The sequence below is a fragment of the Haloarcula sp. CBA1127 genome (assembly GCF_001485575.1).
Lineage (GTDB): Archaea > Halobacteriota > Halobacteria > Halobacteriales > Haloarculaceae > Haloarcula.
In genome coordinates this window covers 890259-1111765 of the sequence record NZ_BCNB01000006.1, presented here as the reverse complement: position 1 = coordinate 1111765, position 221507 = coordinate 890259, and the positions used below count along the sequence as shown (strand labels likewise).

Sequence of the window (221507 nt, the reverse complement as noted above, 5' to 3'; positions counted from 1 at the left end):
TACCGAATCGCCATCGCGCGACCGCCGTTCTCGGACGCACTCGAAATCACGGCCGTTCGGCCTATCGTCAAGACCGAACTGGACGACTACGAGTACGCTGACGAACTGCGGGACCGCTTCACCGAACACCAGCGCGGCGTCCTCATCTCTGGGTCGCCCGGAGCCGGGAAGTCCACCTTCGCCCAGGCGGTCGGGGAGTTCCTCGTCGACGCCGACTACGCGGTCAAGACGATGGAGAAACCGCGAGACCTCCAGGTCGGCCCGAACATCACGCAGTACACCGAACTCGGCGGCTCGATGGAGAAGACCGCCGACTCGCTGTTGATGGTCCGGCCTGACTACACCATCTACGATGAGGTGCGCAAGACCGACGACTTCGAGGTGTTCGCGGATATGCGACTGGCCGGCGTCGGCATGGTCGGCGTCGTCCACGCGACCCGCGCCATCGACGCGCTCCAGCGCCTCATCGGCCGCGTGGAACTCGGGCTCATCCCCCAGATCGTCGACACCGTCGTCTACATTGAAGCCGGAGAAGTCGACACGGTCTATGACGTGTCGACGGAGGTCAAGGTCCCGCAAGGCCTCATGGAGGAAGACCTTGCGCGACCGGTCATCATGGTCAAGGACTTCGAGACCGGTCGGCCGGAGTTCGAGATCTACACGTTCAACCGTCAGGTCGTCACCGTCCCGCTGAACGACGACGAGGACCAGCCGGACTCCGGCGTCGACCGCCTCGCCAAACAGGAGGTCGAACGCGAGATCCGCTCTATCGCCCGGGGTCACGTCGAGGTCGAACTCCGCGGTCCGAACACCGCTGTTGTCTGGGTCGAAGACGACGACATCTCGCAGGTCATCGGCAAGGGCGGCGGCCGCATCTCCGACGTGGAGAACCGCCTCGGTATCGACATCGACGTGCGGACCTTCGAGGAGCGACCGACCGGGCCGTCTGGCGGTCCCCAGACCGACTCCGGCGGCAAGGAGGGCGAAATCGTCCAGCCGGAGGTCACCTCCCGACACGTCATCGTGCCGCTCGACGGTCACGCCGGCGATACGGTCGAACTGCAGGCCGACGGCGAGTACCTCTTTACCGCCACGGTCTCGCGTGGCGGCGAGATTCAGGTCTCGCGCGGGTCAGGCATCGCCGAGGAACTGGAGCGAGCTATCGACCGCGGAAGCACGATTACCGTCGTGCCGTCGTAGGGTTCGGCGAGCAGGCAGTCGGCAGTTAGCACCCGCCGAGCCGACGAAAACGACAGCTAAATTCCCCTGGAACCCGACGTTCTAGCTATGACCAATGCAGTCGTCGGTAGGTTACAAGACCAAGAGACGCTGGCCGCCCGAGTGGAGCGCGGCAACGCGCCAGAGTGGGTCGGGGCCCACTGGCGGACCTTCCGCGAGGGGTTGACCGGTGAGCGAAACGGCTCCCCGTTCCCCTGTTTCTTCGGCGCGGAGTCAGTTCGAGACGGCGAGCCGCTGTACACGGCCGTCCCGTCGATGAGCGACCCGGACGCGCTGTTCGACCTCGGCCAGACGCTACTGAAGTACCTCGACACCTATCAGGACCACAGCGAGCGAGCCTCGCTGGTAACCTTCTTCCGGCCGCCCGAACGGCCCCTGACAGAGTCTGAGTACCACAGCCGCCTCTGGCATATCCTGCAGTTCCTCCACGTCCACGACCCGGAACCGTGGCCCGAGGATATCCCGACCGACCCGGACGACCCGCACTGGGAGTTCTGTTTCGGCGGCAAGCCGATGTTTCCGACCTGCCGCGCGCCGTTCTACGACACGCGAAAGAGCCGCTACTGTCCGGTCGGACTGGAAATCACGTTCCAGCCACGGGCGCTGTTCGAGGATCTGAACGTCACAGCCGATACCGAGGCCGGCCAGCATGCCCGCGATGTCATTCAGGGTCGACTGGAGGAGTACGATGGCGTCTGTCCCCACGCCGACATAGGCGACTGGGGCGTCGAGGGCGACCGGGAATGGCCCCAGTATATGCTGTCGTCGGACGAGGACGCATCGCCGGACGAGTGTCCGATGACCGTGACGCGCGAGCATCCGAAATCGAGGTGGCTCATCGAAACGCCCGCACCGGAGCCGGCCGACTGAGATGGTCGCACTGCCCGAGACGCCGGTGCTCATGCTGGTCGACTTCCAACAGGGGTTCGACGAGTCGCGGTGGGGAACACGGAACAACCCCGACGCCGAGGCGAACGCGGCGCGCTTGCTTACGGCGTGGCGAGAGCGCGGTCTGCCGGTTGTCCACGTCCGCCACAGCTCGGCGGAGTCGGACTCGCCGCTTCGGCGCGGCGAACCGGGCTTTGCGTTCAAACCGGAGCTGGAGCCCGAATCGGGGGAAGCGACGTTCGAGAAGCGCGTCAACGGCGCGTTCATCGACACCGGATTAGCGGACTGGCTCCGCGACAATGCCTTCGAGACGCTCGTCATCTGTGGCCTGACGACCGACCACTGCGTCTCGACGACGACACGGATGGCCGAGAACCGGGGGTTCGACGTTGTCGTTCCGGGCGACGCGACCGCGACGTTCGACCGGACACTCGACGGCGAACACTTCGACCCGGACCTCGTTCACCGAACGGCGCTAGCGCAACTGCGCGGTGAGTTCGCGACGATTGCGACGACGGACGACGTGGTCGCGTCGCTGTAGCGGCAAGCTCCCGACTGCGCTAGGAAGCAACGAGCGAGAAAGCGAGTTAATCCGAAACCGCGGCGTCTGCTTCTGCCGGTTGTTCGGTAATCTCGTAGAGGTTCTGTCGCGCGTCGGCGAAGTACACGTCTTCTTCGATAACACCGACTTCGTCGAGTCGTTCCAGAGCGTAGCGGACAGTCCGTGCCGAAAGCATCGACTCCTCGACGATTCCTTTCTGTGTCAGCGGGCCGTCGTACTCCAGAACCTTGTACACGAGCTTTGCGCTCGGCGGAAGGTCTGCGATGGCTTCCCCATCAGAGTCCGTCATTACCCGTAATCACAAGCGCCGGGCGCATAAAGATTGAGGAGTCAGTCTCGCCGGCGCACGCATTCGCGGCCGCGTCACAGCCCTGAACCGCGCACCTTTTGGTTGCGGGTAGTGGAACGTGTGGTATGGCTACGGAAACGGCGGACGGAATGAGCTCCCATATGCGGGGGCTCTCTGTCACGACGCTGACAGCCGTCGCTGGCATCGCCGCCGCGTTTGGTTCCAACGCGCTAGCGGCCACGCCAAACGACCCACAAGGCGTGCTCGTCCTCGCGGTCGCTATCGCAGCACAGTTCCCGATTCTGCGGGTGATCGGCATTGACACGGACGACCTCTCGGCGAAGGACGTGCTCTACATCGGCTTCATGACCTTCTCGCTGTGGTTCGTTTCGTGGGGCATTCTCCTCACAACGGGGGCATAACGATGGCTGACGATAGTATCGCCGTCGTCGACTTAGAGCGGTGTCAGCCCGACCGCTGTAACTACGAGTGCATGAACTACTGCCCGCCCAACCGCAGCGGGAAGGAATGCATCGTCAAACGGGAAGACGAGTACGAGGAAGACGAGCCCTTCGAGGGCCAGCCCGACCAGGTCCGCATCTCCGAGGAGATCTGTCTGGGCGAGTCCTGCGGTATCTGCGTGAACAAGTGTCCGTTCGACGCGATTGAGATCATCAATCTCCCACAGGAGCTGACCGACGAGCCGGTCCACCGCTACGGGGAGAACGCCTTCGCGCTGTACGGGCTCCCGAGCCCCTCTGAGGGACAGGTCACCGGGATTCTCGGCCCGAACGGCATCGGGAAGACAACGGCCGTCCGCATCCTCGCCGACGAGATGCAGCCCAATCTGGGCCGCTACGGCGAGGAACCGAACTGGGACGAAATTCTCGACGAGTACCGCGGGACCGCCCTGCAAGAATACCTCGAGCAGATGCGCGATGGCGACGTGAGCGTCGCCCGCAAGCCCCAGTACGTCGACCGGATTCCGGACCAGTTCGACGGCAAGGCGAGCGAACTGCTGAACCAGACCGACGAACGCGGGGACCTCGATTACCTCATCGAGCGGACGGGTATCGAGCCGGTCGTGGACAACCACATCGACGACCTCTCGGGCGGGGAACTCCAGCGGGTCGCCCTTGTTGCTACGCTGGCTCGTGACGCGGACTTCTACTTCCTTGACGAGATCACGCCGTATCTAGACATCGGCCAGCGGATGACCGCCGCGCGACTCATCCGCGAACTCGCCGAAGACGAGGACCGTTCGATGCTTGTCGTCGAGCACGACCTCGCGATTCTGGATCTGCTCGCCGATAACATCAACGTCGCCTACGGGACGCCCGGCGCGTTCGGTATCATCACACCGCCCAAGTCGACGAAGAAGGGCATCAACGAGTACCTCTCGGGCTACCTCGAAAACGAGAACATGCGCGTCCGTCAGACCGAAATCGAGTTCGAGGAGCACGCGCCACGGACCGCATCCGCTGGCGACGTGGTCATCGAGTACCCCGAACTCCAGAAGAGCTACGGCGATGGCGAGTTCTCGCTGTCCGTCGATGCCGGGACCATCCGTGAGAGCGAGGTGCTGGGCGTCGTCGGCCCGAACGGTATCGGGAAGTCGACGTTTGCGAAGATGCTCGCCGGCCGGTTGGAACCGAGTGCGGGCGAAATCGACACCAGTCTCGACATCGCCTACAAGCCCCAGTATATCGAGATCGACCAGCCGATGCGGGTCGACGCGTTCCTCGCGTCGATTACGGACGACTTCGGGAGTTCCTACTGGAACACCGAAATCGCACAGCCCCTCCAACTCGAATCGGTGATGGAACAGCAACTCACCGACCTTTCGGGCGGGGAGCGCCAGCGGGTCGCCATCGCGGCCTGTCTCTCGAACGACGCCGACCTCTACCTGCTGGACGAGCCCTCGGCCCATCTGGACGTGGAACAGCGGGTCATGGCGACCTCGGCCATCCGGCGCTACGCCGAGAACCACGACGCGACGGCGATGGTCATCGACCACGACATCTACATGATCGACCTGCTGGCCGACCGCCTGCTCGTCTTCGATGGCGAGCCGGCCAAGAACGGCCACGCTGCGCCGCCACAGGGCATGCGCGAGGGCATGAACGAGTTCCTCCAGAACCTCGACATCACGTTCCGCCGCGACGAGCGGACCTCACGCCCCCGTATCAACAAGCCCGACTCGCAACTGGACCGCGAGCAGAAGAACGCCGGCGAGTACTACTACGCACCGTAAGCTCAGAGGAGGAGCGAGGTCGGCGAGAGCCAGATGGCGACCGTCTCGGTATCGGAAATCCACGGGAGAAGAGACCTCAGCCGGAGCCGTTTTTGCGAGAACAGTTTGTTCAACCGGTTTCGTCGACGAAGGTCGCTACTCGACGGTCGCGCCTGCCGAACCGTGCTCGGCGTGGCTGTTGATCCACATATCACCTCGGGAGTTAGCTGGTGAGACTACGTCTCAGATGATAGTACAACCGTTATTCGAAGCGGGAGACGCAGGAATAGTCCGCGGCGTTACGCCGCAGGATCACTGTCACTGCCTGTCTCGGACCCCGCAACCGCATCGTCTAAGCCGTCGGCGACTTCTGCCGGATCGAACTCTTCATCCGGGTCAAGTTCGCGGTCCGTCTGCTCGTCTGTCTGGGACTCAGTGACCGTTTCATCACCGGTGACCGTCACGAAAACCTCTCGCAGTTCCGCAACGCGTTCGGGGGACTGACTCTTGCTCATCGCGTATGTGTACAAGTACCACAGAACTGTAGGCGCTATACCGAATCAATTTGGTATCTGTTCGCAAACTACAGCACGTTTCGCTGGCAAGAGCCACACAGCGAGACTTCCTTCACGTCGACTTGCCGGACAGTGGGGGAGAAATTCATCACGCAGCGCTTGTTGTCACAGTGCTCCAGCCCGAGCGTGTGGCCGACCTCGTGGACGACCTCCTTGCGGACCCGCTGTGAGAAGATCTCGCCGGCCGAGCGGTTCGAGAAGCCGCCGTCGGAAGAGGTCTGGAGCCGATACGTGGAGATGACGCTGCCGGAGCCACCGAGATACGCGAGCCCGAAAACGTAGTTCCGACGGCGGTAGAAGAGGTCTTTCGGCGTGATAGCGATGTTTTTGCCGCCGGAGCCGACCCGGCGGGCGAGATCGATAAACTCCTCTGCGCGGTACTGGTCACGGTCCCCATCGTACGCGCCGGCGGGAATGGACTGTGGCTCGTGCATCGAGACCTCACAGTCGTAGACGGAGCGGAGTCCGTCCGAGGCCTCACGTTTGACCTGGGCCGAGACCTCGCCCACCGGCACGATGTCGACGTGCATGGGAACGCATATGCGCCCGCATCTCATAAATTGTACGACGTGACCGACACCACCGACCCGCTCGTCGACCGACTCGCGTCCGTCGATTCCGTCGTCGAGGTCGGCATCGGAAACCACCCTGACGTAGCCGGGGCCCTGGCTGAGCGGGGCGTGGATGTGACCGCAACGGACATTGTCGAACGGGAGGCCCCCGACGGGGTGCGGTTCGTCGTGGATGACATCCTCGACCCCGACCAGTCCGTCTATGCGGGATGTGATATCGTATTCGCTCGAAACCTCCCGCCTGAACTGCACCGGCCCACGCTGACCGTTGCCGACGACGTCGATGCTGCGTTCTGGTTCACGACGCTGGGCGGCGACCAGCCGACGGTTGCCGTCGACCGCGAACAGCTCCCGGGCGGGGAGACGCTGTACCGGGCGAAAGATAGCAAGGCGCTTGAGTGAGGACTGCCTTCGCTCGCCCATGCAAGTCGACGCGGTCGTCCTCGACATCGACGGCGTGCTGGTGGACGTGGCCGACTCCTATCGCCGAGCGATCATCGAATCTATCGACCGGGTGTACGGCGACACGATCGAGAAGGCGGCGGTCCAGCAGTTCAAGGACGCCGGCGGGTTCAACAACGACTGGGAACTGACCTATGCAGCCGCGCTGTTCGTTCTTGCGGGCCGCGAGTCGGCCGTCTCCGACCTGGCGGCCTTTACCGACGCCATCGCCGAACGCGGCGGCGGGCTTGCGGCGGCCGAGGCAGTGGTTCGTGACCTGCTGGACGAACCAGCAGAAGACCGAGTCTTCGACGCCTGGGACCGCGAACAGCTCCGGGACGTGTTCCAGACGCTGTATCTCGGCACCGACCTCTACCGGGATATCGAGGGCGGCGAGCCACCGTTTGCCGCGCCGGGCTACATCCATGACGAACCGTTGCTGGTCGACGACGAGACGCTATCGGCTCTGCAGGACCGTTTCGCCGTCGGCGTCGTCACCGGCCGACCAGCCGCCGAAGCCGACATCGCACTGGAACGCGTCGGCCTCGAACTGCCCGGGGAGCACCGCTTCACGATGGATGACTGGGAGGAGGGCAAACCCCACCCCGCCGCCCTGCGGACACTCGCCGAGCGCTTCGACGCCGAGCGAGTCGCCTTTGCCGGGGACACCCTCGACGACGTAGCGACGGCAGTCAACGCCGACGAAGCCGACGACGACCGCGTGTACTACGGCATCGGCGTCCTAACTGGCGGGCTGACCGGCGATGCCGGCCGCCAGACGTTCGCCAACAACGGCGCGAGTGCCGTCATCGAATCGGTCACCGACCTGCCCGAACTGCTCGACACGATAGGAGCGGAGTAGCCGCGACAGCATCACCGACCAGCGGTAAACGGCAACGGTTTCACTGGCGGGACAGAGACCACGGGTATGCGACGACTACCGACGTTCGGCTGGGCGCTGCTGGTGAGCATCTGGGCCGGACTCGTCGGTGGCGCGGTCATCCGCGAGCCGTCAGTCGACCTGGTGCCGCTGTACGCCGTTATCTGCCAGCTACTTGGTCTTGTCGCGGCCTACGGGACGATGCGTGAACGCAGTCACATCCTCGAATCCGTCCACCGGCCGGGCCGCGTCGGGATGTTCATCATCGTCCTCTTTTTCGTGATGGTCCCGCTCACGACTGTCTTTGCCCTCGTGCTCGGGGACGCGTCAGTCGCTGGCGTCGCGACGCAGTGGGTCAGCTATCTGGTGGGCCTCGGGATCGCGCTGTACGTCGCCTTCGCCGGCGGGTTCGACCGGGCTTGGGAGAAGTACACCTGAGTGAACCTGTCACACAACGTTTATTCAGTGGTCGGCCTACGCCGTAAGTATGGACATCGCGTTGCTTGGCGGTACTGGAGACATCGGCCAAGGCCTTGCCCTCCGGTGGGCTGACGACACCAACCACACGATCATCATCGGCTCCCGGAAAGCCCAGAAAGCGGCGAACAAAGCCGAGGAGTACGAGACAGAACTGGCCAGCCGCGGCCACGACGACGTGTCAATCGCCGGTCTGGGTAACGAGGACGCCGCCGCCCGCGCCGACGTGGTTGTCGCCGCCGTCCCGGCCTACCACCTCACGGACACAATCGACGCCGTTGCCGACGAACTCGACGACACCACGCTCGTTTCCCCCGCTGTCGGGATGCAACGTGACGAGGACGGCTTCCACTACAACCGCCCCGGTGCTGGCAGCGTCACGCAGCTGGCCGCCAACGCCGCCCCCGACGACACCCCCGTCGTGGGTGCCTTCCACAACCTCGCGGCCGGTCGCCTCGCTAACCTCGACGCCGACCTCAACTGGGACACCATCGTCGTCGGCGACGACACTGACGCCAAAGACACTGTCTGTGAACTCGCCGAGGGCATCGAGGGGCTTCGTGCCCTCGACGGCGGCCCGCTCGCTAACGCCGCCGAAATTGAGGGACTGACCCCGCTGCTCATCAACGTCGCCCGCCACAACGACGGCCTGCATGACCTCGGTGTGAAGTTCCAATAGTACCTTTTTACGTCACCCCCTCTCCTCGCACGCTCTGTGAGCGCGCTGCGGGGAGCGGGTTCGCAAAAATCTACGCTAAAAACGACCTCCGAGTCGCGCTCTGTGAGCGCGCTCGGAGGGAAACCGCTCGCCATCGGCGAGCGGTATGCCCGCCGCGACCGCACAGCCGCCAGCAGCAGTGCCGTTCCGCATCCCGCTTCTACTGCAGGCCTGCCCTTCCCCGCCGCCAGCGATGAAACGCTGGCGCGGCCCGAAGCGAGGGTCGCGGTTTCATATCGTTATCAGATGTATTCAGACGAGCAGCAAATACTTGCATGCTGCAGCCATGTTAGTAGAGGATGGAGACCGAAGAGCCGCTCGCAATACTCCATGTTGACGACGACGGGGCGTTGGGAGACCTCGTGGAACTGTATCTCGAGCGGGAGGAAAGCGGCCTCGATTGTACCGTCACGACGGAGACGAATCCCGAAACCGCGCTGTCGCTGATTCGGTCGTCGGAGACCGACTTCGACTGTGTCGTCAGCGATTACGACATGCCGGAGATGAACGGTATCGACTTCCTCGAAGCCGTTCGGGAGACACATCAGGAGTTACCCGTGTTGCTGTTCTCCGGGGAGGAAACCGGCGATGTCGCCGCCGAAATCATTCAGGCCGGCGTCACCGACTACCTGAAGAAATCAGTCGGAACGGACCAGTACACGTCGCTCATCCGCCGGGTCGAACACGCTGTCGACTCGGACGGGAGCTTCGAGACGGGCAGCGAAGTCAAACTCAGCGGCGTCGGCGTCATCGGCACGGATGAGCGCTTCGAGCGAGTCGACGAAACCTACGCCTCGTACTACGGCTACGAGTCGGAGGAACTCGTCGGCGAGCACTGGTCGGAACTCCACCCGAGCAACGAGGTCCAGCACATCAGGACACACGTCATTCCTGTCGTCAGAAGCGGCGGGAAGTGGACCGGCCAGAGCAAAGGACTGCGGGCCGACGAGACCACCTTCACCGAGTCGAAGATGGTGACGGCGCTCGACGGTGGGCGGATGCTGATCGCCGTCGACGAAATCGACGATTCGGGACTGGCCGAACAGGAGTGATACAGCGGCAGCTACTGGCCGTGTGACGAACCGCAAAAGTGACCGCGTTACGCCGAGGCCTGCTGCAGTGCGTCGTCGATGTCGTCTGCCTGCGTGACGCCGACGAAGCGCTCAACGATGCCGTCGTCGTTCTCGATGATGAGCGTCGGCAGGGAGCGTACCTGATACTCGTTGGCGACGTCCTGCTCCTCGTCGACGTTGATCTTCTCGAACTCAACGTCTGCCCACTCCTCTTCGAGGTCTTCGAGGATCGGGTCCTGCGTTTTGCAAGGGCCGCACCAGTCCGCGTAGAAGTCCTTCAGTGTAACCGTCATAGTACTCTGTTCGTGTTAGCCCGCGGTATCTGATAAGGGTTATCCATGTGTACCTGGGGCACGCAATCGCGGGCGACCCGAAAGGCTTAGTGTTGGTGATACACCACCCTGAAGTATGAGTGGTAGCGACGGCGGCGGACTGATGTCCAGTGCGGGACTGGTCCGGTATTTCGACGCTGAAGACCAGAACACGATCCGTATCGACCCTCGAACAATCGTCGCGACCGGCGTTATGTTCGGGCTATTGATGCTCGTGCTGAACGCGATGATCGTGTAGGCGATTCCGCACTGTTTTCCTCTCCCCGCCACTGACTCGCGGGTATGCACTTCACGCAACGCGAACAGCAGGCGCTCCGCGATGCTGGCGTTGAGCAAGCGACCATCGAAGCGGCCTCCGACGCGGTGGTCGAAGCCACCGACGACGCGGCCGCGGCCCTCGAAGCCTTCTTCGACGGCCGCGAGACGGTGTACTCCGATATAGATATCGCTCACAGTTCCAGCGAGATTCAGGAACACACCATCGAATACTGCGACCTGTTCACTCACGCCGACGACATCCGGGGCTACCTTCGGTTCGACACCTGGGGCGTTCCGGTCAAGGGCGGGCGCGTCCTGAGCGACGAGACGGTCGAGCTCTCGCTGGGGCCGACAGTCCACGGGCGGGTCCGCTTTGCCGCCGACGAGGACGCGCTATGACCGTCCGGGTCAGGGGCATCTACGCGACGGCGCTGACCCGGCTACTGCGCGAGGCTGGCCACGAGGTCGTGCAGGCGTCGGGACCAATTCAGAATCGTTTCGACGGCGATTTCACCGACGAGCGGGCGGCGGTCACCGTGACGACGACAGATGACCAGCAGGGCGTTGGTGTCATCGGCGACCGCGACGCTGCCGCGGCCGTTACCGACCGCCTGACCGAACTCGGGCGAGACACGCTCCACTGGGACGACCCGACGCCAGAAGGGGCACTCTACGCCGGCACCGTGACTGAGACGCTGGGGAGCGGCGCTGTCGTCGACCTCGGCGACGGCGAGGGTTTCCTCCCGTACTCGTCCTCGGACGAGCGCGTCGAAACGGGCGATACGCTCCGGGTGCAGGTCGTCGAGGCGAGCGCGCCGTGGACGGACGGCCGGCCTGTGCTTGATACGACCATTGCTGTCCGCGGGTCGCTCCTCTCGCTCGTGCGCGGCGGGACCGCCAACAGGTCGGGAACCGGCGGCCCGGCGATGCTAGACCTCATCGCCGCGGACCCCCGAGACGGCTGGGGCGTCTCGTGGGAATCAGCGAGCGAGGACGCGAGCTTCGACGGGCTGGCAGAGGCGCTCGACGCTGCCAACGACCGTGCGGCGGCCATCGATGACTCACTCGATGGGGCCGACGTGCCTGAAGACTGCGCCCCCACCTGTTACGACGAAGGGCTTTCGACGGCGTGGCTGTGGTTCGGCCGCGAGAGCCGGTTCGCTCTCGACGAGACCCGCCGCGAGGTGACAGCGACGATGCCGGGCCACCACCGCGTGAAGGCCGGCGACCGGGCGGCCAGCGCCGCCGTCGACTACGTCGAAGCGCTGTGCGACGACATCGGGACCGGCGAGACGGACTTCCCCTTCGCCGTGACGGCCCGGCAGTTCGGTCCGCAGGTCGGCGGGTCACTGTCGCTAGGCCATGGCAAGCCCGACGGCCGACTCATCACGCTAGGCAATGGCGAGGTCCAGTCCGTCGATGACGACGGAACGGTGACCATCGAGCGCGAGATGAGCCCCGGCGGCACCTACGACGCGCTGGGCGTCCCGAAGGAGGCCGGCGACATCGCCGAAACAAAAGTCAAGGAAGGGCGCTGGTGGTACCCGACGGTGTACCGCGACAGCGACGGCGAGAAGAAGGGCACGTACGTCAACGTCTGTACGCCCGTCGAGGTGTTTCCCGACACTGCGCGGTACGTCGACCTCCACGTCGACGTGGTGAAACACGCCGACGGCACCGTCGAGCGGGTCGACGACGACGAGCTCGACGCGGCCGTCGAGCGCGGCCACATCTCCGAGCCGCTGGCCGAGCGCGCACGGAGCGTCGCCGCCGCCGTCAAGAGCGCGCTAGAGTGAGTAATGTCGGTCACGCGGCGCAGCGTCAGTCGCGCCGACGGCGAGCACGCCACGCTGCCAGCCCGACCGCCGCGACCGCAGACCCGACGCCGAAGCCGGGACCACCGACGCCGAGAGAGGTGTCGTCAGCGTCGGTAGCGTTGCCCGCCTCGTCGTCCGTGGGCGTTGGTGTCCGAATCTGCGGGTCAGGAAACGTGTACAGCCCGGGCTGGACCTCCGTTCCCTGGCTCGCGTTCGTGCTCCCGGCGACGAAACAGCCGGCTGCGCGCTGGGCGGTCCAGAACGAGGTCGCTTCGGTGTCGCGCCATTCAAACGCGAGTTCGGGTGCGGTCGGGTCCGTCAGGTCGTGGACACGGACACCACCGTTGTACCACGCGGAGTAACAGCGGTTGTCGGTGAGTTCGAAGTTGTGTGCCGTCGTGAGGATACCCCCCGGCGACGGGTCCGAGGTCGGCGGCGGGTCGAGCGTCGACAGCAGTTCGGCGTCGGCCGGGTCGCTGATGTCGTACAGGTCGATGCCGCTGGGGCCGCCGCTGTCGTCGTCCGCGAGGTCCCACGATTCGCCGCCGACGCCCAGCAGCGACCCGTTCTCATTGACCGTCACGAAGTGGTCGTTGCCCGGCGGTTCGCTCCGCTCGGTCCCGGGGTCCTCGATGGCGGCGAGGTCCTCGGGAGAGCGCCCGCGGACCCGCGACACGAGCGAGATGTCGCTCGAGTCCGACACGTCGACGATCCACGTTCCGCCGTCCCAGTACGCCAGGTAGGCCCGGTCGTCCTCCACCCAGACATCGTGTAGCGGCCAGAGACTCGTCGGCACGTCGGTCCAGGCATTGCCGGCGTCGAGCAGCGACCACTCGCCGACTTCCTCTTCGGCTTCGACATCAACCACGAGCAAGGGGTTGCCGTCGCGGTCGTTCGCAGTCAGATAGGCGTAGCGGCCGTCAAAATGACAGTTGTGAATGCGGGTGTCCAGTTCGAGGCCCGCGACTTGCTCCGGGGCCTGCCGGTTGCTCACATCGAAGACGACGAGGCCGTGAGCGCCGTCGGCGGGGTGGGCGGGCCCGGCGGCCAGCAGCCGCGAGCCGCTGACGGCGAGGTCCTGCACGCGCTGTATCGGACCGTCGTCGCTCTCGGCCAGCAGGTCGGTCCGGCGGCTGAGGAGTCGGGGATTGGTCGGCGTAACGAGGTCGACAAGCGCGATGCCGTCACCTGTCGCGACGTAGGCCGTGTGTCCGTCGGGGCTGGTGACGACCTCGTACACCGCCTCCATCTCCAGCACGCCCAGCGGGTCCCCGCCGGTCGGGGTGTCGGAGGCCGCTGGCACAGCCGTCCCGTCACCGGTCGGCGTCGGATGACCGTGGGTCGTCCCCGTAGCGAGGCCGACACCTGTTCCTGTGAGGGCGAGTCGTTGGAGGACCGTCCGGCGGCGCATAGCGGTCGTTGGGGGAGCCAGGGCAAGAAGGATTCCGGTGGGGCGTCAGTTCCCCTGAATCGCATCGATAACCATCGCCGCAGCGATGATCGGCTCTTTCGGAACCGTGCTGGCGTCGTCGATGGTAATCTCGTAGCGGTCTTTCAGCGAGAACTGCCCGTCGATGTTGCCGACGTGGTTGCCGTCCTGATCGGTGATCTCGTACTTGTGGGGAATCCAGCCGCCGAACGGAACGACGTTGCGGGCGATGGTCACGAGCGCGCCCTGAGAGTTGATCTCGGCGATTTTCGCCTCGGTACTGGCGTCCCGAATCTTCCACGTGTCCTGCAGAATCGAGTAGTCGTTGTCGAGGATGACGATGTCCTCGCCGGTCTTGGAGTCGGTCAGCACGTAGTTGCCGGCCACGTCGATGATGCCACCGGCCTTGACCTGAAACACCTCGTTGTCGTTTGCGTCGACAAACGGGAACTCCTCTTTCATCTTCAGCATCTTCTGTTTCCCGCGGAGGACGACGTTCCCGGCGGCGTCCATGGCTTTGTACTTGTTGCGGACCAGACTCTGTTCGACTGTGTAGCTGTCGTCGGAGAGGTCAATGCCCGCAATGTCGTAGTCGCTTGTTCCCATACCAATCTCATATCCAATATCGGTGGTAAATCTTTCGCCACACTCTTCAAAATAAAAACAGTCTCACGTGAGGAACCATCTATCGGCACCCGAACCGACAGGGTTTCCCTCCTGCCGGCCAACGAAGATGCAAAGATGAGCAAGGATATCATCGAGGTCCGAGGGGCCGAGGAACACAACCTCAAGGACGTCGACGTGGAGATTCCCCGCGAGGAACTGACAGTCGTCACCGGACTGTCGGGGTCGGGTAAATCCTCGCTCGCATTCGAGACGGTGTACGCCGAGGGCCAGCGGCGCTACATCGAATCGCTCTCCGCCTACGCACGGAACTTCCTAGGGCAGATGGACAAACCACAGGTCGAGAACGTCGAAGGTCTCTCTCCGGCGATTTCTATCGACCAGAAGAACGCCGCCAACAACCCCCGCTCGACGGTCGGCACCGTCACCGAACTGCACGACTACCTCCGTCTGCTGTATGCCCGCGTCGGCACACCGCACTGCCCGGAGTGTGGCCGCGAAGTCGGCGAGCAGTCCGCCCAGAACATGGTGTCTCGGCTGCTGGAACTGCCGGAGGGGACTCGCGCCAAACTGTGTGCGCCGGTCGTCCGCGACCAAAAGGGGGCCTTCGAAGACCTGTTCGACGACCTCGTCGGCGAGGGGTACAGCCGCGTCGAGGTCGACGGCGAGGAGTTCGACCTCACGCTGGACCGACCCGAACTGGACGAGAACTACGACCACACCATCGACGTGGTCGTGGACCGAGTGAAGATTTCGCCGGACGCCCGCTCGCGCATCACGGACTCCGTCGAAACCGCGCTCGAAGAGGCCGACGGGACGCTGAAGGTCATTCTGCCGGACCCGGCAGACGGCGCGGCAGAGACGCTCGGCGGGTCAGACGCCCGGGCAACCGGCGACCTCGCCGACGGTGAGGAGGACGACGGAGCCACCTCGGACCGCGTCGTCGTCGAACTCTCCGAGGACCTGGCCTGCACTCACTGTGGCATCGACATCTCCGAAATCGAGACGCGGTCGTTCTCGTTCAACTCACCGCACGGGGCCTGCCCGGAGTGTGAGGGGCTGGGCGAGACCAAGGAAGTCAGCGAGGACCTCGTCATCACCGACCCGACGAAGCCGCTCAAGCACGTTTTCGAGCCCTGGAGTTACGACCGGACGTACTACTCGCGGCAACTGGACAACGTCGCCGAGCACTTCGGCGTGGACCTCACGACGCCGTTCGAGGAGCTAGACGAGTCCGTCCAGCGGCAGTTCCTCTACGGCACCGACAGCAGGGTCCACTTCGAGTGGCGGACCAAGAACGGGACACGCGAGAAAACTGAGCGCTTCGAGGGCGTCATCCCGAATCTGGAGCGACGACACGTCGAAACGGATTCGGACCGCGCCCGCGAGCACATCGAGGAGTTCATGGCGACGACGACGTGCCCGGCCTGTGAAGGGACACGGCTCAAAGCGGAGTCGCGGGCAGTCCTCGTCGACGACGCATCTATCACCGAGGTCAACGAGATGTCCATCAGCGACGCGCTGGCGCACTTCGAGGGGATGGAAGAGAACCTCTCGGCCCGCGACCGGAAGATCGCCGAGGAGATTCTCAAAGAGATTCGCGCCCGTCTGGGCTTCATGACCGAGGTCGGACTGGACTACCTGACGCTGGACCGCGAGGCCTCGACGCTGTCGGGCGGTGAGAGCCAGCGAATTCGGTTGGCGACCCAGATCGGAAGCGGCCTCGTCGGTGTTCTCTACGTCCTCGACGAGCCCTCCATCGGCCTCCACCAGCGGGACAACGACCGCCTGCTGAACACGCTCGAAGAGCTTCGAGACCTCGGGAACACGCTGCTCGTGGTCGAACACGACACCGAGACGATGCGCCGGGCCGACCAGATAATCGACATGGGGCCCGGACCGGGCAAGCGCGGCGGCGAAGTCGTCGTCAACGCTCCCATGGACGAGGTCATCGACACCGAGGAATCGGTGACCGGGGAGTACCTCTCGGGCGAGCGGACGATTCCGGTGCCCGACAGCCGCCGCGAGGCCGACGGTGAACTCACCGTTCGGGGCGCTCGCCAGCACAACCTCGACGACCTCGACGTGTCCATCCCACTGGGGACGTTCACCGCCATCACGGGGGTCTCGGGGTCAGGCAAGTCCACGCTGATGCACGACGTGCTGTACAAAGGGCTGGTGCGTCGGATGAACGACACCGACGTGAACCCCGGCGAGCACGACGCCATCGACGGCCTCGACGACATCGAGACGGTGCGGCTCATCGACCAGTCGCCTATCGGCCGAACGCCCCGCTCGAATCCGGCGACGTACACCAACGTCTTCGACCACATCCGCGAACTGTTCGCCGAGACGAGCCTCTCGAAACAGCGCGGCTACGAGGTCGGCCGGTTCTCGTTCAACGTCAAGGGCGGCCGCTGTGAGGGCTGTGGCGGTCAGGGGACGGTCACCATCGACATGAACTTCCTCTCTGACGTGACGGTCCCCTGTGAGGAGTGCGGCGGCGCGCGCTACAACGACGAGACGCTGGATGTGACCTACAAGGGCGCGACCATCGCCGACGTGCTCGACATGACCGTCGAGGAAGCGTACGACTTCTTCGAGAGCCACGGCGGCATCCGTCGCCGGCTGGAACTCCTGAAGGACGTGGGGCTGGGCTATATGCGGCTGGGCCAGCCCTCGACGACGCTCTCCGGTGGCGAGGCCCAGCGCGTGAAGCTCGCCGAGGAACTCGGCAAGAAGGATTCAGGCGAGACGCTGTACCTGCTTGACGAGCCGACCACCGGGCTCCACCCCGAGGACGAACGAAAGCTCATCGACGTGCTCCATCGGCTCACCGACGACGGCAACACAGTCGTCGTTATCGAGCACGAACTCGACCTGATAAAGAACGCCGACCAGATCATCGACCTCGGCCCCGAGGGTGGCGAGAACGGCGGCGAACTCGTCGCACAGGGCACCCCGGAGGACGTGGCCCGCACCGAGGCGTCCTACACCGGACAGTACCTCCGTGACCTGCTGCCGAACGTCGACCTGGAGGGGCCGCGAGCGGACCGCGACACAGTGGCCGAACAGCCGGCTGCGGACGACGACTGAGACAGTCCGTACCGTGAAAGCTGGCAATAGCTGAAACAGCCACCAACGCTTTTGCCGGTAGCGGACCCTGATACAGCCAACTATGGCGCAGCCGACAGCGGACGGTATCGAACGGAAACGAGGAATCGGAGGGTTGGCGAGGCAGGCGAACCCGGCCTTCGCTGTGGGGGCGGTCGCCGTCCCACTCATCGCGTTTGCGGGGGCACTCGCCAGCGGAAACATCCGGGCGCTGACCTACGTGCACGTGATGGCGGGCGTACTGTGGACCGGTATCGACCTGTTCATGGGGCTCGTACTGGGGCCGGTACTCGGTGGTCAGGAACCGGAAGCACGGGCCGACTTCTTCGCATCGTTCACACCCAAGATGACGTTCCTGATGCCGACGCTAGCGACGGTGACCATCGCCGGCGGCATCCTGTTGGCGCTCAGGCTCGGGAAGTTCCCCAACGCCGACCCGTGGCTGGCGATTCTGACCGCCGCGACACTGATTCCGGTCATCCTCCTCATCGGCTACCAGTTCGACGCGCTGACCGACCCGAAGACGCTGGGCGTCCTCGGCGTCGCCGTCGTTGGCTCCGGCGCGTATCTCGTGACGACGCTGCCGGCCTTCGCGATGACTTCGTGGTGGATCGTCGCCACGCTCGGTATCGTGACCCTGCTATCCGTGCAGGGCTTCGGCGTCGTCCTGCCCGGCGAGGTCCGCATCTACCGGCAGGTCGTCTCAGAGAACCCAGACGTGGACCTCGTCTCCGAAATCGGGATGCGAAACGCCAAGCTCGGGGGCCTCCAGGGACTGATGCAACTGGCGATCGTCTTCGTGATGGTCGGCCTGCGCTGGTGGACGCCCTAGCTTGTTTGCGGTAATCCCGCATCAAAGACAGTATAGCCTGCCAGAAAGTCCCGGCTGAGCATTCAAGCCGATGCAAGCACTTGCGCGAGTGCTGCTCCCTCGAACCACGCGCAACGAGTCGCAGTAGCCCAGTACACGGGATTTCTGGCGGTCTCAAGTAGTAGTTATATAATATCACGTGCCGCCTAGTGTCGGCAGAACAACTACAATCCAGCCGCGAGTTAGCACACATCGTATGTCTGACCCTGAAGACGGTCCGACGGACCCCGAGGCGGTACTGGAGGCACTCGCTGGCCTGCCGACGCTGGCCCATCCGACGGCGTCCCCTGACGGCGGCGAAGTGGCCTTCTACTACGACGTGAGCGGACGCAACGAACTCCATGTCCTCGATGTCGATAGCGGTTCCACCGAGCAGTGGAGCAACGGCGAGGTCCCACGGAACGCCCGCTGGCACGTCGAGTGGGGGGCCGACGGCGAGCGGGTGTTCTTCCACCTCGACGACGACGGCAACGAACAGAACGACGTGTACGCCCTCGACCGCGACGGGTCGGTCGAGGCGGTCGTCGAGATGGACGGTCAGGTAGTGCTGCAGGACGTCGGCGAGGACGGCGAGACGCTACTGGTCGGGTCGACCCGGGACGGGCAGATGAACCTCTACAGTCACGACCTCATGAGCGGCGAGACATCCAAAATCACCGACTACGACCGAGCGGTTCACACGGGACTACTCTCGCCAGACGGGTCGCAGTTGGCGTACATGACCAACGAGACGGACGACTTCGACAACATGGACGTGTACGTCAGCGACGCCGACGGGTCGGACCCGGAGCCACTCGAAATCGGCGTCACCGGCGCGGAGGCCGCCCCGGCCGATTGGGGACCCGACGGTGACAGACTGCTGGTCTCCGACAACAGCGAAAACCTGTCCCGGAGCGGTGTCTACGACCTAGAAACGGACGCGGTGACGTGGTTCGGCGGCGAGTACGAGGAGGAACCACAGGCGTTCCTGCCCGACGGCGAGCGGTTCCTCACGGTCCGGACGCGTGAGGCGACGAAGCTCCCGGTCGTGTACGACATCAAGACCGGCGACGCACGCGAACTCGACCTTCCTGAGGGCGTCGCGTCGTTCGGCCGGATGGGCGGTGACCCGATACTGGATGACGACCGCCTCCTGACGTTGCACACGACACCCACGCGCCGCCCCGAACTGCTCGCGTACGACCTCGCTACGGACGAAACAGAGCCGCTGGTCGAGGCCGAGTATGGGCCGTTCTCGCCCGACGCCTTCGCCGACGCCGAGTACTTCATCATCGAGTCCGACGGCGTGCCCGAAACGCGGCAGGCGGCCGTCGAGCACGACCCGTACGACACGCTGGATATCGGCTGTCTCCTCTATGATTCAGGCGAGCGACCGTCGCCGCTCATCGTGAACCCCCACGGCGGCCCCCGCGCAATGGACAGCAAGTCCTTCGACCTCTACACACAGTTCCTCGTTCAGCGGGGCTTCTCCGTCCTGCAGGTGAACTACCGGGGTTCGACCGGCCACGGCCGCGAGTTCATCCGCGAACTGTACGACGACTGGGGCGGGGCCGAACAGGGCGACGTGGCCTCGGCCGCTGAACACGTTCTCTCGACCCGCGAGTGGCTTGACGAAGAGCGGGTTGTCGTCTTCGGCGGCTCTTACGGGGGCTACTCGGCGTACTGGCAGCTGGTCCAGTATCCCGACCTGTACGACGCTGGAGTCGCCTGGATCGGGGTCACAGACCTCGAAGACCAGTACGAGAACACGATGGCGCACTACCGAACAGAGTTGATGGAAAAGAACATGGGTACTCCGGAGAAGAACCCGGACCTGTACGAGGAACGGTCGCCCGTCACCCACGTCGACAACCTCGACGCCCCGCTGTTCATCGTCCACGGCGTCAACGACCGCCGGGTCCCCGTTTCGCAGGCGCGGCTGTTCCGCGATGCTCTCGAAAGCGCGGGCTACAAAGAAGGACCCGACGGGGCGTTCGAGTATCAGGAACTCGGCGAGGAGGGCCACGCCTCCTCGGACATCGAGCAGAAGAAACGGCTGTTCCGCCTCCTCGATGACTTCCTCAGTCGGCGCGTCGGGACCGAAGCGGTCGCCGCAGACGACTGAGTCCTCGGTGTAGAAGCGCTTATCACCCTGCCTGCCGACCATTTCTGGCAACGATGGCCTGGTCGGGGCGCGCCGAGAGTCGCTGTACGTCTTCGCGTTGATACAGTCGGTCAGTCGCTGACCACCGCCAGCTTTCTTCGCTCGGCGGTCGTACAGTCGGTTATGCACACCGTCTACGCCGCGCTCGGGGACCGCGTCCTCGTCGGCGACAGCCGCGGCGGCTGGGACGACTGCCTTCGGGGCTACGACATCGAGTGCGTCGCCGCGGGAGCTGCCGAGCCGGAGCGTGCCTTCGCGGGTACCGCAGACACCGGCCTCCAGCGGACGACCGACGGCGGCGCGACGTGGGAAACAGTCCTTGACGCAGGCGACCGCGCGACGAGCGTCACGGTCAGCCCACACGACGCTGGCGTGGTGTGGGCCGGGACGGAGCCGAGCGCGGTCTATCAGTCGGCCGACGGTGGTGAGACGTGGACCGAGAAGCCCGGGCTAACGGGACTGGACTCAGCAGCACGGTGGTCGTTCCCGCCGCGGCCACAGACTCACCACGTGCGCTGGCTTGCCCTCGCTCCGGACGACCCGGAGCAGGTGTACGCCGCCATCGAGGCCGGCGCGTTCGTCCGCAGTCCCGACGGCGGAAAGACGTGGGTCGACCACCCCGACGGCGCTCGGCGGGACAACCACACGCTGGCGACCCACCCTGACGCCCCGGACCGCGTGTACACCGCCGCCGGCGACGGCTTCGCGCTGTCGACCGACCGTGGAGCGACATGGGCCTATCCACAGGAGAGACTGGCCCATCGGTACGTGTGGGGGCTGGCCGTCCATCCCAACGACCCGGACTGTGCCATCGTCTCGGCGGCCAGCGGCCCCCGGTCGGCCCACAGCACCGGCGGCGAGAGCTACGTGTATCGATGGGACGGCGACCGGTGGACGCAATCGATGGACGGCCTGCCGGGACCGGACGGCCTGGCCCGGCCGATTCTCACCGCTGCCCCGGCTGATGGCTTTCTCGCGTTGACGAACCACGGCCTGTTCCAGTCGAAACACGGGGAAACGTGGGTCAAGCAGGACCTCGTCAGTGGGGACTGGACAGCCGAGTACGACCAGGTCCCGAGCGGACTGGCTGTCGTCTGATACCGCCACCTCGTGAGTCGGTCGGAAGACGCGCGGAACACACAGCGAATAAAAGTCCTTACAGGGCGGTGACGGCCACGTACCCGATACCGCTCGTCATGACCGTCGCGGCGGCCGCAAACAGGAGAATCTTCGCCGCTTTTCGTCGGTCAGCGCGAACGGCCTCACTTGCATCGACACTGCCGCTTTTTCCGCCCGACCCCGAGAGGTCATAGCGGGCGAGCGCACCGAAGGCCACGCAGAATCGGAAGTAGTCCTGAAACGCGCCGACGTATCCGCCGAAAACAAAGGGGATAGTCGCCCACAGCGACAGGTCGGGGACCGCGCCCACTGCGACGGCGATGGCGACACCGATGGCGACCGCGAACGAAGCAATGGCCGACAGTCGGCGGGCGCGACGCTGGTTCGCTCCGATGTTGCACACCCCGGGCTGATACTCTGCCATAGGCCATGACAGGGGCTACACCGACAAATACGCCCTGATTCGACTGGTGATATGACTCGTAGCTGACTCGGCGGTCGTCCGGTAAGACAGACACAGCAGTCTGTCTGAATCAAGAAGCTATTTGATTCGTGACACCGAGAGAACCGGTATGTACGATGTTGTGGTGGTCGGCGCGGGTCCGGCTGGGTCCCGGTACGCGCGTCAGGCGGCGAGTCGGGGGCTCGACGTGGTGGTGTTCGAACAAGGAGAGATTGGCAAACCACTGGCCTGCTCGGGCCACGTGAGCACAGATATCTGGGAGTTCACCGAAGACGCTCGTGACGAACTGTTCCAGAACGAAATTTCCGGCGCACGCTTTCACACGGGCGGGCCCGGAAGTCAGGACCACCCCTTCTACAAGGACGAAGTCATCTCGAACGTCATCGACCGCGTCGGCCTGGACAAGCACCTCGCTGAAGTGGCCCGCGATGCCGGTGCCGATGTCCGCGAGGAACACTCCGTCGTCGGCGTCACCGAGAACAGGGACGGCGTCACCGTCGAAGTCCGCGGCGACGACGGCGTCGAGACACACCAAGCGAAGATGGTTGCCGGCTGTGACGGCCCAAAAAGCCGCGTTCGGCGGGAACTCGACCTCCCGGAGCCCGACGAACTGCTGCATGGCGTTCTCGGGTTCAGCGACGAGGTGGACCACAGCGATTTCGTCGACGTCCACCTCACTGTCCCGCGCTTTTTCGCCTGGCGCATCCCACGGGGCGAGGCTGGCGTCGAGTACGGACTGGCGGTGCCGCCGGGCGACGACGCCCGCGGCCGCTTCGAAGCGTTCGTCGACGGCTACGGCGTCGAAACCGACCACCGCTGTTCGGGACTCATCCCGATTGGCCCGCCGAAGCGGGTCACCGGCCGACGGTCGTTCCTCATCGGTGACGCCGCGGCCCAGACCAAGCCCTTCACCGGCGGCGGCATCCGCTACGGCATGACCGCCGCCGACCACGCAGCCCGAGAGATAGACCCCGAGGACCCGGCGACGCTGGGCGAGTACGAGCGAGCGTGGCGCGACGACCTCCGGCAGGAAATCCGCCTTGGCCACGCGGTTCGGGCCGGCTACTCCGCGCCGGAGCCGATACAGAAAGCCGGGATGAAGGCCTTCGAAGGCGAAATCGGCGTCCACATGGACCGGCCGACGACGCTGTTCTCTCGCGACCAGTTGGCGGCGCTGTTTTCCCGGTCCTAACGGACGTGTTACCGAACTATCGTGTGCAGGTAACGTTTTTACCGACCGCTGGAAAAGGGCGGGCGTGGTAACACGCCGACGAACCTACGTCCTCGCGGGCTTGCTCGTTCTTACCGGCTGCCTGACGACGGTCCTGCTCGCGCGAGTACTCTCGACGATTTTCTTCGCAATCACGGTCGCATACGTGTTGTTCCCCGTCTCCGAATGGCTCGGACGCCACGGGCTCAACAAGCGACTGTCGGCGGCCGTGACGACAGGTATCGCCTTCGTCAGCGGCACACTCATCGTCGTCCCGCTCGGGGCCGTGCTGTATCTCCGCCGTCGTGACCTGTTTACTTTCTTCCAGCAACTCCCGCCAATGGTGACCCTCGAAGTCGGTGGGTTTAGCTACCCGGTCGAGATTGCGCCGACGCTGATAGCCGCCCGAGACACGCTCACGGCCGTCGCGGTCGACCTCGCTGCCGAATCGCCTGTGCTGGCGCTGAAAGCCGTGCTGTTTTCGATTCTTGTCTACGCGATGCTCTGGCGGCCACAGGCGCCGAAAAAGGCCGCCTATCGGACAGTGCCGGCGTCGTATCACGAGGTCGTCAACCGACTCCATCAGCGACTCCGTGGGACGCTGTACGCGATTTACGTTCTCCAGGCGGCGACGGCGTTCGGGACCTTCGTCGTGGCGTGGGTCGTGTTCTGGCTGCTGGGCTATCAGGGCGCGTTCGCGCTGGCGGTCGTCGCCGGCATCCTGCAGTTCGTCCCCGTCATCGGCCCCAGCGTGGTTGTCCTTACCATCGCTGTCGCGGATATCATCAACGGCAACATCACCGGGGCGGTACTGGTGACCGTGTTCGGCCTCGTCTTCGTCGGCTTCCTCCCCGATGCGGTCATCAGGCCGAAACTGGCCCGCTACACGACTGGGCTCCCGGCCAGTCTCTACTTTGTCGGGTTCACCGGCGGCGTGTTAACACTTGGCATCATCGGCTTTATCGCCGGGCCGGTCGCTATTGCACTGCTGGTCGAACTGTCGTCGCTGCTGACGAGCGAGCGACAGGGAGACCAGCAGAAACTGAGCTGATAGGGACAGTGGTTCGTGTGAGCCGACAGTCGCGACGCCGACTCAGGTCGTCTCCAGCGGCCGCCCCTGTGCCTTCCATTCGGTGAGGCTCCCCTCGTAGAAATCCACCTGCTCGAAGCCAAGATGCCGCAAGACGACGTAGGTGTGGCTAATACGACGGGCAGTGTTACAGTAGAGAACGACACGCTTCTCGGAGACGATGCCGGCGGCTTCGAGAACGGACAGCGCCTCGTCTTGCGGAAGCAGTCCCCGCGTCTCGTCGTCGACGAGGTCCCGCCAGTCCAGCAGGACTGCACCGGGAATGTGGCCCTCGTCGTACTCCTCGTCCTCGCGGGTATCGACCAGCACCGCGCTGGGGTCGTCCGCGGCGTCAGCGACCGCGTCCGGGCCGACCAGCGGCGTCGAGTCGGGGCGCGTCACCTCGTAGTTGGTCGGCTCGACGGTCGGCGACTCGCTCGTCGTCTCCCGTTCCAGTTGCCAACTGGAGAAGTCGCCGTCGAGAAGATGCAGTCGGTCGGGGTCGTGGCCGAACAGCTCTGCGGTGACCAGAAACCGCGCGGCGAAGACGCCGTGGTGGTCGTCGTACGCGACGATGTCGCTCTCCGGCGTGATGCCGGCCTCGGAAAGCAACTGCGCCCACTCGCCTTCGTCGGGGAGCATCCCCTCGCCAGCGTCGGCGTCGGACTCCGCGCCGTGTTCGTCCGCCCGGAACGAATCGAAGGGCACGCTCACCGCACTCGGGAGGTGGCCGAGGCCGTCGTACTCCCAGGCGTCGCGCACGTCGACGATTCGGATACCCTCGCCCTGGCTCGCCACCCACTCCGCAGAGACGAAATCAGTCATTGTCGTGGCGTTACCGCTCTGTCCGCTTGAAAACTCCCATCGCAGTCGGTCGAAGGTTGTTGCAAATATTGCTTGTTCTCATGGGAGAACAGGACGGGCCGTCCCGAACATGGTACTCCATGGCGCTTATTCCCTCCACCGCTGGAACGTCGTCTTTCGCTCCCTCCAGATAGGGGTAATATATGCCGCCAGGGTGGATGAGTGGCCGAACATGCCGAAAGTCGTAGTAATATATGTCTGGTAGACTTACGCTTCGATGCATTATGACTGACTACGCTAACGACGTGCTCGTCTCGGCCGACTGGGTCAGCGAGCATCTGGACGAGTTCCAGAGCGACGACCCCGCCCACCGACTGGTAGAGGTGGACGTCGATACGGAACTGTACGACGAGAGCCACGCGCCCGGCGCGATCGGCTTCAACTGGGAGACAGACCTCCAGGACCAGACCACGCGGGACATCCTCGACAAGGAGGACTTCGAGGACCTGCTCGGTGCCCACGGCATCAGCGAGGACTCGACAGTCGTTCTCTACGGTGACAACTCCAACTGGTTCGCCGCCTACACATATTGGCAGTTCAAGTACTACGGTCACGACGACGTGAAGCTCCTCGACGGCGGCCGCGAGTACTGGGTGGAGAACGACTACGAACTCACCGACGAAGTGTCCGAGTTCTCCGAAGTTGACTACGAGGCAGCCGGTCCGCGCGAGTCCATCCGCGCCTACCGAGAGGACGTCGAAAACGCCATCGAGCGCGAACTGCCGCTCGTCGACGTTCGTTCGCCCGAAGAGTTCTCCGGCGAAATCCTCGCACCGCCTGGACTCCAGGAGACCGCCCAGCGCGGCGGCCACGTACCCGGTGCCCAGAACATCTCCTGGGCGGCCGTCACCAACGACGACGGGACGTTCAAGGACTACGACGAACTCGAAGAGCTCTACGCCGAGTACGGCATCGACGGCGACTCCACGACGGTCGCGTACTGCCGCATCGGTGAGCGCTCCTCTGTCGCCTGGTTCGCCCTGCACGAGCTGCTGGGCTACGACGACACCATCAACTACGACGGCTCCTGGACCGAATGGGGCAATCTGGTTGGTGCGCCTATTGAGAAGGGCGAGGCTGAGTAAGCGAGAGCGCACGAAGCTTCGAATCGAAGCGGCGACCGCGTGGGAGCCGCGGAGAAGGGCGAAGCGGACGACTGACGCGAGATTCGACGGGAGGAGAATCTCGGTTAGGCGAGCGGGCCATGCCCGCGAGCAAGTGCAGCGAAGGAGTTCGCTTCGTGGCGGAGCGGCGACCACGCGGAAGCCGTGAAGCAGGGCGAGGCTGAGTAAGCGACAGCGCACGAAGCCTCGAATCGAAGCGCAAATCTACTTTCGGATTTTTGTGGCACTGTTCGAGAAGGAGAGCATCGCTGAGACAGACACCCGCGCCGAACAATCATCTGCCGACCCCGAAAGACAGCGGTGTGCCCAACCGTACATTCAAGTCAGATGCGGGTCCTACACCCGGGTGTGGACCGAACGGAACTCGAACAGGAACTTCGTGACGCTTTCGACGCCGACCCGGATATCGTCACGGTCGTCGCCAGACAGGCGCGGGACCTCTCAGAATCGGACCAGTTCGTGACCGACTTCGGGGCGGAACTGACCGTTGAAGATGTCATCGACAACCTCGCAGACGCGCCCGAAGACTATCGACTCGCCGAGCGATGGAACTGGTGGCTGGGTGCACTTGACCTCTCACACGGCGGCTACGCGCGGTTCAGCGTGCGACAGGACATCGACAAGACGTCCTGACCTACCGCTGTCGGTGTTTCTGCGTGAGAAAAACGGCGCGCCAGTCAGTGTACGCTAAGCCCGTGTGCCTCTCGTGCGTGTTCGAGGAGTTCCTCCGTTGTGTCGAACTCCTCACCGCAACTGCACGTGTGGTACGTCGTCGGGGGTTGCTGGCGTGTCGCCATGACAACTGAACAATGAGCCCCGAGTATAATAATTGTTTATGCTAGCGTGATAACACTACCCAGTCGGCGTGTTATCTCAACACAATACCGGAACCGAAAACAGCCCCCTGACAATTCAGAGCCGCTAAACGTCCAGATATAGTCATGTTCTAGTTCATATATATTCTGTCGGTCCGGTGGCTAACAACACGAGTCAGTCAGAACCGACGAACGGAAACGGGCGCGACGCTTCCGTCCGTATAATGGATGTGCAGTTTCTCGGCGGGGCGGATGAGATCGGTCGGAGCGCCGTTCTCATCGACGAGTCGCTGCTGCTGGATTTCGGGATGTTGACCGACTCGCCGCCACAGTTCCCGGTGCGTACCCCGTCGCCGGACGCCGTCGTCGTCTCGCACGGCCACCTCGACCACGTCGGGACCATCCCGGCGCTAGTGTCGGGCGACGCGCGGCCGCCGATTCACTGGACGCCGCCGACGTACGAACTGGCGATGACACTCGCGCGGGACACGCTCAAACTCCACGGGGGGACGGTCAACTGTCCCTTTACCGAGACGAACGTCAAGCGAGTCACGCAGGTTTCAGAGACCCACGGCTACCGCGAAACCTTCGAAGCTGCCGGCTACGAGGTCACCTTCTACAACGCCGGCCACATTCCGGGCAGCGCGCACGTGCTCGTCGACGATGGCGATACCCGACTGCTGTACACGGGCGATTTCCATACCGACGACCAGCGCCTCGTCTCGGGGACGACGGCCCGCCCGGACGCGGACACGGTCATCTGTGAGAGTACCTACGCCGACGTCGACCACGAACCACGGAAGACAGTTGAGGAGCGGTTCGTCGAAAGCGTCGAAACGACGCTCTGGGAGGGCGGGACCGTCGTCGTGCCCGCCTTCGCTATCGGGCGAACGCAGGAGATGCTGCTCGTCTGTGAGGCACACGACATCCCGTGTTACGTCGACGGGATGGGGAAGCAAGTGACAGAGATGCTCGGGCAGTATCCCGAGTTCGTCCGTGATGCGGACGCGCTTCAGCGGGCAAAGTCACACGCCCGGTTCGTCACGGGCAAAGACGGCCAGCGCAAGCGTATCACCGACCAGAAGGCGGCAATCGTCACCACCAGCGGGATGCTCTCTGGCGGCCCAGCGATGACGTATATCCCCGAAATCCGTGGGAATCCGATGAACAAGATCACCATGACCGGATATCAGGTCGAGGGGACGCCGGGACGGGACCTCATAGAGACGGGGAGTGCCGAGATAGACGGCCGGATTATGCCGGTCAGCGCCCGAGTCGAGCAGTACGACTTTTCCGCACACGCCGACCGAGACGGGCTGTTTGCGTATCTCGACAGCTACCGTGACACGCCGGTACTCGTGAACCACGGCGACCGCTGTGAGGCCTTCGCAACCACGCTCCGTGAGGACGGCTACGACGCGACAGCGCCCGATCTAGGCGCAACCGTCGCCATCCAGTAGGGCAGTCAGATAGGCGACCTCGTTCCGCTCAGTCACGCTCGTCCGCGCCTTCGGTGGCACGCTGTTTCAGCCATTCGTCAAGCAGGTCGCGGACCGCAGCGTCCCGGTTGTCGCGGTGGTCGGCGAACGCCTTGTCGTCAATCGCGTCAAGCAACTCCTCGTCCAGTTCGACCTCAATCGATTCAAGGTCGAGAAACGCTTCGTCCATTGATTACGGGGAGTTGGATGGCCAGAGAAATATATCCTCGTCAGACAACCGTCGGTCAGTCGCGTGACAGAGGCCGCGACGACAAGAAATTCCAGAAGGGTTGCAGGAACCGCCGTGCTTTGATTACGACTCGTGTTGTATCCACGGCAGTGATGGGTTCGCTACAGTCTCTTATCGGTCCCCACCGGCTCGACGCGCTCGGTGCGTGGGCGGTAACGGGAATTCTCATCGGGGGCGTCGGACGGTTCGCGGCCGGTGGCCACTTCGATTGGGCAGTGCTCACGGCACTCCTCGTCGCTATCGCGGTCACCGTTCCGGTCGCCACGCGGGACCTCGAAACGACGGTGCCCGCGGAGTTGCTTGGACTGGTCGCAGTTCCAGTACTCGTCCGGGCGTTTGGCGGTTTTCCGCAGATCACCCCGTTTCTCGTGATCGCCGGGGTCGCACTGTTGCTGGCCGTCGTCCTCGATGCGTGTACCTCACTGACGATGACGCCGCGGTTCGCGACGGTGTTCGTCGTCATCGTGACGATGGCCGTCGCAGGCGTCTGGGCGGTCAGTATCTATGCGACCGACACGCTACTGGGAACCACGTTTCTCAATGGGCAGACAGAGCTAATGTGGGATCTCGTCACTGCGACGGCCGCCGGTATCGTCGCCGGTGTTGTGTTCGAACTGTACTTCGAGCGGTCAGCACGCATCGCCCGATTGCGCGTCTCAGGAGCTGATTCCTCGGAGTTTGACCAGCCGGACGCGTCCCTTCCTGGAAACGGCACACACCATCGCATCGCTGCCCGGGCGCTACAGGCTGTCCTCGGTGTAATAGCTGCATTCGCACTCGTGCAGGGCAATGTGACGCTGTTCGTCAACAGCGGCGGCCCGCTGGCGATAACGTTCCTGCCGGCGCTGTTCCGCCGGGAGTACGGCTACGGGATGAACACTGGTCTGGTGCTGTGGATCACGGTGGCGTCGACGCTGCACGCGGCCGGCGCGTTCGAACTGTACGAGGCGTTTGGCTGGTACGACAGTCTGGCCCACGCCGTCTCGGCGTCGCTCGTAGCCGGCGTGGGATACGCGATCGCACGAGCAGTCGAACGCCACTCCGGGGCGGTTGATTTCAACAGGGAATTCCGTGCGACCTTTGTCGTCCTGTTCGTCCTCGCGATGGGGGTCGGCTGGGAGATTCTGGAATTTGCCAGCGGTGGCGTTGCGTCGATGATCGGCGGCGAGGCAGTCCTCGCCCAGCACGGAACGAGCGACATCGTGAACGACCTCGTGTTCAATACGATTGGCGCACTCATCGTCGCGGGCTGGAGTACCGCCCATTTCGAGGGGCTCGCAGCCCGGCTCACCGGGCGGGTCGGGCGGCTCACCAGCAGTGAGTGAGTCCCTACTGTGCGCTCTCCCGAAAGCGATTCTACCGTACAGACGGACCGAAACGTATGGAGCAGGCGCACCTCGGGTTCGACCGCTCCTTCGAAGTCGCCATGGAGACCGACGAGGCTCAGGTCGCGGAGATGACTATCGAGCCGGGCCGGTCCGTGGGCGGGCCGGAGAACTACCACGCTGACAGCGACCAGTGGTTGTTCGTAGTCAGCGGTACCGGCACCGTCACTGTCGACGGTGATACCCACCACGTTGACGCCGGCGACCTCATTCGCATCGAGGCCGGCGAACGCCACGGCATCGAAAACGACGGACCCGAGCCCCTAGAGACAGTCAACTTCTACACGCCGCCGCGATAGCCGCCTCAGGTCGCCGTCCCGTTGCTCGGGGTGGACAGTTCGTAGCAGGTGCCGTCCCGGATGACAAATCCCGCATCCGACGCTGCGAGTGTCTGAGCTGGGTCATCAGTGACAGTCGACGCCGCATCCGGCTGGAGGGTCGCGTCGAGTGCCTCAACTTGGGCGGCGTCGAGTGACAGCGGTTCGAGCGTTACACATCGGTCGCTGTCCGTCGGTTCGACCGAATACCTGACTACGGTGGGCTTGTCGGCGGTGACCTCCAGCGAGAACACGTAGTACGACCCGTTGTAGGCGTACACCGAGCTGTTTGGCTCGAAGCCGCCCTTATCGGAGTCATAGCGGTGCTTTCCCGCTGCAATCGCGTCGACAGCGGCGTGCCGGTGGCTGCCCGGAAGGTCGGCCACGCGAACCGTTGACTCGTTCCCGGGGTCGTCGACTTCGCTCACGCTGTACTCTTTGACGTACCCGACGGACCCGCTGGTCCGCTCGACGACCGTGTACGTCGTCCCGTCGAACGCGAAGCAGTGGAACTTGTGAAGCACACGCGCCCACCCGTGGTTCGTTACGGCTGCCGAGGCATCGCGGGTAGCCGCTTCGAGTTCCCCGAACGTCTCGGGAAGGACACCGACAGTCGCCGTTTCGGGCACTGCCGCGGCATCGACCGGCGACAACACCACAGGGGCTGGCGTCGCTGTCGCCGTGGCTTCTTCCGTCGAGGAGTCGTCGGCGAGTCGGGAACAGCCGGTAACGAGCGCACAGGCAACGGTCCCGAGGACGGTCCGGCGGGAGGGCATAGTCGTCGGTTGCCGGCCGACCGGTAAATGCTTTCAGCGTCAGGCGACGCCGGCTTCGGCGTCCATCGGGTCCTGAATGTCACCGACGACCTCTTCGAGCAGGTCTGTGACCGTCACCAGCCCGACGACCTCGCCGTCTTCAAGGACGAATGCGAGTTCCTGGCGCTCGGCCTGAAACTGGTCGATAGCGTCGCTGACGGTCGTGTCCGGCGACATCGTCATCGGTGGCGAGGCGACGGCTTCAAGATCGATACGGTCAAGCAGGCCGCCGTCGCCGGCCTGTTCCTCGCGCTCGTCGACGAGCGCAGGGATGTAGACGATGCCAAGAAAATCTTCGAGCGCCTCACCGACGAGTGGGTAGCGGGTGTGTGGCGTTTCGGCGATCCGCTCGGCGTTAGTCGCGTCGTCATCGGTGGGCGACAGTGCAACGATGTCTTCTCGGGGGACCATCACCTCGCTGACTTCGCGGTCGCCGACGCGGAACGCGGAGAGGACTTCCTCACGGCGCTCGTCGGACACGTCGCCGCGGTCGAGGACGGAGCCGAGTTCGTTGCGCAGTTCCGCGCGGGACTCGATGGTATCGACTTCGGTTTCGAGCCACGCGCCGGACATTTCGACGCCGAACAGCCCGAGCGTCCACTTGGCGACCCCGTCGCCGACCTTGATAATCGGCGAGATGACCCACGCGAAGTAGTACAGCGGCGTCGCGCCGTACCGGCAGACGAACTTCGCGCGCTCGACGCCGAGGTACGTCGGCGTCTGCTCGCCGTGAGTCAGGTGGACGAGGTTGATGATGAGGAAGGCGATGGCCGCGCCGGCTCCGACCCCGGCCAGCGCGGAGGACTGGAAGTACGGCTCGAAGATGGCTGCAAGCGCCGGCTCGGCGACGATACCGACCGCGATGCTGGAGGCGGTGATGCCGACCTGACAGCTCGTCAGGTAGATCTCCAGATCGTCAGTCATCTCCCAGGCGCGCCGGAGGCCGGGTTCGTCGAACTCCGATTCGGAGTACTGTCTGGCTCGCGTCAGTGCGAACTCGATGGCGACGAAGAAGCCATTGGCGAGTATCAGGGCGAGTCCTGCAAGCAGCCTGGCTGTGACTTCGACTGGTTGCATGTGCCGGCGGGGTTCACGGTCCGGCGTGGAAAAAGTGGGGATTACAGGCACCGTCCGCGTCGCGGCAGCACCGTCGACCGTCCTCAGGTGCGCTCGAAGTCGTACTCGACGCCAGTGAGGTCGGTCGAGACCGCCCAGAGCTGCTCGGCGGTTTCCTCGTCCTGTGAAGCGTCGTTGGACTGCTGGAACTCGGGCGAGCCGCGCATACCGAACAGGCCGCCGGGCCCGACGTACTCCCCACCGATGACATCCTCGGCGGTGGCGGCGTACAGCATCGGCAGCGCGCCCTGTTCGGCTGATTGGGCGAAGACGGCGTTGGCAACGCCCATGGCCGCGGTTCGCAGCGTCGACCCCATCTCCCGTGGCCCGCGGAACTGGAGGTCTGTGTCGGCGTACCCCGGATGGCAGGCGACGCTTAGCACGTCGTCCCAGCCGTGGTTACCCAGCCGCCGCTGGAGTTCGTAGGCAAAGAGGAGGTTGGCAAGCTTGCTCTGACCGTAGGCGGACCACTTCCCGTAGGAGCGCTCGCGCTGCAGGTCATCAAAGTCGATTTCGCCCATCTCGTGCGCGCCGCTGGACTGCGTGACGATTCGGGATTCGCCGTCGGCGGCCCCAAGCAGGTCGAGCAGGTGCCCAGTCAGTGCGAAATGGCCCAGATGGTTGACGCCGAACTGCGTCTCGAAGCCGTCGGCCGTCTCGCTCCGGGGAATCGCCATGACGCCGGCGTTGTTACAGAGAACGTCGACAGCGTCGTAGTCGGCCCGGAGGCCGTCGGCGAACGACGCGACGCTCGATAAGTCGGCCAGATCACACTCTCGAACATCAAGCGTCGCATTCGGAACGGCGTCCCGAATCTCCGCGGCGGCTGATTCACCGCGTTCGACGCTCCGGCAGGCCATCACGACCGTCGCGCCCCTGCGAGCGAACGCCTTCGAGCCTTCGAGTCCCAGCCCGCTGTTCGCGCCAGTCACGACCACGGTTCGGTCCCTCAGCGGGGGCATATCTTCGATAGTCCAGCCTGTCATTGGCACAGTTACGGGCGCGAGACACTGAAACCCATCGCCGGCGAGAGAGTGAGAGTCTTATGCCGTCGCCCCCGTGTTCCAGTGATGAGCGACGTGTCGATCACCGTCTACACGCGCGAGGACTGCCATCTCTGTGAGGAGGCCATCGAGACAATCGAACGGGTCGCCGACGACGAGGGGGCCGCCATCGAACTGGACCTTGTCGACGTCGACGAAGACCCCGATCTCCGCGAGGAGTACGGCGAGCGCGTCCCGTATGTCCTCGTCAACGATTCGCCGGCGTTCAAATACCACGTCACCGAGCGACAGTTGCGCGAGAAGCTGCAGCAGTCGGCGTAGCCACAGGACATCGGACCCAGCCAGAACCGTTCGCTGTCGGGACCGGGTCGGCGCTATTGGGCAAGTACCAGTGCTGTTTATTATTTCTCGATGAGAATACGTCGGCGATGCCCTCCAGTATCAGCGAGACGCTGTTTAGTGAGCCGTCCGGACGCCCCATTTCACTCGTCCACGCCGCCGGCGCACTCATCTTCGCCGGCCTGTATCTCTACGGCTGGGTTGTGGACGGATCTCCAGTTACCTGGCTGCTCGTCATGGTAATCGGGACAGGAATGGCTGGCATTGCCGAAGCGCTGCCGGCAAGCCGGCGGCAAACGGCCGGTGTCCTCCGCTCCGTCGCGATTCTTGTGTTCCTCTGCCTCGTCGTTGCGTCCGTCGTTGCGCCCGAGTTCATCGTTGGCTGACCGCTGTGCTGTGTCGGGAGTGTCTCGTCCCCCTTTCGCTGGGCTAGTTCAGGAGTGTGCGCACAGTCGCCGACGGACTCCGGTGCTACCGACCGCGTTCGACTGCGCGTTGCAATGCCTCAGTCGCCGCCGTCGGGTCGCCGGCCTTCGTAATTTCGGTGATAACAGCCACGCCGTCGGCTCCGGCTTCGACGACTTCGGTAGCGTTCTCGGCCGTGACGCCGCCGATACCCACGAAGGGAATGTCCACTGCCTCGGCGATAGCGGCGACGCGGTCGGTGCCGACGGCGTACTCCTCGTCGTCGATGTCGTCTTTCGAGCCAGTGGCAAACACCGCGCCGACACCGAGATAGTCCGCGCCGGCGGCCGCGGCCGCTTCGGCGTCTTCGACGGTCGAGACCGAGCGCCCGATGACCGCGTCGTCACCGAGAAGATCTCGCGCGACAGAAACGGGAAGGTCGTCGTCTCCGAGGTGGACGCCGTCTGCGTCGATAGCCTGTGCGAGGTCGATACGGTCGTTAACGACGAACGTGACGCCGGCCTCGCGGGTCAGTTCTCGCAGTTCCCGACCAAGTTCGTAGCGTTCGCGCGCGGTTCGGTCCTTCTCGCGGAGCTGGACGACGCCGACGCCGCCGTCGATCGCGTCCGCGACGATTTCGTCGGTTGCCCGGCCCGCCGAGAGCGACGCCTGCGTGACGAGATACACGTCCCAGTCGACCATAGCAAGTGTCGGAACCGATGGCCCTTGTGTGCTGTGCGTTCGTCAGGACTCCGTTTCGGCTGTCGAACTCGGTGCGTTCGCCTCGTCAGTACCGGCTTTGTCAGCCGTGAGCGCGCCGTCGCGGACGGCCATTCGAAGCCCGAACTCGGCGATGTTGCCGCCGTGTTCCGCTGTTCTGGAGAGGCTATCGAGAGCACGCGTGAGCCGGTAGTCGGCGTCGCCGGCTTCGAACAGCTGTCGGTCGAGGTCGGTTATCCGCTGGCGGACGGCCCGGCGCGTGGCCAGCGTCTGTCGAGCAGTAGCGACGCAGGCGTCGCCAATGATCACACGGACAGCGTCCTCAACGACGGTGCGAACGTCCTGAGCAATATCTTCGAGGGCTGTGACGATGGTCCGCCCCGGCTGGCCGTCGAGCTGGTCGGCGATAGTGCCGATTCGCTCGGCATGGTCGGCCACGCGTTCGAGTTCGTTCGCGGTCCCCCAGAGGGTGAACAGTTCCGGACGCGTCAGCCCGAGCGCATCGATCTCGTCAAGTCGTGCCAGTCCCCGCTCGAAGTAGCGGTCGATCGTGGCGTACAGCCGGTCAGCCTGCTCGTCGCGGTCGGCCCACCGGTCGCTGGTCGTCCCGGTCGTCAGCGCGGCCATCGCGTCCCGGTGCATCGACAGGGCGACGAACTGGAGCTGGCGAACCGACTGCCTGACCGACACCTCGCCGGCGTCGAGCAACGTCTGGACCGTCACTTGCGTTTCGGTCTCCTCGGCGATGGTTACGCCGGTCAGGTTCCGGGTGACGCGTTCGATGGCCCGGAGTTGTTCGTCGGTGTAGCCATCGGGGACTTCAAGGACGACGGATTCGACACCAGCGGCGTAGGCTGCTCGAAGCAACTGTTCTATCTCGGCCGGGTCGTCGGTCCCGGCTTCGAGCGCGACGCGGTTCCGCGCTGACGTCCGGGACTCGGGGGTCTGAATCACCAGCAACCCGTCGATGTGCGTGTGGAGGTTCACCGTCGTCCCGGCCGTACAGTTCTCCGATTCGGCCCACTCTTTCGGCAGTGAAACGGTGTACGTGCCGCCGCCGACGGTCTGTATCTTTCGGGTGTCCATGCTTAGTAGATGAGTTCGGAGTCGGTTTCGACCATGTATAGCGTGCGTGCCGCGATGTTGACCGCGTGGTCGCCTACGCGTTCGAGGTCTCGAACCGTCAGCAGGAGTCGGGACACATCATCAAGCAACTGCTCGACCGCCCAGCCGTCATTCGTGTCGGCCTCTCGTTCGATGAGGTCCCGAGCGACGGTCTCACTGGCCCGCTGGCAGAGCGCGTCGAGCGCATCGTCGTCAGCCGCGATAGCGCGGCATTCCTCGACATCCTCACGCCGATAGGCGTCGATACTGCGCTCGACCATCTCGGTGGCTTCGCCGCCGATCGTATCGACGTCGACCTCGGGAGCGAGTCGACGGTCAGCCGACTGTGCGTACGCTGCGAGGTTCGTGGCGAGGTCCGCGATGCGTTCGAGGTCGGTGATAATCTTGAACGAGGCGGCGATAAAGCGGAGGTCGGTCGCGACCGGCTGTTGGAGGGCAAAGAGGTCGATACAGTCGGCTTCGAGGGCCAGATACAGCTCGTTTATCTCGTCGTCGCCGTCGATGACAGACTGCGCCATCTCCCGGTCGACAGTCCGGAGCGCAGTGAGCGCCGCTTCGAGCCGCTCGACGACGAGATAGCCCATCTCAACCACGTGCTCCCGGAGTTCGTCCAGTGCTTGCTGGTACGACTCTCGTGACATAGGTCACCCGAACTTGCCGGTGATGTAGTCCTCGACGCGCTGGCTCTCGGGGTTCTCGAAGATCTTGTCCGTGTCGTCGTACTCGACGAGTTCGCCACCGGTGAGGAACACGGCAGTCTGGTCTGAGATGCGGGCGGCCTGCTGCATATTGTGGGTGACGATGACGACGGTGTAGTCCTTCGACAGTTCCTCAACGAGGTCCTCGATTTTCGACGTGGCGATGGGGTCAAGCGCCGACGCCGGCTCGTCCATCAGGATGACTTCGGGATCGACCGCCAGACAGCGGGCGATACAGAGCCGCTGTTGCTGGCCGCCCGAGAGACCGAGTGCGTTGTCGTCGAGACGCTCGCTGACCTCGTCCCACAGGGCGGCCTGTTTCAGCGACCGCTCGACGAGTTCGCCCTCCTGTTCCGTGTCGTCGCGGCCGAACAGACGCGCGAGCAGGCCCTTGTTGATGTCGCCGTGCTTGCGGGGGCCATAGGAGATGTTTTCCCGGATGGATTTCGGGAACGGGTTCGGCGACTGGAACACCATCCCGATACGTTTGCGCAGTTCGACGAGGTTGGCGTTGGGGTCGTAAATCTCGGTGCCCTCTAGTTCGACCGAGCCGTCGATACGGGCAGCCTTGATGCGGTCGTTCATGCGGTTCAGGCACCGCAGATACGTCGACTTGCCACAGCCCGACGGGCCGATGAGTGCCGTGACGCTGTTTTCCGGGATCTCCATCGAGACGTCCTTGAGCGCGTGGTCGTCGCCGTACCACACGTCGAGGTTCTCGACCGAGAGCTTCGTGTCGCCGTCGAACTCGTAGTGCCGCCACTCCTCGCGGACCTGCTCTTCGCTCTCACCGGCCGTCGTCTCAGCGCTCGGCGATGCGGTTTCGACCGTCCGTTCGCCGTTCGTTTGCGTGTCCGTGCTCGTCTCCGTGTTGATGCTATCACTCATAGTTGAGTTTCCTCCGGAAGTACGTCCGCGCCGTGATACCGACCACGTAGAACGTCAGAACGACCATCAGCAGAATAAACGCCGTCGCCCACCCCATCTCTGGCGACCCCGACACCCCGGCTGCGATGACGGCCCACACCTGCGTCGGTAGTGACGCCGAGGCCGACAGCAGGGCGTCGTTGGCGATGAACGGTGGTCCCGAGACGAAACGGAAGCCGCCGATGACATCGACGGCAGCCGTCGCGTTCAGCGTCGACCCGAGGACGAGAATGAGCGGGGCGGTCTCGCCGGCGATGCGGCCGACGCCGAGGATAACGCCGGTGATGACGCCCGGCATCGCCGCCGGCAGGACGACGCTTTTAATCGTCTCCCACTGGGTCACACCCAGCGCCGCGCTGGCGTCACGGTACTCGTCGGGGACGGCCTTGATCGACTCCCGCGAGGTGATGAGCACCAGCGGCAGGAGCATGAACCCAAGGACCAGCATCCCGGCCAGAAGCGACTCGTCGCCGCCCAGCCGGGGAATCAGGAACGCCGCCCCGAACAGGCCGAAGACAATGCTCGGCGTGCTCCAGAGCGCGTTCGTTGCGATTTCGACGAGCGCGGTGAACCGGCCCTGCTCGGCGTACTCGGTGAGGAACACCGCGGCACCGACACCCAGCGGGACGGCAAACAGCGTCGCACCGACGACCAGCCACACCGTACCGATGATCGCGGGCATGATACCGCCGGGCTCGGCCCCCAGCGGGATGTAGGCCTGCATCACCATCGGCCACGAGAGGCTCCCCTCGTTGGCGATGGAGACGCCGAGAACGTTGAACGACGTACCGGTAACAGCCACGTGCAGGCCGACCAGCGCGGTGAAGCCGGCCGTGCCGACGAGGCCGAGTCGCGTCTCCTCGGTGAGGAGCCGGCGGGTGATCGTCTCTTCGCTGGAGCGCTTTGCGACGGTCGTGAGTGTCGCCAGTCCGAGCGAGGCCACCGCGGCCCCGAGCGCGATTGCCGGCACGAGGTTCACCGGGCCGACCAGTGGATTGATCCCGGCGACTGGCTGGAGCAACAGTGCGGCCAGCAGCAGCCCGAGCCCGCCGAACACACCCAGCGTGAACAGCGGGGCCTCGGACTGTGCGCTGTCCGCGAGTGTCGGTCCGTCGCTCGTGAGCACGCCGATAAGCGGGTAGACCGCGAGGCCGCCTGCGGCGACCGACCCGGAGACGGCGGCGGCGACTCCGAGCGTGCTGCCGAGGGGCAGGCCGAACGGAGCGGGGCCGAGAATGATAAAGAAGCCAGTGAGCACGACAAGCGCGAGAACCGCGGTCGGGACGGCCTGTCGAATCGAGCCGGCCCGCGCGGACTGTGTCCCGACCTTTCTGAGCGAACCGAACGAACGGAAGAAGGTAACTGCGAGCAGCGCCGCCGGCGCGATCAGCAGTAGTGTTCCGATTGTCGTGTCAGGCGTCACCGCGAATGCCGTATCGAGTGCCTGTCCCTGGCGGTTGACCTGAACAGTGTAGGCATAGGAGTAGCGTAGCGAGGACCCAGTGACGAGGACGCTCACAAACGTCGCGGCAAGCGCGCCGACTGCCGCCAGTGGGAGGACCCGGAATAGCTGTCGAGCGCCGCTGTTCCAATCATTCGTGCCCGCAGGTGTGCGAGCGAACTGGACCGCGGCGAGCAGGGCTGGCGTCAGGAGGACCAGTGCGGTGAGCGCGCCGACCGAGAGCCCGTGGAAGGCGTAGCCGACGCCTTTGACGGTCACGAACACGACGATGGTCGCCATCACGGCCACCATCAGGAAGGCGTTGAGGTTGATGACGAGGAAGGCCCCGTACTCGCGACCCCGAGCACCGAACCCGGCCCGGCACTTGGCGGCCGACCAGGCCGACAGGAGCGTCCCGACCAGAAGGAACACGGGGATGACCGCGCCGCCGGTGAAGCCACCGGAGAGGGTCTGCGGGCTCCACTGCCAGCCGACGCCGATGGTGCCGGTTACGATTGTCAGTCCGAGCGCGCCGACCACGATGGCTGTCGGAAGCGTCGAACCGAGGTCTTCACGGGGGAGAATCGCCAGCAAGAACAACCCGACGCCGGCGACGACAGCCCCGACGAGCCACAGCAGTGAGCCGGCACTGGTGAGCGCACCGCCGATGGCAGCCCCCATAGCAAGGCCGACCGCGCCGAGCGCGCTGCCGGAGAGCAGCCCGGCGCTCATGTTCGGTTCCGTGTCCACGAGTTCGAGCCGGGAGGAGACACCGGCAGCAGTGATCGCCAGCGCTTCGGCCAGCAACACGATTCCAAGCAGCGTCGCCATCGTCACGGGAAGGACCGCGGCAAGCGCGGTCAGCGCAAGCGTCGAAACGACGAGGCCCAGCCCGATGCCCCGCACTCGCTGTGAGGTGACCGGGACGACGTTGGTGTAGGAGGCGAGGCCGGTGACCCCGACCGCGCCGACGACGACAGCAAGTAGCGTCCCGAGCGCCGTGGTGAGGGCACTGCCGCTGGCACCAGGCGGGACCAGATTCACCAGCGTGATGAGTCCGAGCGTGAAGCCGACGACGCTCAGCGCAATCGCCGTATCGAGTCCCCGGTCGTAGCTGTTCGAATCCGCACTGACGAGTCGGTCTGTCGTCGCGTAGGCGTCACTCATTGTTGCCCCTTCAGTTTCCGCTGCATACGTCGCTCAATGTACTGCGAGACGATGCTCATCCCGGCGACAATGACGAACAGCATGACCCCGGCGACGAACAGCACGTCGACGGTGCTCTCGGAGGCGCTCCCGTACTGGGTCGCAATCAGGCTGGTCAGCGTCGCGTTCGCGTCGAAGATATCGAACAGTGGGTCGGCGAACTGCGTCCCGGAGGCCATGATTGCGGCGACGGCCATCGTCTCGCCGATGGCCCGGCCCAGACCGAGGATGACGGCCGCGGAGATACCCGAGAACGCCGCCGGGATGGAGATGCTTTTCATCGTCTGCCACTCGGTCGCGCCCATGGCGACGGAGCCGTCACCCATCGACTGGGGAACACTGGAGAGAGCGTCCTCGCCGACGGAGACGACTGTCGGGAGCGCCATCACGCCCACGACGATCCCCGCGATGAGGAAGCTCGCCCCGTCATCGAGGAAGTTCGTCTGAATGAAGCCGTTCAGCACCTGAAAGCCAATGAACCCGTAGACGATAGAGGGAATTCCGGCCAGGATTTCGACGCCGGGCTTGATTATCTCCCGCAGCCGGTCACTGGCGACCTCGGCGATGAACAGCGCGCCAAACAGGCCGAGCGGCCCCGCCACCGCGCCCGCGATGACGGTGACGACCACCGTCGCCCAAATCATCGGGATCAGCGAATACGCCCCGCTGAGCGGGTTCCAGAACGTCGAAGCCGACGGCAGGACGGTTTCGAGCCAGAAGAACCACCGAGCCTCCCCGCCCTGTTCCGGAATCAGTAGCAGTCCGGTCCCGTGTTCGAGAAACGCCGGCAGCGCGCTCGCGAACAGGAAGAACGTGATGAACGCGACGGTCAGCACCGTGAGGACCGTCGCGACCAGCGTGAGCAGTCGTGCAATCTCGGCCTGATAGGTGACCCAGCCGACCGCCGTGACAAACACGAACGCCAGCAGCATGGGCAACGCAAGAGCGGGGCGAAACAGGAAGACGAGAATCGTCGCCACCAGCGTCGTCGCGACCGCGCCGACAGCAAGCGTCGACCCGTCGGCTCTGTCCCCGCTCGACACCGTCTCGCCCTCCGTCGTAGGTATGTCCTCTGTCATAGTATGGAAAATCGACCGGCACGGTCGATAGTCATCCGACGACTCACAGTCGCGGCCGATTACACCTGGTCGGGGAGCTTGGCGCGCTCTTCCTCGCGGCGGCGCGAGCCGAGCTTGAAGTAGTTGTTCGGCGCGACGAAGGTGTCCTGGCCGAAGTCGGACAGGATCATGTTGATGACCGCGGCCTCTTTCTCCGAGGTGCCTTCCCACGTGTACATATGGAGGTCGCGCGACAGCGGGTACGCCTTCGAGTCGAGACCGTTCTGGTCGTCCTGATAGCTGTAGGTTGTCCCCTCCCATTTCAGCGAGATGGGGGCCAGCCCGTCGGTGTCGATGAACGCCAGCGCGAGGTAGCTGATAGCGTTGTCGGCCTGTGCGATGGCCTGTGCGAGGCGCTGGTTCTGGCCGTAGCGGTTGGCAACGGAGGTGTCTTCTTCGGGGTTGCCGAAGACGTTGGAAACGAACGATGTTCGGGTTCCGGAGCCCTTGACGCGGCCCAGCACCTGAATCTCGCGGTCCGGACCGCCGAGTTCGCTCCAGTTGGTGAGTTCACCTTTGTAGAGGCTTTTGAGCTGGTCGCCGGTGATCTGCTCGACGCCGGCGTCGGCAATCTCCTGGGAGACGACCAGCGGCTGGCCGTCCACGCCGACGACGTGGTCGATGAACTGGTCGTAGGAGTCCCGGTCTGGGAGTTCGTCCTCGACGTTCCCGGAGGAATTGCCGACGTCGTTCTGGCCGTTCATGACCTTCTCGACGCCGGTCCCGGAGTGGGAAAGGCCGACCGTGAACTGGAACGGCGGGCCGTCCTCGCCGCCGGCTTCGAACCCATAGAGCCCTGCCCAGTAGTCGGCAAGATTCTGGTCCGTGTCGATGTCGTACTCGCCGTGGGGCCAGTACTCGGTGTCGCTGGCCGGCCGGTTGGCGTTCCAGTAGGAGGCCGCCGTGTTCGCGATGGGGTACACCGTCGAGGAGCCGCCGGATTCGAGCGCGCTGGTCCCGCCGGAGCTACCCCCCTCGTCGGTGCTTTCAGTCGCTTCCATCTCCGTCGACACCGCTTCGGTGTCCGCACTCTCGCCGGCGCTCCCGTCCGACTCGGAGTCGCCGCTGCCGCTGGAACAGCCAGCGATTGCAGCGATGCTGGTCGCACCCGTCGTTGCGATGAATTTCCGCCGCGATACGAACTCTGACAGCCCGTCTGGATCGTGCGCCATCACCAGAGTCCAGCAAGACAGGTAATAAGTAACCTGCTAAGATAGCTATATCTATTGGGTTATTACTATATAGATATAGTATGCTAAACACCCACAAATAGGCAGACATATATCGGCGAACACGTCGCCATTGTGCCTTCAAAGCCCTGAATACGCCGCATATGGGCGAGTAGCCGAATATAGCTTTTTCAGCCGTTTGAATCACCTATACCGGCGAATATCGTCGCCGAAGCGACGGTTATCCGGATAATATATCCTCAAATATTAGAGCTTGGATATAGTATATAGATATGAGTGGATTTATATCATCCCGTGAACGAGTGCCAGCCACATGGAGACACGCAAGGTCCAGGTGACAGGCGGGTCGACATACACCGTCTCCCTCCCCAAAGAGTGGGCGACAGAAAACGACGTGAGCGCGGGCAGCGTCGTCGAATTCCACGCCGAACGGGACCTGCTGTTGCTCGCTCCACAGCGGGACAACGGCCGCGTTGAGGGGAGTCTCGACGTGGAAGGACTCGAAAACAGGCACGAACTCACACGGGCGGTGATGACGATGTACGTCAGCGGCTTCGACATCATCCAGCTCGAAGCGACTCGGATAACGGCCGAACAGCGACGCATCATCCGTGATGCGACACAGGGACTGGTCGGTCTGGAGATGATTGAGGAAACGACCGACCGGGTCGTCCTGCAGGACCTGCTGGATTCCTCGGAGCTGTCGGTCCACAACGCGATCACACGCATGCGGCTGGTCTCGTTGACGATGCTCTCCGATGCCGTCGAGGCGCTCATCGAGGATGACGACGACCTCGCGGCGGACGTGATGCAACGCGACGACGACGTGGACCGCCTCTGGTACATGGTTTCACGCGTGTTCCGAACCGTCCTCCGAAATCCAACGGCAGCGAACGAGATCGGGTTCCCGCGTGAGACTGTGTTCGATTTCCAGTCCAGTGCCCGCCAGCTTGAGCGTATTGCCGACCACGCGACCAAGATCGCCAGCCTCTCCCAGGAAATCGGGGAGATCACCGGCGAAACGGCCGAGCTTCTCGATCAGCTGGAAGCCGAGGCCATTGCAGTCCCCGAGACTGCGATGGACGCCCTGTTGACCGAAGACTCCGACGAGGCCGTCGAGCTGGCAAACGGGGCCCGGAGTCAGATCCCCGACGTCGACGAGACTGCCCGCGAGGTCGATGGCCAGATCCGCGAGTTCGACCCACAGAGCGCCCAAGTTCTGGGCCTAATCGTCGACTCCCTGTCCCGGACCGCCGACTACGGCGGCAACATCGCCGAGAGCGCCCTCCAGAAGGCTGCGCCCCGTCCGCAGTCCTGACCACTCGGCACAACAAAAGCTAGAGACAGCCGTTCTGTGGCCTTAGCTTGTCGAAACGATGCAGTGACGACGATGCCGCCTGATCGTGTCGAGACAGTCGACAGTGTCAGCGAGCGCCGGACACGTCACCGGACAGTCGCCGTAGAGATACCGGACGAGGCTGGTCCCGTCAATACCAGAGAGGGCAGCAGCCGACCGGCTGTGAAGCTGTTGCTGGCGGGTCGCTGCCGCCGTCTCGCAGTCAGATTCGATTTCGGCGAGCTGGTCGTCGATAGTGTCGAGTCGGGCTGGGTCGGTCGTTCGCCGTGCGTTCGCACCCAGTGCGGCCCCGCGGCGTTCACAGTCGTCGAGCGTCGCTCGCACCGACTGTAACGACTCCCGTTCGCGTTCGAGCGCCGGGAGCAGCGTCTCGCGTTCGTCGCGTGCCCCCTCGCTCGCGGTCAGCAGTGCCTCGTACAACTGCGACGTCAAGCGCGTTCCCGTGGCGATCTGCGTGCCGAGCTCCGGCCCGAACTCCATCGACAGATTCGCTTCCAGCGAGTCGTCGTACTCGGCCTCGAAGTGTGGCACAGCCATGACCGTCTCGCGGTAGGCTTCCCGGACGGCACGCAGACTCGTCTCTGGTTTCGGCTGTCGGGCGCTGAGCGTCGACATCCCACCCGCAGACGTATCGACAGAGCCCGCGGATTGGGCCGTCGGCTCAATAGATACCAGCTGGGTCCGAAAACGCCTGAACGCCGTCAGTTCAGCCTCGATACAGTCGATCTCTCGCTGAACGACAGCGAGCGCCTGCTCGATCCGCGGCTGGCTTGTCTCGGTGATAGACACGGACACTCAGCCGGAGTGTTTGCTGTCGTCGTATAGGTATTTTATATGTTCGCTATATAGACGACCGTATCGCTACCGTCGGAATCCACAGTGGTGCGATTCGCTCCGAGCAGCAACGTCCCTGCCAGCGACAGGTACTGTCAGCCCGGTCCGTCCATGTCGTCCGCAACGGATGCACTTTTCCCGAGTGGGGAACTCCGACCTGCTGGTGGCGATGACGAGATGTTCCCCCGCTGGGGCCCAGTTTCTATTAATAGATGCTGTGATCCACGGTGAAATCGTTGTGCGTCACGTACGATGTCGCTCCGCTGCGAACAAGCGAACGACTGCAGCAACAAGAGGGTAACTTATCGCTCGGGTAGCCTCCACGCCTGCTCGACATCAACAAGTTCACCGGACTCAGGAAGTTGGCTCGCGGGCCGTTCGACGATATCCATGATTTCGGCAGCTCTGAAGACGCGGTTCTGGTCGTTTCCGGTTATTTCATCCACAACACCATCTGTTACGAGCGTTTCGATAGCGTTGTTTGCCGTCTGGTACACAACGTCGATTCGTTCGCTGGCTTCCCGGACGGTAAAATACGGATCTTCGAACAGCGCGAGGGAGAGGCGACGGACCGATGTCGCTGCGTCCGAATATCGAAATTCGTACTCTTTCCGCTTGTCGACGAGCAGTTTTGCTCGGACAAACGCCTCTTGTGCTTGCTCGCGGATACCCCGGAGGAAGAACTGAAGCCAACCGTCCCAGTCACCGTCCTCGCTCACGGCAAGCAATCTGTCGGCATATTCAGTTCGGTGTCGTTCGATGTGCGAACTGAGATAGAGCATCGGGTAATGGAGGACCCCACTTGAGACGAGCATGAGGACGACGAGCAGTCGTCCCACCCGTCCGTTACCGTCTTTGAACGGGTGAATCGTTTCGAACTGATAGTGAGCTATTGCGATATCGACCAAAACGGGCCAATCAGAGCCTTGCTGGACAAATCGTGTTAAATCGTCCATCAGCCCCGGAACCGTATCTGGCTTCGGCGGAATGAACCGAATCTGTGTCCCGACACCGTGTGGCCCTTGCTCTTCGATTGCAGTGAATCCCGGTCGAAATTCGCCCGGTAGTGGATCCTCCCCGTCCGACCGTCCCGTGATTAGTAACCGCTCATGAAGCGACTTGATGAGTTCCGTCGTGATGCTTTGCCGTTCGATACCGGCTGTCTGGAGAAACGAGATCGCATCATCGAGAGCACTAATATAGTTTCGAGCTTCCCTGACATCGGCTTCGTGGTCACTCTCGACTGTCTCTTGAATCTGGAGCTCGTCGACATCGTATCGATAGAGGTCAGACACAGTCACGGCTGTTCCTTCGACCTGCGACGACTGTTCCGCTTCTTTGTAGACAAACGAGCTGAACACAGCACCAGGATTGTCGATCTCACTGCCAAGCCCTTCTAATCGACCGAGGGACCACATCGCCTGCGACACTTCGTCAATAACGTCAGCAGACAGGTCGAAAGTAGGTGGAAGTTTGTTTGGAAAGTACGCTTTCGGGAGACTTTGGTCGGTCCGAAGCGGCATATATTGTCCTGGTGCATCTGGCGGAAGATCGTACCCATCTCTCATTGAATGTGCTTGAACCCCATCTAGTTAAAATATTCTGCTTATTATTAGAATTGCAATCCTGTCTGGGGGATAGAATATCAATATTCTACTGAATATTAGAATTGGTACAGTGTTAGATCGTGGCTATTGTAGGTTAAACCGAAATGGATAGTGTCCGTTCGACTGCGTAAGATCAAACACGTTGGTTCTTGGGCCGACGCTGGTAGAAGCGGCCAGGGTATTGGGCGAATTCAGACGCTGTCTGATTCCATGCAACGACAACTGAATCACGTAGTCGAAAGGTCCCGCTCCTAGAACGGATTCCTTTTTAGCCCCGACTTGCTACAGCGTAACGGTGGCGATGACGAGATGTTACCCCCGCTGAGCCCCTTGTGACGATGGACTTTTCCTGAGCCACCATTTCACTCCGAACAGCAGCTAAAACGGTGCAGCAGGGCCTTCGTCGGTGTCCCCATCAGCAGCCGCAGTGTCTGCCGGCGTCTCCTCATCTTCGGCACGCTCCAGCGGGCCGTCCCAGCCGTTCAGACCGGGTTCAAAGCTTACTACGTCGCCATCAAACCCTTCGTACGACGCGATGAGCCGGGCGGCCTGCACGCTAGATTTGCCTTTCGGACACACTGTCACGACCTCGTCGTCGCCTTCGAACCGTTCGACTTCGTCGACGAGCGACGGGAACGGGACGTTCTCGCTCTCGGGGATGTGGCCTCGCTCGAACGCGCCGGGTGAGCGGATATCGACTACCCGGACCGTCTCCTCGTCGAGTTTCGACCGCAGCTCGTCGGCGTCGATTTCGCCGTCCATATCCAGCCGCTAGCGGGCGATACCTAAACCTTCACCGGCTACAGCAAGCCGTCAGCCTGTGCCAGCAGGATGCCTTCGATGGTCGCGTCGTTGGCCGGTTCGCGCCGGGCGACCTGCAGCGCTTCGTCGATGGGCACAGTCGTCACCGAGAGGAACTCGTTATCGTCCAGTTCTCGGTCGACCGGTTCGAGTCCCTCAGCGAAGACGATGCCACGGCGGTGCCGGAGCACGCCGGTCGAACACGAGAACTCCTCGATAAGTGAGACGCCGGCAGCCTCGAAGCCGGTCTCCTCGCGGAGTTCGCGTGCACCGGCGGTCGTGTAGGATTCGTCGTCCTCGACGATGCCGGCCGGGAGTTCGAGGCACTGCTCACGAATGGTCGGGCGATACTGGTCGACCATGACGAGTTCGTCGCCGGTCGTGGCGACCACGACGGCCGCATCGGGCAGTTCAGCCCAGTAGTAGTCCTTTTCGGAGCCGTCGGGCTGGCGAACCCGGTCGTAGCCGCCGGTGTACCAGCCGGTCTCGTACTCGCGTTCGCTCTCAACGATAGGCCACTCGTGGGCCGGTTCGCGGGTCATACGTCTTGTCGGACCGCGACGTGGTAAAACGTGCCGTTGTGCCGGACGACGACACCGTCGTCGGTCACAGCCCCGTCGTATTGCTGGCTGAGCGCGTCGCGTTCATCGAAGGGGGAGTGGGTGAACGCACCCTTGAATCCGACCGGCCCTCGCCAGTATGGCTCTGACTGCCCGGCCGTCGACGGGGATGCGTCGGAAAGCGCCGCGCTCGTGTACGGGAAGCGCCGCTCAGACTGGCTGCTCCAGTTGACCGCCGTGCCGTTGTCGACGCTGTACTCGCCGTCGGTCGGCGTGGCGACAGTGTAGTAGGGGTCCCCGCTCTTGAGGAGGCCCGGCAGCGCACCCAGCGCCAGCAACAGCACGACGACGGCGATGATGCCCAGCAGGGTGTTCCGTGTGACCGGGCGCATCAGACGACCTCGCGGTAGATGCGGCCGAAGGCCTGACGACGGAGCGTCCCAACAGCAGCACGGCGTTCGTCCTGAAACGTCGCCGCGACGGCCTGCTCCGCGAAGGGCGCGGCGTGCCAGACGACGTTGTCGACGTTCTCCGCGCCGACCAGCGACACCACACAGTCCGTGTCTTCGCGCCATTCCTCGAACTCCGCCATCGAACCGACCTGAACTGCCAGCGATTCCGCGAACAGCACGTCGCGGGCAGTTTCGACCACCTCGCTGGTGACCCGTTCCTCGTAGGCCTCCGCGTCGAGACCCATCGCCTTCGCGACTTCCTTGACGACGACCTGCGCTGTCGGCCCGAACGCTTCATAGCGCTCGCGGGCCTTGGCTGCCGATGCCGGCGCAAACTGCCCCTCAGTGTCCATACCTCTCCTTGCTGCCGGCGGGACTATTCGGTTTCGTCTCCGTTCGCGCCGGTGTCGTCGCCAGCGTCTGACTCCGACGTGTCACTGTCACCGGCGTCCGAATCGGTTTCGTCGTCGCTGTCGCGCAACATCTCACGCGTCAGATCCCGAGCCTCGGCCAGCACCTCGCTGTCGTGGTCGCTGAGCGCGTTCGATCCCCGGTGACGGTCCGCGCCCTGCGGGAGGTCGCCGTGGCCATGTTCGTGCGCGTGGTCGTGGCTATGCCCACCATCGCTGCGGTCGACGGTGTCCTCGAACACCTGTGGGAACTCCGTCTCCTCGGCGTATTCGACGACTTCGGTGGACAGTTCGTCCTCGCCGAGTTGGCCCCACTCGGGGACGCGCTCGTCAAGCCACGCTTCGTGGTCGTCGCCGCCGGTCATCGCGGTAAACGCGAGGTGGTTCGCCAGATGCACGTCATCGGCTTGCGGGTCGTCACACACTGGACAGGCGTATCCCATCGGTGTGCAAAGCGTGGATGCGGAGCCGTATATGCAGTCGGGGTCTCGGAGCGGGGGTCGTTTCAGACCTGTGTTCCCGCTCTTCGCCGAGGCTGGAAGGGGGGAACATAAAACAGCGGAGTGAGGCAGAACGCCTACAGCAGACGGACCATCACCAAGGCGTCCTCGCCGTTGCTGTAGTAGTTCGGAATCGTCTTGCGGTGCTCGAACCCGAAGCGCCGGTAGAGCCTTCGTGCGCCGTCGTTGTCGGCCCGGACCTCCAGCTTGACCGAGCCAGCACCCGTCTCGTCGATAACCTCCATCGCATGGGTCAACAGCGCGCTCGCAACCCCCTGCCGTCGGTACGCCGGCCGGACCGCGATATCCTTAATGTGGCCGAGCGGGGTACCGTGGTTCGGCACCGTATCCGCGACGACGTAGCCTGCGACAGCGGGCGGGTCATCATCGTCATTGCCGGTTTCGGCGACGAGAAACCCCGTTTCGCCGAGATAGCTCTCCAGTGCAGAAAACGGCCACGGCTGTGGAAACGACGCCTGCTCGATGCGGTGGATCTCGATGAGGTCCGCGCGGACGGCGCGCCGAACCACTGGCGTATCCGGCGTCTCCGGTCCGTCAGGAGCAACCGTTGTCACGTATGTACTTCGGTATGGACATACATATGTGTTACCGCCGACCGAAGATACCGCGCTTTCTGACTGTTTGTCGATAGGTGCTGATAATTCATGCATCAATCAGGCCGGGCCAGAGTTAGAACTCCGGAAGGTTCTTTAGTCTGACGAGTCTATATGTAAGTGCACCCGTTTTGGGTGCCACCACCCCCACCCCCACCCCTCTTTCCAAACTTTTCTATCGCTGCCGAGTTGTACTAGACGTAGGTTCTGTTAGAGATGACTGCATACGCCAGAGTGAAGCAGTACTGGCTACGGAGTGGGCCTGATCTGTATGGCGCTGTTGCGGTTCCGGTGTCCCGCTATCTGAAGGAAACGTGGTACTAGGGTTCGTTTCTCGATAAAAAAAACCGCGGTCAGAAGGCGACCGCGCTGTCTCACGGCGCAAAGCGCCGTTCGACCTGAAATCGATTCCTCGCTACGCTCGGAATCGCTCCGTCGCGGGACCTACGGTCCCGCTCCGGGATTTGAGGTCGCTTCGCGACCTCGCTTGCTCACGGCGCGAAGCGCCGTTCGCAATACCGAGAGTCTTCGCTCCGCTTAGACTCTCGCGTTAGTCGTCTGCAGGTGCAGCGCCGCCTTCGTCGTGCTGCTGCTTCGTGTGTGAGAGCTTGCCACCGGCAGCGAGGATCTCGCGCTCGCGCTCGGAGGCGTCGAGCTGGCCGGTCGCTTCCCAGTCGTCGTTCACACGGATGGTGAACTCTTCCTGGCCGGATTTGACGGCCTCGGCCGCGTCGTCGACGATCTCGATGTCGTCGCCCTGCTCGATCTTCTCGTAGGTCTCCTCGTCGATGGTGAGCGGGACGATACCGAAGTTGAACAGGTTCGCCTTGTGGATGCGGGCGAAGCTCTGTGCGAGGACGGTCTCGATGCCCAGGTACATCGGGCACAGGGCCGCGTGTTCGCGCGAGGAGCCCTGACCGTAGTTCTCGCCAGCGACGAGCACGCCGCCGTCAGCGTCGAGTGCGCGCTCCGCGAACGTGTCGTCGACACGCGAGAGCGTGAACTCGGAGAGTTTCGGGACGTTCGACCGGTACATCAGGATGTCCTGTGTGGCCGGGATGATGTGGTCCGTCGTGATGTTGTCCTCCATCTTCAGGAGAGCTTCACCACCGACTTCGGTCTCAAGCGGATCCTTCAGCGGCACATCGCCGATGTTCGGGCCCTTGATGAGTTCGTCGTCGACGGCGTTCTCCGGCGCGATGAGGTCCGACTCGGAGTTGCCGATGTACTGGTCGGGCATCTCCAGACCGGGGGCATCGAGGTCGCCGAGTTCGTCGGCGAGGTTGCGCGGATCGACAATTTCGCCTTTGATGGCCGCCGCAGTGGCGACTTCCGGCGAGCAGAGGTAGACGTTGTCGTCCTCGATACCGGAGCGGCCCTCGAAGTTGCGGTTGAAGGTCCGCAGGGAGACGGAGTCGGAGGCCGGGACGTGACCGATGCCGATACAGGCACCACACGTCGCCTCGGAGAAGTTGACGCCAGCGGCCATCATCTCCGCGGTCCAGCCCTCGCGGGCCAGCATCTCGGAGGCCTGCTTGGAACCGGGAGCGACAATCATCTCGGTCTTCTTGTCGATGTTGCGCCCTTCCAGCATCTTCGCGGCCGGGAGGATGTCCTCGTATGCGCCGTTCGTACAGGAACCGATCATGACCTGCTCGACGTCAACGCCCTCGACTTCGCTGACGGGGACGACGTTGTCAGGCATGGACGGTTCGGCGATGAGCGGTTCGAGGTCCGAGAGGTCGACGACGATCTCGTCGGCGTACTCGGCGTCCTCGTCGGGGCCGATGTCCTCGAAGACGTCCTCGCGGCCGAGGCGTTCGAGGTAGTCCTTGGTCTGGTCGTCCGTCGGGAAGATCGAGGACGTGGCACCGAGTTCGGTCCCCATGTTGGTGATGGTGGTCCGCTCGGGGACGGTCAGCGTCTCGACGCCGGGACCGGTGTATTCAAGCACCTTGCCGACGCCGCCCTTGACCGACAGCCGGCGGAGCAGCTCCAAGATGACGTCCTTGGCGGTGGCCCATTCTGGCAGTTCGCCTTCGAGGCGGACATTGACGACTTCCGGCATCTCGATGTAGTAGGCGCCGCCACCCATCGCGACGGCGACGTCGAGGCCACCGGACCCGATGGCGAGTTCGCCGAGGCCGCCGGGGGTCGGTGTGTGGGAGTCGGACCCGAGCATCGTCTTGCCGGGTTCGGCGAAGTTCTCTTTGTGGACATTGTGACAGATACCGTTGCCGGGGCGCGAGAAGTGGGCCCCGAACGTGCCTGCCGCAGAGCGGAGGAAGCGGTGGTCGTCGGTGTTCTTGAAGTCGAACTGATAGGTCTGGTGGTCACAGTACTGGGCGGCCAGTTCCGTCTGCACTTCTTCGAGGCCCAGCGCTTCGAACTGCAGCCAGACGAGCGTCCCGGTCGTGTCCTGTGTCAGCACCTGATCGATCTCGATTCCGATCTCTTCTCCGGGTGTAAGTTCCCCTTCGACGAGATGGTCGTCGAGAATTTTTTCCGTAAGCGTCTGTCCCATAACGTGCGTCAATGGATGGCGCGGCGGTATAAATCCCGCGTATTCCGTCGTATTTTTCATATAAAAACCCGTTCCGTCCGTCACTCAGAAGCGAGTCAACAGGTCGGGACAGCGGTCGGCCAGACCGGCAGTTCTTTCCACGACACTCGCACAGAACCGCGTATGTTCAAAAGTGGGCGGTTCGTCGCCGATGCTCTCGGCGACCTGAGAGAATCGCAGGTACAACCGAACGGCGTCGACCTCACGCTCGGTTCGATCTACGAGCAGAGCGAGCCGGGGCGCATCGAACGCGGCGGCAAGACCGTCGGCGACCGGCACGAAATCGAGTCTGACGACGGTATCTATCACCTCGACCGCGGCGGCTACATCGTCGAGTACGCCGACCGGGTTGTCATTCCGGATGGACACATCGGCTTTCTCCTTCCCCGGTCGTCGTTGCTCCGCAACTCCTGTATGCTCGATACGGCTGTCTGGGACGCCGGTTACGAGGGGCGAGGCGAGGGGCTACTGGAGGTCCACCACCCGATCGAACTCGAGCAGGGCGCGCGGATCGCACAACTCGTGCTCGCTGACGCCGCTCACGAGGGGACGTACGAAGGGTCGTATCAGGGTGAGAATCTCTGAGATGTAATCGCAGTCCCAGACGTGTCTCATCGTCCGAGACATGGTAGGCCATGCTGTGAATTTAAGTGGATTTCCTGAGTGCTGTCAATTGGTGCTTGAAGCAACTATACCCCGGTCCACACTGCCGTTAGCCTTCAGTACCCGGAAATTACACAAGCACCGTTTTCAGGTACGACAACTGTCTGACCGGGGTTTATCATCGTTGCTGCGTGACAGTGAGACATGATAGTAGAATTTCACATCGATGCCCCCCTCTTGCAGCGAACAGCTGAAACGCTGAGTAAAGCGGCGATACGGATACAGCGACTTCACTGCGAGAGCGGCGACTGCCGTGCCGTCGCCTGGATTGGCCCCGTCGAACGGCCCGCCATCGAAGCGAATCTGGCCCAGGACGAGAGTATCACCGACTATGCCCATGTAGCGGCAGAAGGAGATGGTCACTGGTATACCCTGCATACAACTGACACGATAATCGATACGATCGGAGAAGCGTTGTTGAACGCGGACGGATTCCTCCTCGGTGCCGCACAGACCGGCGACGACTGGGTGTTTCGAGCCCGGTTCCCCGAGAAGAGTTCGGTGCTGTCGTTCCGTGACGTGCTCGTGTCCAGTGATATCAACATCGACATTCAGACAATCACCGACGACACGGAAGCCTCTCCCCAGTTCGGCGTGACGGATCCACAGCAAGAAGTGCTGTTGCTCGCGCTCAATCGTGGGTACTTCACCGTCCCGCGGGAGTCCTCCCTCTCGGACCTCGCCGCGGAGCTCGGGATCTCCAGTCAGGCCGCCTCGGAGCGGCTCCGTCGTGGGACGCGAACGCTGGTACAGAACACGCTGGCGGCCCCTGAGCGGCCGCTTGTCGGCTCACCGCCGGAGTAATCGGAACAAGAACGGGTTCCGGTTGGTAGAAAGCGAGGGTGGTGGGACCCGCTGTAGTGGGTCTGAGGGCGACAGTTTGCCGAATAGCTGTGTTTTGCGTCATTTGAGCCAGCAGTGTGTGACGTAGCGTCTGGTCTGTCATCGACACACCGGTTACTTCAGACAGTGAAACCGCTCATCCGCTGTTATAAGAGAAGGGAGCGTATGCTGGAATATGAGCTCGAACGAGGGGACTGTGTATATGCTGCGGAACCGGGCCACGGAGGGGTCCGACGACTGGGTGAGCCCCGAACCCGCAGAAGATGTTATTGCCGATGCGGTGCTCGAAGCGACAGATCTGGATGCAGATGATATTGACGGGCTGGATACATACGTCGACACCGAGTCACTCCGTGCAGTCGTCGGGGAGAGGACGACGGAGTCGCTGACGTTCGCTGTCGAAGGCCACGACGTGACGATAACGGCTGACGGTGAGGTTTCTGTCGACGGGTAACCGGCGCTGACACGTCCCCGTCCAAATGACATAAGACGGTGGCCCGAGAGCCACAGATATGACCCGCATCGCACTCATCGCACACGACGACGAGAAGCCCGAGATGATCGACCTGGCACAGAGTTACGAAGCAACGCTTTCGGAGTTTGACCTCGTCGGGACCGGCACGACGAGCAAGCGCATCATGGCAGAGACCGATCTCACCATCGAGCGAAAGGAGAGCGGGCCGATGGGGGGCGACACGCAGATCGGCGCGGAAGTCGCCGAGGGCCGGATGGACGGCATCGTCTTCCTCCGGGACCCGCTGACGGCACAGCCCCACGAGCCGGACATCTCGGCGCTCCTGCGCATCTGTGACGTTCACGACGTGCCGCTGGCGACGACCCGGACTGCGGCGGAGTACGTCCTCGAAGGGCTGGCCCGGGACGAATCCGACGACTAAGCTCGTTGGGGGCGGGAGACACCCGCCTGCAATCTACTCACTCAGCGTACGTCGGTCGCTCCGCGTACTCGATGGGGTCCCGTTCCCCGATGCGCTGGAAGGCTTCAAGCCGGAACGCGCAGGCGTCACACGTTCCACAGGCCGGTTCGTCGTCCCGGTAGCAGCTCCAAGTGTCCGCGTATGGGACACCGAGTTCGACGCCGCGTTCGGCGATGTCGGTCTTGGACCACTCGACGAAGGGCGCGACGAGGTCGATATCGGTGTCGGGTTTCGTGCCGGCGTCGATGACGCCCTGAAAGGCGTCGAAGAAGGCGGGCCGACAGTCCGGATATCCCGAGAAATCCTCGCTGTGGGCGCCGATGAAGACGGCTCCGCAGTCGTTGGCCTCGGCGTAGGAGACGGCCATCGACAGCAGATTCGCATTCCTGAACGGGACGTACGAGGTCGGAATCTCGTCGCTTTCGGTGTCGGCGTCCGCGACGTCCATCGAGTCGTCAGTCAGTGACGACGCGCCGATTTGAGTGAGATGGCCGGTCTCAACGTGAAGGAAATCAGCCGCGTCGACGTGGTCGGCCAGCGCGCTGGCGCAGTCGTACTCCCGGTCCTCGGTGTTTTGCCCGTAGCTGGTGTGCAGCAGATACAGGTGGTCGTAGCCGCGGGTCTGTGCTTCGTAGGCCGCCGTGGCGCTGTCCATGCCGCCGGAGGCGAGCACGACAGCGCGGGTGTCATCAGTCATCTGTAGTCGGTCAGGTCAGTCAGGTGCCCGGTGCGTCGTTCCAGAGGTCGACGTGGAGTCGCGGCGTGTATCGGTAGCCGTACTCCAGCGCGAGGTCCGCGACCGTCTCCCGGGTCGCTTCGAGCTGGTCGCGCGTCTGTCCTTCCGGCATCAGTAACACGTCGTCGTCACGAACGCGGGTCGACGCAGTGTCGCGGAGTTGCTCGACGAGACGCTCGATTTCGGCCATGTCTTCGCGGCCCGTAACGACGAACTTCAGTTGCGTGTCGTAGGTTTCGACGAGTTCGGCCAGCGTCGGCACGTCGAGCCGGCGCTCCTCGTGGCGGTCCGCCCACTCGCCGTTACCGTCGGGGTCGCGGTCGGGCGTCGGCGTGCTGGAGGCCAGTTTCGGGCTGACGCTGGCGAGGTCGATAGGGGCATCGGGGACGACGGTCCCGTTGGTCTCGACCGTCGTGTGATAGCCCCGGTCGGCCAGCCGTTCCAGCAGGTCCGCACTGGCGTCGTGAATGAGCGGTTCGCCGCCGGTCAGGACGACGTGGTTGGCGTCGTACTCCTCGATAGCCGCAAGCACGTCGTCGACAGCGAACCAGTCGTGGGTCGGCTCCCACGAGGTGTGATAAGAGTCACAGAACCAGCACCGCAGGTTACAGCCGCTGGTCCGGACGAACACGCTCGGGACGCCGGCCAGTCGCCCCTCGCCCTGAAGGGACTGGAACAGTTCGTTGATCGGGAGGTCACCCGACTCTGCGTCGGCGTCGGTTCCCTCGATGTCGACCCCGGGCGCGTCGTTTGCGACCGGCATCAGCGGATACAGAGTTCGCTTGTCTCCCGAACGGAGACGGCAACATCCGATACGGTCTCCGGGAGGCGGTCGGCGAGGCGCTGTTCCAGTATCGCGGCCATGACCTCGGCTGTCGGCGGATGGTCGAGGACGACCACGGCATCGCCGTCGCCGCTGGCATCGAACGCCTCGACCAGCGGGTCGCCGGCCTCAAGCAGGAAGCGGTGGTCCCACTCATCAACCACGTCCGTGATTTCGCCCTTGTCGACGACCCACCCCTCGTCTGTGAGTTCGCCGGTAACGCGGACAGTGATTTCGTAGTTGTGTCCGTGCGGGCGCGAGCATTTCCCGTCGTGGTGTAGCAGTCGATGGCCCGCGGAGATCCGCAGCGGCCGGTCACCGCCGACGACGAGTTCGCGTTCGCCAGCGTCGGCGAGCGTGTCCTCGGCCTTCGATAGTCGCTGAGACATACCACGGTATTATCATTCGGTGTCTTAACTCTCACGGGAGCTGGTCCGCCAGTGCCTCGGTACCACGGGAACCTAGATGAGAGGAAGTCCGGTGGTAACTGTCGGCAATTGAATGAAGTAGGAGATGCGTATCGAGAGCAGATGGACAGCGACTGGAGAGCAGCTTTCATCAGGCAAGGTCGCTCAGCAGCTTCCGTAGCCGTTCTGCGTGTTAGTGATAGCCAAATTATTCGGAGAGTGGTCCGTCGTTGGCGGCCGCAAGTCGTCGGTTCATCGCTCGTAGATACTCGGCGGCAGCGTCGGGATGGTCGGTATCAAGCGCGGAGTGCACTTGCTCGCAGCCGTGGAGCAACTGCGAGCGCAACTCACAGTCCGGGAGCTTGTTCCGGCTGACCGTCTCGGCTGTGGCAACTGTTTGCCGAGCCGTATCAAACTCCGCGTCGCTGATCGCCGTCTCGCCCTCTTCAACGAGTTGTGTCAGCACCGCGTGTACGTCGCTGGGCAGGTCTCTGGACACAGACGCTGTTCGGTATGCACAGTGATAACGGCCGTGTTGAGTGGACAGCGGAGAACGAGGCGCAAGCTCCAGACGACAGTTACTGCGAACAGTGACGATTACTCCCAAGACACACTGACGGTGGTTTTAATCTGTTCTGTCCCTTGTGTGTACTATGACGACCGATCGGCTGTTGTTAGTCGAAGACAGCGATTTTCTCGGGACACAACTACAGGACGCGCTTCGCGGCTACAACTTCGCCGTCGACGTCGTTTCGACTGCCCGTGAAGCAGAGCAACACGTTGCCCGAAACGAGGTCGACTGTGTCGTAACGAACTACGACCTGCCGGACGAAACGGGTATCAAGCTGGCCGAAGACCTGCCCGACACACTGCCGGTGCTCCTGCTGACAACGACCGAACTGGAATCTATTGCTACGGAGGCACTGGAGGCCGGTGTAACCGATTTCGTCCACAAAGACAACATTGTCGGAGAGATGAATATCGTCGCCAACCGAGTCTCCGTGGCGGTCCGTGCAGGCCGGGAGTAACCTCGAAGCACAGCGGTCGGGTGCGGTGGGCGGCGGCCGGTATCGCGGGCGACTATCGGTAGCGGACATCGGCGTAAGGGATAGGTCGCTGCAGCCCACAGAGTCGGGTGTGACACGACGTGCCGTCGAACGGGAGTTCGAACGTTACCTCTCGCAGTTCGTCGACGAGACGTACGCGGCCTTCGACGTGGCAGCCGTGCTACACGGGTCAAACGGGAGCGGAAGCCGTGTTGCGGGCAAACTGCTGAACAACAGCCGCCCGCTGGAACGCCACGTCGTCCGGCCGAAACTCCAGTCCTACCAGCAACAGATACTCGACCAACTGGAGCCCGTACTGGATTACGCCGCCACTGATGCGGCGTTCGAGACCTATGCTGACGAAGTGCTGGCCCGTGATATCTACTGGAACGCGCTCCGGGACACCGTCCGTGGCGACCAACGAGATCAGATCCGAGAGCGACTGCTGGCTCGCCAGCAGTCGTTCGGTGACGACCTCGCGCCGCTTGTCGCCGCCGACAGCGACGACTTCTGGACGGCCGTCACCGACACATACGATCAGGAGACGGCGACGGAGATCGTCCAGACGCATTTCGAATTCTCCGTTCCACTACAGGAAGAACAGAACGCCTTCGCTTTCGAACTGAGCATCGACCCCGGCGAGGTGCTGGGCGGTCTGGCACGAGCGCTCCCCACGCTCGATGTCGAGTTCACCGACGAGGCGTTGCGGTCGATGCGCCGCGCCGAACAACAGGTCATTCCGTCGGCGAAGGCTGACGTGGAACAGGCGTACGAGTCATAGAACCCTCGTCGCCGGGTGTCGGTTTCTACAGCACGCGCTACCAGCTGGTATTCCGCAGAAGTTCGGTCCAAAAGTGGACACGACGGCCGCCTTGGCACGTGGACGGCCGTCGCGTCAGGTATTGGTGTTGGTGTTGACTGACGACGGCAGGGATGGTTTACTCACGTCGGCTCGGCCTCGGACTCCGCGAGACCGAATAGCATGGGAGCTTGGCAGCGAACGCCGATGACGGCGTTCACGTGTGGCTTCAGTACGTAGACCAATCGACCTGCCATCGATTTCCATGTACCCATATGGTAAATAGCCTACGGAATATGTTACTTCTATACTGAGTAAATCATTATATTCAACCGTCAGCGACCAGAGAACCGGAATGCGGGAGGGGGCGAAAATACTAGAAATCTGGTAGTTCTTTCGTACAGGTCGCGGAGTCGAACGTGACAGTGGAGGGACTGGCGTCGCGTCAGTCATCGAAGGGCCAGTCACCTGTAATCCGCATCCCTTCGGCGAGGTTCTGGGCTTCGAGCGCATCGGCGATTGCCGCGGGATCGCTGTGAGCAGGCTGCACTGAGTCGTCTGCAAGCGTCACGGCGAGTTCGGTCAGGAGGACTGCCTGCTCGCGGAACGTCCGGGGTTCCAGTTTATCCAGCGTATCGGCATGGGTGTGGCCCCAGCCGCGACCCTCGCCGCCGGTTTCGCTGGTCACGTGGTAGCCGGGGACGCCCCGCCGCACGAGCGGCCAGTGGTCGCTATGGGGGCCTTGCTCCGGCGTGAGCGAGATAGGGTGGTCAAAGCGGTCGGCCACAGCCTCGGCAGCGGCCGAAAGCGCGTCGAAGCCGTGCGTGTAACACTTCAGCGTGCGACCCTGCACGACGCCGTCGAAGTTGAGCACGGCCGTTACGTCGTCGAGGGCAATTTCGTCGGCCAGGCGGTTCGAGCCGACAAGTCCGACCTCCTCGGAACCGAAGGCGACGAACTCCACGCGTGTCTCCAGTTCGTCCTCGCGGCCGGCCAGCGCGCGGGCCACCTCGACGACCATCGCCGTTCCGGCCCCGTTGTCCATCGCCCCCTCCGCGATGTCGTGGGCGTCGACGTGGCTAGTCACCAACAGTCGCTCGTCGGTGTCCGGTCCCAGTTCGGCGTGGACGTTCTGGCTCGTCGCGTCGGGTGTCTCGCAGTCGACGCTGACGGTAACATCGTTACCAGCGTAGCGACGCGACAGTCGCGCGCCCGCCTCGCTGGCGACGCCGATAGCCGGAATCTCGCCGATTGGTGCGTCCGCCGTGCCGACGCTCCCGGTCGGCGGCAGGACGCCTTCGACGTGATTACGGTAAATAAATCCGACTGCGCCGGCCTCGACGGCGTGATAGTACTTCTCCCGTCGGTGGATGTACCGGTCGTACCAGTCGGGTACGTCCGAGCGGGCCAACACTATTTCGCCCTCGCAGTCGGCGTCCTCGAAATCCTCCGGAAGCCCGTGACCGACATCAACCAGTTCACCAGTCACCTCGTCGGCCGGCGACCGCGGGAGGGCGATGCATTCGTGGGCCTGCGCCGCGACCGGTGACCCATCGACGTGGACAGCGCTTTCACCCCGTTCCCAGCCCTGTATCCCGAACTCGGAGAGGCGAGCGTCGCGGGCGTACGCCGCCAGCGCGTCCCGGGTCGCTTCTGCGGCCGCCCGTTCGCCGTCGCTGCCCGCCATCCGGTTCCCGATGTTGACCAGCGTCTCCAGGTGGTCCCACCCGACCGTGCTGGTGAACGTCTCGCCGATCCAGTCAGTGTCGTCCATACGTCCCGGTGGGGGCGTGCCGGGTTTGAAATTAGGGGTACTCGTTCGGGGATCGGCTGCGATTACGACGATGCAAGCGGGCCGTACCGACTGGTGAGTCCATAGCCCAGAACGGCCAGTGCAGTGATGGCGAAGCCAAAGAGGAGCAAGGAGAGAATGAGGTCAAGCGGCGTGACGGCGACGGCCGGCCGACTCACGAGGCGATAGTACGTCGAAAAGATCCCACTGCCGAGGACACTGGCGACGAGAAATCCGCCGAAACTGGCGAGACCGACGGCAGAGGCGGCGGCGGTGCAGTACCGCTGGGACAGGTCACGCCGCCTGGCGTCGACGTACACCAGTGCGGTGACGGCCGGCGACACGAACAGGGCGACGACAATCGGGAGGAGGGTCATATCTGGGAGATGGCTGGTACAAAACATAAAATCAGCCTTCAGTAGCCGGCCGGTCAGCAGTCTGGTGCGCCGTTGCCCGGGGCGCGTGGCATCGACGCCAGCGCCGTCGCGGACGTCCGGCGGCTATCGAGGCCGAAACCGACTGCATCGAACTGGTGACGGAGTTCGGACCGTCGCGGAGTACGTTTTTGCCGATTCCGTCCGACTATCCGGGTATGTCCGCCACACTGCGCGAAGCAGTCGCCGAGCCGGTCCGGGACGCCGTGCCGTTCCTGGTCATCACCGTCCTGTGGGTCGTCGTGATGGTCGTCCTCTACGGGCTCTTTCTCGTGACCAAGCCGAGCGATATTACGTACGACGCCTGGGTCCACGCGACAGTGTTCGTCATTCCAGCTATCGGGTTTCTGGGACAGGTACTCCAGCAAGCGCTGTCGGGCCAGCACCGGGCCTAACCGGCTCCCCGTTACTTCCAGGGGTTCGGGACCAATTCGGCCTGCACCGTCGCGCCGACGGCGAGGTGCGTGTCGGTCGTCGGCTCGGCGATACAGAGCAGGACGTAGCCGTTCGCCAGATGTTGCTCTTTGAGCGCCCGCGGCGGGCGATGATGGACCACGTCGCCGGACAACAACCGAGCCGTACAGGTCCCACAGGCGCCGGTCCGACAGCCGAACGGTAGCCCGATACCCACGGCTTCAGCGGCGTCAAGTATCGTCTCGCCGTCCGGCACCGAAATCGTCTCGGTACGCTCGCTGTCCCGCCAGTCCAGCAGAACCTCGGTCATCGGCCGCTCGGTCGCGTCGCCCTCATTGCCACACGTCGCTGGTACAGTCGCCGTCGGGCCACCGGATCTCGTGGGCGCGAGCAGGCCCTTCGGGCAGGTCGCCGAAGTCCACGAGGAAGTCCCGGTCCAGCGACATCGTCCCCTTCCGCGGGTCCACGTCGGCTTTGAGCATCACCGACCCGTTCTCGGCTTCCTCGGGGAAGAACTGGTTGTCCCACGAGGAAAACAGCGAGGTCGTCCAGTAGAGGCGCTCGCCGTCGAGCGAGAGCTGGAGCATCTGCGGGCCGGCGACGATGTCGCGACCCTGGACCTGTTCGATGTCACCGAAGTAGCCGCCGATAGAGATGGAATCGGCCTTTCGAGGGTTCGACGGGTCCGAGATGTCGTACATCCACACCTCGCCGTGGAGCCAGTTCGACCCGAACAGGTAGCGGTCGTCCATCGAAATGAGGATATCCGTCACCAGTGCTGGCACCGGCATGTCCCATCCCTCGTGCTCGCGGTCGTCGAACTCGATGACCGGCTCGGCGTGATACTCACCGTCCGATTCGTGGAAATGGATGATGTTCGAGGACAGCGCCGCGCCGACGTAGCCGTGAGTGCTCTCGGGCGTGTGCAAAAACCGGGCTTCCAGCGGAATCAGGCCGTCCTCGCCGAGGTCGATGGTCTGCTCGACGGTGCCGGCCTCCCAGTCCCAGAAGTTGAGCTGCTGACCGTACTTGCCGTCCTCGACGTCGTCCAGGTCGAAGCCGGGGTAGTACGTCTTCGGGGCCGCCCACTCCGTCGACAGCATCACGTTCTGGCGGGGCTGGTACCAGTAGTCGTAGTTCATCTCGATCTCGCCGGGCGGGTCCCACCGGCCCTGCACCTCGAAGTCGTCGTTCAGTTCGAGGAAGCCACCAGGGAGGTCGCCGTCGGCATCGCCGAGCATAGAGATGAGGATCTCGCCGTCAGGGATGCAGTGGACGGTGTGGGGCGCGGAGAGGTCGTGCTCGTACACCGCCTCCGGTTCGATGACTTTCGTCAGTTCAGGGTCCCGGCGTTCCTTGGTGTCGACGATGTGGATGCGCGAGGACCGCTGGCCGGGAATGACGAGATGCCGGCGCTCCAGCCCCTCCATGTGGCACGAGGAGGAGCAGGCGTTCCACCCGAAGTGGTGGAGTTCGTCGCCCTTGTTCGGCATTGTGACCCGGTTGATTATCTCGCTGTAGGTGTCTGAGTCTGGGTCTACGTCGACGACGGCCAGGAAGTCCGGCGCGTCGACGTCCTGACCGACGTGCAGACCCATCACGTACGCGGTCCGTTCGGGCTCGGCCTCCTCGATGGCCGCCTGCGGGGTGGCATAGCCCGGTCCCTCGTGGTCGTGGTCATGATGATCGTGTGTCCCGCTCTCGGCTGGCTGCTCTGTGTCACTCATGCGTGTTAGTTTCATACACATTCCATTTTAGTAATGTGTTCCGGCTGAAACAGCCGCTACATGCGGCGCGGTAATGGCGGCGTCCGGAACAATGCGCGGGCCACCGCTGGCTTCACGCCAGTTGTCGCCAGCTCCAGATCGGTTCCCAGTCGAGCAGCCGCTCGGCTTTCGACGTGTCGATGAGCGCTGTGTACGGGTTCGCGTCGTCGGCTGCCGGTCCCCGGTAGTCAGCCTTGGGGTACAGTTCCGCCGCGAGTTCGGCGCTCGGTGTCTCTGCGCTCGTGTCCGGGGCCGATACCCAGAGCCGCTCGTGGCCGTCGAACGACGCCTCGATGGCTGCTTCGACGAGCGTGACAGCGTCGGTAGCGTGGACATAGCCACAGAGCGTGTTGCGCTGGGTGTGGAAATGCGCCGAGTTCCGGAGTCCGGTGAGGGTACGGTCGGCCTCGACAAACGTCTCCTGAGCCAGGTCATCGTCAACGACCCACGGGAACCGAAGCGATGTGATGGTCTCCGGCGCGTCCGCGCTCCGGCGGGCGAATCCGTCGGCGGCGATCTCCAGTGTCTGCTTTCCCATTGCATACGGGTTCGATGGCGTGAGTCGGTGGTCCTCGTCAATCGGGAGGTAGTCGACCGTAATCGGCTCCGGTTCGAACCCGCCGCCGATAGCGCTGAAACTCGACGCCAGCGCAACCGTGTCGATTCCCAGTTCGCCGGCGACTTCCAGCACGTGATAGCTGGACATGACGTTGCTCTCGTAGGTCCGGTATCCCGGCGTCTGGTCGGGCGTGGGAATCATTCCGAGGTGGACGACAGCGTCGGCATCGTTCTTTGCGAGTGCACCGTACACCTCGCCCGCATCGAGCAGGTCAGTCTTGATGTATGCGTCCGAGTGTGTCTCGTCGCGCTTGCCGCGGGAGAGGTTGACCGTTCGATACCCGGCTGTGGCCAGATGTTCGAGAACGTGCTTGCCAATGCGGCCGTTGCCGCCGGTGACGGCGACCGATTCAGGCATGCGAGGGTATGCAGCAGACAGGCCCAAAGGGGTTCCGCCGGAACACGCCGCCGCCAGTCGTCACGCCGCAGCAAGCGCCTTCCGAACGGCGTCCTTGATCGGCGTCTGGTCGATTGGCACGGCATCCTGCAGGTCCATTACCGGGTCGACCGTGACCGGGTTCCGCATACTCTCGGCCAGCGGCCGGGCAATGGCGTACTGTACGTCTGTCGTGAATCGAAGCCAGTGCGAGGACAGGCCCGGCGTCATCACTGGCACGGGAACGATAAACACCCGCTTGCCCTTCTCCATCGCGGTGAGTTTCAGCAGCGACTCGTAGGACCACACCGATGGCCCGCCGATGTCGTAGGTCTCGCCACGGGTCTCGTCGGCATCGAGTAACTCCACGAGGTAGCTGATAGCGTCGTCGACGCCGATGGGCTGACACGGCGTTCGGACCCATTTCGGGACGAGCATCAGCGGTAGGCGGTCGGTCAAGTCGTCGACGATTCGGAAGCTCGCGCTCTCCGGGCCGATGATGACCGCCGCCCGGAGCACTGTGAGGTCGAACGACCCCTCCGCCAGTACTGATTCGACTTCGCGCCGCGACGCCAGATGTGGCGAGAGGTTCTCCTCGTCACCACTGATGCCGCTGAGATAGACGACACGGTCGACACCCGCAGCTGACGCCGAGTCAGCGAACCGACGAGCGTAGCGACGGTCTAGCTCAGCGAAGTTCTCGGAGGTGAGCGAGTGGATGAGGTAGTACGCAACGTCGATATCGTCACAGAGACCATCAAGGGAGTCTGGATCGCCGAGGTCACCCTCGAACGGCTCGACCCCATCGGGAAAAGATTCCTCGGTTGCGCTCCGAGAGAACGCCACCACGTCGTGGCCTGCGTCGTCCAGGGCACGAACCAGTCGCTGTCCGATGAATCCGGTCGCACCCACAACGAGCACACGCATACACTCGTACCTTGTGTCGGAACCCCAAGGACGTTGCGGCGATTCCCGTGCAGTCCTGTCGATGTCCGGGACCGTAGAACAAGACACGTGGTCTATCAGTGGGTCGCAAAAAGCGGGCGGCGAGGGATTTGAACCGAGTGGAGACGGTCGCCCTCGCTTCGCTCGGTCGCTGCGACTCCCCGGGTTCAAACCGCTCTTGTACTGCTATTCGCTCGTCACGTCCGTTCCTCGCAGAATAGCGGGCGGCGAGGGATTTGAACCACGGTCGTTCCGCTTCGCTCCACTCTCTGATTCAAATCCTCGCTGCCGGTTCACTCACGGCCTCGCTGTCGCTCGGCAGGTTCGTTGCACGGGCGGCGAGGGATTTGAACCCCCGACCATCTGGTCCGGAACCAGGCGTTCTGTCCGCTGAACTAGCCGCCCCTCGCTACAGCTTTTTCGACAGCCGCTCTTAACTATTGTGAACCGACTGGCGGACCCCGCCGTGGGTGCGTTCGACTACTGGGGACCAGAACAGTCTGAGCCGATAGTTACCCATCGAACCACTCGTCCACGCGCCGTTCCAGTGATTCATCGACTGCTCTGGGCCGGGTTTCCACCCAGGCCGCACCGTTCAGTTCGCTCGGTTGAATCGAGATGCTCCCATCCGCATAGTGGCCATCGAAGTACGCCCGGAGCGAGTGGAGTCGCTCGTCGTAGCTGTCGGCTTCGGTCCGCCAGTGCTCGATGCGAAAACAGTCCTGGATGTCACACTCGATAGCCGTCTCCTCACGCACCTCACGAACAGCAGCGGCGTCGAAGGATTCGCCGGATTCCACTCCGCCACCGGGGACGGTCCACGTTGTGTTTCCGCGATGGAGGATCAGCAGGACCCTCTCCGCATCGGCCTGGTCGGTCGGACCCATCGAATCCGATAGCTCGACTGCCTGGACGGGCGTCCGGACGACCCAGACGTAGCCACTGCCGACATACCCGTCCGCGACAACCGCCCGGAGATAGTCGAATAGTTCGTCGGAGACCACCTCATCGACGTCGCACTGGTTCACTGCGTCGTAGCGGCTGAGAAGCCGCTCTTTGTGCTGCCGGACACGCTCTCTGTTCACCTCAGTGGACATAATCGAATGAGAAACATCGAATCGACCCGCCGAACCAGCTGCTCAGGGCGACTCGCCGGTCTCAATCGTGAACTCGCTGGTCGGGTACGCGACACAGGTCAGGCAGTACCCCTCTTCCATGTCGTCGTCCATCAGCGAGTCGTTGTTGCTGTGGCGAATGTGGTCCGTCGCCGGGCCGTCCTCGATGTGGCCGGCACAGGAGATACACTGGCCCTCGCGGCAGGCGTAGGGAAGGTCCCAGCCTTCCTCTTCGCCGGCGTCGAGAATCGTCTCGTTGTTGGCGACCTCGATTGTCTCGCCTTCCTTGGCGAATTCGATTTCGTAGTACTCGACCTCGTCGTCGGCGATGTCGTCGGGGTCGAAGCCTTCGTCTTCTTCCTCGACCGCTTCACCTTCGCCAAGTTCGCCTTCGGCCTCACCAGCCGGAATCGCTACGGCACCGCCACCACCGATAGAGCGGTTGTACGGCTCCGCAAAGTCAGTCTCGGGGACTGTCGCGGCCCGCTGCTCGAGGACCTCCTGGGAGATATCTTCCGGTGCCTCCCAACCGGTCCCTTTGGCGTAGTGGAGCGCGACCACTATCAGGGTGAGCGTGGCCCCGGCGGCGAGTCCAACGAGTTCTACCATGTGCACGGCTATGGAATACTGGTTTAATTAGCTGTTGTTTCACCCGCAGCCACCCGCGAGCGGCCCGGCCATCAGATGGCTGTGTGCTCGACGGGAGCAATTAATTTCCACAGTGTTTAGTAACCTCAATTAATGAGGGAGTGTATGGGACTAAAAGATTCGTGGAACAATCTCGGTACCGCTGGGAAAGTACTCGTCGGACTGGGTGTCGGTATGGCTGTCCTACTCATCCTGATTCCAATTGTCGTCATCGTCGCGGCGGTAGTTGCGTCCTTCGTGTTAGGCATGGGTAGCGGTGGGGGCGACGTAGCTGTGGCCCCACAGGCCTCGTTCTCGTTCGAGTACGAGCAGACACCAGACGGCGTAGTGACTGTCGTGACGCACGACGGCGGTGATACGATCAACGCGGAGCAACTCACTATCGAAGTGACAGACGGAGCAACAGTGGGGTGGAACGATGACGATGGCGAGGTGACTGTCGGCGATCAGTCAAGCGTTAGCGTCGAGGGCGGAGCCGAAGTCAGCCTGGTCTGGCACGGAGACGACCAGACAACAGTGCTCGCAAAAAGTACTGCTCCGGCAAGCGAATCCTGAAGCGCCACGGTAGCAAACTCACTCCCGTCGTGGGACCTCGTGGCGACCGAAGCCGTATCGGAGTCGGCTGGCGAGGCGGCGCGCGAAGCGACCGTCGTCAGCCCGCGAACCGAACCGCTCGGCCAGCGACTGGTAGATGAGCGGCACTGGAACTTCCTGTTCGAGCGCTTCCTGTACGGTCCAGGTACCGGTCGACCCACCCTCCACTCGGTCAGCCACGTCGCCGAGGTCGTTGCCTTCCTCGCGGAACGCCTCCTCGCAGAGCTCCAGCAGCCACGAGCGGATGACGGCCCCGTTGTTCCAGGTGTTGGCAACCGATTCGAGGTCAAGATCGTACCGGCCGTTTGCCAGCAGTTCGAAGCCTTCGCCGTAGGTCTGCATCAGTGCGTACTCGACGCCGTTGTGAACCATTTTGACGTAATGCCCGGAGCCCGCCGGCCCCATCCGGTCGTGGCCGTCCGGTCCGGTCGCAACGGCATCATAGACAGGGACAAGTTCGTCGTAGGCCCACTGCGGGCCGCCGACCATCAACGAGAAGCCTAGCTCTGCACCGGCGGGGCCGCCGGACGTGCCACAGTCGAGGTAGGCCGCGTCGGTGGACTCGGCGCGGCGAACCGAGTCCTCGAAGTAGGAATTGCCGCCGTCAACCACGATGTCATCGCTGTCGAGTGTCGGAGCCAGTTCGTCCAGCGCGGCGTCGACCGGGTCCCCGGCCGGGACCATCAGCCAGATCCGTTTCTCCGAGCCGAGTTTCCCCGCGAGGTCCGCGATAGACGATGCCGGTCGAGCGCCGGCGTCTGCCGCGTCAGCGACGCTCTCCTCGTCGATGTCGAAGACAACGACTTCGTGGCCGGCTTCGAGTACGCGGTCGACGACGATGCGGCCCATGCGTCCGAGTCCGATGACGCCAAGTTCCATACCGAGGAGTCGCCGACCGAACAGGTAGGGGTTGCGGTTCGACAGAAAAGCGTGGCACGAACACCACCCGTGCCGTCGTCAGTCCTGACGCCGTCGCCAATCGGCTGTCTCGGAGGCGACCGTGGGAGAATCGCCACGAGTCCTGTCCCGTACTGCACCGGATATTCCAGCGCTGGAACGCAAAAAATCCACGGAAAACACTCACCTCAGCCGTGACAATTCGGGGACCACCGCCGTTTTGTCCCGGCCACACCTGATGAGAATATGGACGACCGCATACGCGAACACGCCCGGATTCTTGTTGACTGGAGCGCTCGCATTGACGCGGGCGACGACGTGGTACTGGCCGTTGAGGACGGTGCCCACGACCTCGCAGTCGCCGTGGCCGAGCAGTTGGGCGACCGCGGCGCGAACCTCCTGTCGACGTACCAGTCCGACGAACTCACGCGGGCCTACCTGCAAGCCCACGACGGGTCCTTCACCGAGAACCCCGAGTACGAACTGGCGCTGTACGAGCGAGCCGACAGCGTGCTGTTCCTGAAAGGGTCGCGGAATACTACCGAGACGGCCGACGTGGACAGCGACCAGCGGCAGGCGTACTCGACGGCTCGACAGGAAATCAGGGAGGCTCGGCTGGACACCGACTGGGTATCGACCCAGCACCCGACGCGGGCGATGGCCCAGCAGGCCGGAATGGCCTACGACACCTATCAGGACTTCGTCTACGACGCAACGCTACGGGACTGGGAGGCGCTGGCGGAAGAACAAGCCCGGCTGAAGGAGATTCTCGACGACGGCGAAAAGGTCCGTATCGTCGGGGACGGCACGGACATCACGCTGTTCATCGATGGCCGTATCGCTGTCAACTCCGCCGCCAGCGTGGCCTACGACTCGCACAACCTCCCCTCCGGCGAAGTGTTCACCGCACCCTACGACACCGCCGGCGTCGTCACGTTCGATGTCCCGATGACAATACAGGGTCGCCGCATCAAAAACGTCGAGTTGACGTTCAAAGACGGCGTCATCGTCGACTGGTCGGCTGAACAGGGCGAGGCAGTCATCGACGAAATTATCGGGACCGACAGTGGCTCCCGCCAGCTGGGCGAGCTCGGTATCGGGATGAACCGCGGCGTCGACCGCGTCACCGACAATATCCTCTTCGACGAGAAGATGGGCGGGACAGTCCACCTCGCGCTCGGACGCGCGTACGACGCCTGCCTTCCCGAGGGTGAATCCGGCAACGACAGCGCCGTCCACGAGGACCTCATCACGACGATGGGCGAGGGGTCGCGGCTCGAAGTCGACGGCGAAGTCATCCAGCAAGACGGCGTGTTCCGCTGGGAAGACGGCTTCGAGGGGTAGCTGTCGCGGGACTGCGGTGCTGTGGGCCGGGAGTGGCCTCCGTGCCACGACCCAGGGAAGGGCAGGTCTGCCGAGGGCTGTGCTGATACTGTTGTGATGTACCGCGAGCGGAGCGAGCGGTTTCACTCCGAGCGCGGCCGTGGCCGCGACTCGGAGGTCGTTTTTAGCGTAGATTTTTGCAAGGAGAGGTGTCCACAGCGCGCTCGAAGAGCGCGCGAGGACACCCGACGCAGTAAAAAGGTACTAGATGGCGAGGAACTGCGACACCAGCCACTTCGTGAACGTCCCGGTAATAGCGCCGATCCACGTGAGAATGACGAAGTGCATGTAGGTGTTGGCGTTGTGACCGCCGTCGACGGTCCGGATCATCAGGGACGACAGCATCGCGCCGAACATGATAATAATGATAAGCAGGAACTCGATGAGCGGGATGTTGTAGACGCTGGTGTTGATAAGCGAGGCAGCGTCAAGCCGGCTCCCAGTGCTCAGGTTGAGCGACATATCAGCGAGGATATTGACGACCTGCAGGCCGATAAAGAAGGCGAAGGTTGATGCGGCGGTCATCCCATAGAGAAGGCCGACGAGCGTTGTCGCCGCCTGCTTGCGCTTCTGGCGGAGTTGCAGCACCTGATTCATGTTCTCGGAGATAAGCTCGCCCAGTTGCTTTGGCGACCCACCCATCTCGCGGCCGATGAGGTACATCTCGGAGAAGGTCTGGATGAGATAGGAGCGACAGTCCGCGGTGAAAAAACGCCAGGCGGAGGTCGGTTCGATCCGCATATTCAGCCGTTTGTAGAGGTTATCGATGTTTGGCGAGAGCGCACCGAAGTCCTTTTTTCGGAGGGTGCGAAGCACCGCACCGGTGGTAGACTGCTTCGCGCCTTCAGTCGCACCGAGCGCGCGGATGAAGTTCGGGAACTCCGAGTCCCGGTCCTTGATGCGCTGTTCTTCCTGCCGGAAGGCGATGCCGGGGATGAGCATCGGCGTAATCGGCGCGGCGGCGTACAGCGGCAGCGGCACTTCGTCGAACATGAAAAAGAGGTCGTTCAGCGTAATCGGCGAGATACCGAGCATCCCGCCTAGGGTGATGAATACGAGCAGCATTGACAGCCCCACGCCGGCGACCATCGATTTGTTGAGCTTCGACTCAATCGGCGACGGGTACTCGACCGGGTGGAACCACACCGGGTCGTACGGGGCCATCGAACGGATGGCGAGGTAGAAGCCGGTCTGGACAAAGACGAACATCACGATAACGGCGCTGACGGTCATCGTCGGGTTCGTCCCGGTCAGCACCGGAAGGACGACGGCGAACACCAGCGCGAACGTCATCGACAGAATCATCGACAGGTAGAGGTCCTTCATCACCTCGAGGCTGTCGAGCGAACTCTTGTACACCGTCGAGTAGTGCTGGATGATCTGCTCCTGTTCGGTCAGGAGGTAGTCGTCGAGTCCCTGTCCGGCCCCGAGCGTGTACGCGAGGCGGTCGAAGAAGTCAGAAACGGCGCGGCTCGGGACCTGTTTGGCGCGGCGACGACAGGCGTCGTCAAGGCTCAGGTTCCAGGTGTCGACGAGCTGGACGATTCGGTGCATTTCCATCGCGAGTTCGCCGTACTCGTCTTCCTCGGCCAGCGTTCGGAACACCTCCATCCGGTCGATCTTCGTCGTCGCCAGCACGGTCATGTGCGTAATAAGCAGGTGAAACCGGTTGTTGAGTTCGCGCTTGCGCTGGCTCAGGAGGATCTTGGGGTAGAAAATCGCCGACGCCATCACCAGAAACCCGAGCAGGGGAATCGGGGCTCGGACTGCGAAGGGCTGATCCAGCACCAAGGCAACGACCGTCGAGATAATGAAAAAGGCGACAGCTGGCAGCAGGATGAGAAAGAGATACCGTTCCAGCGGGATCGTCATCTGGCGGTATGACTCAAGGAGCGACTGGATTGTCTCGGATATCGTCAGGTCGATATTGCTCTCGGCTTCACCCTGTGACATTGTTAGTCGGGCCTGGCCATATTGAACGGAATACCTTCGACACCGTCGCGCTGGAAGTCCGAGATGAAATCGTTGACCTCGTGATATCCCAGAATTCCCTCCTGCATGGCTCGCTCGATGAGGTTCGCACGGAACTCGAGGTCGTCGTAGATGTCACGCGTATCCTCGTAGCCGAGCAGGGTCGCGATCTGCTCTTCGAGGACGAAGGAGTTGTTCATCCCCTGGAAGATGATCTCGTCCTCGACGGGGTCCCAATTGAACACCTGCCGGGTGACGACACCGTCCATTTCCTTGGAGTAGCCCTCGATTTCCTGAACGCTCGTCACGCGGCGAAGGACTTGGTCGCCCTGCTTGACGCGGTTCTGGAACAGCGCCACGTCGGCCACGTCCATGAACGTCTCGGGGACGTTGATCGGTTCACCGGTGAAGCGCTGAATCATCGAAACGATGTCGCTCGCGTGGAAGGTCAGCATCACCGGGTGGCCGGTCTGTGCGGCCTGGAACGCCATCCGCCCCTCCTCACCACGAACCTCACCCACGATGATGTAGTCGGGGCGAGAACGTAGCGCGGCGGCAACCAAGTCGAACATATCGATGCTGGTGCCCTCGTCTTCGCCCTCACGAGTGAGGAGTTGCTGCCAGGTGTTATGCGGGGGAAGCACCTCGGCGGTGTCCTCTGCGGTGTAGATCTTTGCGTCGTCGGGAATGAACGAAGTGATCGCGTTCAGCGTCGTCGTCTTCCCGGACGCCGTCTCACCGACCACGAACACCGTCTGCTCGTTCTCCAGACAGAGCCAGAGATACGCGGCCAGTTGCGGTGACAGCGTCATCCACTTGGTAATCTGGAAGACAGACAGCGGAACGTCGTCGCCCTGACGAATCGTGAGCGAGGGACCCTTCAGGCTCACGTCATCGGAGTAGATGAGGTTCAGACGCGACCCGTCCGGGAGCGTCGAGTCGACGATAGGGTCCGAGTCGGAGACCGGGTCGCCCATCCGCTCGCCCATATTGCGGAGCCACTGGTCGAAGGCTTCCTCGCTCTGCCACTCGACTGTCGTTTCGAGCATCCCGTAGACCCCGTGGTCGACGTGGCATTCGCTGCGGCCGATGACGTGAATATCCTCGTTGGCCGGGTCGCGCATGACCGGTTCGAGCGGGCCGAGACCGACGATGTCGCGGTTCAGCCGGTAGAGGATGTTCTCGTATGTCTCCTGTGTGACTTCGACGCTACTCACGTCGGTGAGATTCGACAGACGCGTGAGCACGCCGTTTTCGCTGTCCTCGTCCCGGACCTTCGTGGTCTCCTGCAGGAGTTCCTCGATACGGTCGTCGAACTGGGCCTCGTTTTCGGGCGCGGGCTTGTTGACGCTACGCTGGAGCAGCCGGTTCCGGACCTTCCCGAAGACGGTCCGCTCATCCTCATCGAGTTCGGGCTCGATGGCGTAGTACTTCATGTCTTGGCCCACGTCGCCGTAGATATGACAGAAGATGGGGCCACCGACCGGGTAGAGGACGTTCGGCCGATTCGTCTCGTACTCGTCGTCGGCCTCGTCGATGAGCATCGGGAACTCACCGGTAATCTGTTTGAACTTCTTCAGGTGGTCCCGCAGGTGGGGCCGCCGCGCTGCCATCTGTCGAAGTTCGTCCGACGGTTTCGCACGTCCGTGGTCTGTCATATCTTAGCTCACCTTTAGGCGACACTGCGTGATTCGATGACGATGCCGGTTCCCGAGCGGACCGAGAACCCGATGGTGTCACCGACCTGTTCGCCCATGCCGGCGAATCGGAGAACGTTGATCTGCCGGCGCACGTCGTTCCCGACCTCGATCATCTCCAGTTCGATGAACACGTCGGCGATGGCCCGGAACGGGCCGATAGCCTCCTCGTCAAGCGTCGACGGGTCGACGGTGAGCATGATGCACTTGCCCTGTGAGATAACATCCCGGAAGTAGGAGATGACCTCCAGAGCTGCCTGTCGCTCCTCGTTTTGCCGGACGAGGGCTTCGAACTTGGGGTCGTTCCTGAGGATCGCGTCGAAGGTATCGATGACGACGACGTCGGCGTCCCACATCACCTCGGCCTCCATCAGTCGCTTGAGGAGTTCCTTCCGGTCGGTCTGTTCGTCGCCGCCGGTGAGGGCGTTCGATTCGCCGATGTCGGCGTGCAGGAACAGCACGTCTTCGTCGAGGATGTGGTCGACCATGTCATACGACAGCGAGTGCATCTGGTCGAGGAAGCTGCCGACGGTCAGCTCCGTCGAGAGGTACGTCACTTCGTGACCCTCTTCACAGAGGCCGTAGGTGAACCGCTGGCTCATGGCGGATTTGCCGGCGCCGTAGTCACCCTCGACGAGGATGATGCTACCGGGTGGGATACCGCCGCCCAGTTCCTTGTTCAGCCGGTCGTGATCGTCCAGTCCGAGCGAGAATAGGTCAGTACTTGCGATACTCATGTGTTGAACTCGAACACCTCCTCGTCGCCGTTGACAATCAGCTTGAGACGGTGATCCCCACCGCTGAGGTTGTCATTGATGTCGATGCGGACGACCCCACCCGGCCGCCAGCTGTTACCACCGTTTGGCTCCAGCGTCACTGTATAATCACTGGCAAACGTCCCGTCAACGAACACATCTATCTGCCCGGGGACCGGAGCTAACGTCTCCGAACCAGTGTTTTTGACGTGAATAGTGATCGTTTCGGCGCCGTTATCGTAGATGGTGTTGCTGCCGCTGTCGGAGATGATTTCGACGTCGGTCCGGACGTCGCTGCTCACGTCCAGCCCTTGTTCCGAGACAGCGTTGCTCAGTTCGCCGATACTGCTCGTAAAGACGCCGGCCACGCTTGCGGCGATGGCCATTGACGCGATGAACAGGATCAGATGTGAGACGGAGACGCTCGCCATGTTAGCTCACCACCATCGTTTCGGCGATCCCGTTCTCGGTGACAACTTTCACCCGGTCGGGCTGGCTACTGAGCGAGGTGACGGTAATCTCTAATCGCTCCTGTGACGCCCAGATGTCCGTCGAACCGTCACCGTCGACAATCGTGCCATAGCCTGTCCGGTAGTCGTTGTCGACCAGCAGGTCAGTCGCGTCGACCGACAGCGTCTCGGAACCGGTGTTGTCGACGGTTACGACAAGATTCTCGCTGCCGCTCGCGTTCCACGTCGCCGACACAAGCGAGATATCGGTGTTTTGCTGATCGAGAAGCTGATCGCGCTGGTCCTCGCGGGCGTCGTTGACGCGCTCGAAGCTGTTCGCGGTCGCGGAGTAGAACATCCCGAAGCCGATGAACGCGGCCACGAAAATGATGGCTGCCGAGCCGCTAACGCTGAATCCCATCGGAACCACCCCCCACCAGTTTCGAGAGCGCAACGGCGTCAGCGCCGCTGTCACTGTCAAGCTGTGAGATGTAGTGCAGGCTCTCCGTGTGGTGGTCGATAGACAGCCCATCCCCGGTGTCGTTCACGTCGTTGAAGCCGCGAAGGTACTCCTTGAGTTGGTCCGCGACCGACTCGTCAATCCAGTCGATAGTCTCGTAGTAGTCGATAGCGCGAGCCGTCTCACGGTAGCCCGAGTGCTGGACCAGGAACTCGAGCCACTCGACGATGATGAGGTCCGCCGCGAACCCTTCCGGCATCGTCGCCAGATACGGTTTCCCGTCGTCGTCCGCATCTGCGTCCGAGCCGTCGTCCGCCGTTGCCGCATCGCCGCTGCCGGTAGCCGCGGTGCCAGTCGGCTCGGGCTCTGGTTCCGGCTCTGGCTCTGTGGCCGGTTCCGGCTCTGGCTCTGGTTCGGGCTCCGGTTCCGATTCTACAACCGGTTCGGGTTCCGGCTCTGGGTCCGGTTCGGGCTCCGGTTCCGGGTCAGCTTCCGTGGCCGCCTCGGCCTCGTCACTCCCGTCGTCTTCGATGACTTCGTCAAAGAGGTCATCATCTTCCAGCCCGCCTGCGTCGCCGTCCGAATCGTCCTCGCCCAGCAGCTCATCGCCGTCGTCGGACAGCAGATCATCGTCGTCGTCCGCAAGCAGGTCATCGTCGTCCGATTCGCCCTCAGGTTCCTCACCCTCTGCCCACTCGGCATCGCCGGACTCGTACTCGTCTTTGAGCTCTGCGAACGATTTGCCGCCGTCGCCATCGTCGCTGTCCTCGTCCATACTCTCCCCGTCGTCCATGCTCATCCCATCGTCCATGCTCATGTCGTCCTCCGTGTCGTCGAAGTCGTCGAAATCCTCGTCGAACGACCCGCCATCGTCCTCGAAGCCGCCCATGTCGTCGCCGCCGTCGTCGGGAAACATATCGTCGACACCGCCATCGTCCATCGACATGTCGCCGCCAGTGTCCTCGGTCAGGTCTTCGTCGAAGAACCCTTCTGCGTCGGCGTTGGCGACATCGTCGTCGATGTCCTCCTCGGTATCATCACTCCCGTCGTCGTCGAACAGGCCGAAGGAGCCGCCGCCTTCGCCCATGCCGCCCATGCCGCCGTCAACGTCGTCGGCAAAGGGGTTGACGCCACGGGTGACCATCTCGTAGATGTCGAGCAGCTTTCGGACGTTCTCCTCGGTTTCTTCGACGGACTCGGAGATGCTCTCGTTCTCCGTCCGCACCGTGTTGACCGTCGAGGAGAGGCTGCCGACCTCGTTTTCCAGTTCGTCGAGCCGGTGTTCCAGCTCGTCGGTGTCAGGCCCGCTCGCGTCCTCCATATCGCCGAACTCGTCGTCACCAAATCCTCCCATGTCGTCGCCGCCGTCGTCGAGGCCGCCGAGGCCACCGAGATCGTCGCCACCACCGCCGAGGTCATCGCCACCGCCACCGTCGTCACCCATCAGGCCGCCGCCGTCGGCCATCCCGCCGCCACCGTCGTCGCTTGCGTTCTCGCTCTCGTCGTCCGATAGAATCGAATCGAACATATTCTTGATGCTCATACCAACCAGCCCGCCGGTCAGCAGAACAAAGAGGGCGGGTGCCAGTCCAGCCAGTTCCGGTGAGACGGCTGGAGCCAGTGGCACGAGAGCGAGACTACTCATCTCTTGTATCTCATGCTGTTTCTACTCTTGAATATTCCCCTTAGCGTATCATATTTGATAATAATATCCCATTTTCCCGGATCAGATAGGGTAAATTAACGATCCAAGTACTAGCCTGTTACATTTCAGATTAATTTCGGGCGGAAAGCCGGGGAACAGAGTGTAGCAGTGCGCCCCCGGCAGACGAACGGCTGTCGCCCGTCTGACGCCAGACGTTAGACACGATTACTGCTCACAGACATTACAGTGTTATCGAGTCTGTGTTCGCGCTTTTGACAATGAAATTGCCAGTGTCCGCTTCGAGTTTGACGGACCGGCCGTGGTCGCCACCTAGGTCTTCGCCGACAACGGGAACGCCGTGTTCATCCAGCGTCTCGCGCACCTTCTTGGCGTTTCGCGAGCCGATAGAGGAGCCGTTCTCGGAGAAGTCGAGCATATCGCTCCCGCCAGCGATTTTGGCTTCCATGGCCTCCGTCGACGCCCCGACATCTGCCATGGCCTCGATGAGTGCTTCGATGCCCGTGTCCGCGAACTTCGCATGGTTGCCGCCGTCGATATCAGCCGCCGACGGAAGCATGACGTGGACGAGTCCGGCCACCGTGTTCCGAGTGTCGTATATCGCGATCCCGATACAGGAGCCCAGTCCGCTTGTGGTTAGCATGGCCGGCTCTGTGGTCACCTTGTACTCCGCGATGCCGACTTTGATACGCTCGGGCGTACTTTGTTCGGGACTCTCTGTTTGGCTACCATCGTATACTTTCATTATTTGAATATCTGTTCGACGTCCGCGCCCGTCTCGGTCGCCCGCTCGACATCGAGGTCGTTGAGGGCGGCGCGCAACTCTTTCTCGTTGGGCAGGGCGTGAATCTCAGCCTGGAACTCGATGTCGTCGGTCTGCATCTGGGAGTCGATGATAAACGCGTGCTCCTGATACTGTCCGACCTGCGCCGCAAGCGGGTCCATAATTGCCCGCCCCATATCGTGGACGACTCGCGGCGGCGTGTGCTCAACTGATGTCTGGAGGACGTTCGCCCAGCCGTCGACGAACCCGCTCGTCATGATGTTCCCCAGTTCCTCGATGGCGGCCTTGTGCTGGTCGGTAAGCTCGTCGCTGTCCATCTCGATGGGCATCATCGCCTCCGCGACGTTGATCGCAGAGACCTCGTCGAACAGCACCATAAGGTAGCCACTGGGCGTCCCAGTGAACTCAACGACCGTCCCGACGAAGGTGTCCGTGCCGATCTGCTTTGGCACGTCCTCGATGGGGGCGAAACTGATCTGTGTCACCTCCGATTCGGTCGGGATACCGGTCATCATTTCGACGTTGTCGGCGGCTTTCTGGGTGCCACGAGTCGTCATCTCGTTGAACGTCTGGAGCTTGTCGATGGGGATAGCGTCGCCGTCTGTGTCGACGTGCTCTACCATCATCTCCGTGAGTGATTCGTACTCAGGGAGCATGTAGATGTAGAAATTCACCGATTCGTCGATCCATTCGATCTCCGATTTGAACACGAACACCTGCTGGTGGTCGCCGCTCTCGGGCGCATCAGGGAGCACGTCGCTCCCGGACTCCTCGATATACTCCGGCGGCGAATGGTCGATGGTTGCGCCGACGTAGTCGGCCCAGCCATCGATGAACCCGCTCATCATGATGTTGCCAATCTCCTCGATACCGCTTCTGGCCATCGCCTCGTCGTCGCCGCTACCGGGCATCATCTCCTCGGTGATCGTCCCGGCGCTGTCAACGTCGAAGGCAAGAACAGTATCGCCCTCTAGAACGCCATCGAAAGAGAACTCGACTCCGACGAAGTCCCGGCCAGCCAGTTCCTCGCCGACGTCAGCCCTGTCGAGCAGCGTGATCTTGGTGACGTCGACGACGGCATCGATGCCCGTCATCTGGCCCATCGACTGCGTGGCCTGTTCAGCCCCCTCGTGGGCGAGTTGGTTGAACGTGCCGAGCGACTGAATATCGACGTTCATCTATGAGGGAACGACGTCCTCGATAGCCTCCATCACGCTAGGTTTCTGGAACGGCTTGGTGATGTATCCGTCAGCCCCCGCTTTCACGGCCTCTTTCATCTTCTCTTCCTGACCAACGCTTGTACACATGATGACGTTGGCATCGGGATTGGAAGATTTGATTTCGTCAGTGGCTTCGATGCCGTCCCGGATGGGCATCACGATGTCCATCATCACCAGGTCTGGCCCTTCTTCTTTGAACACTTCGACAGCTTCGACTCCGTTCTCGACCTCCCCAACAATCTCGTGGTCTTCTTCGAGAATCTCGCGGAGGAGGTTACGCATAAACTCTGAATCGTCGGCGATCAGTACGTCTGGCATGCCTATCAAGCCTACATATCGTGATGAGTTAGATAAAGGTGTCCCGTAAATTATCGCGTGTGATATCGGTGGGTCCCGAAACCAAATTACACCGCAGGGAGATGCGATGTGAGAACGCGAATGAAATCGAGCGCGAAGGGGCTATACTGGAAGTACACGAGCCCCGACAGGAAGAGATACGCTGTCGTTAGTCCCGCCGGGAGGCTCAGACCCACTGCGACCGCTCTGGACGGGACCCGGCTCGGAGCGAGTGTGCGGCTCAGCACAGTCCCGCCACAGACTGCTGCCCCACCGAGGTTGAGGAGTGCGTGGAACTGTACCGCCTCCCCGAGCGCCAGGTCGAGTCCGGCAACGACACCGAGTCCAAGGAGAAGGCCCCCGACGACACTCACAGCGTACCCGCCGACAAGCCACCGCCTCGCGTCGCTGACGGGTTCGTGGACTGCGGGAAACCGAACGACACCGTACATGATGAGCGGGACCGTCGGCAGCAGATACCGAACCGTAAGCTGTGTGTGGAGTGGTAAGCGACTCAGATAGACAAGCGTGAACGCAGCTGCGAGGGCTGTGACGAGAATATCAGTCTGTGTTCGAGGCGAATACTGCGACGGGCGGCCACTCCATTGCCGTCTCCGCTGAGCAGCTGACCGGACTAGGACTACAGGGAGTGCCGCGACTGCGCCGAAAAGCGGGACGGCCTCGACCATCGTGAGTTCGATCGCTTCGTAGGAGTTAGGAGTGTAGTTGATCTGTGGCGCGGAGCCGCTCCGCAGGAAAATCTGTGACATTCGCTCCGGCGTAGTCAGTACGTCGAAACCACGGCTGACCGCATCCGAGACGAATACCATCGCGGGTGCCGTAGGTCCCATGACCCGTTCGAACAGGCCGAGAAGCGGTGTTACAATCGGAGTTCCGGTATCACCGTCCGTCCCTGTGGAATCACTACCACCGGTCCCGCCAGCGCTTCCATCGGACCCCCCGCCAGTACCCCCATCCGTTCCAGCACCCTCAGTGCCGCCAGTGCCGCTACCGCCGCCCGTTCCGGCATCGCCGCCGGTATCGGGTGTGAATTCGACGTTCGCACCACCAACGGCGGAGAGCAACCGCGGTGGTTTGACCGGGTTACCAGAGATAAGGAAGTTCGTCACGAGCATCGGGAGCGAACCGAGGAAGAGCGCGAGGGCGACAACGGCCAGATGGACAAGCGAGTTTCGCCTTGCAGTAACAAGGTCTACGAGAGCCAGCGTCACCACGAGGAAAAAGCCCTCAAAGGCGTGGGTCCAGGTTACCAGTCCAGCGGAGATGTACGCACCGGCGCGAAAACCCAGTCCGATCCGAAATTCGGCGTCGGCATACGCAACTCGGCTCCGAGCGAACAGATACACCGTCGTCAGTATCAATAGCCCCACCAGAACGTGCCGTTTCGGAAGCGAAGCCCAGAACCCGACAGACGAGGCGATACCGAGTGCGACACCAGCCGCCAGGGCGACTGAGCGGTCGTGCCAGATTCCGACGAGGCGGTAGAGAACGACGCCGGTCGTCGCTGCTGCAAGCATCGTCGAGATCTGGAACGCGGCTATTGGGAGCGCAGTGTCCGGGAGAGCTGTCGCTGTCAGCGCACCGACCAGAAACAGGACGGCGACAAGACCGCTACCGACCCACAGAGTTGTGCGCTTGGCGGTATCGGTGTGGCGCTGTCCGAGCACGCTGACGTGAGCCACGAAGGCGAGCGCGGTGCCCGACCAGAGTCCAAGGAGCAGTAGCCGGGGTGTGATGAACACGGACAGCGCTTGCAGCGCCCAGACCAGCGGGACAGCCAGAAGTATCTGGCCGTAGTTGCGTCCGTACAGCCTGCCGCCGGACTCGTGCAGGCCCGGTTGTGCGCCGAGTGTCAGAGTGTACGGCGTCTCCGTGATGTGGAGCTGCCCGTTCGAAACAGCGGCGAGCGCGTTGGCAGTGGTGTACGTGTCGGTGATAAAAATGCCAACGCGCCAGTAGAGCCCGAACGTAACGAGCAGGCCGAGCCAGAGGACATAGCCGTAGCGGTCACCGAAGATTGCCGTTCCGACCTGTCGACACCGGCCCGTGAACCGCTCGACGTCTCGGGTCATCGCTCCACCTGCACTGTCACGTTTTGAGCGACGATTGTCTCAGCAGTTTCGAAGCTCTGGACCCGAAGCAGGACGGTTCCATTGTACATGTCCCGCTCCAGTGACGACGGCGTTACTGCTCTGTCACCGGGTGCGAGCCGGTACGTCCCGGACTGACCGTCCGAAAGGACCTGCTCGTCTTCTAGAGAGATGTCGAGCGCAGGGACCGCGACCTGATACAGCAGTCTCGGGCGACCGGTCACGGAGTCGACAGTCACACTGGCATCGGGTACGCGGAGATACGCAACGTTCGTGCCGAACCGGCCGTCTGTGATCCGTATCTCCGATGTAGGCAGTTGGACGGAACTGATAGCTGCCGTCCCGTCGCCGATAGTCGTCGGCTGTGTCCTGACAGCGTCGACGCCGACGAGCGGTCCCGTCACGACGAGCGTTACCAGAACGAACAGGGCAACGACCGTCGGCGGATGGCGCGGGACCATTATCTACCCTACACACTGCCGTGCCCGGATTTAAATCCCTCGTCGGTTGGACAAGCTGCTGACCCCGTTCATCGCGAGAGCTGCTCGATTGCAGGTGGTCGTTGTGGAAATGACCGACAGCAGCCCGTCTCAGAGTTCGGCACCGTCGGCAGCCTCGACGGCTTCCAAGAGATCAGCGATAGAATCGTCCGGCGTCAGTTGCGTCGACCGGACGAGCTGTTTGATGACCGCCGGCGGGTAGCGAACCGGCACGTTCGATTCCGACAGCAGAATACCCAGCACTTCTTCGACCGGTGTCGACCCGTCCATCTGGCGACCGTACCAGAGCATGAAGCTCTCGAAGACGGTGACGATGTCGTTGGAAGCGAGCTGTTGCTGGTCGACATTGCCGTCGAACTTCGCGGTCACGTCGAAGCCGTATCTGGCGTTCGAGTCGGCCATCTGTTCAGCAAGCCACTCGTGGACGTTCGCATCAGAGAACTCGGGAGCCGACGGCTCTGGGTCTGGTGCGGGAGACGGCGGGGATTCAGACGTCGAATCCGATGAAACGTGGTTTCCATAGGAGTCGTCAGTGCGGACATCCGACGAAACGACGTAGCGGCCCTCGTCGATTTCAGTGACGTGCTCGTCGTCGGCGATATCGAGCTCTTCGGGCGAGAGTACTTTGCCCTCTTCCGGATTCGGTTCGTCTGACCGCCGAGCCATGACTACTAGTGTGTGTGGCTATCGTATAACTCCGTCGCTGGTCAGGTGGACGAAAAGAGAACTACGCCGAACCGAAAAGATGACCGAATTTAGAGGCTGACTGCGGAGTTACCAGACAGAGTCTCCGGGACGACCAGCCGCGCGGTCGTCGTGCCACCGGACTGAGTGTTCAGGCGAACCGTCGCCGTCTCACCCTCACCGAGGCCGTCACCGTTGCCGGTGCCGCGGATTACCTCGGCGCTGAATACGATTGTCGCGCGGTCAGACGGGTCGTTCAGAACTTGGCTCCCTGAAATCGAGTCGTCGTCGTCCTGCACATCAGTGACAGCGAAAGAGGACCCATCGGGGTCTGGCGTATTGCTGTATCCAGCCGAAGTGAGGTCGTACGAGCCAGTGGAATCGACCCACTGGGCGATTGTACTGCCGATATCAATATTCCCTGCACCGGGTGCCTTCTTCACAGTGAGCTTGACCGTGTTGATCGTGCTGCTGGACGATTGAATGTCTTCACCGACGGCGTTGACGAGCTGCAGTCGGTTCGTCACTTGGTCACTGCTCTGTTGTCCGGTTTCCTCGGCGCTGCTCTGGAGGAAGCCAGCTGTGTTGATCAGGACGCCCGCAGCGATCGCCGCCACCAGCACCATCGCGATGAACACGATCAGGGTGCCGATACCGACCTGCCCGCGGTCGTCGTCGTTCGTTAGTTCCGTTAGCATTGTTGATCCGGGCCTGTCTGACCCTATCTGTTGACTCTTTTCATGGGTAATAATACCTCCTCTCAAATTATACGTCCTGATAACCAGATTGCTGATCGTCCTAAGAGTTGGTCTCAGCGGCCAAAGCAGATATCTGGTCGGAGATAGACAGAGAGCTGAATTCAATCTCTGAGAGTAGTGGCCAAATGACCGTTACGTGTCGGAGCCAGTAGTGTGCCGCAAGCTATCTGGTGGAAAGTGCACAGAAGGCAGAAATAAGCTACAAGAATGTCAGCAATCGAAACTGAAAGATATGACGCCTTAGAGGCTGACTGCGGAGTTACCAGACAGAGTCTCCGGGACGACCAGTCGGGCAGTCGTCGTGCCACCGGACTGGGTGTTCAGGCGAACCGTCGCCGTCTCACCCTCGCCAAGTCCATCATCAGCGCCGCCACCGCGAATCGATTCAGCGCTGAAGATGATCGTCGCGCGGTCAGACGGGTCGTTCAGAACCTGACTTCCCGAAATCGATCCATCATCGTCCTGAATATCAGCAACGGAGAACTCGCTTGAGCCAGGGTCGCCGTCGTAGGTCCCTTCATACGTGAGGTCGTACGAGCCACTGGAGTCGACCCACTGGGCGATCGTACTACCGAGGTCGATGTTCCCCGCACCGGGTGCCTTCTTTACGGTGAGCTTGACCGTGTCGATCGTGCTGCTGGACGATTGAATGTCTTCACCGACGGCGTTGACGAGCTGCAGTCGATTCGTCACTTGGTCACTGCTCTGTTGTCCGGTTTCCTCTGCACTGCTCTGGAGGAACCCAGCCGTGTTGATCAGGACGCCCGCAGCGATCGCCGCCACCAGCACCATCGCGATGAACACGATCAGGGTGCCGATACCGACCTGCCCGCGGTCGTCGTCGTTCGTTAGTTCCGTTAGCATTGTTAATCCGGGTCTGTCTGACCCTATGCAACTGTTCTTTTCGCCAGTAATAATACCTCCCCCCAAATTATGCTACTTGATAATGGGTGCCTAAGCGTCTGAGGCGCCACTCTACCAGTAGAACGTCTGTTATCTGAGCTAAAGAGGGCGACTAGCCCACATCGCCTCTAAGAATCAGATTTAATTGCTTCTGTAGGTTGATATCAGCGATGGAAATGGCTGGTTATCTGGTGCGTGGTCCGTAGAAGAGAGGCATTGAAGCCGTAGTCGAGAAAGAGGCCAAGCACAGAGAAATCAGCTCGCAGGCAGGTCAACTGATGTGGTCGAGACACATGCTCACTCGTACGTGACGAGACTGTACATGACGAACAGATAACCGAAGGTCGTCAGCCCACTGTTGACTAGCAACAACGAGCGGACACCCTCGAAGTCATTGATAAACGCGCTAATCATGGTTGCGGCTGCGCCCGCGATTGCGAGCGAAAACCCCACCGAGAGGTGAAGCATCGCCTCCCGGGATGTCTGGACGTACGCGCGCATGGCCATCCCGACCATTGTCAGTCCGGCCACGACGAACACAAGCGTCGATATGGCATAGAGAAGTTCTATCATCAGCACTGTACAGTGCTACAGCGAACCCGTTATTAAATCCATGCTCGAAAATATCTTTCGTGATAACGCTGAGAAGAGAGTCTCTACCGCTCGGATAGGGTCCGCCACGCCTCGTCGAGTTTGTTGGTCACTTCCGACCGCTCTTCGATGTGGACAGTCAGTTCGTCGTCGAAGTCGACCCGGACTTCATCCACGTTCCGTCGATACACCTTGATACGTCGGCGGTCGTCAGAGAGAATATTGTCGTGGAGTTCCAACAGGTCATGTTCGGTCAGTTCGTCGATTCGTCGGTAACACGTCGCGATGGGGATTCCGAGTTCGTCGCTAAGTTCCTGTGCGGAGACCGGTTCATCCGTCGCGTCAAGGATTTCGGCACTGTATTTATTGCCAAGCGTCTGAAGAATCTCCCCTGAATCCATCGTTATCAAATAATAAATTCAGTCAATAATAAAGCTATCGCCTGTGATACCGACTGAAAGGAGACAAACACGCACTACAGGACAGTCATGCGAAAACAGCGGCCTGTGCCGCTGTATCCGTCGTTCTACCAAGTAATAATGGCCCTATTGTATCGTTAAATTGGTGATTCTTCCTCGCTCATCATCGAGAAGGCGCTGGCGTTCTGGTGGACATCAATACCACCGTGGTCAATCTCCATCGGATAGATGTCCGTCTCGATGTTCTGCTTTCGCATCTTTGCGACCCAGACGTATCTGTTCACGCCGGTATCAGTCGGGGTCTGGATGAGGTAGATGTTGCCGTCGGTCAGATAGTTCTCCAGTCCGATGTCGGTGTCCGGAAAGACGGCCCCCTGCTCGTTGGTCATCAACGTCGTGAGACCGCTGTCGCTGAGGATGTCGGTGAACTTCAGGAGATACGTCCGCTTCTCCTTCTCGTTTTCGAAGAACAGTTCGAACATGGCAAGCGAGTCAAGTACCAGCCGGTCGTAGTCACCGTCTTCGAGTTCCTCCAGGAGAATATCCAGCGAGGACGTGAAGTCGTTCTCGCGCAGGAGGACCTGCTTATCGTACACCTTGATGTCGCCGTTATCGACGTACTCTTGCCAGTTTTCGAAGCCGATGGATTCGGCGGCCTCCTGAAGGTCCGACTCGTCTTCCTCGAAAGAGAGATAGATGCCTTTCTCGTCGTACTTTTCGACGCCGTTGTAGATGTACTGGAGACAGAGGATCGATTTCCCGGCACCGGGGTTCCCGCTCACCAGTGTCGTCGAGTTCTTCACAATGCCGCCGTTCAGAATGTCGTCGAGGCCCTCGATCCCCGTTTTGGTTTGCTCAATCATAGTTTCGGAAGGAACTGGAAGTTGATTAGATACTTCTCTGTCGGGAATGTTAAAAAGTCTTGCTGGTGTGTCGGTAAACAAACCGGAATCAGTCACCAGCGTGGACGATAGCGGGGTCCACCCAGATAACAAAACTGTCATCTCGCTTGATCACGCCGCGAATCGAGCCGGCGTCGTTCGCGGGGGACCGGTCGACCTGCTCCGGCGTGACCTGGACTACCTGATACACCTCGTCGACGAGCCAGCCGGCTGCGCCCTGTTCCTCGACGATCTCCGGGTCGAAGACGATAATTCGCTTCTCCGCACCCTCGTCTCCAATGCCGAAGACGACCTTGGGGTCAACGATTGATGTCGTGCGCCCGCGAAGGTCCATAACGCCACGGACGTGTGGCGGGGCGTTCGGGACGGACGTGAGTTCGCCGATATCGACGATCTCAGTCACGTAGTCGATACTCACGCAGTACGTTTCCGAGCCGAGCTGGAACTCGAGTACTTGGCCGGTGGTGGCTGACTGTGCTGCCATTGCGGTTCTTATCCAAACTGTCGCGGATAGTGGCGCATAAAGGTGCCTGCTGGGCTATCAACTTTGATTACGTGGGCGGAGTATTTATTTCGGGGCCGGACGGGATTTGGAAGTAGGTATGAGGATGTCTCGTTCGCCGATGTCTCCTGTCCGACGGGAGCGTTGGTGATATGGCAGATGGTGTCCGCGCCGTGGTCGCAGACGACTCTCACTTCATGCGGAGTGTCATCTCTGATATCCTCAGCGATGGCGGTATCGATGTCGTCGCGCAGGCGCGTGATGGCGGGGAGGCGGTGTCGGCCGTTATCGAACACAAACCGGACGTCGTGACGATGGACGTCGAGATGCCGGTAATGAACGGCATCGAGGCGACGGAGCGCATCATGGCGGAATCTCCGACACCGGTGTTGATGCTGTCGGCCCACACCGACGAGAACGCCGACGTGACGTTCGAGGCGCTCGATAAGGGTGCAGTCGACTTCTTCACCAAGCCCGGTGGCGAGGTGTCGATGGAGATGTCGCGCCTGAAAGACCAGCTGGTCGAGATGGTCAGCTCCGTCGCGGCGGTCGATGTCGGCGCGACGCACAGCCACGGCGGGACGAGCAGCGACAGCGGAGCAGGCTCACCAACAGCCGGCGGTTCAGCCACTGACCGGAGGGCAACCGGCGGCTCGTCGAGTCAGACGACCTACGTTGCGAATCCGACGCTCGTCATCGGCTCTTCGACCGGCGGCCCGAAGATGGTGGAACAGGTAATGGAGAACCTCCCCGTAGAGGCCGACCTCCGGGTGCTCATTATCCAGCATATGCCGGAGGGGTTCACCGGCCGGTTCGCCGAGCGGATCAACACGCGAAGCGATTACGAGGTCCGGGAGGCCACCGACGGGGCGCGCATCGGCGGCGGCGAGGGACTCGTCGCTGCCGGCGACCGGCACATGGAGATCAAGAACTACCGGAACGGCCGACTGCGGACGAAGCTGACACAGGACGAACCGGTCAACAGCGTCCGTCCGGCCGTCGACGTGACGATGCGGACGGCCGCAGAGACCATCGACGACCCGCTCGTCGGACTCATCCTCACCGGGATGGGCGAAGACGGCGCAGACGGGATTCGGCGCATCAAGCAGGCCGGTGGCAAGACCATCGCACAGGACGAGGCCACGTCCGCGGTGTACGGCATGCCAAAACGCGCCGCCGAAACGGGCTGTGTGGACACTGTCTTGCCTATCGACGACATTGCGGACGGCGTTATCGACACGATTACCACTGAGGTGACCTGACAATGGACGACCAGTATTTAGACGCATTCATCCGTGAAAGTGAAGAAGCGATTACCGAACTCAACAACTCACTGCTCGAACTCGAGTCTGACCCCTCCAACACGGAGGCAATGGACTCGATCTTCCGGACAGCCCACACGCTGAAGGGCAACTTCGGAGCGATGGGCTTTGACAACGCAGCAAACCTCGCGCACGCGATGGAGGACCTGCTCGACGAGATGCGCCAGGGGGAGATGGAGGTCACGCCGGACCTGATGGACCTCGTCTTCGCCGGCGTCGACCAGATCGAGGTCATCGTCGGGGAGATCGAGGAGCACGGCGAATCGGGGACGGAGACCGACGAGATGGTCGAAGAGCTCCGGGCTGTCCTCGAAGAGGGGGCCGCCGCCGCGGGTGACACCGAAACGACAGACGACGGCTCGTCGGACAGCGACGAGTCGCTCACCACGGATGCGGGCGTCAGCGATGCCGACATCGACGGCGATGCCGTCGACGAGCGGGTCCTGCAGGCCGAAATCAGTGTCGGGGAGTCGGATATGCTCGGCGTTGACTCAATGCTGGCCGTCGAGTCCATCGAGGGCCGATTCGACATTCTCGATTCGAGTCCGAGCCGTGCCGATATCGAGGACGGCGAGTTCGAAGACACGTTCGTCCTGTACCTCGACGGCCCCGACGCGGCGACTGTCGACGCCGAACTGGGAACGACTGGGAAGGTCGACAGCTTCGACGTAACAGACGTGACCGACGAACTGGTAAGCGACACAGGCACCGGCTCCGATGCTGCCGACGATAGCGGGGCTGGTTCGGATTCGGGTTCGGACCCCGACCCAGATGCCGAGGAAGAACACAGCGTCGACGAGATCAAGTCCGTCCGCGTCGACGTGGACCAGCTCGACGACCTTCACGGGCTCGTCGAGCAACTGGTCACGAGCCGAATCAAGCTCCGGCGTGGCGTCGAGAAAGACGACCTCGACTCCACCGGCGAGACGCTGAACGAACTAGACAAGATCACGGCGAACCTCCAGAACACAGTGATGGATATGCGGCTCATCCCGTTGAAGAAAGTCGTCGGGAAGTTCCCCCGGCTCGTCCGGGACCTCGCACGCGAACTCGACAAGGACATCGAGTTTGAAATCGAGGGCGAGGACATCGAACTCGACCGAACCATCCTCACCGAGATTTCGGACCCGCTGATGCACATCCTGCGGAATTCAGTCGACCATGGCATCGAGTCGCCCGAAGAGCGCGAACAGGCGGGCAAGTCACGCACCGGTCACATCACGCTCCGGGCCTCCCGCGAGCGCGACCACGTTATCATCGAAGTCGAAGACGACGGGGCTGGGCTCGACGTGAGTGGCATCAGGGAGAAGGCCGTCGAAAAGGGTGTCCGTTCGCCCGAGGAACTGGACGCGATGGACGACTCCGCGGTGTACGACCTCGTGTTCCATCCCGGCTTCTCGACGGCCGACGAAGTGACTGACACCAGCGGGCGCGGTGTCGGGATGGACGTCGTCCACGACACGGTCTCCCAGCTCGACGGGTCGGTCAGCGTCGACTCCGAACCGGGTGAAGGAACGACTGTCTCACTGCGCCTGCCGGTGACGATGGCGATCGTCAAGGTGCTGTTCGTCAAGGTCGGTGGTGAAGAGTACGGCGTCCCCATCAAGAACGTCGACGAGATTACCGGGACGGAGGAGGCAAAGCAGGTCAACGGCCAGGAGGTCATCAAGCACAACGACGAGATCTACCCGGTCATCCACCTCGACGACACCTTCGACATCGAGGGCGAGACAGCCAACGGCGACGGGATGCTCGTCCGCATCCGCGAGTCCGAGCGCCAGGTCGCACTCCACTGTGACTCGGTCAACAGCCAGGAAGAGGTCGTCGTCAAGCCCCTGGAGGGGATCCTCTCGGGAACACCCGGCCTCTCGGGCACGGCCGTCCTCGGCGACGGGAACATCGTCCACATCCTCGACGTGGTGACGCTATGAACAAAGGCAGCGAGCGGACGTTCAACGATCTTGTGGAGTTCATCGGCGAGGAGATGGACTTCGAGTCGGGCTTTTACAACGACTCGTATCTCGACCGCCGCATCACCGCGCGGATGCGTCGGACCGACACCGAGGACTACCAGACCTACCAGCGGCTGCTGGAACGCGACGACGGCGAGCGCGAGGAACTACTCGATTCGCTGTCGATCAACGTCACCAGCTTCTTCCGGAACCCGGATGCCTGGGAACGACTACGACCGGTCCTCAGAGAACTCACGGAAAACAACCGTCGAGTCAGGCTCTGGTCGGCCCCGAGTGCCGACGGCCGCGAGCCGTATTCGGCGGCGATGCTGGCACTCGACGACCCCGAGATTGACGCCCGCCGGGTTGAGATTACGGCGACAGACATCAACGCCGACATCCTCGAAGAGGCCCGCAAGGGGACCTACGCGACCTCCCAGACGACCGACATCGCAGATGAACTGGAACCGCTGGACGATTACACGAAGTACATCGAGCAGGACGGCGACACGTTTCAGGTTCGGGACCAGGTCAAAGAGATGGTCACGTTCGAGCAACACGACCTCATCCGGGGCGACCCCAAGCGCGATTTCGATCTGGTGTTCTGCCGGAACCTCCTCATCTACATCGATTCGGAGTTCAAGGTCCCCATCTTCGAGACGATCCGCGGGTCACTCCGCGAGGGCGGCTACCTCATGATTGGCATGACTGAGACGCTGCCCGCGGAGTGTCGGGATTCTTTCGACGCGGTCGACAAACGACACCGAATCTACCGGCGTGTGTAGCGACCAATGAGCCTCTACGAACTGGAACGGGACGGCAAGGCACAGGAACTCATCCGCCTCCTCAGAGAGAGCGACAACGAGCGGGTCAAGACCCGTGCTGCGGAGCTACTGGGGAACTTCGAGGACCACGACGACCGGCGCGACGTTGTCAATGCGCTTGTGGACGCGGCCCAGAGCGATAGCGACGCGATCACCGGCGCGGCTATCGACTCGCTTGACGAACTCGGTGACGACGCGATCACGCAACTCATCGGGAGTATGGCCGGCGTCGACCTCGAAGACGACGCCGCCGACTGGGTGAAGGCGAAAGCGTATATGCAGGTGCTCGACGCCGACGTGCCGGAACTCCGGATGGCAGCGGCAAACGGCCTCGGGAATCTGGATCAGGCCGACGCGGTTCCGAAGCTCACAGAGCGCTTCGAGGACGCTGACCCGCGAGTACGGGCGCGAGCGGCCCGGTCGGCCGGGAAGATCGGCGACTCGCGGGCAACGACGCCGCTGGAGTCAGTCCTGTCGGACCCAAAAGCTGGCGTCAGGCGCGAGGCAGCGGATGCGCTGGGGAACATCGGGAATCGACAGGCGCTTCAGGCGCTGTTGCCGCTGTACGAGGACGACGACGAGCGAGTCCGGCGCATCGCCGTCGGGGCGTTCGGGAACTTCGGCAACGACCGGCCGGTCGACTATCTCATCGAAGCCCTCTCGGACGACTCCGCCGCCGTCCGCCGGACGGCCGTCTACTCGCTCATCGAACTCCTATCGAACGTACCGACCGACCAGAGCCACGAGATACGGGACACCGTCGTCGAAAAGCTCTCCAATACGGACGACCGGAGCGTCGTCGTGCCGCTGGTCGAAATTCTCGAAGAGAGCACCCAAGCCGCACAGCGGCGCAACACCGCCTGGATGCTCGGCCGGGTCACCAGCCAGGAAGAGCGTGACCGCGTCATCGAATCGCTGGTCGATGCGCTCAGCGACGACGACCAGATGCTCCGGCAGTTCGCCGCCACCAGCCTCGCCGAACTCGGCGACGACGACAACATGGTGGAGCGACGGCTACTCAAAATCGTACAAGACGACGGCGTCGACCCCAATATCCGGGGACAGGCAATCTTCACCCTCGGGAAGGTCGGCAGCGAGCGGTCCCGAAAGACGCTGGACAAACTCATCGACGAGACCGAACACGACGTGGTCAGGAAGAAGGCCTTCTCGGCCATCTCGAAGCTCGGTGGCCGCGGATGAGTCAGCCGAGTGGATTAAGACGTGGCGGGGCGTACATGAGAACGATAGCTGGCTAACCGATGAGCGACGGAGAACACGCACTGGTCGATACGAAGGGGAAGTTCGTTCAGGTCGTCTCGGACGGGCGCAAGCGAAACGACATCGAGTGGCTACCCGGTCGAATTTTGCTCTCGAACAAGCGGCTCGTCCTTGCGACCAACGACGGCAAGCGGACCATCCCGCTGTCGAAGGTCAGCAGCGTTACGGCCAGCCAGATGAACCAGCCCCTCGCACAGGTGGACAGCTACATCAAGGTGCAGGCCGGCCGGAACGTGACGCTCATCTCGGCGAAGAAAGCCGATGAGTTTCAGGAGAAACTGTACAGCACGCTACTCGACCAGACTGTCGTCCTCGTCAACCACCCCGCAGTCAAGGGTGGCGTTGTTCAGGACGGCGGCTGGGAGAAGGGGCGGCTCAAACTCGACGGCGACTGCATCAATCTGGCCATCGCCAGCGGCACGTTCGTCGAACTGGACATCGACGACGTGGGGACCGTCGAGGCCAAGGAGAAGACGATCCGTGGCGACGAGCGACCGCTGTTAGAGGTCGAACATACTATCGAGGGTACCAGCGTCGAGACCCACATCTCGGGGACGCCCCGACACGTCTCGCTCATCGAGGGGCTCGTCCGGCAAGGCGAGCAGCGCAACATCGCCGACGACGTGGAGCTTTCCGACAAGGAGACACAAGTGCTGATGGCACTCTACTCCGGCATCTCACCGTTCAAGATCCCGGATTTCGTCGATATGGAAATCGAGGAAGTCGAAGCTGTGTATGACCGGTTGATGGAGTCCGATATCCTCGAACCGGTCCGGACACGCCGGGAGGTCCAACTGGAGGCCCGCGGCCGCTCGATCGCGAGCGACGCAATGGCTGACCAGTAGCGGCGATGGCACCCTGAATGAGCGTGGTTCTGGAGACAGTGTACCACAAGACGGACATACGTGCGGTTTGTCATTGGTTGTCATGGACGGGCCCGACAGCCACCGGATATCGGTACTACATGTCGACGACGAACCGGGGCTCGCGGAGACAACAGCCGAATTTCTCCGACAGCAGAGCGACGGTTTCAGCGTCGAGACGGCGACCAGTACCAGCGAGGGGCTCAAGCGTCTTACCGAAGCGCCGTTTGACTGTGTCGTCTCGGACTACGACATGGCGGACATGGACGGAATCGAGTTTCTCAGGACCGTCCGGGCGGAGTATCCGGACCTGCCGTTCGTTCTGTTCACTGGGAAGGGAAGCGAGGAAGTCGCCAGCGAAGCGGTTTCGGCGGGTGTAAGCGACTACCTCCAGAAGCGGGGTGGGATCGAGCGGTACACGCTGCTCGCGAACCGTATCACGAACCTCGTCACACAACACCGTGCACAAGAGCGCCTCAGGACACGGGTCCAGCAGCAAGAAGCCGTCGCTGACCTCGGCCAGTACGCGCTGACAGGGTGTGGCCTCGATGCGCTGTTCGAACGAGCTGTCGAGTCCGTAGCAGCAGGCCTCAATACGGAGTACAGCAAGGTGCTTGAGTACCGTCCGGCCGACAACAAGTTCCTGTTGCGTGCCGGCGTTGGCTGGCAGTCGGGGCTGGTCGGCGAGGCAGCAGTCGGGGCCGGCGAGGATTCACAGGCCGGATACACGCTCCAAACCGAGGAGCCGGTCGTCGTTGAAGATCTCCGGACGGAATCGCGGTTCAGCGGCCCGTCCCTGTTGCTGGACCACGGCGTCGTGAGCGGTATCAGCGTCATCATCGGAACGACCACCGAGCCCTGGGGCGTGCTCGGGGCGCATACGAGTGAGCGGCGCCCTTTTACCGAGGACGACATCACGTTCGTCAGAGGCGTCGCAAACACCCTCACAAATGCCATCGAGCGGGAACAGCTCGAAGGAACCCTCCGGCAGGCAGAGCAACGGTACAAGACCCTGCTGGAGAACTTCCCTGGCGGCGGCGTATTCCTGTTTGACGACAACCTGCGATACCTTGTCGCTCGCGGTGAGGGACTCAGCGCGTTCGGTCTCACGCCGGCCGACGTGGAAGGGAAGACCCTCGCGGAAGTGTTTCCGCCTGCGGTTGTCGAGATACAGAAGCCGAAGTACCGCGCCGCACTGGACGGTGAAACGCAGGTCTGGACACAGGAGTACGAGGGCAATCAGTACCGGCTGTCAACGCTGCCAGTGACGGGTGACGGCGACAAACAGCTCGGCATGGTTGTCTCAATGGACATCACCGGCCTGTCCGCGAGCGTGTGACGGTCGGTCCGACTCCAGTGAGCGGGACGGTTCGACGCGTTTTTGAAGCGCGGTTGATTGAGAACAGGTATGGCAGAATTCACGGTCGCCGTCTCCGATCCGGAGGACGGCCACACATACCAGATCGACGTTGACGGACAGGACGCAAACCGCTTCATCGGCCGCGAACTCGGCGACGAGGTCGACGGCGGCGCTGTTGGCCTCGACGGCTACTCGCTTGAACTGACCGGCGGCTCGGACACCTCGGGCCGACCGATGCGACCCGACGTTCGCGGCGTCACGACGAAGGAGATCATGTCCGATGGCGGCGTCGGCTTCGAGCCGACCACCGACGGCGAGCGCAAGCGGATCACCGTCCGCGGCCGCGAGGTCAGCGACGACACGCGCCAGATCAACGCGAAGATCACGGCTCGCGGCAGCGACGACGTTGCCGACCTCCTCAGCGACGACGACGAGTAAGTCACGTGTCGGACCGCGTTCCCAGTGACCACGAAACCGTCGAGACGCATCGCGTTCCCGTCGAATCAGTCGGCCGAACCGACCGACCGCGAGTTGTGCTCCCGGACGAACTCGATTTCAACGACGGCGACACCGTCCGCCTCGCGCTGGACGGCGACCGGTACCACGCCGTCGTCGAGACGAATCTCGACGGCGAGCCGGTGATCTCACACGTCGCCGACAACCGCCGGCTGGCCCGCGAACGGGACGGGACGAACCGCCTCGCGGAGTGGATCGCCGACGGCGGTGTTTCGCTTGGCGGGTCAGCACATCTCGACGTGGTCACCGACGGAACCGAGTACGGCCTCCGAACGCCGGGCAAGCGCGTCGTCTATACAGCGACCGGCGGACCGGACTCCTCGCTGTCTGATATCGCTCGAAATCTCGACACTTGACACCGGTCAGCACTATTTTGCCGAATAAATCCGATTTTTGCTGCTGATACTCGCGCGAAACGCTCAATATCAGTGCTGATGTACATCGGGTAACGGACGAATGTCGGAATCAGTGATCGCGGATTTCGTCGGCAAATTCAACTCCGAAGTGGCCGGTCGGGGCGACCCAATCAAAGGTCGGATCGTCCTCTCCCAGAAGCGACTGGTACTGGCCGCGAGCGAGGACGACAAGCTGACGATCCCACTGGATTCGATTTTCGACATCGCCGTCGGGCAGGTCCCGCCCGACCTGGGCGATTTCTTCGATTCGACGGTGACCATTGCCTTCGAGCGCAAGGGAAAGCGACTCGTCGCGGCCATCGAGGCCGGCGACGAGAAAATCGAGAAGTTCGGGACGGTACTGTTCAAGGCCATCATCAATGGGACTGAAACAACGGTCAAAGAGCGCGCCCGCGTCGGTGGTCGCGTCACCGACGAATCGTTCAAAACGGCGAAGCTGTTTCTCACGCCCGGTAACGTCGAGTTCCGGCGCAGCGACGGGTCGTTCAACATCGACCTAAAGACAGTGTCGGACTTCGACCGGAACACACGGGAAATTAACGGCAAAGGCCGGCCAGTGCTGACGGTCCGGCACATGAAAGGCGGGACGGCCATGACGACGCTGGCCGCGATGGCATCGAACCGCAAGATGTCCATCCTCGGTCGCTATCTCCGTCGTGAGTACGCCGAGCTCATGGAGGAGATCAAAGACGTCGACCTCACGAAGGACAAAAAGGAGGTGCTGGTCGCCATGTACTCGACCGGCGACATGGACGGGATGCCGCTTGCGAGTATTCTCGGCAAGGACTCCTCGCAGGTGTCGATGATTCTCCAGGACCTCTCGGCTGACGGCCTCGTGCAGGACGGGGCCGACGGACCGACGCTCACGCCGACTGGCAAGATTGTCGCCAGCCGCCACCTCGAAGACGTGAACGCCTGACAGAGCGCTTGCGCTCGTCGGCCTACTCCTCGGCCGCGACAATCGTACTGATTCTGGCGTTTTCCTTGAGCTTCAGCCCCGCGCCGCCGACCGATAGCGGCACGCGCGGAAGCGCGTCGACGTCCAGCGTCGGGTGGGTCGCGCCGCGTTCGAGCAGTTCCGTCCGCGGCTGGAGCGTCACCGTCGCCTCGCCAGTCAGCGATTCGTTGTACTCGACGAGATACTGACCGCTCCGCAGCGTCCACCACTCGTAATCGTCGTTCGGGTCTCGCTTTTCGCTCGCGTGGGGCACCACTTCAGCCACGTCGAGTTCGCCGCCGCCGAAGTCGATCCGGCCCGGTTCGACGACTTCATACACCGCGGCGACGGTGAGGTCGAACCCCGGGCTGTCGGTCTGGGCCGGTTCGTGAACGATGTCCGTGACGTACTCGGCGAAGTCGGTCATGTACGACTGTATGCCGTGAGCGTGCCTAAAAGTGAGGCTATGACCGGACAGTGACCTGTGGAAGGAACGCGGCACTTTTGCCCGGCGAGTGAGTCCCTCTCTGCATGACCAAACACACGGAGTTTCTGGCGGGTGAGCGGCCTGAAGACGTGCTGTTCTTCCTCCACGAGGACGCTGTCTCGAACCCGGGCGCACTGGCCGAGTACGCCGACGAGGTCGAGGACGGCCACGTCCTCGTCCTGCCGGGCGACGACGGCCGGAGTGCGTTCCAGTCGGCGACAGGCATCGACCCGATGGGACTGGCCCAAGAGGCGATGGGCACTGAGGGCGACATTCACGATGACCTGACCGACGCGGTCTGTCCGGTCGCCGAGGAAGAACCGGAGAGCAACCACACGACCCGCTTTGTCTTCGCCTTCGCCGAAGAACAGAACGAAGACGTGGGCGGCCTCTACGCCGAGGGCGACGTGGTCCACGCCTACGCGGTGTGTGCCTGCGGGGAACGGTACAGCGACAAGTGGGTCGTCGGGGAGTAGCTTACAGCAGGAACGGTTCAGCCAGCCGGACGAGCAATGCCTTCGGCAGGCCCGTAACGGGACTGCCGTCGTGTGAGTACGGTACCCCGACCTCATCGCGGGTGACGCCGTGCCGGAGGTGCTGGACGCCGTCAATCACGAACCAGCAGCCGAGGAGCGCCCCCGAGACGACGATCCACGTCGGGCCGGCGGCTTCGACCGTGTACGCCGCGAAACCGAACACGAGGAGCCCGAACACCACGTGGTCGGCGTAGTCGCCGACAGCGGCCTGGGCGACATCGGCGACGAGCCAGACACAGAAGGCGAGCGTTGCCGCGACTGCGGCATACCGTACCGACCCGTCGAGAACGTACAGCGTCACACCGACAGCGACGGCGCTTCCGAGTCGCTGTCGCACAGCTGTTTCGCGCGCGATTCGCGTGTGGAGGGACTTGGGCATCACCCAGAAGTGACGGCTGAGGGGCAAATCAACGTTGTGTCAGGCGGCAAAACACCGTCTACGTCGGTCGCGGGTCCGTCTATCGGTCGGTATCGACGCCTTCCGCTTCTTCCTCGGGCAATCGCCGGAAAGCATCGACGATAGCCTGTTTCGCTACCGCACCCTGTGTCGTCCAATGGTGAGCGTAATCCATCATGTCGTCGTAGATGTCGGGCTTGCAGCCCGCGGCTTTCGGGTGGCCGCCGCCGTTGACCTGCTGAGCGACTTCGTGGGCGCGCTCAAAGCTGTCCGTTCCGCGGATCGAGGCGGAACCGGCGGGCTTGACGATGACGGCGGCGTCCGCGCCCTGCTCGCGGAGGGCTTCGGCGACCTCGTTCTGCGAGCAGCGGCCGTAGGTGACGCCGACCGTCCACTCGCCTACGTCGCGGAGTTCGGCCCGCTCAACGGCTTTCTCGATGAGCGCCTCTTTCTCGACGCGCTTCTCCTCAAGGAACTCGTGGAACTCCGGCGAGAGGTCGGGGCCGTGGTCGCGAACCGCCTCAATGTACTCCTCGGGTTCGCTCCAGTAGGACAGGTCAGCGAGGTCGTCGCTGCGAGGGTCGTCCCGTATCCAGAGGTCGTGGTCGCGGGTGACGGCGGCGAGGTCGGCCCACTGCTCGTCGAAGTCGTAGTCGAGTTCCGACAGCGCTACGTCGGCGGTACACACTTCGTCGGAGTCACCGACAGTGCGCTCGACGCCGGCCGCGTCCACGTCGTCGGCGAGGTCGTCAGGCCACTGGTGGTGGTCGAACCAGACGACCTGTTCGACGGTGTCGACCAGCGCGTCAAGGGGGGCGATGTCAGACTCGCGGTCGGGACAGAGGTCACAGATGAAGACGGTCGCGTCGGGGTCGGCGTACTCGGCGGTCCATTCGAGCGCTTCCGTGAGTTCGTGCGGGCCGGCGGGCAGCAGTGCGCCCTCGCCGTGGGCCTCGCGGATCAGCGCGGTACAGGCCAGTCCGTCAGCGTCGGGGTCGGCGATAACGATGACGCTAGCGTCCTGCAGTGTCTCAGCGGCCTCGGCTTCGGCTTGCTCTTCCTCGTAGGAATCCGGGATAAAGAACCCCTCACCGGGGAGTACGGATTTGCGGCCGATAGAGAGACGGTCGTCGTCGATGAGCCAATCGTCCATGCCCCTGCAAGCGGGCGGGGCGTCAAGAAGCCGTCGGGTTCCGTTACACGTCCTCCCGCTCGGGGTTGGGTTCGCCTTCGAGCTGGCGGACCGTCAGCACCGGCATCGGGGCCTCACGGACGAGTTCTTCGGCGACGCTGCCCAGCAGGTAGCCGTGTTCGCCGTGGCGGCCGCGGGTCCCGCTGACGATGACATCGGCGTCGTGCTCCACCGCGTACTTGCAGATTTCGTCGGCCGGATTGCCCTCCCGGACGGCAGTGACGAGCTCCTCGTCTGCCTCGGCGTCAGCGGCCTCCAGAATGAACGAGAGGGCGCGGCCGCCAGTGGTCGCCAGCGCGCGCTCCAGCGCCTCGCGAACCTCTTCGGGAGTCGTCTCGACCTCGCCGGTGTCGACGACGTACAGCCCGTGGACAGTTGCGTCGAAGCGCGCTGCCAGGTCCAGCGCTGCTTCGACGGCCCGCTCTGCGCTGCCGGAGCCGTCCGTGGCGATGACCACCGTATCGAACATACACCACGCATCGAAGCCGCGACTAAATACACTGTTGGTCACGGCGAGGGACTCACCGGATGACACGACGCCGCCGGCTCGAACCCCGGTGGATTTTTGCCGGCCGGGGCCGCACTGGCGAGTGATGGACATCGACCTCGTACTCGCGCCGGTCGACGGCAGCGACCAGTCGGAACGAGCGGCCGAGTACGCGATCGCCGTCGCGGAGCGGTACGACGCCGATCTCCACCTGCTGTTCGTCATCGACGAACGGCTCCACCAGGATATCGACAGCGGCGACGTGAGCGCAACCGCGATTGCCGAGGAGCATCGAGCGTTCACCGAGAGCATCCGGGAACGGTTCCGCGACGTCCACGACGGCACGTTCGAAACGTCGTCCGCGACCGCGTTCTCCGAGACACGACTGATGCAGACACCGGGCAGCGTCGTCCTTGACGTGGCAGAGGACGTCGACGCGGACTTCATCGTCGTCCCGCGCGAGGAAAGAAGCGAAGGCGAAAAGGCCGTCGGGCGCGCGGCAATCTACGTCATCGAGTACGCCAGCCAGCCGGTCCTTACCGTTTAAAGCCGAATCGCCATCTCTATTTCAAAGCTCTCGGCGCTACTGATCTCGAATCCGACCTTCTCGTACAGCGATATCGCCGGGTCGTTCCACCGCTCGACGGTGAGCCAGACGTGGTCGATGCCCTCGGTCTGGCCGTACCCCAGCAGCGTCTCGACCAGCGCCGTCCCGATACCAGCGCCTTGGTAGGCCTGTAACACGAAGATAGCGAGTTCGTGCTCGTCCTCGTTGTCCGGGACCAGCGTCGCGTGGCCGGCGACAGTATCGTCGTGTTTGGCGACGACGTTGACACAGTCGCCGTCAAGGATCGTTTCGAGCCACTCGCGGATGGCGTCCTCTTTGACCGGTGGGATGCCCTGCGCCCGGTCGGCGGGGTCGAAGTCGAGATACATCTCGACGAGGCTCTCCGTGTCGGCGTCGTCCGCAGGGATGACGTCGATGGAACGGTCCTCACGGTCGGTGATCGTCCGCGGTGGCTGTGGGAACTCTTCGGCGGGTTCGTCTGGATACGTGCGAGTCATCGGATGAGAGTCACTGGCGTCTGTGCGTTCAGCAGGACGAACTCGACGATGGGGCCGAGCTGTATCTTCCCGAGCGGCGAGCGGCCGCCACCGCCGAGGACGATTCTATCGAACTCTTCGCTCTCGGCGATGTTCACCAGCTCGCTGCCCGGTGAAGTGCCTTCGACGTGGCGGATCGGCGGCTCGAGCCCGCTTTCGTCGATCTGCTCCTGTATCCGCTGCTTGACCGTCTCGAGGTCGGCGTCAATGTCGCCGTTTTCGAAGACAGCGACGGTCAGCTCGTCGCCTGTTTCCGATACGCGTTCGAGTGTCTCGGTCAGTGCCTGGTAGGACAGTTCGCTGCCCCCGACACCGAGCAGTAGTTTCATAGTCGGGCCATGCATGGGAGCGGTAAAAAAGCCACCCGGCTGAACTGTCGGGAAAAGACCATGACAGCGGGGCGGCGGCGATACCCTTTTTCACCGCGGGCACGCATTCCCGGCTATGACTGAGGGCGCACCGCCGGACGAGACAGATGTCGAGGCGGCAGACGACGGATCGGCCGGAGACCAGTCGGACGACCCGGCGGCCGCGGATGACGGGGCCGACGACGGCACCACAGGGAGCGGCCCTGCTGACTCGGCCACTGAACAGACAGCACCGGCCGAGCAAGCCAGCGAGACGGCGGTGTCCGAAGCCAGTGACATCCCGTCCGACGTACAGAAGTACGACCGCTTCAAGAAAATCGAGGGCGGGACCTACGACCGCGCGAACGACTTCCTCCGGGACCGGACGTACATCACCGCCCGCGAGTGGGCTATCGCCCGGCTCTGTGCCGACTTCCGGACCGAAACTGGCGTCGAAATGACGAAGATCGGGGAGAACCTCCCCGAACTCGTCCCGTTCATGACGGACACGTACACGCCACAGGCGGTCAATCAGGCCCGCGCCGCCTTCGAAGACAAGGTCCGGAAAGCCGGCGCGACGTTCCTCTACGGTGCGATGTGTGACTTCTTCACCGCCGAGGACCTTGACGACGTGATGTACGAGGCCACCGAGGTCGCAAAATTCCTCCTCGAAGTCGAGGGCGTCGACCTCGCCGTTGAGGACGAGATGGAGGCCGAAGACCGGATTTCCTCGGTGATGCGGGAGGTCCGCGAGCAGTCGGCGGCGCTGCGACACGACGAGGTGTGTTGTCCGGAGTGTGGCAATGAATTCCAAGTTGACGAGTAGCCACGGCTGAGATGGACGACATCGACCCCGACGCACAGCCGTCGATGTCGGTCCACGAAGCGACACAGAAAGTGCTGCGGACCGACCTGGCCATCGGCATCGGCGGCGCGGTGCTTGGCTATGCTGAGGCAGGGACAGCCCTGTTCGACGTACTGCCGGTGGTTGTCGGGTTCGGCCTCCTGACGGGGATCACGGTGGCTGTCGTCGAACACGACGCGGTCCCGGGCGTCTACCCGGAGGTCGCCGCACTGGCGGCGTTCATCGTGCTTTCCGGGGTTGTCGCCGGCCTCATGACGCTTTCCGAGGTGTCGGTGACACTCGTACTCGCGGCCGTTCTCTCGGGCTTCGGTGTCGGTGTCATCGGCAACCGGGTGCTCTATGGCATCGTCTTCGACGTGCCGGCGTACCGATTGACCCGGGTGCGCGAGCAGTCGTCGTCGAGCAGTCGGTGACCGATCCAGAACTGGCTTTCAGTCGGGGAAGAACGGCTCTGGGTCCTCGTGGGTGACGGTAACCACCTCGTCGTCGGTGAGCGGTCGGATGTGTGAGTACAGTCCGTGGTCGGCGGCGACCTGCGAGAGGTCCGCGCGGTCGGTCTGGTCGTAGTACAGCGGCACGAGCACGGCGAGGTCGTCACCACATTCCAGCGCGACAAGCAGGAACACCATCCCGTCGTCGGTCGCCCGGAACACCTCGGAGCGGTCGACGGTACGGTCTTCGAGGGCGTCGGCGACCCGCCGGAACTCGTCGCCGGGAACCACGACATCGAAGCCGAGCCGCCGAGTTTCGGGCTCGTACTCGCCAGTCTGTTCGGCCATCGTCCGCGGCTCACCGGTCAGCACCGTCACGTCGCCGGGGTGAAGTTCGATGGCCTCGCGCCCGTCGTCGCGGTACTGTGTCGCCGTGGCCGCCATGTCCTCGATGACCTGCTCCCAGTGACCGACGACACGGTCGAAGGGGTTAGACTCGGGGTCGACAGGGTCGTTCATACGTCGAGTGTGGCGGCGGCCGGGATAAATTGTTGGTGGGATAGTGGCACAACAGTTTTACTGGTATTTTGAGAAGTGGGTGGCAGATGCGCGACCTCTTAACATTATCCGACCTCCGAACCCAGTTCGAGACGGACCGCGGCACCGTCAAAGCCGTCGACGGCATCGACCTCACTGTCAGGGAGGGGGAAACCGTCGGGCTGGTCGGCGAATCCGGATCGGGGAAATCTGTCACAGCGTTGTCGGCAATGGATATCATCGACGAGCCCGGGCACATCGCCGGTGGGGAGATTCGATTCGGCGCACTTGGGACAGTCACACGACTGTCTCGGCAGTATCCGAAGGAAGTACGGACGGCCGACAGTGACAGCGGTTTCATCACCATCGAGGCGGCGACGGTCGACCGGAGTCGGCTCCCCGCATCGCTTGAGACGACGGCCGATGACCGGACGCTGGCCAAGCAGTTCATTCAGAAGGCCCCGAAGAAGGCCCTCCCGGAGACTGGTGACGCACCCGTCACGATTACTGACGGCTACGTCGACCTGACGGCAGCCCCGGAGCGGGTGATGCGGGACATCCGCGGCGGCGATATGGGGATGATCTTCCAGGACCCGATGACGTCGCTGAACCCCGCAATAACGGTCGGCGAGCAGGTCGCGGAGAGCCTGCGCCTTCACCGCTACGGGAACAAGCGAAACGACTCGTGGTTCAACGCCGTCCGTGAGATCACGCCCTCGATCAGCCGGGGCGGCAAGATGGACGAGGAGATCCGGTCTGACGTTATCTCGCTGCTGGAGGAGGTCGGTATCCCGGAACCGGCCGACCGCGTCAACGAGTATCCCCACGAGTTCTCCGGCGGGATGCGCCAGCGCGTGCTCATCGCCATCGCGCTGGCGTGCCGGCCGAAACTGCTGGTCGCCGACGAGCCGACGACGGCGCTCGACGTGACCATTCAGGCACAGATTCTGGACCTCCTCGACGACCTGCAGGCGGACCTCGGGATGTCGGTGCTGTTCATCACGCACGACCTCGGCGTCGTCGCGGAGACCTGCGACCGCGTCGCCGTGATGTACGCCGGCGAGATCGTCGAGGAGGGACCAGTCGAGGAGATATTCCAGAACCCATCACACCCGTACACGTACACGCTGCTGGAATCGATACCGGGCGAGGGAACGGAGCGGCTGACTCCAATCGAGGGGAACGTCCCCAGCCTCATCGATATGCCCGAAGGCTGTCACTTCGCCGACCGCTGTCCGTGGGCCGAACCCGAGTGTCGTGAGGGCGAGATTCCGTCTCTCCAGCACGGTCCGGACGATGTCACCCACCGCTCGAAGTGCATCCACCAATCGTTCGATACGGACGAATACGGCACCGGCGACGCCGGCGTCGCCGCGACGGAGACGACGCGAACGGACAGACAGCTCATGGAGGTCGACGGGCTGAAAAAACACTTCTCGCGGGCCGACGACCTGCTGGACAAGTACATCGGCCGCGAACCGGAGTCGGTCAAGGCCGTCGACGGCGTGTCGATGGACATCTACGAGGGCGAGACGCTGGGACTCGTCGGCGAGTCCGGCTGTGGGAAATCGACGACCGGCCGGACCATCCTCCGGCTACTCGAACCGACAGATGGGAAAGTAGTTTTCGCCGGGCAAGACCTTTCGGAGCTTGATAAAAGTGGCCTGCGAGAGGTGCGTCGGGACCTGCAGATGATCTTCCAGGACCCGATGTCCAGCCTCGACCCGCGGATGACCGTCGGCCAGACGATCATGGAGCCGCTGAAGATCCACGACCTCCCGGAAGACACCGGTGACGGCTCACGCCGCGAACAGCGGGTCGACCGCGTAGCCGACCTCATGGAGGCGGTGGGGCTCGACCCAGACCAGTACGACCGCTACCCGCACGAACTGTCTGGCGGACAGCGCCAGCGGGTCGGCATCGCTCGTGCGCTCGCCGTCGATCCCGATTTCATCGTCTGTGACGAACCCGTTTCGGCGCTGGACGTGAGCGTGCAGGCCCAGATAATCAACCTTCTGGAGGACCTCCAGCATGAGTTCGGCTTGACGTATCTGTTCATCGCCCACGACCTCTCTGTGGTGCGCCACATCTGTGACCGGGTCGCGGTGATGTATCTCGGCGAGGTGGTCGAAGTCGCCGACACGCCGGACCTGTTCGCGGACCCGAAACACCCCTACACGCGGGCGCTCATGTCGGCCATCCCGGAACCGGACCCGACCGTGGAGGCCGATCGGATACTGCTGAAAGGCGATGTCCCGTCACCGATTGACCCGCCGTCAGGCTGTCACTTCCGGACTCGCTGTCCCGAGGTCATCCCGCCGAATATCGATATCGAGCAGGAGACGTATCGCGAGGTAATGGACTACCGGCAACGGGTCGAAGACGAGGCCATCACCATCGATGCAGTTCGGAAGCAGGCCGGAAACGACGACAGTGCCACAGCGGCGACGGACGGTGGCGCGGACCTCACCGAGCCGCCGAGCGGCAGGGGAGAGGTACCGATGGCAGCGTTCAAACAGACGATGTTCGACCGGTTCTTCGAAACGAGCCTGACCGGGGAGAACCGCCGCGTCGTCGAAACGTCGATTGAGCATCTCGCAGACGAGGACTGGGACGCCGCCGCATCGGTGCTACGGGATCGATTCGAAAGCGTCTGTGAGACACAGCACCCTGAACTCCAGACGGACTCCCATCCAGCGGCCTGTCATCTTTACGAACAGGAGGAGAGAGACAGCAACTGACTAATATTACTTAGCTGCACATAACGCTCAGTAGATATATAACTGAATCATTGATCTATCCGGTACAATTATAATAGATCTGTTTGAAGAAAGTTCCATGTCATCCGGTGATTCTCTGGACAGGCGGAGCTTCCTTACCGCGGCCGGCAGTGCCGCGGCAGCCGCAACGCTCGCAGGTTGTTCCGGCGACGGTGGCGACGGTGGCGGCACCGAAGGTGGAGACGGCGGCGACGGCACTGGTAGCGACGGCGGCGACGGCGGCGACGGCGGAAGCGACCAGACGCTCGTGTACGCCCGCGGTGACCACCCCGAGAACTACGACCCGCAGCAGTCGACCAGCGGCGAGGTGGCGAAGGTCACCAATCAGGTGTTTGATACCCTCATCCAGTTCGCAGCCGGGAGCGGCGGCCAGCTGGAGGACGCACTCGCGACCGACTACACTCTTGAGGGCACCACCGCGACGTTGACGCTCCGACAGGGTGTGATGTTCCACAACGGCGAAGAGTTCACCGCGTCGGACTTCAAGGCGACCTGGCAGCGGTTCACCCAGAGCGACTACGAGTACTACCTCGGCGACGATACCCGGTCGGGGTACGGTCCGTTCACGCTTGGCGACTGGATCGAAAGCGTCGACGCGAGCCAGGACTACGAGCTGACGATTGAGCTTACACAGCAGTTCGCGCCGTTCCTGCGGAATCTCGCGATGTTCGCCTCGGCAGTCCTTTCGAAAGCCCAGATTGAATCGCTGGGCGACAACCAGGCCGACCTCGGAAGCGAACCCGCGGGCACCGGGGCCTTCCAGTTCGACACGCTCGACAACCCGAACGAGCGCATCCGACTGGCAGCCAACAACGACTACTGGGGAGACGGCCCAAGCGTCGGAACGGTCATCTTCAAAACAATCACCGAAAACAGCACGCGAGTGCAGGACGTCATCAACGGGGCCTCACACATCACGGATAATCTCGATTCCTCCGGATTCCAGCGCGCCGAGGAAAGCGGAACGGCGACGCTGTTGCGGAAGGACGGCATCAACCACGGCTACATGGCGATGAACATGGCCCGGTTCGAGCCGTTCCGGAACCGGCAGGTCCGCCAGGCCATCGCCCATGCCGTCAACACCGAGGCCATCGTCAACCAGATCTACCAGGGCTTTGCAACGCAGGCCTCCCAGCCGCTCCCGCCGGACGTGCTCGGGCACAACGACGACCTCGACCCGTATCCGACGGACAAGGAGCAGGCACAATCGATGCTCGAAGAGGCGGGCTACGGTGACGGCTTCGAGTTCGAACTCGCGACGTTCTCGAACCCCCGGGGATACAACCCCAGCCCGGTCAGCACAGCGAATCAAGTGAAATCAGATCTCGAGGAGATCGGTCTGACGGTCAACATCAACCAGTTCTCCAACTTCGGACCGTATCTGGACTACACGTCGGCCGGGAAACACGACGCCTGTTTCCTCGGCTGGTACACCGACAACGCCGACCCGGACAACTTCCTGTACGTCCTGCTGGACCCGCAGGTGGAGATGGACGCCGTCCCCGACGGGCAAGACTGGGTCAGTTTCGACGCCGACGGGTACAACACCCTCAACGTCTCCGGATGGGCCAACACCGACTACATGGAACTCGTCCGGGAAGCTCAGAAGACCTACGCAGAGGGCGACCGCGAGACGATGTACGAGGAGGCCAGCCAGATAGCCTACGACGAGTCCCCGTGGGTGTTCCTCGACTACGCCGAAACGCTTCGGGCGGTCAACGAGGCTGTCGTCGAAGACACCTACACGATCAGCTCCGTCGGTGGCCCGTATCTTAACACGGTCGAGTTGCAGTAGCGCTTCAAGTGAATTTTCGAATGAACTGGACACAGTTTCTTTTCAGGCTGATCGAGCCGGTGGTACCGCCACGGTTCGTCATCAAGCGACTGCTGTTGCTCATCCCGGTGCTGTTCGGCGTGGCGTCGGTCGTCTTCGCGATTCTGCACCTCGCCCCAGGCGACCCTGCTATCGTTATCGCCGGCCAGCGGGCGTCGGCCGAACAGCTCGAACAGATACGTGTTGAACTGGGACTTCGGCGGCCGCTCTGGGAGCAGTACCTGGGCTTCCTGTGGGACGCGGCACGATTCGACTTCGGCCAGTCCTACAGCATTAGCCGCGGGAACAGCGTCCGCTCGGTCATCTCGGACCGACTCCCGATCACGCTCGAACTCGCGATTTACGGTCAGGCAGCGGGTATCCTGCTCGGGCTGCCGCTGGGCATCATCTCCGCGGTCAAGCAGGACTCACTGACCGACCACGTCACTCGGATCGGGGCGCTGACTGGTATCTCGGTCCCGATATTCTGGTCCGGACCGCTGCTCATCCTGTTGTTCTCGACGTACCTCGACGTGTTCCCGACCAGTGGCCGCATCAAATCGACGCTGTTCCTGCCCGATACTTGGACGCTGCTCGGCCGTGAGCTGCCACTGACCGGGATGATAACTGTCGACACCATTTTGCTTGGGAACGCCGAGGCGTTCCTCTCGGCGGCGCATCACCTGTTCCTGCCAGCAGTGGTCATCGGCGTCTACTCGACGGCGCTCATCTCGCGGATGATGCGCTCCTCGATGCTCGAGGTCATCCGGCAGGATTACATCCGGACTGCGCGGGCGAAAGGTCAGGGCGCGAAGATCACGCTGATGAAACACGGCTTCCGGAACGCGCTGATTCCGGTCGTCACCGTCATCGGCATCCAGTTCGGCACGCTGCTGGGCGGCGCAGTCCTGACCGAAACCGTGTTCGGTATCAACGGGATGGGGCTGACTATCGTCGACGCTATCGGCGTCTCGGACTACCCGGTGGTACAGGGAACGGTGCTCACCTTCGCCCTGCTGTTCACGCTCGTGAACCTCCTCGTCGATGTCACCTACAGTTACCTTGACCCACGGATCCAACAATGAGTACGGACACCGAGACACGGGGTACGCTGGGACGCCTGCGGGCGTCCCCGTTCCTCGCCGACCTGCTGACGAACCGCCTCGCCGTCGTCGGGCTGACGATCATCCTCAGTATGGCCGCTGTCGCCATCTACGCCCGCGTGACATACGATCTCGGCGCACTTGCCGGCTCACAGCTCGGCACCGAAATTGCTGACCGCGCACCGCCCGGCTGGCTCGGTCCCGCGCCCGCGAACCAGCAGCTGTTCGGCACGGACGCGGCGGCCCGTGACATCTACAAGCGGAGTCTATACGGTGCGTGGCTGGCCCTGAAATTCGGGACGATCACGGTCGGGACCTCGACGACCGTGGGCGTCGGACTGGGGATTATTGCGGCGTACTACGGCGACGTGACCGACAACGTCATCATGCGGACGATGGACGTGCTGCTGGCGTTCCCGCCGCTGTTGCTCGCGCTCGCGCTGGTCGCAATCTTCCCGCGTGATCTTGGACTCTGGCGGGCCGTGGCGGCACTCGTGCTGGTGTACACGCCGCGGTTCGCCCGGGTCGTCCGCGGGGCCGCACTCAAAGTGCTCGAAGACGAGTACGTCGACGCCACGGTTGCGCTTGGCGCGACCGACCCGCGAGTTCTCGTCCGGCACATCCTGCCGAACACGCTCGCACCGATCACCGTCCAGTCCACGCTGAACTTCGGGCTCGCCATCATCGACCTCGCGGCGCTGTCGTTCCTCGGGTTCGGCGCACAGGCCGGGTCGCCATCGTGGGGCCTGATGCTGTCCCGCGGCGTCGAGAACGGTCTGCTGACTGGCGAGTGGTGGCTCTCCTTCTTCCCGGGGCTGTTCCTCGCTATCACCGTCCTCGGGTTCAATCTGCTCGGTGACGGGATGCGCGATGCGCTCGATCCGCGGATGCGCGACGCGGTCGACTGATGGCCCAGAGCGGCGACCCACCGGGGCTCCGGCAGTACGTCGCGGCCCGGGCGCGACTGGTGGGGAGCGGGCTGGTCGTCGGCCTCCTGCTTGGTGGCCTCGGCATGGCGGGCTGGACACTCTACACCGGTGATGCACGGTCGAGTGAAGCAACGGTGTTCGCCCTCGGCGCGCTGGTGTTCGGCTTTGGCCTACTGGGCTGGTCAGGGTCGATACTCGCCGGCCGCGGCATCGAAGCCATGCAAGAACACATGGACACACGAAGCAACTGGACCGAACGCGATTCGCGGCGAGCGATGGCCCGGCTCTGTGGCGGTGGCGGCGGGATAATGGTCGGGACGTCCGTCGTCGCGGCGTTATTCTAGCCGCTCGCTGTCCGCACCGCGGACGTTCTCGCCCTGATGGTCGTAGAACACGTCCTCTTGAGCAGTGCTATCGTCAGCTTCCAGCGCGTCGCCGCGCTCGTAGACGACCGCCCCACGGACCATCGTCCACTCAGGGAACACCGCGTCGCGGCCCTCGAACGGCGTCCAGTCACACTTGGAGTGCAGGGCCTCACCGTTGATTTTGCTCGTCTCGGTCGTGTCGACGAGCACGAGATCGGCGTCCTTGCCGGCCTCAATGGCCCCCTTCTGTGGCAGGCCGAACACGTCGGCTGGATTGCGTGCGGTGAGGTCCCGAACACGCTCGTAGGTGAGCCCGCTATCCGGGTCACGGGCTTCAGCCAGTAGGAGCGGGAGGACCGTCTCAACGCCAGGGACGCCCGACGGCGCGTCCCAGATGCCGGCGTCCTTCTCTTCGCGGGTGTGTGGCGCGTGGTCCGTCGCAATCATATCGACGGTGCCGTCGACGACCCGCTCGTAGAGCTTCTGACGGCGTTTTTCGCGGCGAAGGGGCGGGTTCATCCGCCCGAACGTGCCCAGCTCCGAGAGGTCGCGCCGAGAGAGCAACAGGTGGTGTGGCGTCACCTCGGTCGTCATCCCGGCCTCGTTGGCGATGTCGACGCCCTCCGGCGTGGACGTATGCGCGATGTGTATCGTCGCGTCGTGCTCTTTCGCGACGGCGCAGGCCCGCTTGACGGCCTTCGCTTCGGCCTTTGCAGTCCGGAACGCGCTCCATGCGTCGGCGTCGTCGCGAGCCTTGGCATCGTCGTTGAAGTAGTCGGCATCCTCGGCGTGGACGGTGACCGGCACGTCGTTGTCGGTGGCAGCCTCCAGCGCATCCGCGAACAGGTCGGCCTCGATACCCATGTCGCCGGTCGAGTCCGCGAGGAACACTTCGCCGAGTGCGAACAGCCGACGGCGCAGGAGGACGTTCGGAATCCAGTCGGCCGTGACGCCGCCGTTGATACCCCAGTCGACGACAGAGTCGGCAGCGAACTCGGCTTTCTGGTCGAACGACTCGCCGTCGATGGTTGGCGGGTCGGTGTTTGGCTGGTCGACGACAGCCGTAACGCCACCGGCCGCCGCGGACCGGGACCCACTCTCCCACGTCTCCTTGTGCGGGTAGCCGGGCTGGCGGAAGTGGACGTGCGCGTCAATCATTCCCGGGAACAACCGCTTGCCGGTCGCTTCGATGACGTGCTGGTCGGACGCGTCGAGGTCGCGGCCGACCTCGGCGATGGACTCGCCACGAACCCGGACATCCCGTTGGCGGCCGTCCGGCAGCGTCGCGTTACGGATGAGCATACGCCCAGTCGGCCGGGCGCACCCCTAAGTCTCTCGGATAGCGCTCACCGACACGTCGCGACCGTCAGCCAGCGGCCGCTCCAGCGCCGCGATGACCTGTTCGGGGTCGTCGGTTCCCCCAGCGTTGGCGACGCTCCCGACGCTCTGTGGGTCGAACGGGACATCGAGTGCCTCGTAGATGGGAGCCAGCGCCTCGGCGATAGCCTCGTGGTCTCGAACGACGACGATGCCGCCGACAACAGCGACAGACTGGCGGACACGCTGGGCGAGCCCCACGACTTTACCGTCGGCCTGAAGCGAGTGGCTCCCCGGACAGAATGCGGCGTCCGGTTCCCCGGTCCGGGCGGTGATGCCGCAGTCGTCAAGTGCGCGCTGCACAGCGGCTTTGGCCCATTCGTAGCGGTCATCGATAGTTCCTCGCGGGTCCTCGGTCGGGACGGCGAGGGAGAACGAGACAGTCGACCCGGTGTAGGCGACGGCGCGACCCCCCACGGCGCGCTCGATGACAGTGTACTCCCGGTCGCGAGCGGCCCGGCACGCTCGGTCATAGCTGTCGCTGTTCGCGTCACGGCGGCCGAACGCGACCTGTCTGTGCGGTCGCCAGACTCGCAGGGCTGGCTCGCGGTCTTCCGCGACCGTTTCGGCCATCTCGCGGGTCCGCTCGAAGTCGGTTTCGGGGTCGGTGGCGCGGCCCCGTAGCAGACGCATAATCGAGCGGTACGGTCCCGTTGGATTAAAACGGTCCGCCGGTCCAGCAGGTGACCCCGCAGCGGTGGATAGCGAACAGGCGACACATGGCCGTCGCGGCGGGACGTGTCGCACACCCGCTGCCCCCGCCGCGGTCGTCGTCAGCGCACGCGAAGCGGTGGCCCCGGCATAGCTCTTGAACCTTCGGACGACAGAGCCATACCGACACACCCCTAATCGCCGTCGATGCCCGTCACGATACCGCGGGATGTGCTTTTCCAGTACTACCGGTTCTCCCTGTACAACTCGCCGTTCGACGCCCACGACGAGGGATGTGCTATCGACCTCTACCCCGACGGCGAACGTGCGCCGTCGCCGGTCGCCGGCGAGGTCGTCGATACGAAGACGGTTCAGGCCCCACCAAAGGCCTACGCGGCCGAGCACGACCACCTCATCTTGATTGATACCGGCGACACTGTGGCGCGGTTACTGCACGTCAACCCGGCCGTCGAACCCGGCGAGACGGTCGCTGTCGGCGACGACCTCGGAGCGCTAGTGCGGGCGGGCTTTTTCGCGCCGTGGGTCCCCAACCACATCCACCTCGGCTTCCGCGACCCCGACGCGAACCCCTATCGGGCGTCGGGCTCACTGCCGGTCGACGTGGCCGTCGACGTGACGCCGCTGTCCTGGGACGGGACTGGCACCGTCGTCGACGGCGGCGAAACGTGGGTCCGACTCGACGAACCTGCCCATCCGGCACCCGGTGACTCCTTCGTTGGCATCGCCAACGATGTTGGCGGCGACGGTTCGGGCATTCTCGACGGCGGCTTGCCCCACTACTCGGGCGGTGGCCTGCTGAGCGATGATAATGCTGGAGCCGCGGCTCTTGCAGGCCAGCACGTCGGGACAGCCGACGGCCGCACGGTCGCGTGGGACGACGTGACCGTGCTGGCAAACGGCGAGCCGATAACCGGTATCGCGCTGTTCTGTGGTCGCGAGCGCTTCGGTGCGAAGCTCGTTGGCGAGGACATCGACCTCGCCGTTGGCGACGAGGTACGGGTGACCATCCAGCGGGCCGCAGCCGGCGACGACTCCTCGTAGCTACGACGCCCGGTAGCGCTCAATGTGGGTCTGCTTCGCCTGTTCGTAGGCCGGGTCCTCAGCCATCCGTCAGGCAAACGTGAGGCCGCCTCGGTCAGTCAGTTCGCCGAACAGCCACTCAGCGTGGTCCAGTGCGTACTCGCGGTGCTCGTCCTCGATGTAACCGACGGCGTCCTCGACAAGAATGGGTCGGTAGTCACGGAGGCCAGCGCTAGAGGCAGTGTGGAGTACGCAAACGTTCGCGAGCGTGCCACAGATAGCCAGGTCCTTGACACCGTGAGCGTCGAGCCACCCTTCCAGTTCTGTCTGGTAGAAGGCATCATAGGTGTGCTTGACGACGATCAAGTCCTCGTCCTGTGGGTCGACCTCGTCGACGAGTTCGGTCTCCCAAGAATCTTCAACGACGTGTTCGCCCCATCGGTCGAACTCATCGTAGTAGTGGGTGTCCTCGAACTGGTCGGGCGGATGCACGTCTCGGGTGAACACGACCTTCGCGCCGGCTTCGCGGGCACGGTCGACGAGTTCGGCGCAAGGCTCGATAGCCGCTTCGCTGTCCGGTGCGTAGAGGCTTCCATCGGGGTGACAGAAGCCGTTCTGCATATCGACGACGACCAGGGCGGTCTGTGCTGGGTCGAGTTCCATACGGGAACCTTGGCAGGGCGCGACTACGAAAGTTACTCCCACGGTGGGGTACGGAAGGCCCAAACAGACGCAGAAATTCTTTCTGGCCGGCGAATGCATTCACGATTAGCGTGTGACTTTTCACTGTGGTAACCCACCGTAAAAGTAGATGCGCCGCCCTTTCGCCCTCGTCGTTCTCTGTGCCGCTGTGCTGTTACTGGCGGGCTGTCAGGCACCCAGTGTGTCGCCCGACCAGACGGAGTCACACAATGCTGATCTGACACCAAGCGAACCCGCGACCGACTACGGGAACAACGACTCCGCCCCGTCAGCGCCTGCAACGGACCGGCTGGGCTACGAGAACGGCTACTGGTACAACGAATCGCTGTCAGTAACGACCGATGACGGACTGAACGAGACGGAGCGGGAAGCCGTCGTTGCCCGAACGATGGCCCGCGTTGAGCAGATTCGCGGTCTGGAGTTCGAGGAGACAGTGCCGGTTTCTGTCGTCTCGCGAGCCGAGTACCGCAACAACACGGGCGGCGGCGAGACCGGTGAGTCCCTGCGTCGATTTGACAACGTAAAGTTCGAGGCGCTGTTTTTCATCGGCGAGGACCGCGACTCCATCGCCGTCCAGAACAGCAACCGCGGGGAGAGCGTGCTGGGGTACTACAGCAGCCAGCGAAGTGAAATCGTCATCGTCAGTGAATCGGAGACACCGACGATTAGCCGGGGGACGCTGGCCCACGAACTCGTCCACGCGCTGCAGGACCAGCACTTCGGCCTCGAAAGTGACGCGCGGACGCGGGATCAGGTACAGGGTCGGAACGGCATGGTCGAAGGCGATGCCGTTGCTGTCACCCAGACCTACACCGACCGCTGTGGCGAGGCATGGCGCTGTATCGACAGGCCTGCCCAGAGCGGCGGTGGTGGCGGTGACCGCCACTTCGGCATCAACTTCATGCAGTATTTCCCCTACAGCGACGGGCCCGGCCTGATCGGAAATCTCCGAGAACGTGGCGGCTGGAGCGCCGTCAATGACGCTTACGACGACCATCCCGACGGGGCCACTGAGGTAACGTACCCCGAGCGCTACCCCGAGTGGGAACCCGAGTCAGTCTCGCTTGCGGACCGGTCCAGCGACGACTGGGGGCGGGTCAGACCCTCGACCGACCGCGACCGACCCGACTACGCCGTTGTCGGCCCCTCCGCCATCGCCGGGTCGATGGCGTACACCATCGCCGATGACTACAACGAGTCGAGCGTCGTCCGGACGCGAGATGTCATCAACTACGATGACGGATCGCTGGACAGCGATGACCCGTACAACTACGACCTGCCCGCGACCGACGGCTGGCAGGGCGGCCGGATGCACGTTTACGCCAGCGGTGACGAGACAGCCTACGTCTGGAAAACGACCTGGGCCAGCGAAGCCGATGCCCGCGAATTCGCCGACGCCTGGACGGCGGTCATCGCTCACTGGGGCGGCACTCGAACCGCGGAGGGCCACTGGGTCATCGAGGAAGACAGTCCCTACACCGACGCTATTTCGGTCAGGGTCGACGGGCAGACCGTCACTATCGTGAACGCACCGACAGCCGACGAACTCGATGAGGTCCACGATGCGTAAGGAACTGCTCATCGCGCTGGCGGTCGTCCTAGCGGGCTGTACAGTCCCGTCCTTCGGCGGCAGCGACCACCCCGAGACACCGACCGGCGAGGACGCCATCGGCTACGAGAACGGCTACTGGTACGATGACTCGGTGTCAGTGACGACCGACGACGGACTGAACGAGACGGAGCGAGAGGCCGTCGTTGCCCGGACGATGGCTCGCGTCGAGCAGGTCCGTGACTTGGAATTCAAAGAATCGGTTCCGGTTTCGGTCATCTCCCGAGCCGAGTACCAGAACCGGTCTGGGGGCAACAACAGCGGCGACAGCAGTCGTCCACAGGACCCCTGGAACGACCAGGTGTGGGAAGCGCTCCTGCTCATCGGTGAGGACTCCGGCAGCAGCGACGAAATCGACGATACGCTTTCGACGACTGTGCAGGGCTACTACTCGCCGAGCAAGGACGAAATCGTCATCGTCAGCCCAACGGAGACGCCACAGATCGACCGGCGCACGCTCTCACACGAACTCGTTCACGCCCTGCAGGACCAGCACTTCGGGCTGAACGGCTCCGCGGAAACGCAGGACACGCAACTGTCTCGGCAGGGCGTCACCGAAGGCGAGGCCAACTACGTCCGCATCCTCTACGAGCGCCGCTGTGGTGACGGCTGGGGCTGTATCGCGCTCCCGGACCGGACCAGCGACGGCGGAAGCAACGACGGCGATACCGAAAGCCAGGAACCGAGCTATAATGAGGGGCTGTTCACCGTTCTCTACCAGCCGTACGTCACCGGCCCGCGGTTCATTGATCAGGTTCGCTCTGACGGTGGCTGGGACGCCGTCGACGCCCTCCACGACGACTTCCCCGACAGCACCGAGCAGGTGCTCCACACCGAGAAATATCCCGACGAAGAGCCCGTGAACGTCAGCATCGCGGACCGCTCGTCCGCCGAGTGGAACCGCTTCGACCACGACCCGGTCGGCGACACGGCCGGGGAGACCTCAATCTACGCGATGATGTACCACAACGGCCAGACGGAGGGCGACCGCTACAGCTACGAGAGCGATATCTCGGCTGGCTGGGGCGGTGACCTCGTCGTGCCCTACCGCAACGGCTCCGGCGGCTACGGGTACGTCTGGGAGACCCGCTGGGATACCGCGGAAGACGCGAGCGAGTTCGAACAGGCATACCGGGCGGCGCTGACCGAGGAACACGGTGCCAGCCAGCCCCGCAGTAACGTCTATGTCGTCCCAGCGGACGACCAGTTCAACGACACGTTCCGCGTGGTCCGGTCGGGCAAGACCGTCCGCATCGTCAACGGCCCGACAGTGAGTGACCTCGACGAGATTCACCGGCAAGCGGAGTCTTGAGGGGCAGTCGCCGACCGGACCGCTTTTTTCGCCACACTGAAAACACCGTGCCATGAGCGAGGAGTTCGATATCGTCTCACCAGAGGCGATTCGCGAGGGGCGGGCGACCGACGCCTACTTCGACCGGACGATGGAGGCGCTAGAACACGCGGGCAAGAACCCGGACGTGGTCGCCGAAGTGACGGCGAACCAGTTCGCGACGGGCCGGTGGAAGCTGCTGTCGGGGCTGAAAGACGCCGCCGAGTTGCTCGAAGGACGGGACGTCGACGTTGACGCGCTCCCCGAAGGGCAACTGTTCGACGGCGGCCCAGTGATGCGAATCGAAGGGTCGTACCGGGAATTCTGTCGTCTAGAGACGGCGCTCCTTGGCTTTCTCTCACACTCGACCGGTATCGCAACACGGGCGCTGGAGGCCCGCCACGCCGCGCCGGAATCAACGGTGCTCTCCTTTGGGTCGCGCCACGTCCACCCATCGATCAGTGCGATGGTCGAGCGGTCAGCGCTGTTGGGCGGTCTCGACGGCATTTCGAACGTCGCTGCGGGCGAGGTCATCGGCCGGGACGCTGGTGGGACGATGCCCCACGCGCTCATGATCTGTTTCGGCCGCGGTAATCAGGAACAGGCGTGGCAGGCGTTCGACGCCGCCGTCCCCGAAGAGACGCCCCGCATCGCGCTGACGGACACCTACAGCGACGAGACCGACGAAGCGCTCCGCGCAGCGGAAGCCGTCGATGACCTCACAGGCGTTCGACTGGACACGACCGGCTCCCGCCGTGGGGACTTCCGCCACATCGTTCGGGAGGTACGCTGGACGCTGGACGCCTACGGCCACGAGGACGTGGACCTGTTCCTCTCGGGCGGTATCACCCCGGCAACCCTGCGAGAACTTCGGGACGTAGCTGACGGCTTCGGCGTCGGAGGGTACGTCGCCAACGCCGACCCGCTGGACTTCGCGCTGGATATCGTCGAACTGGACGGCGAACCGGCGGCCAAGCGGGGGAAGCTCACCGGGACGAAGTCGGTGTACCGAACCGCCGACGGCGGCCATCACATCGGTCTGGCCGACCGCGACGGGCCGGCAGACGCCGAGTCGCTACTGGAACCACTGATTCGCGACGGGGAGATCGTCAGGGAGTTCGACCTCGATGCGGCCATCGACCGCACGGCGGCGGACGCCGAGCGAGTCGGCTACGAAGGCGTGACCGTGGCCGAGTAACGGGCGTTAAGTCTCCGGGCCGCGAATACGAGGTATGGTCGACCGCATCATGAAGGTCAACGCGTACACGACCTTCGATCTACTCGACGGTGAGGTAGAAGGCCACGGCTTCGAGGAGGAGGCTCTGGCTGTCCTGAACGTGACCGCGCCGCGAAAGAACCCGGACCACGTCGAACTCCAACTGGAGATGGACAACACCGATCTCGACGCGGTGAAGCCACACGCGGATTCGGTGACGCTGTCGGCGGCCCAGGCCCGCGAACTGGCCACTGAACTGGAGGAGTACGCGGAGAAGGTCGAAGACGCACAGTCGGAGTAGTCTGTCCGTCGCAGCGATAGTCATGCATCGCCCCGGTTCGGTAATTCTATGGTGTGAAGACACATACCACGAAATATGTCAACCGAGACGCCCGGTAATCCAGCCGCACGGGAGCTGGGCTATTGCCCGTGTTGTGGCTACCAGACACTCCCGGAGGGCCGGCCCGGGTCGTACGAGATGTGTCCGGTGTGTCACTGGCTCGACGACCCGATTCAGTTCGGCGACGCGGAGTTCGTCAGCGATACGAACCACGTGTCGCTGACGGAAGCACGCGAGAACTTCCGCGAACACGGGGCGTGTTCCCCCGACGAGGCCGGGGACTGTGAGGAGCCGACAGGCCTCGACCGCGACCCGAACTGGCCCTACGAGGAGTGACGGCAGTTCAGGCTGCAAGCGCGATATCTAGATACAGCATAACGATGACGCCGGCCATCAGCCCGAGCGTTGCAACGCGCTCGTAGCCGCGCTGGTGCGTCTCGGGGATTATCTCGTCGGAAATCACGAACAGCATCGCGCCCGCCGCAAAGCCCATCGCATAGGGTAGGAGCGGTTCGATGGTCACGACGGCGACAGCGCCGAGCACCGCCAGCGGTATCTCCACGACACCGGAGCGAATCCCGGTGAAGACGGCGTAGAGCCGACGGTCCAGACCTGCGTTGATCGCCGCAACGGAGACGGCCAGCCCCTCGGGGATGTTCTGAATGCCGATGGCAAGCATCAACGAGAGCGCGCTGCCGATCTGGAGCGGGTCGCCGGCGGCTGCGCCGAAGCCGACCCCAACGGCAAGCCCCTCAGGGATGTTGTGGAGCGTAATCGCGAGGATGAACAGGACGACGCCCGCCAGTTTCGACTCGTCAACCGGGAGGTCCTGACTGGGGTTGGCCGCGTCCGACCGGCGGCTCCCGGTCAGGAGGTAGTGGGCGTGCGGGACGAGGCCGTCCGCGCGGTCGAGGAACAGCGCCCCCAGTGCGACGCCGACGAGCGTCGGAATCGGATTTCCGCCCGAGTATTCCTCGATGCCGGGGATGATGAGGCTCGTGAACGCGGCGGCCAGCATCACACCAGCAGCGAAGCCCAGCGCCGTATCCAGCGCCCGCTCCGAGGGGTCACGCCAGACCAACACGAGCGACGCACCAAAGAGGTTCATCGTCGCGATGATGACCCCGCCAACGAGGCCGTTTATCAACGGGTCGGTGCCGACGAGGTCGACAAACAGTTCGACGAACCCGGTTTGCATTGTCGAGTAGTGTACGTCGCCCCCTCTTGGGTGTACCGGCAGTCAGGAGCGGGCGTCTCTGTTTCAGTGGCAATCCCCGCAACGAATACGGACAGCCGACCGACAAGCCGCGACGCCGGAAAGTCCTAGTTCGCTTAGGTCGTCCAGCCGGCTTCAGGTAGCGCCTTCTAGCTGGTAGGGACCATATTCGAGCGAGTAAACGCTGTGTTAGAACGGTTCCGGCGAGCTGACGAGCCGCTGCATCTCCATCGCGCTGGAGAAGTCTTCCCGGGAGACAACACGGGTCCCCTCGGGGCTGTCGACGAAGGCGGCGGTGGCCCTAGCGGTGTCGAGTTCGACGAGCGCGTCGAAGGCGGCCGTTTCCGAGGCAAAGCGTGGCAGGTCGGTGTCCATCAGGTCAGCGACAGTGTCGGCCTCACGTTCGGCCTTGGAGAGTTCCCTGAAATCGCCGACTGTGACGACGCCAATCACGTCGCCGCCGCGCGTGACAGCGAACTCGGTCCGCCGATCAGCGAACATCCGGTCGACGAGGTCCTCGACACTGGCGCTGGCCTCGATAGTCGCGTCGAGCGGGCTGGCCACGTCGTCGACGGTCAGTCCTTCCAGCAGGGCAGCCAGGGCAACCGTTCGGGATTCGCTCGACGCGGCTCCGTAGACAAACAGCGCGAGCAGCAACAGCAGCGGGCTGAACGAGAGGACGCCGACGACGGCGAACAGCACGGCGAACCCGGTCCCGATACGGGCGGCGATACGGGTCGCCGTCGCGTAGGGCCGCGTTCGAGCGAGCAGCGCCCGGAGCACGCGGCCGCCATCCATCGGGAACGCCGGCAACATGTTGAACACGGCGAGAAAGAGGTTCGTGACGGCCAGCCAGCCGACGACGAACAGCGTTACCTGCGCGCTCGCCGGCAGCGCAAACAGCGCGGCGTAGCAGGCGAGCCCGGTCAGAATACTCACGGCAGGGCCGGCCAGCGCGATGACGAGCTCCCGGTTCCATTCCTTTGGCATGGCTTCGAGGCTGGCGAGGCCGCCGAGAATCCAGAGCGTGATTGACTCCACCCGGAGCCCGTAGCGCATCGCTGCCCAGGCGTGGCCTAGTTCGTGGAGGGCGACACTGGCGAACAGGCCCACTGCCGCGGCGGTGCCGATGAGCCACGGCGTCTGGCCCGCGGTCAGCACCGTGAGGTCGAGCGCCACGCCGGAGAGGACGCTCACGATGCCCGCATACACCGAGATCTGGGCCCCACTGCCGATAATCCAGGCCAGTACCGGCAGGAAAATCAACAGCGAGACGTTGACCCGTATCGGAATCCCCCAGACCGTCGTGATGTGGAAGTTTCGCACATGACGCCTAACGGACAGTGGCCGGGTATAGCTTCTGCCCGGGGGCGACGCCAGCGAGTAGCGGCCTTATTCAGGGTGTAGCGTGTACGGACACCTAATGACAGTTCGACACGACGGGCTGACCGTCGACTGGCTGGGGTACGCCACGCTCCGGTTTGCCGGCGACGACACGGTGGTGTACGTCGACCCGGGCCGGTACGGCGTGCTCACCGGCGAGTGGGAGCCCCACACGGACGGTATCGGCCATCCGCCAAGCAGCGACTATCGGCCGGAAGACGGCGACATTGTCTGTGTGACCCACGTCCACCACTACGACCCGGACGGTATCGAGCGCGTCGCGAGCGAGGACGCGACCATCGTCGCCTACGAAGGTATCGACGAGCGCGTTGGCGACCGAGACCTCCCGCCGCTATCCTCGCTCCCCTACGACGTTGTCGAGGTCGGAATGAAATCACAGACCACGGTCGATGACGTCCCGATCTGGTCGACACCGGCGTACAACGAGCCGGACGGCCGACATACGCTGCCCGATGGCACGCCGTACCACCCGGAGGGATTCGGCTGTGGATTCATGATTGCCGTCGAGGGGACCAGAGCGTTCTATCCTGGCGATTCAGACGTGCTGCCGGGCCACCGGACCCTTGAGGTATCGCTACTGTGTCCGCCCATCGGCCCGCGGGCGACGATGGACCGCCACGAGGCCGCCGCCCTGGCCGCGACCATCGACCCGGACCTCGTGATGCCAGTCCACTACAACACCTTCTCCAACCTCGAAGCCGACTCCCGCGAGTTCGCTGCCGACGTAGCCGAAGCCGGCGTCCCGGTCGTGCTAGACGAGCAGTGAGCGAGCGCCCCGCCGGTCTCGGATATCACCGGCGCTCAGTCCATTCGCTCCGGTCCCGGTGTGCGTCAGCTATCTCACCGATTTCGTCCGTCGTCAGAACACCACGTTCGGTGACGACCGTCACTGCCGACGCCGGCGTTATGTCGAAGGTGGGATTCGACACAGCGATGTCGGCGTCGCCGGCGTACACCTCCTGGGCGTCGCGTTCTTCTCGGTCCCACGCAGCGCGTGGTGCAATCTTGTCCGTCGCACACACCGCGTAGCAGTCCACGTCCGCGGCGGCCGCCGACAGCGCCGCCGAACAGGTACCAACCTTGTTGACAACGCGACCGTCCGGCAGGACGCGGTCGGCCCCGACAACGAGCGTGTCGGCGCTCCACGCGTCCAGTTCGTGGCCGAAGGCCGCGTCGGTGGTCAGCGTCACCGCGGTGCTCTCGGCAAGCGTTTCGGCGACGCCAACGCCTTCACCGCCGGGCCGTGACTCGGCGACGAGCACAACGTCGGGAGCAGCGGCGTCGACCACTGTACGGACTGTCCCGGACCGAGACAGCGTTGCGATGCGGTCGCCGACGTGCTCAGCGGCGACGGCCGCGGCGACCCGGTCGGCGGTCACCGCGTGGTTCAGCGTCTCGGTCGCGGCTCGCTCGACAGCCGCTGGCGATTCGTCGGTGACGGCGGTCATCGCCCGGTCGAGGCGGTTCGCGACGACGACCATCGAGGGGCGCACCTCGCGGATTTCAGCGGCGAGGGTGGCAAGCGCCACCCAGTCGTCGCCGTCCCGCTCGGCCGTCTCCAGATTGTCACGCCGTCCGGCGTCAGCCAGGGCGGCCTCGTCGCGCAGCACCTCCAACGCCCGGAGCGACAGCCACGCCGAGCCGTGGGTCCGATCCTCGCGAACGGTCGCCACTCGCGGCCGAACGCGGTCCCAGGAGGTCCACAGTCGCGGGACGGTCTCACGAGCCAGTATCTCGGGCGGGTGGACCCACGCAGTCTCGGTCGTCTCCTCGTTCGTCGCGACTGTGCGGGCCTCGCAGTCGAACAGGAACGGATGGACGACCCACCGGACGCCCCGGTCGTCGTCCGCGATCCGAAACGAGTCGCCCTGCCGGACAAGCGTCACCGCGTCGGCAAGCCCGGTCTCCTCGTCGATTTCGGCCCGCGCGGCCGTCTCCGGGTCCCGGTCCCGGCCAGCGTCGTCGGCGACGTGTCCCGCGACCCCGCCCCACTGGCCCTGATACGAACCGACCGCGTTGCTCCGGCGCAACAGCAACACCTCGCCCTCGCTGCGCAGGAAGCACGTCACGACGGGGCGTATTTCCATACGAGACGGAACGGCCGGTCGGGACAAGAAAGTCCGGGCCTGTGACGCCAGTCGCAGCGGGACGCTGTGAACGCTACAGCGCGTCAAGCAGGCGGTCGATATCGTCAGCCGTGTTGAACGCGTGGACCGACGCCCGGAGCGCCTCGGGGTGGGAAAGCGACCTGATAATGACACCCTCCGCCGCGAGTCGCTCGACGGTCGCCTCGGGGTCGTCGGCAGTGAACGTCACGAGTCCCGACTCGTAGTCGCGGGGGCTCAGCAGTCGGTCACCGAGGCCGTCCTTGAGCCGGTCGGTCAGCCGCTCGACACGGGGCTGAATTGTATCGAACCCAATAGCCTCGACCGTCTCGATGGCGTGCGCGAGCGCGACATAGGGAACCGGTGAGGTGGTGCCGACTTCGAAGCGGCGCGCGCCCTCGTGGTACTCGTATCCGTCAGCACCGGGGTTTTCGACGCTCCGGTAGCCAATACGGGTCTGGTGCAGTCGGTCATACCCGTCCGGGTCGGCATAGAGGAACCCGCCGCCCCAGACACCCAGCAGCCACTTGTGGCCCGCCGCGGCCACGAAATCCGCACCCCATTCGGTCACGTCGACGGGGTGTTGCCCAACAGACTGGACGGCGTCGACGAGTACCTGTGCGCCAGCGTCGTGGGCCACATCGACAACATCCGAAACCGGGAGGTTAGTCCCGTGGGTCCAGGAGAGCGAACTCAGCGCCACTAGTCTGGCGTCGGCCACGGCGTCTTTCACGTCAGCCATGTCGAGCCGACCGGCGTCTGTTTCCAGCACCCGGACCTCGATATCGTGGGTGTCGGCCAGTCGGTCCCAGGGGAGCGTGCCGGCGGGGTGTTCGAGGTCGGTCCGAACCACCACATCGCCGGGCTGCCAGTCGATAGCCCCAGCGACCATGTTGACCCCGTCTGCGGTACTGCGAGTCAAGGCGACGTTGGCGGCGTCAGTCCCGATATGGCTGGCGACGACTTCGCGGGCCGCCGCGAGAGCGTCCCACGCAACCGTATAGGGCCCCTCATCGGTGGGTGCGTCGAAGGCGTGGCGTTCGAGAAACGCCGTTGCAGCGTTGACCACAGGGCGCGGTGTCGGCCCGCTTGCCCCCGTGTTGAAGTACGTACACCGTTCGAGTGCCGGGATTGACGCTCGGAGCTCGGCTGGGTCCATATCCATTGTGAGGCCCCCCGGCGCCTTCAGCCCTGTGTGACCCAGCAGGCGGATTCAGGAGACGACAGTACGGTTCTATTTCTATGACGGGCTGTTTCCACTGTATTGCTAGGTTTGTTGTGTCTCACAACTTCTCCCGGTTGTTTCTATATTTTGGATTGTTGCGAGTACTCGATGTAGTCAGATAGAGTTTAGTGGCGACTCAGTCCTGCTGACACTCACAGCCGCCCTGCTCGAAGAACTCCGCGACGGCGTACTGGCTGCCACAGGACTGACACAACACCTGTGCGTCCAGAAACACCTCGAAGTCCTCGATGTCGATGCGGCCCGTGTCACGCAGTTTCTCGATGCGCTGGTCGGTGACCGACAGCGTTCGGGTCAGTAGCCGCTGAATGCTTTCCAGATCCTTTTCGATCTTCTCATCGTCGGACAGCCCCTGGTACTCCGCGCCGCGCCACTCCTTCAGATACGACCGAATAGCCTGATACGTGATGAAATCGGTTTCGAGACCATCGACGTCGACACCGTTGCGTTCGAGTCGATTGACCGTGTCAGTCCGAACCCCGGTGCTGATGTCGTCACCGGTGAGATTCTCGTAGGTCGATTCCACGTCGCTTTCGAGGGCGCTCAGGCCCGCATCGACCAGTTCGCGTTCGAGGAGGCGCTTGTTGAAAAACTCCGCGAGGTCACGGAGGCTCATGCGCTCTTCACCGTCACCCGTCCAGCGAGCCTCCATCTCCGCACCGAGTCCATCAAGTTCGTACTCGTCGATGAGTCGAGCGACTTTGCTCGACGGCCGGCCGTCTGTCGTATTCGCCATCTGTTGTTCCTACGTACGGTAACCGGAATTAAAAGACTACGGGGTTAGATCGAGGTGATGCGGTTGAAGTCGTTGTCGAGCGCTTGGGCATCCTCCGGCAGGAGGGCGACGACGAGATGCTCGGCGTAGTCAGCGAAGTACTCGACGAGCTCGGCGATTCGTGCCGAGTCGATGGCTTCCAGCGAGTCGAGCAGCATGAACGGAACGCTTTCGTGGAGGTCATGCACCAGATAGCCCGCAAGGGCGAAGATGAGGCCAGTCACCTCGCGCTCGCTCTCGCTGAGGTGCTCGATGGTGTCCTCGTACGCCGCACCGTTCTCGGTGGTCCGGACGATGTGGAGCTCGAACACCGTTCGGTCGACCTTCTGGCGTCCTTCGCGGACGGTCTGCTCGACGCGCTCGATCCAGATGCGTTCGAGGTTCTCGTACTCCAGAATACCGAGGATAGCGTCCATGTGCTCGTTGAACTCGTCGACGGCGTTGGCCTCGATCTGATCGATTTTCGTCCGTTTGTCGGTGAGTTCATCAACCAGCGCGTCGCGTTCCTCGCGGAGGTCGTCGGCCCGATTGACCAGTTCCTCAATCTCTTCGATTTCGGCCGACACGTCGTCAAGGTCGGATTCCAGGCTGTCGATCTCGAATTCGAGCTGATTCGCCTCCCGGTGTAGCGAGAGGATCTCGTCGAAGTCCTCGGATTCGAGGTTGTCGACCTCGTCTTCCAGCGACTCGACGTCATCAGTCAGTTCCTCGCGCCGCTCCTTCAGCGAAGTGATCTGCTCTTCGCGGCGTTCGATCTCCGTTTCGGTCTCCCGGATCTTCCGCTCGACGTTCTCGCGACGGCGCTGCTTCTTTTCGGCCTCGCGCTGGTCGGTCTTGAGGTCGTCGAGTTCCGACTTGATGTCGTTGAGGTCCTCGACCTTCTGCCGGCGGAGGTCCTGCAGGCGGTCGACGGTGTCTTCGATCTGCTCGCGGTCGACCGTCGAGCCACACGTCCAGCACACGACGGATTCCTCGTCCTCGCCTTCGAGGAGTTGTTCCGTGACATCGCCGTCTGAACCCTCGGGCGCGTCTTCGAGCGACTGGATGACGTCGTAGTCTTCCTCTTCGAGCCGTTCCTCGTTGTACTGGATGAGGCTCTGGAGATCGGAGATCTCGCTGTTCAGCCGCTGGCGCTGGTCGCGCAGGCTTGCGATCTCGTCTTCGAGGTGCTGCTGGTCGCCCATCGGCGTCTCCGGCAGTTCGTCCAGCTCGTCTTCGAGGTCGGACCGTTCGCGTTTCAGCGAGGAGATGCTCTCCTCCTGTGCCTCGATATCTCGACGGACGGATTCGAGGTCCGACCGCGTCGAACGGAGTTCGTCGAGTTTCTCTTCGAGGACATCCTGTTCCTGACGGCTCTCCTCGATATCTCGACTGCTGTTGTCGATCTCTTCTTCCCGCTCGGCCAGTTCCTCGCGTTTCTCTTCGATCTGCTCGCGGAGTTCGGTCCGGCGCTGTTCGAGATCCGGAAGGTCGCGTTGGCGGGACTCGACCGTGGCGAGTTCGTCGTTGATGTCGCCTTTCTCCGCTTCCAACTGTTCGACTTCCGAACGGATCGCGTCGATGTCGACCGGCCGCATGATGATCTCGCGGAGGTCGTCGCCGCGAGCCACTGACCGGCGCGCCTCGTTGGTTTCGAGGAGGAACGCGAACAGGTCGGCGACCTCGGGGTCGTCAAGATATCCGTCGCCGTCGAACTGAACAGCGTCCCCCGCTCGCGTGAGCGTCCGTTCGTACACCTCATCCCCGTAAGTGAGGGCAACGCTCCCTCCGTCGGCGTCGCCTTTCAGCGTGGCCTGCGTACTCCCCATCGCCGCCATAATAGACTGCAGAAACGACGTCCGGTTTGTGGCGTTTTTCCCCGTCAGCACCGTCACGCCCGGTGGAATATCGACTGTTGTCTCGTCGATCCCACCGATGTTGGTTACATCGAAATGGGCGACACTAGATCCTTGCTTTGATTCTGGCATTGCTTTGTCGTAGTCGGAGAGGATATAAAAATAATTTCATTGCCGAAAACCAAACTACAGATTATCGCCCATACTACGGGCTGATACGTCAGACAACAGCGGTATTACACAGCAGACAACGAACGAACCGACAATCGGCTCTGGAATAACACCTGTACCAATATTATTCCGAGCTAGAGCCGTTGGCGAGTATAGATTAGCCATTTCGTCAATACTGCTGTTTTGTTGTGTATATCAATCTTTTCCGATTGTGGCTCTCAGCATATGCCAACTTATAAGTCGGCGTGATTGGAAGCAGATCATATGACCCGTTACGAAACGCTGCTCGAGGTCGAACTAGACGAGTGGGACAGTGGGTACGGTGTCTTGCAGGTCGTCGACCCGGACGACAGCGACACCGCCGAGTTACGGTTCTGTTACTTCAATGAAAACGGCAAATTCACGAACCGGCCGCTAACGCTACGTCCCGACGAAGAGACACTAGACCGAACGACGCGGATGGTGGAGAACCTCGGCTACGTTGCCCGGACCTTCGACCCAGCAGAGATCCGTGAACTCGTTGAAACACTCGGCGAAGATCGGGTTATCGAACTCGCACAACTCGTCGACACCCTTGGCGAAGCGCGGCTGGCGGAGATACTCGGGGAGTAAGGATGGCAGACACCCACCCACTGGTAACGGTCGAAACTATCGTCCTCGTGGGTCTGGGAGGCTTTGCCGGCTCGAACCTCCGGTACTTTGTCGGCCTCTTTTTGCCGGGATTACAGGGAACGCTGCTGGTCAATGTCTGCGGCAGTTTCGCGCTCGGCGTCCTAGTGTACGAGGGGCTGCAGGTGGGTGCGCTGGCCAGTGAAACGAAGCTGGCCGCGTCGACCGGCTTCATTTCGTCATTTACCACCTACAGCACGTTCGCGGTGGGGACCGTACTGACACCCGAGTGGGCCGTCGCGAACATCGTCGGAAGCTACGCTCTGGGGTTTGCCGGCGTCCTTGTCGGCCGTGAAACCGTCCGTCTGTTCGCCGGGGGTGAACGCTGATGGTCGCTCTCGAATCAGCGCACCTGGTCGGGGCCGGTGGAGCGCTCGGCGCGCTCTGTCGCCACTATTTGGCGGGTGCAGTCCAACGAGAGACGTTCCCGCTCGGGACGCTCACGGTGAATGCCATCGGGAGCTTCGCTCTGGGACTGTTGACGTTCGCTGGTGTGACCGGTGACGCGGCACTACTTGTCGGTGTCGGTGCGTGCGGCTCCTTCACGACGTTTTCCTCGTTTTCGGTCGAGACGGTCCGACTGTGGGAGAACGGCTACGTGGCCCTCGCCGCGCTCAACGCTGTTGGGAACCTCGCCTGTGCGCTGGCCGGAATCGGGCTTGCCTGGGGCATCGTGCGGATCGTCTAATTCCTGCCGCGTCATCGGGGTTCACAATCCCCCGCAGAGCCTTCGTTCGCGTTGTCTGCTTCGAGGGCGCTGGCTCGTGGCGTCTCACCACCATGGGGCGTCCGCCGCTCGCGGACCGTCAGGTGGTGAACAGATTCGGTGCTGTCGTCGACGACGAGCGCGTCACCGATTGTCTCCGGTAGCCGGGCCGCGAAATCGCCGTCGAGATACGTTGGCTGGGCCGCCTGTAGGGCGTTGATGTCCGCCGTGCTCGTCAGTCGGTGGGCAACGAGCAGGTCGGTCTGGGAGACGGTTGTCGCTGGCACCGCGCTGGGTCGCTGTGTCGCCAGCACACAGCTTACGCCGGGCTGGCGGCCTCGTGTGACGAGACGGCGGAGCGGACGCCGGGCGACGCCGTCGGTGAACGCGTGGGCCTCGTCGACCAGCAGCCACGGCAGTCGGTCCGTCCGGTCAGTCATCCGAGCGTCGTACAGCGCAGTCGCGACAGCGGCGAGAACCGCACCGGCTGGCCGCGAATCGAGCCCCGACACGTCGAGCACGGTCAGGCAATCGCTGCACAGCGTCTCAGTCTCGATACCCGAAGGCTCGAAGACGCCCCAGGACTCGGCGAGTGCGAGATGGTTCGTCGCCGCGCGGGCGGTGCTTGCCACCGCATCCGCATCGGCCACCCACGAGCGCATCCCGTCGAGAGTCACACGCTCGCTCGCTGCTCGCCACACGAGCGCTCCCGCGCCCCGTTCCGGGTCGAGGCCGAGCACCGTACACCACTGGCGTGGGTCAAGCGCGCCCGCGCGAACGCTGGGGTCGACCACCGTTGCAGACACGTCCGCAGTATCCAGCGGCGTGAACGCCCCCATCGGGTCGACGACGACCGGCGCGACCCCTTCGGCAGCCAACAATCCTTCGGCGAGAACGCCGAGCGTGTAGGTCTTCCCCGATCCGCGTTTGCCGACGACGAGGCCGACGTGTGGCCGGTCAACATCGAGGTTGACCGCAGCACCGCGGCTCCCATCGCGGGCCCGATAGTGACCCAGCCGCGCCGTCGCCCCAGTCGCCTCCTCGCGTCCGATAACGACCATGACGGCGGTTGCCCTGCTCTGATATTTGAACGTTCGTCCGGGGATTCAAGTACGAACCCGGGGCCACTCCAGCACATGTCAGATTCGCTGTGGCGCGACGAGCGTGCTATCGAGGGACTGCCGATCCGCCTGGTCATCGCGCTGGTGGTCGGCGTCGCCTGCCTCTCCGTGATGATGAGCACCATCTCCGGAATCGAGACACTGCAAGTAACGGAGGTCGATGTTGAGCCACACCCCGAAGTGGCTAATCCGGGGACACAGGACGTAGTTGTCACTGTCGTCGACTCGAAGGGGTCGCCCGTCGCCGGCGCGACGGTCGTCGCCAAAAGCGGGACGGCGACGCTCTCGTCGGTCAAGACTGGCGAAACAGGGAGTGAAGGGAACGCGACCCTCTCACTGTCGCCGTCGCTCGGACCGAATCAACAGGACGGCACCGTCACTTTCGAGGTGAAACCACCGGCTGGGAGCAACTACGAAGACGCTCGCTCGAACACCGACCTGCTTGTCGTCGAGTCGCCCTAGCCGTCCCAGTCAATCCATTCCTGCTCCCAGCCGGCGCGGGACTGGGCCGCCTGGCGGGCGCGCTCGCGGTCCTCGCGGTGGGTCCGGTTGCGCTCGACGGTGTCGGCCTGTTCGCCCTCGACGAGCATCGGCTGGAACGCGACAGTGCCGTGTCGCTTGACTGAGCCGTCGGCCTCGACGACGGCCAGTGACTGCTCGCCGGTTCCCAGCGGCATCACGAGCCGGCCGTCCTCGGTCAACTGCTGGAGGAGCGCTCTGGGCGGGTCGATTGCGGCAGCTTCCAGAAGAATTCGGTCGTACGGTGCGTACTCCGGAAGTCCGTCAGCCCCGTCACGACGGTCCACGAGGACGGCGTCGTAGCCTGCTTCTGCCAGGTTCTGTCGCGCTTCGATGACGAGGCGGCGCGTGATATCTATCGCATGAACGTTCGCTGCGCCGACCTGTTCTGCCAGTACGGCAGCCGTGTAGCCGACGCCGGCACCGACCACGAGCACGTCGTCGTCTTCCTCGGGTGCCAGGGTTTCGAGCACGCGGCCGACGGTACTAGGCGAAAGAACGCGCGTGCCGAGGCGTTCAAACGGGCGGTCGGAGTAGGTCTGTTGCTCGCCGACGAACGCCTCTCTGGGGACGGCACGCATCGCTGTCGACAGCCACGCGCTCCGGACGACACCCTTGCTCTCGTGTTGCAGGCTGTCGACCATGTCGTCCCGCAGTACCGCTGGGTCCATACCAGTATATTCGACCAGAGCTATATCAATGGCGCGACAACGGCCGTGTCTGTCGAAAACCCCCTACTGGAGCGGGACGAACCGAACACCGCCGTGGTCCTCGCTGTCAAGCGTGCCGTCAGCCCGTTTCTCCGCCCGGATGAGGCGCTGCTGCCCATCGTCGATCGGAGCCAGCAGGACGCCACCGTCGCGGGTCTGCTCAACAAGCGGGGCGGGGAACTCCGGCGCGGCACAGGTCAGATACGTCCGGTCGTAGGGGGCGTGGTCTGGCCACCCCTCCTTGCCGTCGCCGGCGCGAACGGAAACGTCGCCGTAGCCGGTCGCTTCCAGTGTCTCGCGTGCCTCATCGGCCAGCGATGCGTGGTACTCCACGCTGTAGATGTTCTCGGGGCCGACCAGTTCGGCGGTCACCGCGGCGTGGTAGCCACATCCCGTGCCGATCTCCAGTACCCGATCTCCGGGGGACAGGTCCAGTAACTCGGCCATGATTGCGACCATGTGCGGCGCAGAAATCGTCTGGCCCGACCCGATTGGGAGCGGGCGGTCGGCGTAGGCATCGTGTCGCTTGTCGTGCGGGACGAACCGATGGCGGGGAACCGACGCTATCGCCGCGAGAACGGCCTCGTCAGAGATACGCTCTCGCAGACGGTCGGCCAGCCGCGACCGCTTCCGATCCCAGTCGGCCATCCTACCAGGCCGACCACGCCGTGGTCGACTCGTCCCTGACGTACAGTCGGTTGATGTCCTTCGCGATACCCATGTCGCCGTCGTGATCCATGTTCTCGTGGTCGTAGCCGTGGGCGTCGTCGCGGACGTGAATCCCTTCGACGGTGAACTCTTCCTCGCCGAACTCCTCGGTTTCGCCGACGACGAACTCGTAGTCGCCGGGGACGTGGAGCTTGAAGCTCTCGGTCTCGTCGTGAGTGCCGTCCTTCGGGTGCATTGTGACGTTGACCGAGACGTTTCCGACGGCTCGCGACCAGATGGTATCGACGTCCTCGGCGGCCGCCTCGTCCTCGCGACCGTCCGCGGTCTCCAGACTGGTGATGCGCGCAGTCACAACCGCTTCCTCGGTTTCCAGCAGGAACTCCTCGCCGACGGACAGTTCTTCCTCAGCCGGCACGTCGACCTCGGCGGTGAAGGAGTCCCCGTCCTGTGAGACGACGACACTACGCTGCAGCGTCTCTTCTTCCGGGAGTTGTTCCTTGTGGACGTGGTCACAGTCCGTACAGCGAACCGTCACGTGGCCGCCCGGCTTCAGCACCTCGTGAACCGTTTCCAGGTCCGGCGAACAGGCCGGACACGGGAGGGCGATGCGGTCGCCCGGTGTAGCATCTGTCATATGCAGTCGTTGACTACGCTCCCGTAAATGGTCGTCGCCACGGCGCTGCTCGTGGCTCTCACTCTCACGGCCGCCTAGAGCCGTTCCACGTTCGCGGCGTCGCCGTTCGTCTTCGGGAGGTCCACTTCCTCCCCACGTTCGCGGCGGGGCCGCTCACTCGACGCGAGGAAGCTCCACTTCCTCGCCGTCCTCACGGCTCCCGTCAGTCGCCGCTCGGCTCCGGGAGCTCTACGACCTCCCCATCCGCATACACGGTCGGTTCCGTCAAAATTCCGTCCAGATGAATCGGTGCGTGGACATCGCCGCCCATCGCGTGGTCATCGCCAATAGCGATGTGGACAGTGCCACCAGCTTTTTCGTCCAGAAGGACGGAGCCGACGAGTTCGGTGACGGCGACGTTCGTGCCGATACCCAACTCCGCGAGATTGTACGCGTCCCGACCGACCTCGTCAGCGGCGTCCTCAACCTGCGCACGGATGTCGGGGTCGTCGATGTCCGTGACGTAGCCGTCCTCAACCTCGAACGTGAGGTGCTTCCCGTCGAGTTTGCCGTGGGGGCGCATCGTCCCGTCGACGACAAACGTGCCGTCGGCCGTCTCGGGGGCGAGGAACACCTCGCCGGCAGGGAGATTCGACATCTCGCCGGCCTCGTGGACGATGCCGGTGTCCATATGCCACTCGCGGGCACCGATACCAAACGTGATGTCGGTCCCCTGTGGCGACGTGACCCGGATTTCCTCGGCGTCTTCGACCTGTGCCAGCACGTCCTCGCAGTGCTGTTCAATGAGGTGGTAGTCGGCGTCTAACCCCATCAGGAACACGCCCTCGCTGATGCCGGGCAAGGTTGCAACGCGAGCGCCGGCCTCGTTGGCGTCGGTCCGGGCTTCGGTGTGGCTCAGGCTCTTGGTCGTCGGCGCGAGCACGACATCGGCGGTTTCCATCGCGCCAGCGACCGGCGCAGGCGGCTCGGCGCCGTGTTGCTCGCCCGGCGGGTAGCGCACAAAAACAGAGTCGTCGGTAATCTCTGCGGCGACGCGATACAGCGCCTCCCCGATCGCCTTCCGCTGGTCATCAGTGATGACGGCACATGACTCGTCGGGCTGGAGGTTCAGGCACTGTTTGACGGCGGTTTCTGCGGGCGCGCGAAGTGACGCGTTGTCCATACAACTGCTTGCGTACTCCGCCTGAATAACTCTTGATAGACTGCCGGCACAGGCCGGCGAAACACGCAACATCTCGGTGTTTTCTGGCAGTTCATGTTAAGAGATTACAATTGCCAGAGGTACAACTATCTGAGTTAATTTCTCCGTAAATTAATCACAAAGAATATACTCTCCCCGGAGAGATGGATGTATATGCTCCACGTGGGCATCAACGGCTTCGGCACCATCGGGAAACGCGTCGCTGACGCGGTGCGTGTCCAGCCAGATATGACAGTAGCGGGCGTCGCAAAACGCTCGCCGAACTTCGAGGCAACTATCGCAGACGACCGCGGCTACGACCTCTACGCCGCGGACGGCCGCGAACCGTTCGATGAAGCCGATCTCGCGACGGCCGGGACGGTCCATGACCTCATTGAAACGAGCGACGTGGTCGTCGACACCACGCCGAGTGGCGTCGGCGCGGCCAACGCGCCGCTGTACGCCGAGCACGACACGCCAGCCATCTTCCAGGGTGGGGAGGACGCCGATGTGGCAGACGTGAGCTTCAATGCCCGCGCCAACTACGAGAAGGCAGTCGGGGCTGACACGGCTCGCGTCGTCTCCTGTAATACAACAGGCCTGTCACGCCTGCTCGCACCGCTCAGGGAATCATACGGGGTTGAAAAATCGCGTGTGACACTGGTACGACGCGGTGCCGATCCGGGCCAGACCGGTCGTGGCCCGATCAACGATACACTCCCTGACCCCGTCGAAATCCCCTCCCACCACGGTCCCGACGTCCAGACTATTTTTCCCGACCTCGACATCGACACGATGGGGATGAAGGTCCCAACGACACAGATGCACACTCACAGCGTCAACGTGACGCTGGAAAGCGAACCCACCACAGAGGAAGTCACGTCGCTGTTGACCGATGAATCGCGGCTGTTCCTCATCCCGGAGACGCTCGGTATCGACGGCGCGGGGAAGCTCAAGGAGTACACCCGTGACGCCGGTCGCCCGCGCGGTGACGTGTGGGAGAACTGCATCTGGGCCGAATCCATCACGGTCGAGGGGCGGGACCTCTACCTGTTCCAGGCGATCCACCAGGAAGCCGATGTCGTGCCGGAGAACATCGACGCCGTTCGCGCGCTCTCGGAGCGGACTGCAAGCGCCGAGAAGAGTATTCGCCGGACCGACGAAGCCCTCGGTGTCGGCCGCGGCCTCGTCGAACACGACGGCAGCCCACAGCGCGTCGACAGTCACGCCGACGACTGATTCTCACCCCAGTTCGTGGAATTCGACCTCGCCGGTGTCCGTCGAGAGCGTCGCGACCGAGAACGGCTCGGGGGCCGGCGGAATCGAGATGCCGCCGGGGTTGATTCGTACCGTGCCCGCGCGCTCCTCGTGCCCGCGTTCATGGGTGTGGCCGTGAAACACGTAGTCGTAGCTCCCGCACTCGACCAGCGCGTCGACGATCTCCTCGCTAGTCCCGTGATACACTGCGATGGTGCGTCCGTCGATTGTCAGCTCACCCATCTCGCCAAAGTACGTGCCGAACTCCTCGACAGTGGACTGGACCGCCCACTCGCCGTCGTTGTTGCCGCGCACAGCGTAAAACGACCAGTCGCCGTCGAACGGTGTCACAGAGAACGGCGCAACGAAGTCGCCGCAGTGGACGACGGTCTCACAGCCCGCGTCAGCGAACGTCTCAACTGCGGCTTCGACCTGCGACGCGTTGTCGTGTGTGTCCGAGACGATGCCGATTTGCATACCAGCGACGTTCAGCCGGCAGCGACTTGAACGTATGTCCCTCGACACTGGTGCGGACGTAGTCGTCACGCAGGCGCGATGCTTTTGTTTAGTCACCGCCTACGACGGCCGATGGCACGGGGACTCATTGGGACAATCGAACTGATGGTCGCGGTCGTACTCGCCGCGCGGGTCACCCTCCTCGGTGTCGACAACCTCGCCCGCGGCCAGACGGCGATCGGTGCGGTCTTTCTCGGGTTAGCCGCCGCCTTACTGGTCATCGAATGGGTCGCACCCTCCCCGACGGACATCCCCGGTGCAATCGCCGGGCGGGCGCGCAGTGCGCTCCCCGGTGGGAAGCCGCCGGACAGTGGCGACGACGACTAACCCTCGTCGCGCCAGCGATCCGGACATCGGTGGCGAAACTCATGACGGCTATCGGGCTACCGTGTTGTCACGTTCATAGCGTCGAGACGTGGCAAGACCCGACGCTATCGAAACAGAACCACTCGGCGAGCAATAAGGAAATTGGACGCGTCAGTCGGCCGCGAGGGTCTCGCTGGCGTCGTCGAGCAGTTGCTCGATGGAACGGTCGCTCGGCTCGTTTTCCAGCAACACGTCGATTGGGAGCGTCGGCGCGCCGTCGACGAGGTTCTCGAGCAGGACGAGTCGCTCGCGAGCCCGGGACATCCCGACGTAGAACACGCGCCGTTCGTTGTCGGTCAGCGTCGGGATGGGACTGGTGTGTTTCGTGAACTCGTCCATACCGGGGACCTCGATACCCTGCTGGTCGACAGTCGCGGCCATCTGCTCGACGACCTTCTCGGTGAGGTCGGTCGCGACGAACACGTGGTCGGCCTCGCGACCTTTGGCGGAGTGAATCGTCCCCACGCGGACGCGGTCGGCGTCCATCCCGGTGTAATCGCCGGTGAAGTACGCGTCGACGGTCCGCTCCTGGAAGTTGGTCACCTTCCGGAGCATATCGCCCGCCGAGGCCGCGTCGGGGAGGAACGGAACGTGGTCCCGGACAACGTCGGGTTCAATCTCGATGTCGGCGATGTCCTCGTCCTCGTGGGACTCGTCGATCTCTTCGAGCGCGTCGAAGAGTTCGTCGCGTTCGCCCGTGCCGAAGGCGGAGTCGACGAGCATATCGGCGAGCCGGCGCGCTTCGAGCACCGTGAGCGGTTCGTCGGCTTCGACGGCTTCAAGCCCGTTGACGTACTGGGTGAGCCGGTCGGTCCACATCCGCTGGTCGGTGAGACAGGAGAAGGGGATCCCGTTGTCGATGAACTCGTCGATGAACTGGAACATCTGGTAGCGGGCCCGGAACAGCACCATCACCGTCTCGTCGGACTGCTCGATGGTCCGCGTGACGTTCCGGGAGAGGTCGAACATCGAGGGGTTCTGGACCGCCTCGACGCGGCCGCCCTCCTTGCGCGGATTGAGGTCTTTCTCTTGGCGTTTCTCGATGTGGCGCACCTCGCGGTTGACGACGTTCAGGATGCGCGAAGGAAGCCGGTAGGAGTTCGGCAGAACCTCGTCCTGGGTGACGACTTCCTCGAGCAGGAGGTCGGGGTCAGCGCCCTGCCAGGCGTAGACGACCTGATCGTCGTCACCGGCGATGAGCACCCGCTCCATGTGGGGTTTCCACTCGTCGTACACGTCGTACTGCAGCGTCGTGATGTCCTGAAACTCGTCGATGATGAGGTAATCGACGTTGGGGAGCAGCGAGCGCTGGGCGACCCGTTCGAGCATGTCGGCGAAGCCGGTCAGGTCGTTCTCGCCTTTGTACGTGCGCCAGCCGCGAATGGCGCTGGGCACGTCGATGCGGTCGTCGTCGGTCGGCCAAGTCGGCGTGTACTTGTTGCCGGTCTGTGCGTTGTCGTCGATCTCCGGCGGCAGTCGGACCTCCTCGTCGTCCCACTTGAACGGAACGTCGTACCAGTCGGCCACGTCACGGCGGGTCCGCTGGAGCCACTGGCTCGTCGCGATGATCTTGTTCCCGATGGTAGTCGAACGGGCCGACCGGCGTCGGGAGCCTTCGTACTCGTCCTCGTATTCGATACCGAACTCCTCGCAGAAGGCCTCCTTGTCGTCTTCACCGACAACATCGCCACGGGAGAGGTTCAGCAGTTCGTACGCCTTCGCGTGCATCGTACAGACGTTCCCGCGGAGGGCGCGAGGGGACAGTCCGAGTCGGTCTGCGAGCCGTTCACGGATCTCGGCCGCCGCCGCACGTGTGTACGAGACAACAAGTACGTCACGGAAATCGACGTCGTCGTCTTCCAGCAGTTCGTCAACGCGGTCAAGCAGCGCCGTCGTCTTCCCGCTACCGGGCCCACCGAACAGGCGGACAACCTCGGTGGTCGAATCAGTCATTGAACATGTAGTGGGACCGCGGCCAAATAAACAACGTGCTTTGCGGGGACGATAACTGACAGGCGAACCCAAACGGATTTCTCACCGGTACAGCGACACGTACAGCATCGCGAACCCGATGATGAACGGGATCGTCTCCGCCATCTGGAAGAACACACGAACGATGGCACCAGTCTCGCCGGCGCTCAGTTGCGTGATGACACTGGAGATAGCGACGCCCATACTGATGAACGCAAAGCCGACAAACGCGTACTGGAGACGTTCTGACGGACGCTTCCGGTAGGCCTGAAAGCTAATCAGGGTGATCCCGAGCGTCAGCCCGAACACCACCATCCGCATCAGGATGAGCACGCTACGTGCGATAGTCACGCCAGTCGTCATGCGGTCACCCGTCTATTGGTCGGCACACTCATTCCGGGTTCAGCTCGTCCCAGAGCTGACTGAACCGGTCCGGGAGGTTCTCCTCCCGATAGATACGTACTTTGTACTCCTCGTCCTCAAGCGATATGACCGTCGACTCGAAGTTGGACTCGTACACCTTGTAGTGGTTTCCGTCCTCGGCGACGAGCGTCCGGTCGGTGATGAGGTCGTACTCGTCGAGCAGTTCGATACGTCGATACACCGTCGGCAGCGAGAGGTCACACTCCTCTGCGAGTTCCTTCGCCGACTGCGGTTCACGACTGATTGCGGCGAGTACACGGCGCGCGTGCTGGTCGCCGATCGTATCGAGAATCTCCTCGATGCTCTGTTCCTCAGCCACTACACCAAGATTCGCGTCATATTATATAAGCGTTTTCGAGCACTGTGGTGGTTTCACGTTCAGAAAACACTGCCCCGTTTATATCATGATAGCCCCTGTAGCACTCAGTGCGGATTGCGTTCAGGTGAGACGATGTCCGGAGACAACCTCCGTCGCGTGACGACGGGCAAGATGCAGGGCCAGAATGCCGATGAGCGAGTGACCCCTCTCGGCGATACAGAGCGCCCGGAATCGCATGACCCACCCAGTCGTGACGCCATTACGGAGTCGCTGTTGGACCCGGTCATTGACGACGTCGTCGACGGCGAGACCGCGGTCGATGACGGTCTAGTCACACAGAGTCTGGAAGAGATCCTACTGGCGATGATCGCAGTCGCCGATGGTGGCACCCACGGGACCGGACTGATGGAGGAACTAGAAACCCAGTTCGGTGCCGAACTGAGTCCGGGGACAGTGTATCCCCGGCTGCACGAGTTAGAAGCGGATGGCACGCTCCAGATGCACGAACTCGTCCAGACGAAACAGTATGGAATCGCGGACGATGCGGCTGCAAAGGAGCAGATCGCAACGTCCGCGTACCAACATCTCGCGCTCGGGCTGTTCCTCCATGCGTCGCTCGATGCGCTGTAACCACCACGAACCGGTCATCTCGCCGACACACCCCCCAATCGTCGGCTACGAGCCGGTCGGCCCGCCGACACATCACCCCCAACCGTCGGCTGGCCACACAAAGACTCCCCACTTCCTTTCTACGCAACGTAACGCAGTTCCGACTGTCTGCGCCGTTGCTGTCTCGACAAGGGACGGCGTGAGGCCCATCTCAGTAGGGAACGAACTGTCGGTTCTGCAGGTCAGTACCGCCGCTACCGGATGAAAGGAGGAAGACCGAAAAGTGGAGTATCCTTACCGTACCGGTGTCCAGCCACACACCGAGCACTGTGCCGCTGTCGACTCGTGAAGACCGCCGCAATCAGGGCACTGCTTCTTGTTATAGCTCTCTTCCCAACCACTCTGGTCCACGTCGTGACCACGCTGGGAGAGGAACTCGTCGAACATATCGTCACTACTCGGTGCGGACGCCATACATGATATGGTATAGCACATCAGTATATAGGTTTAATGGTATTGTGAAACATTGCCATAAGTAACGACGCACCACGTGCGACGAGACGGCCAGTCACAGCGAGCGGTGCCACTCAAGAACCGTACGACCAGCAACAGCGCTAGATGAGCAGTCGTTCAGACAGTGGGCTGGACCCGATTGTGTCCGGTACCACCCGTTAGCTGTCGGTCTCAACCGGGTGGGTGTAGTCAACAGTGAGACGGGCGCTAGCGATGAGCGCGTTTGCGATGGCCTCCGTCGCCGGTTCCTGTTCGGTTCCCCCCTCGATAGATAACTCTTCGCCGAGTGCGTACACCTGAAACCGGTGTTCGTAGGGCTGTCCGGCTGGTGGACACGGCGGTTCATACCCCGGCTCGTTGGGGGGCTGTGTTCCCTGTCGAGCACCGCCGAGCGTATCGAGGGTCGGCTCGCGAGGGAGTCCGGCCGGAATCCGTTCCGTCTCTGGCGGGACGTTCCACAGCGTCCAGAACACCGGCTGGCTAAACACGCCGCCGTCGTACTCGGCTGTGATGGCAAGCGCTGCCGTCGGCTCCGGGACGCGCTCGATGACAAAGGGCGGCGAAACGCCGTCGCCGTCGCAGGTGAACTGGGCCGGGAGCTCGTCTCCGGAACTGAACGCAGGGCTTGACACTTCGAAGGCCGATGTTGTGTCGTCCGACTGCCCGGTACAGCCCGCGCTCCCGACCAGTGCTGACACCCCGAGCGTCTGGACGAAGTGGCGACGGCGCATATCAGAGTGGGAGGGACAGGTAGTAATCTGCCTTGTGATACCCCGCCACGTCCCACGTCGAATCCGGGGACGGGACACCACTGGTCCCTATCAGGGCGAACATGTTCCCTCCCGTCACCAGCGGCTGAGAACGTCTTGCCCCCTTCTTATTTTGGGGGTACTGGAGTTCTAACCACATGGAACTCAAACGCAAAACGATCGCGAAGGTGATCGCCGCCGCGTTCGTCTTCAACCTCATCGTCATGGGGGCCGGCGCGTGGATCGCGTATCAGGAAGCGCCACCAATCCCCGAGCAAGTCGTCGGACCCGACGGCGAGACGCTCGTCACGGGTGAGGACATCCGCGACGGGAAGAAGGCGTTCCAGAAGAACGGGCTGATGAACCACGGTTCGATTCTCGGAAACGGCGCGTACTACGGCGCGGACTACACCGCTGACTCGCTGGAGTTGAAAACCCAGCATATGCGGACGTACTACGCCGAGGAGCGCTACGGGTCCGAGTACGAATCGCTGTCGACGGCCGAACAGGCCGCCGTCGACGATGACGTCAAACAGGACCTCAGTGGAGAGTACGAGGGCGGAAACATCGAGTACACCGCCGCGGAGCTGTACGCCCACCAGCAGGTCCGTCAGGAGTATGTCGAGCGGTACCACGAGGGGAGCCACGAACGAGGCGTCCCCGAGGGGATGATCGACTCCGAAGCCGACGCCCGACAGTTCGCCGACTTCGCCATGTGGACGGCGTGGTTCTCCCACACTGACCGCCCGGGCGGCGAGCACTCCTACACGAACGACTGGCCGTACGAGCCCGCCGCCGGTAACGACGCGACCGGCGCGGCGATGACCTGGAGCGTCATCGCGATGGTCCTGCTCGTCGCCGCCGCCGGTGGCGGCATCTGGCTGTACCAGTCCGTCAGCCTCCCGGAACCGTCCGCCGGCGACCTCTCGGTTCCCGAGCCGGGCGACGTGAGCATCTTCCCCAGCCAGCGGGCCGCTCTGCGGTTCATCCCGGTCGCCGCCGGGTTGTTCCTCTCGCAGGTGTTACTCGGTGGGTTGCTCGCCCACTTCTACATCGAACGAGCCGGCTTCTTCGGCATTGAGGAAATATTCGGCGTCCACATCCTCCAGCTACTGCCCTTTGCCATAGCGAAGACCTGGCACATCGACCTGGGTATTCTCTGGATCGCCGCGACGTGGCTCGGGGCGGGGCTGTTCCTCCCGCCGCTGCTGACCGGCCACGAACCCAGGCGACAGTCGACGTATATCAACATCCTACTCGGAGCTATCGTCGTCGTCACCGTCGGCGGCCTCGGCGGCATCTGGCTCGGCTCGCACGGCTACTTCGGCGACCTCTGGTGGCTGTTCGGCAACGAAGGGCTAGAGTACCTCGAAGTCGGGAAGGTCTGGCAGGTCGGACTGCTCGCCGGCTTCGGTCTGTGGGCCGTCCTCTCGATTCGAGGCCTGAAGCCGCTGCTGGACCGCGAGCCGGTGTTCGGCCTCGCACACATGATCCTGTACGCCGGCGGTTCCATCGCGCTGCTGTTTACCGCCGGGTTCTTCTTCACCCCCGAGACGAACATCGCCGTCACGGAGTTCTGGCGCTGGTGGGTCGTCCACATGTGGGTCGAGGGGGCCTTCGAGTTCTTCATCGTCGCCATCATCGGGCTGACGCTGGTGTCGATGAACCTGCTCAGCCGCCGCAGCGCCGAGAAGGCAGTCATGCTCCAAGCGTTGCTGGTGATGAGCACAGGTGTCATCGGCGTCTCCCATCACTACTGGTGGGTCGGGATGCCCGATATGTGGGTCCCCATCGGGAGCGTGTTCTCGACGCTGGAACTGCTCCCGCTGGTGTTCATCCTCTATGAGGCGCTGGGCCAGTACCGGACGATGTCGGAAACCGGCGGGTTCCCCTACAAGCTCCCGTTCATGTTCATCATCGCCAGCGGGGTCTGGAACTTCGTCGGGGCCGGCGTGCTCGGGTTCTTCATCAACCTCCCGCTGATCAACTACTACGAGCACGGCACCTACCTCACGGTCGGCCACGCTCACGCCGCGATGTTTGGGGCCTTTGGCTTCCTCGCGCTGGGGATGGTCACCTATATGCTCCAGCTCGCCATCAAGCCCGGCCGCTGGGACGGCTCCTGGCTCCGGGCGGCGTTCTGGTGCTGGAACGTCGGCCTGGCGCTGATGGTGTTTGTCTCCGTCCTGCCCGTGGGCTTCCTCCAGTTGGAGGCGGCGTTCACCGGCAGCTACGCCGCCGCCCGGAGCGTGGCGTTCTACAACCAGCCGCTCGTCCAGACGCTGTTCTGGGCGCGACTCCCCGGTGACACGCTCATCATCCTCGGGACAGCGATCTACGCGGCCGACCTGATCCGCAAGCGGTTCGTCCTCCGGAGATCCGAAGACGACCCCACGGTTGAGGACATGGCCGTCGCGGAGGGCGTCATGAGCGACGACTGAGTAACCGCCGGTCTTCGGCTGTGGTCATTACAGCCGGAACACGACTTGGCCGACAGAAACGAAAAGAGAGTGAAACGCCGGATCTAGACGGGGAACTGCGTCGCCGTCCCGGCGACGATGACCCACGTCACAAGAACGGCGTTGATCGTCGCGCCGACCCAGACCCGACCCGTCTTTCTGAAGAAGTACGTGCTAACGAAGGCCACGATGCTGAGCAGAGCGACGAACTGCAGCGCCAGGATTGTCAGCAGTGGGTGGCCAAGCGGCAGGGGCTGACCGGTCAGCAGCGGGATGTACTGAATCGCTAGCAGGACGACGAATCCACCGACGACGATGAGCCAGTTCGTCGCCATCGCCCGGCGAAGCGACCGGGACTCGCCCTCGGGACGGAGCTGGCCGTGCAGGAGCGCGCCGAGGACGACGAAGAAGGCGAACAACGGCAGGAGATACGAGAAGCTGATCCGGAACTGCGCCGGAGAGAGGAGTTTGATGGCGAACACCCAGATACGGAAGTCCGTCTGGAACAGGAACGCCACGACGGCCTCAAGCAGGTACAGCACGGCGACGGTAGCGACGCCGGCCAGAACCGAGACACCAACCGTTCGCGCGCCGTCGCCCGTATCGAGACCGTAGTTCGCCAGCGACACGGACGGGTCATCGGCGTTGCTCGTGTAATGCCACACCGCGAACAGCACCGCCGTGATGACTGTGTTCCCCAGCGCCCAGACGATCACGCCGTTGTTGATCTGCTGTGGGAACAGCCAACTGAGCCCGATGATCGACGGTGCGATGTCCTGCAACGGGAAGTACGTCACAATCGGGATGGCCGCTGCGAGGAGCGCCGCCGCGTACCGCTTGGCGCCGGTCATCCCCTTCCCATCAGGATACTCCCGTCGAAGCCTGTCAGTCGATGCCCGCTCGATGAGCAGTCCACCGGCCGGGAACAGTGACAGTACACCGCCAATGAGGGCGATAAAGGTCCCCAGCGATTTCCAGTACCAGACCTGATTACTGGGGTCCATCTCGTCTTCACCTTCGAGCGTGAGCTGGAGCCATTCGACGGACGCGCCGATGGCTGCGGTCGAGAAGTGGTCGCCGGGGTGGGTCGTTGCCGGCGTGTACAGTTGCCGTGCGGTCCCGTCCTCGACGCTGCCGTAAGTGCGCCCCTCTTCAACGGCGCTGTCCGTACCGAACACCGTCTGGAGTTTTTCGCTCTGCTCAACGTCGGAAGCACTCGCGGTCCCCCACATCAACGGGGCGAATTCGTCGTACTCGCTGAACACGACGGCGAGGTTCCGTGGGAACGAGTCAGTGCCTTCGGGGGCACGGTTCGAACCAGTCGATGACCCCTCAATGACCATCGATTCGTACCCGTCCGGATGGGCCGCGGCCGCCGTGATGACAGTCCAGCCGCCCATCGAGTGCCCTTCGAGCCCGATGTTTTCGTTATCGACGTAGTCCAGCGAGCGGAGATATTCGAGGCTGTCGGGGCCACCGTAGCCGTTCTTGAACGCTGGCGGGTCCGAGTAGCCGTGGCCGGTCTGGTCGATAGCGAGCACGACGAAACCCCGTCTCGCGTACTCGATAGCGAACGGCGATTGCGTCTCTTTCGAGTTGATATACCCGTGGACGGCCAACACCCCCGGTTGTGGGGACGCGCTGCTCGCCTCCTCAGGGACGTACAGCGTCCCGCTCATCATCGTTCCGTTGGTCCCGGAGAACTTCACGTCGCGAACCTCGACGGAACCGGCGTCTGTTTGTACTGTCCATGCGAGTCCGCTTCCGCTGAATATCAGGAGTAGCGACACTGCAGCTACGAACCACAGTCGTCTATTATCGTTCATTATATACCACGGCAACAGGTGAGACACTCAGGGAATTAAACTTACTGTAAACTCCAAGCCAACGGTAAAGAATTGGGAGGGTATCTAAAATTGGTATTCTAACCCGCTGAGATGGAGATCTGACCCCCTTCACGTACTGGATGGTGCTCCAGTTCCCACTTCATTACCAACTATTCAGCATTACCAATAAACCGGCTTTCGGGCTTCTACGGCCACAGATAGCCACTTCAGTCTTCGGCACGCTCCCCATGGACGAGGTTACGCGCCGCCGAGCTCGTTTGTCCAGAGGTGTTCGATGTCGGCTTCGAGATCTGCCGTGTCGAGCGCCTCGACGCCGGCCAGGTACTTACGGGCGTCTGTGAGGTGCTGCTGGACTGCGGCCACATCGTCAACCGACTTCGCGGCACAGAGCGACACCCGCGCCCGGTTGATTTCCAGTCGCTCCCCGAGCGCCTGCGTCGCCGGGATGTCGTGCTCGTCGCTGAGCTGTGCCATGCGGTCTAGCACGCTCGTCGGGACTTCCAGTTGAGCCGCAATGTCCCGCGACGGCAGGTCGACCGTGACATCGGTCGTCTCACACTCACTCTCCCCCCACGGCGCGATAACGTACTCCTGTCCCTCTGTGGACATATGACACAGGACACCCCAGCCACTCATATTTACTCACAGGCTACCAGGAAGAATAAAGCGAATACCGATCGGTTCGATGGCGTTAGTCGTCGGCTTCGGCTGTCTCTGACCGGGGAATTGTCACGTTCGTGAGCCCCGCCTCGATTTCGTCGCGTCGGCTCTCGAACTTCCCGGGCAGCACCAGCCGGCCACCGAGGTCGTCACGCGGTTCATCGCTGTCGTAGCCGGGGCCGCTTGTGGCGAGTTCGAACAAGATGCCGCCGGACTCCCGGAAGTAGACCGACCGGAACCAGTGACGGTCGATCTGTGACGTGGGGCGTAGCCCCGCGCCACGGACGGCCTCGCGCATCGACTGCTGGTCCTCGTCGGTCGGCGTCTGGAAGGCGACGTGGTGAACCGTGCCGTGGCCCTGCCGGCCGCCCTGGATTGTCGGTAACACGTCGACGTACTTCCCGACGGTCCCCGTCGCGGCGAAGCGGGTCCGCTCGTCGCCGGGCGTGTCGCCCTGTGCCTGTTCGGTCCCGACTTCTTCTAAGCCCATCGTCTGGAGCAGTTCCTCCGTCGGTTCGGGGTCAGCCAGCCACAGCGTCACGGAGTGGAAGCCGCGGATCGCGGCGTCTTCGGGGACAAACTCTGTCCATGGCTCAGTCGGGTCGTCGTCGGGAATCTCGACTTCGACCAGTTCAACCGGAAGCCCATCCGGGTCGCGGAACGGGAGAACAGTCTCGCCGAACCGCTCAACGCGGTCGTCGTAGTCGACGCCGTACTCGTCGAAGCGGCCCTCCCAGTAGTCGAGGCTCCCCTCGGGAACGCGGAACGCGGTGCGTGAGACCTGTCCGGAGCCGACCTTCCCCTGTGCATGGTCCTCCCACGGGAAGAACGTCATGCTCGTTCCCGGGTTCCCCTCGGCGTCGGCAAAGAAGAAGTGGTACGTACTGGGGTCGTCCTGGTTGATCGAGCGCTTGACGAGCCTGAGTCCAAGCGTTTCGACCCAGAAGTCCATGTTCTGCTGCGGGTCGCTCGCAATACATGTCACGTGGTGGATACCCGGTGTCGGGGTGACTTCGGTCATTGGTATCAATACGTGCCGGAACTACTTGAGTGGCTGCTGACGCGAGTGTTACCGGGTTACAGTCGATGAGAGCAGTTGGCGCTGCCGAGTCAGACGACGGACAGCAGCTATATATGATACTGGTGGGACATTCGCGTATGGCAGACGCGGACCGGACAGCGATTCTCGGCGGGACCTTCACACCGATTCACAACGGCCACCGGGCGCTCCTACACAAAGCGTTTCAGACCGCAAGCCACGATGGGAGTGGCGACGGCCACGTCATCGTCGGGCTGACGAGCCCCGAACTGGCCACAGAGACGCGTAGCGACCCAACACACGTCAAGCAGCTGGGTGCGTACGATGACCGTCGGAGCGCGCTCGTTTCCGAGTTGGACCAGTTGGGTGAGCCATACACCGCCACGTATGAGATTGTCCGATTGGACGACACGCAGGGACCGGCCGCGACACGGGCGGACGTGGATGCGCTCGTCGCGTCGCCGGAGGCAAAGGCGCAGCGCCGCGCCTACGAACTCAATCAGCAGCGGCGGGAGTCGGGGCTCCATCCACTGGAAATCCACACGCCGCCGTTCGTCGTCGCCGAGGACGGCACGCGAATCAGCAGTACCCGGATTCGAAACGGCGAAATCGACGTGCACGGCCGCCTGCTCGACGCGTCGGAATGAGATCCAGCTGATAGGCTCCAGTGTCTCCACGCGCTATGCCGTCACTCTCTGGTATCTAACCCAGCCCCGTCCAGCCGTTCGGCGGCACTATCGACAGTCAGCGGCACGTCCGCTGTTCGGCCCTCGAACAGCCTGACAACCTGTGGCGGGCGCAGGTCACAGTCCCGCAGCAGGTCAGTGTCTGTCAGGATGTGTCGGGTCGTCCCTCTCGCAGCAATCGTGCCGGTATCGTCAAGCAGCAGCACCCGGTCTGCGACGTGTGGAACGAGTTCGGTATCCGGCGTCGAAACGACGAGCGTGACGCCGTCGGCCGCGAGTTCGTCGAGCAGGTCGAGAATCGTTTCGCGGTTCGCAGCGTCGACGTTGCTCACTGGCTCATCAAGCAACAGCACGTCTGGTTCGACGGTGAGCGCGCTGGCGAGGGCGGCTCGGCGCTGTTCGCCGCCGCTAAGCCGGAACGGCGGCTTCGACAGGAGGCCGTCGAGGTCGAGCCGGTCCGCGACTCGCTCGACGCGGCGGTCGACTTCCGCGCGGTCGCAGTCGAGTTGTGCTGGCCCGTAGGCGAGGTCCTCGCGGACGGTCGGATTGAACAGGTAGTCGGCGGGGTTTTGCGTGAGGACGCTCAACCGACTACGGACGGTATCGGCGTCGGTCGTCGCCCCGAAGTACCGTACCTGCCCGCCGTCAGGGTCGACTAACCCACCCATCAGTTCCAGCAGCGTCGACTTGCCAGCCCCGTTCGGGCCGAGCAGTGCCACACGCTCGCCGCGCTCGATGGACGCGTCGACACCGTCTACGGCCAATGTTTCGTCGGGGTAGGCGTACCGGAGGGCAGTCGCCTCGATGGCAGTCACGCGACCACCACCACGACGGCGAGTGCGACGACCAGACCGAAGGCGAGGTCGGCCCGCCCGAGCGGTTCTCTCGGCTGTACCGGCGTCGAGCCGGTGCCGCCGCGGGCGCGAGCGGCCCGCTGGACCCGCTCGCCGCGCTCTAAACTCCGGACGAGAAACGAGCCAACGAAGTGTCCCGAGTCACGCCAGTTCCGGCGAAGACTCGGCTCAGCAATGGTTCGGCTCCGTCGAGCCCGAATCATACGTTCGAGTTCGGCGAAAAAGAGGAGTAAATAGCGGTACGTGATTCCGAGCAGTGAGACGGCAATCGGCGGGACTCGGAGCCGGCGAAACGCCGCCAGCAGGTCGGCGAAGCGGGTCGTCAACAGCAGCACGGACAGGAAGCCGACACACGCGGTTACGCGGACGGCGAACGTGAGCACGTAGTCGACGCCAGCGGCCGAGAGCGGGAGCGACCCCAGCGAGGGGCCACCCATCAAGAACGCTTGCGGCGCGACGACCACGAACGCAAAGACCGGTGGCCCGGTCAAGCGACCCAGAAAAGTACGGACGGGGACCCGCGACAGCGCCGCGAGCACTGTGGCGAAAAGCGCGAGCGCGCTGACGACTGCCAACGCCCGCTGTGTCACGGTCAGGGTGACAAGCATTGCGATGCCGACGAGCTTGACCGTCGGCGTAACGGCCTGAAGAAACCCGTCCCGCTCCGGGAGGTCCTCCGCGAGCAGGAACCACTGGGCGCTGGCCGCGATAGCCGCGACGGTCCGGTCAAGCAGGTCTCTGCCGGACATCAGTTACTGGCGCTGGTCGGTATTCGCCCCGAGCAGGCGACCGATGCCAACACCGAGCAGGAGCGTCAGTGCCGTTCCGACGACAGCCGACACGAACGTCCCGGTCGCGCCGCCGAATCCGGGGACACCGTAGTCGGGGAACAGCGCGGTACCGACGGCGGTGGCGTGTTCTGTCGCACCTGTCGTCTCGGCGGCGTTCTCGAGCGGTTCGGCGTAGCCGACCTGCCCGGCTGCCCACCCGAACACTGGCGCAAGCAGCGTTAGGACCAAGAGCGCGGCGAGCGCACGGGGCAGCCAGTCGGGGCGGGCTCCAGCCATCACGCGCTCACCTCCGAAGCGGCGTTCGGCCGGAGGTCGGGGCGAGCGCGGGCGAGGTAGCGATAGACCGAGGCGGTGATGGCCCCCTCAATCAGCCCGAGTACGAGATGCCCGACACCCATTATCGACAGCGTCGTCAGCAACTGGTACTGAAACGCCGAGGAAAGGCCGAGCTGGAGCGCGGCGGTTAGTGCGCCGGCCGTGATTCCCAACCACCCCGCGACGAAGGCGGCGCGGAACTCACCGTAGGGAACGAGCAGGCGATAGATGGCGTAGCCGACATACACCTCGACGACAGCCATGTTGAACACGTTCGCGCCGAGCACCACGAGCCCGCCGTCACCGAAGACGAGCGCCTGAATCGTGACGACAGTCGCAACACAGAGTGCACCCAGATGCGGGCCGAGAAGAATCGCCGCGAACGCGCCCCCGACGAAATGGGCGCTGGTTCCGCCCGGAATCGGCCAATCGAGCATCTGTGCAGCGAAGATGCTCGCCGCGACGACGCCGAGCAACGGTGCGCGCGCATCAGATATTTCACCGTTGACGCGCTTCGCAGCAACGCTCAAAACGACGACCGCAAGCGCACCAAACAGCAGTGCAAGCGGCAGATCGATATATCCGTCGGGAATATGCATACTACTCAGGTCTGGTCCCGGCGCTGTAATAATACTTTTTCATCGGGCAGTATTACTGCCGGCGGGTGAGTATTACCGAAGCCCGGATACCCATATGCGGGCCCGTCCCTATCGACACACATGAGTGACGATCTCGACCGGATCAGTCTGACACTCCCGTCGTCGATGGTCGACCGGCTCGACGGCATCGTCGACGAGTGGGAATACGCGAGCCGGTCGGAGGCGATACGGGACTCACTGCGTGACTTCTTTGCGACCTACGAGTGGGAATCCGGTGACGAACAACACCATCACGGGACGATTGTCATCGTGCACGACCACCACGTCTCGGGTATCGCTGACGAACTCCAGACGGTCCAACACGAGATGGCCGACATCATCACGTCCGTCCAGCACATCCATCTCTCCCACGATACCTGTATGGAGACGCTGGTCGTTGAGGGCGCGGGTGGCACAATCACCGAGTTGGCCAACCGACTCCGTGCGATTGGTGGCGTCCAGCAAGTCAAGGTCGTCGTTGTCGACGAGTGATCAGCGGACGGTGAGCGGGGGCGGGCCCGAAGCAATAGGGCTATTCAGTCCAGCAGATAGCCATCTTATAGGCGGTTTTGAGACAACAGAAATGGGCCCTGCCGGATTTGAACCAGCGCTCAATCGGTTATGAGCCGATCGCTTTAACCAGACTAAGCTAAGGGCCCTTCAGAATGGTGTTGATGAGTCCGCATCTTTAGCCTGTCGGGTTGGAGTGGTGGGGTTCGGAGAGACAGGTGGGCCAATACAGAGTGTCAATACATCGCTCGTATGTTCACGCTCCAGCGCCGTAGAAGCCGATAGCAGCAGAGTCACAGCACTCGTCGGTTAGTGAGTGAAAGAACGACGCCACCGCCAGGGCTCGAACCTGGGACAACCTGGGTAACAACCAGGTGCTCTACCAACTGAGCTACGGCGGCGCGAACGCATTCAGTCATTGCCAGAGTTGGTAATTAGGGCTTTCGTTTCCAGTCGGCATCGACACGCTTTCACGCACTTGTGCGCAAGCGGCGGTATGAGCGATGAGTTCGACGCCGTCGTCGATACGGTGCGAGCGCGGGTCTCGCCCACTGACGACGAACGAGCGCAATTACAGCGGGTCGCCGACGCGGTGATGGCCGACGCCGAAGCAGCCATCGCCGACCTTCCAGTCGATGCGGAAGTGGTGCAGGTCGGCTCGACGGCACGGGGAACGTGGACCGCTGGGGACCGAGACGTGGACGTGTTCGTCTGCTTTCCGCCGTCTCTCGATCGCGAGCAGTTGGAGGAGTACGGGCTGGCCGTCGGGCACGATGTCCTGCCCGATGGGCGCGAGGAGTACGCCGAGCACCCCTACGTCGTCGGCGAGCGCGAGGGATACGCCGTGGACCTGGTGCCCTGCTATGCGGTCGAGGACGCCACCGAGATCCAGTCCGCGGTGGATCGGACGCCGTTCCATACCAGATATTTGCAGGAGCGACTGGACGACAACAGCGCGGCAGAGGTGCGGGTGGCAAAGCAGTTCCTGAAAGGCATCGGCGTCTACGGGAGTGATCTCCGGACACAGGGGTTCTCTGGGTATTTGACGGAATTACTGGTGCTTGAGTACGGCGGCTTCCGGGCGTTCCTCGAAGCGGTCGCGGACTGGCACCCGCCGGTTCGGCTGGACCCCGAGAGCCACGGGAGCGAGACGTTCGACGACCCGCTGGTCGTCATCGACCCGACGGACCCGGAGCGCAACGTCGCGGCGGTGCTGTCTGAGACGAATGTCGCCACGCTCCAGCACTACGCACGGGACCTACTCGCCGAGCCGCGAGCGTCGCTGTTCACCGAGGACGAGCCTGAGCCGCTCGCAGCGGCAGATGTCGAAGCCGTCGTGTCACAGCGAGAAACGACACCAGTGGCGCTTCGCTTCGTCGCTCCAGATGTCGTCGACGACCAGCTCTGGCCGCAACTCCAGAAGTCCCTCAATGGGCTCTGCAGCGAACTCGACCGACGTGGGTTCGAGGTCCTGCGGTCGGCCGCGTTCGTCGAGGAGGACAGCAGTGAGGCGGAAACGCCGGACGGCGAAAGTCAGGAACGGGACGCCGTCCTGCTGCTCGAATTCGCCGTCGCCGAGCGGCCGGCCGTCGAGCGCCACGAGGGGCCGCCGGTCCACGTCCGCGAGCACGCGAGTGGGTTCTTCGAGAAGTACGACGACGACCCCGAGGTGGCCGGCCCCTTCATCGATGGCGGCCGCTACGTCGTCGAGCGGCCACGGGCGGTCACCACAGCTACTGGGTTCCTGTCGAGTGCTGCCGTCTACGACGTTGGACTGGGACCGCGGATCGAGTCGACGCTGGAGAACGGGTACGAGGTACTGGTCGGCACAGATATCGCAGTGCTTGCCGACGGTTTCGGTGTCGACCTGGCGAGCTACTTCGATCCGAAGCCCTGATCGGCGAGAGCATCGAGAACATCGCGGGCGTCGTCGCTGACGTCGTCGTCCGGCTCCATCGGCTGGTAGCCGTCGAAGACCTCGTGAACGGTTGTAACCGAATCTGAGAGTGTATCAAGTCCGTACCCGCCTTCGAGAATGATCCCCAGCGCGGCGTCGCAGGTGTCTGTGAGCGAGCGCATCCGGTCAGTCATTGCGCCGTACCCCTCCGTAGAAACGCGCATCCGTGAAATCGGGTCGTGTTCGTGCGCGTCGAAGCCCGCGCTGATGAGCAACAAGTCGGGGTCGTAGTCCCTGATCGCCGGCGCGATGCACTCGTCGATGGCGGCGAGATAGTCGGCGGTATCAGCACCGGGCTTGTACTTCACGTTGAGATTCGTGCCATCGGCGTCGCCCTTGCCGGTCTCTTCGATATCGCCCGTCCCGGGGTAGAGCCCGTCTTCGTGTATTGAGGCGTAGAAAACGTCCGAACGGTCGTAGAAGATATCTTGCGTGCCGTTCCCGTGGTGGACATCCCAGTCGAAGATGGCGACGCGGTCGGCATCGGCTTCGAGGGCCGCCTGTGCGGCGACGGCCGCGTTGTTGATGAAACAGAAGCCCATGGCGTCGTCCCCCACAGCGTGATGACCGGGTGGTCGGCCCAAGGAGAACGGCGTGTCACGGCCGGTATTGCCGTCAAGCGCGGCTTCGGCCGCCCAGACAGCGAGGCCGGCCGACGCGAGTGCGGCGTCCCACGTCTCCTCGACCGCGACGGTGTCGGCGTCCCAGTTCCCGCCGCCGTCGTCACAGAACTCGCGGAACTCCTCGATGTAGTCGGCGTCGTGGACCTCGCGCACGAGGTCGATATCGGCGTCGTCGGCGGTGACGTACTCGACACCGTGGTTCTCTTTGAGCGCGCGCCGTATCGCTCGAAGTCTGTCGGGACTCTCCGGATGTCGCGGCCCGGTGTCGTGGTCCAGACAGACCTCGCGGTAGCCGAAATTCATTCAGTAGTACTGTTCGAGTTCGAAGTACGTTTCAACGTCAGCTGCCTTGATCGTCCGGCGGTCAGCGTGACGAGCCAACGTGGCGGCCGCGGCGGCCGTTTCGTCAGCGTACGTTTCGAGGAGAGACGCGAGCGCGACGCGAGCATCCATGGCGACGCGGTAGTCGTCGTCGATGTCGAGCCGTGCGATGCGGTCGACCGGCGCGACGGGGAGTTCGAGGCCATCCTTTTCAGGGACCTGCTCGATGCCGAAGTCGGCCGGCATCAGCGTCTTTCGCCCGTCCGTGGTGGCCTCCGTGGCTGCCGTGACGGCAAGCGATGCGCCGTGGTCCTGTATTCGACGAGCCAGTTCCTCCGCAGCGTCGGCACTCACCCGGAGCCCGTCCGCGTTCCGCCGAATGACCGCATCCACCGGTGCGAACGGTAGCTCGACACTCATACCCAAACCCGGGAGTGTTGCGGTCTTAAGAGTTTCCGTAGCGTCGCTCGCCGACTCAGAACACGTCCTCAGCGTGGAGCCGGTCGTCACGGAGTTCGCCACGGACCGTTATCTCCTGCCCTAACTGCACGCGCTCGCCGGTTTCGACACTCATCGTCTGCTCGCCGTCGTCGAGTACGACGGGGTCGCCGGTCTGGACGACGGTGCCGGTGAACTCCACCTGCTGGCCGGCGCTCTGTGCGCCACCGTCCGGTGACGTGTCGCCGGTGCCAGCGCTGACAGCGGCCGCCTCGTTGCCGCTGGTGTCAGCGTCAGTGTCGTCCCCTTCGTCGCCGAAGGAGGACAGGCCAGCGTGTTCGGCGTCGGTCGTCTCGGTACTGGCTCCCCCGCCTGCCCCACCGGTCGCCAGATCCGCACCATCATCGAGCACGACAATCGTGGAGTTCCAGCTTGCCGACGCTTCCTTGTCGTCTTGCCAGCCGTCCTGAATCTCGACATCGGCTGCGAGCACTTCGTCGCCCGGTGCGATGTCCTTGTCCGCCTTGTCCCCCCACAGCGCCACACGGATGTCGCCGGTGGCGTCCTGAATGCGGACGTTCCGGACCTGGCCCTCGCTGCCGTCGTCCCGGTCGAACGTCCGCTTGGGGTCAGCCGAGCGCACGACGCCAGCAATATCGGCCGTCTCTTCGAGTTCTACCTCCGCGATTGGGTCGGCGTCGGGCTCGAAGGCCACGTCGTCTTCCACTTCGTCGACGGCCCCCTGGTCGCCGACGTGGAGTTCAAGCGAGCCGTCCCGCTCCCGGACGTAGCCGTCAATTATCTCCACGGCCGCGCCCGCATCGAGTTCGTCGGCGCGGTCGGCCCGGTCGTCCCACAGCGTCACCCGGATGCGCCCCGTCTCGTCGCCGAGGGTGAGGTTCGAGACGCGCCCCTCGCTCCCGTCGTCGCGGTCGAACGTCCGTACCGTGTCGGTATCGAGGACAAGCCCGCGCAGGGTCACGTCGGACTGGCCCATCGTCAGCGCGTCGATGGACGAGCCAGCGCCCGGCTCCACATCGATTGTGGCGTCGTCGTCCGGCTCCGCCTTGTCGACGGACACCTCAAGCCCGTTGTAGCCATCTTTCGGCCGGCCCTTGACCCGGAGCACGTCGCCGACCTCCAGTTGCCCCTCGTCGATATCGACGGCCTGGCCGTCCCAGAAGGCGAGCCTGAGGCTGCCGCTCTCGTCGGCGGCTTCGACGTTGATGACCCGGCCGTCTTCGTCCTCGTCGTCGCGTTCGAAGGTCTTCAGGTCGCCGATGGCCATCACTTTGGCGAGGAATTTGACCTCGTCCATCCCAGGTTCGATATCGGCGATGGCGTTGACCTCGTTCTCGTTGAGCTCGTGGGCCAACAGCATCGCGGCCGTCTCCTCGTCGGCGAGCCCTCCCATCTGCTCGACCTTCTCCTCGACGGCCTCGCGGAACTCCTCCTCGGGGACGTCCGTCTCTAGGTCCTCGTAAATGTCCTCTATCGCACCCATCTATCTATGGGACGCTGGGCTGGGGCGCGCTTAAGCGTTGTCGTTGGGCGAGCGAGCGGCCGCTGTCGGTCGATTTCGGTCGTATCTCGTCCATGACTCGAAGGTGGTCATGGGATGGGATATAAACCCTCGGCTGCTGGCCCGACGGCAGACACTCACATTCCACCACGGTGAGAGCGGCGCAGGTAGCCGTTAGGGTGTCGCCGTTGTTACAGGGTTCAGGCCGTCGCCACTGTCGTGGGAGACAGACACTGTGCCAGGGAGGCCGTTCTCGAACGTCACCGTAGCCTGGTAGTTGATTTCCATAATGGCTTGCGTACACATATCGCCGGCGTCCGGTTTATCCTTCGTCCCAACACTGATACGCAGTTCATCGGCACTCGAATCGTACGTTACGTCTGTTAGGTCGGCCGTTTTGCACCCATCAGATCCCCAGATAGTGCCTTCGACGACGACCTGATCCTCATCGAAAGCCACCGTTGCCGAGCTTGTCTGTGACCCGGACTGTCGCTGGGTAACGCTGAATGTTGTCTCGTTCACACTCGGGGTTTCACTCGCACCCTCTGTGGATGTTTCCCCGCTACCGGGCGACCCACCAAAGCAGCCAGCGAGCACTATCGAACACCCGAGACCACCGTATCGCAGGAGTTGTCGCCGCTTCATATTCGCCTGAATGTAGGCCAGTTGAAAGATAGTCCCGGTCGCTCAAACCAATGTTGTAGCGAAGTGTGCTTACTTGTCGCGTGACGGCACACGAACCGTCACCCTTTTTAGGTGCACCACCCTCTCTGGAAATGAGTCCGGATAGGGTAGTGGACTATCCTCTTGGCTTGCGGAGCCAGGGACCGGAGTTCAAATCTCCGTCCGGACGTTTCTGCCGACGCAAACCGCCGAGCGACAGCGAGGCGACTGCGTCGGCGAAGCTCTGTGCGGAGATTTGAACACGACAGTCGCAGCGCGACAGCCGGGGCGACCGTCTGTTACCGTTCAAACCTCTGTCCGGCCGTTTCCATCACGGCTAGTCGTCCCGTTTTCGGTCGACGCCATCGTCAACGCACTCCCGACGGCCAGGCTAAACGACGCGAGGCCGAGGACGGTGAGCGTCACCACGAGCGCTTGACCACCGGGGAGCGGAAGCTGCTGCTGGAGCGTCACGACGACGTAGGTGGTGACGCCGGCGAAGGCCCCACCCCAAGTACCGCCCCTGCTGAATATCGGGAGGACATTTCGTTGCGTGTAGAGGCTGACAATAGCGGCGAACAACGTCAGGGCAAACGTCGACAGGAGCACGGGATCGGTGATCAAGAACTGCCAGACGAAGACTGTCAGGGCGGACGCGCCGGCCGCACCGAACAGCCATCGACGCCAGGATCGTGGCATATGCTGATTTGCGGTGTCGGTGACAAATCAGTTCGGTTACACGGGTGCCGATGTGGTTTTCCGGCCGCGAGGCGAACCCACCCGTGTGCGCGACCATCTCCGTGCCGGCATCGCAGTGTACAACGAAGGCCGCTACCACGCTGCACACGATGCGTGGGAGGAGTACTGGCTGGACCTCAGCTCGGGCGCCGACGAGCGATTCCTGCACGGCCTCATCCAGTTCACCGCGGTCGTCCACCACGCCAGCGAGGAGAACTGGTCGGGTGCGCAGGGACTTGCCGAGAGCGCGGCGGAGTACCTCGACGGCTTTCCGGACCCGTATCACGGCGTGGCGCTAGACGAGGTCCGGTCGTTCCTCATGGCGACAGCAGCGGACCCGCAGCACGCGGCGACGGACCCGCCGACGCTGACACACGAGGGCGAAGTCATCGGCTACGGCGCGCTGGATTTCGACGCCACGGTCATCACCGCCGAGGTGCTGGCGGAGGCTGGCCGTTACGACGAGGCGGTTATCGCCGACGCTGTTGCCCGTGCGCGGAGTGAACTTGCAGACGGCGGCGACTCGCAGTTCGTCGGGATGCTGTTCTCGTTCGTGCGCGAGCGCGACCAGCGGCCCGTCGTCTACCAGCGGCTTCGGGACCACGTCGAACTAGAACAGCAGAAAGACGACGACGTCCGTGGGCTGTTTGACGGCTCGGGGTAGCGGGCGACCACAGCGGTAGAGACGCCTACGGCTCCGGTTCGGCGATTCGTTCGTCGCCGTCGAAGTGTGCAGAGTTGTCCTGCGGGTCGTAGCCGAGCACGTCCTTGGCGCGCTCGATAGAGTAGTACTTGCGGTCGTTGTCGGAGATGCCGTAGACGATTTCGTACTCGTAGTCGGCCTGTAGCGCGCAGTCGTGGATGTGGGCGCAGTCGCGGTAGGAGAGCCACATCGCCTGCCCGCGTTCGTAGTCGATCGGCGGGTGACCCCGCGTGAGGTTGCCGATGCGGATGTTGCAGACGGAAAGGCCGTGCTTGTCGTGGTAGTAGCGGCCCAGCACCTCGCCGGTGGCTTTCGAGACGCCGTAGAGGTTGCCGGGGCGGGGGAGCTCTGTCCCGTCAAGGCGGTACTGGTCGTCCGGGCGATACATCTCGGGCGTGCGCTCGTCCGTTTCGAAGGAGCCGACGGCGTGGTTCGAGGACGCGAAGACGAACTTCTCGACGCCCTCGTCGACAGCGGCCTCGTACATCTTCTGGGTGCCGTCGATATTGTTTTCGAGGACGGAGTCCCAGGGGGCTTCCGGCCGGGGGTCGCCAGCCAGGTGGATGACGGCGCCGACGCCGTCCATTGCCGCGGCCACGTCGCCCTCGCTGGACACGTCCCCGACGAGGTACTCGTGGTCGGGCTCCTCGGCGGGTGGGCTGTGGAACATGAGTTTCCACTCGTAGGCGTCCTCGAGTCCTTCGAGGATGGCCGCCCCGACAGCGCCGCCAGCGCCGGTGAGCAGAACCGGGTCGTCCATTCGTATGAGACGATACGTCGCACGCAATAGGTAGCTTGCGGTTCGCTTTTGTGTCGCCCAGCCGGACCGATTGTATGGAACCCACAGCTCCGCAGGAGGCGTGTTTCGAAGCGGGCGTCAAGTTCGGCTCGCTGTATCACCAGTTCGCAGGGACACCACTCAGTCCAGAGAGCGCCGACTCGCTCGCAGCGGCGATGGAGGAGGCCATCGAGAACCAGCCCTTCTGTGAGGCGGTCACCGTCAGCGTCCGCACGGAGGCACTGGAAGACGCTATCGCCGAGGGCGGGGCGGACTACACGGAACTCACCGGGCGATTCATCGACGTCGAGATGCAAATCGAATACGAGGGTGTCACGGTCGAGACGAGCATGGCAATGGAGGATGGGTACCCGCTGATGCAGGTCGACGCGGTGCAGGAGTGAAATAGCCAGAGAGCGACCTGAATCCCTGGCACAGCCCCGAAAATTTTACCAGAGCGGGCTGTGAGACTTCCGACATGGCCCTCCACGCAGTCGACGATATCGACGACGCAATCGACGCGACGAAGTCGTTTCTATTCCCCTTCGAGAAGGGAACGTGGCTCCGAATGGCGTTCGTCGTGTTCTTCATCGGTGGTGGCGGTGTCGGACTGAACAACGTCCAGTCGTTCAGCAACTTCGGCGATTTCGGCGGGAACGGCGGACCCAGCGGACCCAGCGGCCCGGGAAGCGAGTTTCAGCTGGCCGCGCCGCTTGAAACTGTGCTGTCCGTGCCCGGGAACCTCGCCCTGCAAGTCTCCGAGCCCGGCGTCCCGTCCGGCGCGCCGGACGAACTACTCGCCGGGGCTGGGCTCCTTGTGCTCGCCGTCATCGGCCTGTTCATCCTGCTGGCACTCGCGTACGGCATCCTGAGTAACTTCATGGAGTTCGTGTTGACCCAGGCGCTCATCAACCGCGAGATACACGTCCGCCGGTATTTCAGTGAGCACGTCGGGGACGGCATACGGCTGTTCCTGTTTCGGCTTGTCCTTGGGATTATCTGGCTCGGCATCGCGCTCGTGATCGGTGCAGCCGGGTTCTTCCTAGTGCTCGGTGGCGAGGCCGCAAACGTCGGGGCGTCGAGCGTCCTCGCGCTATCGGGACTGTTCATCGCTGTGTTCGCGGTGCTCGCCATAAGCTACGGTATCGTCTTCGGGTTCACCACGGTGTTTGTCGTGCCGCTGATGACGGCAGATAATGACGGCGTTCTCTCCGGGTGGTCGCGGCTCTGGGGGTCGATCAAACGCCACCCCAAGCAGTACCTCGCGTATCTGTTTTTCTCCATCGTCCTCCAGATCGGTGTCGGTATCGTCAGCGCGATTCTCGGCATCATCGCGTTCATCGTCGTGCTAATCCCGTTCGGGCTCGTTGCGGCCGCGCTGTATCTCGCGCTCCAGAATACCGTCGGCGTGGTCCTGGCAGGGGTTGTCGGGCTGCTGGGGCTGCTGGTCCTGCTCGTTATCGGTGCGCTCATACAGGTCCCGCTAACGACGTTCCTGCGGTACTACGCGATGCTCGTGCTGGGTGACATCGACGCCGACATGGACCCGATTCCCGAGGTGCGCTCGGCCATCCGGGCCGAGTAGCCACAACGGCTTTTCGGTTTCAGGAATTACCGACCGGTCACGTCCTGCGGTTTCACTTTCACTTTCAGGCGGGCTTTTAATCCCTCACCGCACCAACGTCCCCGTATGAGTCAGTCAAGTCTGGACGACGACGAACTGTTCGGAGAGGCGGCCAATGAAATGCGCACGGACGTCGAGGAGTCGCTTGCGAAGGCTCGCGAGGCACTCCCAGAGGCCGATTCGGTCTGGGACGTGGAGGCCGACAACACGCTCGGCGTGCTGAACTCGCTCAAAACAGCGCTCGACGTGGGCGACGCCGAGGACCACCTCCGCGACGCGAAGAAGTGGTACACGATGGGCGAACGCGCTGACGCCTTCGAGGACGCCGACGACCTCGCCGAGGAGATCGAGACCATCGCGGACCTCATCGACGATGTCGACGACGCCCGCGAGCAGGTCGGCGACCTCACGGCAACGATTCCACAGCTTCGCAGCACGCTCGAAGAGTTCGAGGGTGAAGACGGGGCGGACGCGGAGGCGGACGGCGACGCCGACGCGGAAGCCGAAGCCTGAGCGCAAGCCAGCCACGTCCCGGCGAATGCTCGTCGCGTTCTCCGCCGGTCACCAGCGCATCGCTCGCGTCGTCCAGCGACTTTTCTCCCGTAAGTCCCGGTTTCGGTGTAGTTGACTGCAGAACAGGTCTGGCCGGTACCTGGCAACCGGTGTGACATTCTATCCAAAGCCGTATTTACGGCCGGTCAATCGCTTAAGTATTCGTGGAGCAACAGTTCCGGCCACGCGATATGGACGACAGACTCACACGCCGAACGTTCGTCTGTGGCGTCTCGACTGCTGTAGCGACCGGCCTCGCGGGCTGTAGCGAGGAACAGTCGGGCGGCGGCGCGGGGACACCTACCCGGACAGGGGGAACCGATAGCATGGCGACAGAGCCATCAAGCGGCGGGGACACCGACGCTACAGAGGCGGAAACTGGACAGTATCGGAACGGCGTCGGACAGAACGCCAGCGTCTCCTTTGCGGTCCCAAACGATGCTGCGACCGTTACCAGTCCGTCCGTACAGTGGCGGGCAACCGCCGACGGCGTCACCATCGAAGAGGCAGGGGAAGTGACCAACGGGGCCGGACACTACCACGTCATCGTCGATAGCGACCCCGTAACACCGGGCGAGACAATTCCGACGGACGACACCCACATCCACTACGGGACCGGGCAGCGAGACGGCGTGCTGGAACTGGACCCCGGCGAGCACACGCTGCACCTCCAACTGGGAGACGGCGCGCACACGGCGATGGCACTGACCGACAGCGTCGACGTGACCGTCAGCGACGAGGCAAGCCTCAGTGTCGAGACGAGCGTCGACGGGAGCGTCGTCGACTGGGAGGCCAGTGTCGAGAACTACACCATCGGCCCCACGAGCGACGGTATCACGCCGAATGCGGGCCATCTACACGCGATCATCAACACCAATTTGGTGCCGACCGGCGAGGTCATCCCAAACGATGCTCGACACGTCCACTACGGCGATGGCTCGACGAGTGGAAGCCTCGATCTTGCCGAGCAACTGGGCGACGCCTACGAGAGCGGCGACCACACGATCCACTTCCAGATCGCGTCCGCGACACACCGTGCGACGACGCTCACCGCGTCGGAGACAGTAACGACGGAGTAGCTCGCAGTCTCAGACAGTTTCTCGGCCTCAGACGATAGAGTCCGGGCGTGTCGAGAAGTAGTTGAACACCGCACCGAGCCCGATGCCGTAGACGACGTGAGCGATGAGCGTCAACACTGCGTACAGCACCAGCGTGAGTCCGGACTGGTCGGTGTAGAAGGCGAGCACGAATCCGGTCCACATAGCACCGCCGAAGAACGCGCCGCTGACGGGATCGGACTGGCCCGGGAGGTACGCTTTCAGCGAAGCGAACAGCAGCGGCCACGGGAACATCCCGCCACCGAGGAAAATGAAGAAGCCGAACAGTACCTCCGGAACGTAGCCGGTCAGACCCACAAGTTCGGTGAGGATTGCGAAGTCGTCGAGACTGAACGCGCCCAGTGACTGGGCGATGAGGAAGACGACCGACATCATCGCTGTCCCGACCAGCCCGCCGGCAGCACCGACGACACCGTCGGCGAGAATCCCGGCGAGGCTATCGAACTCCTCGACCTCTGTGAGGCCGTCGTCGTTAATAGGCGGGTCCTCGACGCCGGGTGACGTGTCTTCCATGGTGTGTTGTAACATGGCAGTGGATAAAAAAGTTCCCGCACACGTTAGGCGGTCGTGTTTAGTTAAGCATCAAAAGTGAGGCGGGAGAATTTCTCGGTGGTTCATGCCAGAAATCACCCGCCTCAGTGGTAGTAGAGAGTGGATTGATTTGGATTTTGTGGAGCGTGAGCGGACACCCGAGTCCGCGATGGCGTTGGGTATTCAATCGCACGTTGCAGGACTTTCACTGTCGAATACCGTCGAATTGCTCGAAGCACTGGGTGTCCAACGGAGTCGAAAAGCGATTCACGATTGGGTGCAGAAAGCCGATCTACAGCCAGACTCGGGTAAATCACCGAATCAGATTGCACTCGACGAAACAGTGATTCGGATCAACGATCAGCAATTCTGGCTGTACGCCGCCGCCGATCCGCAATCGAACGAACTGCTTCACGTCCGGCTATTTGCGACGACTACGACCACCCTCACAGAAATTTTCCTGCGCGAACTTCAGCAAAAACACGATGTCGAAACTGCCGTCTTTCTCGTTGATGGCGCTCAACACCTCCAAACTGCACTCCAACGAGCTGGACTCCGATTTCAGATGTGTCGCCACGGAAATCGGAACGCTGTCGAACGGATTTTTCGAGAACTGAAGCGTCGAACCTCGTCGTTTTCAAACTGCTTCAGTCACGTCAAACCCGAAACCGCTGAAAACTGGCTCCAGAGTTTCGCTCGCTGGCACAATGCCACTAACTAAACACTACCCGTTAGGCTGGCAAAGGACATATGTCAAGAATCTGTCCGCAATACCTATTACAGGGTGGGAAGAATCATGAAGAAATGGCGGTATCCTTGATAACATACGCCATGGTTGTGTTCCCCTTGCACGGTGGCGACGTCAGGGCACCCAGTGCGGTGTTCGACCAGATCTTCGAGGTGTTCCTGCTGCTGGGAACGACCGTCGGGGTGGTCGTCGTGGCGTACACGATGTACCACGCACTCAAGTACCGCGACGACGGGGACGAAACGGACCCGTACGCCGACAAGGTTGAGCGGCCCGAGATGGGGGAGCTGCCGACCGGCGGCACGGGTGGCCGAAAAGTGTTTTACTCGTTCAGCATCAGCGCCATCATCGTCGTCTCGCTCATCGCCTGGACGTACTCGCAACTGCTGTACATCGAGCAGGGCCCCGATCCGGCCCAGGAGGAGGCGCTGGAAATCGACGTGGAAGGGTACCGCTTCGGCTGGGACTTCGTGTATCCGAACGGGCACACGACCAACACGCTCCGGGTGCCACAGGACCGGGTGGTCAGGTTACAGGTGACTTCGACGGACGTGTTCCACAACTTCGGGATCCCGGAGTTGCGAGTCAAGACCGACGCCGTCCCGGGCCAGTACACGTCGGCCTGGTTCACGGCCAACGAAACGGGGACCTACGCCGCCAAGTGCTACGAGCTGTGTGGCAGCGGCCACTCGCTGATGACGACGGATGTGGTTGTGATGCCACAGGACGAGTACGAGGAGTGGTACGCGGAGACGAACGGGGCGGCAGCAAGCCGCAACGAGACGGACCAGCGAATCGCGACTGAGGCGACCGCCCTCGGAGGTGCGCCCGCATGAGCCAAGACCACGAACACAGCCTGCCGCCCAAATCATCGGTCAGCCGGTGGTTCCTCACGACCAACCACAAGGACATCGGCGTGCTGTATCTCATCACCGCACTGTTCTTCCTCGTCTTTGGGGGCGTTCTCGCCCTGCTATTCCGCCTCGAATTGATTTCCTCAGGCGCTGACCTGCTGGGGTCGATGGGGTACAACCAAGCGGTGTCGACCCACGGCCTCCTGATGGTGTTCTGGTTCATCTCGCCGTTTGCCTTCGGCTTTGCGAACTACCTCGTCCCGCTACAGATCGGCGCGGACGACCTCGCCTTCCCGCGGCTGAACGCGCTGTCGTACTGGCTGTACCTGTTCTCTGGCATCCTGATGGGCGTCTCGTTCTTCCAGGGGACCACCTTCGCGGGCGGGTGGACGATGTACGCCCCGCTGAACACGCCAGCGTACATCCCTGGTGAGGGACTGGGGGCGACCTCGGTCGTGCTGGCGCTCATCATGTTCACCGCCGCGGTGACGCTGGGGTCGGTGAACTTCCTGACAACGATGTACCGAATGCGCGCCGAAGGGCTCCGGATGCGGGACATCCCCATCTTCTCGCTGTCTATCAACCTCACCGTCTGGATGATGCTGTTCGCCTTCGCGGCGCTGCTCGCGGCGCTGATGATACTCGCTTCGGACCACATCCTCGGGACGACCTACTTCCAGTACTCCATCGACGGGACGACGATGGCGACCGACGCGGACAATCCGGGTGCGTCGCTGCTCTGGGCGCACCTGTTCTGGTTCTTCGGTCATCCGGAGGTGTACATCGTCTTCTTCCCGGCACTGGGCGTGATGGCCGAGTGCTTCCAGACCTTTACCGGGCGGCGGCTGGTCGGCCGCAAGTGGTTCATCATCTCGATGGTGCTGGTAGCGCTCCAGAGCTTCGTCGTCTGGATGCACCACATGTTCCTGACCGGCATCAATCTCCCAATCAAGACCATCTTCATGGCGACGACCATCGGCATCTCCCTGCCCTTCGACCTGATGGTGTTCTCGCTCATCTACACGATGGCGAAGGGCCGAGTCCGGTTCACGACGCCGTTCCTGTTCTCGCTGGGCGCGCTCATCCTGTTCATCATCGGCGGCATCACCGGCGTCTTCCTCGGCGCAATCGTGCTCGACTACCAGTTCCGCGGGACGTACTGGGTCGTCGCCCACTTCCACTATGTGATGGTCGCGGGCGCGACAGCGCTGTTCGGCGGCCTCTACTACTGGTACCCGAAGATTACGGGGAAGATGTACAACGAACGGCTGGGGAAGATACAGTTCGGCGTCTACTTCCTCGGGTTCAATCTGTTGTACTTCCCGATGTTCATCGCCTGGGAGACACCACGGCGCGTGTTCGTCTACCCCGACGGCCTGCAGATATGGCACACCATGGCTACCGTCGGCGGGTTCATTCTTGGCGCGAGTTTCCTGCTCATGTTCTATAACCTCTTTGTGAGTCTCTGGCGCGGGGAGGACGCCGGGCCGAACCCCTGGGAGTACGCCACCTCCGCCGAGTGGGCCGTCTCCTCGCCGCCACCGCTGGGGAACTTCCCCGGCGTGCCGAGCTACGGCACCGGGAAACTGGAGTTCCTCGACGAGGAGACGGTCGCCGAGCGAACCGAGAGCACGCCCGGAGCCGCAGCGCATGGCCACGCGGCGACCGACGGCGGGACCGCGACGGACGGCGGCGCAGTGACGGCGAGGGCCGCGGTGACGGCAACCGGGGTGGAGCCGGCCCACGAGGTCGGCGGCGAAGAACACGCCAGCCACGCCAGCTTTTGGCCGTTCCTCGTCAGCCTTGGCGGGTTCATCGCATTCCTCGGGCTTTCGGGCGTGCGGACGGGGAGCGTGTTCTACCTCACCATGGCGGCCGTCGGCGGGGTGGCGACGCTCGGGTCGCTCGTCGGCATGACCCGCGAGCCGTTCCACGCGCCGGAGATGGCCATCGCCGAGCGGTGGCCCTTCGAGCGCGTCGAGAAGATGAAACTCGGGATGTGGACGTTCCTCGCCAGCGACATCGTCCTGTTCGGGGCCTTCATCGGCTCCTACGCCTTCGTCCGGGTCGCCTACGGCTGGACGGCCTGGCACCACGACCTCATCCCCGCCGAACACGTGACGATGCCCGGCCTCATCAACACGTACCTGTTGCTCACGTCGAGTTTCCTCGTCGTGCTGGCGATGGTCGCCGCCGAACGGGAGAGCAAGCGCGGGACCGTCGCCGCACTGGTCGGGACGTTCGCGCTCGGGGTCGGCTTCCTCGTCAACAAGGGACTAGAGTGGCAGCACCTGTTCCACATCAGCACAGAGGCGTTCCCGAACGGGTGGACCCTCTCGACGAACATCGCGTCGTCGACGTTCTACCTGACGACCGGGCTCCACGGCGCGCACGTCACTATCGGGCTCATCATCTGTGCGTACATGACCGTTCGGGCATGGAACGGGGCCTATCAGGGCGACGACAGAGCCATCGAGTACTTCGGCCTGTACTGGCACTTTGTCGACATCGTCTGGCTGTTCCTGTTCCCGCTGTTTTACATCCTCTAGAACAATGGACTGGAAAGGCTACACCGTGATATACGTCGTACTGTTCGCCTTCGCGACCGCACAGGCCGTCGTCGAGTTCGCCGGCCTCGTCGACAGCGCCTACTGGGCCGCCTTCGCGCTCATCATGGTGCTGTCGGTCATCAAGGCCGTCGGCGTCGCCGCCTACTACCAGCACCTCCGCTGGGAACCCCGCGCCGTCACGTACCTCGTGCTGGGCGGGACTGTCGCCGCGCTCGCGCTGACCGGGGCTGCCGCGTACTCGATACTGTAGCGCGGTCTGGGGGTGTTTTTCCTCATGGCACCGCCTAGGATACTCCATGGAACACGTCACCCTCGACCGACTCGATGGCGGAACCTTCGCCACAGGCAGTGCCTGTCAGCCAATGACTGACGCGCTCTGTACGACCGAACTCGCGATCAATCACTACCGGATCGTCCCGGGCGACGGCTTTCCTGGCGGGCTCCACGCCCACATGGATCAGGAGGAACTGTATCTGGTACTCGACGGGGAGGCCACGGTGGAGACGATGGATCGCACCGTCACCGTCGCTGCTGGCCAGCTCGTCAAATTTGGTCCGGGAGAGTTCCATACAGGCTGGAACGATACGGGGAGTGAACTCGTTGCGTTTGCCATCGGCGTCCCGCGGGAAACAGACGACATCAGGGTCCCGCTATCCTGTCCCGACTGTGGGCACGGCGATATGCGGCTGGACTCCGGCGGGGCGGCGCTCACGTTTAGTTGTCCCGACTGCGACACGGAGCGGCGGCCGGAGCCATGTCCAGATTGCGGCCACGACGACTTGCAGTTCACCCGGCGCGGGCGGGACAACCCAGTCGTGGTCTGTGATGGCTGTGACAGCGCGTTCGAGACGCCACCGCTGCAGACTGATAGCAGCCGTTAAAATTCACTGCACGCCCGGCACGACAGCAGTGCCACTGATTTGTCCATCGTTTTAATTTGCAGGCCCACCGGGGCTCAGGCCCCGACAAGCTGGAAACCGACCGCGATGAGAAAGAGCACGCCCGCAACGGTCGCGGACTCGGCGACGGCCAGCGAGCGGGGATGGCCCCGTCGCGTCGCCGACAGATAGATGCCAAACAACAGATAGCCACAGAGGCCCGCTCCGCCGACCACAGCGACCGCTAGCCCCGCTGTCGCCTGCGTCTCGACGGGGCCGGAGATAGACGCGACGACCCCAATGAGGAGGCCGACGACCAGCACCGCGAACGTGCCGACCCAGACCATCGGCTGGTCGGCATATGTCTCGAACCGGCTCTCACGGTCGCCCGCCGGCGACCGGCCGCTCGTCAACGCCCCCGGACTGTACTGATACCACCCGCGCCCGCGGACCATCCATGCGACCACCGCCACCCCTAACACACCCATCAGTGCCATGCTAGCGAGGTACGTGGTTGCCATGTGATAGCATTACGACACAATGCGTAATAATCGTTTGTGCCCGGCCGGATAGAAATCGGCGTCTTGGGCTATTGCAGTGTTGTACCAGCGGGGCGTCTTCCTTTTCACGGAAAGCCTATACACATCTAAAACCGACTGAAGCCTGTGCAATTCGCCTCGTTCGCCGCTGAACAGCCTATGATGAGTGCTGCTCTGGCGCTTACGGTCGCCATCTACATTGGGAATCTCATCGCACTTGGCTACTGGGCCCGTGCGGAGGCCAGCGCACGCAACGGGTCAGTGCTCGGGACGTTCCTGCTGCTCTTTACGGGTTTTGGGCTGGTCTACTACGTCTGGGTTCGCTACGTCCGAAACGACTGGGAGCCGCGCTCGGAGCCAGCCGACCGGCGTGAGCGGGTGGTCACTGCCTACTCGCTGGCCGTCCTCCTTGCGTTCGTGGCCGGCGCGCTCGTCACACCGCCAGACCCGATGACGCAAGTCTTGGCTCTCCCGCCGCTGTTTGTGGTCTCATTCGTCGTCTCGTATTTGTTTGTCACGCGAGGGGCGGTCGGCGGTAGCGGCGGAACTGCTGTCTGAGGTGTGAGAGTGTGCTGTAGTCGATGACCGTGGCTCAGCTGGCACTACCAAGCTAAACTGACAGGATAGAATCTGGGTCTGCGAGGGATACACCTCTCAGCGGCCGACTGTTTCAGCCCGCGTTACGTCTTGGGGAGCGGCCGTTAACAGAACTGAACAGCTGTCTCACCGCTTCAATCGTCGGCAACTCCTGATAACTGACGGTTCGAACATTGCGTTCTCACCGTTTCAGTCATCAGCATCCGTCCGCGCCCGTCGCTGGATCGCTCGCTCGACGAACTCCTCGGGGAGTTCATCGATTTCGCCGGCCTGAACTGCCCAGAGGTTGGCGTAAAGGCCATCGGCGGCGAGCAATTCGTCGTGGCTCCCGCGTTCGACAATACGGCCGTCCTCGACGACGAGAATCGTGTCGGCGTCTTTCACCGTCGAGAGGCGGTGCGCGATGGCGAACGTGGTCCGGTCGGCGGTCAGGTCGTCGAGCGAGCGCTGGATGAGCATTTCCGTCTCCGTGTCCACGTCGCTTGTCGCCTCATCGAGAATGAGGATTTCGGGGTCTTTCAGAATCGCCCGGGCGATGGCGATGCGCTGGCGCTGGCCGCCTGAGAGCTTGACGCCGCGTTCGCCGACCATCGTGTCGTAGCCGTCCGGAAGATTGCGGACAAACTGGTCGGCTTCGGCGGCCTCCGCGGCGGCGACGATTTCCTCGTCGGTGGCGTCGAAGGTTCCGTAGGTGATGTTCTCGCGGACGGTGCCATAGAACAGGAACGTCTCCTGACTGACGTAGCCGATGGCGCGACGGATGCTCTGTATCTGTACGTCCTGCACGTTCTGGCCGTCGATGCGAACCGTGCCGGAGTCCACGTCGTACATCCGGAGCAAGAGCTTCAGTACGGTGGATTTCCCTGCGCCAGTTGGGCCAACGAGGGCGACGGTCTCGCCGCCGTCGGCCTCGAATGAGATGTCCGAAAGCACCGGCTCGTCGTCGCTATCGTAGCCGAAGGCCACGTCCTCGTACGCGACGCGGCCGTTGGTCACGGCAAGCGGCGGCGCGTCTTCGGCCTCTTCGAGGCGGCCGGGCGTGTCCATCAACCCGAACACGCGCTCGGCGGAGGCGTAGGCCCGCTGGTACATATTGATGATCTGCCCGAACTGCGCCATCGGCCAGACGAACCGCTGCGTGTAGATGATGAACGCGACGAACTGCCCGCGGGAGAGCGGTGCCGTCAGCGGCCCAGGTGCCTGGCCGGTGACCATCAGTCCACCGACGATGAACGTGACGACGAAGCCGATGCCCGATACCAGTCGGAGGCCGGGGAAGAAGGTGATACGCGTCTCGATAGCGTCCCAGTTGGCGTCGAGGTAGTCCTCAGAAGTGTCTTCAACGCGGTCCGCCTCGTACGGCTCGGTGTTGGCGGTCTTGATTATCTGGATGCCGCTGAGGTTGTTTTCCAGTCTGGAGTTGAGCTTGCCGACCGTCGACCGCACCTCGGCGTATTTGGGCTGGATGACGTCGATGAACCGCTTCGTGAACACGGCGATAATCGGGACCGGAAGCAGGGCGACCAGCGCCAGCTGCCAGTTCATGTAGAACAGGTACGTGGCGATGCCGACGACCATGATTATCATCCGCGACGCGGAGTTGAGGCCGTCGTTGAGGAACTTCTCCAGCCGGTTCACGTCGTTCGACAGCACCGACATCATCTCGCCGGTCTGCTTGTCGGCGAAGAAGTCCATGTTCAACCGCTGCATCGTCTCGTAGGTGTCGGTGCGGACGGCGTGTTGGACGTACTGGGCGAACTTGTTCCAGCCCCAGTTCCGACTCCAGTGGAAGACGGCCCCGAGGCCGAACGAGGCGGCGATGATGCCGGCGGTAAGCCACAGCTGTGGCCCCTGCCCGTTTGGAATCCAGGCGTCGGGTATCAGGAAGAGGCCGTATTCGGCCTCCTGTAGAAAGATAGCGTCGATAGCCAGCGCCAAGAGGATCGGTGGCAGCAGGTCCAGCATCCGAGCGACAATAGAACTGCAGAGGCCGACAACGAACGCCCCCCAGTGGCCCTGTCCGTAGCCGGTGAACAGTCGAAGCATCGGCCGGTCGACGCGTTCCCTGGCGTCTTCGAACACGTCGTCGTCCGAACCCGCGTCGAAATCCATTATCGAATGCAAGGGCTGAACCCGCAAAAGGCCGTCGGGCTACGTGGCTTCGGGTGGCAGGTCGACCCGGTCGCCGACCGCAACGCCGGTTCGGTTGGCCCACCCGCGGTTCACTTCAAGGACGTACTTGCCCCGCCCCTCGTAGCCCGTCAGGCCGCTCTCGGAGGTCCCCTCCGGCGGGAGCGGCGCGTGGTGGATGGTCGTGATAGTGCCGTTGGCGTCGATGAAGATTATGTCGAGTGGGAACGACATATTCCGCATGACGTAGGTGTGCTGGCCCGCCTCGTCGTGGACGAACAGCATTCCCTCGTTTGGCCCAAGCGACTCGGTGTTGCTCAGGCCGACATAGCGCTGCCTCCCAGTGTTTGAAATATTGACTGTGACGGTCGCCAATTGCCGGGAGTCAGAACAGGCGACCACCTCCGTCGCGTTGGGCGAGCGGTCACATTGCAGTGGGGTCGCCGTCTCAAGCGTGGTGTTGTCGTGGACCGTCACTGTGCCCTCCTCGTACTCGCCGGTGCCAAGCACCTCGACCCAGAGGCCGGTCTGGAGGACCACAGCGGCGGCGACGAGAAGGCCGACGAGTCCGAGGACAACCACGGCAGGGCGCTGCATACTCCGTCTGAGGGGTAGGTCGTGGGTAATACTGTCGGTGCCCACTGTCGACCGAGAGAGAAAGCGTTATTCCTACCGATGGAAAACGGTGGAGTACGGGTCCGTGGTCTAGTTGGTTATGACGTGGCCTTTACAAGGCCGAGGCCGGTGGTTCGAATCCGCCCGGACCCATCCTGCGACGAACGGACGTGAGGAGCGGATGGGTCCTGTGGATTCGATTCCTGCCAGTCGCGCGTACCATCGTAGCCCGGGTATCAGGCACTCTATCTCGATTGATAGTCGCCCGTAATCCATATATCCGGAGTGGTGGTAGTGCGTGACATGATAGACGGCTCGACGTGTCCAGCCTGTAGCGGGGACGTTTCGACGACCAATGGCACTGAGTACGAATGCGACGACTGTGGCGAGACGTTCGATAGCGCGGACCTGTTTCTCCCGTAATCGGCAGTCAAACCTCCCGACGGATGCGACAAAACCTGCGCCCGCTTTCGAAATGCTTTTTTCTACCCTCGTCATCGATTGGAGTGCGCGCCGCCTTAGCTCAGACTGGGAGAGCACTCGACTGAAGATCGAGCTGTCCCCGGTTCAAATCCGGGAGGCGGCATACCCTTCTCGGTTTAGATGCCCAAAAGACAACCCCTCTTAGCCGGGGGCCTGTCAGGGGGTGGTCGGCGTGACCGATTCGGACCCCGACGGCGAGGGCACTTCTCCCGACGCGAACTCCGGAGACAAGAGTCTCGAAACCACCGTTCAAGCGCTGGAAGCTCGGCTCGATGCGCTTTCGACGCAAGTCTCGGGCCTCCGTGAGGAACTACACGACGAGCGAGAGCAACGCGCGGAGTTAGGGGACGAGTTGGCAGCGCGCGACGACCGAATCGACGAACTCGAAACGGAAATCGCGCGACTCGACGCGCGTACCGACATCCTCGAGGTCGTCGAGAACGCCGACAAGATGTCCGGCAAGCAGCGCGCGGTCACACTGGTCCAGCACCTCCACCGAGCAGCGAAAACGCGTGAGCGTCGCGACGAACCGCCTGCAGCGACCGTCGACCGCGACGAAGCAGAGGAAGCACTCCACTACCCGAACATCGACCGAACGACGGTCTACCGGGACATGGAACGCGCGGCGCGGCTAATCGATAGTGACGCGCTGCAGTACACGAACGGGGAGTTGCGACTCGATCTTGACTCCGGGAGTCTCCCCCGGAAGTACACGGCTGACCAGGAGGGCGAGAATCTGTGAAGTCCTCACAACAGATGCGATGGGGGAAGCCCCCACCGGATTGGTTCAGTCTAAGCGAAAATGTCTGAAACCTTAGGTTTTGCAGGGTAGGACGGTTGTGTAAACAACTGTCGATTAGCTGTTAGTACGCTCGCAAACCGCTCGCACCGCTCGCAGTCAAGACGAATCAACAGCCTCCGCGGCTGTTGTGAAGACTTCACAGAAATCCACGATGGCCGAAAACCACGAACTCACCGAAGAACTGATACAATTCTTCCGGGACTACTACTCGGAAGAGATCGCACAGCTCGCACAACGCTACCCCCGGGAACAGAAATCACTCCACGTCGACTACGACGATTTGTACCGGTTCGACCCGGGTATTGCCGACGACGTGCGGAACCATCCGAAGGAACTGCAGGAACACTTGGAGGAATCACTCCGGCTGTACGACTTGCCGATAGCAGTCGAACTCAACGATGCACATGTACGCATCTACAATCTCCCGGAGATGCACGTCTTCGACCCCTCCGGTGTGTCCCGTCACCAGAACATCGGACAGTTACTCGGCATCCGCGGACAGGTCCAGAAGGTGTCCGACGTGAAGCCACGGCTCACCGAAGCCATCTGGGAGTGCCAACGCTGCGGAACTCAGACTGAGATTCCACAGCACGGCGACAGTCTGCAAGAACCGCACGAGTGCCAAGGGTGCGAACGACAGGGGCCGTTCTCGCTTGATGCGAGCGCCAGTAGCTGGATCGACCACCAGTACGCCCGTATCCAGCAACCGCCCGAGAAAACGAACGGTGGGGAAGCGCAGAGCGTCGACGCACACCTCGAAGAGGACCTGATCGAAGGCTTCGATGCCGGTGACAGGGTGGTTCTGACCGGGATTCTCGACATCGAAGAGCCGGGGGTCGACCAGAGACTCGATTTTAATACGAATCTTGACGCTCGTTCCGTAGTGAAAGAGGAGAGCGACTACGACGATGTCAACGTCGACGAGCACTTGGACGAGATTGAAGCCATCGCCAACGGCGAACGCGGTGACCCGTACCAGCTACTCATCGACTCTATCAACCCGAAGCACCGGGGTGACGAACACGTCAAGCTGGCCGTTGCGCTCCAGCTCTTCGGTGGGTGGGCACATGAATATCCGGACGGAAGCCGCGACCGTGGTGACTGGCATATGCTTCTCCTCGGTGACCCCGGTTGTGGGAAGTCCACGTTCCTCCGCTACGTGGACCAGATAGCACCACGGTCGACCTACGCCTCAGGGAAGGGAGCGACCGCGGCAGGAATGACGGCAGCGGCCGTCTCGGACGACTTCGGAGATATGGAGTGGGGCCTTGAAGCTGGTGCGCTGGTGCTGGCCGACGGCGGCATTGCCTGCGTTGACGAGATCGACAAGATGCAGTCCGACGCCGTGTCCTCAATGCACGACGCTCTGGAGAGTCAGCGAGTTCACGTCAACAAGGCCGGCATCAACGCCACGCTGAACGCCCGGACTTCGTTGCTTGCGGCGGGGAATCCGAAGGACGGCCGCTTCGAGCGCTATCGTCCGAAGGGCGAGCAGATCGATATGGGTCCAACGCTACTCTCCCGGTTCGATCTGATGTTCATGGTGTCCGACGAGCCCAACCGGGAAGACGATGCGGATGTCGTCGAGCACATGGTCCAGAGCCGGCAGGCTGCAGGCCGCCACACCCGAGGGGAGGGACTTAGTGAAGAGGAACAGAAGCGAGTCGAACCCGCGATAAACCGGTCGGTGATGCGGGCATACGTCGCTCATGCCAAGCAGACCTGTTGTCCAATCATCGAGGATGACGAAGTGGCGGAACGACTGAAACAGTTCTTTGTCGAGTTCCGAGCTGGGACTGGTGAGCAAGACGACGACTCACCGATTCCCGTCACGTTCCGCAAAGTCGAGGCTATTCAGCGGCTTGCAGAGTCGAGTGCCAGAGTTCGGCTTTCGGATACGGTGGAGTTGGAGGACGTGGAACGGGCGATTAAGCTTGTGACGAAGTCGATGAAACAGGTCGGATATGATCCTGAGAGTGGAGAGTTCGATGCAGATATCATCGAGACAGGCCAGTCGAAGAGTCAGCGAGAACGGTGTGAGACGATTCTCGGTGTTGTAGAAGAATTAGATGGTGCCTCAGTGGAAGAGATTGCCGAGAAGGTAGAATTCGAGCATAAGGTATTGAAGCATTGTATTGAAAAACTGAAAGAGACTGGGAGAGTTTATTCCATGAACAATGAGTTTAGGAGAACATAGCAAGTAGCGAAGTTCAGCGCGATTAGATTTCTTTGTTCGGATTGTCCCTACGGACACATCCGATAATAAAAACAAACACTTCCAGTCTCAATCTAATCTCAGACAATCTTAGAAGGGTTGGTATTAGACAAAATTTATACCACTACATTAAGCATTGGGAAAAGATGACAGACGCTATTTACAGTCCCGGGCCGGATCTTGACTGGTCCGAGTGGACCCCAATTTTTCCAACAGATGATTTGAAACAAATTCCAAAAGAAGCTGGAATCTACCGTGTGCTTCACCCAAAATCTGGTGCAATATATCTAATAGCCAGATCAAAGACAGATATTCGTAATAGAGTTCAAAAGTTAGGCCAAAGTATTCGACGAGAGGAGTGTCCTGGAAATGATCCTCATACGGCAGGTCCAACCCTTTGGGAAGTAAAACAAGATTTGGGTAAAGATTTTTTCGTATCTTGGTGCCCTATAGACAAAGTCGATGAAGTTGATGGAAAATGGACAGCATGTTTAGCTCGACACCATGCCTGCAATGGCATGTCTCCACTCGCGAACTTTGGGAGTTCAGTCAATATTCGTGGGAAAGACGTTCAACCGGCTGAAGGAACAGAGACATCTTCAGGAAAACGACTACTGTATAAACCGATCAAATACAAGATTGACTGGGAAAATTGGCAAAATGTATCCAGTGATGATTGGATGGGCTTAGAATGGTCAGACGAATTTTCGAAGGATTCACACATTGATCCATTTCCAAGAGATTCGGGAGTATTTAGAGCAAGAAAACAGGGCTCTAACCGATTAGCGTATATTGGTGCATCGACCGATATACACAACTCTATCTACAATTCTAACAAAGTTGAGCTCCCAGACGACGCTAATATATCATACTATCAATGCGATATTTATGGAACACCAAAAAAGAATGAATTACAGGCGATATTACTGGGAGCCCACTATATTGCCGAAAAATCTGCCCCGAAATCACGTATTGAGACTGCTTCTTCAATTAAAAAACAAGCAAAGGGAATTATCGATCGTGGAGAAGATAGTGATGTCGAATTTAAAGAAGAGCTTGATGATCACGAATCAATCTGTCTTGAAATAATAGCACTGGCGAATGATGGTGGTGGTCACCTATTTATAGGTGTGTCAGATTGTAGTGAGATCAAGGGGCTATCAGAAATAGATGACATAGAAGGAGATATCAAAAATTGGTGTCGAGATGATATAAATCCGTCAATAAATATTGATTCGTACAGGCCAAATATAGATGGAAAGGATATACTCTGGATTAAGATTCCACCCGCAAGAAATATGCTATATAATTTCAGAGGTCGATTCCAGCGAAGAAATGCAACTCACAAAGATGGATTCCAGTGGGCTGATTTTGAGAGGTTCCTAAAACAGAATCCTCACGTTCCACTGAGGATACTGCAGGAGTTGGAGTCAGATGTGGACTTAGGTCAATACAGCTCAAAGGATGCTGAATAAGTCGAATGTCCGCAACTCCAACCGAAATAGCATGCTCTGGCATTTGGTGTCGTTTTCAAGATCCAGCCATCGGTAACCTTCTGATATTAATAGCGGCGGTAATAGGTGTTTTCGGAAGTTATTGGATATATCATAAGAAATCGAAAGACAGAGAGGCTTCAATACGGTCTGCGCTAGCTGCCGAAATAAGCACAATAGATAAAATGGATAAATTGGCAGAGGCCTGGGTGGAAGACGGATATGATGGTCGAAATAAAAAAATACCAAAATCAGAAATCCCGCCACCAAGCCACCTCACAACAACAATATATAATCAGAATGCAAGCCAAATTGGCGAGTTAGATAGTAAGGAAGTCGAGAAGCTGGTCGAGTTTTATCGTGCTGTAGAGTATGCCAAGTCCTTGACTGCATATCTTCGTGAAGAAGGCGATGACGCGCCAGTAAACGCGCATGAAGCGCTGATTTCTTTATTTTTGAGGTATGGTGACGCCCGCAAAGATATTGTAGAAATGCTGAATGGCGAAAAGGACCCATCAGAAGTCGAGATCGATGACGCGACCCGAAAAATAGGAGGAGGTATTGAGCTTTCAGAAAGAGAGGGCTAAGAATGTGTAGCGAGGGAAAATAAGGAGATAAATTTAGATTTATAATCATGAAGTTCTTGACCTATGCCGCCATTGTTTTTATTCTAAAAGTCTATTATCTTACTATGTGACGGGCAGGCCAGTCGGCTACTGTTAAAAGGTGTGAATTCTGGAACATGGGGTTCGAATCCTCAGAGGGGAATCACTGCGGATACGGGAATCACACCTCCAGTACAGTTCGCCGAATACTCTCAACGATTCAAAATATAAGTATGGGAATCATCACTTCTGGCCTGGTTGCATCGCTCACAAAAGCAAGTGCCGTGTTGTCGCCCACGGTTGCGGTTGCGGTGGCGGCCATTGTATACATCGGGATCGGCCTGATGCGAGTTCCCCTCCTACCCCGATCCGCCATGGTTCTAGAGGAATCTGTATCCAGCTATCAGCGCCACAGCTGTTGAAGAAGTCTGTTTATGAGAGTGACTGATCAAACGGTCTTAGATATAGAGAAGAGCCCAAACATGCGCTCTAATTAATAACGAGAATTCACTGAGTTTTCTTAACCAGGGTCTCGTTAAACTCAGCACCATCTTTCCCATGGTGAACTCTCCGGTGACAGTTCGGACACAAGGCGATGACATTATCTGGATGGTCAGGGCCCCCATCACTCCGACGGTGAAGATGATGGACCTCTAGATACGGATTACCATCATTACTAATAAACGGAGCATCCTTGCCACATCCCTGACAGATCCCATCTGCAACACGCAGCGCGTACTTTTTTACAATCTCCGAGCGTGTATAACTCGTTTGTGATTTCGAAGAGGTGGATGCCGTCTCTCCAGACTCTTTTCCAGTTCCTGGGGAAGATTCAATTGCTTGCTCATAGAGACGATCGATATCTAAATCGTCGATATCGGATTCAGGGATTGTAACATTATTTTCGACGGGATCCAATTTAAAACGGATTCCCTGACGCATATTCCCCCTTTGATCGGGTAATGCTTCTTTGAACCAATCTACACATTCGTATTGGCCGAGATAGGTAACCTGCCAAGCTTCATTATTGCTCTCAAAGAGATGTAATTCTGTGTCCGTCGATTTATGATTTCGAATTGCCTTGTTGCCCATTGACCACTCCATGTCTCCCTCCTGCCCCTCGCCGGTATAAATGAACGTATCGCCTCTGAATTCATCCTTATAACCATGCTCTTCGCCTGCTTTTCCAGTGAAGATGAAAATGTAAGGGTGGTCTGCTGACGGAGCGATTCCCCGATACTTCGCACCACCGTGCGCCTGATGTAGGGCTTCCCGATTATAGCGGGCCCCCTCTCGAAGGTCACTAATATCAGGGAAATCTTTGTCCTTCTCCTCCTCAAGAGAATCATCCGAATCTGAACTGCCTGTACAAGTTGGCAGGTGATTGGGCAATCTTTTCACCTTCTTACCGCAAAGTGAGCATTCTATTTTTTCAGTTTGACCTCCGCCGCGGTCGGCATGATCAGGTTCGTCAAGAATCTCGAAGTCGTGTTTTTCGCGAAGATTCTGCCATGCCTCTTTAAATCGTGTTTTTGAGAGTACACGCGTAATATTCTCAGTCGTTAGTTCACGGCCAGCAAGTGTACCTTCGTTTGCGTCTAGCCAATTTTTGATAACATCAGCAGGAGCATGTTCATTATCTAAATAGTAAACCGCTTGTGTAGCCCCGAATGTGCTGCTTGTTCCTTTAGCGTGAGCCATAGGGTCAAACTTCGCAATCCCATGTTGCCGTCGAGACTCTGGATTGGCACCACTTCCGTTTTCGTCGATACTTTCTAAAATAGAGGGTCCATCACGTTGAAGTCGCAAAACTGATAGTGGTGCTGTTTTGTGATCTGAGTCGCGAGCACAGGAATCCCGTGTGTGTACCCACTCACTGCAAGTCTTGCAGAATACCGTGTTCCGACCATCATTTGGAGGCTCAGGAAACATTACTTCTTATTTGGATACCATTACCTCTTTAATCGGTTCATCTTATATCTGAGAAGACAGTACAAGGAACGTGAAAGGCGTCTTATCGGACTATTCTAATATATAATTAAGCTGTATTCTGGATTTCTGACCACAACACCAAATTACATCCGTATTAATTGAAATATTTGATTCGGAGTTCGTCAAGATAGCTGATAGCATTAAGATACGCTCCCTGGATCAATAACGTTGATCAATTATGGTACGAGTGAGATATCGATTCTAAGGAGATTTACGCATGATTGAAACAAGCCTCACCCCAAATAGAAAAGGATCAGTTGGAGAGGCGCTAATTTTCGGTGGTAGAAGAGTACCACGTCCCGTAAAAGAGGCTATTCAGTCGTATATAAAAAAGCAACACGACGTTGCAGAGGAGGTTCCAGTGAAGGTGTCTGCCCGTCGCGGTGCGTACTTCGAAATGATCACAGCCGAGGGGGAGACAATATCCTCAAGACCGGATGGAATCATGGAAGCAGAGTGGGTCCCTGCCCACAAATCAGATAAAATAGAGTATGACCACAGGGGCGAAGTTAGTGGCCGAACCCGCCGTGAGTTGCGAGATGAGAAGGATCGATTCCCGGTTGAGGTTAAGACAGGAGAGTACGCGGAGCTGGAACGAGATCAGAAAGAGGTTCTACAGGGAGTTGCCGAGGCTGACAATCGGGTGCATCCAATAGTCATTAACATCCGTATTGACGAGCTACCAGAGAGTTACGAGGTTGCAACGAGGTTCATTTGAATTTCGTAGTTGACCAAGAACTACGACACGAAACCTGTCATATCGGGCTATAGCTGACTTCTTCGACCCAAGCGGTGGTTTATGATGTCGGACTTGTCATTGAGAACTATCCATGCGAATCAAGCGTAACGAGAATCATCACTCGTATCGCTGCTGGCTTACCCCGGATGAGTACAAGCAACTTAAACAGACAGCTGGGAGCTATCGAGATTCGCTCATCGTTCAGCTCGGCGGTGAAGTCGGGCTCCGCTCCTTTGAGATCCCTCAGGTCTGTCCAAAGCATATCACACAAGTTGATGGGCATGCTCGGCTCCGCGTTCCCGAGGGAAAGGACACCGAAGGTAGCGGCGGGAAGCCCAGAGATGCATATCTCCCGGAGCAGGTTGAAAGCGAAGTCCTTCGCTATGCTAACGTCGAAGAGATTGATCGCGACGATCCGATCATTGATCTGACCGAGCGGTCTGTCCAGCGACGTGTGAAGGAAACAGCTGAACGCGTGGAGGAGGAGACAGGAAATACCGACTGGAAAAAAGTATCGAGTCATGATCTCCGGCGCTACTATGCTCAGACACTGCTCGTCAGAGAGCGGATGAATCCCCGTGTAGTGATGGAAGTCGGTGGCTGGTCGTCGTTCTCTGCCATCGAACCGTATCTGAATGCGCCGACCGCTGGCGTAGTCAACGAGGAGTTCGAGGGAACAACCCTCTCATGAGCTAAGATCAGGCCCGAGAGTCTCGCCATTTCTCCTTCGCACTGTGGGCTCCACCTTTGCTGGAATAGCCTGCTCGTTCAGCTAACTCACTGATCGAGATCTCGCCATTTGTCCGCTCCAAGAGCAGGAACGCCTTGGCCTGCTTCTCTGTGAGGTTTTGAACGTTCGAAAGGCCGTTCGATTCGTGACCTGATATCGCGCTATCCGCCGATAGAGAACTCTCTCTGTCGCCAGCCTGTGAGTCTGCTAGGTGCGAGGACGCTATCTCTAGATTTTCTGCTTTTCTCTCTGTCTCCCTATCACTGGAAGGAGAGGACTCTGTGACTGGGTTCGCCCGTTCGCTTGACTGGCCAGATTCTGCCACCTGAATCATGCCATCGGCGTACCAGACGCGAACCGATTGCGCCCCACTGAGCTGGGTCACAACTACCTCTCCGATCTGCCGCTTGAACGCATCAGATTCGTTCTCGTGCGGAGTCTGCTGAGTATTGGAATCCTTCGTCGAGGGGGATGTGTGGAACTGAACCATGTGTGTCCGTGATATGTGCCGGTTCGGTTGTAATCCACATGTTAGGAGGGGCGACCAATCGTCAAGAGCGGCAGTGTTCATCTCTTTCCGGTGGGTTATGGCGGAACGCATCGACGGAATGACTCGAAAACAGATATTTCAAACCGCAAGGGGCAGCGAATCACGTAGCTCAGAGCATTTAGTCATCCAAGAGCAGCCAAGTGATGACTGCGCCGTGCTGGTGGTGCGGGTGCTGGAGCCCATCGAAAGGCTCGATGGCCGTGGTCTCAATGTTGATGTCGTACCAGTACGAAACGTCACGTTGGAACTTCTCGGCTATCGCCTCCGCCCGGAGTTGCTCGTACTCCTCGTCGTTCTTCTCGTAGTAGAGCCCGAGCAGCCCGGTCGGTTGGTCGAAGCCGGACTCGACGAGCTTCTGAGCGTCGGTGAGCATCGACGACGAGCTGTGCTCGGGGAACGGGCTGAAGACGCTCTTGTACATATTGGGATCGATGTTCCCGTTATCCAGCCGGAACCGGAGCAGCTTGGCCTCAATCGGGAGACTGACGCCGTCAGCTTCGACCACTAGGTCACACCGTTGTCGGTTGCCCGGATACGGAACTTCGGTCTTGATTTCACCAGCGCGTTCCGCTGGCAGTTCGTCCAAGATCATCTCAATCTGGTTCTCCTCCTCGAAGGGTCCGATGCCAGCCTTCCACCGGCTGTGCTGTGCGTCTGCATCGGCCTGTGGAATCGTGTCAGCAAAATTGCGAGCGACTCGTTGGAGAACCGTTGTGGGATCTGACATACAGTCCGGTGGCCCCTGTTAGTAGGTAGGTCTTCTCCAAGCAGTCCGACAGCTAAAATCAATCACGGTCAGCAAACAGACTTCTTGCTTTGAACTGCTTTCTAATACCGAGATCGATCTTCTGATTCCGTTCTTTCCGGTTCAGCCCTTCGGCACAGGCAGCGGCCATATTACCGGCAGCTCGCCGATATAGCCTGAATATATTACTGTAGTCTCCCAGTGAGAGGGAATATGACGTTACCTTGTAATCCTTTAGAGAATCACTGACCTGTACACTTGCCTTATTCTTCGCTTGCTGGAAGCTGCGGGCCGCAGAGTCGAAAGACGAGTGCTCGAAATCATCGATACCGCTATTGATCGAAGAAATTACGCTCGGGAATCGTCCTTGCATATCGGCGTGTTTCTTATAGACGGCCCTCTGCTGATTCAGTTGCGAATTGACCCGACTCTGATCTGGTAAGAGCTGCTGGGTTGAGGTTGGTATATCGCTAAAAGTACGCGTATTTACCGTTTTACTGAATCTAGAAAGGGATGAATCAATATCGGGAAGGTGGGTCTCTTGGTTTGATTTACCATCGAAATATTCAGTGTACATACTGGCAATCTCACGGCTTTCGACTTTCTCACTCAGAGAACCAGCTTCAGCCAAGGTCTGCTGTAGCTCTTGATAGTACCGTAGAGCCTGTTTGATATTGTCAGCTCCAACGGAAGGTGTTGAGGATACAGTCTTTCCAGTGGGGTCTATCCCCTTATCAGTGAGTGAGGCGTTCACTGACTTTAGGGCCGTATCGATCGTCGAACGCAGCATAGAGTTGTTCAGGGGATTTCTAAGATCAGTTGAATTAATAATCCCGGCTATGTATTGTAGTTCAGACTTTTCACCCGAGAAATCGGGAGCTTCCTCATCATCCTTACTCACGACAGTGCCGAGGGCGACAGTCCCACCTAACAATAGTAGGACAGTGCGACGACTAAGAGGTGTTTCCTCAGTATCCTCATCACCAGACATTGTATTTATTTTCACCGACAAGAGTTAAATACATTCCCACTACCTAGCAGATGTGGTCGAATTGAATGCTGACCGTGTTAATTTAGCGGTAAGCCGTCTCGATGGCGGATTGTACCGGCATGCAAGAGTAGAGACGCGAAAACCAGCACTTGACTTGGCCGGTGTCCTGTCTGAGATACACGATAATAGCTTAGATTTCAACCTCGCAGAAGGAGATCGTATGTTGATCCAAGCAAAGCGAGAGATCGATACTACAACACTACGCCGACTCCGGAAGATCACTGAGGTACTCGAGGACCACCTCGGCATCTATCTAGGACATGGCAAGTTTGCTCGGATGGCGAGTACCGCAGCGACAGGTAGTTCAGTTGTAGCCGTGGCGATCGCAGGGTGGAATCTGGTAGAAACTGCAGATGCCCTGCAGGACGCCTCAAAAAAGGCAGAGTCACTACAAGCGGTGAAAGAGAAATGGTTCGATGCGTTCTACAAATCAATCGGTCTGTTTGTTGTAGAGTGCTTTTTGTTCACTACCCCGCTCAATTACAAGACTGCCTGGAAAAGTACACGATATCTCAACAATCACTATCTATATCGGTTGCGATCTACCTCAACGGTTCTATATCGGCTCACACTGAGTGAAGTGCATTATGCGATTCGAGGATTCACTAAAGAAGCACTCCGGAACGTAGACCAGTTGGCTTCATACCTCGCACAGATGACCGTCAAGAGTATAGAAATCCTGCAGGAACATTCTGATGACGGGGTAGACGATATGGTTGAAACTGTACAACGAGAGGTAGAAGAGTTCCACGCATTCGTCGAAAACACCTACCAGATTGTTGTACCAGAAATCGAACTGCAATCTGTCGTTCAAGAAGTGGTGAAAGAACTTTCCGGATTCATGGATGTTTCGTCGCTATCACCGGATCAGGTCACGAGCGGGATTGACATATAAAAAGCATCGCTAAAATAAGCGCTCTACAGTAGATACCCGAAACTGGAGTTTGAATATTAGCAAGTCAATTAAAGCGAAAATGAGCAGTAGAGCGGTGTAAGGCGGCACTCAATCAATGGTATAGGAGTGAGGATAGATCCCTTGTTTGCTGCTCGTTCGCCCTGTCTCAGCAAAAAGCAGAAACAGGGGAAAGAGCGACCTCAAGGTACGCTCAAGCAGCAAAACGACCAGAGGGGTGAGCACCCTCCCGAGCGGTGGTCGTTCCCGCTCAATTTGAAACGAAGGGCGAAGAGCAACCAGAAAGAGGTACTCAGGGAGGCATTTTCACCTCTTCAAGCGCGGTCTGAGCGGTCGGCATCAGACCGAAGCAAAAACAGAAAAAGAGCGACCTCAAGCAGCGCTTAAGCGACAGAACTACCAACGGCCAAAGCACCCCCTGAGCGGTGGTCGTTCCCGCTGGATCTGAAGCGGACAGGGAAGAGCAACCAGAAAGGGGTAATCAAGCGGTAGTTTCCCCCGCTAAAACGGTGGTCTCGGTGGTTGGCATCGGAGAGCAGCCAGAACACGGGAGAGAAGGGACTCAAGCAGCGCAAATCTCTGCTTGAGTGAGGGGCGAGAAGCGGCTGGTAGCAGTAACATTCCCTGCTTCCCAGTAGTTCCGGGATCGAAGAGCAGCAATATCAAGGGATAGAGGGCACTCAAGCAGCGCGAAGCAGGCGGTAATATCGTTGGTCGGAAGGGGTGCTTTAGCGGCGGTTCTCCGTGATCGGCCGTAGTCATCATTCGATTAGTCGCTCTTCCAACGCTGTGCCAATACCTGTAACCGTGACTGTTTACTTAGCCCTCCCTGTCCTCTGATTGGGGTGTTATCACCCCTGCTCGGAGACCTTCGTCTTCGTTGAAATTGGCGAATGACGCACCTCTATGTTGAGGAGAGGGTCGTGCTTCCGAAAAGTAAAGAATCGGAGGTTGTCTTGGTGGTGTACTGAGGATTTCAACAAAGCATCCGAACCGAAAGGACGCATTTCATATAACAAACACCAGTAAACTACTCGGATATAATCCAGACGAGAGAGTTCCCCACTTCACGACTCTCGATCTCTCCATTTTCATCAAGCGACTTGAGACGAGTGTACGCAGTCCGTCGAGTACAACCTACTTCGTCGGCGATCTCAGAAGTTCCAGCCATACCGTCAAGTCGGCGAATTGCATCGACGAAATCGGAGTCCGTGTAGCTGGTCGTGTACTTCCCAGACTCCTTGTCACGATCTTTCCCCGGCACTGTCCTCTCCTTCGACCACATCACGTATGTAAATAGTGAATACTTCTCCAAGATCATCACCATCTCCTCAGTGTGTGATGGGGAAGCTTTATCACCATTACACAGAATAGGAGATGGTAAGAGAAACCGGCCCCTCGGGGCACAATGTTTGAGAAGTGCCCGCCTGTTAGGCCAGGCGGGCCGGGTTCTCGGAGATCAAGAACCCATGTCAGCTGACGATACACATAGGAATGAAAGCATCGCCTCAACGAACGACCCAAGACGACGGCAGTTTCTCGGTGCTGCGGCCGCGGTCGCCGCGCTCTCGGTCGACCCACCAGCGGAGCCACAGTCCGCTATCCCGGACGATTTCGCCGCACACGTTGCCACCGAACACGTCCAACCCGCTCTCCGAGCGCTAACCCGGCCGGATTACGACCGCACAGAAGCTATCCCAAAGCTCGAAGACGCCCTTTCTCAACTCCGAGAGGAGACTGAGACACACCCCGGTAGGAGGCGTAACTAACCCATTCACTCATTCATTCAATCAATTATTCATTCATTGACATATACTAAGTAGAGCCAGTCACTATGGGATATACATGCAGCACAATACCAATCCGGGAACGGAGATGAATTGCTTAGTAATTAACTAACTAATTAACTTATTAACTAATCAACAGAAACTAAGTGAAATCACCGAATAAGGACTCAATACGCAGAATACAACCAACAAACAACTTACAGGATTCAGACAGATGACTCTCAAAAGTGGTAAAGTGCAAATGTATGGCCCTGACAAGCTCACCAGGCTTGGGCCATACGTTTTGAATCGATTGGACCGGGAAGATGTCTTCCCACTCTTAGTTACTAGAGCTAGATACTTAGCACTTGGGGACGACGCGCTCCCGGTCCGGTGTCGCCGGCCTAACCGGCCTTCATCGGACGATGGAATTCAGACACGATGAGCTAACGTCGACCCAGCGAAGTATCGCATGCCACCCGAACAGTCGCCAGTCTGGGGGTGAGCGGGATGATTGAGCGGTTCGGCCACGACAAGATTCGACTCGTCGAGTGTCCGGTCTGTGGCATCGACCTCCGGGACAAGCGAGTCTCCCACCACGTCGCATCGCACCGACCGAGTGAGTTCGGACTGTCGCCGCAGGGGGTGATTCAATGACGGCGAAGAGCGCAGCTGGGGACCAGTTCGTTCAAGAGAACAAGGACACGCTCGTCCGCATAATCAAGCACGGTGACGACGAGTTCGTCCGCGCGATGGCGCTACAGGCGCTGATCCGGTACGGGAACGAACCCACCCTTCACGACGTGCAAAGCGAGATAGAGCGCGCGAAGGAGGAGGTGTAGACGGTGTCCGTTTCAGCTCTCGGTGGCGTCAGCGAACGCCCGCGCCTCGCGGAGGATTTCGGGGTTCTCATCACCGAGCTCAATGAACCGCTCGACACGGTCGAGATTGTCGAGGAAGTCGGGATCGTCGTGAGCAATCTGCAACAGCTCCGATCGAATCTCCTTCTGCTCTCGTTCGATCTCCTCAACCGCGGCCGCGTCCATCGCCTGACTGCACCAGACGCAGGTGGGTTCGTCGCGGGGCGTCTCGTTCCGGCATCGCGGGCAAGTGACCGGCGCAATCGGATCAGACTCGTCTTCCTCCACGTCGACGCCGTGGGCCTGCGCGATAGCGCGGTCGTTGGCGTCACCGAAGACAGCGACGTACCGGGAAGCCACGTCCGAACCCCGGTCCCAGCCGTGGTGGTCTTCGAGGTGGGCCTGATTGACACCGTCCGAAGCCAGATACGACGCCGACGACTTCCGCATCTGCGTGAACGTTACCTCGGTGTGGTCGATTCCGGCCTTCCGAGCGTGCTTCTTGAGAATCTTCAACTTCATCTGGTAGCTGATATCCTCGGGTTTGCTCAGTTTCGACCAGAGGGGCGCGTCCGGCTGGTCCTTTCCCGGATGGACGTTCAGCCACTGCCGGAGATGGGGGACGGATGGGACGAGCGTAATCGACCGCTCGCCCTTCTTGCCGTCGACGGAGATACGCAGGCCGTATTTGTGGTCAGAAACGTCTCCGACGGTGAGGTTGCGGAGTTCCCCGCTCCGGGCCCCGGAGTCCCATGCGACGGCGATGAGCGCCTTGTCGCGGGCGTGGCGGCACTCGTCGAGCATGGGCAAGATGTGTTCCTCCCACCAGAGCATCTTCGCCGGGTTCGGCATCGGGTTGTAGTCCTTCGACGTAGTTGCCGAGACCCACGAGATGCTATCGGGAATCTCGTCGCCGTCGGTGACGTGCTTCCCGAACATCCGGAATGCGACGCGGTAGTCCCGGTTGGATTCCTCGTTGTCGTAGGTGTCGTGAATCCAGCGGACGATATCCTCGGCAGCTCGCTTGTCGTCAAGAGAGTCAGCCAGTCCACCGACTTCCTCGGCGATACGCACACAGTGCCTGAGGAGCTTTTCACGGCGCTCCTTGCCGTACTGACTCCCGAGCAGGGCGAGTCTGTTGTCGAAGGCCTGCAACACGTTCTGGTCGTCTCCACTCATCTCTTCGGCGCGCTCGATGCGCTCCTGCAGATTCTCGATTCGACGATCTGCGTTTCTCGTCATCTACATCGGGGGTTGTCATATAGGCATGTAAACCACCAGTTGAGGTCCGGGAGGCGGCATTTTCCTGCGAACCAGCGAGAGAGCGACGCGACCGAGTCGGTGAGCAGTGACATGCACCAGACCGTGATTTGAACCCTGGAAGTCGCAACCGCGAGCGAAGCGAGCGGTCCGTCTTCCTCTGGTTCACAATCCGGGAGGCGGCATCCTGATTTTGTATCTCCGGTTACTGTGACTCATGGCTGTGATCCTGAACGACTAACTGTTGTGTCGGTCCGTCCTAGTCACCGGAACAGGTACTTCCGTGGCGACGAGTAGCATGGATATGACAGAGGAGCCAGCACACGAGCAGATGGAGCGCCACGCGACCCTGACCGATGAACTCGCAGACCTCGATGCGGAGCGGGACGCCGTCGCGGCGTCAGTACAGGACCGGCTCGCGGACGCGGTTTCGGAGGCCATAGCAGAAGCGGGGACGAACGTCGGGAGTCTCGGCCAGTCCAAAGACGGCAAGCGGTTCCGGTTCGAGGCGCGGCTCGACCGGGCAGCGCTGGTAGCGGCGGTGACGGAAGCGCTGCCGGACGGATTCGTCGTCTCCCACGTCAACGAAGACGGGACCCTAAGCGTGGACTGGACCGGCGACAGCACCACGCCGTCGAAGCGGGAGCACGGGGCCATTCTGAAGGCGATCATCGCGGAGGAGACAGAGACGGACAGTGATGGCTTCATCGAGTCCGTACCCAGCCATGACCGCGTGCTGGCACGGGCGGTAGAACTGGGTATCGACGAGGGTGACGCGGCGGACCGTCTCAGTCGCCTGGCGACGCTGGACGTGGTTGATATCACTGACGAAGGGGTCTACCCCGACGAGAACTTCTCGCGGTACTAGCGAGCAAGAGCGGATGTTACTAGCAAGGGGAAAGGGCAAGCTGGCGGAGTGGCGTGACCGACGTTTATTACTGGGTCCGGCCAGTGGTGTCAGATGAAATGGCAGTGTTATCGACAGAAGACGAGGGAAAGTTTCTCATGGACGCACAGGGAGAACAGATCGGTATCGTGACCGAGGTCGACCCGGAAAGGCAGGTCGCGTACGTCGAGCCGGAGCCCGATCTCACCGAAGCCTGGGTGCAGGGACTCGGATTCGGTGATGCCGACGAGGACGATATCAAGGTCGCCGCCGACGCCGTCGGAACGATAACTGACAGCGAACTGCGTGTGACTGTCGACCTGTAGTCACGCGACAGACTCGGGACGCTCGCCCACCACGAGCGTCCACCACTTGACGAACTGCGTCCGTTCGTAGAGGTCGAGAAGCCGCGCCGATACGTCCGACTCGGAGATGCTCGCGAGCATCAGCGGTGATCCGAGCGTCTGTTTCTTTATGATCTTGAACGAGTCGGAGACGAGGTCGGTGACGGCGGTCTCCGAGAGGTGGCCGTAGATATCGGTGTCCTCCTCCAGAAGCCCCAGCCGGAACGCGGCACCCTTGGTGAGCTTGCGGTACAGCCCCGGCGTTCCTTCGAGCAGGGCGACGCGGCCGTCGGGGCGGAGAACGCGGGCGGCTTCGCGAATTATCTCCGGGCGGTCCGCGGGCGGGACGTGATGGAGGAACCGGCGGCCGATAACGGCGTCAAAGGAGTTGTCGTCGAACGGCAGCGCGCGGGCGTCGCCGGCTAGCGCCGGCTTGCGGACGGTTTCGGCGTTCGACGGCCAGCCTTCCAGCCCGATGTCGGCCCGGGGATGCATGTGCTGGCCGAACGCGAGTTCGAGCGTCCGACCGGCCGGGAGCTGTTCGGCTAGTAGCTCGTCGTGTCGCTCGTAGATTCGGTGTAACAGCGGGTGCTTCCGGACGTTCCGTGGCCGCTCGACGATTGCGCCGTCCTGAACGTCCCAGGTCGCTTCTGACATATTACGCCCTCACAGCACGCAATCGAGGGAGGTCACAGGAAACTATAGAGGCGATAAGAGAGCAGTAGCTGACTAATACTGGAATAGCAGGTCGCTAAGGGTGTGCACTGAGATAGTTGTGTAACATCGACGGACAACAGCCGAAAAGCGGGTCTACTCGATATCAATCCGGTTCGAGTCGTCGGCGTCGTCTGCGCGCGGCAGCGTTACTTCGAGGACCCCGTTGTGGTATGTGGCAGTGATGTCGTCGTCCACGACCGGCTGGGGAACGGCGACTCGCTCGGCGACCCGTCGGCTGTGTCGGCGAGCGCCGTCGCTGGTCTCCGTAGCGACCGTGGTCTCACCCTGAATGCTGAGGACGCCATCCTCGAAGCGAACGGAGAGGTCATCGCGCTCGAATCCCGGGAGGTCGACCATCACGACGTACCCGTCGTCGGTCTCGTCGACGTGGAGGTTCGTGTCGATGCCGTGCTGGCGGTGGTCGACCGAGCGCGTGCTAGCGGCTGGTCGGTCGGCGCGGTTTTCGGGAGCGTCGAACATTCGGCGTCCCGAATCGCTACCCGTCCGCCGGCCCAAACTGTCGCTCATCATTTCCTGTTGCGTCTGTGCGAAGAGTCGGAGCATCGTCTCGAAGGGGTCGTTGCTGGGTGTCATAATCACCTTATATAGGCTGTTGTAGATAGTAACAGTTGCGTAACACGTGCTATCATAGGGAGGCAGAAGCACCGTCCACAGCCTGCATTCGGCCGACTCGGAAGCGCGTGATGGGATACCGTAGCGGAACTGTTTTGACAGGCGTACAGCTAGAACAGCCACAGATAACCGCCGAGTACCCGGTCCGTCGGTGGCCGGGCGACTGGACACGACACACACCATGGCAACCGATTCCGGCAACCGGATAGACCCAGCAGCTGACGAGGTATCGAACTACGACTATCAGAACGACACCGTCGCTCGGTCGGGCCTCGTCGATGACCTACAGGCGCGCGTCGACGGCGAGGTCCGGTTCGACGAGTACTCGCGACAGTTGTACGCGACCGACGCCAGCCTCTACGAGGTGCTGCCCATCGGCGTCGTCTATCCACAGTCAACCGAGGACGTGGCCGCGGTCATGTCCTACTGCGCACAGCGAGAGATTCCGGTTCTGCCGCGGGGCGGCGGGACGAGCCTCGCCGGCCAGACCGTCAATGAGGCCGTCGTGCTGGATTTCTCGCGGTACATGAACGACCTCGTCGAAGCGCGGCCCGACGACCGGCGAGCGCGGGCCCAGCCGGGCATCAAGCTCGGCGACCTGAACGGGGAGCTGGCCGACCACGGGCTGAAGTTCGCGCCGGACCCAGCGTGGGGCGACAAGAGCGTCCTCGGCGGCGCTATCGGTAACAACTCCACCGGCGCACACTCCCTGCAGTACGGCAAGACCGACGCCTATATCGAAGAGTGCGAGGTCGTCCTCGCGGACGGCACCGTCACCACGTTCGGGGAGGTCACCCGCGAGGAACTACGCGACCGAGCAGACCCCAGCGGTGACCTCGAAGCGCAGATTTACGCCGAAATCGAGCGGATACTCACGGAGGAGGGCGAGGAGATTGAGAGCCACTACCCGGACCTGAAGCGCAACGTTTCAGGGTATAACCTCGACTGGGTGCTCGACGACGCACAGGACGGGACCATCAACGTCGCTTCGCTGCTGGCCGGCAGCGAGGGGACCCTCGCAATTGTCACCGAGGCCGAGGTGTCCCTGGAGCCGATTCCCGAGACCAAGTCGATGGGCCTGCTCGCCTACGAGGGACTCATCGAGGCCATGGAAGACGTTGCGGACATCCTCAAACACGACCCGGCGGCCGTCGAGGTGCTCGACGACGTGCTCATTGACCTGGCCCGGGACACCGCCGAGTTCGAGGACGTGGTCGGGATGTTGCCTGAGGGGACCCGAGCGGTCCTCATCGTGGAGTTCTACGCCGACGACGAGGAGAGCGGGCGACAGAAGGTCGCCGACCTGCTTGCGGACCGAACGAACGGCGTCGACCCCGTCGCCAACCCGACCGCGAACCGGACCGTCGTTGACACGCCGATACGGGCGTTCGACGCGATGGAAGCCCACGACGAGGCAAAACGCGAGAAGTTCTGGAAAATGCGCAAATCCGGCCTCCCGATACTGCTCTCGCGGACGACCGACGAAAAACACGGCTCGTTCATCGAGGACACCGCCATCCCGCCGGCGAACCTCCCGGAGTACGTCGCCGAATTTCAGGAAATACTGGAGGAACACGACACCTTCGCCTCCTTCTACGCCCACGCTGGCCCCGGCGTGCTCCACATCCGCCCACTCATCAACACAAAGTCGGTCGAGGGCGTCCAGACCATGGAGTCCATCACCGACGCAGTGACGGACCTCGTGGTGAAATACGGCGGGAGCGTCTCGGGCGAACACGGCGACGGGCGCGCCCGCACGCAGTGGAACAAGAAGCTCTACGGCGCAGACCTCTGGGAGACGTTCCAAGAACTCAAATCGACGTTCGACCCCGACTGGCTGCTCAACCCCGGGCAGGTCGTCGGTGTCGACGCAAGTGAGGTCGAGTCCGGCGCGATGCCCGAGCGGGCACGCACGGTCGACATGACCGAGAACCTCCGCTTTTCACCGGAGTACGAGTTCAACGCCGGCTTCGACCCCGCGTTGGAGTGGGACAACGACAACGGAATGCAGGGGATGGTCGAACTCTGCCACGGCTGTGGCGGCTGTCGCGGCCCCCAGGAGACGACCGGCGGCGTGATGTGTCCGACCTATCGCGCGTCCGAGGAGGAGATGACGACGACGCGGGGGCGGGCGAATATGCTCCGGCAAGCGATGAGCGGCGACCTGCCGGACGACCCTACGGACGAAGAGTTCATGCACGAGGTGCTCGACCTCTGTATCGGCTGTAAGGGGTGTGCGAAGGACTGCCCGAGCGAGGTCGACATGGCGAAGCTCAAAGCGGAGGTGACCCACGCCTACCATCAGGAACACGGCTCCAGTTTCCGGGACAAACTGTTCGCGAACGTCGACGCGCTTGCCGGACTCGGAAGCGCGTTCGCGCCGCTGTCGAACCTCGCGACGAAGGTCCCGGGCGCTCGCACCATTCTTCAAAAGGCGGTCGGTATCGCCCCGGACCGGACACTCCCGAGCTTCCAGCGGATGACGCTACAGGACTGGTTCGACGAACGCGGTCCGCAGGTCCCGGCCGACGAGGCCGAGCGACGGGCGCTGCTGTTCCCTGATACGTACACGAACTACAGCCATCCCGAGGTCGGGAAAGCCGCCGTCCGCGTGCTCGAAGCCGCGGGTGTCCACGTCCAGTTGGCTGACCGAACCGACAGCGGGCGGCCCGCTCACTCGAAGGGCTTTCTCGACCAGTCCCGAGCGACCGCGCGGGACAACGTAGACGCGCTCGCCCCCGCAGTCGAGGAGGGCTGGGACGTAGTGCTGGTCGAACCAAGCGACGCCGTGATGTTCCAGTCAGACTATCTGGACCTGCTGTCGGGCGAGGACGTTGAGACGCTCGCGGCCAATGCCTACGGGGTCTGTGAGTACCTCGATACTTTCCGGCTGGACGAGAGCGCCGACTGGGACGTGCCAGCCGAGACGCTGACTTACCACGGCCACTGTCACCAGAAGGCGACGAAGAAAGACCACCACGCCGTCGGCGTCCTCCGGCGGGCCGGCTACGACGTGGACCCGCTAGATTCGGGCTGTTGTGGCATGGCCGGCTCCTTCGGCTACGAGGCCGAGCACTTCTCGATGAGCAAGGCCATCGGCTCCATCCTGTTTGACCAGATCGGCGAGAGCCGCGGCGACACGGTGGTCGCGCCCGGCGCGTCCTGTCGCACGCAACTGGACGACTGGGACGAAAGCGACGGCGAGCCGCCGCATCCGGTGGAGAAGCTCGATGCGGCCCTAGCCTGACGGTTCGTCGGGCTGGCGAACCGCCTGAACGATGCCGACCGTCTGGCCGACCAGCGCAAGTCCGATGCCGGCGAGCAACGCGGTTTCCGCCGGCGGGAACAGCGCGCCGGCGTACACCGCCGCACCGAGAACGCTCAGCACTGCGCCAGCCGTGTACATCCGCTGGCCTGCCGGAACGTGCTTCCCAGTGTAGTAGAGGCCGACGCCCGGAACAGCCAGCCACCCCAGTATTGTCGTCGTCAGGAACGGAACCCGGAGCGGAGCGTAGAGGAAACCGACGATGCCGCCGACGGTGAGCAGGAGTCCAACGAGCAGAATATCGCGCCAGATCCGGAGGACGCCCGTCACCATCTCGTCCCACGAGAGGACGGCGAAAGCAGCGATGAGGACGGCGGCAACGATGTGGAATATCAACACGGTCCGGTCAGTGACCACATTGAGATGGGCCAGCCCCACGAGCAGCCACGCCAGCGGGATAAGTACGGTCGGACCCTGTGCACGCAAGCGAGGGAACATACGCCTCACTGTGCCCCCCACAATCAAGAAACGTCGGTCGTGCGGACAGGTGTCACGCTTGCGGGAGTTCGACGACGAAGTGTGCGCCATCAAGGTCGGTGTCGGGGAAGGTCGTGTCGGGTTTGCTGGCGGTGTCGGCAAGAGAGATATCGCCGCCGAAACCCGTAACGAGCGTCTCGACGAGATGGAGTCCGCCGCCGTGCGTGTCGCCCGCGGGTCGAAAACGCTGTCACGCCGGTCGTCGGGGATTCCCGGCCCGTCGCCGACGAGACGGTCCCGTGCGCCACGGTGCATAGTTACGATTGGGGGTTCCGGTGTCTGATTCCAGTCGGTTAGTGAGACGGTACGACCGAACGTGACACCGGAGCGTCCACAGCCAGCCGAGAGGGGCGGCGGCGTGTGTGGTATGCCAGTATTACACACCCCATAATCGCCAGACAGCGGCCGGATAGCTCTGTTTCCCACCAGAGCATCGTACCGACACTGTTATCCGTGGTGCTGGCATCTCTTTGGTTGCAATGGCGAAAGGAACGGTTGATTTCTTCAACGACACTGGCGGTTACGGTTTCATCGACACTGAGGACGCGGACGAGGACGTCTTCTTCCACATGGAAGACATCGGCGGCCCGGACCTCGAGGAAGGACAGGAGCTCGAATTTGACATCGAGCAGGCGGACAAGGGTCCGCGCGCCAACAACGTCACGAGGCTCTAACAATGGCGGAAGGCACTGTCGACTTCTTCAACGACACTGGTGGTTACGGCTTCATCGAAACCGACGATGCGGACGAAGACGTCTTCTTCCACATGGAAGACGTCGGCGGCCCTGACCTCGAAGAGGGGCAGGAAGTCGAGTTCGACATCGAGCAGGCGGACAAGGGTCCGCGTGCGACCAACCTCACGCGACTGTAAGACGGCATCTGTCTTCAGTCTAGCATTATAATCACTTGTCAGCGGTCGCGGTGTACCATAGCGTACACGGCAGTGTCGCTGGCACGTACATAACTCACGACGAGCAACAGCGCTCGCCGGCGCGTCACTACGTGATCAGTGGCGACGCTGTCCGATAGACGATTTCCATCGGCAGCCCCGTCGCATCTCGCGGCGGCTCGGGCGGGAGCGTGTACAGTTCTCCATCACCCGGCTGTGCTGTGTACGCGAGAGCGACGGCGTCCAGCACGTCGTCGACGGCCACCGCTGTGCCACCGGTCGCTTCGGCGGCTTTCTGGACTGTCGGGGCGGCGTCACGGTCGTAATGCGCGAGAATCCGCATCCGCTCAGCGTACCCTCCGGCAGTGTGCTTCGGGTGAGTGAGCGGCTCGCCGCCAAGTGCTCGGAAGCAGACTTCCGGATGAGACTCCCGAATGGCAGCGGCGGCCTCGGGCAGTTCCTGCAGGAGTTCGTCGACTCGGGCGAGGCTGTCGCTCCGTGCGAACGCCCGCTCGGAGAGTTCGTGTCCAGTCTTGCGCTTGTGGACGCGATTGGCCGTCGAGTAGCGCTGTTTCCGGGTCGCTTCTCGCACCGGCGGCGTGCGGACCGTCGTGCTTCGGTCGCCGAGGACTGACCGAGCGAGTTCATCACACCGGCGGTCCGGCTCGCCGGATTCGACAAGTCCAATCGGCACCCCGACCAGAATCCGGCGGGCGCGCTCCTCGTAAGCTGCCCAGCACGCGCCGATACTATCGAACACGGACGTGTGGTCGAAGCCGTCGCCGGTGAACGCCACAGCGACCCAGGACTCGTCGCTTCGATCGACGCCGACGTACAGCGGTTCCGCCATTACTGATACTCGTTCCGACGGGCGCAAAAGTGTATCCCGAGGTGTTTTTTGGCCAACCAGTCGGTCTTCGGGCTATCGGTCGAAGCGCTGACTGCCCCGACGAAAGGTCATGACCGACCGAATTTCGTGAGGTCCTTGAGCGGGACGAGCCGGTGTTCCATCGCCGGCTTGGTGTAGCCAGCCGACTCCTCGGAGACGCCGCTGGTGAACACCAGCATCTTCTGCTGGAGGACGTGCGGTATGCCGTCGTTGTCCCGGATGATGTCGACCGAGCGCCACGCTTCGTCTTCCATGTGTTAGAGTCACACGCCACTGCCACCTGTCTCTTTCCCCGTCAGGCGTCCGGCCTGACGAAGACAGTCCGGAGCCGCGCACCGCAATTCGGACAGCACAGCGTCTGCCAGCGGTTGGTGTCGAGGTCACCGAACGTCTCCCGGCGAATGGCTTCCTCGACAGTGACCGACCGGCCGCAGGTGTCACACTCCTCGACCATGCGTCGAGGTTGGCGGGCCACAGACAAAATCCGCTCGCCCACAGGCATTTAGCCGGCCCGAGCGTGGGGCCGGATATGGACGGCGTCGTACTCGCTGCCGGCGAAGGGACGCGGATGCGGCCGCTCACCGCGGACAGACCGAAGGGACTCGTCGAGGTGGACGGAAAGCCACTGCTGACACACTGCTTCGATACGCTGCGGTCACTCGGCGTCGACCGGTTGGTCGTCGTTATCGGCTACCGCGGTGACGACATCGTGTCCCACTACGGCGAGCAGTACCGAGACACACCGATAGCGTACGTCCGGCAGGACGAGCAGTTGGGGCTCGCCCACGCGCTCGAACAGGCCAGTTCCGCCGTCGACGGGACCTTTGTCATGCTGAACGGCGACAACGTCTGCCGGGCGAACCTTGGCGACGTGCTTGACCGACACCACGAGACCGACGCCAGCGCGACGCTACTCGTCGAGAGCGTGTCGCGGGCCGAGGCCAGAACGACCGGCGTCGTCACGACCAACGACGAGGGCGGGGTAACCGGCCTCGTCGAGAAGCCGTCGGACCCGCCGTCAACGCTGGTCACGCGGGGCTTTTTCATCTTCGAACCGGCCATCGGCCACGCCTGCGCGCTGACGCGCCCCTCCGAGCGCGGCGAGTACGAACTGCCCGACGCAATCGACCTGCTGTTGAGCGCCGGCCACCGGGTCGAGGCGGTCGAACTCGACGGGTGGTGTCACAACGTCAACGAACCGGGCGACATCGACGCCGTCGAGGGGCGACTGGACTGAGCGGCCGGTCAGAACAGCGCGAGCGACGGGAGATACAGGAGCATACAGACGACCGCGCTTCGGCGTCCGATGCCCCGCCGCCAGTACAGCAGTCCGAGGACGACGAGCGAGACGACCAGCATGTACGTCACGGACGCGGCGACGGCCGCCGGGTCAGCCAGCGTGACGTCTGCGACTAGTGCGCCGACGCCAAGTGAGAACACCGGGTCCGTGATATTGCTCCCGAGCAGCGACCCGACGGAGATACCTTCGCGGCCTTCGCGAGCGGCGATACCGGCGACGGCGATCTCCGGGGTCGTCGTTCCCAGGCCAGCCAGGACCCCGACGAGGTACTCGGGGATGCCCGCGACCGTCGCGATGGCGACGCCATTGGTCACCAGCAGGTGGCCGCCGACGATCACGAGAACGATCCCGACGGCGATCTGGGGTAGCGCCCGCGCCGGCGGTTCCTCGTCCTCGATGACCTCCTCGGTGATTTCCTCGCCGCCCTCGGTGGAGTAGAGGTCGTGGATGAACATGAGGTAGGCGAGCATCATCAACAGCCCTTCCAAGCGGGTGATGCCGTCCTCCAGCGTGAGGATCATGATAATCATGGCGAGCACCATCGCGCCGCCGTATATCAGGACGTTCCGTCGCTCCGCAGCGATAGGCGAGATGAGCGCCACGAGGCCGATAGCCAGCGTGATCTGTGCCGTCTCGGAGCCGACGATATTCCCGACAAGCAGGTCGCCGGCCCCATAGGTCGCGGCGTACACCGAGGTGGTCATCTCCGGGATCGACGTGCCGACCGAAATAACGGTGACACCCACGAAGAACGTAGAGACCCCGTAATAGAGGGCAAGCTCGGCCGCCGACCGCACCGTCCTGTCGGCGCCAACGAGGAGAAGCGCCAGACCGGCAAAAAGGCCAGCAGCGTTAACAACCACCATGTGTCCCGAACGAGAGGCGCATGGCTCAAAAGCGTTGACCGCCACGGACAGCGACCAGCGGCGGTCGTGCAGCCGTGAGCGACGACCGAACAGCGAAGGTCGTAGAGCCACATGAGATTGTATGACACAGCACAGGGGCGTCCGGCTGGGAGTCGTCTGCGTCGTCGCGCTCCTGGCCGGGTGCGGAGCGCTGTTCGGCGGCGGGCCGTCACCTGCAGAATCCGCGGTGACACCCGCACCCGTTCCGACTGACAGAGCCGCGGAGACGACGGCCGTACCGGATGCCGACCAAGAGTACTGGGGCAACGTCTCCGTCGACGCCAACAGGTCGGCGGTGACACAGCCGCGGGTCCTCGAACTACGACCGAACTGCGAGCGGCCACCGGGACTCGTTGTCCACATTCAGGTGCTGGCGCTGCAGAACAACGACCCGGCGACGAACGAGGGCATCAACACCACCTGGCAGTTCGCGTCCCCGTCGAACCGGGACCTGACAGGACCGTACGCGAACTTCGTCCGGACAATCCAGAGCGGATTCGAACCGCTCCTGAACGCGACGGGCGTGCGGTACGGGCCGCTCGACCGCGATGGCAACACCGCGTCACAGCCGGTGACGGTCGTCAACGGGACCGGAGCGACGACGAGCTACCGGTGGACGGTCGAAAAGCAGACCGAAGCGCCCTACGAGGGCTGCTGGATGACAGCCGGCGTCGCGCCGGCCTAACCTTCCATCCCGCTGAAGGAGAGGCCGCCCTCGATGTAGCGCTGGGCGAACAGGTACGCCAGCATGATCGGCGAGGCGAAGGTGAGCGCGAACGCGGAGAAGCGCGCCCACGGGATGGAGTACTCGTCGACCATCGCGTACAGGCCGACCGGCAGCGTGTAGTTCTCCGTCCCCAGCAGCGTCTGGGCGACGACGAACTCCGTCCAGCCGGTGAGGAAGACGAAGATGAACACCGTCGCCAGCCCGGCGGTCGACATCGGAATGATGACCTCGGTGACGACCCGCCACGGCGGCGCACCGTCGACAACGGCGGCCTCCTCGTAGGAGACCGGAATGCCGTCCATGTAGGTCTTCAGTAGCCACGTATTGAACGGCACGGCGGTCGCTGCGTAGTACACTGCAAGCGCCAGCTTGCTGTCGTTAATGCCGAACTGGACGTACAGCGCGTACATCCCGATGAGCAGGGCGACGCCGAGGCCGCCGCCGACCTGTGTCATCAGGACGTAGAGGAACAGAACCTTTCGGCGGAAGAGGAACTCCCGGCGCGAGAGGGCATACGCTGCCGGAATGATGAGCGACATCGCGATCAGCACGGTCGGAATCGCCACCATGAGGCTGTTCCAGAGGAAGTGCTTGAAATCCGACGGACGGTCGACGCCGTAGTCGGAGGCGTCCAGAATTTCGATCCCCGGCGTCTGGAACACAAAGGCGAGGTCGGTGAACGGGATGGCGGCGGAGATCGAGTACGACGGCACGATGAGGTCACCGATCACCCAGATGAACGGTTTGACCGTCGGATTGGATGGCAGCAGTGAGAAGCTCTCTGAGGTGTACAGCGAGCTTCCGGAGCCGGAGAGAGCCGCCATCAGAATCCAGTAGATCGGGAAGAGCAGTGCCAGTACGACCAGTGTCGCGCCAATCGTCGAGAGGATGACTTTCAGAACCTCCGACGCGGGTAGCTCGCCGCGACGGACCGCCTGCACAGTGTAGGACCACTTTCGAACGGTTCGGGCGGGCATCGTTGCGAACGTCTTGATGTCATCGCTGAGCTTCCGGGCGATTGCACCGAGCAACATCAGTCGTTCACCCCGTCGGCGAGTTTCCCTTTCTTGACGTTGAGCCACATGAACGCGCCGATGAACACGAGCGCGATGATGCTGATGGCCGCACCACGACCGTACTGCTGGAACGACAGCGCCTCACGGTAGCCGTAGACGACGATGAGTTCGTTCGCCCGCGCCGGGCCGCCCTGGTTGAACACGAACGGAATGAGGAACTGCTGGAACGACGCCGCAGATGTCAGAATCGATGCGAACAGCACAGGCCGCTTGATCGACGGCAGGGTGATGTGGGCAAAGCGTGCGAGAAAGCCCGCGCCGTCGACGACGGCCGCCTCGTGGAGTTCTTCGGGCACGTCTTGGAGCGCGCTGACGGTGATGATGACCATGAACGGGTACGCCAGCCACGCCTCCGTGACGTTGTACGCGACGAAGGCAGTCCAGCGGCCCGAGAGCCACGCGACCGAACTCGCCCCGAACGCGGTCAGTAGCTGGTTCATCAGCCCGAACTCGGCGGAACTGAAGATGCCGCGCCACACGGTGATAGTGAAAATCGGCGGCAGCCCCATCGGGAAGATGATGAGCGAGCGCAGGACACGCTTGCCGCGGACGAGTTCGCTGGTCACGATGAGCGCGATAGCCAGGCTTGCCCCGATTTTGAGCGTGACGCTCGTGGCGACAAACAGCCAGGTGACGCCAAAGGAGTTCCAGAACTGGCCATCAGTCAGCACGTCGGCGTAGTTCTCTAGCCCGACGAACAGCGCGTCGCCGAACGTGAGCACGGCGATGACGCCCTCACCGGCGAACAGATTGGCCGGCTCGGCGTTGGTAAAGGAGATACCTAGCAAGTAGAGGACCGGGAACAGCATGAACGCCGAGAAGACGAACAGCCCCGGGAGCACTAGCAGTAACGACGCGTCGTCCCGCGTCAGAAACGGGACCGACTCGATGCGGTCCGCCGCTCGTGAAACCGTACTCATGGGCGTTTCTTACTCCCAGTTGCTGCGGATTTCTTCGGCGGCAGTCGTCAGTGCGTCTTCGGCGCTCGAATCGCCGTTGAACGCCTCGATAAGAGCGTTCTCAAGCGGCGACCACACCTTGTTCATGCGCGGGTCGGTCGGCATCGGGACCCCCTGGCTGACGGTCTGGGAGTACGTCTGGACGTGGTCGGGGAGTTCGTCGCTGCCGACGAGGCTGTCGAGCACCGGAATCGAACCCTGCTCCTCAGCGAGTCGCGTGGCGTGGTCCTCGTTGGTAGCGAACCACTCGACGAAGTTCCGGGCGGCCGTGGCGTCGGCCCCGCCCTCGCTCATCCCATCCGCGAAGTACCACATCGAGATGCCGGTGTACGGCGTCACCTCGCCGCCGTCGATGGCAGGGAACGTCGCCACTTCGTAGTTCACGTCGCTCTGGTTCAGCGTCGCCAGATACCATGGCCCGTTGACTGCGAAGGCGGCGTTCCCCTCCGAGAACGTCGCAGCCTGCGGTTCGTAGTTCGGGTCGTCGGGCATATACGGACGGAGGGTGTCGAGAGCGAACTGGAGCCCCTCGATAGCTTCGTCGGCATCCAGCCCGAGCGCCGGGTCCTGCGCCGGGTCGAAGTAGTAGCCGCCGAAAGCCTGTATCCACCCGCTCGTGAAGTACGGGTCAAACGGCGCAGCGAGGCCGTACTGGCTGCTGCTCGGGTCGTGGTACGATTCCATGGCCGACACCATGTCGTCGATGGTCTCGGGCGCTTCGTCGACGATGTCCGTGTTGTAGATGAGCGTCACCGTCTCCGCCGAGTGCGGGAGGCCGACGACGGCGTCGTCGAACTGGACGGCGGAGGCGGCGGCGTCCGTGAACTGGTCTAAGCTCACGGAGAGTTCGTCGGACTGGTCGACAACGAACTCCCGCTGGTAGTAGTCGCCAACCCAGTCGTGTGCCCACTCGAAGACCTCCGGCCCCTGCCCGGCCGGAATCGCGCTCGTGGTCTTCTTTTCCATATTGGAGATATCTGACCCCTCGACGCCGAACTCCGTCTCGCTCGCGAACGTCTCCATCGCGTCCTCGCGTGCAGGTATCTCCGAATCCTGAAGCTGATACCACGCCGTCGCGGTCCCGCTGGACTGCTGACTCCCGCCGCTTGCCCCATCGCCCGAGCCATCGCCGGAAGCCGTTCCCCCCTCCGAGCCGCCACTGCCCTGCTCTTGCACACTACAGCCAGCAAGGGCTGTAGCCGCCCCGACACCGCCGATCCGCTTGAGCACCGTCCGTCGTTCCATTGTCATGGATAGATATGGGATGAAATAGTCTTTCACAACTTAAATCATTCGGAAATAGAAGGAGACAATGATGATAGATTCCGAGAGTCGGTGTGAAATTGCCTCGCTGTGTATCGGTTTCAGCAAACCGGCCGTAGTAGAACAAACGAAGTAATATTTTTTCTAAAATCTAATCGGAAGCGTAACACTCACAGTACCGACCCCGCACCGTAGGCGTATGCACCATCCAGGACCGCCACGGTTCGCCACCGTCGGCGAATCGGTGGAACTGGCCCCGCGCCAGCCCGACCCCAAAATGACTGCCGAGTGGCGGGTAGTCGAGCAGCCAGCAGCGAGTACGGCAACGCTTGGCGATGGTCCGGTCTGCCACCTCGAACCCGACGCCCCGGGTGTCTATCGAGCCGAGCTAACCGTCGCAGACGGTACACACGAGCAGGTCGTCCGAGCGTTCCCGGGCGTCACCGAGACAGCCCGATTCAGCGTCACAGCGGACGATTTCGACGACGACGATCTCGCCGTCGCCGACCGCGCCATCGTCATTGGAACGTTCAACGACTTCAGGATGGGAACCCACTGGGCCGAGCGCGACGGTGACGAGTGGGTCATCGAGACCGAACTCCCGCCGGGGACCCACCACGCAATTTTCAGTTTTGACGGCTCCTTCGAGTCGACCGCGACCGACGAGGTCACCATCGAAGGTCCCGGTCGTCCCCGGGTCGAACTCACCAGTGAAACGGTGAATGCGGACCTCGTCGTCTCTGCGGACGCTCGCGCGGCCTCGTCGGGGAGCGAACCGGAAGTCGAGTTCTATCTCGACGGTCGAGGTGTGCTGTCAGAGTCGGCCGTGACTGTCGACGGCGACGAACTCCGAGTCCCACGCGAAGCACTGCCTGAAACGGCCCGGATTCACGCGGTCGCCGCCGCCGAGCGCCACAGCGTTGCAGACACGCTGGTCGTGGAACGCGGCACGGAGAACGAGGATGCGGGCACAGGCGAGGCAGTGTCCGTCTCGCGGCCGGCCGACCCGCCAGCCTGGGCCAGTGACGCCACCATCTACGAGATATTCGTCCGGTCGTTCGCCGGCGAAACCGTCGACACGACCTTTGAGGCCATCGAGCGGCGGGTCCCCTACATCGAGTCACTGGGCGTCGACGTGGTGTGGCTCACCCCTGTTCAGGCGAGTCCGACCCGCCATGGCTACCACATCACTGACTTCTTCGACACCGCCGAGGACCTGGGAACACGCGCTGAGTTCGAGTCGCTGGTCGACCGACTTCACAACGCCGGGATTCGGGTCGTCTTCGACCTAGTCATCAACCACAGCTCGCGGGACCACCCGGCGTTCCAGCTTCACCGGGCCGGCGTCCCCGAGTACGCCGACTACTACGAACGGATCCCGGCGTCACAGGATGTCTCCGACATCGACTGGGCGGGCGAGGATGCGCCGGGGCACTACTTCAACTGGACGCGGATTCCGAACCTCGACTACGACTCGCTCGACGTTCGGCGCTGGATGCTCGACGTGGTCGAGGAGTGGCGCGACGTGGTCGACGGGTTCCGCTGTGACGTGGCCTGGGGCGTGCCACACGGCTTCTGGAAGGAGGTCCGGGAGCGGGTGAAAGCCGACGACTCGGAGTTCCTGCTACTCGACGAGACAGTCCCGCGTGACGCCGCTTTCGCCGAAAACGAGTTCGACGTCCACTACGACACGGACCTGTTCGACACGCTCCGCGACATCGGGGCAGGCGAGGAACCGGCGTCGGCGCTGTTCGAGGCGCTCGACGCGACGGCCGAGCACGGCTATCCCGACCGTGCCGGCCACATGCGGTACGTCGACAACCACGACGAAGACCGCTACCTCGACAAGTACGGGGCCGCGTCGCTTCGGGCGGCCGTCGGAGCCACGTTCACGCTCCCCGGGACGCCGATGATATACGCCGGCCAGGAGCGCGGCGTCGAACAGCAACGTGGGACGATGCGCTGGCACGACGGCGACAACGACTTAACCGACTTCCACCGGCAACTGGTGGCGCTGCGAGCGGACCACGCGGCACTGCGCGCGCCCGAGGTACACCCGGTTCCACACACCGTCGAGACAGGCGATCCTGACAGCGTCGTCGCGTACGAACGCACCGACGGCAATGAGGCGCTGGTGGTCGTCCTGCACTTCGGCGACGGCACGGCGAGCGTCTCACTGGACAGCCCAGTCGGGGACACTGACCTTCTCAGCAACACTCCAATCGGCAGTGACGGGACAGTCGAGGTCGGCGATATCGTTGTGGTATCAGCGCCGAACGGCCGCTGACGGCGCTCGGTTCCATGCCTGCATCGACTCTGCTAGAACTTCTATGAAAAATCCCATCAAACTTATTAGCGATGGGTGTGAGACTCTGTGTAATGGCGAGTCTCGAACTAGACGGTCTCCGCAAGGAGTTCGACGGTGGCTCCATCGTGGCGGTCGACGACATCGATCTGTCCATCGACGATGGGGAGTTCGTAACGGTCGTCGGCCCGTCGGGGTGTGGGAAATCGACGACACTGCGGATGATTGCCGGGCTTGAGCGGCCGACAAGCGGTCGTATCCGCATTGGCGACGAGGACGTGACAGACGTCCACGCCCGCAAGCGCGACGTGGCGATGGTGTTCCAGAACTACGCGCTGTACCCGCACAAGTCCATCCGGCAGAACATGGCGTTTGGCCTCCGGATGAGCACGGACCTCTCGAAGGAGGAACGACAGGAGCGAGTCACCGAGACGGCGGAGATGATGGGTATCGGGGACCTGCTTGATGACACGCCGGACCAGCTCTCCGGCGGGCAGAAGCAGCGGGTCGCACTCGGGCGCGCCATCGTCCGCGAGCCCGACGTGTTCCTCTTCGATGAGCCACTCAGCAACCTCGACGCGAAGCTCCGGACGACGATGCGGACGGAAATCCAGCGCCTGCAAGAAGAACTCGGAATTACCGCTGTCTACGTCACCCACGACCAGGAAGAAGCCATGACGATGGGCGACCGCATCGTCATTCTCAACGACGGGAAGCTCCAGCAGGCCGGCCGGCCAAAGACGGTGTACGAGAACCCGACGAACCAGTTCGTCGGCGGCTTCGTCGGCTCGCCCTCGATGAATTTCCTCGACGTGACCGCGGAGCCGCTCAGCAGCGGCGTGCGACTCACCGGCGCTAACGACGACTTCTCCTATGACCTCACGGGCGGCCGCGCCAGTGCCTTCGGCGACAGCCAGCGCGGGTCGTACGTGCTGGGTATCCGACCGGAACACGTTTCGGTCAGCGACGGCGGCGACCAGAACGCCGTCCCGGCGACGGTCGACGTGCTCGAACCCATCGGTAGCGACAACTACCTCTATCTCGATCTGGGCCAATCGAAGGCCGGGTTCGAGGGCGACGGCGCGCCGGATTTCATCGCCAGGGTGAGCACCGACGTGGAGCCGGCCATCGGCGACCAAGTACAGGTGTCGTTCGACGAATCCGCTGTCCATTTGTTCGATACAGAGACCGGCGAGGCGGTCACGGCCGGCGAGGACGCGCCTGTCGCAACGCCGCAGTAGGGCGATAAGTGCTCCAAGCTCAGACGTAGTCGCTGTTTTCGACTAGTTATAGAGTCCCTACGGCCATCCGCTATGTTTTCCAACGTCAAGCAGCGTGGTCCGCGAAAGATGGTACCCGCGGGCGACCAGTGACCCAGCAGTTCACTCGCGGGCGCTCAGTGGTTCGGCAGTGAATTCCTCGGCGTCAGTGAGGTGGGCCACCGTTGCCAGCCGGAGCGCGTGGGGCCAGCCAAGCGGCGTGCCACAGTCAGGCGTCCCATCGTCGAACAGTTGTTCGGGGAGGTAGCCGCTGGACTGAACGAGCGAGCCGCCGGGGAGAATCTCCCCCAGCAGATCCCGGGACCGGGCGTAGGCCCCCGTTGCTCGGCTGTCGTCGGCATCACGCAGGAGCGCACCCAGCTGGGCGGCACTGTTTGCGCCCCACGCCGTCGAGACGGTCCAGATTTTCTCGTGGTCTTGTGAGCCACACCGCCAGTCGTCGCCCTCGAAGCGGACGAGGCCGCGGATGTCGCCGGTGTCCCGTTCCAGCCCGTCGAGTGTCGTCTCGACGTGGGTGTAGAGCCGGTCGCGGGTCTCCGCCGGCAGGTCGATGGCCTCGGCAGCGACGCGACAGGCAGCGGGGAGGGCCAGCGTCGCGGAGTCCAGTCGGTCGTCGATGGTCCTGTCGTGTTCGCGGAGGGCGTAGCGGTCACCGGTCCACAGCGCATCAAGGGCTGACAGCACTGTTTCGGCCTGTGACCGGGCGTGATCCCGGAGCGTGGCACAAACGGGCGCGCGGGCGACGGCCGCGTAAGCGTGCAAGAAGGTTGCAGCGGTGTGCGTGAACCGGCCCTGCATATTTTCCCAGGCGTTCTGGCAGGCAATGGGAAGGCCGTCGTCAGCCAACGTGTCATCGATGCTCTCGACGGCGCGCCCGAGCGTGGCTTCGATGCACTCCGGGTCGGCCGGCTCGCCGGTCCGGAGATACGTCGCGAGGAAGGTGGTCACACTCGCAGTCTGGTCGGCCTGATAGTCCGCGTCCGAACCGCTTTCGAGCCGGGCGTTCGCCCAGCCCGGGGCCAGCGTCTCGTCGCCGGGCCAGACACGGTGGGGCCAGCTCCCGTCCGGTTGCTGCGTGCGACAGTAGAATTCAGCGGAGCGCTGGTGCCACGCATCGAGTCCGAGGTCGAACGTCCCGTCGGCTTCGAGCAGGAAGGCTGATATCTCGGCGTCGTCGCGGAACCACGTGTAGCCGTAGCCGCCGGAGGTGACGTAGTACGGGTCGAAGTCCGGCGCGGCGATTCTGGCCCCGTTCGCGGCCGATAACAGCGAGAGGACGCGGAGGTCGGCCACGACGCTTTCGCGGCTCGGCGTGTCCGCGGGGACGCGCCATCGCCGCTGTGCCTGGCCTGCTTCGAGCAGCGTCTCCGAGGTGTAATGGTCGCTCACCAGCCGGTCGATGGTCGACAGCGCCGCGTCACGCCCGGTTTCGTTCGTGTCCGTCAGCAGCGTCGTCAGCGTGACGCCGCCGTCGACAAACGGCGCGGACAGCAGGACACCGCCGGTAAGCGTCGTATCCTCGTACCGGCGCGCTCCGGTGTCCCGAGGGAACGAGACCGGGTCGTCGTCGACGAGTTCGGGGAACCGCTCAGGAATCTGGCCCGCGGCAGTGTCGAGTTCGGTAGAGACGCCAATGAAGTCGTGTTCGGACCGGTGGTAGGCCTCGACGGTGTTTCCGTGCATCAACAGACTCTGTTGGCCGGTCCGCCCGTTTGGTGCGAAATCGACGAACGCCCGAAGCGACACGTCGGCGGGCGCGTCGCCGCGAAGTTCGAACCGGGTGACGTGGGCCTGCTCGATGGTGCAGTCCGTCTGGACGACGGCCCAGTCGCCGCAGTCGTGGATTGTCTCGACGACGCCTGCGTCACCCCGATACCGCTGGTCGGCGTCGGCGCTGAACCACGTCGTCGAACCCGTTTCGATGCCGAACCGCGAGCGGTCAATTCCTGTGAGCCCACACAGCGGATAGGAGTAGTCCCGCAGCGAGCCGTCGTTGTCGATATGCACCAAGCGGCTGTCGAGTCCGGAGAAACTGCCCGTCGTAGAGCGGAGTTCACCCGGGAACTGGTGGCGGCGGTCCCGCGTCCGCTTGAAGTCGTTAAGTGCCGTCCGGAGCGTCATTGGTGAGAGACACCACTGCGGGGAATATAAAATATGGTGTAATAGTTTTTCATTCTTGTGAACAGCGGTGGTGGGCTAGTCGACGATACGGTTCCGTTGCGGCGGCTTCGGAGGTGTTGGCGGGCCATACAGCACCGAAACACAGTTATCCGCCGCCGTTACCAGATGTGAACAGATGGACGATTCGACTCTCAGGGACAGGCTGGGGCAACTGGGCCTGTCCGAGAAGGAAGTCGACACGTACCTGTCGATTCTCGGCAGCGGCGAGGCCACAGCCAGCGAAATCGCCGACGACACCGGCGTTTCCAAACGGTACGTCTACAGCATCAGCGAATCGCTCGAAGACCGCGGGTTCGTGGAGGTCAACGACCACGTCGTGCCCACGACGATCCGCGCCCGGCCGCCCGAGGAGGTCATCGACGCCCTGACCGACCGGCTCGAAGAGATGAGCGGGGCGCTCGATTCCCGATACTCGGCGAGTGCGCGGGAACCACAGCAGTTCGATGTCATCAAGTCGCGGGTGACAGTGATCAAGCGGCTCACGGAGTACATCAGAAACGCGGAGCGTGAAATCATGCTGTCAGTTCCCCAGCAGTACCTCCCGGAGATCTCGGAGGAACTGGGTGCGGCCGTCGACCGCGGCGTCCTCGTGATGCTGGTCGTCAGCAGCGCCGACGACCTGCGCCCGGACGACGTGAGTGGGCTGGCCTCCGTGGTCCGGTCCTGGAACCAGCCGATGCCGATAATGCTCACCGTCGATGCCCAGTTCGGCCTCGTCTCCCCGGCCGAGATGGTGACACGCACCAACTCCGACCAGCGTGCTATTGCCTTCGTCCAGCAACAGCTCGTCCCCGTGCTGTCGGGGTCGTTCCTCGGGAACTACTGGCTGATGGCCACCGAGGAGACCGTCACCGACCCGGCCCCGCTCCCCGCCACCTACCACGACTTCCGCCACGCCGTCCTCCAGACCACGCTCCACCTGCGCGCCGGCCACAACATCCACGTCTCCGCGGACGTACGGGCAGTACAGGCGGACGACGACACAACGACCATCGAGGGGACCGTTGTCGAGACGAAACAGGGCGTCGCCGAGCCGGGGACCAACTCCTACCCCATCGAACACACGCTGGTCGTTGACATCGGCGACCGGACTGTCTCGCTGGGCGGCTCCGGGTCGTTCCTCGAGGACTACGAAACCGACGAGGTCACGCTCTCGCTGGCCGAGTGAGGAGAGCCAGTCCGATAGCGGAGCCAAAACAGCCGTTCAGTTGCGCTGGCTCGGGTCCGGCCAGCGATAGATGACGTACGTTTCCGACTCCGGATCGTCCACGGGGTTCCAGACGAGTCGAAGCGTCGCGTCACTCAGGTCCAGTGGTGCGCCGCTCCCAGTGAACTGTCCCTGATGTATCGTGATCTGTGTCCCCGACGTGATCCGCGTCGAAGCCTGTGCCTGGATCGGATCGGTGTCGAGCGTCACGGCGCTGCCGTCCGTTCGCTTGGCACCGGAGACAACAACAGTGAGATTGTCCCGGTAGACGGTTTCACCGCTGCTGAAGCTGAGGTTCAGATACTCCCCGTTGCCGGTGGTCCGCTCGCTGTAGTCGGCCACGATAGCGACCTGTGGGGCCTGTGTCGGCTGCTGCTCGCTGAAGCTGAGCGCGAACACACCGACGGTGGCGGCGAGAATTGCAGCAACTCCGACGAGGAAAACGACGCCGATAACTGGGCTCACGGCCCGACTTCGCCCGTCTACCCGACTCATTGAACACAGGTGAGAACTGGGTATATAAAAGGAACAGCGTCGACTCAGTGTTCGATATCCGACCGCGAAACTGCCCGGTTACGCTGTCGGGAACAGCGTCTCGGGAAGGTCGCCCGGCAGTTCATCGCGGTCGTGGGCAGCCTCGAAGTCGGGATCGGGACCCATCGGGACGATACGCTTCGGGCTCACGTCGGGATGAGTGGTGTAGTAGTGCTCCGTGATATGGTCCATGTTCACCGTCTCGGCGACGCCGGGGAGTTGGTAGAGATCCCGGAGGTACGGCCAGAGGTTGTCGTACTCGCGAATGAGCTTGTGGTTGCACATGAAGTGGGTGTGGTACACTTCGTCGAAGCGAACGAGCGTCGTGAACAGACAGATGTCCGCCTCCGTCAGGCGGTCGCCGGCGAGGAAGCGCTGGTCCTTGAGGACGGCGTCCCAGTGGTCCAGGGCGTCGAACAGCTCCTCGACGGCCTCGTCGTAGGCCGACTGGCTGTTCGCGAAGCCACAGCGGTAGACGCCGTTGTTGATGGGCTCGTAGATGTCGTCGATGATGCGGTCGACCTCGTCCTGATACCCCTCGGGGTAGAGGTCGACGTCGTTGTCGGCCACATCGTCGAACTCAGTATCGAGCATCCGGAGGATCTCCTCTGACTCGTTGTTGACGATTGTCTCCTCCTGTTTGTCCCACAGCACCGGAACCGTCACGCGGCAGGTCGCGTCGGGGTCGGCCGCGACGTAGACCTCACGGAGGTACTCCGATCCGTTGACTGTATCCGACGTACAGCCCGCCTTCCCAGGGGTAAACTGCCAGCCGCCCTCGCCGCGGAACGGGTCGACGTAGTCAACGGTGATGGCGTCTTCGAGTCCCAGCAGCTTCCGGGCGACCAGAATCCGGTGGGCCCACGGACAGGCGCGGCAGGCGTACAGGTGGTACCGGCCGGCTTCGGGCTGGAACCGCGCGTCGGGGCTGTCCTCGACCCGGTCACGGAAGGTCGTGTCCTGCCGATCGAACGCCCCGTCCTCGTTCGTGGTTTCGTACGCGTCGGTCCGCCACTCGCCGTCGACGAGCATATTCATGGTAACAGTCGTACGCGTGCAAAGCCTAAAAGAGCGCGGTGACAGCGGTGTTACCGGGCCAGTACCGATGTTCCGGGACTACCGAGAGCAGGGACCCCAGCAACGACAGCAACGGTCAGTCCGGGGCCGCTGGCGGTCGCACACCGGTGTATGGGACACCACGGCACGCTGCCGGGCGGGTTCGAAGCCCTTATTGGGCCGCTCGGCGACGTATTCTCCAAGAGTACCTATGTCGGACAAACCCGCCTCAATGTACCGGGACATCGACAAGCCCGCGTACACCCGACGCGAATACATCACAGGCATTCCTGGGTCGAAGATCGCACAGCACAAGATGGGCCGTAAGCAGAAGGACGCCGACGATTACCCCGTCCAGATCAGCCTCATCGTCGAGGAGACCGTCCAGCTCCGTCACGGCTCGCTGGAGGCCTCCCGCCTGTCGGCCAACCGCCACCTGATCAAGGAGATCGGCGAAGAGGGTGACTACAAGATGACGCTACGGAAGTTCCCCCACCAGGTCCTGCGCGAGAACAAGCAGGCGACCGGTGCCGGAGCCGACCGTGTCTCCGACGGGATGCGTGCCGCCTTCGGGAAGATCGTTGGCACCGCCGCCCGCGTTCAGGCCGGCGAACAGCTGTTCACCGCCTACTGTAACGTCGAAGACGCAGAGCACGTCAAGGAAGCGTTCCGCCGTGCCTACAACAAGATCACGCCCTCTTGCCGCATCAAGGTCGAACGCGGCGAAGAGAAGCTGATCGCGTAAATCGGTCAACAACGTCTTCTGGCCGTTCGCAAAACACGACGAAGACCCGCTGGTCGCGTAAGTCAAGCAGTGTTCGCTCGCCGTTCGCAGGGCGAGACGTCCGCAACTCGCCGCCCTCGGCCTCGTTTTCCGTGCCGCTCCGCAGGATACTGAGCCGTGTCTCAATCGCGAACCCATACACTCGGGGCGTGCTTCTTAATCCATGGTACCAGCACCCATAATCTTCTTGCGCCCGTTCCGCGTACCACCAGTATGGTACTCCGACTCATGCTCTTGACCCTCGGCGTCCTCGAACTGCTCCGGCCCCGGAAAGTCGTCGATTTCTGGATGAGACTCGCGACGACAGATGGCGACGAAATAACCCTGCGCCCGTGGGTGTACAGTGCCGCCCGGGTCGAGGGCGCGCTCCTCGTGCTGTGGGTGCTCCGGCGAAGTCGTAGCGGTGAGTGACTCGGCAGAACGGCCTGCCACACCACACGGGTGGCCGGCGCTGCTAGCGGGTGCCCGCTACGTATCGCCGGACAGTCGGACCGTCAACACCGGCGCGTCCGCCGTCCGAACAACTTTCTCGGTAACGCTCCCCAGCAGAAACCGGTCCAGACCGCTCCGGCCGTGGGTTCCCATGACGATCATATCGACACCGGCAGTCTCAGCGTAGTCGATAATCTCCTCGTATGGGTCGCCCATTCGGTGCTCGGCAACAACGGCCGCGCCGTGGGCGGCGATATCGTCGACAGTCTCGTCGATGACCTGCTCGGTCTGTTGCTGCAGCGATTCGATGGTCGTTGCTTCTGCCGCGGCGCTCCCGAGATACGTCGAATCGACGACAGAGAGCACATGAATCGTCGCGTCGTGCGTCGCTGCCAGTTCGAGCGCGTGTGCGAGCGCCTCGTCTGCACCGTCACTCCCATCCGTCGGAAAGAGGATATCGTCGTACACGCGTGGCCTATTTTCCCCAACATACTTAGTGTTTGTCTGACAATTTTGTAGATAGTTGCGTATTCATCCACTCTACCCGCTATTCTGTGGATTGTGGCGGCCGGAACGAGGCGCGCGACAGGGCCTCAACTGTGTGGCTGCGAGCGTGTTTTATCTCTCCACGACAACCAAAAGCCATGCACAGGCTGGCCGTCGCCACGAACGCCGAGACTTTCGAGCGGATGCAGGCCCCGCTGGCGGCCCGGGATATCGAGGTGGGCCACGTCGAAACGGCCGAGCGAACGCTGCCGCTTGACGAGAGCCCCTTCGACGAATACGACGTAGGCTTCGTCTATCCCTCCCGAATCATGGAGGGAGCGGTCGCCGACGCCATGCTGGACGTGCCGTGGGTCAACGACCGCGAGGCCATCCTCCGCTCGCGGAACAAGGCCGACGTACTGGCGCGCCTCGGCCGTGCAGACGTGCCCGTTCCCGAAACGGTCGTCGTGTCGAACCCGGCGAGTGAAGCCGAGCTGACCGCGGCGTTCGAACAGTTCGACCCACCCGTGGTCATAAAGCCGAATTCGACGACCCGCGGCGTCGGCGTCGCAAAGGCCCACGACCTGGATTCGTTTCTCGGCATCGTCGACTACCTCGATCTGGTCCACGACTACCGCGCGGTCGGCGACCAGTCGTTTCTCGTGCAGGAGTACATCGCTGACGCCGCCGATTACCGGGTAATGATCGTCGACGGCGAGTACGTCGGCGCGGTCGAACGTCGACTCCCCGAGGCGAGCCGCGAGCAGGGCCGGTGGAAACACAACGTCCACCGCGGGGCCGAGGCTGAAGGGCAGGCACTACCAGCAGCGCTGCGGGAACTGGCAGAAGACGCGGCCGACGAACTGGCGATTCCGTACCTCGGTGTCGACCTGCTGGTGACCGAGGACCGTGCAGTGGTCAACGAGACGAACGCCCGGCCGACGATCGACTCGGCAACGAAGTACGAGGACGGCTTCTGGGACGACCTGGCGGCGTTGATACGGCAAACAGCGGAGCAGTAACGAAGCGAGTGCGCTGTTCTCGTGTTTAAAAACAGACGGTGCACTGTGCGCGCTACAGTTCGATGTCCGCGGAGTCCTCTTCGGGGTCAAAGGTGACTTCGAGGATGCCGTTGTTGTACGTCGCGGCGGCGGAGTGTTCGTCGACGCGGGTCGGTAGGGTCAGTCGTTCGTGGTACTCGCGCTCCGGACTTTCGGCGTTGATCGTGAGGACAGTGCCGTCGCACTTGAGGTCGATTGCGTCCTTGTCGACGCCCGGAACGTCGGCGACGACCCGGATCTCCTCGTCGGTTTCGTGAACGTCGACGTGGAGGTCGGCCCCACCGCCACCGGTGTCCCGGTCGATGTGGACGTCGCCTTCGGCCCCCATCATCTCGTCCATCATCCGCTCTATTTCCCGGAAGAACTCGTCGAACGGGTCGTCACTGTCATCGCGTCTCATTCCTATAGACCAGTACGTCCGTCCGTTTCAAAAGCCTTCGGACGAACCTAGTCCCTGTTAGCTGACACTGTCGAGGGGGCACCCTCAGTCGGGCTAGCACCCTCACTATTAATCATTCGAGCCCGAACACGCATAAACAAACACAAATTTACAACAAATCCGAAAACATTTTACACTGACCGACTGCCTCTCTAGACACCAATGAGTGAGCCAGTCCGTGTCGGCCTCAACGGCTTCGGCCGTATCGGCCGCAACGTATTCCGCGCATCGTTAGAGAACGACAACGTCGAAGTCGTCGGTATCAACGACGTGATGGACGATTCGGAGATTGACTACTTCGCCCAGTACGACACCGTCATGGGCGAACTCGAAGGAGCCAGCGTCGACGACGGCGTCCTCACAGTCGAAGGGACCGACTTCGAGGCGGGCATCTTCCACGAAACCGACCCCACACAGCTCCCGTGGGAAGACCTCGATGTGGATGTCGCCTTCGAGGCGACCGGCATCTTCCGCACCAAGGAAGACGCGAGCCAGCATCTCGACGCCGGGGCTGACAAGGTCCTCATCTCCGCCCCGCCAAAGGGCGACGAACCGGTCAAACAGCTCGTCTACGGCGTCAACCACGACGAATACGAGGGCGAAGATGTCGTCTCGAACGCCTCCTGTACGACCAACTCCATCACCCCGGTCGCGAAGGTCCTCGACGAGGAATTCGGCATCAACGCCGGCCAGCTAACGACGGTCCACGCCTACACCGGCTCGCAGAACCTGATGGACGGCCCGAACGGCAAGCCCCGCCGTCGTCGCGCAGCCGCCGAAAACATCATCCCGACCTCGACCGGTGCCGCGCAGGCGGCCACTGAGGTCCTGCCCGAGCTTGAGGGCAAGCTCGACGGGATGGCCATCCGCGTCCCGGTGCCGAACGGCTCTATCACCGAGTTCGTCGTCGACCTCGACGACGACGTGACGGAGAGTGACGTCAACGCCGCTTTCGAGGAGGCCGCCGCCGGCGAACTCGAAGGCGTGCTGGGCGTCACGAGCGAGGATGTCGTCTCCTCCGACATCCTCGGAGACCCGTACTCCACGCAGGTCGACCTGCAGTCGACGAACGTCGTCTCCGGGATGACGAAGATTCTCACCTGGTACGACAACGAGTACGGCTTCTCGAACCGGATGCTTGACGTGGCCGAGTACATCACGGAGTAATCGCTGGCCGACTGCTTCGGGGAGACCCGACTGGCAACGGCAGGAAGATTTATAATCATTGTTCACTAGGTTTCGATACACAGAGAGCCCGAGCCAGTGCCTGACCACTGGCCGTCTCTGTGTGTCAGCACAGACAACCGTGCCCGCAATCGACACGCTGTGACCCGGTGTCGGCTGTGTACGGCGCAGGTGTCTCCACCGACTTCCCACCCCACCCCTCTCCCACCCCCATTTTACCGTGGCAACCAGAGCAGATACCGGTGCTACTCCCCCAGCAGGCCACTCGCTGTTCGGACTCGGAAACCGTTAAGCGGCCGGCAGGTTTCCTCTTGAGTGATGACTTTCCAGACGCTCGACGACCTCGACGACGGACAGCGCGTTCTCGTTCGACTTGATCTCAATTCACCGGTAGAGGACGGCGTGGTACAGGACAACCGGCGGTTCGACCGCCACGCTGAGACGATCAACGAACTGATCGACCGCGGGTTCGAGGTCGCGGTGCTGGCCCACCAGGGTCGCCCGGGTCGTGACGATTTCGTCTCACTCGAGCAACACGCCGACATCCTCGCGGAACACATCGACCACGACGTGGACTTCGTCGACGAGACCTACGGGCCACAGGCGATTCACGACATCGCCGATCTCGACGGCGGCGACGTGCTCGTTCTGGAGAACACGCGGATGTGCGACGACGAACTGCCCGAGGAAGACCCGGAAGTCAAGTCACAGACGGAGTTCGTCCAGACGCTCAAAGGCGAGTTCGATGCCTACATCAACGACGCCTACTCCGCGGCCCACCGCTCGCACGCCTCGCTGGTGGGCTTCCCGCTGGTGATGGACGCCTACGCGGGCCGCGTGATGGAAACCGAGTACGAGGCCAACACCGCCATTGCCGAGAAGGAGTTCGACGGGCAGGTGACGATGGTCGTCGGCGGAACGAAGGCAACAGATGTCATTGACGTGATGACCCATCTCGACGAGAAAGTCGACGACTTCCTGCTTGGCGGTATCGCCGGGGAGCTGTTCCTGCGGGCCGCTGGCTACCCGGTCGGCTACGACATCGACGACGCGAACCTCTACGACGAGCAATGGGAGGCAAACAGCGAGAAGATTGAGACGATGCTCGAAGACCACCGCGACCAGATCACGCTCGCGGTCGACCTAGCCTACGAAGACGACGGTGACCGCGCTGAGCAGGCCGTCGACGACATCGAGGAGAAGAGCGTTTCCTACCTCGACGTTGGGAGCGAGACGGTCATGGAGTACTCGCCTATCATTCGCGACTCCGAGGCCGTCTTCGTGAAGGGCGCACTGGGGATGTTTGAGGACGAGCGGTTCTCGGTCGGCACTGCTGGCGTGCTCGAAGCCATCGCCGACACCGACTGCTTCTCCGTTGTCGGCGGCGGCGACACCTCACGAGCTATCGAGATGTACGGAATGGAAGAGGACGAGTTCGGCCACGTCTCTATCGCGGGCGGGGCCTACATCCGGGCGCTGACCGGGGCAGATCTGGTCGGCGTCGAAGTGCTGCAGGATTAACTTCGACCTTTCGTCTCCGCGTGTCGCAGGTCCCAGTCCCCGGTTAGTTCGTCGGGCACCTCGACGATCCGACCGGTTTCGGTCGGCTCCGTCCGTGCGTGACGGGTCGTCCAGTTGTGGTCAGCGTCGGGCGTGGCTGCCATACACCGCGTTACCAGCGGCGAGTGTAAATTCCTTCTGCAAGCCGAGCGTAAATAATTACTCGGTTCCGAGTCTATGTTACGTCTCCGGGAAGCGAAGTGCTTTCCGCCAGCCGCGCCGTATCTGGCATATGTTCACCGGAATCGTCGAGACGACCGGCGAGGTGCAGGCGGTTATTGACGACGAGGGCGGGCGCCGGATGCGAATCGGCGCGCCGTTCGAGGGACTCGACCACGGCCAGTCGATCAGCGTCAGCGGCGTCTGTCTCACCGTCGAGAAGGCAGCCGACGGCGAGTGGTTCGAGGTGTTTCTCGCTCAGGAAACCCTCGCCCGGACATTCTTCGATGACCTCGATGGTGGGGACCGGGTGAACCTTGAGCGGGCGATGCCCGCCGACGGCCGGTTCGACGGCCACATCGTACAGGGCCACGTCGATACGACGGCCGAAATCGTCGGTATCGGGCAGGAAGGCGAGGACTGGACGTTCACGTTCTCCCTGCCTGAGGCCCACCGGGACTATCTGGTCCAGAAAGGGTCGATAACGGTCGACGGCATCAGTCTCACTGTCGCCGACCGTCGCTCTGAGGCGTTCGACGTGGCGATCATCCCGACGACGTACGCCGAGACGACGCTGTCGGAGAAGTCGGTCGGTGATCCGGTACATCTGGAGGTCGACGTGGTCGCAAAGTACGTCGAACAGCTTGCTTAAGGGTCGAACTCGGTCTGTTCCGGGCGAATATCGGTCTCGTCCGGGTCTTCGTGAGCGCGGGTGTACGCCTGCCGATAAGCGCGAACCTTCCTCAACAACAGGAGGCCGAAGATCGAGTCGTACACGATGACGAAGCCGAAGAACGCGACGAGGAAGTCGACGTTGTATATCGTGGCCGCAATGGCCGTAACTGGGCCGGCCAGCGTGTTGTAGACGGCGTGGATGAGCGAAGCGATGAGCAGCCCTTTCAGGACGATCGGGCCGGCATCGTCCGGATTGAACTTGGCCAGGCCGAGGTAGTAACCGGCGAAGGCCGAGTAGATGACGTGGCCCGGGCCCGCAAGCGCTCTGACCGCAGTGATGTCGCTGCTGGCGGCGAGTAACTCAACTGTCCCGGTAGCCATCTCGGCGTTTTGGGTGATATACAACGCGTTTTCAATGGTCGCAAAGCCAAGACCGGCGGCAGCACCGTACACCGCGCCGTCGACAACGGTATCGAAGCGGTCATCGCGGAAGGCGTACAGACGCACCGCGAGTTGCTTCACTGTCTCTTCGACGGGACCGACAATAAGGAAGAAGAAGAACACCTGTCCGAGAAACGGCACCAGGCCGAACCCGGAGCCGATTGCCTGCACCGGATCGCCCAAGCGGCCATTGAGAATACCGGCAAAGCCGGCAAACAGCACGCCCAGCAGGAACGTCCCCACGAGCAGTGTCAGCGGCTCCGGCGTAGTCACGTCAGCATAGTAGATGTAGGCCGCGAGTCCGAGCGCCGGCACGGCGGAGAGAATCGCCATCCCGGCAAACAGTGGCTGGTCGCTGAGTGCGCCGAGGCTCCCGAACGCGAGCTGCAGGAGGAGGATCAGAATGGCCGCAAGGATGACCAGATACCGCAGGGTCCGTATTCCGATGTGGTAGAGCCAGTGGGCGAACCGGTCCAGTGTCGACCGGGGCTCCCAAGTCGATATCTCGTAGAGATCAGCAGACCCGTCAGCGTTTGCCTCGACCGGGTCCTGCCGTCGCTTTCCCATGTCTCACGTCTGCATCCCGTCTCACCTAACCGTTTGGTTCGGTTATGACCAAGGAGCACTGGGTGGCGGGAGGGACGATACTGTGCTCAGCCAGGACAGCCCCTGCCGAGACAGACACTTGCAGGAGACGAGAGGCTTTTCGCACGGGGCCACCAACAGGGACGTATGACGCTACGCGCGGGTGTACTCGCGGTTCAGGGCGATGTCTCTGAACACGGGGACGCAATCGAGCGGGCAGCAGCAGCCCACGACCGGACCGCTGAGGTCGTCGAGATACGCGAGGCAGGACTGGTCCCGGACTGCGATGTCCTGTTGCTACCGGGCGGCGAATCCACCACGATTTCGCGGCTCATTCACCGGGAGGGCATCGCAGCGGAAATCCAGGCCCACATCGAGGCGGGCAAGCCGGTGCTGGCGACGTGTGCCGGGCTCATCGTCAGCGCGACCGACGCACAGGACGACCGCGTCGACACGCTGAACGTCATCGACGTCTCCGTCGAACGCAACGCCTTCGGTCGACAGAAAGACAGCTTCGAGGCCCCGCTTGACGTGACCGGGCTCGACGACCCGTTCCCGGCGGTGTTCATCCGCGCACCGGTCATCGACTACGTGGGTGAGGACGTCGAAGTGCTGGCGACGTGGGACGACCGCCCGGTCGCGGTCCGTGACGGACCGGTCGTCGGCACGTCATTCCACCCCGAACTGACCGAGGACCCGCGCATCCACGACCTGGCCTTTTTCGACTCCGTGGAGTCGTAGCGACGGCCTGAAGGCCCCGCTAACCGAACGGCGGCTATGAACGACGACACCGGCGACGTTATCGACGAACTGTTCGCTGTCATCGAGGACCGCAAGGCGAACCTGCCCGAGGACTCCTATACTGCGTCGCTGTTCACCCACGAGAAGGGCGAAAACGCCGTACTGGAGAAGCTCGGCGAAGAGACCACGGAACTGATTCTGGCGGCGAAAGACGACGATACCGAGGAACTGGCCCACGAGTCAGCCGACATCGTCTATCATCTGCTCGTCCTGTTGTCAATGAAGGATATGGATGTCGACGATTTGCGGGTGGAACTGGCGAAGCGACGGTAAGACCACCTCTCGTCAGGTTCAGCGTACGACAGATTGACACTAACACGGTGCATATCAGGGAGTATGGGCCATGTGGCGTCGGGCGTTACAGTCCTCTGTGTCGATGACGAACCATCGTACGCCGACCTCATTGCGACACATCTCGAACGCAACGACGGGGCGATCGACGCCACCGGGGTCACGAGCGCTACGGACGGGCTGTCGTATCTGGACGAGCACGACGTGGACTGCATCGTCAGCGACTACGATATGCCCGGTACCGACGGGCTGGAGTTTCTAGAAGCGGTCCGCGCCAGAGACCCGGACATACCGTTTCTGCTGTTTACAAGTCAGGGGAGCGAGTCGCTCGCGAGCGAGGCAGTCTCGGCTGGAGTCACCGACTACATTCAAAAATCACACGGGACCCAGCAGTACGCCGTGCTCGGGAAGCGGGTCCGAAACGCGGTCGAGCGAGTCAGAGCGAAAGCAACAGCCGACGCCGCACAGACACGGACGAAACGGATTCTCGACGCGACAAGCGATGCGGTCCTCGTCAGCGTCGCCGACACCGTCGTGTACGCGAACCCGGCAGCAGTTGATCTGTTCAGTGCCGCCGACAGCGACGAACTCCGCGACCAAGCGCTGACTGAACTCGTCGAGCCAACGGCGGACGGCGGAGTCGAGACCGTCGAACGCGTCGTTGAGGACGACCAAACGGCTGGCCAGGCCAGACGGATGATACGGACGCTGGCCGGCAACAGCGTCCAAGCCAGCATCACAGCGTGTGACGTGACCTGGGACGGCGACGACGGCACAGTGTCCGTCATCAGCGACCGAAGCGATACCGACGAGCGCGAGCAGCGACTCGAAGCGCTACACGAGGCCACCCGGCAGTTGATGGCCGCCGAAGTCCACAACGAAGTCGCCGGTATCGGTGTCAACGCGGCCGCGGAGATTATCGGGCTCGACGCGAATGCCGTCCACCTCCTCAACGACGACGGGCAGTTAGAGCCCGTCGCCGCGACCGCGTCGGCTCGGGAGTTGGTCGGTGATATCCCGACGTTCGAGCAGGGCGACAGCATTGCCTGGCGGGTGTACGAACAGGGCGAGCCGACCGCAGTTCCGGACGTGCGGCTAGAAGAGGACGTGCAGAACCCCGAGACGCCGATACGCAGCGAGCTATATCTGCCACTGGGGGAACACGGCCTTCTCATCGCCGCATCGGCGACTGTCGACGCTTTCAACGAAGCAGATATCGTCGCTGGACGGGTCCTCGCGGCAAATATGGAGGCGGCCCTCGCTGCCGTCGAGCGCGACAGACAACTCCGTGACCGTGAGCAGGAACTGTCGACGCAAAACGACCGCCTGGAACGGTTCGCCACAGTCGTCAGTCACGACCTTCGTAACCCACTGAACGTCGCTATTGGTCGGCTGAGTGCATTGAAAGAGGAGTGTGACGACGACAACATCGCTGCGATAGAGCAGGCACTCGAGCGGATGCAGGCGTTGATAGACGACCTGCTGTTGCTGGCCCGGACCGGCGACAGCATCACCGAGATGGAAACGGTGGCACTGGGAACGGCAGTCGAGGACTGCTGGGATGTGGTCGACACCGGCGACGCGGCGCTGGTGGTCGACACCGACCGCAAGATACAGGCAGACGCAACGCGGCTCAAGCAGTTGCTTGAAAACCTGATCCGAAACGCCATCGAGCACAGCGCCACGGACGAGCAGATGCAGTCTGGCGGTGCCAGCGACTACGACGGTCCGGGCGTGACAATAACGATGAGTGCGATTCCGGGCGGGTTCGCCGTCTCGGATGACGGCACAGGCATCCCCGAAGCCGACCGGGAGACGGTGTTCGAGAGCGGCTACTCGACGACGACTGACGGCACCGGATTCGGGCTCTCGATTATCTCACAGATCGCCGCTGCGCATGGCTGGACAGTCACCCTCACTGAAAGTGACACTGGCGGCGCATGCTTCGAGTTTACTGGCGTCGACGTGGTGTCGGAAGAATAGGGCGCTCAGTCGTCGGGGCGCTACTCGTCGACAGGTGCGAACCGATGGCGGACGACCTCGCTGTCGTCGTCCCACTCGAAGCTGCCGTGGACTTTCTTCATCCGGTTCTTGTACGCAGCGAGGTCCTCTGACCCCTCTCGCTGTGCGTCCTCGTCAGTCATGTCGCCCAGCGTCCGGTGTGTTACGTCTGTCACCTCGAACTCGGTGCCGTCGATCTCGAACGTGTCGCCCTCGTCGGCGTACTGGTGGCCGCGGTGCATCTGAGTGACCCGCCCGTCGGCGGCCATCTGCTGGACGTGATCGTTCGGCAGAATCTCGCCGGCGTCAATCTGTGCCATACCGGAACTGTGTTCGGGACGCTCAAAAGCGTGACTCGCAACAGTTTGGGGCGCGATTGAACGCGCTTTTACGCTCCGGCCGTCAACGGAACCTATGAGCCATCCCTTCGAGGGTCTGCCGACGACGCCCACTGCCGAGGAGCTCGTGGACAAAGCCTTCTCGCGGGCGTCACGCGCCGGCGGGGCCAAGGACGGGAACGAAGCCCAGCAGTCGATGCTGATGACGGCGTCGAACATCGCCTCCGACAACATGGAGAACGTGGTGACCGCGTGGCCGACGATTGATGATCTCGACCCCTTCTACGTCGAACTCGCCGACGCTGTCGTCGGCGAGTCCTACCCCGCGGACGACGACCCCGGTATCGACGCGCTGAAACAGCACCTTTCGGAGATCTCGTGGGCCGCCGACAAGGTCGTCGAGATCCGCCAGGAGTACGAGAGCCGCGTCGCCCGCGGCGACATCGACACCGCCCGGAAACTCCGCAAGCAGGCCTTCGCCCGTATCGCCGACGTCGTCGAGGAAGTCGAAGACGACCTCGCCGCCGTCTCGACCGCGCACAACGCCCTCAAAGACATCCCCGACATCCGCCCGAACGAGCCAGCCATCGTCGTCGCCGGCTACCCCAACGTGGGTAAGTCGTCGTTCGTCAACCGCGTCACGCGGGCCGACAACGAGATCGCCTCGTATCCGTTCACGACGACGCAGATCCGCGTCGGTCACTTCGAGGACCAGCGTATCCGCTACCAGCTCGTCGACACACCCGGCCTGCTCGACCGGCCACCGGAGGACCGCAACGAGATCGAGTCACAGGCCGTGAGCGCGCTTGAACACCTCGCAGACGCAGTCCTTGTGTTCATCGACCCCAGTGGCGAATGTGGCTATCCGCTCGCGGACCAGCTGGAACTGCGAAACGCCATCGAAGCGCGTTTCGACGTGCCCGTGCTGACCATCGCGAACAAGAGCGACCTCTCGACGGACGTCGAGGCCGACCACTACATGAGCGTCACCGAAGACGACAACGTCGACGGCGTGTTGCAGGCCGCTATCGACGCGGTGGACTACGAACTCGAACTGCCGTTTGACGAGTAGCGAGACATAGCGAGACGCCGACCACCGGGAGGCGTCTCGAAGACTCCAAGCGGGGAGCAAAGCGACCCGCGAGGGCTGTAATTGTTATCTGAATAAACCGCCGACCACCGGGAGGCGTCTCGAAAACGCCGAGCGGGGAGCAAAGCGACCCGCGAGGACTGCTGTCGCCGTCGCGGGGCTGTCGTCATCGGAAGATGACGTGTAAAAACGGCCGAGCAGGAACCACAGTAGCGAATAAGAACGGCTTATTCTAGTTCGTACGTGACGCTAACCGAAGCGTCGACGGTGACATCGCCAGGCTGGATGTTCGTCCGTCCGCCGGCATCGGACGCCATTGCTTCCGCGTACACGACGGGGCGGCCGTGGTTGCTGGTCTGGACCGTGACAGCGTCACCGACGGATCGATCCTCCGCAGCGGCGACGACTTCGGCGTCCGTCCGGGCGTTGTCCATGGCGGTCGTCAGGGCTTCTTCGCGGGCGTCCTGCCTTGTCTCCTCACTCAGCGAATAGCGCACGCCCTCGACACGGTCCGCGCCGGCGTCGACTGCGGCATCGATGAGTGTCCCGGCAATCGAAACGTTGCTC

Annotated in this window: 242 protein-coding genes, 6 tRNA genes and 1 pseudogene (2 of these 249 cut by a window edge); 117 read left to right on the top strand and 132 right to left on the bottom strand. The window is 62.3% G+C overall.

Features of this window, described 5'->3' with window-relative positions; genetic code table 11:
- The 3 genes from AV059_RS10285 to AV059_RS10275 form a co-directional block, all read left to right on the top strand.
- Positions 1-1200, top strand: the 3' portion of a protein-coding gene (locus AV059_RS10285; RefSeq protein WP_058994322.1) for a PINc/VapC family ATPase. 678 nt of this gene lie to the left of the window's left edge; 1200 of the gene's 1878 nt are visible here — the last part of the coding sequence; its start codon lies off the left edge, out of view; it ends in the stop codon at positions 1198-1200.
- Positions 1201-1287: 87 nt separating this feature from the next.
- Positions 1288-2109, top strand: a complete 822-nt coding sequence (locus AV059_RS10280) for a YqcI/YcgG family protein (protein ID WP_058994321.1) — start codon at positions 1288-1290, stop codon at positions 2107-2109.
- A 1-nt stretch (position 2110) separates the two neighbouring features.
- Complete coding sequence (locus AV059_RS10275; RefSeq protein WP_058994320.1) at positions 2111-2668, top strand: cysteine hydrolase family protein; 558 nt, start codon at positions 2111-2113, stop codon at positions 2666-2668.
- Between the two features lie 46 nt (positions 2669-2714).
- On the opposite strand, the gene AV059_RS10270 is transcribed toward AV059_RS10275, so the two are convergent.
- Positions 2715-2978 (bottom strand): winged helix-turn-helix domain-containing protein, encoded by a 264-nt coding sequence (locus AV059_RS10270; RefSeq protein ID WP_005537476.1) that lies wholly within the window; start codon positions 2976-2978, stop codon positions 2715-2717.
- 125 nt (positions 2979-3103) lie between these two features.
- Here AV059_RS10270 and AV059_RS10265 point away from each other — a divergent pair, with 125 nt between their 5' ends.
- Positions 3104-3400 (top strand): hypothetical protein, encoded by a 297-nt coding sequence (locus AV059_RS10265; protein ID WP_058994319.1) that lies wholly within the window; start codon positions 3104-3106, stop codon positions 3398-3400.
- Between the two features lie 2 nt (positions 3401-3402).
- Positions 3403-5232 (top strand): ribosome biogenesis/translation initiation ATPase RLI, encoded by a 1830-nt coding sequence (locus tag AV059_RS10260; protein WP_058994318.1) that lies wholly within the window; start codon positions 3403-3405, stop codon positions 5230-5232.
- 278 nt (positions 5233-5510) lie between these two features.
- Here AV059_RS10260 and AV059_RS10255 read toward each other — a convergent pair whose 3' ends face one another.
- Positions 5511-5726 (bottom strand): hypothetical protein, encoded by a 216-nt coding sequence (locus AV059_RS10255; protein WP_058994317.1) that lies wholly within the window; start codon positions 5724-5726, stop codon positions 5511-5513.
- Between the two features lie 68 nt (positions 5727-5794).
- Positions 5795-6316, bottom strand: a complete 522-nt coding sequence (locus tag AV059_RS10250; RefSeq protein ID WP_004514915.1) for an archaemetzincin family Zn-dependent metalloprotease — start codon at positions 6314-6316, stop codon at positions 5795-5797.
- A gap of 30 nt (positions 6317-6346) precedes the next feature.
- Between AV059_RS10250 and AV059_RS10245 the strand changes: the two genes are divergently transcribed.
- From AV059_RS10245 to AV059_RS10225, 5 genes are all read left to right on the top strand, one after another.
- Positions 6347-6760 carry a UPF0146 family protein gene (locus AV059_RS10245; RefSeq protein ID WP_058994316.1) on the top strand — a complete coding sequence of 138 codons (414 nt, stop codon included), beginning with the start codon at positions 6347-6349 and terminating at the stop codon, positions 6758-6760.
- 19 nt (positions 6761-6779) lie between these two features.
- Entirely contained in the window at positions 6780-7661 is an 882-nt protein-coding gene (locus AV059_RS10240; protein ID WP_058994315.1) for a TIGR01548 family HAD-type hydrolase, read from the top strand.
- A gap of 66 nt (positions 7662-7727) precedes the next feature.
- Positions 7728-8117 carry a hypothetical protein gene (locus AV059_RS10235; RefSeq protein WP_058994314.1) on the top strand — a complete coding sequence of 130 codons (390 nt, stop codon included), beginning with the start codon at positions 7728-7730 and terminating at the stop codon, positions 8115-8117.
- 49 nt (positions 8118-8166) lie between these two features.
- Positions 8167-8835, top strand: coding sequence for an NADPH-dependent F420 reductase (gene npdG / locus AV059_RS10230; RefSeq protein WP_058994313.1), 669 nt, complete (start codon positions 8167-8169; stop codon positions 8833-8835).
- A 338-nt stretch (positions 8836-9173) separates the two neighbouring features.
- Positions 9174-9926 (top strand): response regulator, encoded by a 753-nt coding sequence (locus AV059_RS10225; RefSeq protein ID WP_058994312.1) that lies wholly within the window; start codon positions 9174-9176, stop codon positions 9924-9926.
- A 47-nt stretch (positions 9927-9973) separates the two neighbouring features.
- On the opposite strand, the gene AV059_RS10220 is transcribed toward AV059_RS10225, so the two are convergent.
- Positions 9974-10240: a co-chaperone YbbN gene (locus tag AV059_RS10220; protein ID WP_004591027.1), complete on the bottom strand. Its 267-nt coding sequence runs from the start codon at positions 10238-10240 to the stop codon at positions 9974-9976.
- A gap of 115 nt (positions 10241-10355) precedes the next feature.
- Here AV059_RS10220 and AV059_RS10215 point away from each other — a divergent pair, with 115 nt between their 5' ends.
- The 3 genes from AV059_RS10215 to AV059_RS10205 are packed head-to-tail and all read left to right on the top strand — an operon-like array spanning position 10356 to position 12333.
- On the top strand, positions 10356-10517 hold the full coding sequence (locus tag AV059_RS10215; protein WP_004514908.1) for a preprotein translocase subunit Sec61beta: 162 nt from the start codon (positions 10356-10358) through the stop codon (positions 10515-10517).
- 44 nt (positions 10518-10561) lie between these two features.
- Entirely contained in the window at positions 10562-10936 is a 375-nt protein-coding gene (locus AV059_RS10210; protein WP_058994311.1) for a hypothetical protein, read from the top strand.
- The gene (locus AV059_RS10205; RefSeq protein ID WP_058994310.1) at positions 10933-12333 is read left to right on the top strand and encodes a DUF402 domain-containing protein; all 1401 of its coding nucleotides are present in this window, start codon (positions 10933-10935) and stop codon (positions 12331-12333) included. Before AV059_RS10210 ends, AV059_RS10205 begins: the two co-directional genes overlap by 4 nt.
- Positions 12334-12358: 25 nt before the next feature.
- Here AV059_RS10205 and AV059_RS10200 read toward each other — a convergent pair whose 3' ends face one another.
- Together AV059_RS10200 and AV059_RS10195 are read right to left on the bottom strand one after the other, a co-directional pair.
- Positions 12359-13765: an LVIVD repeat-containing protein gene (locus AV059_RS10200; protein ID WP_058994309.1), complete on the bottom strand. Its 1407-nt coding sequence runs from the start codon at positions 13763-13765 to the stop codon at positions 12359-12361.
- A gap of 45 nt (positions 13766-13810) precedes the next feature.
- Positions 13811-14389 carry an LURP-one-related/scramblase family protein gene (locus AV059_RS10195; RefSeq protein ID WP_058994308.1) on the bottom strand — a complete coding sequence of 193 codons (579 nt, stop codon included), beginning with the start codon at positions 14387-14389 and terminating at the stop codon, positions 13811-13813.
- 135 nt (positions 14390-14524) lie between these two features.
- Between AV059_RS10195 and uvrA the strand changes: the two genes are divergently transcribed.
- The 4 genes from uvrA (at position 14525) to AV059_RS10175 (ending at position 21633) form a co-directional block, all read left to right on the top strand.
- The gene (gene uvrA, locus AV059_RS10190) at positions 14525-17503 is read left to right on the top strand and encodes an excinuclease ABC subunit UvrA (protein WP_058994307.1); all 2979 of its coding nucleotides are present in this window, start codon (positions 14525-14527) and stop codon (positions 17501-17503) included.
- A gap of 82 nt (positions 17504-17585) precedes the next feature.
- Positions 17586-18353 (top strand): hypothetical protein, encoded by a 768-nt coding sequence (locus tag AV059_RS10185; protein WP_058994306.1) that lies wholly within the window; start codon positions 17586-17588, stop codon positions 18351-18353.
- Positions 18354-18588: 235 nt separating this feature from the next.
- Positions 18589-20496, top strand: coding sequence for a prolyl oligopeptidase family serine peptidase (locus tag AV059_RS10180; protein WP_058994305.1), 1908 nt, complete (start codon positions 18589-18591; stop codon positions 20494-20496).
- A 162-nt stretch (positions 20497-20658) separates the two neighbouring features.
- Entirely contained in the window at positions 20659-21633 is a 975-nt protein-coding gene (locus AV059_RS10175) for a hypothetical protein (RefSeq protein WP_058994304.1), read from the top strand.
- A 58-nt stretch (positions 21634-21691) separates the two neighbouring features.
- Here the strand turns inward: AV059_RS10175 and AV059_RS10170 are convergent, their stop codons facing one another.
- Positions 21692-22078, bottom strand: a complete 387-nt coding sequence (locus tag AV059_RS10170) for a hypothetical protein (protein ID WP_058994303.1) — start codon at positions 22076-22078, stop codon at positions 21692-21694.
- A 148-nt stretch (positions 22079-22226) separates the two neighbouring features.
- Here AV059_RS10170 and AV059_RS10165 point away from each other — a divergent pair, with 148 nt between their 5' ends.
- Both AV059_RS10165 and AV059_RS10160 read left to right on the top strand, forming a co-directional pair.
- On the top strand, positions 22227-23309 hold the full coding sequence (locus AV059_RS10165) for a geranylgeranyl reductase family protein (protein WP_058994302.1): 1083 nt from the start codon (positions 22227-22229) through the stop codon (positions 23307-23309).
- A 64-nt stretch (positions 23310-23373) separates the two neighbouring features.
- Entirely contained in the window at positions 23374-24378 is a 1005-nt protein-coding gene (locus AV059_RS10160) for an AI-2E family transporter (RefSeq protein WP_058994301.1), read from the top strand.
- A 42-nt stretch (positions 24379-24420) separates the two neighbouring features.
- Here AV059_RS10160 and AV059_RS10155 read toward each other — a convergent pair whose 3' ends face one another.
- Positions 24421-25221 (bottom strand): sulfurtransferase, encoded by an 801-nt coding sequence (locus AV059_RS10155; RefSeq protein WP_058994300.1) that lies wholly within the window; start codon positions 25219-25221, stop codon positions 24421-24423.
- Positions 25222-25484: 263 nt separating this feature from the next.
- On the opposite strand from AV059_RS10155, the gene AV059_RS10150 reads away from it, so the two are divergent.
- The 3 genes from AV059_RS10150 to AV059_RS10140 all read left to right on the top strand — a co-directional run bounded on the left by AV059_RS10150 (position 25485) and on the right by AV059_RS10140 (position 28659).
- Entirely contained in the window at positions 25485-26345 is an 861-nt protein-coding gene (locus tag AV059_RS10150; RefSeq protein WP_058994299.1) for a sulfurtransferase, read from the top strand.
- Positions 26346-26711: 366 nt separating this feature from the next.
- Positions 26712-27017 carry a hypothetical protein gene (locus tag AV059_RS10145; protein ID WP_058994298.1) on the top strand — a complete coding sequence of 102 codons (306 nt, stop codon included), beginning with the start codon at positions 26712-26714 and terminating at the stop codon, positions 27015-27017.
- A gap of 406 nt (positions 27018-27423) precedes the next feature.
- Positions 27424-28659, top strand: coding sequence for an MBL fold metallo-hydrolase (locus tag AV059_RS10140; protein ID WP_058997552.1), 1236 nt, complete (start codon positions 27424-27426; stop codon positions 28657-28659).
- Positions 28660-28687: 28 nt separating this feature from the next.
- Here the strand turns inward: AV059_RS10140 and AV059_RS10135 are convergent, their stop codons facing one another.
- On the bottom strand, positions 28688-28867 hold the full coding sequence (locus AV059_RS10135) for a ribbon-helix-helix protein, CopG family (RefSeq protein WP_058994297.1): 180 nt from the start codon (positions 28865-28867) through the stop codon (positions 28688-28690).
- Positions 28868-29019: 152 nt separating this feature from the next.
- Here AV059_RS10135 and AV059_RS10130 point away from each other — a divergent pair, with 152 nt between their 5' ends.
- Both AV059_RS10130 and AV059_RS10125 read left to right on the top strand, forming a co-directional pair.
- Positions 29020-30252, top strand: a complete 1233-nt coding sequence (locus AV059_RS10130; protein ID WP_058994296.1) for a hypothetical protein — start codon at positions 29020-29022, stop codon at positions 30250-30252.
- Positions 30253-30308: 56 nt separating this feature from the next.
- Positions 30309-30611: a cupin domain-containing protein gene (locus AV059_RS10125; RefSeq protein ID WP_058994295.1), complete on the top strand. Its 303-nt coding sequence runs from the start codon at positions 30309-30311 to the stop codon at positions 30609-30611.
- A 5-nt stretch (positions 30612-30616) separates the two neighbouring features.
- On the opposite strand, the gene AV059_RS10120 is transcribed toward AV059_RS10125, so the two are convergent.
- From AV059_RS10120 to AV059_RS10110, 3 genes are all read right to left on the bottom strand, one after another.
- Positions 30617-31405 carry a hypothetical protein gene (locus AV059_RS10120; protein WP_058994294.1) on the bottom strand — a complete coding sequence of 263 codons (789 nt, stop codon included), beginning with the start codon at positions 31403-31405 and terminating at the stop codon, positions 30617-30619.
- Between the two features lie 39 nt (positions 31406-31444).
- Positions 31445-32521, bottom strand: a complete 1077-nt coding sequence (locus AV059_RS10115; protein WP_058994293.1) for a CNNM domain-containing protein — start codon at positions 32519-32521, stop codon at positions 31445-31447.
- Positions 32522-32604: 83 nt separating this feature from the next.
- Complete coding sequence (locus AV059_RS10110; RefSeq protein ID WP_058994292.1) at positions 32605-33546, bottom strand: oxidoreductase; 942 nt, start codon at positions 33544-33546, stop codon at positions 32605-32607.
- A gap of 84 nt (positions 33547-33630) precedes the next feature.
- On the opposite strand from AV059_RS10110, the gene AV059_RS10105 reads away from it, so the two are divergent.
- Together AV059_RS10105 and AV059_RS10100 are read left to right on the top strand one after the other, a co-directional pair.
- A complete protein-coding gene (locus tag AV059_RS10105) occupies positions 33631-33885 on the top strand; it encodes a glutaredoxin family protein (protein ID WP_058994291.1) in 255 nt (84 codons plus the stop codon).
- Between the two features lie 107 nt (positions 33886-33992).
- Positions 33993-34289, top strand: a complete 297-nt coding sequence (locus AV059_RS10100) for a hypothetical protein (RefSeq protein ID WP_058994290.1) — start codon at positions 33993-33995, stop codon at positions 34287-34289.
- Between the two features lie 85 nt (positions 34290-34374).
- Here the strand turns inward: AV059_RS10100 and thiE are convergent, their stop codons facing one another.
- Genes thiE through AV059_RS10065 form a run of 7 tightly spaced genes read right to left on the bottom strand, consistent with a single transcriptional unit; the run spans position 34375 to position 42715 of the window.
- Positions 34375-35010, bottom strand: a complete 636-nt coding sequence (gene thiE, locus AV059_RS10095; protein WP_058994289.1) for a thiamine phosphate synthase — start codon at positions 35008-35010, stop codon at positions 34375-34377.
- 42 nt (positions 35011-35052) lie between these two features.
- Positions 35053-36114, bottom strand: a complete 1062-nt coding sequence (locus tag AV059_RS10090) for a phosphate uptake regulator PhoU (protein WP_058994288.1) — start codon at positions 36112-36114, stop codon at positions 35053-35055.
- 2 nt (positions 36115-36116) lie between these two features.
- Positions 36117-36794 carry a phosphate signaling complex protein PhoU gene (phoU, locus tag AV059_RS10085; RefSeq protein WP_058994287.1) on the bottom strand — a complete coding sequence of 226 codons (678 nt, stop codon included), beginning with the start codon at positions 36792-36794 and terminating at the stop codon, positions 36117-36119.
- A gap of 3 nt (positions 36795-36797) precedes the next feature.
- Positions 36798-37739 carry a phosphate ABC transporter ATP-binding protein PstB gene (gene pstB / locus AV059_RS10080; RefSeq protein WP_058994286.1) on the bottom strand — a complete coding sequence of 314 codons (942 nt, stop codon included), beginning with the start codon at positions 37737-37739 and terminating at the stop codon, positions 36798-36800.
- Positions 37732-40386 (bottom strand): phosphate ABC transporter permease PstA, encoded by a 2655-nt coding sequence (gene pstA, locus AV059_RS10075; protein ID WP_058994285.1) that lies wholly within the window; start codon positions 40384-40386, stop codon positions 37732-37734. The genes pstB and pstA overlap by 8 nt, the downstream gene beginning before the upstream one ends.
- Positions 40383-41504, bottom strand: a complete 1122-nt coding sequence (gene pstC / locus AV059_RS10070; protein WP_058994284.1) for a phosphate ABC transporter permease subunit PstC — start codon at positions 41502-41504, stop codon at positions 40383-40385. Before pstC ends, pstA begins: the two co-directional genes overlap by 4 nt.
- A gap of 59 nt (positions 41505-41563) precedes the next feature.
- The gene (locus AV059_RS10065) at positions 41564-42715 is read right to left on the bottom strand and encodes a substrate-binding domain-containing protein (RefSeq protein WP_058994283.1); all 1152 of its coding nucleotides are present in this window, start codon (positions 42713-42715) and stop codon (positions 41564-41566) included.
- A gap of 331 nt (positions 42716-43046) precedes the next feature.
- On the opposite strand from AV059_RS10065, the gene AV059_RS10060 reads away from it, so the two are divergent.
- Positions 43047-44051, top strand: a complete 1005-nt coding sequence (locus AV059_RS10060; RefSeq protein WP_004958590.1) for a phosphate uptake regulator PhoU — start codon at positions 43047-43049, stop codon at positions 44049-44051.
- Between the two features lie 42 nt (positions 44052-44093).
- Here AV059_RS10060 and AV059_RS10055 read toward each other — a convergent pair whose 3' ends face one another.
- From AV059_RS10055 to AV059_RS10015, 9 genes are all read right to left on the bottom strand, one after another.
- A complete protein-coding gene (locus tag AV059_RS10055) occupies positions 44094-44879 on the bottom strand; it encodes a hypothetical protein (protein WP_058997550.1) in 786 nt (261 codons plus the stop codon).
- A 347-nt stretch (positions 44880-45226) separates the two neighbouring features.
- Positions 45227-46492: a Fic family protein gene (locus AV059_RS10050; RefSeq protein WP_058994282.1), complete on the bottom strand. Its 1266-nt coding sequence runs from the start codon at positions 46490-46492 to the stop codon at positions 45227-45229.
- 417 nt (positions 46493-46909) lie between these two features.
- Positions 46910-47293, bottom strand: coding sequence for a rhodanese-like domain-containing protein (locus AV059_RS10045; protein WP_058994281.1), 384 nt, complete (start codon positions 47291-47293; stop codon positions 46910-46912).
- Positions 47294-47331: 38 nt separating this feature from the next.
- Positions 47332-47874 (bottom strand): NUDIX hydrolase, encoded by a 543-nt coding sequence (locus AV059_RS10040; protein ID WP_058994280.1) that lies wholly within the window; start codon positions 47872-47874, stop codon positions 47332-47334.
- Complete coding sequence (locus AV059_RS10035) at positions 47871-48284, bottom strand: hypothetical protein (RefSeq protein WP_058994279.1); 414 nt, start codon at positions 48282-48284, stop codon at positions 47871-47873. Before AV059_RS10035 ends, AV059_RS10040 begins: the two co-directional genes overlap by 4 nt.
- A complete protein-coding gene (locus tag AV059_RS10030) occupies positions 48284-48697 on the bottom strand; it encodes a DUF5809 family protein (protein ID WP_058994278.1) in 414 nt (137 codons plus the stop codon). Before AV059_RS10030 ends, AV059_RS10035 begins: the two co-directional genes overlap by 1 nt.
- Positions 48698-48720: 23 nt before the next feature.
- Positions 48721-49197: a DUF5810 domain-containing protein gene (locus AV059_RS10025; RefSeq protein ID WP_058994277.1), complete on the bottom strand. Its 477-nt coding sequence runs from the start codon at positions 49195-49197 to the stop codon at positions 48721-48723.
- A 134-nt stretch (positions 49198-49331) separates the two neighbouring features.
- Positions 49332-49829 carry a ribosomal protein S18-alanine N-acetyltransferase gene (gene rimI, locus AV059_RS10020; protein ID WP_058994276.1) on the bottom strand — a complete coding sequence of 166 codons (498 nt, stop codon included), beginning with the start codon at positions 49827-49829 and terminating at the stop codon, positions 49332-49334.
- A gap of 589 nt (positions 49830-50418) precedes the next feature.
- Entirely contained in the window at positions 50419-52392 is a 1974-nt protein-coding gene (locus AV059_RS10015; protein ID WP_058994275.1) for an aconitate hydratase, read from the bottom strand.
- Between the two features lie 141 nt (positions 52393-52533).
- On the opposite strand from AV059_RS10015, the pseudogene AV059_RS10010 reads away from it, so the two are divergent.
- The 4 genes and pseudogenes from AV059_RS10010 to AV059_RS09995 form a co-directional block, all read left to right on the top strand.
- A pseudogene (locus tag AV059_RS10010) lies at positions 52534-53016 on the top strand (deoxyuridine 5'-triphosphate nucleotidohydrolase); the annotation flags it as partial.
- 222 nt (positions 53017-53238) lie between these two features.
- The gene (locus tag AV059_RS10005; protein ID WP_005537411.1) at positions 53239-53898 is read left to right on the top strand and encodes a helix-turn-helix domain-containing protein; all 660 of its coding nucleotides are present in this window, start codon (positions 53239-53241) and stop codon (positions 53896-53898) included.
- Between the two features lie 214 nt (positions 53899-54112).
- Positions 54113-54391, top strand: coding sequence for a HalOD1 output domain-containing protein (locus AV059_RS10000; protein WP_058994273.1), 279 nt, complete (start codon positions 54113-54115; stop codon positions 54389-54391).
- Positions 54392-54449: 58 nt separating this feature from the next.
- Complete coding sequence (locus AV059_RS09995; protein WP_058994272.1) at positions 54450-54833, top strand: methylglyoxal synthase; 384 nt, start codon at positions 54450-54452, stop codon at positions 54831-54833.
- Between the two features lie 37 nt (positions 54834-54870).
- Here AV059_RS09995 and queC read toward each other — a convergent pair whose 3' ends face one another.
- The 4 genes from queC to AV059_RS09975 form a co-directional block, all read right to left on the bottom strand.
- Complete coding sequence (queC, locus tag AV059_RS09990) at positions 54871-55569, bottom strand: 7-cyano-7-deazaguanine synthase QueC (RefSeq protein ID WP_058994271.1); 699 nt, start codon at positions 55567-55569, stop codon at positions 54871-54873.
- A gap of 19 nt (positions 55570-55588) precedes the next feature.
- Positions 55589-56371, bottom strand: coding sequence for a 7-carboxy-7-deazaguanine synthase QueE (locus AV059_RS09985; protein WP_058994270.1), 783 nt, complete (start codon positions 56369-56371; stop codon positions 55589-55591).
- The gene (locus AV059_RS09980; RefSeq protein WP_058994269.1) at positions 56371-56820 is read right to left on the bottom strand and encodes a 6-pyruvoyl tetrahydropterin synthase family protein; all 450 of its coding nucleotides are present in this window, start codon (positions 56818-56820) and stop codon (positions 56371-56373) included. Before AV059_RS09980 ends, AV059_RS09985 begins: the two co-directional genes overlap by 1 nt.
- Before the next feature lie 226 nt (positions 56821-57046).
- Complete coding sequence (locus AV059_RS09975) at positions 57047-57337, bottom strand: hypothetical protein (RefSeq protein WP_058994268.1); 291 nt, start codon at positions 57335-57337, stop codon at positions 57047-57049.
- Between the two features lie 154 nt (positions 57338-57491).
- On the opposite strand from AV059_RS09975, the gene AV059_RS09970 reads away from it, so the two are divergent.
- Together AV059_RS09970 and AV059_RS09965 are read left to right on the top strand one after the other, a co-directional pair.
- A complete protein-coding gene (locus AV059_RS09970) occupies positions 57492-57866 on the top strand; it encodes a response regulator (protein WP_058994267.1) in 375 nt (124 codons plus the stop codon).
- A 109-nt stretch (positions 57867-57975) separates the two neighbouring features.
- Positions 57976-58665 (top strand): hypothetical protein, encoded by a 690-nt coding sequence (locus AV059_RS09965; RefSeq protein ID WP_058994266.1) that lies wholly within the window; start codon positions 57976-57978, stop codon positions 58663-58665.
- Positions 58666-59128: 463 nt separating this feature from the next.
- On the opposite strand, the gene AV059_RS09960 is transcribed toward AV059_RS09965, so the two are convergent.
- Both AV059_RS09960 and AV059_RS09955 read right to left on the bottom strand, forming a co-directional pair.
- Positions 59129-60457 (bottom strand): M28 family peptidase, encoded by a 1329-nt coding sequence (locus AV059_RS09960; protein ID WP_058994265.1) that lies wholly within the window; start codon positions 60455-60457, stop codon positions 59129-59131.
- Positions 60458-60519: 62 nt separating this feature from the next.
- Positions 60520-60852, bottom strand: a complete 333-nt coding sequence (locus AV059_RS09955; RefSeq protein WP_058994264.1) for a hypothetical protein — start codon at positions 60850-60852, stop codon at positions 60520-60522.
- A gap of 215 nt (positions 60853-61067) precedes the next feature.
- Between AV059_RS09955 and AV059_RS09950 the strand changes: the two genes are divergently transcribed.
- On the top strand, positions 61068-61304 hold the full coding sequence (locus AV059_RS09950; RefSeq protein WP_058994263.1) for a hypothetical protein: 237 nt from the start codon (positions 61068-61070) through the stop codon (positions 61302-61304).
- Between the two features lie 11 nt (positions 61305-61315).
- Here AV059_RS09950 and AV059_RS09945 read toward each other — a convergent pair whose 3' ends face one another.
- The 7 genes from AV059_RS09945 to AV059_RS23070 form a co-directional block, all read right to left on the bottom strand.
- Positions 61316-61633: a 2Fe-2S iron-sulfur cluster-binding protein gene (locus AV059_RS09945; protein WP_058994262.1), complete on the bottom strand. Its 318-nt coding sequence runs from the start codon at positions 61631-61633 to the stop codon at positions 61316-61318.
- A 22-nt stretch (positions 61634-61655) separates the two neighbouring features.
- Positions 61656-63050 (bottom strand): selenium-binding family protein, encoded by a 1395-nt coding sequence (locus AV059_RS09940; protein ID WP_058997548.1) that lies wholly within the window; start codon positions 63048-63050, stop codon positions 61656-61658.
- 112 nt (positions 63051-63162) lie between these two features.
- Positions 63163-64065: an NAD(P)-dependent oxidoreductase gene (locus tag AV059_RS09935; protein ID WP_058994261.1), complete on the bottom strand. Its 903-nt coding sequence runs from the start codon at positions 64063-64065 to the stop codon at positions 63163-63165.
- Positions 64066-64125: 60 nt separating this feature from the next.
- Positions 64126-65010 (bottom strand): NAD(P)H-binding protein, encoded by an 885-nt coding sequence (locus AV059_RS09930; protein WP_058994260.1) that lies wholly within the window; start codon positions 65008-65010, stop codon positions 64126-64128.
- A 350-nt stretch (positions 65011-65360) separates the two neighbouring features.
- Positions 65361-65433, bottom strand: a tRNA-Arg gene (locus AV059_RS09925).
- Between the two features lie 107 nt (positions 65434-65540).
- Complete coding sequence (locus tag AV059_RS09920) at positions 65541-66125, bottom strand: NUDIX hydrolase (protein WP_058994259.1); 585 nt, start codon at positions 66123-66125, stop codon at positions 65541-65543.
- A 42-nt stretch (positions 66126-66167) separates the two neighbouring features.
- Positions 66168-66752, bottom strand: coding sequence for a 2Fe-2S iron-sulfur cluster-binding protein (locus AV059_RS23070; protein ID WP_004958689.1), 585 nt, complete (start codon positions 66750-66752; stop codon positions 66168-66170).
- Between the two features lie 144 nt (positions 66753-66896).
- On the opposite strand from AV059_RS23070, the gene AV059_RS09910 reads away from it, so the two are divergent.
- The gene (locus AV059_RS09910) at positions 66897-67346 is read left to right on the top strand and encodes a type IV pilin (RefSeq protein WP_058994258.1); all 450 of its coding nucleotides are present in this window, start codon (positions 66897-66899) and stop codon (positions 67344-67346) included.
- A gap of 18 nt (positions 67347-67364) precedes the next feature.
- Here AV059_RS09910 and gnd read toward each other — a convergent pair whose 3' ends face one another.
- On the bottom strand, positions 67365-68264 hold the full coding sequence (gnd, locus tag AV059_RS09905; protein ID WP_058994257.1) for a phosphogluconate dehydrogenase (NAD(+)-dependent, decarboxylating): 900 nt from the start codon (positions 68262-68264) through the stop codon (positions 67365-67367).
- Between the two features lie 264 nt (positions 68265-68528).
- Here gnd and AV059_RS09900 point away from each other — a divergent pair, with 264 nt between their 5' ends.
- Positions 68529-69626: an aminopeptidase gene (locus AV059_RS09900; protein WP_058994256.1), complete on the top strand. Its 1098-nt coding sequence runs from the start codon at positions 68529-68531 to the stop codon at positions 69624-69626.
- Positions 69627-69869: 243 nt separating this feature from the next.
- Here the strand turns inward: AV059_RS09900 and flaJ are convergent, their stop codons facing one another.
- The 18 genes from flaJ to AV059_RS09810 form a co-directional block, all read right to left on the bottom strand.
- Positions 69870-71618, bottom strand: a complete 1749-nt coding sequence (gene flaJ / locus AV059_RS09895; RefSeq protein ID WP_058994255.1) for an archaellar assembly protein FlaJ — start codon at positions 71616-71618, stop codon at positions 69870-69872.
- 2 nt (positions 71619-71620) lie between these two features.
- Positions 71621-73294 carry a type II/IV secretion system ATPase subunit gene (locus AV059_RS09890; RefSeq protein ID WP_058994254.1) on the bottom strand — a complete coding sequence of 558 codons (1674 nt, stop codon included), beginning with the start codon at positions 73292-73294 and terminating at the stop codon, positions 71621-71623.
- 14 nt (positions 73295-73308) lie between these two features.
- Entirely contained in the window at positions 73309-74070 is a 762-nt protein-coding gene (locus AV059_RS09885) for an ATPase domain-containing protein (RefSeq protein WP_058994253.1), read from the bottom strand.
- Positions 74067-74519, bottom strand: coding sequence for a CARDB domain-containing protein (locus AV059_RS09880; protein ID WP_058994252.1), 453 nt, complete (start codon positions 74517-74519; stop codon positions 74067-74069). The genes AV059_RS09885 and AV059_RS09880 overlap by 4 nt, the downstream gene beginning before the upstream one ends.
- 1 nt (position 74520) lies before the next feature.
- A complete protein-coding gene (locus AV059_RS09875; protein WP_058994251.1) occupies positions 74521-74958 on the bottom strand; it encodes a flagellin in 438 nt (145 codons plus the stop codon).
- The gene (locus AV059_RS09870; protein WP_058994250.1) at positions 74942-76642 is read right to left on the bottom strand and encodes a FlaD/FlaE family flagellar protein; all 1701 of its coding nucleotides are present in this window, start codon (positions 76640-76642) and stop codon (positions 74942-74944) included. Before AV059_RS09870 ends, AV059_RS09875 begins: the two co-directional genes overlap by 17 nt.
- A gap of 241 nt (positions 76643-76883) precedes the next feature.
- Positions 76884-77405 (bottom strand): chemotaxis protein CheD, encoded by a 522-nt coding sequence (locus AV059_RS09865; protein WP_058994249.1) that lies wholly within the window; start codon positions 77403-77405, stop codon positions 76884-76886.
- Positions 77405-78622: a chemotaxis protein CheC gene (locus tag AV059_RS09860; protein WP_058994248.1), complete on the bottom strand. Its 1218-nt coding sequence runs from the start codon at positions 78620-78622 to the stop codon at positions 77405-77407. The genes AV059_RS09865 and AV059_RS09860 overlap by 1 nt, the downstream gene beginning before the upstream one ends.
- Entirely contained in the window at positions 78623-78982 is a 360-nt protein-coding gene (cheY, locus tag AV059_RS09855) for a chemotaxis protein CheY (RefSeq protein WP_004515265.1), read from the bottom strand.
- Positions 78983-79068: 86 nt separating this feature from the next.
- Positions 79069-81093, bottom strand: a complete 2025-nt coding sequence (locus AV059_RS09850; protein WP_058994247.1) for a hypothetical protein — start codon at positions 81091-81093, stop codon at positions 79069-79071.
- On the bottom strand, positions 81090-81572 hold the full coding sequence (locus AV059_RS09845; protein WP_058994246.1) for a hypothetical protein: 483 nt from the start codon (positions 81570-81572) through the stop codon (positions 81090-81092). The genes AV059_RS09850 and AV059_RS09845 overlap by 4 nt, the downstream gene beginning before the upstream one ends.
- A gap of 129 nt (positions 81573-81701) precedes the next feature.
- Positions 81702-82277: a hypothetical protein gene (locus tag AV059_RS09840; protein WP_058994245.1), complete on the bottom strand. Its 576-nt coding sequence runs from the start codon at positions 82275-82277 to the stop codon at positions 81702-81704.
- Positions 82278-82366: 89 nt separating this feature from the next.
- Entirely contained in the window at positions 82367-82993 is a 627-nt protein-coding gene (locus AV059_RS09835) for an archaellin/type IV pilin N-terminal domain-containing protein (RefSeq protein WP_058994244.1), read from the bottom strand.
- A 300-nt stretch (positions 82994-83293) separates the two neighbouring features.
- Positions 83294-83917, bottom strand: a complete 624-nt coding sequence (locus tag AV059_RS09830; RefSeq protein ID WP_058994243.1) for an archaellin/type IV pilin N-terminal domain-containing protein — start codon at positions 83915-83917, stop codon at positions 83294-83296.
- Positions 83918-84253: 336 nt separating this feature from the next.
- Complete coding sequence (locus AV059_RS09825; RefSeq protein ID WP_058994242.1) at positions 84254-84529, bottom strand: hypothetical protein; 276 nt, start codon at positions 84527-84529, stop codon at positions 84254-84256.
- 83 nt (positions 84530-84612) lie between these two features.
- Positions 84613-84948, bottom strand: a complete 336-nt coding sequence (locus tag AV059_RS09820; protein WP_004515272.1) for a helix-turn-helix domain-containing protein — start codon at positions 84946-84948, stop codon at positions 84613-84615.
- A 155-nt stretch (positions 84949-85103) separates the two neighbouring features.
- The gene (locus AV059_RS09815; protein ID WP_058994241.1) at positions 85104-85829 is read right to left on the bottom strand and encodes an ATPase domain-containing protein; all 726 of its coding nucleotides are present in this window, start codon (positions 85827-85829) and stop codon (positions 85104-85106) included.
- Positions 85830-85917: 88 nt separating this feature from the next.
- Complete coding sequence (locus AV059_RS09810) at positions 85918-86352, bottom strand: chemotaxis protein CheW (RefSeq protein WP_058994240.1); 435 nt, start codon at positions 86350-86352, stop codon at positions 85918-85920.
- A 170-nt stretch (positions 86353-86522) separates the two neighbouring features.
- On the opposite strand from AV059_RS09810, the gene AV059_RS09805 reads away from it, so the two are divergent.
- From AV059_RS09805 to AV059_RS09765, 9 genes are all read left to right on the top strand, one after another.
- Positions 86523-87632 carry a chemotaxis response regulator protein-glutamate methylesterase gene (locus AV059_RS09805; protein ID WP_058994239.1) on the top strand — a complete coding sequence of 370 codons (1110 nt, stop codon included), beginning with the start codon at positions 86523-86525 and terminating at the stop codon, positions 87630-87632.
- Between the two features lie 2 nt (positions 87633-87634).
- Positions 87635-89623: a chemotaxis protein CheA gene (gene cheA, locus AV059_RS09800; RefSeq protein WP_058994238.1), complete on the top strand. Its 1989-nt coding sequence runs from the start codon at positions 87635-87637 to the stop codon at positions 89621-89623.
- Positions 89620-90429, top strand: coding sequence for a protein-glutamate O-methyltransferase CheR (locus tag AV059_RS09795; protein WP_058994237.1), 810 nt, complete (start codon positions 89620-89622; stop codon positions 90427-90429). Before cheA ends, AV059_RS09795 begins: the two co-directional genes overlap by 4 nt.
- A gap of 6 nt (positions 90430-90435) precedes the next feature.
- Positions 90436-91668 carry a HEAT repeat domain-containing protein gene (locus AV059_RS09790; RefSeq protein WP_058994236.1) on the top strand — a complete coding sequence of 411 codons (1233 nt, stop codon included), beginning with the start codon at positions 90436-90438 and terminating at the stop codon, positions 91666-91668.
- Positions 91669-91727: 59 nt separating this feature from the next.
- Positions 91728-92591, top strand: a complete 864-nt coding sequence (locus tag AV059_RS09785) for a CheF family chemotaxis protein (RefSeq protein WP_058994235.1) — start codon at positions 91728-91730, stop codon at positions 92589-92591.
- Between the two features lie 82 nt (positions 92592-92673).
- Positions 92674-93948 carry a response regulator gene (locus AV059_RS09780; protein ID WP_058994234.1) on the top strand — a complete coding sequence of 425 codons (1275 nt, stop codon included), beginning with the start codon at positions 92674-92676 and terminating at the stop codon, positions 93946-93948.
- Positions 93949-94017: 69 nt separating this feature from the next.
- A complete protein-coding gene (locus tag AV059_RS09775; RefSeq protein ID WP_058994233.1) occupies positions 94018-94407 on the top strand; it encodes a 30S ribosomal protein S6e in 390 nt (129 codons plus the stop codon).
- 5 nt (positions 94408-94412) lie between these two features.
- Entirely contained in the window at positions 94413-94841 is a 429-nt protein-coding gene (locus AV059_RS09770) for a hypothetical protein (RefSeq protein ID WP_058994232.1), read from the top strand.
- A 100-nt stretch (positions 94842-94941) separates the two neighbouring features.
- Positions 94942-95820: a CheF family chemotaxis protein gene (locus AV059_RS09765; RefSeq protein WP_058994231.1), complete on the top strand. Its 879-nt coding sequence runs from the start codon at positions 94942-94944 to the stop codon at positions 95818-95820.
- A gap of 22 nt (positions 95821-95842) precedes the next feature.
- On the opposite strand, the gene AV059_RS09760 is transcribed toward AV059_RS09765, so the two are convergent.
- Positions 95843-96265: a hypothetical protein gene (locus tag AV059_RS09760; protein ID WP_058994230.1), complete on the bottom strand. Its 423-nt coding sequence runs from the start codon at positions 96263-96265 to the stop codon at positions 95843-95845.
- Between the two features lie 104 nt (positions 96266-96369).
- Here AV059_RS09760 and AV059_RS09755 point away from each other — a divergent pair, with 104 nt between their 5' ends.
- Complete coding sequence (locus AV059_RS09755) at positions 96370-96801, top strand: DUF5807 family protein (RefSeq protein ID WP_058994229.1); 432 nt, start codon at positions 96370-96372, stop codon at positions 96799-96801.
- Between the two features lies 1 nt (position 96802).
- Here the strand turns inward: AV059_RS09755 and AV059_RS09750 are convergent, their stop codons facing one another.
- The 3 genes from AV059_RS09750 to AV059_RS09740 form a co-directional block, all read right to left on the bottom strand.
- The gene (locus AV059_RS09750; protein ID WP_058994228.1) at positions 96803-97240 is read right to left on the bottom strand and encodes a hypothetical protein; all 438 of its coding nucleotides are present in this window, start codon (positions 97238-97240) and stop codon (positions 96803-96805) included.
- A 79-nt stretch (positions 97241-97319) separates the two neighbouring features.
- Positions 97320-98411, bottom strand: coding sequence for a DHH family phosphoesterase (locus tag AV059_RS09745; protein WP_058994227.1), 1092 nt, complete (start codon positions 98409-98411; stop codon positions 97320-97322).
- Between the two features lie 43 nt (positions 98412-98454).
- Positions 98455-98919: a universal stress protein gene (locus AV059_RS09740; protein WP_058994226.1), complete on the bottom strand. Its 465-nt coding sequence runs from the start codon at positions 98917-98919 to the stop codon at positions 98455-98457.
- Between the two features lie 124 nt (positions 98920-99043).
- Here AV059_RS09740 and AV059_RS09735 point away from each other — a divergent pair, with 124 nt between their 5' ends.
- Positions 99044-99484, top strand: a complete 441-nt coding sequence (locus AV059_RS09735; RefSeq protein ID WP_058994225.1) for a universal stress protein — start codon at positions 99044-99046, stop codon at positions 99482-99484.
- Here AV059_RS09735 and AV059_RS09730 read toward each other — a convergent pair.
- The gene (locus AV059_RS09730; RefSeq protein ID WP_058994224.1) at positions 99481-100002 is read right to left on the bottom strand and encodes a GNAT family N-acetyltransferase; all 522 of its coding nucleotides are present in this window, start codon (positions 100000-100002) and stop codon (positions 99481-99483) included. The two genes, AV059_RS09735 and AV059_RS09730, sit on opposite strands and share 4 nt — an antisense overlap.
- Entirely contained in the window at positions 99999-100370 is a 372-nt protein-coding gene (locus tag AV059_RS09725) for a universal stress protein (protein ID WP_058994223.1), read from the bottom strand. The genes AV059_RS09730 and AV059_RS09725 overlap by 4 nt, the downstream gene beginning before the upstream one ends.
- Before the next feature lie 115 nt (positions 100371-100485).
- On the opposite strand from AV059_RS09725, the gene AV059_RS09720 reads away from it, so the two are divergent.
- A complete protein-coding gene (locus tag AV059_RS09720; protein WP_058994222.1) occupies positions 100486-101214 on the top strand; it encodes a DUF5806 family protein in 729 nt (242 codons plus the stop codon).
- 11 nt (positions 101215-101225) lie between these two features.
- Positions 101226-101666, top strand: a complete 441-nt coding sequence (locus AV059_RS09715; RefSeq protein ID WP_058994221.1) for a hypothetical protein — start codon at positions 101226-101228, stop codon at positions 101664-101666.
- Positions 101667-101684: 18 nt separating this feature from the next.
- Here the strand turns inward: AV059_RS09715 and AV059_RS09710 are convergent, their stop codons facing one another.
- Positions 101685-102203, bottom strand: coding sequence for a hypothetical protein (locus AV059_RS09710; protein ID WP_058994220.1), 519 nt, complete (start codon positions 102201-102203; stop codon positions 101685-101687).
- 86 nt (positions 102204-102289) lie between these two features.
- Here AV059_RS09710 and AV059_RS09705 point away from each other — a divergent pair, with 86 nt between their 5' ends.
- From AV059_RS09705 to AV059_RS09685, 5 genes are all read left to right on the top strand, one after another.
- Complete coding sequence (locus AV059_RS09705; RefSeq protein ID WP_058994219.1) at positions 102290-104962, top strand: ABC transporter ATP-binding protein; 2673 nt, start codon at positions 102290-102292, stop codon at positions 104960-104962.
- A gap of 97 nt (positions 104963-105059) precedes the next feature.
- Complete coding sequence (locus AV059_RS09700) at positions 105060-106796, top strand: ABC transporter substrate-binding protein (protein WP_058994218.1); 1737 nt, start codon at positions 105060-105062, stop codon at positions 106794-106796.
- Between the two features lie 20 nt (positions 106797-106816).
- A complete protein-coding gene (locus AV059_RS09695; protein WP_079990751.1) occupies positions 106817-107899 on the top strand; it encodes an ABC transporter permease in 1083 nt (360 codons plus the stop codon).
- The gene (locus AV059_RS09690; RefSeq protein ID WP_058994217.1) at positions 107896-108825 is read left to right on the top strand and encodes an ABC transporter permease; all 930 of its coding nucleotides are present in this window, start codon (positions 107896-107898) and stop codon (positions 108823-108825) included. Before AV059_RS09695 ends, AV059_RS09690 begins: the two co-directional genes overlap by 4 nt.
- Entirely contained in the window at positions 108825-109190 is a 366-nt protein-coding gene (locus tag AV059_RS09685) for a hypothetical protein (RefSeq protein WP_058994216.1), read from the top strand. Before AV059_RS09690 ends, AV059_RS09685 begins: the two co-directional genes overlap by 1 nt.
- Here the strand turns inward: AV059_RS09685 and AV059_RS09680 are convergent.
- Together AV059_RS09680 and AV059_RS09675 are read right to left on the bottom strand one after the other, a co-directional pair.
- Complete coding sequence (locus AV059_RS09680) at positions 109182-110513, bottom strand: dihydroorotase (RefSeq protein ID WP_058994215.1); 1332 nt, start codon at positions 110511-110513, stop codon at positions 109182-109184. The two genes, AV059_RS09685 and AV059_RS09680, sit on opposite strands and share 9 nt — an antisense overlap.
- Positions 110514-110537: 24 nt before the next feature.
- On the bottom strand, positions 110538-111221 hold the full coding sequence (locus AV059_RS09675) for a lipoate--protein ligase family protein (RefSeq protein WP_058994214.1): 684 nt from the start codon (positions 111219-111221) through the stop codon (positions 110538-110540).
- 225 nt (positions 111222-111446) lie between these two features.
- Between AV059_RS09675 and AV059_RS09670 the strand changes: the two genes are divergently transcribed.
- A complete protein-coding gene (locus AV059_RS09670; RefSeq protein ID WP_058994213.1) occupies positions 111447-112301 on the top strand; it encodes a hypothetical protein in 855 nt (284 codons plus the stop codon).
- A 69-nt stretch (positions 112302-112370) separates the two neighbouring features.
- On the opposite strand, the gene AV059_RS09665 is transcribed toward AV059_RS09670, so the two are convergent.
- A complete protein-coding gene (locus AV059_RS09665) occupies positions 112371-112943 on the bottom strand; it encodes a cysteine hydrolase family protein (RefSeq protein ID WP_058994212.1) in 573 nt (190 codons plus the stop codon).
- A 148-nt stretch (positions 112944-113091) separates the two neighbouring features.
- On the opposite strand from AV059_RS09665, the gene AV059_RS09660 reads away from it, so the two are divergent.
- The 5 genes from AV059_RS09660 to AV059_RS09640 all read left to right on the top strand — a co-directional run bounded on the left by AV059_RS09660 (position 113092) and on the right by AV059_RS09640 (position 117813).
- Complete coding sequence (locus AV059_RS09660) at positions 113092-114552, top strand: Hvo_1808 family surface protein (protein WP_058994211.1); 1461 nt, start codon at positions 113092-113094, stop codon at positions 114550-114552.
- Entirely contained in the window at positions 114545-115903 is a 1359-nt protein-coding gene (locus AV059_RS09655; RefSeq protein ID WP_058994210.1) for an Hvo_1808 family surface protein, read from the top strand. Before AV059_RS09660 ends, AV059_RS09655 begins: the two co-directional genes overlap by 8 nt.
- A gap of 52 nt (positions 115904-115955) precedes the next feature.
- Positions 115956-117119 carry a nicotinate phosphoribosyltransferase gene (locus AV059_RS09650; protein WP_058994209.1) on the top strand — a complete coding sequence of 388 codons (1164 nt, stop codon included), beginning with the start codon at positions 115956-115958 and terminating at the stop codon, positions 117117-117119.
- A 34-nt stretch (positions 117120-117153) separates the two neighbouring features.
- Entirely contained in the window at positions 117154-117438 is a 285-nt protein-coding gene (locus AV059_RS09645) for a DUF6360 family protein (protein ID WP_058994208.1), read from the top strand.
- 75 nt (positions 117439-117513) lie between these two features.
- Positions 117514-117813 carry a CPCC family cysteine-rich protein gene (locus AV059_RS09640; RefSeq protein WP_058994207.1) on the top strand — a complete coding sequence of 100 codons (300 nt, stop codon included), beginning with the start codon at positions 117514-117516 and terminating at the stop codon, positions 117811-117813.
- Between the two features lie 7 nt (positions 117814-117820).
- Here the strand turns inward: AV059_RS09640 and AV059_RS09635 are convergent, their stop codons facing one another.
- Both AV059_RS09635 and AV059_RS09630 read right to left on the bottom strand, forming a co-directional pair.
- A complete protein-coding gene (locus AV059_RS09635; RefSeq protein WP_058994206.1) occupies positions 117821-118675 on the bottom strand; it encodes a ZIP family metal transporter in 855 nt (284 codons plus the stop codon).
- A gap of 207 nt (positions 118676-118882) precedes the next feature.
- Entirely contained in the window at positions 118883-120019 is a 1137-nt protein-coding gene (locus tag AV059_RS09630) for a site-2 protease family protein (protein WP_058994205.1), read from the bottom strand.
- A gap of 97 nt (positions 120020-120116) precedes the next feature.
- On the opposite strand from AV059_RS09630, the gene AV059_RS09625 reads away from it, so the two are divergent.
- Complete coding sequence (locus AV059_RS09625) at positions 120117-120863, top strand: MBL fold metallo-hydrolase (RefSeq protein ID WP_058994204.1); 747 nt, start codon at positions 120117-120119, stop codon at positions 120861-120863.
- 25 nt (positions 120864-120888) lie between these two features.
- Here the strand turns inward: AV059_RS09625 and AV059_RS09620 are convergent, their stop codons facing one another.
- From AV059_RS09620 to AV059_RS09605, 4 genes are all read right to left on the bottom strand, one after another.
- Positions 120889-122184, bottom strand: a complete 1296-nt coding sequence (locus AV059_RS09620) for an NUDIX domain-containing protein (RefSeq protein WP_058994203.1) — start codon at positions 122182-122184, stop codon at positions 120889-120891.
- 73 nt (positions 122185-122257) lie between these two features.
- Positions 122258-123361: an aminotransferase class V-fold PLP-dependent enzyme gene (locus AV059_RS09615; protein WP_058997545.1), complete on the bottom strand. Its 1104-nt coding sequence runs from the start codon at positions 123359-123361 to the stop codon at positions 122258-122260.
- A gap of 202 nt (positions 123362-123563) precedes the next feature.
- Entirely contained in the window at positions 123564-124181 is a 618-nt protein-coding gene (gene rdfA / locus AV059_RS09610) for a rod-determining factor RdfA (protein WP_008307760.1), read from the bottom strand.
- 44 nt (positions 124182-124225) lie between these two features.
- On the bottom strand, positions 124226-126187 hold the full coding sequence (locus AV059_RS09605; protein WP_058994202.1) for an archaea-specific SMC-related protein: 1962 nt from the start codon (positions 126185-126187) through the stop codon (positions 124226-124228).
- 303 nt (positions 126188-126490) lie between these two features.
- Here AV059_RS09605 and AV059_RS09600 point away from each other — a divergent pair, with 303 nt between their 5' ends.
- The 3 genes from AV059_RS09600 to crcB are packed head-to-tail and all read left to right on the top strand — an operon-like array spanning position 126491 to position 127583.
- Entirely contained in the window at positions 126491-126838 is a 348-nt protein-coding gene (locus tag AV059_RS09600; RefSeq protein ID WP_058994201.1) for a hypothetical protein, read from the top strand.
- Positions 126839-126840: 2 nt separating this feature from the next.
- Positions 126841-127224, top strand: a complete 384-nt coding sequence (locus tag AV059_RS09595) for a CrcB family protein (protein ID WP_058994200.1) — start codon at positions 126841-126843, stop codon at positions 127222-127224.
- The gene (crcB, locus tag AV059_RS09590; protein ID WP_058994199.1) at positions 127224-127583 is read left to right on the top strand and encodes a fluoride efflux transporter CrcB; all 360 of its coding nucleotides are present in this window, start codon (positions 127224-127226) and stop codon (positions 127581-127583) included. Before AV059_RS09595 ends, crcB begins: the two co-directional genes overlap by 1 nt.
- 11 nt (positions 127584-127594) lie before the next feature.
- Here the strand turns inward: crcB and AV059_RS09585 are convergent, their stop codons facing one another.
- A complete protein-coding gene (locus tag AV059_RS09585) occupies positions 127595-128662 on the bottom strand; it encodes an ATP-binding protein (RefSeq protein ID WP_058994198.1) in 1068 nt (355 codons plus the stop codon).
- A gap of 75 nt (positions 128663-128737) precedes the next feature.
- Between AV059_RS09585 and AV059_RS09580 the strand changes: the two genes are divergently transcribed.
- Positions 128738-129184 (top strand): hypothetical protein, encoded by a 447-nt coding sequence (locus tag AV059_RS09580; RefSeq protein WP_058994197.1) that lies wholly within the window; start codon positions 128738-128740, stop codon positions 129182-129184.
- Here the strand turns inward: AV059_RS09580 and AV059_RS09575 are convergent.
- From AV059_RS09575 to AV059_RS09560, 4 genes are all read right to left on the bottom strand, one after another.
- Positions 129181-129912 (bottom strand): protein-L-isoaspartate O-methyltransferase, encoded by a 732-nt coding sequence (locus tag AV059_RS09575; RefSeq protein ID WP_058994196.1) that lies wholly within the window; start codon positions 129910-129912, stop codon positions 129181-129183. The genes AV059_RS09580 and AV059_RS09575 overlap by 4 nt on opposite strands.
- A gap of 63 nt (positions 129913-129975) precedes the next feature.
- A complete protein-coding gene (locus AV059_RS09570) occupies positions 129976-130599 on the bottom strand; it encodes a protein-L-isoaspartate(D-aspartate) O-methyltransferase (protein WP_058994195.1) in 624 nt (207 codons plus the stop codon).
- A 1-nt stretch (position 130600) separates the two neighbouring features.
- Entirely contained in the window at positions 130601-131254 is a 654-nt protein-coding gene (locus tag AV059_RS09565; protein WP_058994194.1) for an HVO_0476 family zinc finger protein, read from the bottom strand.
- 202 nt (positions 131255-131456) lie between these two features.
- A complete protein-coding gene (locus tag AV059_RS09560; protein ID WP_058994193.1) occupies positions 131457-132416 on the bottom strand; it encodes an aminopeptidase in 960 nt (319 codons plus the stop codon).
- Positions 132417-132608: 192 nt separating this feature from the next.
- Here AV059_RS09560 and AV059_RS09555 point away from each other — a divergent pair, with 192 nt between their 5' ends.
- Positions 132609-133673, top strand: coding sequence for a type II glyceraldehyde-3-phosphate dehydrogenase (locus AV059_RS09555; protein ID WP_058994192.1), 1065 nt, complete (start codon positions 132609-132611; stop codon positions 133671-133673).
- Between the two features lie 3 nt (positions 133674-133676).
- Here AV059_RS09555 and AV059_RS09550 read toward each other — a convergent pair whose 3' ends face one another.
- Entirely contained in the window at positions 133677-134168 is a 492-nt protein-coding gene (locus AV059_RS09550) for a metallophosphoesterase (RefSeq protein WP_058994191.1), read from the bottom strand.
- Between the two features lie 111 nt (positions 134169-134279).
- On the opposite strand from AV059_RS09550, the gene AV059_RS09545 reads away from it, so the two are divergent.
- Positions 134280-134534 carry a hypothetical protein gene (locus AV059_RS09545; protein WP_058994190.1) on the top strand — a complete coding sequence of 85 codons (255 nt, stop codon included), beginning with the start codon at positions 134280-134282 and terminating at the stop codon, positions 134532-134534.
- 150 nt (positions 134535-134684) lie between these two features.
- On the opposite strand, the gene AV059_RS09540 is transcribed toward AV059_RS09545, so the two are convergent.
- The 3 genes from AV059_RS09540 to AV059_RS09530 all read right to left on the bottom strand — a co-directional run bounded on the left by AV059_RS09540 (position 134685) and on the right by AV059_RS09530 (position 137286).
- Positions 134685-136526 carry a UvrD-helicase domain-containing protein gene (locus AV059_RS09540; RefSeq protein ID WP_058994189.1) on the bottom strand — a complete coding sequence of 614 codons (1842 nt, stop codon included), beginning with the start codon at positions 136524-136526 and terminating at the stop codon, positions 134685-134687.
- An 81-nt stretch (positions 136527-136607) separates the two neighbouring features.
- Positions 136608-136907 carry a hypothetical protein gene (locus AV059_RS09535; protein ID WP_058994188.1) on the bottom strand — a complete coding sequence of 100 codons (300 nt, stop codon included), beginning with the start codon at positions 136905-136907 and terminating at the stop codon, positions 136608-136610.
- Between the two features lie 28 nt (positions 136908-136935).
- Positions 136936-137286 carry a helix-turn-helix domain-containing protein gene (locus AV059_RS09530; RefSeq protein ID WP_004958928.1) on the bottom strand — a complete coding sequence of 117 codons (351 nt, stop codon included), beginning with the start codon at positions 137284-137286 and terminating at the stop codon, positions 136936-136938.
- Between the two features lie 132 nt (positions 137287-137418).
- Between AV059_RS09530 and AV059_RS09525 the strand changes: the two genes are divergently transcribed.
- Positions 137419-137916 carry a PadR family transcriptional regulator gene (locus AV059_RS09525; RefSeq protein WP_058994187.1) on the top strand — a complete coding sequence of 166 codons (498 nt, stop codon included), beginning with the start codon at positions 137419-137421 and terminating at the stop codon, positions 137914-137916.
- Positions 137917-138189: 273 nt separating this feature from the next.
- Here the strand turns inward: AV059_RS09525 and AV059_RS09520 are convergent, their stop codons facing one another.
- The 3 genes from AV059_RS09520 to AV059_RS22785 all read right to left on the bottom strand — a co-directional run bounded on the left by AV059_RS09520 (position 138190) and on the right by AV059_RS22785 (position 139242).
- Positions 138190-138369, bottom strand: a complete 180-nt coding sequence (locus AV059_RS09520) for an HVO_0416 family zinc finger protein (protein ID WP_004515335.1) — start codon at positions 138367-138369, stop codon at positions 138190-138192.
- Between the two features lie 197 nt (positions 138370-138566).
- On the bottom strand, positions 138567-139139 hold the full coding sequence (locus AV059_RS09515; RefSeq protein WP_058994186.1) for a YbhB/YbcL family Raf kinase inhibitor-like protein: 573 nt from the start codon (positions 139137-139139) through the stop codon (positions 138567-138569).
- 1 nt (position 139140) lies between these two features.
- A complete protein-coding gene (locus tag AV059_RS22785; protein WP_228841778.1) occupies positions 139141-139242 on the bottom strand; it encodes a nucleotidyltransferase domain-containing protein in 102 nt (33 codons plus the stop codon).
- A gap of 73 nt (positions 139243-139315) precedes the next feature.
- Between AV059_RS22785 and AV059_RS09510 the strand changes: the two genes are divergently transcribed.
- Complete coding sequence (locus AV059_RS09510; protein ID WP_058994185.1) at positions 139316-141598, top strand: nitric-oxide reductase large subunit; 2283 nt, start codon at positions 139316-139318, stop codon at positions 141596-141598.
- An 83-nt stretch (positions 141599-141681) separates the two neighbouring features.
- Here the strand turns inward: AV059_RS09510 and AV059_RS09505 are convergent, their stop codons facing one another.
- The 3 genes from AV059_RS09505 to AV059_RS09495 form a co-directional block, all read right to left on the bottom strand.
- On the bottom strand, positions 141682-143442 hold the full coding sequence (locus AV059_RS09505; protein ID WP_058994184.1) for a S9 family peptidase: 1761 nt from the start codon (positions 143440-143442) through the stop codon (positions 141682-141684).
- A 258-nt stretch (positions 143443-143700) separates the two neighbouring features.
- Positions 143701-144072 (bottom strand): hypothetical protein, encoded by a 372-nt coding sequence (locus AV059_RS09500; RefSeq protein WP_058997543.1) that lies wholly within the window; start codon positions 144070-144072, stop codon positions 143701-143703.
- An 82-nt stretch (positions 144073-144154) separates the two neighbouring features.
- Positions 144155-145144 carry a VOC family protein gene (locus AV059_RS09495; RefSeq protein WP_058994183.1) on the bottom strand — a complete coding sequence of 330 codons (990 nt, stop codon included), beginning with the start codon at positions 145142-145144 and terminating at the stop codon, positions 144155-144157.
- Between the two features lie 137 nt (positions 145145-145281).
- Here AV059_RS09495 and AV059_RS09490 point away from each other — a divergent pair, with 137 nt between their 5' ends.
- Positions 145282-145809, top strand: coding sequence for a phosphopantetheine adenylyltransferase (locus tag AV059_RS09490; protein ID WP_058994182.1), 528 nt, complete (start codon positions 145282-145284; stop codon positions 145807-145809).
- A 41-nt stretch (positions 145810-145850) separates the two neighbouring features.
- Here AV059_RS09490 and AV059_RS09485 read toward each other — a convergent pair whose 3' ends face one another.
- The 4 genes from AV059_RS09485 to AV059_RS09470 are packed head-to-tail and all read right to left on the bottom strand — an operon-like array spanning position 145851 to position 148407.
- Positions 145851-146663 carry an energy-coupling factor ABC transporter ATP-binding protein gene (locus AV059_RS09485; protein ID WP_058994181.1) on the bottom strand — a complete coding sequence of 271 codons (813 nt, stop codon included), beginning with the start codon at positions 146661-146663 and terminating at the stop codon, positions 145851-145853.
- On the bottom strand, positions 146660-147451 hold the full coding sequence (cbiQ, locus tag AV059_RS09480; RefSeq protein ID WP_058994180.1) for a cobalt ECF transporter T component CbiQ: 792 nt from the start codon (positions 147449-147451) through the stop codon (positions 146660-146662). Before cbiQ ends, AV059_RS09485 begins: the two co-directional genes overlap by 4 nt.
- Before the next feature lie 3 nt (positions 147452-147454).
- Positions 147455-147769: a PDGLE domain-containing protein gene (locus AV059_RS09475; RefSeq protein ID WP_058994179.1), complete on the bottom strand. Its 315-nt coding sequence runs from the start codon at positions 147767-147769 to the stop codon at positions 147455-147457.
- Positions 147769-148407, bottom strand: a complete 639-nt coding sequence (locus tag AV059_RS09470) for an energy-coupling factor ABC transporter permease (protein WP_058994178.1) — start codon at positions 148405-148407, stop codon at positions 147769-147771. Before AV059_RS09470 ends, AV059_RS09475 begins: the two co-directional genes overlap by 1 nt.
- 120 nt (positions 148408-148527) lie before the next feature.
- Here AV059_RS09470 and nikR point away from each other — a divergent pair, with 120 nt between their 5' ends.
- Positions 148528-148938 carry a nickel-responsive transcriptional regulator NikR gene (gene nikR, locus AV059_RS09465; RefSeq protein ID WP_005537287.1) on the top strand — a complete coding sequence of 137 codons (411 nt, stop codon included), beginning with the start codon at positions 148528-148530 and terminating at the stop codon, positions 148936-148938.
- A 92-nt stretch (positions 148939-149030) separates the two neighbouring features.
- On the opposite strand, the gene AV059_RS09460 is transcribed toward nikR, so the two are convergent.
- Both AV059_RS09460 and AV059_RS09455 read right to left on the bottom strand, forming a co-directional pair.
- A tRNA-Ile gene (locus AV059_RS09460) sits at positions 149031-149105 on the bottom strand.
- Between the two features lie 179 nt (positions 149106-149284).
- Positions 149285-149357: transfer RNA gene (locus AV059_RS09455), tRNA-Asn, on the bottom strand.
- Positions 149358-149452: 95 nt separating this feature from the next.
- Between AV059_RS09455 and cca the strand changes: the two genes are divergently transcribed.
- Positions 149453-150853, top strand: coding sequence for a CCA tRNA nucleotidyltransferase (gene cca / locus AV059_RS09450; protein ID WP_058994177.1), 1401 nt, complete (start codon positions 149453-149455; stop codon positions 150851-150853).
- Here the strand turns inward: cca and AV059_RS09445 are convergent.
- From AV059_RS09445 to AV059_RS09430, 4 genes are all read right to left on the bottom strand, one after another.
- Positions 150832-151839 (bottom strand): histone deacetylase, encoded by a 1008-nt coding sequence (locus AV059_RS09445; protein ID WP_058994176.1) that lies wholly within the window; start codon positions 151837-151839, stop codon positions 150832-150834. The genes cca and AV059_RS09445 overlap by 22 nt on opposite strands.
- Positions 151840-152277 carry a histone gene (locus tag AV059_RS09440; RefSeq protein WP_058994175.1) on the bottom strand — a complete coding sequence of 146 codons (438 nt, stop codon included), beginning with the start codon at positions 152275-152277 and terminating at the stop codon, positions 151840-151842.
- 55 nt (positions 152278-152332) lie between these two features.
- On the bottom strand, positions 152333-153799 hold the full coding sequence (locus AV059_RS09435; protein WP_058994174.1) for a single-stranded DNA binding protein: 1467 nt from the start codon (positions 153797-153799) through the stop codon (positions 152333-152335).
- Between the two features lie 192 nt (positions 153800-153991).
- Positions 153992-154339 (bottom strand): hypothetical protein, encoded by a 348-nt coding sequence (locus tag AV059_RS09430; protein WP_058997541.1) that lies wholly within the window; start codon positions 154337-154339, stop codon positions 153992-153994.
- Between the two features lie 258 nt (positions 154340-154597).
- On the opposite strand from AV059_RS09430, the gene AV059_RS09425 reads away from it, so the two are divergent.
- Positions 154598-154670: transfer RNA gene (locus tag AV059_RS09425), tRNA-Arg, on the top strand.
- Between the two features lie 116 nt (positions 154671-154786).
- Here the strand turns inward: AV059_RS09425 and AV059_RS09420 are convergent.
- On the bottom strand, positions 154787-155179 hold the full coding sequence (locus AV059_RS09420; RefSeq protein WP_228841777.1) for a hypothetical protein: 393 nt from the start codon (positions 155177-155179) through the stop codon (positions 154787-154789).
- An 85-nt stretch (positions 155180-155264) separates the two neighbouring features.
- Between AV059_RS09420 and AV059_RS09415 the strand changes: the two genes are divergently transcribed.
- A complete protein-coding gene (locus tag AV059_RS09415) occupies positions 155265-155882 on the top strand; it encodes a DUF309 domain-containing protein (RefSeq protein ID WP_058994173.1) in 618 nt (205 codons plus the stop codon).
- 25 nt (positions 155883-155907) lie between these two features.
- Here AV059_RS09415 and azf read toward each other — a convergent pair whose 3' ends face one another.
- Complete coding sequence (gene azf / locus AV059_RS09410; protein ID WP_058994172.1) at positions 155908-156681, bottom strand: NAD-dependent glucose-6-phosphate dehydrogenase Azf; 774 nt, start codon at positions 156679-156681, stop codon at positions 155908-155910.
- Positions 156682-156755: 74 nt separating this feature from the next.
- On the opposite strand from azf, the gene AV059_RS09405 reads away from it, so the two are divergent.
- From AV059_RS09405 to AV059_RS09390, 4 genes are all read left to right on the top strand, one after another.
- Positions 156756-157103, top strand: coding sequence for a dihydroneopterin aldolase family protein (locus AV059_RS09405; RefSeq protein WP_058994171.1), 348 nt, complete (start codon positions 156756-156758; stop codon positions 157101-157103).
- A gap of 74 nt (positions 157104-157177) precedes the next feature.
- Positions 157178-158284 (top strand): hypothetical protein, encoded by a 1107-nt coding sequence (locus AV059_RS09400; protein ID WP_058994170.1) that lies wholly within the window; start codon positions 157178-157180, stop codon positions 158282-158284.
- 105 nt (positions 158285-158389) lie between these two features.
- Positions 158390-158836, top strand: a complete 447-nt coding sequence (locus AV059_RS09395; protein WP_005537249.1) for a DUF5790 family protein — start codon at positions 158390-158392, stop codon at positions 158834-158836.
- 230 nt (positions 158837-159066) lie between these two features.
- Entirely contained in the window at positions 159067-159954 is an 888-nt protein-coding gene (locus AV059_RS09390; RefSeq protein WP_058997535.1) for a DUF4399 domain-containing protein, read from the top strand.
- 27 nt (positions 159955-159981) lie between these two features.
- Here the strand turns inward: AV059_RS09390 and AV059_RS09385 are convergent, their stop codons facing one another.
- Positions 159982-160506, bottom strand: coding sequence for a DUF6789 family protein (locus AV059_RS09385; protein WP_014041413.1), 525 nt, complete (start codon positions 160504-160506; stop codon positions 159982-159984).
- Positions 160507-160609: 103 nt separating this feature from the next.
- Here AV059_RS09385 and AV059_RS09380 point away from each other — a divergent pair, with 103 nt between their 5' ends.
- The 5 genes from AV059_RS09380 to AV059_RS09360 all read left to right on the top strand — a co-directional run bounded on the left by AV059_RS09380 (position 160610) and on the right by AV059_RS09360 (position 165577).
- The gene (locus tag AV059_RS09380) at positions 160610-161245 is read left to right on the top strand and encodes an IS6 family transposase (RefSeq protein WP_058994169.1); all 636 of its coding nucleotides are present in this window, start codon (positions 160610-160612) and stop codon (positions 161243-161245) included.
- A 110-nt stretch (positions 161246-161355) separates the two neighbouring features.
- On the top strand, positions 161356-162108 hold the full coding sequence (gene coxB / locus AV059_RS09375; protein WP_228841776.1) for a cytochrome c oxidase subunit II: 753 nt from the start codon (positions 161356-161358) through the stop codon (positions 162106-162108).
- The gene (locus AV059_RS09370; RefSeq protein WP_058994167.1) at positions 162105-164675 is read left to right on the top strand and encodes a cbb3-type cytochrome c oxidase subunit I; all 2571 of its coding nucleotides are present in this window, start codon (positions 162105-162107) and stop codon (positions 164673-164675) included. The genes coxB and AV059_RS09370 overlap by 4 nt, the downstream gene beginning before the upstream one ends.
- Positions 164676-164679: 4 nt before the next feature.
- Positions 164680-164946: a cytochrome C oxidase subunit IV family protein gene (locus AV059_RS09365; protein ID WP_008307659.1), complete on the top strand. Its 267-nt coding sequence runs from the start codon at positions 164680-164682 to the stop codon at positions 164944-164946.
- Between the two features lie 46 nt (positions 164947-164992).
- A complete protein-coding gene (locus AV059_RS09360; RefSeq protein WP_058994166.1) occupies positions 164993-165577 on the top strand; it encodes a cupin domain-containing protein in 585 nt (194 codons plus the stop codon).
- A gap of 74 nt (positions 165578-165651) precedes the next feature.
- Here AV059_RS09360 and AV059_RS09355 read toward each other — a convergent pair whose 3' ends face one another.
- Positions 165652-166095, bottom strand: a complete 444-nt coding sequence (locus tag AV059_RS09355; RefSeq protein ID WP_058994165.1) for a hypothetical protein — start codon at positions 166093-166095, stop codon at positions 165652-165654.
- 177 nt (positions 166096-166272) lie between these two features.
- On the opposite strand from AV059_RS09355, the gene AV059_RS09350 reads away from it, so the two are divergent.
- The gene (locus AV059_RS09350; protein ID WP_058997533.1) at positions 166273-166671 is read left to right on the top strand and encodes a hypothetical protein; all 399 of its coding nucleotides are present in this window, start codon (positions 166273-166275) and stop codon (positions 166669-166671) included.
- 228 nt (positions 166672-166899) lie between these two features.
- Here AV059_RS09350 and AV059_RS09345 read toward each other — a convergent pair whose 3' ends face one another.
- Both AV059_RS09345 and AV059_RS09340 read right to left on the bottom strand, forming a co-directional pair.
- The gene (locus AV059_RS09345) at positions 166900-168822 is read right to left on the bottom strand and encodes an ABC transporter ATP-binding protein (RefSeq protein WP_058994164.1); all 1923 of its coding nucleotides are present in this window, start codon (positions 168820-168822) and stop codon (positions 166900-166902) included.
- Between the two features lie 39 nt (positions 168823-168861).
- Positions 168862-169437 (bottom strand): DUF192 domain-containing protein, encoded by a 576-nt coding sequence (locus AV059_RS09340; protein WP_058994163.1) that lies wholly within the window; start codon positions 169435-169437, stop codon positions 168862-168864.
- Between the two features lie 97 nt (positions 169438-169534).
- On the opposite strand from AV059_RS09340, the gene AV059_RS09335 reads away from it, so the two are divergent.
- The 6 genes from AV059_RS09335 to AV059_RS09310 all read left to right on the top strand — a co-directional run bounded on the left by AV059_RS09335 (position 169535) and on the right by AV059_RS09310 (position 175035).
- Positions 169535-169608 (top strand) — tRNA-Val (locus AV059_RS09335).
- 359 nt (positions 169609-169967) lie between these two features.
- A tRNA-Phe gene (locus AV059_RS09330) sits at positions 169968-170041 on the top strand.
- Between the two features lie 69 nt (positions 170042-170110).
- The gene (locus tag AV059_RS09325) at positions 170111-170680 is read left to right on the top strand and encodes a hypothetical protein (RefSeq protein WP_228841775.1); all 570 of its coding nucleotides are present in this window, start codon (positions 170111-170113) and stop codon (positions 170678-170680) included.
- A 211-nt stretch (positions 170681-170891) separates the two neighbouring features.
- Entirely contained in the window at positions 170892-172937 is a 2046-nt protein-coding gene (locus tag AV059_RS09320) for a minichromosome maintenance protein MCM (protein WP_058994161.1), read from the top strand.
- A 164-nt stretch (positions 172938-173101) separates the two neighbouring features.
- A complete protein-coding gene (locus tag AV059_RS21600; RefSeq protein ID WP_079990750.1) occupies positions 173102-174430 on the top strand; it encodes a helix-turn-helix domain-containing protein in 1329 nt (442 codons plus the stop codon).
- Between the two features lie 5 nt (positions 174431-174435).
- The gene (locus AV059_RS09310) at positions 174436-175035 is read left to right on the top strand and encodes a hypothetical protein (protein ID WP_154021024.1); all 600 of its coding nucleotides are present in this window, start codon (positions 174436-174438) and stop codon (positions 175033-175035) included.
- A 525-nt stretch (positions 175036-175560) separates the two neighbouring features.
- On the opposite strand, the gene AV059_RS21595 is transcribed toward AV059_RS09310, so the two are convergent.
- Complete coding sequence (locus AV059_RS21595) at positions 175561-176754, bottom strand: HNH endonuclease signature motif containing protein (RefSeq protein ID WP_079990749.1); 1194 nt, start codon at positions 176752-176754, stop codon at positions 175561-175563.
- A gap of 508 nt (positions 176755-177262) precedes the next feature.
- Between AV059_RS21595 and AV059_RS09300 the strand changes: the two genes are divergently transcribed.
- Both AV059_RS09300 and AV059_RS09295 read left to right on the top strand, forming a co-directional pair.
- Positions 177263-177763 carry a hypothetical protein gene (locus tag AV059_RS09300; RefSeq protein ID WP_154021023.1) on the top strand — a complete coding sequence of 167 codons (501 nt, stop codon included), beginning with the start codon at positions 177263-177265 and terminating at the stop codon, positions 177761-177763.
- Between the two features lie 112 nt (positions 177764-177875).
- Positions 177876-178475: a site-specific integrase gene (locus AV059_RS09295; RefSeq protein ID WP_058994152.1), complete on the top strand. Its 600-nt coding sequence runs from the start codon at positions 177876-177878 to the stop codon at positions 178473-178475.
- A gap of 7 nt (positions 178476-178482) precedes the next feature.
- On the opposite strand, the gene AV059_RS09290 is transcribed toward AV059_RS09295, so the two are convergent.
- From AV059_RS09290 to AV059_RS09280, 3 genes are all read right to left on the bottom strand, one after another.
- Entirely contained in the window at positions 178483-179004 is a 522-nt protein-coding gene (locus tag AV059_RS09290) for a hypothetical protein (RefSeq protein ID WP_058994150.1), read from the bottom strand.
- Positions 179005-179182: 178 nt separating this feature from the next.
- Entirely contained in the window at positions 179183-179791 is a 609-nt protein-coding gene (locus AV059_RS09285) for a hypothetical protein (RefSeq protein WP_058994148.1), read from the bottom strand.
- Between the two features lie 58 nt (positions 179792-179849).
- Positions 179850-180800: a hypothetical protein gene (locus AV059_RS09280; RefSeq protein WP_058994147.1), complete on the bottom strand. Its 951-nt coding sequence runs from the start codon at positions 180798-180800 to the stop codon at positions 179850-179852.
- Between the two features lie 52 nt (positions 180801-180852).
- Between AV059_RS09280 and AV059_RS09275 the strand changes: the two genes are divergently transcribed.
- Positions 180853-181755, top strand: coding sequence for a hypothetical protein (locus AV059_RS09275; RefSeq protein WP_228841774.1), 903 nt, complete (start codon positions 180853-180855; stop codon positions 181753-181755).
- 1048 nt (positions 181756-182803) lie between these two features.
- On the opposite strand, the gene AV059_RS09270 is transcribed toward AV059_RS09275, so the two are convergent.
- Entirely contained in the window at positions 182804-183094 is a 291-nt protein-coding gene (locus AV059_RS09270) for an HTH domain-containing protein (protein WP_228841773.1), read from the bottom strand.
- 148 nt (positions 183095-183242) lie between these two features.
- On the opposite strand from AV059_RS09270, the gene AV059_RS09265 reads away from it, so the two are divergent.
- From AV059_RS09265 to AV059_RS09260, 3 genes are all read left to right on the top strand, one after another.
- The gene (locus AV059_RS09265) at positions 183243-183542 is read left to right on the top strand and encodes a hypothetical protein (protein WP_058994144.1); all 300 of its coding nucleotides are present in this window, start codon (positions 183243-183245) and stop codon (positions 183540-183542) included.
- Between the two features lie 507 nt (positions 183543-184049).
- On the top strand, positions 184050-184196 hold the full coding sequence (locus AV059_RS22055; RefSeq protein WP_154021022.1) for a hypothetical protein: 147 nt from the start codon (positions 184050-184052) through the stop codon (positions 184194-184196).
- Complete coding sequence (locus tag AV059_RS09260; protein ID WP_058994143.1) at positions 184193-184381, top strand: hypothetical protein; 189 nt, start codon at positions 184193-184195, stop codon at positions 184379-184381. The genes AV059_RS22055 and AV059_RS09260 overlap by 4 nt, the downstream gene beginning before the upstream one ends.
- A gap of 12 nt (positions 184382-184393) precedes the next feature.
- On the opposite strand, the gene AV059_RS09255 is transcribed toward AV059_RS09260, so the two are convergent.
- A complete protein-coding gene (locus tag AV059_RS09255; protein ID WP_058994141.1) occupies positions 184394-185641 on the bottom strand; it encodes a site-specific integrase in 1248 nt (415 codons plus the stop codon).
- Positions 185642-185957: 316 nt separating this feature from the next.
- Between AV059_RS09255 and AV059_RS09250 the strand changes: the two genes are divergently transcribed.
- Both AV059_RS09250 and AV059_RS09245 read left to right on the top strand, forming a co-directional pair.
- The gene (locus AV059_RS09250) at positions 185958-186527 is read left to right on the top strand and encodes a hypothetical protein (RefSeq protein WP_079990748.1); all 570 of its coding nucleotides are present in this window, start codon (positions 185958-185960) and stop codon (positions 186525-186527) included.
- A 98-nt stretch (positions 186528-186625) separates the two neighbouring features.
- A complete protein-coding gene (locus tag AV059_RS09245; protein ID WP_058994137.1) occupies positions 186626-186871 on the top strand; it encodes a hypothetical protein in 246 nt (81 codons plus the stop codon).
- Here the strand turns inward: AV059_RS09245 and AV059_RS09240 are convergent, their stop codons facing one another.
- Both AV059_RS09240 and AV059_RS09235 read right to left on the bottom strand, forming a co-directional pair.
- A complete protein-coding gene (locus AV059_RS09240) occupies positions 186872-187546 on the bottom strand; it encodes a class I SAM-dependent methyltransferase (RefSeq protein ID WP_058994135.1) in 675 nt (224 codons plus the stop codon). It lies immediately after the preceding gene.
- A 153-nt stretch (positions 187547-187699) separates the two neighbouring features.
- A complete protein-coding gene (locus tag AV059_RS09235) occupies positions 187700-188200 on the bottom strand; it encodes an Hsp20/alpha crystallin family protein (protein ID WP_058994133.1) in 501 nt (166 codons plus the stop codon).
- 220 nt (positions 188201-188420) lie between these two features.
- Between AV059_RS09235 and AV059_RS09230 the strand changes: the two genes are divergently transcribed.
- The gene (locus AV059_RS09230; protein ID WP_058997529.1) at positions 188421-191486 is read left to right on the top strand and encodes an FAD-binding and (Fe-S)-binding domain-containing protein; all 3066 of its coding nucleotides are present in this window, start codon (positions 188421-188423) and stop codon (positions 191484-191486) included.
- Here AV059_RS09230 and AV059_RS09225 read toward each other — a convergent pair.
- On the bottom strand, positions 191478-192002 hold the full coding sequence (locus AV059_RS09225; RefSeq protein ID WP_058994130.1) for a hypothetical protein: 525 nt from the start codon (positions 192000-192002) through the stop codon (positions 191478-191480). The two genes, AV059_RS09230 and AV059_RS09225, sit on opposite strands and share 9 nt — an antisense overlap.
- Before the next feature lie 49 nt (positions 192003-192051).
- Between AV059_RS09225 and AV059_RS22380 the strand changes: the two genes are divergently transcribed.
- The 3 genes from AV059_RS22380 to AV059_RS09210 all read left to right on the top strand — a co-directional run bounded on the left by AV059_RS22380 (position 192052) and on the right by AV059_RS09210 (position 192912).
- Positions 192052-192324: a hypothetical protein gene (locus AV059_RS22380; RefSeq protein ID WP_195156646.1), complete on the top strand. Its 273-nt coding sequence runs from the start codon at positions 192052-192054 to the stop codon at positions 192322-192324.
- 196 nt (positions 192325-192520) lie between these two features.
- Complete coding sequence (locus AV059_RS09215) at positions 192521-192715, top strand: cold-shock protein (RefSeq protein WP_004515390.1); 195 nt, start codon at positions 192521-192523, stop codon at positions 192713-192715.
- A 2-nt stretch (positions 192716-192717) separates the two neighbouring features.
- Positions 192718-192912 carry a cold-shock protein gene (locus AV059_RS09210; RefSeq protein ID WP_004515391.1) on the top strand — a complete coding sequence of 65 codons (195 nt, stop codon included), beginning with the start codon at positions 192718-192720 and terminating at the stop codon, positions 192910-192912.
- 127 nt (positions 192913-193039) lie between these two features.
- Here AV059_RS09210 and AV059_RS09205 read toward each other — a convergent pair whose 3' ends face one another.
- The 3 genes from AV059_RS09205 to AV059_RS22375 form a co-directional block, all read right to left on the bottom strand.
- Positions 193040-193780 carry a DUF429 domain-containing protein gene (locus AV059_RS09205; RefSeq protein WP_058994127.1) on the bottom strand — a complete coding sequence of 247 codons (741 nt, stop codon included), beginning with the start codon at positions 193778-193780 and terminating at the stop codon, positions 193040-193042.
- 107 nt (positions 193781-193887) lie between these two features.
- Positions 193888-194073 (bottom strand): hypothetical protein, encoded by a 186-nt coding sequence (locus AV059_RS09200; protein WP_004959004.1) that lies wholly within the window; start codon positions 194071-194073, stop codon positions 193888-193890.
- 41 nt (positions 194074-194114) lie between these two features.
- On the bottom strand, positions 194115-194273 hold the full coding sequence (locus tag AV059_RS22375) for a hypothetical protein (protein WP_195156645.1): 159 nt from the start codon (positions 194271-194273) through the stop codon (positions 194115-194117).
- A gap of 75 nt (positions 194274-194348) precedes the next feature.
- Between AV059_RS22375 and AV059_RS09195 the strand changes: the two genes are divergently transcribed.
- A complete protein-coding gene (locus tag AV059_RS09195) occupies positions 194349-195056 on the top strand; it encodes a nucleotidyltransferase family protein (protein WP_058994125.1) in 708 nt (235 codons plus the stop codon).
- A gap of 8 nt (positions 195057-195064) precedes the next feature.
- Here the strand turns inward: AV059_RS09195 and AV059_RS09190 are convergent, their stop codons facing one another.
- On the bottom strand, positions 195065-195985 hold the full coding sequence (locus AV059_RS09190; RefSeq protein ID WP_058994123.1) for a sodium:calcium antiporter: 921 nt from the start codon (positions 195983-195985) through the stop codon (positions 195065-195067).
- Between the two features lie 121 nt (positions 195986-196106).
- Between AV059_RS09190 and AV059_RS09185 the strand changes: the two genes are divergently transcribed.
- Positions 196107-196709 carry a DUF4864 domain-containing protein gene (locus AV059_RS09185; RefSeq protein WP_058994120.1) on the top strand — a complete coding sequence of 201 codons (603 nt, stop codon included), beginning with the start codon at positions 196107-196109 and terminating at the stop codon, positions 196707-196709.
- Here the strand turns inward: AV059_RS09185 and AV059_RS09180 are convergent.
- From AV059_RS09180 to AV059_RS09170, 3 genes are read right to left on the bottom strand one after another with little or no spacing between them, the layout of a single operon-like run.
- Positions 196706-197785 carry a sugar ABC transporter permease gene (locus tag AV059_RS09180; protein WP_058994118.1) on the bottom strand — a complete coding sequence of 360 codons (1080 nt, stop codon included), beginning with the start codon at positions 197783-197785 and terminating at the stop codon, positions 196706-196708. The two genes, AV059_RS09185 and AV059_RS09180, sit on opposite strands and share 4 nt — an antisense overlap.
- Positions 197785-198747 (bottom strand): carbohydrate ABC transporter permease, encoded by a 963-nt coding sequence (locus AV059_RS09175; protein WP_058994116.1) that lies wholly within the window; start codon positions 198745-198747, stop codon positions 197785-197787. Before AV059_RS09175 ends, AV059_RS09180 begins: the two co-directional genes overlap by 1 nt.
- A gap of 9 nt (positions 198748-198756) precedes the next feature.
- Entirely contained in the window at positions 198757-200037 is a 1281-nt protein-coding gene (locus tag AV059_RS09170) for an extracellular solute-binding protein (protein WP_195156644.1), read from the bottom strand.
- A 211-nt stretch (positions 200038-200248) separates the two neighbouring features.
- Here AV059_RS09170 and AV059_RS09165 point away from each other — a divergent pair, with 211 nt between their 5' ends.
- Together AV059_RS09165 and AV059_RS09160 are read left to right on the top strand one after the other, a co-directional pair.
- A complete protein-coding gene (locus AV059_RS09165) occupies positions 200249-202336 on the top strand; it encodes an alpha-amylase family glycosyl hydrolase (protein WP_058994112.1) in 2088 nt (695 codons plus the stop codon).
- Between the two features lie 92 nt (positions 202337-202428).
- A complete protein-coding gene (locus AV059_RS09160) occupies positions 202429-203595 on the top strand; it encodes an ABC transporter ATP-binding protein (RefSeq protein ID WP_058994110.1) in 1167 nt (388 codons plus the stop codon).
- Positions 203596-203736: 141 nt separating this feature from the next.
- On the opposite strand, the gene AV059_RS09155 is transcribed toward AV059_RS09160, so the two are convergent.
- Complete coding sequence (locus AV059_RS09155; protein WP_058994107.1) at positions 203737-205755, bottom strand: glycoside hydrolase family 15 protein; 2019 nt, start codon at positions 205753-205755, stop codon at positions 203737-203739.
- A gap of 175 nt (positions 205756-205930) precedes the next feature.
- Between AV059_RS09155 and AV059_RS09150 the strand changes: the two genes are divergently transcribed.
- Complete coding sequence (locus AV059_RS09150) at positions 205931-206983, top strand: TrmB family transcriptional regulator (RefSeq protein WP_058994106.1); 1053 nt, start codon at positions 205931-205933, stop codon at positions 206981-206983.
- A 36-nt stretch (positions 206984-207019) separates the two neighbouring features.
- On the opposite strand, the gene AV059_RS09145 is transcribed toward AV059_RS09150, so the two are convergent.
- The gene (locus AV059_RS09145) at positions 207020-207487 is read right to left on the bottom strand and encodes a type IV pilin N-terminal domain-containing protein (RefSeq protein ID WP_058997528.1); all 468 of its coding nucleotides are present in this window, start codon (positions 207485-207487) and stop codon (positions 207020-207022) included.
- A gap of 108 nt (positions 207488-207595) precedes the next feature.
- Positions 207596-208594, bottom strand: coding sequence for a glutathione S-transferase family protein (locus AV059_RS09140; protein ID WP_058994104.1), 999 nt, complete (start codon positions 208592-208594; stop codon positions 207596-207598).
- A 229-nt stretch (positions 208595-208823) separates the two neighbouring features.
- Here AV059_RS09140 and AV059_RS09135 point away from each other — a divergent pair, with 229 nt between their 5' ends.
- Positions 208824-209357, top strand: a complete 534-nt coding sequence (locus AV059_RS09135; RefSeq protein ID WP_058994102.1) for a 50S ribosomal protein L16 — start codon at positions 208824-208826, stop codon at positions 209355-209357.
- A 252-nt stretch (positions 209358-209609) separates the two neighbouring features.
- Positions 209610-209807: a hypothetical protein gene (locus AV059_RS09130; protein ID WP_058994100.1), complete on the top strand. Its 198-nt coding sequence runs from the start codon at positions 209610-209612 to the stop codon at positions 209805-209807.
- 57 nt (positions 209808-209864) lie between these two features.
- Here the strand turns inward: AV059_RS09130 and AV059_RS09125 are convergent, their stop codons facing one another.
- Positions 209865-210296: a universal stress protein gene (locus AV059_RS09125; RefSeq protein WP_058994098.1), complete on the bottom strand. Its 432-nt coding sequence runs from the start codon at positions 210294-210296 to the stop codon at positions 209865-209867.
- A 176-nt stretch (positions 210297-210472) separates the two neighbouring features.
- On the opposite strand from AV059_RS09125, the gene AV059_RS09120 reads away from it, so the two are divergent.
- A complete protein-coding gene (locus tag AV059_RS09120) occupies positions 210473-211336 on the top strand; it encodes a RimK family alpha-L-glutamate ligase (RefSeq protein ID WP_058994097.1) in 864 nt (287 codons plus the stop codon).
- A 52-nt stretch (positions 211337-211388) separates the two neighbouring features.
- On the opposite strand, the gene AV059_RS09115 is transcribed toward AV059_RS09120, so the two are convergent.
- The gene (locus AV059_RS09115; protein ID WP_004590910.1) at positions 211389-211775 is read right to left on the bottom strand and encodes an Hsp20/alpha crystallin family protein; all 387 of its coding nucleotides are present in this window, start codon (positions 211773-211775) and stop codon (positions 211389-211391) included.
- Between the two features lie 201 nt (positions 211776-211976).
- Between AV059_RS09115 and gap the strand changes: the two genes are divergently transcribed.
- Complete coding sequence (gap, locus tag AV059_RS09110) at positions 211977-212981, top strand: type I glyceraldehyde-3-phosphate dehydrogenase (RefSeq protein ID WP_058994095.1); 1005 nt, start codon at positions 211977-211979, stop codon at positions 212979-212981.
- A 336-nt stretch (positions 212982-213317) separates the two neighbouring features.
- A complete protein-coding gene (locus AV059_RS09105; RefSeq protein ID WP_058994093.1) occupies positions 213318-214520 on the top strand; it encodes a phosphoglycerate kinase in 1203 nt (400 codons plus the stop codon).
- Here the strand turns inward: AV059_RS09105 and AV059_RS22370 are convergent.
- Positions 214517-214663, bottom strand: a complete 147-nt coding sequence (locus AV059_RS22370; protein ID WP_195156643.1) for a hypothetical protein — start codon at positions 214661-214663, stop codon at positions 214517-214519. The genes AV059_RS09105 and AV059_RS22370 overlap by 4 nt on opposite strands.
- A gap of 128 nt (positions 214664-214791) precedes the next feature.
- Here AV059_RS22370 and AV059_RS09100 point away from each other — a divergent pair, with 128 nt between their 5' ends.
- The gene (locus AV059_RS09100) at positions 214792-215370 is read left to right on the top strand and encodes a riboflavin synthase (RefSeq protein ID WP_058994091.1); all 579 of its coding nucleotides are present in this window, start codon (positions 214792-214794) and stop codon (positions 215368-215370) included.
- On the opposite strand, the gene AV059_RS09095 is transcribed toward AV059_RS09100, so the two are convergent.
- On the bottom strand, positions 215367-216401 hold the full coding sequence (locus AV059_RS09095) for a PrsW family intramembrane metalloprotease (protein ID WP_058994089.1): 1035 nt from the start codon (positions 216399-216401) through the stop codon (positions 215367-215369). The genes AV059_RS09100 and AV059_RS09095 overlap by 4 nt on opposite strands.
- A gap of 165 nt (positions 216402-216566) precedes the next feature.
- On the opposite strand from AV059_RS09095, the gene pdxT reads away from it, so the two are divergent.
- From pdxT to AV059_RS09080, 3 genes are all read left to right on the top strand, one after another.
- On the top strand, positions 216567-217160 hold the full coding sequence (gene pdxT, locus AV059_RS09090; RefSeq protein ID WP_058994087.1) for a pyridoxal 5'-phosphate synthase glutaminase subunit PdxT: 594 nt from the start codon (positions 216567-216569) through the stop codon (positions 217158-217160).
- Between the two features lie 36 nt (positions 217161-217196).
- Positions 217197-217493 (top strand): phosphoribosyl-ATP diphosphatase, encoded by a 297-nt coding sequence (gene hisE / locus AV059_RS09085; RefSeq protein ID WP_058994085.1) that lies wholly within the window; start codon positions 217197-217199, stop codon positions 217491-217493.
- A 63-nt stretch (positions 217494-217556) separates the two neighbouring features.
- The gene (locus AV059_RS09080) at positions 217557-219494 is read left to right on the top strand and encodes a response regulator (protein ID WP_058994083.1); all 1938 of its coding nucleotides are present in this window, start codon (positions 217557-217559) and stop codon (positions 219492-219494) included.
- Between the two features lie 20 nt (positions 219495-219514).
- On the opposite strand, the gene AV059_RS09075 is transcribed toward AV059_RS09080, so the two are convergent.
- Positions 219515-219832 (bottom strand): ASCH domain-containing protein, encoded by a 318-nt coding sequence (locus AV059_RS09075; RefSeq protein WP_058994081.1) that lies wholly within the window; start codon positions 219830-219832, stop codon positions 219515-219517.
- A 94-nt stretch (positions 219833-219926) separates the two neighbouring features.
- Between AV059_RS09075 and AV059_RS09070 the strand changes: the two genes are divergently transcribed.
- Positions 219927-220922, top strand: coding sequence for a GTPase (locus AV059_RS09070; RefSeq protein ID WP_058994079.1), 996 nt, complete (start codon positions 219927-219929; stop codon positions 220920-220922).
- A gap of 245 nt (positions 220923-221167) precedes the next feature.
- Here the strand turns inward: AV059_RS09070 and AV059_RS09065 are convergent, their stop codons facing one another.
- Positions 221168-221507: the 3' portion of an SIMPL domain-containing protein gene (locus AV059_RS09065; protein ID WP_058994077.1), read on the bottom strand. It continues 371 nt past the right edge of the window; only the last 340 of its 711 coding nucleotides appear in the window; the start codon falls outside the window, past its right edge; its stop codon occupies positions 221168-221170.

Coding starts and splice junctions, on each gene's coding strand:
- AV059_RS09680 (WP_058994215.1), bottom strand. CDS start 110,513: ATGCTCATCCGTAACGCGACGCTGCCGGACGGCCGCCAACGGGATGTC.
- AV059_RS10265 (WP_058994319.1), top strand. CDS start 3,104: ATGGCTACGGAAACGGCGGACGGAATGAGCTCCCATATGCGGGGGCTC.
- AV059_RS10100 (WP_058994290.1), top strand. CDS start 33,993: ATGCCCTCCAGTATCAGCGAGACGCTGTTTAGTGAGCCGTCCGGACGC.
- azf (WP_058994172.1), bottom strand. CDS start 156,681: ATGGACGACCCGGTTCTGCTCACCGGCGCTGGCGGCGCTGTCGGGGCG.
- AV059_RS09525 (WP_058994187.1), top strand. CDS start 137,419: ATGTCCGGAGACAACCTCCGTCGCGTGACGACGGGCAAGATGCAGGGC.
- AV059_RS09475 (WP_058994179.1), bottom strand. CDS start 147,769: ATGGCTGGAGCCCGCCCCGACTGGCTGCCCCGTGCGCTCGCCGCGCTC.
- AV059_RS10185 (WP_058994306.1), top strand. CDS start 17,586: ATGGCGCAGCCGACAGCGGACGGTATCGAACGGAAACGAGGAATCGGA.
- crcB (WP_058994199.1), top strand. CDS start 127,224: ATGGTCGCTCTCGAATCAGCGCACCTGGTCGGGGCCGGTGGAGCGCTC.
- AV059_RS09615 (WP_058997545.1), bottom strand. CDS start 123,361: ATGGACCCAGCCGAGCTCCGAGCGTCAATCCCGGCACTCGAACGGTGT.
- AV059_RS10275 (WP_058994320.1), top strand. CDS start 2,111: ATGGTCGCACTGCCCGAGACGCCGGTGCTCATGCTGGTCGACTTCCAA.
- AV059_RS09235 (WP_058994133.1), bottom strand. CDS start 188,200: ATGACACCCAGCAACGACCCCTTCGAGACGATGCTCCGACTCTTCGCA.
- AV059_RS09900 (WP_058994256.1), top strand. CDS start 68,529: ATGGACGACCGCATACGCGAACACGCCCGGATTCTTGTTGACTGGAGC.
- npdG (WP_058994313.1), top strand. CDS start 8,167: ATGGACATCGCGTTGCTTGGCGGTACTGGAGACATCGGCCAAGGCCTT.
- AV059_RS09230 (WP_058997529.1), top strand. CDS start 188,421: ATGGCAACCGATTCCGGCAACCGGATAGACCCAGCAGCTGACGAGGTA.
- AV059_RS09945 (WP_058994262.1), bottom strand. CDS start 61,633: ATGACCGAGGTTCTGCTGGACTGGCGGGACAGCGAGCGTACCGAGACG.
- thiE (WP_058994289.1), bottom strand. CDS start 35,010: ATGGTCGACTGGGACGTGTATCTCGTCACGCAGGCGTCGCTCTCGGCG.
- AV059_RS09700 (WP_058994218.1), top strand. CDS start 105,060: ATGTCATCCGGTGATTCTCTGGACAGGCGGAGCTTCCTTACCGCGGCC.
- AV059_RS09100 (WP_058994091.1), top strand. CDS start 214,792: ATGTTCACCGGAATCGTCGAGACGACCGGCGAGGTGCAGGCGGTTATT.
- AV059_RS09360 (WP_058994166.1), top strand. CDS start 164,993: ATGGAACACGTCACCCTCGACCGACTCGATGGCGGAACCTTCGCCACA.
- AV059_RS09720 (WP_058994222.1), top strand. CDS start 100,486: ATGACTGAGGGCGCACCGCCGGACGAGACAGATGTCGAGGCGGCAGAC.
- AV059_RS09115 (WP_004590910.1), bottom strand. CDS start 211,775: ATGAGACGCGATGACAGTGACGACCCGTTCGACGAGTTCTTCCGGGAA.
- flaJ (WP_058994255.1), bottom strand. CDS start 71,618: ATGTCACAGGGTGAAGCCGAGAGCAATATCGACCTGACGATATCCGAG.
- AV059_RS10225 (WP_058994312.1), top strand. CDS start 9,174: ATGGAGACCGAAGAGCCGCTCGCAATACTCCATGTTGACGACGACGGG.
- AV059_RS09890 (WP_058994254.1), bottom strand. CDS start 73,294: ATGACAGACCACGGACGTGCGAAACCGTCGGACGAACTTCGACAGATG.
- AV059_RS09835 (WP_058994244.1), bottom strand. CDS start 82,993: ATGCTAACGGAACTAACGAACGACGACGACCGCGGGCAGGTCGGTATC.
- AV059_RS09160 (WP_058994110.1), top strand. CDS start 202,429: ATGGCGAGTCTCGAACTAGACGGTCTCCGCAAGGAGTTCGACGGTGGC.
- AV059_RS10255 (WP_058994317.1), bottom strand. CDS start 5,726: ATGAGCAAGAGTCAGTCCCCCGAACGCGTTGCGGAACTGCGAGAGGTT.
- AV059_RS09740 (WP_058994226.1), bottom strand. CDS start 98,919: ATGTTCGATACGGTGGTCATCGCCACGGACGGCTCCGGCAGCGCAGAG.
- AV059_RS09400 (WP_058994170.1), top strand. CDS start 157,178: ATGGCCCTCCACGCAGTCGACGATATCGACGACGCAATCGACGCGACG.
- AV059_RS09140 (WP_058994104.1), bottom strand. CDS start 208,594: ATGAATATGCTCGTCGACGGCGAGTGGCGGACCGACGCGTACGAAACC.
- AV059_RS10025 (WP_058994277.1), bottom strand. CDS start 49,197: ATGGGATACGCCTGTCCAGTGTGTGACGACCCGCAAGCCGATGACGTG.
- AV059_RS09575 (WP_058994196.1), bottom strand. CDS start 129,912: ATGGACCCAGCGGTACTGCGGGACGACATGGTCGACAGCCTGCAACAC.
- pdxT (WP_058994087.1), top strand. CDS start 216,567: ATGACGCTACGCGCGGGTGTACTCGCGGTTCAGGGCGATGTCTCTGAA.
- AV059_RS09635 (WP_058994206.1), bottom strand. CDS start 118,675: ATGCAAACCGGGTTCGTCGAACTGTTTGTCGACCTCGTCGGCACCGAC.
- AV059_RS09995 (WP_058994272.1), top strand. CDS start 54,450: ATGACCCGCATCGCACTCATCGCACACGACGACGAGAAGCCCGAGATG.
- AV059_RS09840 (WP_058994245.1), bottom strand. CDS start 82,277: ATGGCTCGGCGGTCAGACGAACCGAATCCGGAAGAGGGCAAAGTACTC.
- AV059_RS10130 (WP_058994296.1), top strand. CDS start 29,020: ATGGGTTCGCTACAGTCTCTTATCGGTCCCCACCGGCTCGACGCGCTC.
- pstC (WP_058994284.1), bottom strand. CDS start 41,504: ATGACAGAGGACATACCTACGACGGAGGGCGAGACGGTGTCGAGCGGG.
- AV059_RS09390 (WP_058997535.1), top strand. CDS start 159,067: ATGGACGACAGACTCACACGCCGAACGTTCGTCTGTGGCGTCTCGACT.
- AV059_RS10220 (WP_004591027.1), bottom strand. CDS start 10,240: ATGACGGTTACACTGAAGGACTTCTACGCGGACTGGTGCGGCCCTTGC.
- AV059_RS10155 (WP_058994300.1), bottom strand. CDS start 25,221: ATGACTGATTTCGTCTCTGCGGAGTGGGTGGCGAGCCAGGGCGAGGGT.
- AV059_RS09600 (WP_058994201.1), top strand. CDS start 126,491: ATGACCCGTTACGAAACGCTGCTCGAGGTCGAACTAGACGAGTGGGAC.
- AV059_RS09405 (WP_058994171.1), top strand. CDS start 156,756: ATGGAACCCACAGCTCCGCAGGAGGCGTGTTTCGAAGCGGGCGTCAAG.
- AV059_RS09105 (WP_058994093.1), top strand. CDS start 213,318: ATGACTTTCCAGACGCTCGACGACCTCGACGACGGACAGCGCGTTCTC.
- AV059_RS09070 (WP_058994079.1), top strand. CDS start 219,927: ATGAGCCATCCCTTCGAGGGTCTGCCGACGACGCCCACTGCCGAGGAG.
- AV059_RS09845 (WP_058994246.1), bottom strand. CDS start 81,572: ATGGTCCCGCGCCATCCGCCGACGGTCGTTGCCCTGTTCGTTCTGGTA.
- AV059_RS09310 (WP_154021024.1), top strand. CDS start 174,436: ATGTCCGCAACTCCAACCGAAATAGCATGCTCTGGCATTTGGTGTCGT.
- phoU (WP_058994287.1), bottom strand. CDS start 36,794: ATGTCACGAGAGTCGTACCAGCAAGCACTGGACGAACTCCGGGAGCAC.
- AV059_RS22055 (WP_154021022.1), top strand. CDS start 184,050: ATGATTGAGCGGTTCGGCCACGACAAGATTCGACTCGTCGAGTGTCCG.
- AV059_RS09395 (WP_005537249.1), top strand. CDS start 158,390: ATGAGTCAGTCAAGTCTGGACGACGACGAACTGTTCGGAGAGGCGGCC.
- AV059_RS10110 (WP_058994292.1), bottom strand. CDS start 33,546: ATGACAGGCTGGACTATCGAAGATATGCCCCCGCTGAGGGACCGAACC.
- AV059_RS09225 (WP_058994130.1), bottom strand. CDS start 192,002: ATGTTCCCTCGCTTGCGTGCACAGGGTCCGACCGTACTTATCCCGCTG.
- gap (WP_058994095.1), top strand. CDS start 211,977: ATGAGTGAGCCAGTCCGTGTCGGCCTCAACGGCTTCGGCCGTATCGGC.
- AV059_RS09950 (WP_058994263.1), top strand. CDS start 61,068: ATGTCCGCCACACTGCGCGAAGCAGTCGCCGAGCCGGTCCGGGACGCC.
- AV059_RS10035 (WP_058994279.1), bottom strand. CDS start 48,284: ATGCGCCCGGTCACACGGAACACCCTGCTGGGCATCATCGCCGTCGTC.
- AV059_RS10060 (WP_004958590.1), top strand. CDS start 43,047: ATGGAGACACGCAAGGTCCAGGTGACAGGCGGGTCGACATACACCGTC.
- AV059_RS09495 (WP_058994183.1), bottom strand. CDS start 145,144: ATGACCGAAGTCACCCCGACACCGGGTATCCACCACGTGACATGTATT.
- AV059_RS10200 (WP_058994309.1), bottom strand. CDS start 13,765: ATGCGCCGCCGGACGGTCCTCCAACGACTCGCCCTCACAGGAACAGGT.
- AV059_RS09210 (WP_004515391.1), top strand. CDS start 192,718: ATGGCGGAAGGCACTGTCGACTTCTTCAACGACACTGGTGGTTACGGC.
- AV059_RS09555 (WP_058994192.1), top strand. CDS start 132,609: ATGCTCCACGTGGGCATCAACGGCTTCGGCACCATCGGGAAACGCGTC.
- cca (WP_058994177.1), top strand. CDS start 149,453: ATGAGCGATGAGTTCGACGCCGTCGTCGATACGGTGCGAGCGCGGGTC.
- AV059_RS09165 (WP_058994112.1), top strand. CDS start 200,249: ATGCACCATCCAGGACCGCCACGGTTCGCCACCGTCGGCGAATCGGTG.
- AV059_RS10165 (WP_058994302.1), top strand. CDS start 22,227: ATGTACGATGTTGTGGTGGTCGGCGCGGGTCCGGCTGGGTCCCGGTAC.
- AV059_RS09500 (WP_058997543.1), bottom strand. CDS start 144,072: ATGTCCACAGAGGGACAGGAGTACGTTATCGCGCCGTGGGGGGAGAGT.
- AV059_RS09385 (WP_014041413.1), bottom strand. CDS start 160,506: ATGGAAGACACGTCACCCGGCGTCGAGGACCCGCCTATTAACGACGAC.
- AV059_RS09285 (WP_058994148.1), bottom strand. CDS start 179,791: ATGTCAGATCCCACAACGGTTCTCCAACGAGTCGCTCGCAATTTTGCT.
- AV059_RS09135 (WP_058994102.1), top strand. CDS start 208,824: ATGTCGGACAAACCCGCCTCAATGTACCGGGACATCGACAAGCCCGCG.
- AV059_RS09775 (WP_058994233.1), top strand. CDS start 94,018: ATGGCAGAATTCACGGTCGCCGTCTCCGATCCGGAGGACGGCCACACA.
- AV059_RS09760 (WP_058994230.1), bottom strand. CDS start 96,265: ATGACCGACTTCGCCGAGTACGTCACGGACATCGTTCACGAACCGGCC.
- AV059_RS09920 (WP_058994259.1), bottom strand. CDS start 66,125: ATGTCCACTGAGGTGAACAGAGAGCGTGTCCGGCAGCACAAAGAGCGG.
- AV059_RS09540 (WP_058994189.1), bottom strand. CDS start 136,526: ATGACTGATTCGACCACCGAGGTTGTCCGCCTGTTCGGTGGGCCCGGT.
- coxB (WP_228841776.1), top strand. CDS start 161,356: ATGGTTGTGTTCCCCTTGCACGGTGGCGACGTCAGGGCACCCAGTGCG.
- AV059_RS10150 (WP_058994299.1), top strand. CDS start 25,485: ATGACTGACTACGCTAACGACGTGCTCGTCTCGGCCGACTGGGTCAGC.
- AV059_RS10120 (WP_058994294.1), bottom strand. CDS start 31,405: ATGCCCTCCCGCCGGACCGTCCTCGGGACCGTTGCCTGTGCGCTCGTT.
- AV059_RS09155 (WP_058994107.1), bottom strand. CDS start 205,755: ATGACGCTCCGGACGGCACTTAACGACTTCAAGCGGACGCGGGACCGC.
- AV059_RS10090 (WP_058994288.1), bottom strand. CDS start 36,114: ATGGACACCCGAAAGATACAGACCGTCGGCGGCGGCACGTACACCGTT.
- AV059_RS10135 (WP_058994297.1), bottom strand. CDS start 28,867: ATGGACGAAGCGTTTCTCGACCTTGAATCGATTGAGGTCGAACTGGAC.
- AV059_RS09705 (WP_058994219.1), top strand. CDS start 102,290: ATGCGCGACCTCTTAACATTATCCGACCTCCGAACCCAGTTCGAGACG.
- AV059_RS10270 (WP_005537476.1), bottom strand. CDS start 2,978: ATGACGGACTCTGATGGGGAAGCCATCGCAGACCTTCCGCCGAGCGCA.
- AV059_RS09715 (WP_058994221.1), top strand. CDS start 101,226: ATGGACGACATCGACCCCGACGCACAGCCGTCGATGTCGGTCCACGAA.
- AV059_RS09255 (WP_058994141.1), bottom strand. CDS start 185,641: ATGACGAGAAACGCAGATCGTCGAATCGAGAATCTGCAGGAGCGCATC.
- AV059_RS09445 (WP_058994176.1), bottom strand. CDS start 151,839: ATGAATTTCGGCTACCGCGAGGTCTGTCTGGACCACGACACCGGGCCG.
- cheY (WP_004515265.1), bottom strand. CDS start 78,982: ATGCCAGACGTACTGATCGCCGACGATTCAGAGTTTATGCGTAACCTC.
- AV059_RS09970 (WP_058994267.1), top strand. CDS start 57,492: ATGACGACCGATCGGCTGTTGTTAGTCGAAGACAGCGATTTTCTCGGG.
- AV059_RS09880 (WP_058994252.1), bottom strand. CDS start 74,519: ATGGCGAGCGTCTCCGTCTCACATCTGATCCTGTTCATCGCGTCAATG.
- AV059_RS09730 (WP_058994224.1), bottom strand. CDS start 100,002: ATGACTCGCACGTATCCAGACGAACCCGCCGAAGAGTTCCCACAGCCA.
- AV059_RS09355 (WP_058994165.1), bottom strand. CDS start 166,095: ATGGCAACCACGTACCTCGCTAGCATGGCACTGATGGGTGTGTTAGGG.
- AV059_RS09270 (WP_228841773.1), bottom strand. CDS start 183,094: ATGATCTTGGAGAAGTATTCACTATTTACATACGTGATGTGGTCGAAG.
- uvrA (WP_058994307.1), top strand. CDS start 14,525: ATGAGCAAGGATATCATCGAGGTCCGAGGGGCCGAGGAACACAACCTC.
- AV059_RS22370 (WP_195156643.1), bottom strand. CDS start 214,663: ATGGCAGCCACGCCCGACGCTGACCACAACTGGACGACCCGTCACGCA.
- AV059_RS09545 (WP_058994190.1), top strand. CDS start 134,280: ATGGCACGGGGACTCATTGGGACAATCGAACTGATGGTCGCGGTCGTA.
- AV059_RS09910 (WP_058994258.1), top strand. CDS start 66,897: ATGGGACTAAAAGATTCGTGGAACAATCTCGGTACCGCTGGGAAAGTA.
- AV059_RS09815 (WP_058994241.1), bottom strand. CDS start 85,829: ATGATTGAGCAAACCAAAACGGGGATCGAGGGCCTCGACGACATTCTG.
- AV059_RS09130 (WP_058994100.1), top strand. CDS start 209,610: ATGGTACTCCGACTCATGCTCTTGACCCTCGGCGTCCTCGAACTGCTC.
- AV059_RS09520 (WP_004515335.1), bottom strand. CDS start 138,369: ATGGCGTCCGCACCGAGTAGTGACGATATGTTCGACGAGTTCCTCTCC.
- AV059_RS09550 (WP_058994191.1), bottom strand. CDS start 134,168: ATGCAAATCGGCATCGTCTCGGACACACACGACAACGCGTCGCAGGTC.
- AV059_RS09860 (WP_058994248.1), bottom strand. CDS start 78,622: ATGAACGTCGATATTCAGTCGCTCGGCACGTTCAACCAACTCGCCCAC.
- AV059_RS10145 (WP_058994298.1), top strand. CDS start 26,712: ATGCGGGTCCTACACCCGGGTGTGGACCGAACGGAACTCGAACAGGAA.
- AV059_RS10040 (WP_058994280.1), bottom strand. CDS start 47,874: ATGACCCGCGAACCGGCCCACGAGTGGCCTATCGTTGAGAGCGAACGC.
- AV059_RS09250 (WP_079990748.1), top strand. CDS start 185,958: ATGGATATGACAGAGGAGCCAGCACACGAGCAGATGGAGCGCCACGCG.
- AV059_RS09470 (WP_058994178.1), bottom strand. CDS start 148,407: ATGCATATTCCCGACGGATATATCGATCTGCCGCTTGCACTGCTGTTT.
- AV059_RS10260 (WP_058994318.1), top strand. CDS start 3,403: ATGGCTGACGATAGTATCGCCGTCGTCGACTTAGAGCGGTGTCAGCCC.
- AV059_RS09655 (WP_058994210.1), top strand. CDS start 114,545: ATGCGTAAGGAACTGCTCATCGCGCTGGCGGTCGTCCTAGCGGGCTGT.
- AV059_RS09875 (WP_058994251.1), bottom strand. CDS start 74,958: ATGGGATTCAGCGTTAGCGGCTCGGCAGCCATCATTTTCGTGGCCGCG.
- AV059_RS09765 (WP_058994231.1), top strand. CDS start 94,942: ATGTCGGAATCAGTGATCGCGGATTTCGTCGGCAAATTCAACTCCGAA.
- pstB (WP_058994286.1), bottom strand. CDS start 37,739: ATGAGTGATAGCATCAACACGGAGACGAGCACGGACACGCAAACGAAC.
- AV059_RS09505 (WP_058994184.1), bottom strand. CDS start 143,442: ATGAACGATAATAGACGACTGTGGTTCGTAGCTGCAGTGTCGCTACTC.
- AV059_RS21600 (WP_079990750.1), top strand. CDS start 173,102: ATGACAGACGCTATTTACAGTCCCGGGCCGGATCTTGACTGGTCCGAG.
- AV059_RS10115 (WP_058994293.1), bottom strand. CDS start 32,521: ATGCAACCAGTCGAAGTCACAGCCAGGCTGCTTGCAGGACTCGCCCTG.
- AV059_RS10280 (WP_058994321.1), top strand. CDS start 1,288: ATGACCAATGCAGTCGTCGGTAGGTTACAAGACCAAGAGACGCTGGCC.
- AV059_RS09365 (WP_008307659.1), top strand. CDS start 164,680: ATGGACTGGAAAGGCTACACCGTGATATACGTCGTACTGTTCGCCTTC.
- AV059_RS09780 (WP_058994234.1), top strand. CDS start 92,674: ATGGACGGGCCCGACAGCCACCGGATATCGGTACTACATGTCGACGAC.
- AV059_RS09865 (WP_058994249.1), bottom strand. CDS start 77,405: ATGAAAGTATACGATGGTAGCCAAACAGAGAGTCCCGAACAAAGTACG.
- AV059_RS09830 (WP_058994243.1), bottom strand. CDS start 83,917: ATGCTAACGGAACTAACGAACGACGACGACCGCGGGCAGGTCGGTATC.
- AV059_RS10105 (WP_058994291.1), top strand. CDS start 33,631: ATGAGCGACGTGTCGATCACCGTCTACACGCGCGAGGACTGCCATCTC.
- AV059_RS09725 (WP_058994223.1), bottom strand. CDS start 100,370: ATGAAACTACTGCTCGGTGTCGGGGGCAGCGAACTGTCCTACCAGGCA.
- AV059_RS09265 (WP_058994144.1), top strand. CDS start 183,243: ATGTCAGCTGACGATACACATAGGAATGAAAGCATCGCCTCAACGAAC.
- AV059_RS09565 (WP_058994194.1), bottom strand. CDS start 131,254: ATGACAGATGCTACACCGGGCGACCGCATCGCCCTCCCGTGTCCGGCC.
- cheA (WP_058994238.1), top strand. CDS start 87,635: ATGGACGACCAGTATTTAGACGCATTCATCCGTGAAAGTGAAGAAGCG.
- AV059_RS09295 (WP_058994152.1), top strand. CDS start 177,876: ATGCGAATCAAGCGTAACGAGAATCATCACTCGTATCGCTGCTGGCTT.
- AV059_RS10170 (WP_058994303.1), bottom strand. CDS start 22,078: ATGGCAGAGTATCAGCCCGGGGTGTGCAACATCGGAGCGAACCAGCGT.
- AV059_RS09075 (WP_058994081.1), bottom strand. CDS start 219,832: ATGGCACAGATTGACGCCGGCGAGATTCTGCCGAACGATCACGTCCAG.
- AV059_RS10045 (WP_058994281.1), bottom strand. CDS start 47,293: ATGGACGGCGAAATCGACGCCGACGAGCTGCGGTCGAAACTCGACGAG.
- AV059_RS09810 (WP_058994240.1), bottom strand. CDS start 86,352: ATGGCAGCACAGTCAGCCACCACCGGCCAAGTACTCGAGTTCCAGCTC.
- AV059_RS09095 (WP_058994089.1), bottom strand. CDS start 216,401: ATGGGAAAGCGACGGCAGGACCCGGTCGAGGCAAACGCTGACGGGTCT.
- AV059_RS10235 (WP_058994314.1), top strand. CDS start 7,728: ATGCGACGACTACCGACGTTCGGCTGGGCGCTGCTGGTGAGCATCTGG.
- AV059_RS09685 (WP_058994216.1), top strand. CDS start 108,825: ATGGCCCAGAGCGGCGACCCACCGGGGCTCCGGCAGTACGTCGCGGCC.
- AV059_RS09435 (WP_058994174.1), bottom strand. CDS start 153,799: ATGGGTGCGATAGAGGACATTTACGAGGACCTAGAGACGGACGTCCCC.
- AV059_RS09670 (WP_058994213.1), top strand. CDS start 111,447: ATGCCCGTCACGATACCGCGGGATGTGCTTTTCCAGTACTACCGGTTC.
- AV059_RS09200 (WP_004959004.1), bottom strand. CDS start 194,073: ATGGAAGACGAAGCGTGGCGCTCGGTCGACATCATCCGGGACAACGAC.
- AV059_RS09935 (WP_058994261.1), bottom strand. CDS start 64,065: ATGCCTGAATCGGTCGCCGTCACCGGCGGCAACGGCCGCATTGGCAAG.
- AV059_RS10125 (WP_058994295.1), top strand. CDS start 30,309: ATGGAGCAGGCGCACCTCGGGTTCGACCGCTCCTTCGAAGTCGCCATG.
- AV059_RS09675 (WP_058994214.1), bottom strand. CDS start 111,221: ATGCGTCTGCTACGGGGCCGCGCCACCGACCCCGAAACCGACTTCGAG.
- AV059_RS09790 (WP_058994236.1), top strand. CDS start 90,436: ATGAGCCTCTACGAACTGGAACGGGACGGCAAGGCACAGGAACTCATC.
- queC (WP_058994271.1), bottom strand. CDS start 55,569: ATGACTGATGACACCCGCGCTGTCGTGCTCGCCTCCGGCGGCATGGAC.
- AV059_RS10240 (WP_058994315.1), top strand. CDS start 6,780: ATGCAAGTCGACGCGGTCGTCCTCGACATCGACGGCGTGCTGGTGGAC.
- AV059_RS09595 (WP_058994200.1), top strand. CDS start 126,841: ATGGCAGACACCCACCCACTGGTAACGGTCGAAACTATCGTCCTCGTG.
- AV059_RS09350 (WP_058997533.1), top strand. CDS start 166,273: ATGATGAGTGCTGCTCTGGCGCTTACGGTCGCCATCTACATTGGGAAT.
- AV059_RS10210 (WP_058994311.1), top strand. CDS start 10,562: ATGCACTTCACGCAACGCGAACAGCAGGCGCTCCGCGATGCTGGCGTT.
- AV059_RS09930 (WP_058994260.1), bottom strand. CDS start 65,010: ATGCGTGTGCTCGTTGTGGGTGCGACCGGATTCATCGGACAGCGACTG.
- AV059_RS09170 (WP_195156644.1), bottom strand. CDS start 200,037: ATGACAATGGAACGACGGACGGTGCTCAAGCGGATCGGCGGTGTCGGG.
- AV059_RS09300 (WP_154021023.1), top strand. CDS start 177,263: ATGATTGAAACAAGCCTCACCCCAAATAGAAAAGGATCAGTTGGAGAG.
- rdfA (WP_008307760.1), bottom strand. CDS start 124,181: ATGGCGAATACGACAGACGGCCGGCCGTCGAGCAAAGTCGCTCGACTC.
- AV059_RS21595 (WP_079990749.1), bottom strand. CDS start 176,754: ATGGCTCACGCTAAAGGAACAAGCAGCACATTCGGGGCTACACAAGCG.
- AV059_RS09420 (WP_228841777.1), bottom strand. CDS start 155,179: ATGCCACGATCCTGGCGTCGATGGCTGTTCGGTGCGGCCGGCGCGTCC.
- AV059_RS09960 (WP_058994265.1), bottom strand. CDS start 60,457: ATGGACGACACTGACTGGATCGGCGAGACGTTCACCAGCACGGTCGGG.
- AV059_RS22785 (WP_228841778.1), bottom strand. CDS start 139,242: ATGTTCGCCCTGATAGGGACCAGTGGTGTCCCGTCCCCGGATTCGACG.
- AV059_RS09625 (WP_058994204.1), top strand. CDS start 120,117: ATGACAGTTCGACACGACGGGCTGACCGTCGACTGGCTGGGGTACGCC.
- AV059_RS10000 (WP_058994273.1), top strand. CDS start 54,113: ATGAGCTCGAACGAGGGGACTGTGTATATGCTGCGGAACCGGGCCACG.
- AV059_RS10140 (WP_058997552.1), top strand. CDS start 27,424: ATGGATGTGCAGTTTCTCGGCGGGGCGGATGAGATCGGTCGGAGCGCC.
- pstA (WP_058994285.1), bottom strand. CDS start 40,386: ATGAGTGACGCCTACGCGACGACAGACCGACTCGTCAGTGCGGATTCG.
- gnd (WP_058994257.1), bottom strand. CDS start 68,264: ATGGAACTTGGCGTCATCGGACTCGGACGCATGGGCCGCATCGTCGTC.
- AV059_RS10180 (WP_058994305.1), top strand. CDS start 18,589: ATGTCTGACCCTGAAGACGGTCCGACGGACCCCGAGGCGGTACTGGAG.
- AV059_RS09215 (WP_004515390.1), top strand. CDS start 192,521: ATGGCGAAAGGAACGGTTGATTTCTTCAACGACACTGGCGGTTACGGT.
- AV059_RS10050 (WP_058994282.1), bottom strand. CDS start 46,492: ATGAGAGATGGGTACGATCTTCCGCCAGATGCACCAGGACAATATATG.
- AV059_RS09380 (WP_058994169.1), top strand. CDS start 160,610: ATGCCAGAAATCACCCGCCTCAGTGGTAGTAGAGAGTGGATTGATTTG.
- AV059_RS09080 (WP_058994083.1), top strand. CDS start 217,557: ATGGGCCATGTGGCGTCGGGCGTTACAGTCCTCTGTGTCGATGACGAA.
- AV059_RS09850 (WP_058994247.1), bottom strand. CDS start 81,093: ATGACCCGAGACGTCGAGCGGTTCACGGGCCGGTGTCGACAGGTCGGA.
- AV059_RS09745 (WP_058994227.1), bottom strand. CDS start 98,411: ATGGACGATTGGCTCATCGACGACGACCGTCTCTCTATCGGCCGCAAA.
- AV059_RS10250 (WP_004514915.1), bottom strand. CDS start 6,316: ATGCACGTCGACATCGTGCCGGTGGGCGAGGTCTCGGCCCAGGTCAAA.
- AV059_RS09955 (WP_058994264.1), bottom strand. CDS start 60,852: ATGACCCTCCTCCCGATTGTCGTCGCCCTGTTCGTGTCGCCGGCCGTC.
- AV059_RS09735 (WP_058994225.1), top strand. CDS start 99,044: ATGGACATCGACCTCGTACTCGCGCCGGTCGACGGCAGCGACCAGTCG.
- AV059_RS09985 (WP_058994270.1), bottom strand. CDS start 56,371: ATGCCGGTCGCAAACGACGCGCCCGGGGTCGACATCGAGGGAACCGAC.
- AV059_RS09650 (WP_058994209.1), top strand. CDS start 115,956: ATGAGCGAGGAGTTCGATATCGTCTCACCAGAGGCGATTCGCGAGGGG.
- AV059_RS10195 (WP_058994308.1), bottom strand. CDS start 14,389: ATGGGAACAAGCGACTACGACATTGCGGGCATTGACCTCTCCGACGAC.
- AV059_RS09280 (WP_058994147.1), bottom strand. CDS start 180,800: ATGTCTGGTGATGAGGATACTGAGGAAACACCTCTTAGTCGTCGCACT.
- AV059_RS09535 (WP_058994188.1), bottom strand. CDS start 136,907: ATGACGACTGGCGTGACTATCGCACGTAGCGTGCTCATCCTGATGCGG.
- AV059_RS09185 (WP_058994120.1), top strand. CDS start 196,107: ATGACACAGCACAGGGGCGTCCGGCTGGGAGTCGTCTGCGTCGTCGCG.
- AV059_RS09240 (WP_058994135.1), bottom strand. CDS start 187,546: ATGTCAGAAGCGACCTGGGACGTTCAGGACGGCGCAATCGTCGAGCGG.
- AV059_RS09290 (WP_058994150.1), bottom strand. CDS start 179,004: ATGGTTCAGTTCCACACATCCCCCTCGACGAAGGATTCCAATACTCAG.
- AV059_RS09825 (WP_058994242.1), bottom strand. CDS start 84,529: ATGATAGAACTTCTCTATGCCATATCGACGCTTGTGTTCGTCGTGGCC.
- AV059_RS09820 (WP_004515272.1), bottom strand. CDS start 84,948: ATGGATTCAGGGGAGATTCTTCAGACGCTTGGCAATAAATACAGTGCC.
- AV059_RS10065 (WP_058994283.1), bottom strand. CDS start 42,715: ATGGCGCACGATCCAGACGGGCTGTCAGAGTTCGTATCGCGGCGGAAA.
- AV059_RS09710 (WP_058994220.1), bottom strand. CDS start 102,203: ATGAACGACCCTGTCGACCCCGAGTCTAACCCCTTCGACCGTGTCGTC.
- AV059_RS09755 (WP_058994229.1), top strand. CDS start 96,370: ATGACCAAACACACGGAGTTTCTGGCGGGTGAGCGGCCTGAAGACGTG.
- AV059_RS10205 (WP_058994310.1), top strand. CDS start 10,933: ATGACCGTCCGGGTCAGGGGCATCTACGCGACGGCGCTGACCCGGCTA.
- AV059_RS09370 (WP_058994167.1), top strand. CDS start 162,105: ATGAGCCAAGACCACGAACACAGCCTGCCGCCCAAATCATCGGTCAGC.
- AV059_RS09560 (WP_058994193.1), bottom strand. CDS start 132,416: ATGGACAACGCGTCACTTCGCGCGCCCGCAGAAACCGCCGTCAAACAG.
- AV059_RS09640 (WP_058994207.1), top strand. CDS start 117,514: ATGTCAACCGAGACGCCCGGTAATCCAGCCGCACGGGAGCTGGGCTAT.
- AV059_RS09340 (WP_058994163.1), bottom strand. CDS start 169,437: ATGCAGCGCCCTGCCGTGGTTGTCCTCGGACTCGTCGGCCTTCTCGTC.
- AV059_RS09510 (WP_058994185.1), top strand. CDS start 139,316: ATGGAACTCAAACGCAAAACGATCGCGAAGGTGATCGCCGCCGCGTTC.
- AV059_RS09690 (WP_058994217.1), top strand. CDS start 107,896: ATGAGTACGGACACCGAGACACGGGGTACGCTGGGACGCCTGCGGGCG.
- AV059_RS10005 (WP_005537411.1), top strand. CDS start 53,239: ATGATAGTAGAATTTCACATCGATGCCCCCCTCTTGCAGCGAACAGCT.
- AV059_RS09515 (WP_058994186.1), bottom strand. CDS start 139,139: ATGCGCCGTCGCCACTTCGTCCAGACGCTCGGGGTGTCAGCACTGGTC.
- AV059_RS09440 (WP_058994175.1), bottom strand. CDS start 152,277: ATGAGTGTCGAGCTACCGTTCGCACCGGTGGATGCGGTCATTCGGCGG.
- AV059_RS09870 (WP_058994250.1), bottom strand. CDS start 76,642: ATGAGTAGTCTCGCTCTCGTGCCACTGGCTCCAGCCGTCTCACCGGAA.
- nikR (WP_005537287.1), top strand. CDS start 148,528: ATGAGTGACGATCTCGACCGGATCAGTCTGACACTCCCGTCGTCGATG.
- AV059_RS09320 (WP_058994161.1), top strand. CDS start 170,892: ATGGCCGAAAACCACGAACTCACCGAAGAACTGATACAATTCTTCCGG.
- AV059_RS09665 (WP_058994212.1), bottom strand. CDS start 112,943: ATGGAACTCGACCCAGCACAGACCGCCCTGGTCGTCGTCGATATGCAG.
- AV059_RS09570 (WP_058994195.1), bottom strand. CDS start 130,599: ATGGCCGACTGGGATCGGAAGCGGTCGCGGCTGGCCGACCGTCTGCGA.
- AV059_RS09940 (WP_058997548.1), bottom strand. CDS start 63,050: ATGAGTGACACAGAGCAGCCAGCCGAGAGCGGGACACACGATCATCAT.
- AV059_RS09190 (WP_058994123.1), bottom strand. CDS start 195,985: ATGGTGGTTGTTAACGCTGCTGGCCTTTTTGCCGGTCTGGCGCTTCTC.
- hisE (WP_058994085.1), top strand. CDS start 217,197: ATGAACGACGACACCGGCGACGTTATCGACGAACTGTTCGCTGTCATC.
- AV059_RS09580 (WP_058994197.1), top strand. CDS start 128,738: ATGTCAGATTCGCTGTGGCGCGACGAGCGTGCTATCGAGGGACTGCCG.
- AV059_RS09195 (WP_058994125.1), top strand. CDS start 194,349: ATGGACGGCGTCGTACTCGCTGCCGGCGAAGGGACGCGGATGCGGCCG.
- AV059_RS10015 (WP_058994275.1), bottom strand. CDS start 52,392: ATGGGACAGACGCTTACGGAAAAAATTCTCGACGACCATCTCGTCGAA.
- AV059_RS09205 (WP_058994127.1), bottom strand. CDS start 193,780: ATGGCGGAACCGCTGTACGTCGGCGTCGATCGAAGCGACGAGTCCTGG.
- AV059_RS09885 (WP_058994253.1), bottom strand. CDS start 74,070: ATGAGTATCGCAAGTACTGACCTATTCTCGCTCGGACTGGACGATCAC.
- AV059_RS09605 (WP_058994202.1), bottom strand. CDS start 126,187: ATGCCAGAATCAAAGCAAGGATCTAGTGTCGCCCATTTCGATGTAACC.
- AV059_RS09150 (WP_058994106.1), top strand. CDS start 205,931: ATGGACGATTCGACTCTCAGGGACAGGCTGGGGCAACTGGGCCTGTCC.
- AV059_RS09695 (WP_079990751.1), top strand. CDS start 106,817: ATGAACTGGACACAGTTTCTTTTCAGGCTGATCGAGCCGGTGGTACCG.
- AV059_RS10175 (WP_058994304.1), top strand. CDS start 20,659: ATGCACACCGTCTACGCCGCGCTCGGGGACCGCGTCCTCGTCGGCGAC.
- AV059_RS09785 (WP_058994235.1), top strand. CDS start 91,728: ATGAGCGACGGAGAACACGCACTGGTCGATACGAAGGGGAAGTTCGTT.
- AV059_RS09805 (WP_058994239.1), top strand. CDS start 86,523: ATGGCAGATGGTGTCCGCGCCGTGGTCGCAGACGACTCTCACTTCATG.
- AV059_RS09795 (WP_058994237.1), top strand. CDS start 89,620: ATGAACAAAGGCAGCGAGCGGACGTTCAACGATCTTGTGGAGTTCATC.
- AV059_RS09180 (WP_058994118.1), bottom strand. CDS start 197,785: ATGTTGCTCGGTGCAATCGCCCGGAAGCTCAGCGATGACATCAAGACG.
- AV059_RS09490 (WP_058994182.1), top strand. CDS start 145,282: ATGGCAGACGCGGACCGGACAGCGATTCTCGGCGGGACCTTCACACCG.
- AV059_RS09585 (WP_058994198.1), bottom strand. CDS start 128,662: ATGGTCGTTATCGGACGCGAGGAGGCGACTGGGGCGACGGCGCGGCTG.
- AV059_RS09345 (WP_058994164.1), bottom strand. CDS start 168,822: ATGGATTTCGACGCGGGTTCGGACGACGACGTGTTCGAAGACGCCAGG.
- AV059_RS09175 (WP_058994116.1), bottom strand. CDS start 198,747: ATGAGTACGGTTTCACGAGCGGCGGACCGCATCGAGTCGGTCCCGTTT.
- AV059_RS09245 (WP_058994137.1), top strand. CDS start 186,626: ATGGCAGTGTTATCGACAGAAGACGAGGGAAAGTTTCTCATGGACGCA.
- AV059_RS10215 (WP_004514908.1), top strand. CDS start 10,356: ATGAGTGGTAGCGACGGCGGCGGACTGATGTCCAGTGCGGGACTGGTC.
- AV059_RS09750 (WP_058994228.1), bottom strand. CDS start 97,240: ATGCCCAAGTCCCTCCACACGCGAATCGCGCGCGAAACAGCTGTGCGA.
- AV059_RS09260 (WP_058994143.1), top strand. CDS start 184,193: ATGACGGCGAAGAGCGCAGCTGGGGACCAGTTCGTTCAAGAGAACAAG.
- AV059_RS09620 (WP_058994203.1), bottom strand. CDS start 122,184: ATGGAAATACGCCCCGTCGTGACGTGCTTCCTGCGCAGCGAGGGCGAG.
- AV059_RS10030 (WP_058994278.1), bottom strand. CDS start 48,697: ATGGACACTGAGGGGCAGTTTGCGCCGGCATCGGCAGCCAAGGCCCGC.
- AV059_RS22375 (WP_195156645.1), bottom strand. CDS start 194,273: ATGGTCGAGGAGTGTGACACCTGCGGCCGGTCGGTCACTGTCGAGGAA.
- AV059_RS09645 (WP_058994208.1), top strand. CDS start 117,154: ATGGTCGACCGCATCATGAAGGTCAACGCGTACACGACCTTCGATCTA.
- AV059_RS09980 (WP_058994269.1), bottom strand. CDS start 56,820: ATGTCTCAGCGACTATCGAAGGCCGAGGACACGCTCGCCGACGCTGGC.
- AV059_RS23070 (WP_004958689.1), bottom strand. CDS start 66,752: ATGGTAGAACTCGTTGGACTCGCCGCCGGGGCCACGCTCACCCTGATA.
- cbiQ (WP_058994180.1), bottom strand. CDS start 147,451: ATGTCCGGCAGAGACCTGCTTGACCGGACCGTCGCGGCTATCGCGGCC.
- AV059_RS09120 (WP_058994097.1), top strand. CDS start 210,473: ATGCACAGGCTGGCCGTCGCCACGAACGCCGAGACTTTCGAGCGGATG.
- AV059_RS09660 (WP_058994211.1), top strand. CDS start 113,092: ATGCGCCGCCCTTTCGCCCTCGTCGTTCTCTGTGCCGCTGTGCTGTTA.